Genomic DNA, 210,572 nt, shown 5'->3' with positions numbered 1-210,572 from the left:
CCCGCGACCAGCAGGCCGAGGGCCGCGGCGAGGGTGCCGGGGGCGAGGTCGGATCCGGTGCGGGCGAGCGTCGCGGCGTGCGCGGCGCCGCGGGCGGCGGAGTGGGTGGCAGCGGATCCGCCCCTCGTCGCGCCGGGGTCAGCGGGGGCGGACGAGGCGGCCGGGGCGGGCGACGGATCCACGGTCGCGGCGCCCGCGAGGGAGACCGTGCCGTCGGCCGCGACCGTGATCTTCGCGGTCATCGCGGCCGCGAGGTCGATGCGCTCCCAGCTGCCGGCCGTGCCGAGGTCGAGCGGCTCGCCCGAGTCGATGGCGGTGAGGGCGAGCACCTGGCGGCGCTGCGCGTCGGTGAGGTCGGGGCGGCTCGAGCGGAGGAGCGACTCGGCGCCGTCCGGCACGGTCATCGGCTGGCCGACCTGGCCCACGAGCGGGAAGCCGTACGTCAGCCGCTGGCGGTACACGGCGAGCGCCTGGTCGGTCGGGAGGTACGGGGTGTCGGCGGCGACGCAGACCGCGAGCGTCGCGCCGCATCCGGCCTCGAGCACCTGCCGCAGCTCCGACGCGGCCTGCGCGTAGAGGTCGCGGAACTCGGGGTCGGCCCAGCGGCGCTGGACGATCTTCTGGCCCATCATGTGCCCGGCCATCACGTCGATCGGGTAGTGCGCGCCCATCACGATGCGGTTGTTCCCGGCGTCGGACGCGCGGGCGAGGATCTGCGGGGCGAGCTCCGGCAGCATCGTCGCGAGCGAGACACCCTGCCAGAACGCCTGCGACGTGTGGCCGCTCGGGTAGGAGCCGTCGCGGCCGGCCCACGCGTTGCCGCCGGGCTTGTCGCGGTACTGGAGGCGCTCGGGGAAGGCGACGTAGGGCCGCGGGTTGGCGTAGTGGTTCTTGGCCGGGCCCGTCGACCCGCCGCGTCCGACGAGGCCGTTCTCCTTGTTGAGGAGCGCCGCGGTCTTCGGCAGCTGCCCGGCGTCGCGCGCGGCCTTGTAGATCGCGCCGAGGCGGGCGCCCAGGCCGTCGGACATCGACACGGACATGTCGGCGTACTGGTCGATGATCGCGCGGTCCGACTGCGCCTTCGGAGCGGTCTGGTTGATGCGCACGGTCATGTCGTCGTTGATCTGCATGATGTCCGGCCGGCCGCTCTTCAGCGCGGGGAACGCGTCGAGCATGGGGACGAAGTCGTAGGTCGCGTCGGACGCGTAGACGTGGTCGATCGTGGCCTGGTCGAACGGCGCGGGCGCGGTCGCGGCCTGGGCGGACGACGCTCCGGGACCCGCGAGGACGACCCCGAGGATCGCGGTGGCGGAGAGGAGCGCGGCGACGCGGGCGCGCGGACGGGCGGTCGTGATGGTGGGGATGAGCGTGCCTTCCATGGGTGGTCGGCCGATCGGCCTCCCGCACCGTAAGGAGGGACCGTGGCCGCGCGACCTCCGCCGGGTGAACCGCGCATGGCCGGGCGGCGAGGAGCAGGGATCGTTCCCGTCCCGCCGTCCTGTCGTCCCGCCATCCGGCATCCGCCGTCCGCCGTCCGGCAGCGTCCCGAGGACGGACGCGCCGACGCGTCAGCCGCGCGAGCGCGGGACCCACTCGCGCACGAGCGGCTCCAGCGTCATGCCGCCGCCCCCGCGGATCCGGTCGACGGAGCCGTCGGCAGCCCGCTCGACCGTGATCTCCTCGCCGACGGACCCGAACCCGTCGCCCTCGACGATGCGCGCCGACGAGTCGCCCGTACGCTCCAGCACGTCGACCGACTCGAGCGGGTGCTCCGCGGTCGGGTCGATGCGGAGGAAGCGGTCGCCGACCACCTGGAAGTCCTGCATCCCCCACACGTTGGCGAAGCGGCCGGTGAAGGGCGCATCGACGGCGGCGCGCTCGGCGTCGGTCGCGGCGGAGTCGGCGAGGAGCAGCTCGAGGATGCCCGTGCTGAGCGCGGCAGCGGGGCCGTCGATCGCGTTCGTGAGGACGGTGACCGCCCAGCCGCTCGCGGGATCCACCGCCGTGCGGGTGATGTGGCCCGGGTACCCGCCCGAGTGGCCGATCACGGTGGCCTCGCTGTCGCCGGATCCGACGCGCTCGATGATGAGGCCGTAGCCGTAGCGGCGGGTGCCGGCCGGATCCGCGCTGCTGGCGTACCGCGGCCGCTGCTGCACGCGCTTCGACGCGGCCGTGAGGAGCCGCTCGTCGTCCGACAGCACGAGCGCGGAGAAGAACGACACCAGCTCGGACGCGGTGCTCGTGACGCCCGTGGCGGCGGCCATCGCGCGGGTGTCGACGTGCGGGAGGACGGCGCGCTCGCGGGAGGTGCGGAGCGAGGTGGAGGCGGCCGCGTACTCGTCGGCCCGCGCGGGGTCGTACTCGGCGGTGGTGTCGCGGAGGCCGAGCGGGGCGGCGATGCGCGTGGCCAGGTAGTCCGCGAAGGAGAGGCCGGACGCCGCCTCGACGACGAGGCCGAGCAGGGAGTACCCGATGTTCGAGTAGTTGAACGCGGTGTCGGGCGCGACCTTGGCGACGCCGGGCGTCGTCGCGATGGCGAGGAGGTGCGCGCGGTCGGGGAACGGGGCGGAGTGCTGCCAGTGGTCGCCGTCGAACCCGTCGCGGAGGACGCCCGCGCCGTGCTCGAGGAGGGCGGCGACGGTGACGTCGGCGAGCTCGGAGCCGGCGTCGACGAGCTCGGGCACGTGCTGGCCGAGCCGGTCGTCGAGACGGAGGGCGCCCTGCTCGGCGAGCTGGAGGATCGCGGTCGCGGTGAACGTCTTGGAGTGCGAGGCCACGCGGAACAGGTGCGCGGGGGTGAGCGGCGCGTCGGTCGTGGGATCCGCGACGCCGAACGCCTCGGACAGCACGACCTCGCCGTGCCGGGCGATGGCGACCTGGGCGCCGGGGACGCGGGTCTGCCAGACGCGGTGGTCGAGCCAGGTGCGGACGTACTCGAGGATCTCGGTCATGGGGGTGCTCCGGGGATCGGGGACGGCGGGTGTGCCGGACTCTACGCGAACCCGGCGGAGCGGGACCCGACGTCGCGACAGGTCGGGCGGATGCGCGACGCATCCGCCGAGCGAAGCGCGGGCACCGCGGCCCATCCGGAGAGCGAACGTCTGGCGCTCCCCGCTGGGCGCCGGCTGGGCGCGCGGGATGACGTGCGGGCCCGTCCCGTCTCCTGGGTGACGCACCACCCGACAGGAGCACCGATGATCGACCCGACCCGCGGATCCCGCGCCGCGCAGCCCGCATCCGCGCCCGTCCCCGCCCGCGCCCGCGCCCGCGCGACCGCATCCGCCCGCCCGACCGCATCCGCCCGCTCGGCAGGAGCCGCGGCCGGAGCCGCCCGATGAGCGCCCGCGCCGCCGGCCCCGCCCGCCGTCGCCGCCCGCGGTCCGCGCGCGCGGCCGCCGTCACCGCGCTCGTCGCGGCGATCGTGGTCGTGGCGGTCGTGCTGCTGCCCGTGCTCGGGTTCGTCGGCGCGGCCGACGCGGCGACCGCCGGCCAGCTCGACGTGCCCGTGACCCTCATCGCGCTCGGCGTCGGGGTGTCGCTGGTGGTCGCGCTCGTGATGCTCGGCATCGCCGCCCGCACCCGGGACGGCCGCGTCGCGTGGGTCGCGGCGGTCTCCGCGGTGGTGGCGACGCTCGTCGGATCCGCGTGGCCGCTCGTCGCCACCGTGATCGCGGGCGTCGACCAGGTGCAGGACGCGATCCCGTTCCTCCGCGACCTCGTGGGGCACGTGCTCGGCGGCTGAGTCCGCGGGATCCGCATCGGCCGACGCGCCCGCCCGTCCTCGCCGCCCGCCCTGACTCGTCGCCCGGCCCGACCCGCCGCCCGCGCACGGCAGCGGCCGCCGACCCGGAGGTCGACGGCCGCGTGCGCGCGGGATCCGCTACTCGCGGACGAGCACCAGCTCGGAGAGCGGCAGGCGCGAGCGCGGCGCGGTCTCGCGCTCGGCGAGCGGGCCCTCGAGCGCGTCGGCCGGGGCGACCGTGCCGACGGCCGTGACCGTGAGCGGCTGCAGGTTCTCGGGCAGGTCGAACGCGGCCGACAGCTTGTCGAACTCGACGCCCGCCATCTGGTGCGTGTGGAGGCCCTCGGCCTGCGCCTGCACGGAGAGGTGGGCGACGGCCTGGCCGAGGTCGTACGCGGCGTAGGGGCGCTTCTCGCCCTCGACCGTGGAGGTCTCGGCGATCGCGACGACGAGCGCCGACGCCTTGACGGCCCACGCGGCGTTGAAGCCGACGAGCGCGTCGACGATGGTGTCGAACGCGTGCGTGCCGCGGCGGGCGACGATGAAGCGGCGCGGCTGCTGGTTGCTACCGGACGGCGCCCAGCGCGCGGCCTCGAGGAGGGCGTCGAGCTGCTGGTCGGAGACGGTGGCGTCGCCGTCGAAGGAGCGCGGGCTCCAGCGGGTGTCGAGCTCGCGCACGATCGGCACGGCCGTGTCGGCGGTGCGAGCGGTGGATGCGGGGGTGGTGCTCTCGGTGAGGGTCATGGCCGTCCTTCGGTCGGGGGTCGGGGTCGGCACGCCGTCGGGCCTCGCGGATCACAAGGCGGCGCGGGGCCCGGCTATTCCTGCGTGACGCGGGGACGGCCGGGCCGGCGCGTCAGCCGGCGAGCGGGTCGCGCACGTCCTCCACCTGGCCGGACTCCGCGGATCGGCCCGCGGCCTCCATCAGCGCGAGGCTGCCGAGGTTGTCGCGGCCGCTGGTCTCGGGCGGCGGGCCGCCGAGGATCGAGAGGGCGAAGGCCCGCAGGCCCGCGGCGCGGCCCTTCAGAGGGAGCGTCTCCAGGTCGAGCTCGCGCTCGGCGCCGTCGGCGTCGCGGATCCCGACCCGGTCGGCCGAGACGCCCTCGCCGCGGCTCGTGAAGGTGAGCTCGGCGTCGGCGCCGGAGATGCGCCACTCGCCCGCCCACGGCGTCGCCGGTCCGCGGTGCAGCCAGCTGCCGCGGTAGTCGACGACCAGGCCGCCCTCCAGCTCGATGACCATCGACGCGACCGCCGGGTCGCGGTAGTGGCTGAACGACGGGCGGCTGGTGCGCGCGTACACGCGGACGGCCTCGCGACCCGTGACCATGCGGATCAGGTCGAAGTGGTGGATGGCCATGTCGTTGATGATCGGCTGCGGGAAGCGGTAGTGCGGGTAGTCGTCGGGCTCGTCGTTGTCCCACTGGCGGAAGTCGATCTCGATGGTCGCGACCTCGCCGAGCGCGTCGGCGGCGAGCAGCTCGCGCACGCGGCGGGGCGCCGGGTACCAGCGGTAGTTCTGGCTGACCTGCACGATGAGGCCCAGCTCCTCGCCGCGTCGGACCACGGCGGCGGCCTCCGCGGTGGAGTTCGCGAACGGCTTCTCGACGATGACGTGCTTGCCGGCCTCGAGCGCCTCCAGCGCGAGGGGCGCGTGCGTGACGGCCGGCGCGGTGATGATGACGGCATCCGCCTCCACCGCGGCGAGCGCGTCGGCGAGCGAGGCGAACGCCGCCGACGCCGGGAGCCCGAGCAGCGCGCGGACCTTCTCGCGGGTGGGCTCGCTCGGATCCACGATCGCGGCCACCTCGATCTCGGCGACCCGGGGCACCGCGTTGCGCGCCCAGTCTCCGCCCCAGCCGCCGAGGCCGACGTGGATCACGCGGACGCGGGGGCCGTCGTATGCGGGCGTGGGCGCGACCGGGGCAGCGGCCGGAGTCGCCGGAGCGGCGGGCGTCGCGGGAACGGCGGGCTCCTTCGCGGCGCTCATCGGGCGAGGAACCAGTCGCGCGGGTGCTCGTCGGCCGTGAGGTCGGCGCGGCCGTCGGTCGGCGCGACCCAGCGGGCGGCGTTCGCGAGCACGCGGCGGATGTCGGGGTGGTGGTACACGGGGTACTCCTGGTCACCCGGCGAGAAGTAGAAGACCCGGCCGCGTCCGCGGTGGTACGCGACGCCCGAGCGGAACACCTCGCCGCCCGCGAAGGTGGAGAGGAACACCTCCTCGTCGGGGCGCGGGATGTCGAACTGCTCGCCGTACATCTCCTGCCGGTCGATGACGATCGGGTGCGGGATCCCCTCGGCGATGGGGTGCTGTGGCGCGATGGTCCACACCAGCTCGCGCTCGCCGTCGTTCCGCCACTTGAGGGAGCAGGTCGTGCCCATGAGGCGCGTGAACACCTTCGAGTAGTGGCCGGAGTGCAGCACCACGAGGCCCATGCCTGCGTGCACGTGGCGGATCACGCGCGCGACCACCTCGTCGGAGACGTCGCCGTGCGCGACGTGCCCCCACCAGTAGAGGACGTCGGTGGCGGCGAGGCGCTCCTCGGTGAGGCCGTGCTGATCCTGTTGGAGGGTCGCCGTGCTCACCTGCGCCTCGTCGCCCAGCAGCTCGCGGAGGCCGTCGGCGACGACCGCGTGGATCCCGTCCGGGTAGTGCGACAGGACCGTCGCGTCCCCCCGGCTCTCGTGCACGTTCTCGTTCCAGACGACGATGTCCATGGCGCTCCTCATCGGGCGGTGATCGGGGGAACGGGCGTCGTGCGGCCGGGTCGGCCCGGGATCACCCCGGGCGCCGCGGCGTGCCCGCGCCTACGATCGTACGCATGCCCCGCGCCGATGCGGGCGACCCGGAGGCCGCATGAACGCCATCGCCCACGACCCGACCGGAGCGATCCGATGACGGGCCCGAGCGGGTCCGCCGGCCCGACCGGATCCACGCGTCCCACCGGATCCACCCGCCCCACCGACAAGGCCGTCCACGCCTGGTCGCTCGACGGGACGCTCGGGCATCCGCGCGTCGCCGGCCCGGACGGATCCGGCTCCGTCACCCGCGCCGCCGGGGCGCTCGACCTCCTCGACCTGCCCGCCGAGCTCGCCCGCCGCGGCTACCGGGCGGTGCAGCTCGCCCACTTCCAGCTGCCCACGCGCGACGCCTCCTACCTGGAGGAGCTGCGGTCGTCGCTCGAGTCGTCGGCCATCGTGCTCGACGCGTTCCTCGTCGACGACGGCGACCTCACCCACCCCACCGACGCCGACCTGCACGAGCGGTGGATCTCCGAGCGGCTCGACGACGCCCTCACCCTCGGCGCGCACCACGCCCGCGTCGGCGCCGGCCGCAGCGCGCCCACCCCGGAGCTGCTCGCGTCGAGCGCGCGGCGCATGTCGCGGCTCGCGGACGCGCACCCGGGCATCCAGGTGGTCGTCGAGAACTGGCGCGAGATGATGCCCGACGCCGACGCCGTGCTCGCCCTCTTGGCCGACGCGGGCGACATCCGCCTCCTCATCGACCTCGGCAACTGGACGATGCCCGACAAGCACGAGCAGCTCGCGCGCATCGCCCCGCACGCGGTCACCTGCCATGCCAAGGCGCACCGCCACGACGACGGCCGCCTCGACGAGGCCGACTACGCCCGCTCCCTCCGCGTGCTCCAGGACGCGGGCTTCCAGGGCGCCCTCGCGATGGTGAACGAGTCGAGCCGGCCCGACGGATCCGACGAGTGGGACGGCCTGGAGCAGGAGTTCGAGGTGGTGCGGCGGGTGTTCGGGTGATGCGACCGGCCGGGTCCGCGTGAGGCGCCCGGCTCAGCGCCCGGGCTCGGCCACCGCATCCGCCGCCTCATCCGCCGCGACCGCCTTGCGCACCGCGAACTGCGTCCGGTGCAGCTCCTCGTAGCGGCCGCCCGCGGCGAGCAGCTCGTCGTGCGTGCCGCGCTCGACGATGGCGCCGTCCTCGACCACGAGGATCATGTCGGCGCTGCGGATCGTGGAGAGGCGGTGGGCGATGACGAGGGCCGTCCGCCCCTCGAGCGCCTCGCTGAGCGCGGCCTGCACCGCGGCCTCCGACGTGGAGTCGAGCGCGGCCGTCGCCTCGTCGAGGATGACGACGCGCGGCTGCGCCAGCAGGAGCCGGGCGATGGTCATGCGCTGGCGCTCGCCGCCGGAGAGCCGGTAGCCGCGCTCCCCCACCATGGTGTCGAGCTGGTCCGGCAGCGACCGGACGAGCGGCTCGAGCCGGGCGCGACGCACGGCGTCCCACACCTCGTCGTCGGTCGCCTCGGGCCGCGCCAGCCGCAGGTTGGACAGGATCGTCTCGTGGAAGAGGTGGCCGTCCTGCGTCACCATGCCGAGGGTGTGCCGCATGGAGGCGGAGGTGACGTCGCGCACGTCCGTCCCCGCGAGGCGCACGGCGCCGCTGTCGACGTCGTACAGGCGCGACAGAAGCTGCGCGATCGTGGACTTCCCGGCCCCGGACGTGCCGACGAGCGCGACGGTCTGCCCCGCCTCGATCCGGAACGAGACGCCGTGCAGCACCTCCTCGCCGCCGCGGGTGTCGAGCGTGGCGACCTCCTCGAGGGAGGCCAGCGACACCTTGTCGGCGGACGGGTAGGCGAAGCGCACGTCGTCGAACTCGACGGACACGGGGCCCGCGGGGACGCGTACGGCGTCGGGCTTCTCCTGGATGAGGGGGACGAGATCCAGCACCTCGAAGACGCGCTCGAAGCTGACCACCGCGCTCATGATCTCGACGCGCGCGTTCGCGAGGCTGGTGAGCGGCGCGTACAGGCGCGTCAGGAGGAGCGCGAGCGTGACGACCTCGCCCGTGTCGAGCTGGTCGGACAGCGCGAGGAAGCCGCCGAGCCCGTAGACGAGCGCGAGGGCGAGTGCGGAGACGAGCATCAGCGCGGTGACGAAGACGAACTGCAGCATCGCGGTGCGCACCCCGATGTCGCGGACCCGGGCCGCACGCACGCGGAACTCGGCGGACTCCTCGTCGGGCCGGCCGAACAGCTTCACGAGGGTGGCGCCGGGCGCCGAGAACCGCTCCGTCATCTGCGTGCTCATGGCGGAGTTGTGGTCAGCGGCCTCGCGGCGGAGCGCGGCGAGGCGACCGCCCATGCGGCGCGCGGGGATCAGGAACAGGGGCAGCATGACCACCGCGAGCACGGTCACGAGCCACGACGTGCTGAGCATGACGGCGAGGGTGAGGATCAGCGCCACGAGGTTCGTGACCACGCCGGAGAGGGTGCCGCTGAAGGCCTGCTGCGCGCCGATCACGTCGTTGTTGAGGCGGCTCACGAGCGCGCCGGTGCGCGTGCGGGTGAAGAAGGCGATGGGCATCTTCTGCACGTGGTCGAAGACGGCGGTGCGGAGGTCGAGGATCACGCCCTCTCCGATCCGCGCCGAGAACCAGCGCGTCACGAGCGACACGGCGGCGTCGGCCACGGCCACCAGGGCGATGACGACGGCGAGCCGGATGATGGTGCCCACCTCGCCGCGGGCGACGATGACGTCCACCACCTGGCCGGCGAGCACCGGCGTCGCGACCGCGAGGAACGCGCCCACCACGGACAGCCCGATGAAGACGAGCAGCTTCGCCCGGTACGGCACGGCGAAGGTCATGATCCGCTTCACGGACGCGCGCGAGATGCCGCGCGCGTCGTCGCGGGCGCTGGAGATCTTGTAGAGCGAGCTCCAGGCGACGCCTTCCATGCTCATGGTGGTTCCTCTCGTGGGTGCTGCGCTCCGCTCGGGCGAGCGGCGGTCGGCCCGGGTCGGGATGCCCGGCGGCGGACCGGGTGCCCGCGTCGCCGCTCCGACCGGGCGCCGTCGTCGTGACCGGATCCGCGGACGGGTCGTGGACGGATCGTCCGGCCGGTGGCGCATGCCCATCATGAGCCACGGACGACGGCGATCACGCCCAGCCGGCGAAGCGTCACCGGATGGCCGTCGGGCGGGCGGATCATCTGCGCCGGGGAGCCGTCGGGCGGAGGGCGTAGCCGGGTCCCCCGCGCGGACCACCTGGCCGCCGCAGCATGCGCCGCGGCGACCCCCGGAATCCGCCCTACGCCCGGCGAGGCCGCGGGTCCGCCGTTCCTAGCGTGAGGCCATGACCTCGATCACCCAGACACCGATGCCCGCACCTCCCGCCCCGGCGACCGCCCGCATGGGCACCGCCGCCGACTGGATCGCCCACTTCCACGCCAACGCCGACCGGCACCTCACGCCCGAGGAGCTGATCGCCGACGACGCGCCCTCGACGATGGACGCCCGCACCCGACGCGCGTTCGTCCGCTCGTTCCAGCGGTTCGCGCTCGGCGAGAGCGGCGACGGGATGCACCTCCTGCGGATGGCGACGGCCGCGGGCGACCCCGCCTACACGTACGCGCTCGCGCTCCTCGTGCAGGAGGAGCAGAAGCACGCGGCCCTGTTCCTCCGCGCGCTCGACCACCTCGCCGCGCCCGCGCTCCCCGCCCACTGGACGGACGCGGCGTTCACCCGGCTGCGGCACCTGATCGGGCTGCGGACGGAGATCACCCTGTTCCTCATCGCCGAGACGGTCGCGACGGGCTACTTCCACGCCCTCGCCGACCACGCGCCGGATCCCGCGCTCCGGGCCCTCGGCCGGCGCATCGCGGACGACGAGCGCGACCACGTGCGCTTCCAGATCGACCGCCTCCGCACGGGCTTCCGAGAGACGCCCGCTCCGGTGCGCGCGCTGATCGGCGCCGCGTGGACGGTCGTCGCGGCGGGCGCCGCGACGGTGATCGTGGTCGACCACCGGGCGGCGCTGCGTGCGTGCGGGGTCGCGCCGCGCGCGTACTGGCGGCAGGCGATGCGCAGGTTCGGGGCGGCCGCGCGCTCGGTGCTGGTGGATCCGCGGGCGCCGCTGCTGGGGCCGACGGATGCGGCCGACGCACGGGCCGCATCGCGCTGACCGCCTCCGCCTGCCCCGCGCACGCCGGAGGGGCGGGCCACCTCCTCGGCGACCCGCCCCTCCACTGCTCCCGCTACCGGCGGTCGTCCGGGGCGCGCCAGCGCGTCCAGGGCTCGCCCGGCCGTGTTCAGCGGCGCACGGACTTGCGGCCGCCGACCTTCACGTAGATGAAGAGCACGATGATGGCGCCGATGATCGAGCCGATGATGCCGGCGGGCTGGAAGAAGCCGTCCATGGCGTCGCGCTGGAACAGCAGGAACGCGAGGAATCCGCCGACGAACGAGCCGACGATGCCGAGCACGATGGTCATCAGGATCGACATGCTCTGGCGTCCGGGGACGACCGCGCGGGCGATGAATCCGGCGATGAGGCCGATGACGATGAGGCTGATGATGAGTCCGAGCATGGTGATCTCTCTTCTGTGCGAGCACGTCAGGAAGACGCGCGGTGGTGCCCGTTCGGGGCGATGACTCCAACCAACCACCCTGCGGGGTGTGGCAGCACACCCCTGGGGGTGGGATGGTGGATCCATGCCCGCCACCCGCACCCGCCCCGTCACGATCGCGCTCGTCGACGACTACGACGTGGTGCTGAAGGGCCTCGCCCACATGTTCGACGACTACCGCGACCGCGTTCTCGTCGCCGAGATCGACGCGAACGCGGCCCTCTCCGACGAGATCGACATCGTGCTCTACGACTCGTTCGCGCAACCGGAGTCCGACCACCACGAGATCGCGGAGCTGGTGCGGAACCCGCGGGCCCGCCGCGTGGTCGTCTACACCTGGAACTTCCAGCCCGAGCTGATCGCCGACGCCCGCCGACAGGGCGTGCAGGGCTACCTCTCGAAGGCGCTGCCGGCCCGGGAGCTCGTGGAGGCGCTCGAGCGGATCCACGCGGGCGAGGAGCTCTTCAACGACGCACCGCTGCGGGCCGCGAGCGCGCCGTCGCTCGACTGGCCGGGCAAGCGCGAGGGCATCACGGACCGCGAGTCGGAGATACTCGCGCTCATCACGCAGGGCAAGAGCAACCAGGAGGTCGCGGCGCTCACGTACCTCTCCCCCAACACGGTGAAGAGCTACATCCGCTCGATCTACCGGAAGATCCAGGTGCAGAGCCGCACCCAGGCGGTCATCTGGGGCGTGGGGCACGGGTTCAGCCCGGATCATCACCGGATCGACCATTGGCTGGGTGGGCCGTAGGGGTCTCCTTCAGTCGCACGCGCTGCCGGCGACAGGATCATCACCGCCTTCCGCAGCTCGAAGCAGAGGAGCCCGACCGATGACGAACGAGATGCGCGATGCGCTGTTCGCGCACGTGCGCGAGCGGGAGCCCGCCTTCCGCGATGCCTCGATCGACGGAGACACGTTGACCGCACGGGGAGGGCCGTCGTGCGGAAGACGGATCTCCTTCGTCGCGGCCGACGACGAGGTCCGCGGGGCCGTCACGTCCATGGCTCGCAGCGCGCGAGGGCTGTGGCCGAATGCGGATCCCCAGACGGCGGCCTTCCAGCTGATCGCGGTCCACATGGAGGAGGTGCTCCAGCTCCCCGACGTCATCAGCGGGTACGACGAGGACCGTGAATACGTCCTGGCGAATGGAGCGTGGTGCAGGGCCGCATCCAGCCGGTCGACTGGGCCGTAGGGCACGGGTTCAGCCCGGACCATGCACCCCGGTGAGCAGACCCGCGGCGGATCCCTCACCCTCGTTAGCCTCGCTCCCATGATGAGATTCCTCCTGAAGAAGGCTGCGGAGAAGCGCGTCCAGCGCTTCCTGTCGGACTACGACGCGCAGTGGCAGAAGCGCGCCTCGGGCTTCGAGGCGGAGGTACCGGGGAGCGGGAGCCGTGATGCCTTCGGGACATGGCTCGCCCTCATGGAAGTCGTGCTCGAGGAGCACTTCACGGCCGACACCACCGAGAGCTTCAGCTCGTTCTCTCGGCCGCCGGAGTACGGCGTCGCCGCCGAGCGCATCGTGCGCAGCGAGGTGGTCGGCGAGACGGCCTACGTCCTGACCGAGTGCTTCAAGGCCGGGATCGAGATGTTCCACGAGTTCACGCTGGTCCGCGACGGGGCACGGTGGCGGATCCGGTCGATCGCGCAGCACTTCGGCGACCCGACCCAGCCGTCCGCGTCGCCCGCCGCGGTCGAGGAAGCGCTCGCCCGCACGGCGGCCGATGCTCCGTGGGATCCGATGCCCGCCGATCAGGCCCGGCTCGACGAGAACCGCAACTTCACGGATCGCGAGGTGACGATGCCGGAAGAAGAGGAGACCACCGAGGCGCGGGTGGTCGAGGTCGGCACGCTGGTCACCCGCTCCGGTGCGCTCGCCGTGATCGACTTCGGGTACGACAACGACTGGGCGAAGCCCCTCGCTCGCACCGTGCCGCCGGGCTCCTACCCCGTGGATCGGGTGACCGGGTTCGGACTCAACGCGGCCCTCCGCGTGCGCTTCACCGATCGGGTCCCGGTCACGTGGCACCCGGCGACCCGGCCGGATCAGGGGAACGTGATCGGGGTGGACGCGGGCTGCGTCTGCATCGTCGACTACCCCGCGTACGCGCAGATGACTCCTCGCGCCAAGGCAGCGGTGTTCGACGAGTTCCAGCGCGCGCCGCGTCCCGCCGTCATGGACGTGCCGCTCGGCGCCGACGAGGTCGGCATCGCCGCGGAATCCGGCCACGGGGACGGCAGCTGCCCGGTGCTCTGGGGCGTCGACGCCGACGGTGTCGTCGCCCAGCTCGTCGTCGACTTCCTCGTGCTCGTCACCGAGGATGACGATGAGGAGCTGGTCACCCTCTGACGTTCCCCCGTGAGCAGGTACGGCGTCAGGCGCGCCTGTCCGCGATGAACGCGTCCACGTCGAATGGTGCTGCTTCGCCGCTCGCTTCTCCCTCGATCAGCGCTACGCGCAGCGCCTCGCTCGCGGAACGGTCGCGCCCGCATGCCATCTGACGGGAGGGGGGTCCGGTCGGGCGCGCGTCCCGGCTGATCGACGTGTCCTGTGCCATGGAGCATGGATACCGAGGATCGGCACAGGAGGGAAGGGCGGAGCCGGGCGGAGTCCGCGCGCTCCCGGCTACCTCTGCGAGCATGGCCCGCATGATCCCCTCCACCTCCTCCCGGTTCCGCAAGTCCGTGCCCAAGGCGAAGGCGGGAGACCGGGTGGCGGTGCTGAGCCCCGCGTTCGCGGCGCCGGGGATCGCGCCCGAGGTGCACGAGCAGGCGATGCGGCGGCTGCAGGAGGCGACCGGGCTGATCCCCGTCGAGTACCCGACCACCCGGCGGCTCGGCGCGAGCGCCCGCGACCGCGCCGCCGACATCACGGCCGCGTTCGCCGACGACTCCATCCGCGCCATCGTCTCGACCATCGGCGGGGACGACCAGGTCACCGTGGTGCCGCACGTCGACATCGAGGAGCTCGCCCGGAACCCCAAGCCGTTCCTCGGCTACAGCGACAACACGAACCTGCACAACCTGCTCGCGGGGCTCGGCATCCCGAGCTTCTACGGCGGATCCACCCAGGTGCACCTCGGCGCCGGCCCCGGCATCGACGACGTGCACCTGCGGTCGCTGCGGGCCGCGCTGATCGAGGGCGGCACGCTCGAGATCACCGAGCCCGGGGAGTCGGAGGACTTCGGGGTCGACTGGACGGATCCTCGCGCGCTCACCGAGCACGGCGAGCGCCACGCGACCGAGCCGTGGAAGTGGGCCGGGCCCGCGAAGACCGTGAAGGGGCCGACGTGGGGCGGCTGCCTCGAGGTGATCGACCAGATCGCGATGGCCGGGCGCATGCCGGAGGTCGCGAAGCTCGAGGGCGGGATCCTGCTGCTCGAGACGAGCGAGGAGGTGCCGTCGGCCGACAGCGTGCGCCGGTGGGTGCGCGGGCTCGGCGAGCGGGGGATCCTCGACGTCGTCGCGGGCGTGCTCGTCGCCCGACCCCCGACCATCGTCATGGGCGCGCCCGTCCCGTCGGCCGAGGAGCGCGCGCGGCTGCGCGCCGAGCAGCGCGACACCGTCATCGAGCAGGTCGCCCGCTACAACCCGCGCGCCGTGGTGTGCGTGGGTGTGCCGTTCGGCCACACGCGGCCGCAGTGGATCCTGCCCCACGGCGGCACGGTGCGGCTCGACGGGGCGGCGAAGACGGTGTTCGCGGACTACAGCTGACGTCTCGTCGGCCTCCGCCGGAGTGGCAGTCACGGAAGCCAGCCCAGCCCTCGCGGTCAAGGATGAAAGCGCGGCTCCGTCGTGTACAAGCCATACGTGGCGTCCGTGAGCGTCATGGTCGGGATGATGCAGACATTCGTGATCCCGGCCGAGAACTCCGTGATGAGCGAGTCGGAAGGGAGCCCGGTTCCGCCGTCGATCTTGTTGCGAGCCGACGTGAGGATGTCGGCGGAGGCCGCGAATTTCTGCGGCGTCGTCATCTCCTCATTCCATTCCCGGCACGAGGTCTCGGAGTAGGACGAGGTCCATGTCTGCGTGTACTTGTCATCCCCTGCGCCCTCAGCAGGCGGAGCATCGTCACGGGTGCTCGTCAGGGCTGCGATGGACATGACCGCTATGACGATCACCACGACGCCACCACAACCCAGGGCGGCGACAGCAGCACAGCCCATGGGCTTCTTGCCCTTGGAGGGACCATCGAGACGGGGCGAGGGCGGGAGCTTGTCGGTCACGTTCGGACGCTATTGCTCTGCGCCCGCTGAGGAGACCCCCACTTCGCGCCGGATCAGTCGCGCGGCTCGCCCGTGAGGGGGCGGATCACGCGGTGGCCGTCGAGGGAGCGGGCCGCCTCGAGGACGTGGGCCGGCGTGATCGCGAGGAGCGCCGGATCCGGGATCGCGGAGAACGTGTCGCCGAGGCGCTGCGACGCGTCGGTCAGCACGATGTGCGGGCCGGACGCGGGAGGGCCCCACTCCTCGGGCGGGGCCGGGCCGAAGATCACGACCGAGGGGATGCCGTAGGCGGTCGCGAGGTGGGCGGCGCCGGTGTCGGCGGAGATCACGAGGTCGGCGGCGGCGATGATCCCGGCGAACGCGTCGAGGGCGAGCTCGCCCGCGAGCACGGTCTCCGTGGGCATGCCGGCGAGGGCGGCGACCTCGAGGGCGCGCTCGCGCTCCTTGTCGCTTCCGGTGAAGACGACCCTGCGGCCCTCGTCGGCGAGCGCGCGGGCGACCTCGGCGAAGCGGTCGACGGGCCACTGGCGGGATCCGTAGGCGGCGCCCACATGGATCACCACGGCGTGCTCGGCGACGGGCGGCTCGACGGGGACGAGGATGCCGACGTCGTCCGGATCCGCGGGCATGCCGTGCCAGGAGACGAGCCGGGCCCAGCGGTACCGCTCGAGGACGTGGTCCTCCCAGGCGGGGCCGTCGGCGGCGGGCATGGCGCCCAATTCGGGGGCGGCGTGGCCGAGGGTGCGGTGCGCCCGCAGCTCGTGGAGGAGGGTGCGGCTCTCGATGCCGGCGCCGTGCAGGTTGATCGCGAGGTCGACCGTGCCGGGTTCGCGCGCGATGGGGTGGTCGAAGCCCTGCTGCGGGAGGTGCTCGTCGACCATTCCGAGGAGCTTAACGACGGGCGCGAGCCAGCCCGTGGTCGCGAGCGAGATGCGGGCGTCGGGGTGCGCGCGGCGGATGGCGCGGAGCGCGGGGACGGCCACGAGGATGTCGCCGAGCTTGATGGCGCGGAGGACGAGGATCTCTTCCGGGTGTGGCTCCCCCGTCGCGGCGTCCGCGGATCCGGGGGTGGCGAGGCGGACGTCGTCGGGGAGGGCGGCGGGGTCGCCGGGGGTCTGCATGGGTTCCAGCCTGGCAGAGGGGACCGGCGGTGATCGGTTCGTGCCGCCGTCCGGCCCCGGGCGCGCGTCAGGCATCACACAACGACGATTGCGACGCGGCGCTCGTTGTGACCGGCTAGCTCGTCAACGGCCCCGAGACTCCATAGTCGCAGCCACGGCATCACGCCCTGCCCCGCCCTGTTACCCCCCATTGGTGGACTACTGCCCACTGACCTAGCCGTATATGTTCAAGGCATCTTCGGCGATGTACGCCAGCAGATTACACGGAGTGGATCTATGGTTACATTCGGAAATCAAGCCGATCTTATTGCCCGCCTCCGAGCGGAGATGGAAGCAGAAGCTCCCCGCCCTTTGGCTTTCCTAACCGGCTCAGGGTTAAGTGTGCCGCAAGTGCCGGGTGTGAAAAAGACACTGGAACTGATACGCAACGGCTTTCCTGCGGACGAGCGAGAAGAACTCGATGCACTTCTCGCAGCGCACGACGAACCTGGAGAACAGTATCGACAAGCCTTCACCTTTGCTGGACTCAGAAGACGAGCGGATTTTAGCGAGCGCATACTCAAAGTTGCCACGTTAAGCGCGTTTTCAGAGCGCGACAGTGATATGACAACCATGCTGCGCAAAGCGGACGAGTACGAATCTCGAATTGACAGCTGGACGCTCCCCGCCGGACAGGCGTCCCTTGGTCGCATTCTTGCCGGCTTACCCCGTCGCCTAAGGGGACCCGTACTTACGACAAATTTTGATCCGTTGACGGAGATCGCCGTACGGAAAGCAGGCGGGACTGCAACATCGCATGTCCACACCGACGACAGTGCCTTCGTATCGAATCTGAAAGTTCAAATTGGCACAAACGTCGTTCACTTACACGGATTCTGGCGCGACTCGCAAGTTCTGAACACCTCAGATGAGTTGATGCAAAGTCGACCATCTCTCTCCGCATCTCTTCGACTGATACTGGACAACCACACCCTCGTAGTATTGGGATACGGTGGGTGGGATGATATCGTCACTCAGAGCCTACTAGATGCAATAAGTGAACATAGAACGTCGGAGCTTGACGTCCTCTGGTGCCTTTTCAGGAACGCAGAGGAACTAACTACAAGCCCCGATTTTACCAAGTCGGTGGGTAACTTTAGTGCAGCTCCCACAGCTATACGTTTTTACGCGGGAATCGACGCAAATGAGTTCCTTCCTCAATTAGAGGCGAGAATTGCTCCTCTTTTAGACTACTCCACCGACTCTCGCCCACCGGCCGTGGGGACGAGCCTTATCGGATGGACCACAATCACTGCGGATACGCTGGCAGAAGCGGCTGACAATGCATCATCAGCTTCAGCTCTTACGTTCTATGATGGACGCCTACCCAGTTGGCATGACACCGTAAATCCCCTTATTCCAACTCGACAATTGAGCGAAGACATCAGTAGCAGCATAGTCACCTCGAGCGGAACCCTTGCCTCCTCCTTCACAATAATTACTGGTCCGAGCGGAGAAGGTAAAACTACCGTTGCAATGCAAGTCGCAGCGCGCATAGCCATCTCAGGGAAATCCTCATTTCGCGTTTTCCATCTTCAAAACGATAATTTTGGCTCCGTCGAAGCAGTTTTAGCATTGTCGAAGAAGTCAAACTACCTTCTAGTTATCGACGAAGCGCACAAGCACGTCGTTCAGCTGGAGGACCTAGCACGGCGTGTACACGCAACTGGGTTGCCCGGCCTTCACATTTTAGCCGTGAGTGGCGATATTGAATGGGCTTCCTCAGGAGGGTCGGGCTTCACTTGGAATAAATTTGTTCGCACAGAGTCACACAATTTGCACGGCATCAGCTCGACTGAAGCCGAGGCACTCGTGATTTCTTGGGAAACAATCGGCGCGGACGCCCTCGGTGACCTTGCACGCATCCAAGGCACACATGCTCGCGTTCAGGCCCTTCTCGATTTCTCCCAAGATACTCGAATTAGCGGCCCCGGCACGTTACTGGGCGCCTTGCTCACAACCCGATACGACCGGCGCGGGCTGCGAGATCACGTGAGAAATCTTCTAGAGCGTCTTGAAACAAGAACAATTCCACGAACGCGACCCCACACCCTACTTGACGCGCTTGTCATTATCGCCATCCCGCACGCCTACGGTATATACGCCCTCAATGCGACAGTCCTAGCCGACGCTCTCGACATGAGCTTGGTCGAAGTTGAGGCACATGTCTTAATTCCTTTAGGCGAGGAAGCAGCTATTACTTATGCATCAGATCATGTTGTTATTCGCCATGAGTTGATTGCTGCCGTAATTATTGACCTTGTGCTGGAAATGAGATACGACCTGAGTGCGGCCGTTGCGCGCCTCGTCCGCACAGCGGCTACTCGATTGGCACGGGGAGCATATTCAATTCGGCTTCCGCAGTTAGTTTATATGTCTACGCGCATGCAAGATATCCCTAGGCTTGCGATCGTTGCAGCAGATACAGCCTTAGAGGTCCAACCCGATCGCCTCTCCTACCACACCTCCAAGAGCGCCGTGCTACGCGCCGGCGGAAACGCACCTGCGGCCGCTAAGCTGAATCGCGATGCCCTTCCACTGGCATACAGCACTCTCAATGAAAATCAAGTACGTGGCTATTTCGCTGAGTGGGGAGTGGTTGAAGGGCTATTGGGCAACTTTAAGGCAAATGCCGTGCTGGCCGGCATTTCTTTGCAAGACGGTAGTGCGCTTGGGGCCCTTGACCTCGGTAAGGCAGAAAGGGGTTTGTCTTGCATATTAATTGCACTGCGGCGAGCATCCGAACTTGACCAAGAGACACAACTGATCGACGCTCTTGCCGCGGCGACCGTATTTAGCCGCGAGTTGTCGGTTCAAGGACCTGCATTCAACGCGGCCCTTAGGGCCGCCGAGCGACGAGTTGACCAGCTCGGGCATCAATACCCGCAGCCCTCGGCACCCTCCAAGGTCTCGTCTATTCTGAAGGCTGGGTTGCATTACTGCCAGCACTCCCTCGAGCTACCCTTCCCAAAGGGAATGCCACAAACCGAGTTCAAGTTCGCTCGCTTGGCTCAACTTGCCATGGGTGATCCTTTTTACGAGACTTCTCGATATCCGCGTCGTCGTTAAAGTGTCATTCGCGGGACGAATGCGACACTTGATAAAAGTTGAAGCGCGGAACCTTTGCTGAGCTCGCGCCTCAGGCCGCCCGCACCCGCCGGATCAGCCGCGACACCACGAACCACACGACCAGCAGCGCGATGACGCCGACGGCCGCGTACGAGATCAGGCCGCTCCACTCCTCCAGCACCGGGCGGATCGCCGGGCCGAACGCGAAGCCGAGCCCCACCCAGATGGCGTTCCAGGCGCCGGATCCCGCGACCGTGTAGAGCGAGAAGCGCACGAGCGGCATGCGCTCGATGCCCGCCGGGATGGAGATGAACGAGCGCACGAGCGGCACGCAGCGGCCGAGGAGCACGGCCGTGCCGCCCCAGCGCGCGAAGAAGGCCTCGGCCTTGTCGAAGTCGGCGTGGTCGAGCAGCGGGATCCGGCCGACGAGGCGGCGGGTGCGGTCGCGGCCGAGCGCGGCGCCGATCGCGTACCAGATGAGCGCGCCCACGAGCGCTCCGATGGTGGCGGCGGCCCAGGCGCCCCACGCGCTCATGCGGCCCTCGTAGGCGAGGAAGCCGGCGACGGGGAGGATCGCCTCCGACGGGATCGGCGGCACGAACGTCTCGATGAGCACGGCGAGGCCCACGCCCACCTCCCCGAGCGTCTCGATGAGGGAGAGGACCCAGCCGACGAAGCCGTCGTACCCCTCGCTCGGATGGATCTCGCCGGGGGTCACTGCGGTGATGGCGCTCATGCGGCCTCTCGTTCTGTCGGGGGGTCGGGCGTCGGTGGATCGTCGGGTCGGGCGTCGGGCTCCCGCGTCGGGGACCCCGCGAAGCCTAGGGAACGCATTTCCACATCCGCTGAATCGGGCGGTGTGCCGCGGGTGGTCCGCGCGGGGGACGCGCCTGCACCGGCCGGGGCACGACGCGCGCGTCCCCGCACGAGAGGCTGGAACCGCGGCCCCGCGCCGCACCGCCTCCCGCCCGACGCCTCCCGAGGAGCTCGCCGTGATCCACCCCGCCCGACCTGCCACCCACCTCGCGCTCACCGCGACCGTCACCGCGACGCTCGCCGCCGCCCTCCTCGCCGGATGCGCCGCCACCCCCGCTGAAGCCCCGACCGCGGCCCCGCCCGCGACCACCGCACCCACCGCATCCGCCGCCCCCGCGGTCGACCAGGCCGCCGCCGACGCCGCCTTCACCGCCCTCGAGGAGCGCTTCGGCGCGCGCCTCGGCGTGCACGCGGTCGACACCGGCACGGGCGCCGAGGTCTCCTGGCGCGCGGACGAGCGGTTCGCGTACGCCTCCACCATCAAGGCCCCGCTCGCGGCCGCGCTGCTCGACCGCGTCGGCATCGTCGGCATGGAGCGCGCCGTGCCGATCGAGGCGGCCGACATCCTGTCCTACGCGCCCGTCACCGAGACGCGCGTCGGCGGCACGATGACCCTCCGCGAGCTGGCGGAGGCGGCCATGACGCGCAGCGACAACACGGCCGCGAACCTCCTGCTCGAGGCGCTCGGCGGCCCGGCCGAGCTGGATGCGGCGCTCACGGCCCTCGGCGACGACACCACCGTCGTCTCCCGCACCGAGCCGACGCTCAACGAGGCGATCCCCGGCGACGACCGCGACACGACCACCCCGCGCACGGCCGCCGCGCTGATGCGCGCCTACGCGCTCGGCGGTCCGGGTGCCCTCGCGGATCCGCTCGACGACGACGAGCGCGCCCTCTTCACCGGCTGGCTGACGGCGACGCAGACGGGCGCCACGCTCGTGCGCGCCGAGCTGCCGACGGACTGGACGGTCGGCGACAAGTCGGGCAGCGGCGCCTACGCGAGCCGCGGCGACGTCGCGGTGATCTGGCGGCCGGACGCCGCGCCCATCGTCATCGCGGTGCACTCGTCGAAGCAGCAGCAGGACGCGGTCGCCGACGACGCCCTGATCTCGGGCGCCGCGAAGGCCGCGGCGGAGGCGCTGGGCGCGCTCGGCTGATCCGCCGGATCAGCGCCCGCGGCGGCAACGCCAGCTCCCACGGCTCGCCGGATCAGCGCCCGCCGTCCCCCGCGAGCAGCGCGAGCGCCCGGGCGAGGTCGGCGACGGCGCGCTCGGCCGCCGCATCCGCGCCCGCGTCCCGCGCCGCGAGCCACGCGCCCACGATCCCCGTGACGCCCGCGACCGCCAGGGCGGCGCAGCGCTCCGCCCGGTCGCCGTCGATCCCCACCGCCGCGAACCGCCGCCGAGTCTCCTCGACGTACCGCCCGTGCTCCCAGCGCGGCAGGTCGGCGAGCGCCGGGATGCGCTGCACGGTCGCCGCGAGGTCGACGAGCACGCGCTGCCGGTCGGGCTCCCGCCGCACGCGGTCGAGCTCGGCGCGGAGCACGGCGGCGACGGCGTCCTCGAGCGGCAGGCCGACCGGATCCTCGGCGGACGCCAGCTGCGCCACGACCGCCTCGACCTCCTGCCGCAGCAGCGCGCCGAGCAGCTCCTCCTTCACGCCGAAGCAGTAGTGGAAGGCGCCGTGCGCGAGGCCGGCCTCCGCGGTGATCGCCCGCGTGCTCGCGCCGGCGACCCCGGTCACGGCCATCACGCGCACCGCGGCGTCGAGCAGCTCGGCCCGCCGGGCGTCCCGGGATCCGTACGCGCGGGTGCTCTCGGAGGCGGCCTTCATGGGAGAAAGCTACCAACCGGATTCAATTGGGCCAACTGGCCGAATCCGTCGCCTACCGTCGGAGCATGAGCACCACGGCACCCCGCGACCCCGCGTCCCCCGACATCCGCACCGCCCGCCCCGCCGACCTCGACGACGCCGCGCGCGTGCTCGCCGAGGCGTTCGCCGACGACCCGGTCCTCGCCGGCTTCGTGCCCGCGGGCGCGCGCCGCTCGGAGCGCCGGGCGCTCCTGTTCGCCGCCATGATGCGCAGCGGCCCGCTCGCGGCGGGCACGGTCGACGTGGCGGTCGACGCCCGCGGCCGGATCCTCGGCGCCGCCGTGTGGGAGCGACCCGGCGGCGTGCCGACCGGGCGGCTGCTCGCGCAGGCGCCCGCGTTCCTCCGCGCGCTCGGCGTCCGCGGCGCGCTGCGGGCCGTCGGCCACCTCCGCGCGCTCCGCCGCGCGCGCCCGGGCCTGCCGCACTGGTACCTCGCCGAGGTCGGCGTGGGGGCGGCGGCGCGGGGCCTCGGCGTCGGATCCGCGCTCCTCCGGCACGGCCTCGCCCGCGTGGACGCGGCGGGCGGCGCCGCCTACCTGGAGTCGTCGACCGAGCGGAACCGCGCGCTCTACCGGCGCAGCGCGTTCCTCGAGCTGGGGGCTCTGCCGGCGGTCGCGCACGCACGCCCGGCGGCGATGTGGCGCCCGGCGGGCATGCCGCGGCCGGCGGGCGCCTGAGCGCTCCGCCGGCCGGAGGGACGGATCCCGGAGGATCCGGTGGTGCGGGTGGAGCTAGTCGGCGTCGACCACCACGGCCGTGATGACCGGCTGGCGACGGTGCTGGCGCTGCAGCCAGCGGGACAGGCCCTCGCTCATCGCACGCTCGGCGGCGGGGCCGTCGAGGCGGCGGCGACCGGCGGCCGCCTGGAGGGCCTTGGTGACCGCGGCCTCCGCCTCCTTCTTCCAGCCGTCGTGCGCGACGAAGCCGCGCGTGAGGAACTCGGCCGGGTCGAGGAGCTTCTGGCTCGGCTCGTCGAAGATCCCGAGCACGGTGATGTGCCCCTCCTCGGCGAGCGTGCGGCGGTCCTCGAGGGCCTTCTCCGTGGCGACGCCGATGGTGGCGCCATCGACGAAGACGTAGGGCGCGGGGATCCGGCCGGAGACGGTGGCGCGGCCCTTGACGAGGTCGACGCTCACGCCGTCCTCGATGATGTGGACGTTGCTCTCGGGCACGCCCGTCTTCACCGCGAGCGCGGCGTTGGCGACGAGGTGGCGCCACTCGCCGTGCACGGGCAGGACGCCCTTCGGCTTCACGAGGTTGTAGCAGTAGACGAGCTCGCCGGCGCTGGCGTGGCCGGAGACGTGGACCTTGGCGTTGCCCTTGTGCACGACGTCGGCGCCCCAGCGGATGAGGCCGTTGATCACGCCGTAGATGGCGTTCTCGTTGCCGGGGATGAGCGAGCTGGCCAGGAGGATCGTGTCGCCCTCGCCCACCTCGATGATGTGCTCGCGGCGCGCCATGCGGCTGAGCGCGGCCATCGGCTCGCCCTGCGAGCCGGTGCAGACGAGCACGACCTTCGCGTCGGGCATCTTCTCGAGCTGCTTGAGGTCGACGATGAGCCCCTTCGGCACCTTGAGGTAGCCGAGGTCGGCGGCGATCTTCATGTTGCGCACCATCGAGCGGCCCACGAACGCGACCTTGCGGCCGTGCGTGTCGGCGGCGTCGAGCACCTGCTGGATGCGGTGCACGTGGCTCGCGAAGCTGGAGACGACGATGCGCTTGGGCGCCTTGCGGAACACCTGCTCGATGGCCGGCGCGATGTCCTGCTCGGCGGTCGTGAAGCCGGGGACCTCCGCGTTGGTGGAGTCGGTGAGGAACAGGTCGACGCCCTCCTCGCCGAGGCGCGCGAACGCACCCAGGTCGGTGAGGCGGCGGTCGAGCGGGAACTGGTCCATCTTGAAGTCGCCCGTGTGCAGGATCAGGCCGGCCTGCGTGCGGATCGCGACGGCGAGGCCGTCCGGGATGGAGTGGTTCACGGCGATGAACTCGAGGTTGAAGACGCCGGCGTCGATGCGGTCGCCCTCCTTCACCTCGCGCGTGACGGGCTTGATCTTGTGCTCCTCGAGCTTCGCGGTGATGAACGCGAGCGTGAGGCGGGAGCCGATGATCGGGATGTCCGGGCGCTCCTTGAGGAGGTACGGGACGCCGCCGATGTGGTCCTCGTGGCCGTGCGTGAGGACGATGCCCTTGATCTTGTCGAGACGGCCGCGGAGGGCGCTGAAGTCGGGGAGGATCACGTCGATGCCGGGCTGCGTCTCCTCGGGGAAGAGCACGCCGCAGTCGACGACGAGCAGCTCGCCGTCCTGCTCGAAGATCGTCATGTTGCGGCCGACGTCGCCGAGGCCGCCGAGCGGGGTGATCCGCATGCCGCCGCGGGGCAGGCGCCCGGGCTTGGCGAGGTCGAGGGAGTGCGCGGTGGTGGGAGGCATGGTGCCTTTCTGGTGGTGTCGTGCTGGTGTGTCGTGCAGGTGATGTCAGGGGGCGGACGCGCGATGCGCGCCACGCGGATGATGCTGGACTCAGCGGCGATGCCGGGCGTCCATCTGGTCGTGCGGGGTGGTGCCGCACCGGATCGCGGACGACGAGCGCATGCGCCGCACGCGGACCGGCGGTGGTGCCGGAGCGGGCGCGGTGGGACGGGATCGATCGAGGCCCAGGGCCCGTCTCGCGGTCGTGCGGGTCGGTGCGCGATGCGCCGCGACGAGCGCGTCCCCGGGCCGATCGTGCCGAGCCCGTCGACAGCACTGTACCGCGCCGCCCCGACCGGGTGCCCGTGCGGGGGCGGCGCGGCCGTCGCGTCGAGCCCGGTCCCGATCCGACGTGACACCAACTCTACCCTCACGTTAGGGTAGGGTTCCGGAGCCCCGCTCCGATCCCCTCCGATCCCCTCCGCTCCCGCTGACGCCCCGCGCGGCAGCCGCAGCACCGCGCGACGACGCGCCCCGATCCTCACCAGAGCGGGCGCGACGCCCGCGACAGAACGGAGCACCACCATGCCCACCCGCACCCCGACCCGCACCACCGCACCGGTCCGCCACCGACCGCCGTCCGGCCCGACCGTCCTCCAGGCGCTGAAGGACCCGCGCATGCTCAGCCGCGAGGTGCTCGCGGGCCTCGTCGTCGCGCTCGCGCTCATCCCCGAGGCCATCTCGTTCTCGATCATCGCGGGCGTGGATCCGCGCGTCGGCCTCTTCTCCTCGTTCGTGATGGCCGTCTCCATCGCGTTCCTCGGCGGGCGCCCCGCCATGATCACCGCCGCCACGGGCGCCATCGCGCTCGTCATCGCGCCGGTCGCCCGCGAGCACGGGCTCGACTACCTCATCGCCACCGTCATCCTCGGCGGCGTCTTCCAGGTGCTCTTCGCGGTGATCGGCGTCGCGAGGCTCATGCGCTTCATCCCGCGCTCGGTGATGGTCGGCTTCGTGAACGCGCTCGCCATCCTCATCTTCACGTCGCAGCTGCCGCAGCTCATCGGCGTGCCGTGGGCGGTGTACCCGCTGGTCGCGGTGGGGCTCGCGATCATCGTGTTCCTGCCGCGGCTGACGAAGGCCGTCCCGGCGCCGCTGGTCGCGATCGTGCTGCTGACCGCCGCCGTGGTCGTGATGGGCATCGGCGTGCCGCGCGTCGGCGACGAGGGCGAGCTCCCCCGCAGCCTGCCGTCGCTGTTCCTGCCCGACGTGCCGCTCACGTTCGAGACCCTCCGGATCATCGCGCCGTACGCGGCCGCGATGGCCGTGGTCGGGATCCTCGAATCGCTGATGACCGCGAAGCTCGTCGACGACATCACCGACTCCCCCAGCCACAAGACCCGCGAGGCCTGGGGCCAGGGCGCCGCGAACGTGCTCTCCGGGTTCTTCGGCGGGATGGGCGGCTGCGCGATGATCGGCCAGACCCTCATCAACGTGAAGGCCTCGGGTGCCCGCACCCGCATCTCGACCTTCCTCGCCGGGATCTTCGTGCTCGTGCTCGTGGTCGGGCTCGGCGACGTCGTCGCGATCATCCCGATGGCGGCGCTCGTGGCCGTGATGGTGATCGTGTCCGTCGGCACCTTCGACTGGCACAGCATCCGACCGTCGACGCTGAAGCGCATGCCGCTCGGCGAGACCGCGGTCATGGTGCTCACCGTCGTGATCGTCGTGGCCACCCACAACCTCGCCATCGGCGTGGTCGCGGGCGTGGTCGTCGCGATGATCGTGTTCGCCCGCCGGGTGGCGCACTTCGCCACGGTCGACCGGCGCATCAGCGTCGACTCCACCGGACACGAGACCGTGCACTACGAGGTCGTCGGGGAGCTGTTCTTCGCCTCGAGCAACGACCTCACCACCCAGTTCGACTACGCGGGCGACCCGGAGCGCGTGCTCATCGACATGAGCGGATCCCACGTCTGGGACGCCTCCACCGTCGCGGCGCTCGACGCGATCACCACGAAGTACCACCAGCACGGCAAGGAGGCGGAGATCGTCGGGATGAACGCGGCGTCCACCGCCATGCACGCGCGGCTTGCCGGGAACCTCGGCGCCGGGCACTGACCGGCGCGGACCGGTCGCCGAGCGATCGCGGCCGATCGCGGCGGCGGACCCTACCCTCACGTTACGATAGGGACGCGGCCCGACCGATCGTCGGCACCGCCCCCGCCTGCCGCACCGGGACGCCACCGCGTCCGCCTCCGGGCCGCCGGCGCCCTCCCGCCCCCTGCACCCGCCACCGCCCCGGAGTCGTCATGCCCGCAGCCCCCGCCCCCGCCTTCCGCACGCCCGCGGTGCGCCACGGCAGCCCGACCGTCCTCGAGGCGCTGAGGAACCCGCGCCTCCTCAGCCGCGAGGTGCTCGCCGGCCTCGTCGTCGCGCTCGCGCTCATCCCCGAGGCCATCTCGTTCTCGATCATCGCGGGAGTGGATCCGCGCGTCGGCCTGTTCTCGTCGTTCGTGATGGCCGTCGCCATCGCGTTCCTCGGCGGCCGGCCCGCGATGATCACCGCGGCCACCGGCGCCGTCGCGCTCGTCGTCGCGCCGCTCGTGCGCGACCACGGCCTCGACTACCTCATCGCCACGGTCATCCTCGGCGGCCTGTTCCAGATCGTGCTCGGCCTCCTCGGCGTCGCGAAGCTCATGCGCTTCGTGCCGCGCAGCGTGATGGTCGGGTTCGTCAACGCGCTGGCGATCCTCATCTTCTCCGCGCAGATCCCGAACCTCGTCGGCGTCCCGTGGCTCGTGTACCCGCTGGTCGCGGTGGGCATCGTGATCATGGTCGTGATGCCGCGGTTCACCAAGGCCGTGCCCGCGCCGCTGGTCGCGATAGTGGTGATCACCGTCGCCGTCGTCGCCACCGCGCTGGCCGTCCCGACCGTGGGCGACGAGGGCGCGCTCCCCGACAGCCTGCCGACGCTCTTCATCCCGGACGTGCCGCCGACGATGGAGACGCTGCGGATCATCGCGCCGTACGCGCTGGCCATGGCGCTCGTGGGCATCCTCGAGTCGCTGATGACCGCCAAGCTCGTCGACGACATCACCGACACCCCGTCGCGCAAGACCCGCGAGACGCTCGGCCAGGGCGGCGCGAACATCCTCTCGGGGCTCTTCGGCGGCATGGGCGGCTGCGCGATGATCGGCCAGACGATGATCAACGTGAAGGCGTCCGGCGCCCGCACCCGCATCTCGACGTTCCTCGCGGGCGTGTTCCTGCTGATCCTCGTGGTGGGCCTCGGCGACGTCGTCGCGATCATCCCGATGGCCGCGCTCGTGGCCGTGATGATCATGGTCTCGGTCGGCACGTTCGACTGGCACAGCATCCGCCCGTCGACGCTGCGCCGCATGCCCGTGGGCGAGACGCTCGTGATGGTGCTCACCGTCGTGATCGTCGTGATCACCGACAACCTCGCCATCGGCGTCATCATCGGCGTGATCGCCGCGATGATCGTCTTCGCCCGCCGGGTCGCGCACTTCGCGACCGTGGAGCGCTCGGAGCGCACCGCCGAGGATGGCACGCCCGTCGCGCACTACGCCGTCATCGGCGAGCTGTTCTTCGCCTCCAGCAACGACCTCACGACGCAGTTCGACTACGCCGCCGACCCCGCTCGCGTGGTCATCGACATGTCCGGCTCGCACGTGTGGGACGCCTCCACGGTCGCCGCGCTCGACGCGATCACCACGAAGTACGAGCGCCACGGCAAGCGCGCGGAGATCACCGGCATGAACGACTCCTCCGCCGCGATGCACGGCCGCCTCGCCGGGAACCTCGGCGCCGGGCACTGACGGGCACGCCCCGACGGGTGGTGCCCCATCGACCTGCGACCGCCCTCAGAGGGAGCTCCGCCGCCTGCGACTTCCGCGTGCCGCTTGCCTGTGTATCAGACCGGCGGGAGCACCGCGCTCTGAGTTGGCTTGTCGTCATTCAGCACATAGGGCGGATGCGCCCCGGGCGACGAGCCCTGGTGCGCACTTCCGCATGATCCTCGTGAGGAGCGGGAACATGAAGATGCATCAGAAGATCCTGGCGGCGGCGATGGTCACGGCCGCGATGATCGGCCCTGTGTCCGGGGCCCAGGCAGCGACGCGTGCCAGTACGGGCACGCCGCCAGGCCTCGGAGACGAGAAGCTGAGCGCGACCACCATCGCGCTGTGCAACGCCGGATTCGGTGATGTCAGTGTCCAGTCGTGGGATGTGACGGCAGGGCATCTCGACATGTTCTGTGGGGACAAGGACGATGACGACACGTGGGTGAGCGGCTACAACCACATCCGCGATCGTCACCAAGGGGACTGGCAAGCCATCGTGGACAGCGCCGGAGGAGGCGGGAACTGGGACGATCTCATGATGTTCATGACCGATCAATCCATTCGTGCTGACGATCCGGAACCGGAAGGCGACAGCAAGCTGTGCTACTCGACGTCCATCGAGATCCACGATGAGGATGGTGCGCTTCTGAGCGTCTACAACCCGACGGTCATCGTGTCTGCGAACACTCGGAAGGTCATCACCTCGTATCCGACCATCGTCCCGGATTGCGCAGGCGTCCGTGACTGAGAAGAGCACAGATGCACGTCGACGCCCCCTCCGACTCTCCGTCGACTACGGGCAGAAATGGCCACTGAATGATGGCATCGGCGTCGGGCCGCCTGTGGCGTGGGACGAGGTGGTCACGCCGGAGCTGAAGCAGCGGTTGGTCGACTGGGCGACGTTCTTCCGACAGCATGCCGACGAGGAAACGGGTTTGTTCGGGTCCGAGGAGCGGCGTCGTTGGTTCCAACGCGAGGGTTTCCGCCTCCTGAAGGAGCTGCAGGCGCAGGCCGGAGATCGCTTCGACTTCACCATCGACCTCTGGTTCTGACGCGTGGCGCGCAGGGACGGATGCGGTCCATGCATCGCATCCGTCCCTGCAGGGGACAGGCAGAGCCGCGAGAGCCGCTTGACACCGTGCCGCCACCGATCCCCCACGGGGCAGCCACTCGCCCGCCGGTTACGCTGGATCCGTGCCCCAGCTCCTCGCCCCCGCGACCCGACGCGCCCGCGTCGGCCGCCAGGCGTACCCGAAGCGGCTGCTGCTGACCAAGCGCACCTCGGGCACGAACGGGTGGATGAGCCTCTGGGGCAGCAACGCGCACGGCGAGATCGCCGGCTGCCCGCCGCCAGCCGAGTAGGCCGCTCCCGTCGATCACGGCGCCGGAGCGGAGACGCCCTGCTCGCGCTCGTCGACGGAAGACGCACATGACCTCCTCTGCACCCCTGCCCACCCCTCCGCACGCGCCCGCCGCGCCCGGCCGCGGTGCCCGGCTCGCCCGGTTCCTCAGCCGCGACACGACCGGCGGGATCCTCCTGCTCATCGCGACCGTGCTCGCCCTCGTCGTGGCGAACAGCCCGGCCGCCGACCTCTACGAGCGCGTCCGCGGATTCGAGTTCGGCCCCGAGGCGCTGCACCTCCACCTCAGCGTCGGCACGTGGGCCGCCGACGGGCTGCTCGCGATCTTCTTCTTCGTCGTCGGCCTCGAGCTCAAGCAGGAGTTCGTGGCGGGGTCCTTGCGGGATCCGCGCGTCGCGACCCTGCCGATCGCGGCGGCGGTGGGCGGCGTGATCGTGCCCGCGGCGATCTTCACGCTGATCAACCTCAGCGCCGGATCCGAGGCCCTGCAGGGCTGGGCGATCCCCGCCGCGACCGACATCGCGTTCGCGGTCGCCGTGGTCGCCGTGGTCGGGAAGCGGCTGCCGCCCGCGCTCCGGACGTTCCTGCTCACTCTCGCGGTGGTCGACGACCTGCTGGCGATCACGATCATCGCCGTCTTCTACACGGCGGGCATCGCGTTCGTGCCGCTGCTGCTGGCGCTCGTTCCGCTCGCCGCGTTCGGGATCCTCGTGCGCCGCGGCGTGCGCGCCTGGTACGTGCTCATCCCGCTGGGCGTCGCCGCGTGGGCGCTCGTGCACGCGTCGGGGATCCACGCGACCATCGCCGGCGTCGTCCTCGGGATCCTGGTGCCCGCCGTCGCGACCGCCCGCGCCGGCGTCACGCACCGGGACGCCGACGGGCACGAGGAGCGGCACGCCCTCACGCACCACTTCGCCGAGCGCTGGTCGCCGGTCTCCTCCGGCGTCGCGGTGCCGGTCTTCGCGTTCCTCTCCGCCGGGGTCGCGGTCGGCGGGCTCGACGGGCTGCGGGAGTCGCTGTCCGACAGCGTCGCCATCGGGATCGTCGTGGCGCTCGTCGTGGGCAAGGCCGCGGGGATCACGGGCGCCTCGCTGCTCGTGACGCGGCTGCCCGGGATCCGCCTCGACCCGACGCTCCGCTGGCCGGACGTCGTCGGCCTCTCGTTCGTCGCGGGCATCGGCTTCACGGTCTCGCTCCTCGTGGGCGAGCTCGCCTACGGCACGGGCAGCGCGCAGGACGACGTGGTGAAGGTCGGCGTGCTCGTGGGGTCGCTGATCTCGGCGGTCGTGGGTGGCACGATCCTCAGCGTGCGCGGGCGGCGGCTGCCGGCGGAGGCGCGGGGCGACGGGGCCGGAGCCGCCGAGGCCTGAGGGCGACCGCGCAGCGCTCCTCGGCCGGGCTCAGACGGTGCGGAGCAGCCCGGCGAGCGCGTCGAGCGCGCCCGGCACGAGGCGGTAGTAGGCCCAGCTGCCGCGCTTGTCGCGGCTGAGGATCCCGGCGTCGACGAGCACCTTGAGGTGGTGCGAGACCGTCGACTGCCCGAGGCCGAGCGGCTCGGTGAGGTCGCACACGCAGGCCTCCTGGCCGTCGTGCGCGGCCACCATCGAGATGAGGCGGAGCCGGGCGGGGTCCGCGATCGCGCGCAGCGAGCGGGCGAGCTTGTCCGCACCGTCGGCGCTCATGACCTCCCGCGTGAGCGGCGCGCAGCACGCGGTCACGTCCGTGAGGGGGAGCATGTCGAGGACGGCCATGCGCCCGATCCTCGCACACATTGACAGCTGTCGATGGGCTGCGTCATGCTCAGGTCATCGACGCACGTCGATGACCCGCCGACCGGAAGTCGCGACACCCCTCGATGCCTCCTGCTGCTCCCGCTCCCGTCCGCCTCGGCACCACCGACCGGCTGCTGCCGGTGTGGATCCTCGCCGCGATGGGCGCCGGCCTCCTGCTGGCTGTCTTCGCACCGGTGGTCGGCGAGGCGCTGCACGCGTCCAGCATCGGATCGGTGAGCGTGCCGATCGCGGTCGGGCTGCTGGTGATGATGTACCCGGTGCTCGCGAAGGTCCGCTACTCGGACGCCCGCGCCGTCGCGGGCGACCGGCGCTTGCTGATCTCCTCGCTCGCCATGAACTGGATCGTCGGCCCCGCGCTGATGTTCGCGCTCGCCTGGTTGCTGCTCCCGGACCTGCCCGAATACCGCACCGGGCTCATCATCGTGGGCCTCGCGCGCTGCATCGCGATGGTGCTGATCTGGAACGACCTCGCGTGCGGCGACCGGGAGGCGGCGGCGTTCCTCGTCGCGGTCAACAGCGTCTTCCAGGTGCTCGCATTCGGCGCGCTCGGCTGGTTCTACCTCCAGCTCCTGCCGTCCTGGCTGGGGCTTCCGACCACGAGCGCGGGGTTCTCGTTCTGGGCCATCACCGCATCCGTGCTCGTGTTCCTCGGGATCCCGCTGCTCGCCGGGTACCTGTCCCGCCGCATCGGCGAGAAGGCCCGCGGCCGTGCGTGGTACGAGGACCGGTTCCTGCCGAAGGTCGGGCCGTTCGCGCTCTACGGGCTGCTGTTCACGATCGTGATGCTCTTCGCGCTCCAGGGGCAGCAGGTCATCGACCGTCCGCTCGACGTGGTCCGCATCGCGATCCCGCTGGTCATCTACTTCGCCGTCACGTTCCTCGCCGGGTTCCTGCTCGGGAAGGCCGTGGGGCTCGGCTACGAGCGCACCACCACGCTCGCCTTCACCGCCGCGGGCAACAACTTCGAGCTCGCCATCGCGGTCGCGATCGGCACGTTCGGCGCGACCTCCGGGCAGGCCCTCGCGGGCATCGTCGGCCCGCTGATCGAGGTGCCGGCGCTGCTCGCGCTCGTCTACGCCGCCCTGTGGCTCCGACCCCGGCTGGTCCCCGGCCGCCACGCGGACCCGGCCGCCGCGGCCGATCCCGCCGCCTCTGCGCTCGACCCGGTCGCCGACCGGGCTTGACCCTCACCACGCCTGCCAAGGAGCCCTCAGTGACCGACACCGCCGCCGCCCCCACCGTCCTGTTCGTCTGCATCCACAACGCCGGCCGCTCGCAGATGGCCGCCGGGTACATGCGCGAGCTCTCCGGCGGCGCCGTCCAGGTCCGCTCCGGCGGGTCCGAGCCCGGCGACCAGATCAACCCCGTCGCGATCCAGGCCATGGCTGAGGAGGGCATCGACATCTCCCAGGCCGTGCCCCAGCTCATGACCACCGAGCAGGTGAAGGACTCCGATGTCGTCATCACGATGGGCTGCGGCGACGTGTGCCCGATCTTCCCCGGCAAGCGGTACGAGGACTGGGACCTCACCGACCCCAAGGGGAAGGGGCTCGACGAGGTCCGGCCCATCCGCGACGACATCAAGGGCCGCGTGCAGCAGCTCCTCGCCGAGCTCCTGCCCGCCACCCGCTGATCCACCCACCACCTCCGAGGAGCCCCGCATGTCGATGACGCTGACCGTCCCGCCCCGCACCGACGAGCGGCGCCTCGCCGGCCTGCCCGTCGCGATCATCGGCGCCGGCCCCGTCGGGCTCGCCGCGGCCGCGCAGCTGCTCGAGCGCGGCATCGAGGTGACCGTCTACGAAGCGGGCGACACCGCGGGTGCCGCCGTCCGGCGGTGGGGCCACACGCGCCTGTTCTCCCCGTGGGAGTTCCTCGTCGACGCCGCCGCCGCGCGGCTCCTCGACGCCGCCGGATGGGACGCGCCCGCGGCGAAGCGCCTGCCGACCGGGCACGACCTCGTCGACGCCTACCTCGCCCCGCTGGCCGCGACGCCGGAGCTCGCCCCGCGGATCCGCTACGGCGCGCGGGTGCGGGCGGTGACCCGGCAGGGCATGGACCGCACCCGCTCCGCCCGACGCGCGTCGGTGCCGTTCGTGCTGCGCCTCGACACCGCGGCAGGGGTCGAGGACGTCCTCGCCCGGGCCGTCATCGACACCTCCGGCACCTACGCCTCCCCCAACCCCCTCGCATCCGACGGGCTCGCGCTCGCGGTCCCGGCCGACGTTGCGGAGCGGATCGGCCACGCCCTGCCCGACGTCCGCGGCGCGGACCGGGCCCGGTTCGCGGGACGGCACGTGGTCGTCGTCGGCGCGGGCCACTCGGCCGCCAGCACCCTCGTCGCGCTCGCCGCCCTCGCCCGGGAGGAGCCCGGCACCAGCATCACCTGGGCCATCCGCTCCACGACGCCCGTCCGCGTCTACGGGTCCGCCGGGGACGAGCTGCCCGAGCGCGGTGCCCTCGGCGGCGTGGTGCACGACCTCGTCCGCCAGGGCGCGATCGCCCTCGCCGACCGGTTCGAGATCGACCGGGTGGCGGCCACCGAGGACGGCGGGATCGCGCTCATCGGGCGGCGCCGGGACGAGCTGCACCGGATCGAGGCCGACGTCGTCGTCAACGCCACCGGGTTCCGCCCGGACCTCGACATGCTGCGGGAGATCCGGCTCTCGCTGGACGAGATCGTCGAGGCGCCGCGCCTGCTGGCCCCGCTGATCGACCCGAACCTGCACTCCTGCGGCAGCGTCCCCGCCCACGGTGTCGCGGAGCTCGCGCACCCCGAGCCCGGGTTCTTCATCGCCGGGATGAAGAGCTACGGCCGCGCGCCCACGTTCCTGCTCGCCACCGGCTACGAGCAGGTCCGCTCCATCGCCGACGAGCTCGCCGGCCGCCACGACGCCGCCCGCCGCGTGCAGCTCGCCCTCCCGGCGACCGGGGTGTGCTCGACCGACATCGGCAGCGGATCCGACGGGGGCGGCTGCTGCGCGTGATCCGCAGCCGCGCCCGCCCGGTGACGGTTCCCCGCCAGCCGCGGACGCCGCCGCCGCGCTGGGGGACGATGGATCCATGACCCCGAGCGCCGACGGCACCCTCACGGACGGGCGGGCGCTGATCGGCCCGGTCGAGGCACCCGAGCTGCACGTGATGACGTACAACATCCGCCGTCTGTTCCGCCGCTACCGGCCGGGCAGCCCCGACCGCTGGGCCGACCGCGAGCCGCTCCTCGCCGAGGTCCTCCAGCGGGAGCAGCCCGCGCTCCTCGGCACGCAGGAGGCGATGCCGACGCAGGGTCGGGCGCTGTCGCACGCGCTCGGCCGGCACTACCGGCGGATCGGACACGGCCGCAACGCCGACGGCCACGGCGAGGGCTGCCCCACCTTCTACGACACGCGCCGCCTCGAGCTCACGAGCTGGCGGCAGGTCGCGCTGTCGGACACGCCCGCGGTCGCCGGATCCCGCAGCTGGGGCAACATGGTGCCGCGGATCGCCGTGGTCGCCGACTTCCTCGACCGCGCGACGGGCCTCCCGCTGCGTCACGTGAACACGCACTTCGACCACCTGTCGTGGCGGTCGCGCGAGGAGTCCGCGCGGATGATGCTCGAGATCGTCGCCGAGGTGCAGGTGCCCACGATCGTCTCCGGCGACACCAACGCGGGCATCGACACGGAGCCGCACCGGCTGCTGATCGAGTCGGGCGCGCTGGTGGACGCGTGGGACGGCGCGCTCGAGCGGCTCACGCCCGAGTGGGGCACCTGGTCCAACTACAAGGCGCCGAAGCGCACGACCCGACGGATCGACTGGATGCTCGTGACGCCCGACGTCGAGGTCGCGCGGGTCGGCATCAACACGACGCGCATCGGCGGGCGGGCGCCGAGCGATCACGAGGCGCTGCAGGCGGCGGTGCGGTGCTGACGGACCCCACCTCGCCGACCCCGCCGGGCGCACCGGCCCCGCCCGAGGACGTCGCGGCCTTCGCCGGGCTGGCCGGGCTCACCTTCCTGCAGCCGCCCCGCGGGATCACGGCGGTCCTCGCCGACGCCGTGCGCGTGATCGGGCTGCTCACGTTCCTCTTCTCCGTGTTCGCGTGGACGGGCGTCACCTCCGCGATGTTCGCGCTCGCGCTGCTCGGGCTCGTGGCGCCGCGGGGTCTCGGGGCGCGGCCCGGGCTGGATCTCGCCATCGGGATCACGACGCTCGTCTCCGCCGCGAGCAACCGGCTCGACCTCTACGAGCGGCTGCCGTGGTGGGACATCCCCGCGCACCTCGTCACGACGGCCGCCCTCGCCGCGCTCGTGATCCTGCTCGCCGACCGCGCCGGCGTCGTGGTCGACCGGCGGCCGCTGCCCCTCGGCCTCCTCAGCCTCACCGTGGGCCTCGCGCTCTCGGCGCTGTGGGAGCTCGGCGAGTGGGCAGGGCAGACGTGGCTCGACCCGGAGATCCTCACGGGCTACACGGACACGATCGGCGACATGGCGGTCGGCGGGCTGGGCGCGCTGCTCGTCGCGCCGCTCATGCCGATGCTGCTGGCGCGGTCGCGGTGGATCGCGGGGGCGCCCGCGCGCTGATCCGCGGCGCACGCAGCCGGGCCGTGCCGACGCGCGGCGCCGCGCCCGGCGACCGCGTCCGCTCCGCGCCCCCATCCCCGCGCCCCCGTCCGTGGGCGCTGCTGCTCCTCGCGCGGGGGCGCTGCTCCTCGCCGCGCTGGCGGGTCCTGTCCGTCGGAGGAGAAGTGCTCCGCGGCGGGTTTGGGTCGAGGAGCAGTCGGGTACGGGCCGACCATGCGCTCGCCCGGGAACCACCTCGAGGCCGTCCTGTTCGACCGGGACGGGACCCTCGTCGTCGATGTGCCGTACAACGGGGATCCGGCCCTCGTCACCCTGATGCCCGGCGCCCGCGAGGCGATCGACGCCGTGCGCGCCGCGGGCCTCCGCGTCGGCATGGTGACCAACCAGTCCGGGATCGCGCGGGGCCTCATCACCCGCGCGCAGGCCGACGCCGTGAACGCGCGCGTGCAGGAGCTGCTCGGCGCGTTCGACCTCGTGCTGCTGTGCCCGCACGGATCCGACGACGGCTGCGACTGCCGGAAGCCGCAGCCCGGCATGGTGCTCGAGGCCTGCCGGACGTGGGGCGTGGATCCGTCGACCGTCGCGGTCGTGGGCGACATCGCCGCCGACATGGGCGCCGCCCGGAACGCCGGCGCGCGCGGCGTGCTCGTGCCGACGCCCGTCACGCGCGAGGAGGAGGTGGCCGAGGCGGAGCTCGTGGCGCCGACGATCCTCGACGCGGTGCACCTGCTGATCCACGACCCCGCGCCCCGCCGGGTGCTCGTCGTGCGGCTCGACTCCGTGGGCGACGTGCTGATCTCGGGGCCCGCGGTGCGCGCGGTCGCCGCCGACCCGCGCGTCGAGGTCCACCTGCTCTGCGGTCCGCGCGGCGCGTCCGCCGGCCGGCTGCTGCCCGGCGTGCACGCGGTGCACGTGTGGGACTCCCCGTGGATCTCCTCCCCCGCGCCCGCCGCCGACGCCGCCGCGGTCGACGCGCTGCACGCGATCCTCGCGGAGGTCGACGCGGACGAGGCCGTCATCCTCACGTCCTTCCACCAGTCGCCGCTGCCGCTCGCGCTGCTGCTGCGCCTGGCGGGCGTCGAGCGGATCACGGGCGCGAGCGTCGACTACGCCGGCTCCCTCCTCGACGTGCGCCTGAAGCCCGGCGAGGACCTCGACGAGGACCAGCCCGAGCCCGAGCGCGCCCTCGCGATCGCCGCCGCGGGCGGGCACGCGCTGCCGGCCGACGACGACGGCCGTCTCGCCGTGCTCGACGCCGCGCTGCCGGATGACGTGGCCGCGCTCCTCCCCGCCGGCCCGTTCGCGCTCGTGCACCCGGGCGCCGCGGTCGGCGCGCGCTCGTACCCGGCCGCCCAGCACCGGGATGCGGTCGCGCTCCTCGCCGCGCGCGGGATCCCCGTGGTCGTCACCGGCGGCCCCGATGAGCGGGACCTCACGGCGCACGTCGCCGGATCCGCCGCCCTCGACCTCGGCGGCCGCACGGACCTCGCGGGCCTCGGCGCGCTGATGCGCCGTGCGGCCGTGCTCGTGAGCGGCAACACCGGGCCCGCGCACCTCGCCGCCGCGGTGGGCCTGCCGGTCGTGAGCCTGTTCTCGCCCGTCGTGCCGCCGATCCGCTGGGCGCCGTACCGCGTGCCCGTGATCCTGCTCGGCGACCAGGACGCGCCCTGCAAGCTCAGCCGCGCGCGCGACTGCCCCGTGCCCGGCCATCCGTGCCTCGCCGGCGTCTCGCCCGCGGAGGTCGCCGACGCGGTCGAGCGCCTGCTCGCGACCACCGGGCCCGGATCCGAGCACGCGGCCGACCGCGCTGACTCCCGCGCGGATGATCGCACCGCAGCCGACCGCGACCCCGCGCACGCCGCGGCCCGCGCCGACGCGGAGGTGCCCGCATGAGGATCCTGATGTGGCACGTCCACGGTGGCTGGACCGACTCGTTCGTGCGCGGATCCCACGAGATCCTGTTCCCGACCACGCCCGCGCGCGACGGCTGGGGCCTCGGCCGCGGCGGACGCGACTGGCCCGCGAGCGCGCGCGAGGTGGATCCGTCGTCCCTGCACGAGACGCACGTCGACCTGGTGCTCCTCCAGCGCGTCGCCGAGGTCGAGGAGGCGGAGCGCCTGCTCGGCCGCCGCCTCGGATCCGACGTGCCGGCCGTCTTCCTCGAGCACAACACCCCGCGCGGCGCCCCGACCGAGACCGTGCACGCGCTCGCCGACCGCGACGACATCCCGGTGATCCACGTCACGCGCTTCAACGCGCTCATGTGGGACACCGGATCCGCGCCCACGACCGTCGTCGAGCACGGCGTGCCCGACCCCGGCGCGCTCTACACGGGCGAGGTCGCGTCCTTCGGCGCGGTGATCAACGAGCCCGTGCGCCGCGGACGCATCACCGGCACCGACCTGCTGCCCGCGTTCGCGGCGGTCGCGCCCGTCGAGGTGTTCGGGATGGGCACGGATCTGCTGCCCGGCGCGTTCCCCGACCTCGGCGAGCGCCTCGTCCCCCGCGGCGACCTCCCCACGGCCCGCATGCACCCCGAGCTCGCGCGGCTGCGCGCCTACGTGCACCCGCACCGCTGGACCTCGCTCGGCCTGTCGCTGCTGGAGGCGATGCACTTGGGCGTGCCCGTGCTCGTGCTCGACGCGACCGAGGCGTCGCGCGCGGTGCCGCCCGACGCGGGCGCGATCTCGTCCGACCCGGCCGACCTCGTGCGCGTGGCCCGGCTGCTCGCCGCGGATCCCGACGAGGCCGCCCGCCGCGGCCGCGTCGCCCGCGAGGCCGCGCTCGCCCGCTACTCGCTCGGCCGCTTCCTCCGCGACATGGACGCCGTGCTGCACGACGCGGTGGATGCCGCCGCCGCGCGCCGGTCCCGCCGCGCGCCCGCCGCATCCGGCTCCCCGACTCCCCCGCACCACCCGCACCACCCGCTCGACGAGAGGACGACACGATGAGGATCGCGATGATCTCGGAGCACGCCAGCCCGCTGGCCACCCTCGGCGGGGTCGACGCCGGCGGCCAGAACGTGCACGTCGCGGCGCTGTCCGCGGCGCTCGCGGACGAGGGCCACACCGTCACCGTCTACACGCGCCGTGACGACGAGGCGCTGCCCGCCCGCGTCGCGTTCGCGCCCGGCGTGGAGGTCGTGCACCTCGACGCCGGACCCGCGCGCGCCGTCCCCAAGGACGACCTCCTCCCCCACATGGGCGAGCTCGCCGACGGGCTGCTGGCCGACTGGCGCACCAACCGGCCCGACGTGGTGCACAGCCACTTCTGGATGTCCGGGGTCGCCGCCCTCGACGCGGCCGCGCGCCTCGCGGCCTCCCCGGTGGGCGCCGCCGCGGCCCCGCCCGTGCTGCACACCTTCCACGCGCTCGGATCCGTGAAGCGCCGCCACCTCGGCGCCGACGACACGAGCCCCGCCGAGCGCACGCACCTGGAGCCGGGCGTCGGCCGCCGCGCCGACGCCGTGATCGCGACCTGCTCCGACGAGGCCGCGGAGCTCGTGCGCGCGGGCGTCGACGCGGCCCGCATCACCGTCATCCCGTGCGGCGTCGACATCGGGCACTTCACGCCGCGGTCGTACGCCGCCGCAGCCGCCGACGCCCCGATGCGCGTCATGGTCGTCGGCCGCCTGGTGCCGCGCAAGGGCGTCGACCTCGCGATCACGGCCCTCGGGATCCTCGCCGACCGCGGCCACCGGGACGTCGAGCTCGTGATCGTCGGCGGATCCGGCGACGCCGCGAGCGCCACCGAGGACGCCGAGGCCCGTCGCCTGATGGAAGCCGCCCGCGCCGCCGGGGTCGCCGACCGCGTGCGCCTGCACGGCCGCGTCTCCCAGGCCGACATGCCCGCCGTGATGCGCACCGCCGACGTGGTCGTGTGCGCGCCCTGGTACGAGCCGTTCGGCATCGTGCCGCTCGAGGCGATGGCCTCCGGCGTGCCCGTCGTCGCGTCGTCCGTGGGCGGGCTCACCGACAGCGTCGTGGACGGCGTGACCGGGATCCTCGTGCCGCCGCGCGACCCCGCCGCCATCGCCGACGCGCTCGGGGAGCTGCTCGCCGATCCCGCCCGCCGCCGCGCCCTCGGCCGCGCCGGCCGCGACCGCATGGAGCACGGCTACTCCTGGGCGACGGTCGCCGCACGCACCGCGGACGCGTACCGCGCCGTGATCCAGGACGCCGCCGTCGACGAGCTCCCCGCCGACCCGACCGTGGTCGACGCCCACCTCGACGCGCTCGCCCCGGTGCTCCAGGCGCTCCGCTCCCACGCGCCGCGCCTCACCGCGTGGGGCAGCGAGATGGCCGACCGCCTCAGCCACGGCGCGCGCCTCATCGCGGCCGGCAACGGCGGATCCGCGGCCGAGGCCCAGCACCTCACGAGCGAGCTGGTGGGCCGCTTCGACGGCGACCGCCGCCCGTTCTCCGCGATCGCGCTGCACTCCGAGTCGTCGGCCGTCACCGCGATCGGCAACGACTACGGCTTCGACGAGGTGTTCGCCCGGCAGGTGCACGCGCACGCGAGATCCGGCGACATCGTCGTGCTCCTCTCCACGAGCGGCCGCAGCGTCAACCTGCTGAAGGCGGCGGCCGCCGCGCGCGCCGCCGGCGCCACCACCTGGGCGATGACCGGGCCGGGCCCGAACCCGCTCGTGGAGGCGTGCGACGAGTCCCTCGCGCTCGACGGCCCCTCGGCCAACGTGCAGGAGGCGCAGCTGGTGGCCGTGCACGCGATCTGCCGCGCGTTCGAGAGCCGCCTGCAGGCGAACGACCGGGCGGCCGCGCGCGCGTCGGCGACCGCGGATGCGGCGCCCGCGTCGCCGGGATCCGCCGCGCCCGCGTCCGCCCCCGCCGCCGTCCCCGCCGCCGTCCCCGTGTCGGTCACGCCCGCATCCACCACGGCCGCTCCCGCGGAGGTGCCGGCATGAGGATCGTCGTGGTCGGCGACGTGCTCCTCGACGTCGACATGACCGGCGCGGCGCACCGGCTCAGCCCCGACGCGCCCGTCCCCGTCATCGAGGTCGAGGAGTCGCTGCCGCGTGCCGGCGGCGCGGGCCTCGTCGCCACGATGCTCGCGCGCGACGGCCACGACGTGCGCCTCGTCACCGTGCTCTCCGACGACCACCGCGCGGAGACGCTGCGCGCGTGCCTCGATCGGATCGAGGTGGTCGCCGGCCCGTCGGGCGCGCCCACGCCCGTGAAGACCCGCGTCCGCGCCGACGGCCACGCCATCGCCCGCATCGACGAGGGCTGCGCGCCGCCACCCACGCCGGAGGCGACCGACGAGATGCTCGACGCGATCGCCACGGCCGATGCCATCGTGGTCGCCGACTACGGCCGCGGCGTCACGCGCGACCCGCGCCTCCGCGCCGCCCTCGACGCGCGCGCCGCCGTGGTGCCGCTCGTGTGGGATCCGCACCCCGCGGGCGAGCCGCCCGTCCCGAACACCGCGCTCGCCACCCCGAACCTGGCCGAGGCGCGCGCGTTCTCCGGGCTAGCCGGGCGCGACGTGTCGGCGGCCGCCGACGCCGCCCGGATCCTCCGCGAGATGTGGGGCGTCGGCACGGTCGCCGTCACCATGAGCGAGCGCGGCGCCCTGCTCGTGTCGGCGCCCGCGTCGGGCTCCGCTCCCGCGTCGGGTGCGGCGGGCGCATCCATGCCCGTCGTCGTGCCCGCCCCGCTCGTCGCGACCGGCGACCCGTGCGGCGCCGGGGACCGCCTGGCCGCCACCGCCCTCGCGGCCCTGGCCGCCGGATCCGCGGTGGAGGACGCCGTGCGCGACGCCGTCGCCTCGGCCGCCGAGTACGTCGACGCGGGCGGCGTCGCCACCCTCGTGGGCCCGCCCGCGGCGCGCCCCATCGGCGGCCACGCGGCGAGCGCCCTCCAGGTCGTGCGCGCGACCCGTGCCGTCGGCGGCACCGTCGTCGCGACCGGCGGATGCTTCGACCTCGTGCACGCCGGCCACGCCCGCACCCTCGCCGCGGCCCGCGCGCTCGGCGACTGCCTGGTCGTGCTCCTCAACTCGGACGACTCGGTGCGCCGCCTCAAGGGACCCGAGCGCCCGATCATGACCGAGGAGGACCGCGTGGATCTGCTGATGTCGCTCGGCGTGGTGGATGCGGTCGTGCTCTTCTCCGAGGACACCCCCGAGGAGGCGTTGCGCTCGATCAAACCCGACCTCTGGGTCAAGGGCGGCGACTACCGCGCTGAGGACCTCCCCGAGTCGGCGGTCATCGCCGAGTGGGGCGGCCAGGCCGTGACCGTCCCGTACCACCCCGGCCGCTCCACCACGAAGCTCGCGGGCGCGCTCGCCCGCGTCGGCTGAGCCCTGATGCGCTGAGCCCCTGATCCGCACGACTCCCCCGCACCCCCGCGCCGAACGGGCGCGATCCGCACCACGGAAGGAACACCCATGACCGACTCCCCCCGCCCCAGCACCGGCCGCGTCCTCATCACCGGAGGCGCGTCCGGGCTCGGCGCCGCGGTCGCGCAGGCGGTGCTCGCGGCCGGCGGCGAGCCCATCGTGCTCGACCTCGACACGTCGAGCGTCACCGGCATGGAGGCGCACCGCATCGACGTCTCCGACACCCGCGCCACCGAGGCGCTCGTCACCGAGATCGCCCAGGCGCACGGCGGGCTGGATGCCGTGGTCACCGCCGCGGGCATCGACCGCTGCGGCCGCCTCGTCGATGTCGCCCCCACCGAGTGGGAGAAGGTCATCGGCGTGAACCTCATGGGCACGGTCGCCGTCGTCCGCGCGGCGCTGCCGTTCCTCACCGAGTCGCACGGCCGCGTCGTCACCGTCGCGTCGTCGCTCGCCATCAAGGCCGTCTCGGATGCGACCGCCTACTGCGCCTCCAAGTTCGGCGTGCTCGGCTTCACGCGGGCCCTCGCCGCCGAGACGAAGGGCGAGGTCGGCGTGACCACGCTGATCCCCTCCGGCATGAAGACCCACTTCTTCGACGACCGCGACCCGAAGTACAAGCCCGGCTCCGACGCGAACCTCAACGACCCGGCCGCCGTCGCCGACTCGGTGATGTTCATCCTCGGCCAGCCCCGCGGCTGCGAGATCCGCGAGCTCGTCATCACCCACGAGCTCGAGGACAGCTGGCCGTGAGTCGCGGCTGATCCGCGCACCCGCGCACGGTACGAGGCCGGCTCCGCATCGTGCCGGGCCGGACTCGTCTTTTGCAGACATAGCGCAGAAATGACGCATAGGCGACATGCGAAACACCATGCGATAGGAGAATCATTTGTCCCGCAGCAAGCATGCCGCGACAGTGCCGAAACTTAGGCGCCTTGGCCGATACTTTCGGTTTGTGTTTCCTAAACATCCTGGCATTTACCCCTCGTATGACGCCGTTCTTCAAAATGAGCAACGGCGACAAGGGTTATCTACGTCCTACACCATAGCCCTTACGCTCGCTCCGGCAATTGCGTTCTTACTCTTAGTGATAAATTTATTGGTGCGAGCCCGCGGTAACACCAACTTGGTGCTAGCAATTGCCAGCAACTTACCAATTTCGACCATCGCGGTAATTCTTTTTCTTGGGTTCATAAATTTTATAGTCATTGCCCTAGGTAACGCGAGCGCCACCCTTTATGGATCCCGCCAAAGCTCTCGTCGGGTTCGCAACGGTGCGTGGAACGTTTTGATAATCATGGCGCTGGTGAGCCTCTTTACCCTGCCCTGGCTTATAGCAACAATAGCCCTTGTTTCTTTTTATGCGTATTATCGACTCGAGTCAAGGCGAACGCCGGTGGGACTGCCGACGACAGCCTGGCTTAAAGATGGAGCCGTGCCCGACGATGTTGAGCTTCGCGCCTTGTGGAGCGAAGGACGCTCCGTAATGCGGGAAAACGGTGAGCCCATTGACGCTTCCCTCGCGCCAGTTGCGCGGCCCAAGGCGACTCCCTCGAGGCAACTCAGCGAAATTCACGAAGACATTTCAGAAAGAACCAAGGCAATCGAAGACTCTAGCCCACGCGGAGATTTTCACCGTGTTGCGCAAGTTTTATTTGCAAGCACTGTTATCTACGCAGCTCAGTTATATGCCACCCCGGTGAATTTTGCGCCACTCGAAAGGATCGCATCCTCAACAGTGTCGATTGACGTCGGGTATGTCATCGAGTCGAGCAACTCATATCTAATCGTTGACAGCACGCTCACCCGTGGGGTGCACGTCGGCGTCGACACTAGAATGACTCGCTCGATATGCACCACTAGCCAATTTGGTGAATCCGTTGTTCAACTTCTCGATAGGCGAACGGAAGAGGAGGGCGTTGATTGCCCTCCCCCTGAAGAGAATGCTGACTACCGGCGCGGCTCTCTTCGATAGTCGGAGTCTCAAAAATGGCATGAGCCAAACGAGAAAAAGTATCCACTTTGCCAGCTTCGTCGATTCAGTAAATAGCGCCAGAAAGTCACCTAACGTCCCGCAGGGATGGACTCGTTCACCTCCGCAACGACACGGCCGCCGTCGCTAATATCGCAATGCTTGTCCTTGGCCAGTCTCGCTGTCAGGAAATCTGCGGCTAATCCGCGCCCTGCGCGCATGAGACGAGCCCGGCCCCGCATCGCGCGGGGCCGGGCTCGTCTCGTCCGTCGGGCATCCGTCAGTGCGTCGTCGCGATCCCCGTCATGATCTGCGCCGCCACGTTGATCCCCACGATCAGCGCGATGCCGGTCGCCGGCGCCCACCATGCGTTCACGCGGCGCGTGCGGCAGACGACCGTCGCGACGAGGGAGAGGACGAGGACGCCGATCGTGCCCGCGACCCAGAGCCGCGAGGCCAGCAGGCCGAGGGCGAAGTCGCAGCCGGGTGTGCCGCAGCGGTCCGGCAGCCAGCTCGCGACCACCATCGCGATGAGCCCGACGAACGCGAACACCCCCTCGGTCACGAGCAGGATCATCGCGAGCCGCGCGTCGTACGGCGGCCGGATCGGCTCCGGCCCGGCGAGGCTCGGGCGCTGCGCGGTCTGCTGCTGGCTCATGGTGTCCTCCGTCGGAGTCGGGCCCGCGCATCGGCGGGTGTGCGCGACGGTAGCGGTCCGGCGTCCGCCGCGGAAGGGTCTTGCGGCGCGGGCGATCCGCGAGTCGCGTCCGCTCAGCCCGGCCGCACCAGCGTCACCCCGCGCTCGGCCGAGAACCGCGCGAAGTCCGCCACCCCGAGCCGCGCGTCCGCCGCCGTGGATCCCACGCCCGACGGGTTGTGGAACGTCGCTGTCTCCCCGTCGAACGCGTGCACCAGCACGAGGTGCCCGCCGCGCCGGGTCGCCGGCCGCTCCGGGTACCGGATCTCCGACGACACCGACGCGAGCACCACCCGCCCCTCGCCCACCTCGGCGAGCAGCTCGGGCACGTCGATCCGCGGGTGCACGAGCGCCTCGATCCCGAAGTCGTCGCGCACCCACTCCGCGAACGGCCGGTAGTACAGCCCGCCGACGTCGTCGCCGTCACGCGTGAGGGCGGCGCGGGCGACGGCGCGCGTGATCAGCTCGTGCATGCCGAGCGCGCCGGCCGCGGGGATCCACGCCTTGAGCACCGACCGCAGCCCCGCCAGCCCACACACGTGCCCGGACCAGAAGAGGTACTCGGCCTCCGACGGATAGCCCTCGGTGCGCCAGTCGAAGAACCCGGCCGGGCTCTCGCCGCGCTCGATGAGGGGCGCGTTGCAGGCGAGGTCGCCCCACTGCGACTCGTACGGGTACGTGGTCATGCGGGCTCCTCGGGTCGGATGCGTCCCACGCTCCCACGGCGGCGGGCTCGGCTCACGTCGCCGCGAGATCCATGAGGCCTCCGGTGCCGTACGTCACGGCGACCAGGGCGACGCACCCGGCGAGCGGCACCCACCACGCCGACCGCCGCCGCACGCTCCGGAGGACGACGGCGACCACCGACAGGATCACGACGACAGCCACCGCGGCGCGCGCCACCGTCATCACCACGTCCCCGAGCGCGTAGTCGCAGGTGAGGGACGGGTCCGCGCATCGGTCGAAGAACATGCCGCTGAGGAGGACCTGCAGGTACGCCCCGCACGCGACGATCCCCTCGACGCCCAAGAGGATCACCACCGCGACCCGGTCGCCCCACCCCGGCGCCTTCCGCACGCGCGGCTCCCGCCGTCCGGCCCACGGCACGCGCGACCTGCGGACACCGGCGCGCGGCGCCTCATCGAAGGCGTGCTCGTACTCGTCGTAGCTCATCGCGTCTCCGTCGTCCGGGGGTTTCCGGCACCCTAGCCACGCCGATACGTTCGACGGGTGATCTCCACCCCACGCCGCGGCCCGCGCCCGACCCTCTCCGACGAGGGCCCGCAGCGGCAGCTCACCGACCGCGCGACACCGGAGCTCTGGGGCCGTCTCGTCGCGCGCGCGTTCGCGCTGCCCGGGGTGCGCGAGAGCCACAGCCAGGTGTCCCCCGCCACGTCGCGCGGCCTCTTCCTCGAGGACCTCGCCGAGCCGATCGTCCCCTGGGCGTCGCTCGCGCCGGAGGGCCGCCTCGAGCCCGTGCACCTGCACGGCGTCGACGACACGTCCCTGCACCTCTGCCTCCCGGTCCCCCGCGGCACCGAGCTGACCGCGCTCGGCTGGGCGACGCCGCACCAGTACGAGGACTACGGCACCGAGTTCCTCGTCTACGGCCCGCGCGACGCGGCGGAGGTCGACGTGGTGGTCAGCCTGATCGAGGAGTCCATCGCCTTCGCGCGCGACCCCGGCGACGAGCAGCCGGCGCACCTCCCCGTCGCCGAGGGCTGAGCGCGTCGCCGCTCGGCAGATCACGGGCGCACGGGCGGACGGATGCGCGGACGCGAGCGGACCCGACCATCACCTGACCGTCCGGCCGTGAGCGGACATCGGGCGGTCCAGCCCGAGGAGCGTCGGATAGCTTCCAGGGAGCGGACATCCGCAGAAAATTGGACACAATGCAGCACCACCACCGCCCCATCCGCCTCGCGACCACCCTCCTCCTGGGTGCCGCCCTCACCGCCGGGATCCTCACCGCAGCATCCCCCGCCAACGCCGCCAGCAGCGGCGCCGCGAGCACCGCGCCGACCGCCGTCAGCGCCGCCCCCACCGTCTCCGACGCCCGGCTCCGCTTCGGCGTCGCGACCCCCGGCGGTCCCACCGCCGGCGGCGAGCTCGACCAGGTCGCCGCGCAGGTCGGCGAGGACCCGAGCATCGTGCTCTCCTATGCCGACTTCACGCAGGCGCCGCCCATCGCCGCCCTCGACCAGGTCCGCGCCCGTGGCGCCGAGAGCCTCCTCACGTGGGAGCCGTGGAAGGCCGGAGCGGGCGTAGACCAGCCCGGCTTCTCGAACGCGAGCATCCTCGCGGGCGATCACGACGCCTACCTCCGCGAGTGGGGCACCCAGCTGGCCGCCTGGGGCGGCCCCGTCTCCCTCCGCTACGCGCACGAGATGAACGGCGACTGGTACCCGTGGGCCGAGGGGGTCAACGGCAACGCGCCGGGCTCCTACGCCGCCGCGTGGAAGCACGTGCACGACGTCGTCGTCGCCCAGGGCGCCACCAACGTGCGCTGGGTGTGGACCCCGAACGTGCCGTACACCGGATCCACCCCGCTCGCCGGCCTCTACCCGGGCGCCGCGTACGTCGACGTCGTCGGGCTCGACGGGTACAACTGGGGCACCGGCGTCGCCGGCCGCGCCTGGGTCTCGCCGTCCGACCTCTTCGGCTTCGGCCTCGAGCGGCTGCGCGCCGTCGCGGCGGGCAAGCCCATCATCATCGCCGAGACCGCGTCGTCCGAGGTGGGCGGATCCAAGGCCGCGTGGGACACCGACCTCGTCGCGTTCCTGCAGGCCCAGCCCGACGTGGTCGCCTTCGTCTGGTTCGACATGGACAAGGAGGCGGACTGGCGCATCGGCAGCTCCGCGGCCTCCGCCACGGCCATCCGCGACGCGCTCGCCGCCCGCCGCGTCTGATAGCCGCTCAGCCCCCGCCAGCGGATCCCGTCGCCAGACGGACATCCGCTGGACGGAGGGCGCCGAAGTACATACGATCGCATACATCCATCGGGGGAAGGACCCTATGCCATGCCCACTCGTCGCCGCCTCAAATGCGCTGTCGTCACCGCCGTCGCACCGGCGGTCGTGACGGCGACCGTGCTCGTCGCACCGGCCGTCGCCTCCCGCGCCGCCGCGGCGCAGCCCGTCCCCACGGCCCCCGCCGCGGTCGTCCTCTCCGTCGCCTCCGGCCCCGTCGGCACGGCCGTGACCGTCACGGGCAGGGGCTTCACGGCGAAGAAGGCCGCGGTCGTCGCCGCCGGGTCCGCCGCGAAGAGCATCACGACCACCGCCACGGGCACGTTCACGACCGCGATCTCCATCCCCCGCACCGCGCTCTCGACCATCAAGATCACCGCGACCTCCGGCACGCGCTCCGCCGCGACGACGTTCACGGTGGCCCCGGCGAAGTCGAGCGGATCCGCCCGCCTCGCCACCCCGGCGCCCGCGCCGACGACGACCCCGGCGCCCGCCGCGACGCCGACCGTCCCGGCCGCCGCGACGCCCGCCCCCGCCACCTCGTCGGCCCCCGCCATCAGCTCCGCCCGCCTGCGCCTCGGCCTCTCGACCCCCGGCGGCCCCACCGCGAACGGCGAGCTCGACGCCGCCTCCGTCGAGCTCGGCGAGAGCCCGTCCATCGTGATGAGCCACGTCGACTTCACGCACCCGGCCCCGATCCAGGGCCTCCAGAGCGTCGCCGCGCGCGGCGCCGACAGCCTCCTCACGTGGGAGCCGTGGCAGGGCGGCGCGGGCACCACCCAGTCCGCGTACACGAATGCGCGCATCGTCGCCGGCGACCACGACGCCTACATCCGCTCGTGGGGCGCCGACCTCGCGAAGTACGGCAAGACCGTCTACCTCCGCTACGGCCACGAGATGAACGGCAACTGGTACCCGTGGTCGGACGGCGTCAACGGCAACGCGCCCGGCTCCTACGTCGCGGCGTGGAAGCACGTGCACGACCTCATCGCCGCGCAGGGTGCCACCAACGTGAAGTGGGTGTGGAGCCCGAACGTGCCGTACCCGGGATCCACCGACCTCGCCTCGCTCTACCCCGGCAGCGACCAGGTCGACGTCGTCGCGCTCGACGGCTACAACTGGGGCTCCGCGCCCGGCCAGCGGTGGACGGATCCGGCCACGCTGTTCGGCCCCGGCATCGACCGCCTCCGCGCGGTCGCGCCCGGCAAGCCGCTCGTCATCGGCGAGGTGGCGTCGAGCGAGGTCGGCGGATCCAAGTCCGCCTGGAACCGCGACCTCGTCGCGTACCTGCAGGCACAGCCCGACGTGCTCGGCTTCGTGTGGTTCGACTTCCAGAAGGAGGCGGACTGGCGCATCGACAGCACCGCGGCCTCCGCCACCGCCCTCCGCGACGCGCTCGCGTTGCGGCGCGGCTGACCCGCTGTCCGCCTCCCGTGCACGGCGAGCGCATGCCCGGTGTCCAGCGCGCGTGCAGTCGGTGCACGGCCGGAGCCCGATCCGGACGACCTACCATCTGACGAGCGCACCCTTCCGGCGGAGCGCCCGATGAGGAGGCGCACGTGACCCGGGCGCATCGTCGACGCGAGACTGCGCTCGCCCTCGCCGCCGTGCTCGTCGGGCTCCTCATCCTCCCGGCCCCGCCCGGAGGCGGTGTCGACGCGGGGTTCGCGCAGCTCGACCGGTACGCCGCCCTCTCCGACGCGCAGGCGCAGCGCATGATCGCCGCGCACCCGTCCCTCGAGCTGCAGGTGCGCGACGCCGCTCCCGCACACGTCGTCAGCTGGTGGGCCGCGAAGGACCGGAAGCGCCAGCGCACCCTGATCCGGCACTCGTCCGGTCTCATCGGCAACCTCGACGGCGTGGACTACGCCTCCCGCGACGCCGCCAACCGCCGCCAGCTGGCGGCGCGTCTCGCGACCGAGGAGGCGGCGGTCGCGGCGCACCCCGGCGACGCGGCCGCGCGCGACCGGCTCACCGCCCTCACCGCGATCCACGAGGCGCTCCGGTCGAAGGGCGGGCCGCGGCGCACCCTCGTGTCGTTCACGCACCGGGATCCGCCGCTCGCCGCCATCGCCGTGGGTGATCTCGACACCGCGCGCCAGGTCACCTTCACCGTCCCCGGCATGGGCACCTACACCGACGACATGCAGCTCTGGACCGAGACCGCGCAGAACGTGTACGACGCGCAGGCGGCCGTGGGCGCGCCGGCCGCACACGCCGTGGTCGCGTGGATCGGCTACCGGACGCCGGCCCCCGGCATCGACGCGACGCTCGGCGACAGCGCGGAGCGCGGCGCCCCGCTGCTGGCGAGCGAGATCCAAGGCCTACGGGCGGCGCGCGCGCACGGCGACCTCGCCACCGTGAGCGTCATCGCGCACTCGTACGGTTCCACGATGGCCGCCGACGCGCTCGCCGCCCGCGACCTCGGCGTCTACTCGTTCGTCATGCTCGGCTCGGCCGGCGTCGAGGATGGCATCGCCGGCGTGCGTGACCTGCACGCCCGGCACGTCTACGCGGGCGAGGCGGCCGACGACGCGGAGGCGGTGTGGGGCCGGCTGTCGCGGCAGGATCCGCGTGCGCCCGGCTTCGGCGCCACCGTGATCCAGGTCGACGGCGATCCGTCGCGCGGCCTCCTCCCGGTGACCGGCCACGCCCCGGTGCTGCACTCGCGCTGGAACGACGACCCGCGGTCGGCGGCGTGGACGACCATCCAGGATCCGACCCTGCGCAAGCAGGAGTACGCCGCCCACGAGCGCAGCTTCGGCTACCTCGACGCGGGCACCGAGTCGCTGCGCAACGCGGCGATCGCGACGACGATGCGGCCGACGGAGGCGCTCGCGACCGATCCTCGATGACGGCGAGGTCACCGAAGCAACACTCAACTCCGAGTTGATCGTTCGCCGAGAGGGCGACCGAGATGTTTCGTCTCAGCCGGCGCGGACTGAGACGTCGTCCGCCGCCACGAGCGCGTCGAGCTCCGCCGTGATCCGCGCCCGCAGCGTTGCGTGCGCGTCGCCCAGCGCCGTCGCCGGATCCGCCCACCGCTCCTCCGCGTGCAGCCACACCGGACGCCGCGTGAGCGCCGGCGGCTCCCACGCGTACCGCGGCCAGACGTGGGCGTGCACGAAGGCGTCCGCGTTGCCCAGCACCTCGAGGTTCACGCGACGGAAGGCCGGATCCGCCGCCCGGCACGCGCGCTCGACCGCGGTCGCGAGCAGGTCGGCGTCCGCCAGGAAGCGCACGCGCTCGAGCCGGGGCAGCTCGGCGAGCGCGGTCGCCTGCGCGTCCTTCGCGAGGAGCACGCAGTACCCGGGGAGGAACTGCACGTCGCCGATGACGGCGTACCCCGCTCCCAGCTCGCGCAGCACGGTCGGGTTCTCGCCGCGCACGGCCGAGCCGATGCGGTCCTCTCGCCAGTCCATCCCCCGATGCTCGCCGACCCGGCGGATCCGCGCGCGCCCCGTCACCAGGCGCGGCCGCCGCGGGCCTCAGACCGCGACGCGATCCCCGAGCGACGCCCGCCGCAGCTGCTCCACGTCGGCGTGCACGTCGTCCACCTGCACGTCGACCACGTACGACGGGTCGTGGGCGCAGCGCTCCGCCGTCCAGCCGACCTGCGTGACGTCGACGCCGCAGACGGGGCAGCGCGTGGTCCAGCCCATGTGGATCCGGTGCCGGGTGCGGCCGAACGCCCCCGCGTTGATGACGTTGCCGAACCAGAACACGCCGACCGTGCGCGCGCCCACGGCCTGCGCGAGGTGGCGCGGGCCGCTGTCGTTGCCGAGCACGACGTCGGCGTGGGTGAAGAGGCCGGCCAGCTCGCCCAGCGTGAGCGAGTCGGCGAGCGAGGCGATGCGCGCGGCCTGCTCGGCCGGCAGGCCGTCCCGGCCGAGCGCCACGATGCGGTCGGCGTCGGGCGCATCCGTCGCGTCGCCGACCACGACCACCTGCGCGTCGTCGGCGGCGGCCCGGCGCGCGATCTCCGCGAACCGTTCCACGGGCCAGCGGCGGCGCACGTCCGTGGCGCCCGGGTGGATCACGACGAGCCCGCCGGGCGCGCCCGTCAGGTGCCGCGTGGCGGCGTCGCGCTCGGCATCGGTCACCTCGACGACCGGCTCGAGGTCGGCGATCCGCGCGCCCGCGAGCCCCGCGACCTCGAGCCCGCGCAGCACCTCGTGCTGGTAGTAGACGTACGGGATCACGCGCTCGAGCCGCTCGGCGTCGTCGGTCGCGGTGCCCACGGTGTGCCGCGCGCCGAGCCGCAGCAGGAACGGGTTCGAGTTCCGGCCGCCGCCGTGCACCTGCACGGCGAGGTCGAAGCGGCGCTCGCGCATCCGGCCGGCGAACGCCTCGACCTCCGCGGGGTCCGGATCCGTGCCCGGCACGTCCCGCACCCCGTGCGCCACCGGCAGCACCTCGATCTCCTCGGGCGCGCCCGGCCGGCCCGCCAGCAGCGCGCGGTGCAGCGGCGTGCCGAGCAGCGTGATCCGCGCGCCCGGGTACGCGGCCCGCAGCGCCGCGATGGCCGGCAGCGCGAAGATCAGGTCGCCGAGCCCGCCGCCGCGCAGCACGGCGATGGAGCGGACGCGAGGGAAGGTCTCGTGGAGCGGGGCGACGACGGGCACGGGCGGGCCTCCTGGTCGGGCGGGCGGGTCCCCCTCCCCGTTCCCCGCGGCGGGCCGGTCGAAACGCTGGGGCGGGATGCGCTGTGCGGAGGCCGCCCGACACCGTCGAGCCCGCCGTTACGGTGACGCATCAGACGGCCGTCTGACAGCGTGGCCGCGTCGCCAGACGGGGCGCCGCGCATCCTCCCGCGTCGCGGCCCGCGGGCCACGGCGCCTCTCCGAGAGGCATCCATGCGCATCCGTCCCCTGCCCGCCGCGCTCGCCGGCACGCTCCTCCTCGTCGCCCTCACGGGCACCGGCCCGACCGCTCCGGCGGACGCCGCCGCTCCCGCCGCCGCCGCGACGACCACCAACGCCGCCCTCACCTCGGGCTCGTCCGCGACCGGCGCCGGCGCGACCGCCCGCGTCGCCAGCGTCGATGCGCTGCGCACCGCGATCGCGAAGCACGTGCACCACATCGTCATCACCACGTCGCTCTACGGCGGCCCCTCTCCCGTCTTCGTCGACGTGCTCGACGCGGCATCGAGCGGCACGCTCATCGAGGGCGCCACCCCGACCGTGGAGCTCGTGAACATCCAGCTGCGGATCTACGACCACACCTACGCGGGCGCCCTCCACGACGTGACCGTGCGCGACCTCACCCTGCACGGCCGCCTCTCCGACCTCGTCGCGCTCTCCGGCGCCGCGACGAGGCCGCACGGCGCGGGCGTCAACTACGAGGCCATCAGCGTGCGCGGCGCCGCGCACGTGACCATCGACCGCATCGTCGCGTACGACACCACCGACGACCTCATGTCGGTGACCCGCGGGGCCGACGACGTCACCATCTCGAACAGCACGTTCTCCTACTCGCGCGCGTACGCGGACATCGATCCGAGCATCCGCTGGGACTGGGGCTTCGGCCTCCAGCCGCTCGCCTCCGAGCGCCTCGGGATCCTCGTCGGCGCGAACGCGCAGGACAGCTACGCCACCACCGGGCACCTCCACGTGAACCTGGTGGGCGACCACATCGGACCGCTCATGCGGGGGCGGCCGCTGCTCCGCGGCGACGTCGACGTGAAGGGGGTGGTCTTCGACAACACGCAGGCCGGATCCGGCCAGTACGCCGCCCTCGAGGTCGGCAGCGGCGGCCGCGTCATCGTGGAGGGCTGCCGGTTCGACCACTCGAACAACCCCATCGCGATCCACCTCGACTCACCCGGGGACACCTACGCGCTGTTCGAGGGCGGCAACACCTTCATCCAGACGACGGGCACGGTCGCACCGGGCAAGCCGCTGCCGCCGCGCGCATCCCGCGCGACGTCGGCACGAGGGGTCGTGCGCACCTGACGCGGAGCGCTCAGCCGCGGGTCGCCCGGGAGCCGGCCCGCGGCGCCGCCGCGCTCTCGCGCACCACGAGCCGCGTCGGCACGATGCGGTCGTGCGACGGCGCGCGACCCTCGAGCATCTCCAGCAGCACCTGCATGGAGCGGCGGCCGATCTCGGTGAAGTCCTGGTGCACGGTCGTGAGCGGCGGCCAGAACGAGCTCGACTCCTCCGTGTCGTCGAAGCCGACCACGCTGATGTCCCCCGGCACGTCGCGGCCCAGCTCGTGCAGCGCGTGCAGGATCCCGAGGGCCATCTGGTCGTTCGCGGCCACGATGCCGGTGATGTCGGCGCGCTGCCCGAGCTCCTTCCCGATGCGGTAGCCGGACGCGGTGGTCCAGTCGCCCTGCGCGGGATCCTCCGGGGAGAGCCCGGCGTCGACCATCGTCGCGCGCCACTCCGCCGCGCGCCGGGCCGCGGAGTACGAGGTGGACGGGCCGGCGACGTGCACGATCGCGGTGTGGCCGAGGTCCAGCAGGTGCTGGGTGACGAGCCGCGTGCCCTGCTCCTGGTCGGTGTCGACGACCACGAACGGGTCGCCCGCGTCGGAGTCGATGATCACGACGGGCAGCCCCACGGGGATGATCACGTCGGCGCGGTCGAGCATGTGCGCCTCGATGATGATGACGACCCCGTCGACCGCCTCCTCCTGCAGACGGCTGAACGCGCCGGCCACCTCCCCCTCGGTGGGGTGCGGCACGGGCATCAGCGTGATCGTGTACCCGGCATCGGATGCGGCGGTGACGATCGCGTCGAGCGTGCGCATGTTCCCGAGGGTCGAGAGCGTGAACATGATGATGCCGATGCTGCGGAAGCGGCCGGTCTTCAGCGCCCGGGCCGCGCTGTTCGGCCGGTAGCCGAGCTCCGCCATCGCGTCGACCACGCGCTGGCGGGTCGAGGCCTCCACGTTCTGCGCGCCGTTGGACACGCGGGAGACGGTCTGGGCGGAGACGCCGGCGTGCGCCGCGACGTCCGCCATCGACACGGTGCGGCCGCCGGGCGTGCGCCGGCCGCCCGACTTGACGGCCGACGGTGGAGATGTCATGGTTGCGAGCATCACAGATGTTTGCGCAAACACCCAATCTTCTCGAGGTGGGTGACAGCCCTCCCCCGACGGGCTGATGGCGCCGCGATCCCCCGACGAAGTGGAAGCACATGACGACGATGTCGACCTCGGCCGCCCGGCCGACGGCGCCCGACGCGGCCCGCCCGAGCGGCGCCCCGATGCGACGCGACAAGCGACGCTGGACGGGGCTGTGGTTCGTGGCACCGTTCCTCGTGGTCTTCCTCGTCGTGCTCATCGCGCCCGTCGGCTACTCGATCTACCTCAGCCTGTTCCAGGAGCGGATGATCGGCGGCAACTCGTTCGTCGGCATCGACAACTACACGCGCGCCTTCCGGGACGCGCAGTTCTGGGAGGCGCTCGGCCGCGTCGCGCTGTTCCTCGTGGTGCAGGTGCCGATCATGCTGTTCGTCGCCCTCTTCGCGGCGCTCGCGCTCGACTCGGCCCGCCTCCACCTCACGGCGTTCTTCCGCATCTCGATCTTCCTGCCCTACGCCGTCCCCGCGGTCGTCGCGGCGCTCATGTGGGGCTTCATCTACGGCAACCGCTTCGGCCTCGTCGGCAACCTGGAGCAGGCCACCGGCTGGGACCTCCCCGACCTGCTCTCGCAGAGCTGGATCCTCGCGTCGATCGGCAACATCGTCACGTGGGAGTTCGTCGGCTACAACATGCTGCTGTTCTACGCGGCCCTCCGCGTCATCTCGCCCGACCTCTACGAGGCCGCCGAGCTCGACGGCGCGGGCCCGTTCCGCATCGTCACCGGCATCAAGCTGCCCGCCATCCGCGGTGCGCTGGTCATCGGCGTGATCTTCTCGATCATCGGCAGCTTCCAGCTCTTCAACGAGCCGAACATCCTGCAGACGCTGGCGCCGAACGGCATCAGCTCGTTCTTCACGCCGAACATGTACGCCTACAACCTGTCCTTCGCGGGACAGGAGTTCAACTACTCCGCCGCCATCGCGATCATCATGGGCGTCCTGACGATGGTGGTCGCCTACGTGGTGCAGCTCGTCGGCACCCGGAAGGACAGCTGACCGTGTCGACCCTCACCGGAACCCCCATCGCCGCGCCCGACGCCGGCACGCCCGTCCGCGACGCCCCCGCGGAGCGCTCCCCCAAGCGCCGCAAGAGCGCCGGCGCCCCGCGCGAGCGCCGCAGCATCGTGCTCACCATCGTGATGTCGCTGCTGCTGATCTACTCCGTGCTCCCGCTCTTCTGGCTCCTGGTCAACTCGACCAAGACGCAGGACGCGCTGTTCAGCTCGTTCGGCCTCTGGTTCTCGGGCGACTTCGCGCTGTGGGACAACATCCAGGGCGTGCTCACGTACGGCAACGGCGAGTTCGTCCGCTGGCTCGGCAACACGTTGATCTACGTGGTGGTCGGAGCGGGCGGCGCCACGCTGCTCGCCACCCTCGCGGGCTACGGCCTGGCGAAGTTCGACTTCCCGGGCAAGAAGATCGTGTTCGCGGTGGTGCTCGGCGCCGTCGCGATCCCGGGCACGGCCCTCGCGGTGCCGACCTTCCTGCTCTTCAGCCAGATGGGCCTCACGAACACCCCGTGGGCGATCATCCTGCCGTCGCTCATCAGCCCCTTCGGCCTCTACCTCATCTGGACCTACGCGGTCGACTCGGTGCCCACCGAGATCCTCGAGGCGGCCCGGATGGACGGCTCGAGCGAGCTCCGCACCTTCTTCACGATCAGCCTGCGGCTCCTCAGCCCCGGCCTCATCACGGTGCTGCTGTTCTCGATCGTCGCGACCTGGAACAACTACTTCCTGCCCCTGATCATGCTGAGCGACTCCCGCTGGTACCCCCTCACGGTGGGCCTCAACCAGTGGAACGCGCAGTCCACCACCGTGGGCGGCCAGCCGATCTACAACCTCGTCATCACGGGCTCGTTCCTCGCGATCATCCCCATCGTGATCGCGTTCCTCTTCCTCCAGCGCTACTGGCAGTCCGGCCTCTCGGCCGGCGGCGTCAAGGCGTAGCGCCCTCCGACAGCTCCACCGCACCTCCCCTCACCACCACGAAGAAGTGAAAGGCACCACCATGTCCATCTCGTTCCCCCCCAGGGCGAAGCGCGCCATCGCGCTCGGCCTCGGCATCGTCCTCGCGGGCTCGCTCGCGGCGTGCTCCTCCGGATCCGGCGGCGCCAGCGCCGACTCCGCCTCGGCCGACGACCTCGCCAAGGCCCTCGACACGCAGTCCTCCATCACCGTCTGGGGCTGGGCCCCGGCCATCAAGCCGATCGCCGAGGCGTTCGAGAAGGCGCACCCGAAGGTCACGGTCGACGTGCAGAACGTCGGCACCGGCGCCGACCAGTACACGAAGCTCCAGAACGCCATCAAGGCGGGCAAGGGCGCTCCCGACGTGGCGCAGATCGAGTACTTCGCGATCCCGCAGTTCGCGCTCGGCAAGTCCCTCGCCGACCTCTCGGGCTACGGCTACACGGACTTGAAGGACCAGTTCACGGCGTCCACCTGGAACGCGGTCACCGAGGGCGACGCCCTCTACGCGCTGCCGCAGGACTCGGGCCCGATGGCGATGTTCTACCGCCAGGACGTCTTCGACAAGTACCAGATCGCCGTCCCCACCACGTGGGACGAGTACGTGGCCGCGGCGGAGAAGATGCACGCCGCCGACCCGAACCAGTACATCACCAGCGACTCCGGCGACGCCGGCTTCACCACGAGCATGATCTGGCAGGCCGGCGGCAAGCCCTACAAGGTCGACGGCGACAAGGTCACCATCGACATGCAGGACGCGGGCGCCAAGAAGTACACGGCCATGTGGAACCAGCTCGTCGCCAACGGCTCGCTCGCCCAGACCCCCGGCTGGACCGACGAGTGGTTCCGCGGCCTCGGCGACGGATCCATCGCGACGCTGATCACCGGCGCCTGGATGCCCGGCAACCTCGAGGCGCAGGCCACCGCGGGCTCCGGCCAGTGGCGCGTCGCCCCGATGCCGCAGTACACCGCGGGCGACACCGCGACCGCGGAGAGCGGCGGATCCTCCATCGCCGTCATGCAGCAGTCGGCCAACAAGCTCGTCGCGGCGGAGTTCGCGAAGTTCACCACCGCGAACGAGGAGGGTCGCAAGATCTCCTTCGACGCCGGCGGCTTCCCCTCCACCACGGCGGACCTGAACAGCCCCGAGTTCCTGTCCGAGGCGCCCGAGTACTTCGGCGGCCAGAAGATCAACGAGGTGCTCAGCGCGGCCTCGAAGGAGGTCGTCCCGGACTGGCAGTACCTGCCCTTCCAGGTCTACACGAACAGCATCTTCAGCGACTCGGCCTCGTCGGCGTACTCCGCCGGCACCTCGCTCGACCCCGTCCTCGAGGCGTGGGGCAAGGCGGCTGCCGAGTACGGCCAGCAGCAGGGCTTCTCCGTCGACGTGAAGTAGCAGCACCCGCACGACGAGGGGAGGTGCGACGCGAGTCGCGCCTCCCCTCTCCCCTGCCATCCCGCACCCCTGAGGACACGACCATGCCCGGCCTCCCCGCCACCAGCACCCGCTTCCGCATCGGCGCCGACGACTTCGAGCTCGACGGCCGACCGCACCGCGTCATCGCGGGCGCGCTCCACTACTTCCGCGTGCACCCCGACCAGTGGGCCGACCGGATCCGCAAGGCCCGCCTCATGGGCCTCGACACCATCGAGACGTACGTCGCCTGGAACGCCCACTCCCCCGAGCGCGGCGCGTTCGACACGAGCGACGGCCTCGACCTCGGCCGCTTCCTCGACCTGGTGCACGCGGAGGGCATGCACGCGATCGTGCGCCCCGGCCCCTACATCTGCGCGGAGTGGGACGGCGGCGGGCTCCCCGGCTGGCTGTTCGAGGATCCCGCGGTGGGCGTCCGCCGCAGCGAGCCGCTGTACCTCGCGGCCGTCGACGAGTTCCTCCGCCGCGTGTACGAGATCGTCGCGCCGCGGCAGATCGACATGGGCGGGCCCGTGATCCTCGTGCAGATCGAGAATGAGTACGGCGCGTACGGCGACGACGCCGACTACCTCCGGCACCTCGTCGACCTCACGCGCGAGTCCGGCATCATCGTGCCGCTGACGACCGTCGACCAGCCCACCGACGAGATGCTCTCCCGCGGCAGCCTCGACGAGCTGCACCGCACGGGGTCCTTCGGCTCGCGCGCCACCGAGCGCCTCGCCACCCTGCGCCGCCACCAGCCGACCGGCCCGCTCATGTGCAGCGAGTTCTGGGACGGCTGGTTCGACCACTGGGGCGAGCACCACCACACGACCTCCGCGGCCGACGCCGCCGCCGAGCTCGACGCGCTGCTCGCCGCGGGCGCGTCCGTGAACATCTACATGTTCCACGGCGGCACCAACTTCGGCTTCACGAACGGCGCCAACCACAAGGGCACGTACCAGTCGCACGTCACCTCGTACGACTACGACGCCCCGCTGGACGAGACCGGATCCCCGAGCCCTAAGTTCTTCGCGTTCCGCGACGTGATCGCCCGCTACCGGTCCGTGCCCGACGAGGTGCCCGCGCAGCGCGGCGACGCGCCCGCGTTCCGGACGGCGTTCGACGCGGTCGTGCCGCTCGCGGACCTCGTGGCGGATCCCGCCGCCTGGCGCGCGACGCCCGCCGTGACGTCGATGGACGCGCTCGGCGTGTTCCGCGGGTTCGCGCTGCACCGCGTCGCGCTGCCCGCGTCCGACGATGGGCGCGTGCTGTCGTTCGGCGAGGTGCGCGACCGCGCCGTGGTGTCGGTGGACGGCGTACGCGTCGGCGTGATCCAGCGCGACCAGCACGAGACGGCGATCGCGGTGCCGCCCGGCCGGATGCTCGAGGTGCTCGTGGAGGACCAGGGGCGCGTGAACTACGGCGTGCGCATCGGCGAGGCGAAGGGCCTCATCGGGCCGGCGACGCTCGACGGCGAGGAGCTCACGGGCTGGGAGAGCCTGCCGCTCGACCTCGGCGCGATGGCCGCGGCGGTGGCGTCGGCGGCCGTCATCGCGGACGCGCCGCGCGGGGCCGAGGTGCCGGACGCGGATGCGTCGGCTGAGCCCGATGCGCCCGTCCGCTTCCTCGACGGGCCCGTGCTCGCGCACGCGTCGTTCGAGCTGGAGGCGCCCGCCGACCTCTTCCTCGACACGCGCTCGTGGGGCAAGGGCGTCGCGTTCGTCAACGGCTTCGCGCTCGGCCGCTACTGGACCCGCGGCCCGCAGCACACGCTCTACGTGCCGGGCGCGCAGCTCCGCGCGGGCCGCAACGACCTCGTCGTGTTCGAGACGGGTGCGGCGGCGGATCCGGTCGTGTCGTTCCTGGCGCAGCCGGAGCTGGGGCACCTGGAGCCGTAGCCGCGCGCGGCCGGAGCGCTCAGCTGACGAGCTTCTCGGCGACGAGGAGCTCGTGCACCGCGCGGCGCACGAGCTCCGCCTGCTCCAGCCCGCTGCGCCGCTCCAGCTCGCGGAAGGCCGCGGAGTCGGCGGCGGAGATGACGGCGCGGACGACCGACTCGGAGGCGGGGCTCGGGTCCGGGTCCGCGGTCGCGCGCTTCTCGGCGTCGTACCGCCGGGCATCCTCGATCGCCTTCTCGATGGCCTCCATGGATCCGTACTCGCGGAGCATGAAGGCGCGCCCGTAGGCGGCCGCGGCCTCGCCCGTCAGCGGCGGACCCATGGCCTCGACGGGGCGGTCGGGATCCGTGAGTCGCGTGGCGAGGGCTTCGTGCTCCTCATCCGTCATGTCGGCCATCCGGGTGCTCCTCTCGATAACGGCGGTACTTCGGGCCCAGCGGCATGGCGTGGAAGACGAGTGCCTCCCGCCGCGCTCCGGGGAACGTCCTCACCAGGATCTCCACCTCGCGCTCCGTCTGACCATGGGGGTGGCCGATGTAGAGCGTGATGCGTCCGCCATCAGGTTCCTCGCTGCGCAGGTGCTGGACGTAGTTCGGATGGAGGAGCACGTGGACCTGGTCGTCATGAGGAACGCCGTGCTTCTCGGACGAGGGCGCCCATCGCGGTGTCAGGGGAGCACCATGTCGGCGGGTGCGCGCCCAATGTAGCCGACCAGCGCATCCGGGGACCAGGGGCGGATCCGGACGTCGGGGAGGAGCCGACGCCCCGTGTGAGAGCGCGGGGAAGTGGGTACGGGCCCGGTGGCGCGCGAGCGCCGCCCGCCCGCGCCGCACCGCGCGGGCCGCCGAACCGCACGAGGAGACCTGTGACCACGGACACCGCACTCGCCCTGGATGCCCTGATCGACCCCGAGGAGCCCGAGGCCGGACCCGGGACGCTGCGGATCACGGATCCGCGCGACGGCTCGCCCGTGGGCGACATCGACGCGTCGAGCCCCGAGGAGGTGGACGCCGCGGTGCGCCGCTCGGTCGCCGCATCCGCCGCCTGGGCCGCGATGCCGCCCGCCCAGCGCGGACAGGCCGTGCGCCGTGCCGCCCACGCGCTCGCCGAGCACGCGGAGGAGCTCGCCGAGCTCAACGCGCGCGAGACCGGAAAGCCCATCGGCGACGCGCTCGGCGGCGTCGGCGCGGGCGTCGACACGCTGCTCCAGTACTCCGAGCTCGGGCCCGTGCACCGCGGGAGGTCGCTGCTCGGCACGCTCCCGAACGTCGACTTCTCGGTGCCGCGGCCGCGCGGGGTCACGGTCGCGCTCACGCCGTGGAACGATCCCGTCGCGGTCGCGGCCGGCATCATCGGCGCGGCGCTCGTGATGGGCAACACCGTGGTCCACAAGCCGAGCGAGCGCTGCCCGCACACCGGCGAGCTGCTCGGCCGGGTGCTCGCGGACGCGCTGCCCGAGGGCGTGCTCGTCTCCGTGGTCGGCGGCGGCGACGTGGGCGACCGGCTCGTCGCGCACGAGGACACGCAGGTGGTGGCGCACGTCGGATCCACCGCCGCGGGCGAGGCCATCGCGCGCCGCGCCGCCGGCACCCCCACCCACGTGATCCGCGAGAACGGCGGCAACGACCCGCTCCTCGTCGACGCCGGGGTGGACCCCGCGTGGGCCGCCGCGCAGGCCGCCCTCGGGTCCTTCGCCAACGCCGGCCAGATCTGCACCTCGGTCGAGCGGATCTACGTGCACGCCGCCATCGCCGACCGCTTCACCGCCGCGCTCGTCGCGGAGGCCGAGCGCTGGAACTCCTCCGGCGACCTCGGCCCGCTGGTCGACGAGCGCATGCGCGACGCCGTGCACGAGCAGATCGCGGAGGCGCTCACCGAGGGCGCCCGCGCGCTCGTCGGCGGGCGCGTGCCCGACGGCCCCGGATCCCGCTACCCCGCCACCGTGCTCGTCGACTGCACCGCCGACATGACCGTCATGACGGCCGAGACGTTCGGCCCCGTCGCGGCCGTGCAGGTCGTCGCGGACTTCGACGAGGCGCTCGCCCGCGCATCCGACGACCGGTACGGGCTCGCCGCGAGCGTGCTCACGGGATCGATGGAGCACGCCCAGCGGGCGGCCGCCGAGCTGCCGGTCGGCACGATCAAGGTCAACGGCGTCTTCGGCGGCGCACCCGGCGGCGCCGCGCAGCCCCGCGGGCGTAGCGGATCCGGCTTCGGCTACGGCCCCGAGCTCCTCGACGAGATGAGCACCACGACGGTCGTGCACCTCGGGCTGCCGGTGCTCGACGCGGGCGACGTCACCCCGGCCGAGGCATCCTCCGGCTCGGTCAGCACCGACGCGGGCGACGCGCGATGACCAGCGAGCTGCGCGGCATCATCGGCCTGCTCGCGGAGCGCCGGCCCACCGTCACGGTCATCGGCGACGTGATCCTCGACGAGTGGTGGCGCGGCCACAGCGACCGCATGACCCGCGAGGCGCCGGCACCCGTCGTGGACGTGACCGAGCGGATCCAGTCGCTCGGCGGCGCCGCGAACACCGCGGTGAACCTCGCGAGCCTCGGCGGCACCGTGCGGATGGTCGGCCTCGTCGGCCAGGACGCCGCGGGCGACCGCGTGCGCGACCTGCTGCTGGCGGCGGGCGTCGACGTGTCCGGCCTCGTGCACTCGCCGCGCCTGCGCACCACCACCAAGACGCGCATCGTGGGCGACGACCAGGTGATCGTCCGGGTCGACGACGTGCACCGCGGATCCGTGCACCGCGACGACGCGCGCGCCCTCGCCCGCGCCGCGCTGGAGGCCACCGCCGACGCGGACGCCGAGATCGTCTCCGACTACGGCACCGGCACGCTGCACGGCGTGGTGCTCGAGTCGCTCGCCGCGCGGTCGAGCCGCCCCGGCCTCACCGTGGTCGATGCGCACGATCCCGCCATGTGGGCGCCGCTCCGCCCCGACCTCATCACGCCGAACGCGGGCGAGACCGGCCGCCTGATCGATCGTCCGCTCGCGCGCGACGAGGACCGGGCCGCCGTCATCGCGGGGCTCGCCGACGCCGTGCTGGCCGCATCCGGATCCGCCACCGCCGTCGTCACGCTCGACCGCGACGGCACCGTGGTGCTCGGCGCGGGCGAGCCGTACCGCACGCGCGCGCATCCGGTGCCGGAGAAGCAGGCGTCCGGCGCGGGCGACACGTTCGTCGCCGCCCTCACGCTCGCGCGCGCCGTGGGCCTCCCGCTCCAGGTCAGCGCCGACTTCGCGCAGGCCGCGGCCGACGTCGTCGTGCGCCTCCCCGGCACGTCCGTGTGCTCCGCCGCGACCCTCGCCGACCACCTCGGCGAGACGCGCTCCCGCACCGTGTCGCAGGCGGAGCTCGTCGAGCTCGTGGCCGCCGAGCGCGCCGCGGGCCGCCGCATCGTCTTCACGAACGGCTGCTTCGATGTGCTGCACCGCGGCCACACGACCTACCTCCGGCAGGCCAAGCGGCTCGGCGACGTGCTCGTGGTGGCGCTCAACAGCGACGACTCCGTGCGGCGGCTGAAGGGATCCGACCGACCGGTGAACACCGCAGAGGACCGCGCGGGCGTGCTCGCCGAGCTCTCCTGCGTCGACGTGATCACCGTCTTCGACACCGACACCCCCATCCCGCTGCTCGAGGCGGTGCGGCCCGACGTCTACGCGAAGGGCGGCGACTACACGCCCGAGATGCTCGACGAGACCGCGGTCGTGCGCGGGTACGGCGGCGAGGTGTCGATCCTCGGCTACGTGCCCTCGCAGTCGACGAGCTCGATGGTGGACCGGATCCGCGCCTCCGCTCCCGACCCCGGGTTCACGCGGCGCGCGGGGACGGCGACGTCCGCGTCCGCCGCCCCGCCCGCCGGTCCCGACGCCGGGGCAGCCGCCCCCGAGACGGATCCGGAGCCCGCGCCGGGAGCTCCCCGGTGACCGCCGGCCGCAGCCGCCGCTGGTCGGGCGAGTGGGGCGCCGGCCGCGCGCCCGACGCGCCCGCGATCGACGTGCTCGTGCCCACCGCGGGCCGCACCGCCGAGCTCGCGGTGACGCTCTCGGGCCTCGCCGGGCAGGACGACCCGCCGTTCCGCGTGATCGTGAGCGACCAGTCGGACGGATCCCGCGCATCCGTCGAGCCGAGCGTGCAGGGCATGGTCCGCGTGCTCCGCGCGCAGGGCCGCGAGGTCGAGGTGGTCGCGCACCTGCCGCGTCGCGGGATCGCCGAGCACCGGGCGTCGCTGCTCGCGCGCGCCACGGCCGACGCCGTGCTGTTCCTCGACGACGACGTGTGGCTGGAGCCCGGCATGCTGCGGCGGATGCACGACGCCCTCGAGGCGCTCGACATCGGCTTCGTCGGCGCCGCCGTGCAGGGCCTCAGCTACCTCGACGACCGCCGCGCGCACGAGGCCGCCGCCTTCACCCCGTGGGGCGACGGGGTCGAGCCGGAGCGCATCCGCCGGGGCACCCCGGGCTTCGACCGCTGGCCGCTGCACAACGCCGCGAACCTCGCGCACATCGCCGCCGACCTCGACCTCGAGGTCGACACCTGGCTCGCGTACCGGATCGCGTGGGTCGGCGGCTGCGTGCTCTACCGGCGCCGCGCGCTGGTGGAGACGGGCGGCTTCGACTTCTGGGAGCTGCTGCCCGAGCGGCACTCCGGCGAGGACGTCGCGGCGCAGTGGCGCGTGATGGAGCGCTTCGGCGGCGCGGGCATCGTCCCGAGCGGTGCCGTGCACCTCGAGGCCCCGACCACGCTGCCCGTGCGTGAGGTCGACGCGTTCGACGTGCTGTTCGCGGCGGAGGCGGCGGAGCGGCCGGATGCGGCGGAGCGGCCGGATGCGCCGGATGCGCCGGAGCCGTCGGATCCCCAGGAAGAGCACCTAGGCGACGCGCCGCCGGAGGAGTCGACTCGATCCGTGGGCGGCGTGGACCTCCGCGCCGACCGCTCCTGATCACCGACGAGAGGACACCCCATGGCCATCAATCCCATCGAGCTCCAGAAGCACCTCAGCGGCCTCGACTACCCGGCGTCGAAGGACGCGATCGTGAAGAAGGCGGAGGAGTCGGGCGCCGACTCCGGCACGCTCGACGCGCTCCGGAAGATCGCCGACAAGGAGTACGACGCCCCGACCGCGATCAACCAGGCGGTATCCGACGCGAGCTGATCCGCTCCCGCACGACGCGACGGCCCCCCGTCCTCCTGGTGAGGACGGGGGCCGTCGTGCGTGGTGGGCCGCACTCAGGGTCGGTACTGCTGCGGCTTCTCGAACCCCATCGGGTCGCCGTTCGCCGGGTTCTGGCCGTCACCGGCCATGCGGCCCTTGCCGAGCACGTAGAGGATCCGCGACAGGGCGCGGCCGAGGAGGCGGAGGACGGGCATGTCCCGACCGTATCCGTCCCGCTCGGCGCGCAGGAAGGCGCCGGGCAGGATGGGGGCATGGACCACATCGACCCGCGCCGCATCGCCGCCGTGCTCGCCGACGCGGAGATGCGGGCCGCGTACGCGCGCGTCGTGCTCGGCTCCTCCCTCGGCGACGCCCTCGCGCACCTCTCCCCCGCCCGACGCACGAAGGCCGCACGCGCGCTCACCGGATCGGGGCTGGTGGCGGTCGCGGAGGACGACACCGCGACCGCGCCCGACGCCGTCTTCCGCGCGATCCTCGCCCAGCAGCCCGCGACCCCGCCCGCCCAGGGCGTCGAGCGCTTCCTCCGCGACGGCCGCATCGCGCAGTGGCCGGCCTCCCCGGCCGACCTCGACGCCCTGCTGCGGCACGTCGTCGCCCAGGTGCTGGATCCGGAAGAGGTCCTCGACGAGAAGGCCCTCACCGCGCGCCTGGTCCGCCTCACCGACGACCACGCGCTGCTCCGCCGCCACCTCGTGGACGCGGGCCTCGTGCTGCGGACGCGCTCGGGATCCGAGTACGCGCGGGCCGCGAACTGAGCTCGAAGCCCATCGGGTGCCATTCCGTGCCAGCCCGTCTCCGTCGGAGGCTGCATGTAACGTCCGGGCGGTGGCTCTGCTGGAGACCGACTCCCAGCACGCCGGCCGTCTCGGTCCCGGTGAGCCCTCCGACGAGAGAGTGAGGACGATGATGTCGCCTTCTAGCCGAATGGGCGATGCCCCGCACGTGGAGTTCAGGGGAGAAGCATGACGCCGCCGGTGATCGCGACGCTCCTGGCCGCGCTGACCGCCGCGTTGAGCTTGATCTGGACGGTCATCTACCAACTCCTGATACTCAAGGGCCGACGTCAGCCGGACCGGACCGTGGAGGCCGGTCGCAACCTCGAACTGATGCGCAGCCTCGGCACGGGTGGTATGGACCCCCATCTGGATCAGCGGGAAGCTCAGCGCATACACGAGGCAGAGATCCACAAGCTCGAGCAGACAGTGCGGATCAGCGCCGCGAGGTTCGCGGTCCAGGCGCTCCCCGTGGAGCCAGCCCGCGGACCGTGGCTCCTGATGGGATTCGTGAGTGCGATCCTCTTCGGGACGGGCGTCGCGATCTTGATCACCTCACGCGCGCGACCAGATCCCGCTGATCATCTCTACGACGTGATCTCCGGCCTGATCCTCTACGTCGTCGGGATCACGGGTTGTCTGCTCGTCTTCACCCGGTTGTCGACTCGTCACCTGGACCGGATGGTGTTGGATCAGGCCGGGATCGAAGCACGGAGGCGCCAGGTCTCGGTCCGGGACTCGCTCACGTCCTGGAGGACGCACCGTGCTGCCCGTCGCCTACGTCTAGCGCGAATGGCGACGCGCAAGACCAGTCCCGAGGCGAAACAGCGCATCGGGACCTTCCACAGAGACGAAGACGCCTGATCCTCCGCGGAGCGACCGCTCGGGCAGGATCCAGCTCACCTCAGGCCCCGCCCGCGTACCGCACGCACACCGCCGTCACGTCGTCGCCGACGCGCACGCCGGCCACCGCGTCGTGGATGCGCTGCACCGTCTCCGCGGCGTCGGCCGCGTCCCGCACGAGCTCCACGAGCGGCACGACCGAGTCGAGCGAGCCGTCGAAGAGGTCGAGGGCGCCGTCGGTGAAGGCGAGGAGGCGGTCGCCCGGGCGGAGCTCGCCCGCGGCCGTCGTCCAGGTGGCGTCCGGCACGACGCCGAGCGGCAGCCCGAGGGCCGGCAGCGTCTCGTGCGACCCGTCCGCGCGGAGCACCAGGGTGAGGCCGTGGCCGCCGTCGGCGTAGGCGAAGGCGCCGGTGGATCCATCGACCCGGCAGTGCAGGAAGGTCGCGAACGTCTCGGTCGCGTCGAGGTCGGTCTGGAGCTGCGCCTGCACGGCGCTCACGGTGCGCTGGACGTCGGCTCCCCGGTGCGCCTGGAAGCCGGAGCGGACGGCCGAGGCGAGGATCGCCGCGCCCGCGCCCTTGCCCATCACGTCGGCGAGGGTCACGTGGAGGCCGTCGGCGTCCTCGCCCCAGGAGTAGAAGTCGCCGCCGACGCCGCGCGACGGGATGCTGATCCCGGCCAGCTCGAAGTCGGGCCAGAGCGGCCGGTCGACGGGCAGGAGCCGCCGCTGGATCTCCCCGGCCGCCTCCTCGTCCGCGCTGTCGCGGAGCTCGCGCTCCACCCACGCGCCCATCTCGTCGAGCAGCTTCTCCTGCGCGGGGTCGAGGTCGCGCGGCTCGGTGTCGACGAGGCACAGCGTGCCGACGGTCTGGCCGCCCGCGCGGAGCGGCCGCCCGGCGTAGAAGCGGATGTGCCGCGGCCCGGTGACCGTGGTGCGCTCGGCGAAGCGCGCGTCCCGGGTGGCGTCCGGCACGACGAGGAGGTCGGGCGAGCGGATGGTCACGTCGCAGAACGACTGCGTGCGGTCGGAGAGCAGCGAGACCCCGTGCGGCTGCGGCGACTTCGTGAACTGGTCGGTGTCGGCCACCAGGTTGATCTCGGCCACGGGCACGTCGAACATCTCGCGCGCGATGCGGGTGACGCGGTCGAAGCGCTCCTCGGCCGCGGATCCGACGAGCCGCAGGTCGTGCACGGCCCGCAGGCGCACCAGCTCGTCCTCGGCTCCGAGCGCCGCGGGCATCTCGGTGGACCGGCCGGACGGAGGCGAGCCGACCGAGCGCGCGACGGGTTGCTGCATGGTCATGTCGTCGTCCCCCTGCGTGTCCCGGCGCCGGCCGCACCGGACGGGAGACCCGACCGGCGCACGATCCCCCCGGATCCGGGCGCCTGGGCCGAGTGTACGTGCGCGTCCTGGGCGTGGACCGAGCCCGGACGACCCGTCTCCGGGGGCCTCACGCCTCCCGGCGGAGGACCAGCACGGTCACGTCGTCCGGGTTCTCCTGGCCGGCGGCGAGCGCCGTGATCCGCTCCACGAGCTCCTCCGCGGACGCCGACTCGCGCGCCAGCTCGGCCACCCGGTCGACCGCGCCGAGGGTGCCGTCGTAGAGGTCGAGCACGCCGTCGCTGAAGGTCACGATGAGGTCGCCGGGGTCGAGTCGCAGCGCGTGCGACCTCCAGCCCGAGGCGCCGGGCACGCCCACCGGCAGGTCGGCCGACTCGAGGCGCTCGTGCGACCCGTCCGCGCGGACCAGCGCGGTGAGCCCGTGGCCCGCATCCGCGTAGAGCACGGTGTGGTCCTCGGCGCGCACGCGGGCGTGGAAGACCGTGGCGAACGTCGAGGTCTCGCCGAGCTCCGCGGTGAAGCAGTCGGCGGTGCGCTCGATGGCGACGACCGGATCCGGCACGTTCTTCGCGCTGCGCACGACCGCGCGCGCGGTGGCCGCGATGATCCCGGCGCCCATGCCCTTGCCCATGACGTCGCCGAGCGTGAACGCCAGGCCCTCCTTCACGGGGTACCAGTCGAAGAAGTCCCCGCCCACGGCCTTCGACGGCAGGCACGCGCCGGCGACCTGGTAGCCGGGCAGCGGCACGAGCGCCTTGGGCAGGAGGGCCTGCTGCACGACGGAGGCGCGCCGCATCTCCTCCTGGCTCGCGCGCTCGCGGGCGCGCGACGCCTCGAGGCTCAGCCGCGTGAGCCGCGACAGCTCGTTGACGACGAAGGCGGCGAGCGCGAAGGCCACGGCGCTGTAGAAGCCGCGCCACAGCTCGTTCGCGTTCTGCTCGCCGAGCTCGAGGAGGAGCGGGAGGCCGAAGGTCACGTAGACGCCGACGAACGCGACGAGCACGTTCCACCGGCCGGGGTTCAGGCCGAACCAGACCACGGGGAGGATCACGAGGGTCCCGTAGATGGAGGCGTTCTCGCCCGTCGCGATCCGCAGCACGCCGATGGCGACCATGTCGAGCGCGGGCACGAGGTTCGTGAGGCGGGCGCGTTCCCGGCGCAGCGCGACGGCGGCGGCCAGCAGGGTCGCGAGCGCGACCAGCGCGATGGAGATCAGGAGGGCGCGCGGCGAGGTGACGGTGAGGGTCGGCACGGCGAGGGTCATCACCACGGCGAGCCCGAACATCGCGACCATCGGCAGCTGCTTGACGAGCGCGGTCGGGCCCGCCGGACCGATCGCCCGCGGACCCGTCTGCGGCACCCATGCCATGCGCTCGACCCAGGCGGGCGCCGGACGCGAGGAGAAGACGCGCGGCAGCTTGAACGGCGTGCTCACGCCGGCGACCCGGCGGCGCCGTCGACCTCCGGCTCGGCGCGCGTGCGCCGGACGCTCCAGACGTTCTCGGCGCCGACGCGCTCGTAGGAGAGGTCGTCGCAGAGCAGCTGGACCATCGCGAGGCCGCGGCCGGACTCGGCGTCCTCGCCGGGCATCTCGCGCGGGGTGAGGCGGAAGTCGCCGGGCTCGGATCCGTCGCGCAGCCGCGCGCTCATCGTGCCGGCGTCGACGGTGACGCTCACCTCGCACGTGACGCCCTGGCCGTGGTCGGCGTGCTCGATGACGTTGGAGGCCAGCTCGATGAGGGCCGTCTCGAACGCCATGCGGTCGAGGGCGCCGATGTCGGGACGCTCGTCCCAGAGGCGGGCGATGAAGCCGTGCACGGCGTCGACGTCCTGGCCGGGCGAGCGGAGGGTCAGCGACCGCGTGGTCTCAGTCACGGTACGCGGCTTCGGACGTGGGCGACGCGATCAGCACGCGGTCGAGGTTCGACAGCTGCAGCACCATCGCGACCTGGGGTCCCGGGGCCGACAGCCGCAGGTCGCCGCCGGCGTCGCGGGCCGACTTGAGGCCGGCGATGAGCGCCCCCAGCCCGGACGAGTCGATGAAGTCGACCTCGGCGAGGTCCACCACGATCCGGGACGCCCCGCCGGCGAGCGCGTCGTGGACGGCCTCCCGGAGCTCCGGGGCCGAGGCCATGTTGAGCATGCCCGTCACGGCGACGACGGTGACGTCGTCCTCCCGGCGTGCGGTGGCGGTCGTGAACGCCATGGATCCCCCTCGCTTCGGACGCTGCGCCGGCGTCGGCATCCCCCCGGACGCGACGACGGTCCGTGCCCGGTCCGCGCAGTGCCCTGCGCTGATCCCCGGCATCCGTCCGGGCACATCCTCCCACAATCGAGGAAATACGATGAGGGGACGAAGGGTTCCGGATGGTGTCCGTGGAGCGCATCCGGCTGGCGACGGCCGGGCGCACGCGGCAGTGTCGCTCCGGGATCCCCCACCCGCCGAGCACGGCCCCCGGCCGCACGAGGAGACGACCGTGTCGACCGCACCCGAGCACGTCCCGACCGAGCGCCGCATCACGCGGCAGGCCATCGAGACCTCCATCGCGATGGCGTGGAACGCCGAGGGCGAGGTGCGCGGCCTGCCGCCGCTCGCCTGGCAGCTCGGCGGCCTGTGGGAGGGCATCCACTTCGCGGGCGACGCCGACGCGTACGCCCCCGAGCTGCGGCGCGAGATCGTCGAGTCGTGGATCGCGGGCCTCGGCCTCGCGGACGCCATCGACCTCACCGACGGCCCGCTCGCCCGCTCCGGCGACGACATGGTGTGGACGGGCGCGCTCGACGACGTGGTGTTCCAGCTGCGCTATCCGGCGACGGACGCGGATCCGGCCTGCTGAGCGGCGCGTGCGGAGCCGCGCTCGCGCCACCCGGATCCGTCGCGCTCCAGCTCGATGAGCTGCCCGTTGGCCCACACCAGCGAGCGCGTGAGCGCCGGCGAGCGCCCGAGCGCCGAGAGGTAGAGCACGCGCAGCAGGTAGCCGTGCGCGACCACGAGCGTGGTGCGCGGATCCGCCGCGACGTCGTCGAGGACCGCCCGCGCCCGGATCGCGGCCGCCGCCCACGTCTCGCCGCCGCCGGGCGCCGCGGGCTCGCCGTCCTCGCCCGTGAGCCAGGCCGCGAACGCCGCCCCGTGCACGGGGCCGCGCAGCTCGTCGCGCGTGATCCCCTCGAAGCCGCCGAAGTCGAGCTCCACCAGCTCGGCCCGCGGCTCGGGCACCACGCCCGGCGCGACGCCCTGCTCCTGCAGGATCCGCGCGGTGCTGCGGGCGCGCGACAGCGTGCTCACGAGGATCCGCTCCACGCCCTCCCCGCGCAGCCGCGCCGCGAGGGGCGCGAGCTGCTCCGCCGCGTCGTCGTCGACGTCGATGTCGGTGCGCGAGTCGTACCGGTACTCGCGGTTCCAGGGCGTCGGCGCGTGCCGGGTGAGGAGCAGGCGCGCGGGGGCGGCCGGGGAGGTCTGCATGGGTCCATCCAACCGGGATCTCACCCGCGGCTGTGCGCCGCCGCCCGGGCCCGGTCGTCGTGCCGGGCCCGGACTAGCGTCGCAGGGGATGACCAGGAGCCGCACCCGCGCCGCGTCGCCCGGCGTGCGCATCGCCTTCGCCGCCGCGAGCGCCGCGTACCTCGCGAACTGCGCCATCGGGATCGCCGCGGCCACCCGGATCCTGCCGCCGCGCCCCGAGCTCCGCCTCCACCACCGCGCGTACCTGCTCACGAGCACCCTCACCGCGGTCGCGCTGGCCGTCGCGCTCCGGGCAGCCGCCCCCGGCCGCGCCACCGGCCGTCGCGCCGCGCTCCGGCTCGCCCCCGCCCTGATCCCGCTCGCCGCGCTCCCCGCCGCCGGCACGCGCACCCGCCGGCACCCCGCCGTCGCCCTGACCGCCGCGCCCTGGTACGCCTGGGGCACCCTCACCGCCTGGAGATGAACGTGGAGTTCCTCGACGTCCTGCGCGCCCGGAAGACCACCAACGGCGCCTTCCTGCCCGATCCCGTGAGCGAGGAGCACCAGCGGCTCCTGATGGAGGTCGCGGGCCGCGCGCCGTCGCAGCTCAACAGCCAGCCGTGGCGCTTCGTGCTGATCGAGGAGCGCGACACCATCGAGCGCATCGCGGACATCAGCGGCGAGAGCATGACCGAGACGATGTCGAACGGCACGTTCTTCGAGCGCTACAAGCACCACTTCCGCTTCTCGCAGGAGGAGATGGACCGGCGCCGCGACGGCATGCTCTTCGACAGGCTGCCCGCGCCGCTGCGCCCCTTCACGAAGCAGGCCTTCACGCCGCGCGGCCAGGGGCTCATGAACGCGCTCCGGGTGCCGCAGACGCTCGGCCGCGAGAACCGGCGGCTCGTCGCGGGCAGCCCGCTGCTCATCGGCGTGATGCTCGACCGCGCCGAGGACCGCCCCGAGTCCCTCGCATCCTTCTACTCGACGTTCTCGCTGGGCGCGGCGATGGAGAACGTGTGGCTGACGACCGTGGAGCTCGGCATGGGGATCCAGTTCATCTCGTTCCCGATGGAGATCCGCGCGCAGTGGACCCGCGTCGAGGAGCTGCTCCGCGTGCCGCCGGAGCTCCAGCTCATGGCCGTCTACCGGCTCGGCTATCTGCCGCCGGAGGCCCGCCGCCCCGCGATCGACTGGTCGAGCCGCGAGCGCAAGCGCCCCTCGCAGTACGTGTTCCGCGGCACGTGCGACACCCCGCAGGAGGGGTGGGACGAGCCCGCCGAGCCCGGCCGCCCCGTCGACCGGAGCTGACGCGTGGCCGACGACGGCTGGGTGCGCGGATCGGGGATCCAGACGCCCGCCGCGTCCTACGACCCCGACGGCCGCTTCACCCACCTGAACTTCCCCGGCAGCCTCGACCACGCCCCGCGCCTGGTCGAGGACCCGCAGAGCGCCCGCACGCTCCCCGGCTGACGCGCGCCCGCGGGCTGCCCTTGCCCCGCCGCCGCCCGACCGCCTAGGTTGCCAGGCGTACCCCGTCGCGACCCGACGCCTCCGGTGCGGCCGACACACCGGCCGGTCGGTCCGGCCGCGGACACGGGGGCTCCCCGCCTGGAAGTCGGACCGATGCGCCTCACCCCCGGTACTGCGCCCCTCGCGCAGCAGCTGATCACGCACTGACGACCCCCGCGCGCGCCCGCATCCCCGGGCCGCGCCCTCCGCCTCGGCGGACCGGTGGTCGTCGTGCACCCGCATCGACCCACCGGGACGGCCCATGCCCTTCGCACCCTCCATCACGCTCGACCGCTGCACCTTCGCCTGGCCGGACGGCGCGCTCGTCCTCGACTCCGCCAGCGCGCGGTTCGGCCGCGGCACGACCGGCCTCGTCGGCCGCAACGGCGCCGGCAAGTCCACGCTCGTCCGGCTCGTCGTCGGCGACCTCGCGCCCGCATCCGGATCCATCGCCACCAGCGGACCGGTCGACCACCTTCCGCAGCGGCTCCGCACCGGCCCCGACGACACGGTCGCCGACCTCCTCGGGGTGCGCGCCCGGCTCCGGGCCCTGCGCGCGATCCTCGACGGGGATCCCGACCCGGCGCACTTCGACGCGCTCGGCGACGAGTGGGAAGTGGAGTCCCGCGCGGCCGCGGCGCTCCGCGACGTCGGTCTCGCCGAGGACGACCTCGACCGCCCCGTCGCGACCCTCTCCGGCGGGCAGGCCGTGCTCGTCGCGATCAGCGGGGTGCGCCTCCGCGGCCGGCCCGTCGCGATCCTCGACGAGCCGACCAACAGCCTCGACGGCCGGGCGCGCGGGATCCTCCTCGACCTCGTCGACGGCTGGCGCGGCGCACTGGTCGTCGTCAGCCACGACCGCGAGCTGCTCGAGCACGTGGACGAGGTGGCCGAGCTCCGGGACGGCCGGATCACCGTGACCGGCGGCGCGTTCCCGGAGCACGAGGAGCGCGTGGCCGGTGAGCAGGCGGCGGCCGAGCGGCGGATCCGCGCGGCCGAGCACGCGCACCGCGCCGAGCGCCGTCAGCGCATCGAGGCCGAGACGACGATCGCCCGCCGCGCGAAGGCCGGGGCGCGGGCGAGCGGGTCGATGCCGCGGATGGCCGCGAACGAGCGCCGGAAGCACGCGGAGGCGACGGCGGGGCGCCTCCACCGGGCCCACGCGGACGCCGAGCGGCAGGCGGCGGACGCGGTCGCCGAGGCCGAGTCGCACCTCCGGGAGGATGCGCCCCTGCGGCTCGACCTGCCGGATCCCGGGCTCCCCGCCTCCCGACGCGTCGCCGAGATCACGGTCCGAGGCAGCGCACGCGTGCTGCGGGGGCCGGAGCGCATCGCGATCACGGGCGCGAACGGGGTGGGCAAGTCCACGCTGCTCGCGCAGCTCGTCGGGGCACCCGACGCACGTGAGCACCCGCTGCCCGACACCCGCGCCGTCGCCCTGACGGATCGGATCGCGTACCTCCCGCAGGGACGCGACGGGCTCGACGACGACCGCACCGTGCTGGAGAACGTGCGCCGGGCCGCGCCCGACGTGCCGCCCCGTGACCTGAGGAACCGGCTCGCGCGATTCCTCATCCGCGGCGACGCCGTCGACCGCCCGGCCGCGTCGCTCTCCGGCGGGGAGCGCTTCCGGGTGGCGCTCGCGGGGCTGCTGCTGGCGGATCCGCCGCCGCAGCTCCTCGTGCTCGACGAGCCGACGAACGACCTCGACATGGCGGGCATCGACCGCCTCGTCGAGGCGCTCCGTGCCCACCGTGGCGCGCTCGTCATCGTCAGCCACGACCGGACGGTGCTCGACCGCCTCGACCTCGACGAGAGGATCGAGCTCGAGTGAGCCCCGTCAGGGCCGCCGCGCGAACGCCGCCAGCCCCTGCTCCCCGTGCGGCACGAAGCCGAGCGAGCGGTAGAACGGGTGCGAGCGCTCGGCGTCGTCGGTGCCGCCCGCGTCGGTGGTGAGCACGATGAACGCGCAGTCCCGGTACCGGTCGCGCACGTGCTCGAGGAGCGCGCGGCCGACGCCGCCGCGCTGGCGGTCGGGGCGCACGAGGAGGTCCTGCACGTAGCAGATCGACACCCCGTCGCTCACGGTGCGCACGAGGCCGACGAGCGTGCCGGCGTCGTCGCGCGCGGTCGCGACGAGGTCGGATCCGGCGAGCGCCCGCTCGAGCCGCTCCGGGTCGCGCGTGTAGACGGTCCAGCCGACGGATCCGTAGAGCTCGAGCAGCTCGTCGCGGGTCGGGATCTCGTCCACGGGAAGGGTCACCCCCACACCGTAACCGCCTGTGGACGGAGCGCCCGCAGCCCGCTGCTCCCTCGATACTGTCGCGGTTCCGCCCGCCATACCTCGGACGGCCCCAACTCGGACGAGAGAGCCCCATGCCCCAGTCGCGCCATGCCCGCACGCCCTCGTCCACGACCCGGAGGCGCTGCGGATCCGTCGCGCTGACCGCGGCCGTCGTCGCCGCCACCGCCGCCGGCGGTCTCGGAGCCGCGCTCCTCGCTCCCGCGAGCGCGTTCGCCGCCACCGCCACGGTCGGACTCGGCACCGCCGCCTCCTACTCGGTGCTCGCCGGCCAGGGCGTCACGAACACCGGCCTCACCACGCTCACGGCCGACCTCGGCACCAGCCCGTCCGCGTCGGTCACGGGCTTCCCGCCCGGCATCGTCGGCGGCGCCACGCACGCGGCCGACGCCGCGGCCGGCCAGGCCCAGTCCGACCTCACCACCGCCTACGTCGACGCGGCCGGGCGCCCCACCACCGCCGCCATCCCCGCCGACCTCGTCGGCGCCACGCTCACGCCCGGCGTCTACACCGCGGGCGGCCCGCTCGGCCTCACGGGCACGGTCACGCTCGACGCGCAGGGCGACCCGTCCGCGGTCTTCGTCATCCAGGCCCCCTCCACGCTCACCACCGGTTCGAGCAGCCGGGTCTCGCTCGTCAACGGCGCCCAGGCCTGCAACGTGTTCTGGCAGGTCTCGAGCTCGGCCAGCCTCGGCACGAACTCGGGCTTCGCCGGGTCGATCCTCGCGCTCACCTCCATCTCCGTCGGAACCGGCGCCACCGTCGACGGCCGCGCGCTCGCTCGCAACGGAGCCGTCACCCTCGACGACGACGCGTTCGTCGCCTCCACCTGCGGCAGCACCACCTCGCCCATCGGCTCGGGCTCCACGCCCGTCGTCACGCCCACCCCGGCGCCCTCGGCCTCGCCCGCCCCGACGCCCACGCCCGGCGGCGGCACGGGCGGCGGCACCGGCGGCGGAGGGGGCGGCGGCACCGGCGGCACGACCGGCGGATCCACGCCCACCCCGTCGCCCACGCCCACCTCCGGCGTCCCGTCGTCCACCCCTCCCGGCGACGTGCCGCCCACGAGCGGCCACCTCCCCCGCACGGGCGGCGACGGCGCGCGCCTCATCCTCGAGCTGGGGCTCGGCGCCGCGGCGCTCGTGGCCGGCATCGTCGCGGTCATCGCGGTCCGCGCCCGCCGCCGCCGCGGCTAGCCGCACGGCGGCCGCACCACCGCATCACCCGACGCCCGTCCCCGCCTCGCGCGGGGGCGGGCGTCCGTCATGCGCACGACCCGGACGCCGAGGAGGAGCCGGTCTAGGGTCGGCAGGAGGAGCGACGACGCCCCGATCCACCAGTCGACGAGGACCACCATGACGACGACGAGCCGCCCGCCGCGCAGCGCCCGCGCCTCCGCCGACCGGGCGCCCCGTCCCCGCCGCTCCCGCATGGCCCGCCGCGAGGCCGTGGCCGGCTACCTCTTCATCAGCCCGTGGATCGTCGGGTTCCTCGTCTTCACGCTCGGCGCGATGGTCTACAGCCTCGTGGTCTCGTTCAGCGACTACAACCTCGCCACCGACGTGGCCACCCCGGTCGGCACGCAGAACTACGAGCGGCTGTTCTCGGATCCGCGCGTGGCCCTCTCGCTCGGCAACACGCTCTTCTACGCCATCCTCGCGGTGCCGTTCGAGGTCTGCCTCGCGCTCCTGCTCGCGATCCTCCTGGCCCGCCTCGGCCGCGGTGCCGGCCTCTTCCGCACCCTCTACTACCTGCCGAAGATGACCCCGACGGTCGCCACCGCGAGCGTCTTCCTGCTGCTCCTGAACGGCAACACGGGCGCGGTGAACCAGGGGCTCGAGGCGATCGGCATCGACGGCCCGCAGTGGCTCATCGACCCCGACTGGGTGAAGCCGTCCATCGTCCTCATGACGCTGTGGGGCGTGAGCGGCACCATGGTGATCTTCCTGGCCGCCCTCAAGGACGTGCCGCGCGAGCTCTACGAGGTCTCGTCGCTCGACGGCGCCGGCCCCGTGCGGCAGTTCTTCGCGATCACCGTGCCGATGATCTCCGGCGCGATCTTCTTCAACGTCGTCGTGCTCACCATCGCCGCGCTGCAGGTCTTCGACCAGGCTTACCTGCTCTTCTGGCGCGACCAGACGAACGCCTCCCCGGACTCGTCGCTGTTCTACGGCGTGTACCTGTTCCAGCAGGCGTTCCGCTCGTTCGACTTCGGGTTCGCGGCGGCGATGGCGTGGCTGCTGTTCGTGATCGTGCTGCTGATCACTCTCGTGCAGGTGAAGCTGAGCCGCCGGTTCGTCTACTACGAGGGGGACCGCTGATGGCCGTCACCGACCGCACGCCGGACGCCGCCGCGACCACGACGCCCGCCGCCGCGACCGGCGACCCTCGCCTCGCGGCCGCCCTCACGCCGCGGCCGTCGCGGGATCCGTCGCCCCGGGGCGCCGACCCCGACCGCGGCCGCCGCGTGCGCTCCCGCATCGGCCGCGGCCTCATCGCCGCGGTGCTCGTGGGCTTCGCGCTCCTCTTCCTCTACCCGTTCGCGTGGCTGCTGGCCGCGAGCCTCAAGCCGCGCGGCGAGGTCTTCGACAACGCGCTGTGGCCGCGCACCTTCACGCCGCAGAACTACGTGGAGGTGTGGGAGCAGCTCCCGCTCCTCGGCTGGATGGGCAACAGCCTCGCGATCGCGCTGCTCTCGGCGGCGCTCGTGTCGATCTCGAGCGCGCTCGTGGCGTTCGGCTTCGCGTACTTCCGGTTCCCGGGCCGCAGGATCCTGTTCGGCCTCGTGCTCGCGACCATGATGCTGCCGGGTGCCGTCACGATGGTGCCGCAGTTCCTCATCTGGAAGAACCTCGGGCTCATCGGCACGTGGATCCCGCTGTTCGGCATGAACCTGTTCGGCTCGGCCTTCTACATCTTCCTGCAGCGCCAGTTCTTCCTCGGCCTGCCGCGGGAGCTGTTCGAGGCCGCGCGGCTCGACGGCGCCAGCTACTTCGGGATGTTCCGACGGATCGCGCTGCCGCTGTCGATCCCGTCGTTCGTCATCATCTTCATCTTCGAGTTCCAGGCCAGCTGGAACAACCTGCAGGCGTCGCTCATCTACCTCAACGCCGGCAGCGTCGAGGGCTTCACGGTGCCGCTTGGCCTCTCCTACGCGATGACCGCCTTCAGCCCGACGAACGGCGGCCAGGGCGACTACCAGCTCGTGATGGTCGCGGCGCTCCTCGTGACCCTGCCGATGCTCGTGCTCTTCGCGTTCGGCCAGCGCTACTTCGTGGAGGGCATCGCGACGCAGGGGCGGAAGGGCTGATCCGTCCGGCCCGCGCCGCGCGGGTCAGTGCCCGGTGTCGACCAGCTTGAGCCCGACCACGCAGCCGACGAGACCGAGCAGCAGCAGCACCTTCACGACGCTCGCGGGCTCCTCGCCCGTGATGATCGCGTAGGTCACGGTGAGCGCCGCGCCGATGCCGACCCACACGGCGTACGCGGTGCCCGTGCTGATCTCGCGCATCGCGAACGCGAGCCCGGCCATGCTCGCGACGACGGTCACGGCGAAGACGACGGTCGGCACGAGCTTCGTGAACCCGGCGGACCTCCCGAGGGCGGTGGCCCACACGGCCTCGAGCACCCCGGACACGATGAGGACGATCCACGACATGACTTCTCCTTGCGGCCAGTCTTGTCGCGTTCCGGGTACTGATCCCTCGTCCGGGAGCGCGGGTGGGCGCCCGCCTCCGACGCTACCCGGGCGCCCTGGTCACGGCGTGTGCAGATCGGCGGATCAGCGCGCCGCCTGCTCGTAGGCCCGCATCGCCGCGGTCTGCGCGTCGCCGAGCGCCTGCTCGGGCGTCTTGTCGCCGAGGAGCGTCGAGGCGACCGCGTTCTGGAGCTCGCTCTGGATCTGCTGCCCGGCGGGCGACCCGCCGATCGAGCGTCCTTCCGCCACCACGTCGTAGAACGTCGCGATGGCCTGGTCGATCCCGTCGTCGCCGCTCGGCACGACGTGGGCGTCGCGGACCGCCTGGTCCGCGGCCGGGGATCCCGTGAACAGGCCCGTGTAGATGCCGCCGTTCTCGGCGACCGTGGCGGCACGGACGTCGCCCGCGGCCTCCCACGCCTCCTGGCTCGTGAGGTCGAGCATCCACGCGCACGCGGCGTCCTTGTTCGCGGCGCCCGCGGGGATCACGAACGCGGATCCGCCGGCCACCGCGAAGGGCTCGCCGTCGCGGTCGCGGAACGGCACGGCCGAGATGTCGATGTCGTCGCGGTACGGCGCCACCACGTTGAGGTACCACTGGGCGTCGACCTGCGCGCCCACCTGGTCCTTCACGAACTGGTTGCCGTCGCCGAAGGTGTCGAACGCGTCCGTGAAGCTCTTCGCCTTCGCGTAGCCGCCCTGCGCGTCGGACAGCCGCTGGAGGAACTCGAGGCCCGGGAGGTTGGCGGCGTCGTCGAGGGTGGGCTTCCCCTCGTCGTCGACGAGCTGCCCGCCGAAGCCGAGCATCCAGAGGGCGGCCTGGCTGGTGGGCACGGCGTCGAGGCCGAGCACCGCGGGGTCGCCGCCGGACTCCCGGTAGACCTTCCCGACGGCCTCGAGGAGCTGGTCGGGCTTCGAGGTGTCGAACTGGTCGGCCGTAACGCCGGCCGCCGCGAGCACGCGCTCGTTCAGGAGGATCGCCGGCGGCTGGAAGAACTGCGGCACGGCCCAGATCGCGTCGTCGTAGCGGATGTCGTTCGTGACGGACTCGTAGAAGCGCTCCTCCGGGTCGACGCCGTTCACGGAGTAGCACTCGTCGAGCGGGAGGATCAGGTCCTGGGCCGCGTAGGTCGCCACGAACTGGCGGTCCATCTGCACGACGTCGGGCGTCTGGCCGCTCGCGACGCGGGTCGTGAACTTCTGCGCGTCGAACGCGGTGGAGTCGAGGTCGATCGTGACGCCGGAGAGCGCGTCGGCCGCGTGCTGCATGCGGGCCTTCCCCACGTCGTCCGCGCCGTCGAAGGCCCACGCCTTCAGGGTGCCCGTGGCCTCCTCCGTGAAGGAGGCGTCGGCCGAGCCCGTGCCGCCGGATCCGCATCCCGCGAGCAGCGTGGCCGTGGCGGCCGCCGCGATCACCGCGAGCGTCCTCTGTGTCCTGGTCATGGGGATCCCTCCGCGAGCACCGGGCCTCGTCGCCCGCTCCTCGAACGTACGCCGCTTCTCCTCCCGCGATCCGGGCGGCCGCCGGCGGGACGGCGCGAGCGCGGGCCGAGCCAGGGCGCGCGCTCGCGTCAGGCGCGGAGCAGCTCCACCATCGCGTCACGCGCGCGGGCGCCCTCGGGGATCGGCATGAGCGCGTACACGTGCAGCAGGTTCGGCTCCACGTGGATCCGCACCGGGTGCCCGGCGGCGGCCGCCTTCCGCTCGAGGGCGCGCGCGTCGGCGAAGAGGATGTCGTGCGTGCCCGTGAACACCGTGATGCGGCCGACGCCGGCGAGCGATCCGAGCAGCGGGCTGACCCGCGGATCCTCCACCGGCAGGTCCCGCGCCACGACTCGACGGCGGCGCGCAGCCCGTCGACCGCGAGCCACGGGTCGGTGGGCTGGATGCGCGCGATGAGCGGATCCGCGAAGGAGAGGTCGAGCGCGGGCGAGAGCAGCACGACGTCGCGCGGCGCGGGCACGCCCCGGTCGCGCAGCGCCAGGGCGGCCGACAGCGCGATCTGGCCGCCCGCCGAGTCGCCCATGAGCGCGACGCGGTCGGCGCCGACCTCCGCGACGAGCGCCGCCGCGAGATCGGCCGTGCGCTCGACGACCTCCGCGGCCGTGCCCGAGGGGACGAGCGGGTAGATCGGCACGGTGAAGGTCGTGCCGGTGCGGCGCGCGATGCCCGCGACCAGCCACCAGTGGAACGGCGAGATCTCGTGGGTCCAGCCGCCGCCGTGCGCGTAGAGGGCCCGGCGGCCATCGCCACCCGCGGCCCGCGCCGGCGCCACCTCGTAGACGTGCCAGCCGCGCTCCACCCGCGCGGTGACGCGCACCCCGCGCAGGAGCGGCGGCGGGGCGAACCCGCCCGGCCGCAGCACGCGGCGGCCGGCCCGGCGCATCGTGCGGTCGGGCGACGCGAACTCGCCCTGCCCGCCGACCACCGCGATGACCGGCGGCACGAGACGCGACAGCAGGCTGCGGGGCGTGCGCGTCACGGCCGGGGCCGGGGCCGGGGCGTCGGGGTGGTCATCGTCGGGCTCGCGTGCCGTCGGGTCAGGCCGCGGGGCTGTACCACTTGGAGACGAGGTGGTCGGCCTCGACGCGGCGGATGGTGCCGGAGTGGGAGCGGAGCACGATGCTCGAGGTGCGGATCATTCCGCGGTGGCGGGTGACGCCCGCGACGAGCGCGCCGTCGGTGACGCCGGTGGCGACGAAGTACGCGTTGTCGCCCGTGACGAGGTCGTCCTGGTCGAGGATGCGGTCGAGGTCGTGGCCCGCGTCGACGGCCCGCTGCCTCTCGGCGTCGTCCTTGGGCGCGAGACGCGAGAGGAGCACGCCGCCGAGCGCCTTGATGGCGCACGCCGTGATGATGCCCTCGGGCGTGCCGCCGATGCCGACGCACATGTCGATGCGCGAGTCGGGGCGGGCCGCGTTGATGCCGCCCGCGACGTCGCCGTCGAGCAGCAGGCGGGTGGAGGCGCCGGCCGCGCGGATCTGCGCGATGAGGTCGGCGTGACGCGGCCGGTCGAGCACGGCGACCTGCATGTCCTCGACCGCGAGGCCCTTGGCCTCGGCGAGCGCGCGGATGTTGTCGCCGATGGGGCGGTCGAGGTCGACGACGCCGCGGCCCTCGGGGCCGGTGACGAGCTTGTCCATGTAGAAGACCGCGGACGGGTCGAACATGCTGCCGCGGTCGCTCACCGCGATGACGGAGAGGGCGTTCATGCGGCCGGCGGCGGTCAGGCTCGTGCCGTCGATGGGATCCACCGCGATGTCGCACGCGGGGCCGAAGCCGTTGCCGACGTGCTCGCCGTTGAAGAGCATCGGCGCCTCGTCCTTCTCGCCCTCGCCGATGACGACGAGGCCGTCGAACGCGACGGTGCCGAGGAACTTGCGCATCGCGTCGACCGCGGCGCCGTCGGCGGCGTTCTTGTCGCCCTTGCCGATGAAGGGGGCGGAGCGGATGGCCGCGGCCTCGGTGGCTCGCACGAGCTCCATCCCGAGGTTGCGATCCGGATTCGAGTAGTTCTCCTCGGTCATGGTGGGGTCCTCCCGGTAGAGACGTTGGCGGTCGGCTCCGTCGACTCCGCAGGTGCGTCAGTCCGATCCTACGGCGGGGGCGCCGGCCTTCCAGCTACCTCCGGCGATGTGCCGGACCATCACGTTGAGGGTCGCCACGAGGGGCACCGCGAACAGGGCGCCCGCGACGCCGCCGACGTAGGAGCCGGCCGCGACGGCGAGCACCACGGCGAGCGGGTGCACGTGCACGGCGCCGCCCATCACGAGCGGCTGCAGCACGTGCGACTCGAGCAGGTGCACGCCGATGACGGCCGCCAGCATGATGACCGCCTGCAGCGGCCCCACGAACACGAGCGCGATGACGACCGCGAAGGCGCCCGAGACGATGGCCCCCACGACCGGGATGAAGGAGGCGAGGAACACGACGACCGCGATGGGGATGGCGAGCGGGAGCCCGAGGAGCCACGCGGCGATGCCGATGCCGACCGCGTTGCCCGCGGCCACGAAGATCTGCACGCGCGTGAACGCCGAGAGCGTGCCCCAGCCGGCGCGGCCGGCGCCGTCGATGGCGGGCCGCGCGCGCCGCGGGAACACCCGGACGACGAAGCCCCAGATGCCGCGGCCGTCGATGAGCACGATGACGATGGTGAAGAAGGCGAGCAGCGCGCCCGTGACCAGGTGGCCGACGCCGAGACCCGCGTCGAGCGCGCCGGTGAGCAGCGCCTCGCGGCTGTTCTCGAGGGCCTTGCCCGCGGAGGCGAGCAGCGCGTCGTAGTCGGCCGGCACCACGTTGAAGGGCGGCTGCGCGAGGAGGTCGCGCACGTCCTCGAAGCGCGCCATGGCCTGGCGCTGCAGGGTGGGGATGCCCGTGTTGATCTGCGTGACGAGCAGCAGCACGAGCCCCGCGATGACGACGGCCGTGGCGAGCAGCGTGGACGTGATGGCGACCCACGCCGGCCAGCCGCGCTTCCGCAGCGACGCGACGAGCGGCTGCAGCAGCGCGCAGACGAGCAGGCCGATGAGGAACGGGATGACCACCTCCTTGAGCGAGACGAGGATCCACACGGCCCCGGCCACGGCGATGCCGATGACGATGAGGCGCCACGACCAGTCGGCGGCGAGCAGGACGCCCGGGGTGACGCCGCGCTCGGCGGCGCGGCGGGCGTGCGGGGTCGTGACGACGGGCGGCGCGGACGCGCCCGGCGAGGGCTCGACGTCGTGGGACATGGCGGTGCTCCGATCTGGATGCGCGAGGAGGACCGTCCCTCGATTCGAGGTGAGGCCGGCGCCCATCATGGCGGGGCCCGACGGGAACGCGGGCGACGGCGCCCGATGCGTGTGCATGAGGATCCTCCGCGTCGCTGTGCGGGATCCGTGCGGCGCCGCCCCCAGGGGTCGGGCGTCGCCCATCGGACATGTGAGAATGCTTCTCGACAACAGGAGGACGCCCGATGGATCCGCTCGTCGAGCATCCCGATGCCCCCGCGCCCGCTGCCGGGCGGGCACCCGTCGCGGCCCCGGCTGCCTCCGCCCCCTCCGTCGCCGCCGTCCTCCGCCGGGCCCGCCGCCGGGGCCGCACGACGCTCGGCGTGCTCGCCCTGCTCCTCGCCGCGGTCGTGCTCGCGGCGCTCGCGATCGGGCCCGTGCCGCTGCCGCCGACCACGGTCGCCGGGATCCTGGGCGAGCGCCTGCTCGGCCTCCCCCGGGGCGACTGGTCGGACTCGGCCGCGCAGATCGTGATCGGCACGCGGGCGCCGCGCGTCGCGATGGCCGTCGTCGCCGGCGCCGTGCTCGCGGCCGCGGGAGCGCTCCTCCAGGCGCTGGTGCGGAACGCCCTCGCGGATCCGTACCTCCTCGGCCTCAACTCGGGCGCGTCCACGGGCGTCGCGTTCGTCGTGCTCGTCGCGGGCGGCGGCAGCGCGCTCCTCTTCTCCGGCGCCGCGCTCGCGGGCGCGATCGGCGCCGTGCTCCTCGTGACCCTGCTCGCGGGCGCCGCCGACCGCCGCGGTCCGCTGCGGCTGGTGCTCGCCGGGCTCGCCGTCGGGTACGCGCTCAACGCCGCGACGAGCTTCCTCGTGTTCTCGAGCGACTCCCCCGAGGCCGCGCGATCCGTGCTGTTCTGGCTGCTCGGATCCCTGGCCAGCGTGCAGCCGCTCGCCCTCGCGGGAGCGGCCGTGGCCGCCGCGGTCGGCCTCACCGCGCTCGTCGTGGTCGCGCCGCTCGTGGACGCGCTCGCGTCCGGCGACGACTCCGCGCGCTCCGCGGGCCTCGACCCGGAGCGCGCGCGCATCGGCCTGATGGTGGGCGTCTCGGCGATGGTCGGCGTGATCGTCGCGGGCGTGGGCGGCGTGGGCTTCGTCGGCCTCGTGGTGCCGCACCTCGCCCGGCGGCTCGTCGGCGGGCGGCACCGCCTGGTGATCCCTGCGGCCGCGCTGCTCGGCGCGATGCTGCTCGTCGGCGCCGACACGGTCGCGCGCACGGCCCTCGCGCCGCAGGAGATACCGGTCGGCGTGGTCACCGGGATCCTCGGCGCGCCCTTCCTCCTCGTCCTCCTCCGCCGCGGAGGGATCCGCGCGGCCTGAGCCGCCGACCCGCCGACGACCCGCCGCCACCTCGTCCCCGCACTCCCTCCCCGCACATCGACCGACCGACCCAGGAAGCCCCATGACCCGATCCCCCGCGCCCCGCCGCCCGCTCACGCCCCGGCGCCCGCTCGCCGTCCGCCGCCCGCTCGCCCTCGTCGCCGCCGCGACCCTCCTCGCCGGGCTCGCCGGCTGCGCGCCCGCGCCCACCAGCGCGCCGGGCGCCCAGGATCCGACGGCCGGCACGTCCTTCCCCCTCACCATCACGAACTGCGGTTCGCCCGTGACCCTCGCGGCACCGCCCCAGCGCATCGTGCTCGTGAACGCCGACGAGATCCCGAACCTCGAGGCGCTCGGCGCCGTGGACCGCGTGGTCGCGATGACCGGCTCCCTGCAGCACGACCTCTACGCCCCCGCCACGTACGACACGCTCGCGAAGGCCGACGTCCTGTCGACCGAGACCAACGCGACCGGCGGATCCGTGGTGTCCCAGGAGAGCGTCATCGGCATGCGGCCCGACCTCGTCATCGCGCCCGAGAAGGCCGTCGACCGCGCGGCCCTCGCGGCCAGCGGCATCCCGCTCTACACGCCGAGCGCGTACTGCGCGGATCCGGCGCCCGAGCTCCGCACGACCGCCACCTTCGACCGCGTGTGGGACGAGCTGCGCTCGCTCGGCGCGGTGCTCGGCGCGGGCGACCGCGCGGAGCAGGCGATCACCACGGCCCAGGCCGGCCTCGCGGATCCCGCGCCCGACGCCGGCACGGCCGCCGCGCTCTACGTCTCCTCCGGCGGCAGCGTGCTCTCCCCCTACGGCGGCCCGAGCATGGTGACGCCGGTCTTCCAGGCGGCCGGCCTCCGGAACGTCTACGCGGACTCCGACCAGCGCGTGTTCGACGCGAACGTGGAGGACATCGTGGCCCGGGATCCGCGCACCGTCGTGCTCCTCTACTCCAGCGGCTCGCCCGACGACGCGATCGCGGCGTTCCGCGGGGCGCCCGGCGTCTCCGGGCTCTCGGCCGTGCGGGACGGGCGCGTGGTGGCGCTGCGGTTCCCGTTCACGGATCCGCCGAGCATGCTCTCCGCGAAGGGCCCGGCCGAGCTCGCGGGGCTCCTGGCCGCCCTGCCGTGATCCGCGCCGAGGGCGTGCGCGTGGTCGCGGGCGGGCGCGTCCTGCTCGACGACGTCTCGTTCGAGGCGCCGACCGGATCCGTCACCGGCGTCGTCGGCCCCAACGGCGGCGGCAAGACCACGCTGCTGCGCGCGCTCGTGCGCGCCGTGCCGCTCGCGGGCGGTCGCGTCACGATCGACGGCGAGGACGTGCGCTCGCGCTCGCGCCGCTGGATCGCCCGCCGGATCGCGGAGGTCGGCCAGCGCCAGGAGCCCGACGAGTCGCTCACCGTGGCCGACGAGGTCGCGCTCGGCGGCCTCGCGGAGCACGGCGTGCTGCGGTCGGGCGGATCCTCGCGCGACGCCCGGATCGCCGCCGCCCTCGACGCCGTCGGCCTCGCGCACCTGGCCGCCGACCGGCTCGCGACCCTCTCGGGCGGCGAGCTCCAGCGGGTCGCCCTCGCCCGCGCGCTCGCCCAGGGCGCCGGCCACGTGCTGCTCGACGAGCCCACCAACCACCTCGACATCCGGCACCGGCTCGAGGTCGTGGGGCTGATGCGGCGCATCGCCCCGACCGTGGTCGTCGTGCTGCACGACCTCGAGGCGGCCGCCGCGGCCTGCGACCACGTGGTCGTGCTCGACCGCGGGCGCGTGGCCGGCGCCGGATCCCCGCGCGACGTGCTCCGGCCCGACCTGCTCGACGCGGTCTACGGCGTGCGCACCACCGTGATCCCCGACGCCGACGGGCACCCCCACCTCCGCTTCACCCTCCCCGCGCCGGGCGACCCGCTCGGCGCATCCACCCCCCTCGAGAGGACCCGACCATGACCGACACCACCACCGCACCCGCCCCGAGCGAGGCCGACGCCGCCGTGATCGCGGACGCCCGCTCCCTCGCCGCCCGCTGGGACGCGCAGCAGACCGGCTACATCCGCCACCGGGCCGAGCGCTTCGCGACCATCGCGCGGGTGGTGCGGCATGTGGCCGCGGGCGTCGACGCACCGCGGATCCTCGACCTGGCCGGCGGCACCGGCTCGCTCGCGCTGGAGATCCTGGCCGCGATCCCGGGCGCCACCGCCGTCGTCGCCGACAAGGACCCGGCGCTGCTCGCCATCGCCGCCGACCTCGCGCTCGGCGAACCGCGCCTGGAGATCGCCGAGGTGGATCTCGCGCACGCCGGCTGGGCGGACCACCCGCTCATCGCCCGAGGCGGCTTCGACGCCGTCGTCTCCTCCACCGCCCTGCACTGGCTGCAGCCGGCCGCGCTCGTCGACGTGTACCGCGCGCTGCCCGCGCTCGTCCGCCCGGGCGGCATCGTGCTGAACGGCGACCACCTCTCCTACGACGCGCACCAGGAGGGCACGCTCCGGCGCATCTCCCTCGCGGACGACCAGGAGGTGCAGGACGCGGCGTTCGCATCCGGCGACGTCGACACCTGGGACGCGTGGTGGCAGGCCGTCGCCGACACCCCGCGCTACGCCGCCGCCCTCGCCCGCCGCGACGAGGTCTGGGGCGAGGAGCTCCACGTCGCGCCCCCGAAGGTCACGCTCGGCTTCCACCTGGAGGCGCTCCGCAGCGCGGGCTTCCCGGAGACGGGCACGCTGTGGCGCTACCTGGACGACGTGGTGCTGTACGCGGTGCGCGGGACGGACTGAGCGCGATCGCTCGCATCGTCCGCCACGATCCGCCCGTCCACCACCGTGACGAGCCGGTCGAGCGCGGCGCGGTGCACGAGGTCGTGGGTCACGAGCAGGGTCGCCGTGCCCTGCTCGTGGCTGAGCTGGGCGATGAGCTCCATGATCTCGGCGCCGCGCTCCTGGTCGAGCGCGCTCGTGGGCTCGTCGACGAGGAGCACGGACGGGCCGTGCACGAGGGCGCGGGCGATGGCGACGCGCTGGCGCTGCCCGCCGGACAGCTGCGCGGGCCGCTTGCCCGCGTGGGCGGCGAGGCCCACCGCGTCGAGGAGCTCGTCGGCGCGGACGCGGACGGCGCGACGCCGCGCGGATCCGCCGCCGCCGAGCTCCGCCATCACGAGGAGCTGCTCGCGCGCGGTGAGCGACGGGATCAGGTTCGACTGCTGGAACACGATCCCGATGCCGTCCCGGCGGAGCGCGGTCGCCTCCGTCCGGCTGAGGGTCGCGGCGTCGACGTCGCCGATGACCACGCGGCCGGAGTCGGGGCGGATCAGCGTCGCCGCGACCGCGAGGATCGAGGACTTGCCGGAGCCGGACGGCCCGGTGATGCCGGTGACGACCCCCGCGGGCGCCGTGAGCGAGACGTGGTCGACCGCGGTGAGGCGGGAGTCCCCGTCGGGGAAGGTGAGGGTGACGTCGTCGAGGAAGATCATCGGTTGCTCCCGAGTGCGGTGAGGGGGTCGGCGTGGGTGACGGTGCGGAGCGCGACGGCGGCGCCGGCGAGCCCCAGGACGGCCATGACGGCCGCCGGGAGGACGGTGGTGAGCGGGCTCAGCAGGAACGGGATGGTGCCGCTCGCGAGGTATCCGAGGCCGGCGACCACGGCGATGCCGACGCCGATCCCGAGCACCAGCACCACGAGCGCCTGCCCGAGCGCGTCCCGGATGAGCGACGCGTCGGATGCGCCGAGCGCCTTGAGCACGGCGATGTCGCCGGCGCGCTGCATGGTCCAGACGGTGAAGAAGGCGCCGACGACGAGCGCGGAGACGCCGAACAGCATCGCGATCATCAGGCCGAGCGAGCCGACCTCCGACTTGAAGGTCTCGAGCGCGCCGAGGCTGGTGAGCGCCGGGGAGGCCGTCGTGTGCGTGGCGGCCTGGGCGACGTCCCAGTCGGGGGATCCGGAGACGGCGAGCACGGTCGCGTCGCCGTCGCCGCCGAGCCGCTGGTCGGCCGCGGCCCACGCGGCGGGGGTCAGCGCGACGACGGGCGTGTGGCTGTAGGAGGCGTCGCCGCCGATCGAGGCGACGCGGTAGTCGGTGCCGGCCACGGTGATCCGGTCGCCGACGGCCGCGTGCAGCGAGCGCGCGGCGGCCGAGGAGAGGCCGACCGCGTCATCGGCGGTGGGCGCGAGGTCGGTGACCGTCGACGCCGGGGCGCCGTGCGGCACCCCGAACAGCGCGACCGCGACGGCGGATGCGGCGTCGCCCGTCGGGGTGGCCCGGCCCTGGACGATGCCGACGGGCGTGACCGCCGTGACGCCCGCGGTGCCCCGCCAGGCGGCGACCGTGGCGTCGTCGAGCGACGACTGCGCGAACGACGGCTGGCCGGCGTCCGGCTGCGCGAGCACGAGCCGGTCGCCGGGGAGGCCGAGCACGGCGGAGACGTCCTGCTCCGCGAGGCCGCCGGTGAGCCCGGCGAGGAACCCCACGAGCAGGGTGATGAGCGCGACGACCGCGCCGATGAGCGCGAACCGGCCCATGGCGAATCGGAGGTCTCGACGGGCGACGAACACGGTGGATCCTTCCGGCGCCGGGACCCTCCCTGCCGCCGAGACGAGCCTCGCCGCCCGGCCCCGCGCATCCATCGGGGAGGAGTTCGGTCCTCCGATCGAACTTCCGATTGATCCGCTCCCCGCCTCCCGCCCGTAGCCTTCAGGGAAATGGCCGCCCACAGCACCCTCACCCCCGTCTTCGTCGGACTTCGCACGGGGTTGCACGTGCTCTCCGCGGCGCTGCTCACCCTCGTGGTGGTGCGCGTGCTCGTCGTCGAGGGTCCGCGCACGCCGGCCGCGCTCGCGCTCTCCGCCGCCTTCGCCGTGCTCTACCTGCTCGGCGCGCGTGTGCAGGCCGCGCGCCCGTCGCGCCGGGTCGCCGCGGGGGCCGTGTGGATCACCGCGCTCACCGCCGCCTGGATCGCGCTCCTCGTGCTGGAGCCGGATGCGGCCTACCTCGTCTTCCCCCTCTTCTTCCTCTACCTGCACGTGCTGCCGCGCGTGGTCGGGCCGGTGGCCGTCGTCGTCGCGACGCTCGTCGCGGTGGTGGCGCTGGGGCTGCACGGCGGCTTCACGGTCGGCGGGGTGATCGGTCCGCTCGTCGGCGCGGGCGTCGCGCTCCTCATCGGCCTCGGCTACCGGGCGCTCGCGCGGGAGTCCGCCGAGCGGGAGGAGCTCGTCGCCGAGCTGATCGCGACGCGCGGCCTCCTCGCCGCCACGGAGCGGGAGCAGGGCGTGCTGACGGAGCGCGCGCGGCTCGCCCGGGAGATCCACGACACGGTCGCGCAGGGGCTCACGAGCATCCAGATGCTGCTGCACGCGGCGGAGGCGGCGGACGGCGACCGGCCGGGCCTCGAGCACATCCGCCTCGCGCGCGCGACCGCGGCCGACGGCCTCGCCGACACGCGCCGCTTCATCCGGGAGCTGGCTCCGCCGTCGCTCGACGCCGGGCTCGGCGCGGCGCTCGGCCGGCTCGGCGCGCAGTGGCGCCGGGAGGGGCTGCGGATCGACGTGGCGGTGCCGCCGTCCGACCCGCCGCTCCCCATGGCCGTGCAGACCGCCCTGCTGCGGATCGCGCAGGGCGCCGTCGCGAACGTCGCCCAGCACGCCGACGCGCGGTCCGTCGAGATCGGCGTCGCCGTCACGGACGCGCACGCCACGCTCATCGTGCGCGACGACGGCGCGGGCTTCGACCCGGCGCGCGTCGGCGACGGCACCGGCACGACCGACTCGTTCGGCCTGCGGGCCATGGCGCAGCGGGTGGAGCAGCTCGGCGGGACCCTCGACGTCGACAGCGCGCCCGGCCGGGGCACCACCATCACCGCGATCCTGGAGGTCGAGCCGTCGTGATCCGCATCGTCATCGCCGACGACCACCCCGTCGTCCGCGCCGGCCTCCACGCCGTGCTCGACGTCGTCGACGACATCGACGTGGTCGGCGAGGCGGCCACGCCCGACGAGGCCGTGGAGCTCGCCGCGTCGCTCGTGCCCGACCTCGTGCTGATGGACCTCCGCTTCGGCCAGGAGCGCACGGGCGCCGACGCGACCCGGCAGATCCGCGCGGTCGAGGCGGCCCCCTACGTGCTCGTGCTCACCAACTACGACAGCGACGGCGACATCCTCGGCGCCGTCGAGGCGGGCGCCAGCGGCTACCTCCTCAAGGACGCGCCGCCGGCCGAGCTGCTCGCCGCGGTGCGCGCGGCCGCGGCCGGCGAGAGCGCGCTGGCGCCCGCGGTCGCGAGCCGGCTCCTCGCCCGGATGCGCGCCCCGCGCGTGAGCCTGTCGTCGCGCGAGATCGAGGTGCTCCGGCTCGTCGCCGACGGTGCCTCCAACACCGAGGTGGGCGCGCGCCTGCACATCACCGACGCCACCGTGAAGTCGCACCTCGTGCACGTGTTCTCGAAGCTCGGCGTGAGCTCGCGGACGGCGGCGGTCGCGGCGGCGCGGGAGATCGGGATCCTGCGCTGACGGGGGCCGGATCCGCGCGGTGTCGGGTCATGCTGCCGTTGGCGGTGGTACGCATACGTCTTGTAACACCCGACCAATGTCGGCGGCTCGTGTTTCTATCCATAGGACCACCTGGAAGGGGCACCAACCCAATGGCTTTTCTGCGAGTACGTCATCCGAGCGCCCCCACTCCTGACGGATGCCGTTGGTGTGGTGATGCTCGCTCCTCTCACGGCCATACCTACTCCCGCGCGATCGGAGGCCACTTCTGGGAGCAGCCGACACCACCTCAGCGCTTGGCACGAATGCGCGCTCGGCGCTCTAAAGCGCTCGCGCGACCATAGCCTCGAACTCAGCAACAAGGGCCGCCGGGACCTCACGTGGCTCTCGGAGAGTAAGCGCTAACGCGAGTAACGCATCGGGCTTGCCACGAGGCGCCAGTGAAGATCCTCTCTGTAGCATGTCCAATACCTGCGAACTGAACTTGCCGTCCCGATGTGCATCGAAATCCTCCTTAAACCAAACGGGGCCAGGCTCGTCATCACCGTCCCTTGGCCATAGAGCATTTGCTGCCGCCGCCCATTGGTCACCAGAGAACACATCTTCTATCTCGTTACTATCACCAATATACAGGCAATGCACACTTGGCTCCAGCCCAGCCGCCCGAAGCTTTTCGTCGTTAAAGATATGTTTGGCATTAGTTCTTGAGTCTTTATCTACGAAGAAAGCGACATTGCGGCCGTGTCGCGCTAGAAAAGTAGCGAATCGAACGGCACCCTCGTTGTTATTGCATGGCCAGATCGCTATTCCACAAGACTCAAGATGCCGCCCCATCGCTAAGCGAAAGAGCACGGGAAGCGCACGGGCTTCTGATTCGCCCTCTACGCCAACGAAAAGACGCTCATGCAGCAGGACGGTATTGCGAAGTCCGACACTGGCGGCAATGGCGCCGAGGTGCTCTCCAACGCTCGAATCATCCGCCAAACGCTCTACAACCGTGCGGTGGTCGACATGCTTAATGTGGGCTACATCCGCTATGTCCGTTCCGTCAATCAAGTTCATAGAATGAGACGCGAGTACGACGGTCACTTTCGAGTTCTGCGTTTGTTCGTGAATGAGCCTCATTAGCTCGCGTTGATGCCCATAATCGAGGTGGGTATCAGGCTCATCATACAAAAGGACTATGTCTTCGGTAGATTCAGCAAGGAGCATAGCGTTGTATTCCCATACGGCCAACGCGATGCGGCGCGCCCTCCCAGCTCCGGACAAATGAAGATCAATTTTTTCGCCTCTAGAGTTTTTTAGAGTGACTTTTGCGGATTTTAGACCTCCAGAACCACTAAGATTTACGACAGGCTCAATGCTGACTTCGCCTACGTCAGAAACCTTCGTGGCGATATGCTCTCGTATTGCATCCGCATCTATAACTAGCTTGGCCTCGATGCCCTCTTCAATGCTTCGGATGCTTCCTTGATACTCGTCGGAACTTAAATGTCCCTTAAACGCCGTCTGCAGGGTAGATTGAATCGCCGCGTCGGCATCAACGGCACTTGTAGCGTCGAATCGCTTGACATTGGGCAATGCCTTTTCAAGCGCTGCCGGTGCGGCCACCCATTGTTCTTCACTCTGCGCCCCGGCCGCAGCTTCCTGTAAACGCTGCAGCAGGTCGCCTTTATTACCATCAGCAGAAAGGCCGAGCGCGGTCAGTCGCTCTTTCAGGGGCGCAACGTTCAAGGAGCCATAGTCCCGAAGACGCTCGTCCAATGGAACAGCGGTGAGGACTTCGAGAATCGGAGCTTCACCTTGAGTCCATTTGCGTCGTACATTGATTCGCGGCCGCCCCCATGTGGCTTGCTCCATCTCGCCGAGAGCAAAGACCCCTTCGACCGCAGTCACATCAACTCGGTCCACACCAGCGACCTCGGTCTCGTCACCTTCGGCCGAAGTCGCTAGATATGTCCGATCGAAATCTGTAGCTCGATACCCGCCTAGTAAGAAAAGTATGGCGTCGATAATTGCTGATTTACCAGCATCATTATGGCCAGCAAGCACAAGAGGAGAGCTGACTCTCAAATCCAGCAACTGCTCTATCGATCGAAAGCCGGACACGGACATGTTGACAAGTTTCAAGTGGCCCTCCAGGCAGGCATTATTCGTTTTACAATATAACGCTCCTTTGCTGAACGCCATTCCCAGTTCAGGGGTCAACAATCTACTGTCGATCGTGACTGAGGGACAATAGACTCAGTGCTCCTGCGGTAACCCGGTTCCATGAGTACCTGAGATCCCTCGACACCGAACTAACGACGTGTATTAGAGCCCGCCGACCGACCTGTTAGGCAAGGAGACACCCATGGACTTCGCGTCCGCCATCGAGTCACGATCAGAGATTTCGTTCGTATATGACGGCCTGGCTAGGGTGGTTCAGCCAGCTACATTGGGCATAACAACCACCGGCAAAACCGCCCTAAGGGGCTGCTTGATAGGTGGCAGCAGCAAGCGAAACAACATTCCGTGTTGGGAGCTGTACTCGATAAGCAAGATCATGAGCGCGACCGAAACGGGAGGGCAGTTTTCTGGATTCGCGGTACCGGGTTATACGCGGGGAGACTCTGGCTTTGTTCAGATCAGTGCAGAGCACTAGCCCCAGACCCGTGGGCGCCTGATATGCATGCGCTCAGGGACGGCGATCCCGCTCGCCGTGATCCGACGTTCTTCCGCGCACGACGAAGGGCCCCGGTCTCCCGGGGCCCTTCGCGCGGATCGGGCTGCGCGCGAGGCGCGGTGCCGGATCCATCTGGCGGTGGCGGTGGGATTTGAACCCACGGTGGAGTCTCCCCCACACACGCTTTCGAGGCGTGCTCCTTAGGCCGCTCGGACACGCCACCGGGATCGAGTGTAGTACAGGGCCGGGCGGGAGCCGCACGGGCGGCGGGCGGCGCAGCGGCGGCGGCCGACGAGCGGCGAGCGGCGAGGCGGACCGCCGGCCGCGGCCCGACCCGGATCAGCGCGCAGCCGACAGCGCCCGCACCACCACCGGCACCTCGACGCGCACCGGAGCCGCCGCGAGCCGGCCCGCCGCACGCGGCACGACCACGGGCGCAGACGCGTCGACCACGCGGATCCCGCGCACCTCGACCGCGCCGGGCACGGGGACGACGACCAGGTCGCCCGCGACCACGTCGGCGGGCAGGCGCACGGCCGCGCCGCCGATCTCCGCGGGGCGGGCCGCGGCGGTCGACGCCCGGCCGATCAGCCGCGCCTCCTCCCACGTGCAGGCGAGGCCGGCGATGTCCGCGTCGACGAGCATCGCGCGCGGGGCGTCGGCGGTGGCGGGCGCGACCGCGAGGATCCGCAGCACGACCGCCGAGGTGCGTGCCGTCGCGGAGGCGCGCCCGCTGCTGCCCGGCTCGACCGCGGCGGCGGTCACGGTGCAGGCGGTCCCCCGCTCCGCGGCGAGCGCGACGAGGGACACGTCGCCGACCCGCAGGTCGGTGGTGGTGGCGGTGGTGCCGACGGGCCAGCGCGTGGCGGCGAGCGGATCCGGGATGCTGCGGCGGAGCGACGGGAGGATCGCGGTGAGGGTCATGGCCTCCGGTCTACCCCCGCGCCGCACGGCCGTCGCCCGCCCTCACGGAAGCCGTGCGCGCCGGGCCGCGACCCTCACGGGATCCGCACGGCGGCCGGGACGACGCGCGCGCCGCGCCGCCCGACCGGGCATGCTCGAAGGACCCGCCCGCCCCGATCCGCACCTGGAGCCCCATGCCCGAGAACCGCGACCCCGCCATCCCCTGGCTGCTCTTCGACATCGGCGGCGTGCTCATCACGCGGCCCGACGACATCGGCGCGCTGACCCGGGCGCTGGATCCCGCCGGCGTCGCGGGCGAGGACGCCGAGGCCCGCGTGCGTGACGCCTTCGACGCGCATCGCCAGGAGTACGACCGGGGCGGGAGCGCCCGGGCCTTCTGGGAGGCGGTGGCCCGGGACGTCGGCGCCGACGTCCCCACGGACGACGGCCTCGCGGAGCTGATCGCCATCGAGCAGCGCCGCTGGGGATCGCCCGACGCGGAGACGACCGCCGCGCTCGACCGCGCCCTCGCCGCCGGCTACCGGCTCGCCGTGCTCTCGAACGCCCCGCACGAGCTGGCCGACGTGCTCGAGGCCCGCGACGGCTGGGGATCGCGCTTCGAGCACGTGCTCACGAGCGCGCGGATCGGCATGGCGAAGCCCGACGCGGACGTGTGGCCGCTCGCGTGCGCGCGCCTCGACGCCCCGGCCGAGCGGATCGTCTTCGTCGACGACAAGCCCGAGAACGTGGAGGCCGCCCGCCGCGCCGGGATCCACGCGCACGTGTGGGAGGGGCTGGGCACCCTCGACCGGATCCTCGACGGCACGCTCGCCTGAGACCTGCCCCGCGCCCCCGCGCCCCCGCGCACGCTAGCCCCGCGCCCGCTCCAGCGTGATCCGCCCGGCCACGATCCCCTCGGCGACCTGGGGCATCGCCTGGCTCGTGCTGCGGGCCTGCCGGCGGATCATGCGGAACGCCTCGTCCATGTCGACCCCGTGCGTGTGCGCGATGACGCCCTTGGCCTGCTCGATGAGCACGCGGCTGTCGAGCGCGTGCCGCAGCTGGTCGCGCACGACGGTGCTGTCGCGGATGGTGCGCTCCTGCAGCACGCTGATCGTCGCGACGTCGGCGAGCGCCTGCGCGGCGACCGCGTCGGCGTCGTTCAGCACGCCCTCGTGATCGCGGAAGAGGTTGAGGGATCCGATGATGTCGCCGCGCAGCCGCAGCGGGATCGCGTGCACCGACACGTACCCGGCGCCCGACGCCTGCGCCGCGAAGGCCGGCCAGCGGTCGGCGATCGCGCGCACGTCCGCGACGGACACGACCCGTCCGGTGGTCACGGCCTCGACGCACGGGCCCTCGCCGACCTCGACCTGCATCAGCCCGACGAGCCGGCTCCTCTCGCTCGTGGACGCGACGACCTCGAGGTGCGCGGCGTCCGGCCCGATGATGATGCCCGCCGCGCTCGCGTCGAACAGCAGCGTGGCCTGATCGACGAGGGTCTGCAGCAGCTCCAGCACGTCGAAGTCGCTCACGAGCGAGTCGGCGAGGCTGACGAAGGTGCGGACGAGCAGTCCTTCGCGGGTGTCCGGCATCGGCGTCGTTCCTCTGGGTCGTTCGGGCGGTAGGTGGTCCGTGGTGCGCATCAGCGGTCCGGGGTGAAGTCGAGGACCCGTCCCACCACGTCCTCGGCGACGTCGCGCACGCTGCGCCCCGTCGCGAAGGCGTGGCCCCGGAGGACGAGGAGCGCGTCGGCCGGCGGGATGCCCATCTGCGCGACGACCATCCCGGTGGCCTGGTGGACCTCGCGGCGCGAGAACCGGCCCTCCCACGATCCAGTGTCCTCCTGCGGGGCGTCGGCGGCGAGGAGCGCGCGGCGGAGGACCTGGCGCGCGACGATGCGCGTGAGGCCGGTCGCGTCGGTCACCTGCTGGTCGGAGATGTCGCGGGCGGTGCGGGAGTAGAGGTCGACCGCGCCGAGGCTGAGGCCCGCGACCACGAGCGGGAACGCGAACACCGCGCCGAGCCCGCTCTCGTGCATGGCCTGGCGGGCGAGGGGCCAGGTGGGGTCGTCGGATCCGCGGACGTCGGGCTCGAGCACCGGCCGGCGGGTGGCGAAGGCCACCCAGCACGGGCCCTCGCCGAGGTCGAGCTGGATCTCGTCGAGCCGCGCGGCGTGGTCGTCGGACGCGCAGAGGGTCTCGTTGCCGAGCGGATCCCCGAGGGTGGAGACCGCGGCGCCGTTCATCCCGATGGCCGCGACGAGCGGCCCGCAGAGGTCGTCGCCGGACGCGGTGGCCCGCTCGAGCGCGGAGGCCGCGTCGGCGTAGAGCGCACGGTCAGCCATGCGGATCCTCGCGATGGGGGATCGTGCGCATGTCGCCTCCTCGGCCCGTCGGATGCGCGGGCGGGACGACGGGACCCGACCGCCTCGCCACCCTACCTTCGGGACGGCCCGCGGCCCATGGCCCGGTGCCGCGCGGGCCATGATGCCGCCCGCGCCCGTCGCCGGAGGGGAGGATGGGGGCATGACGCAGCACGCCGACGCCCCCGCCCGCCGCGACGACGCCGAGGGAGCGGCGCCCCGGGCGACCGTCGGGATCCTCGGCGCCGGCAAGGTCGGCACGGTGCTCGCCCGCCGCGCCGTCGCCGCGGGGCACCCCGTCCTCATCTCCGGATCCGGCGACCCGTCGCGCATCGCCCTCATCGTCGAGGTGCTCGCGCCCGGCGCCGTCGCCACCACCTCGGCGGACGCGGCCGCGCGCGCCGACGTCGTGATCCTCGCCCTCCCCCTCGGCAAGCTGCCCTCCGTGCCCGCCGCCGAGCTCCGCGGGAAGCTCGTGGTCGACGCCATGAACTACTGGTGGGAGGTGGACGGGCACCGCGACGACCTGGCGCACCCCGCCTCCTCCACGAGCGAGCTGGTGCAGGCGTTCCTCCCCGACTCCACGATCGTCAAGGCCTTCAACCACATGGGGTACCACGACCTCGACGAGGGGCCGCGGCCGTCCGGCGAGCCCGGCCGCAAGGGCATCGCGGTCGCGGGCGACGACGACGCGGCGCGCGCGACGGTCGCGGCCCTCGTGGACGCGTTCGGCTTCGACCCCGTGGACATCGGTCCGCTCGCGGCCGGCCGCGTGCTCGAGCCCGGCCGCTCCCTCTTCGGCGTGAACGTGGACGCGGACGAGATCCGCCGCCTGGTCGCGCTGGAGTCGGCGGACGCCTCACGCGCCGGGTCCGCCGCCGGCTCCGCCGAGTAGCCGGCGCCCGGTGGACATCGGCGGATCCCTCGGCGAGATCACCCTCACCGTCGCGCTGCTCATGCTGCTCGCGGCGCTCGCGGCCGGCTGGATCGACGCGGTCGTGGGCGGCGGCGGCCTGCTGCAGCTGCCGGCCCTGCTGCTCGTGCCGGGGATCACACCGGTGGAGGCGCTCGCGACCAACAAGCTCGCGTCGCTGTTCGGTACGTCGACGAGCGCGGTCACCTGGTACCGGCGCACGCATCCGGACCTCCGCACCGCCCTGCCGATGGCGGCCGTCGCGCTGGCCGGCTCCTACGGGGGCGCGAGCCTCGCCTCGCTACTGCCCGCCTCGGTGTTCAAGCCGCTCGTGGTGGTGGCGCTGATCATCGTCGCCGTCGTCACGATCGCCCGCCCGCGGCTCGGCGACGTGGCCGCCCTCCGGCACACGGGACGCAAGCACCACGGGATCGCGGCGCTGCTCGGCGTGGTCATCGGCTTCTACGACGGCCTCATCGGACCCGGCACGGGCACGTTCCTGATCATCGCGCTCATCACCGCGCTCGGCTACGACTTCGTGCTCGCGAGCGCCCAGGCGAAGATCGTGAACGTCGCGACGAACCTCGGCGCCCTCGCCTTCTTCATCCCGCAGGGCCACGTGCTCTGGGCGCTCGCGCTCGGCATGGGCGTGGCCAACATGCTCGGCGGCTACGCGGGATCCCGGATGGCCGTCGCGCGCGGCAGCCGCTTCATCCGCATCGCGTTCATCGTGGTGGTCGCGATGCTGATCGTGAAGGTGGGGTCGGACGTGGTGGCGGGGTGGGCGGCGTGAGTAGCCGGGCGCGTCCCCGCACGGGGCGCTTCCGAACCGGCCACGCGCCGCAGCCGCGGACTACTTGCGGCGTTCCTCGGAGCGCCCGCGGGCTTCTTCACCGCTCGAGCGCTCGACGCGTGTCTCGTGGCCCTTGACGACGTACCGCCCGGTGACCGCGCTCCGACGCACAGCACCAACCCTGTAGACGCCGTTGCCCAAGCTCTGGTAACCCGCCGCGCTGTGCTTCTCGGCCATCACGCCTCCCGCTTCGTGTACGCGATCGTACTCGCTCATCGTGGGAACACAGCGTCGCTGATCCTCGATGTCCATGCATCTCCGATCTTGGAGACCGCGTCTGCCCAGAGGAAGCGCGACCCCGCGTAAGTCTCCGCTCGATCCGGGAGCCCGATGGTCACCACGGCCGACGTCACCGTGGGGAATTCGGGATGAGTCACGGGAATCGGGACCGCCAGCACAGAGCTCCAGCGCCGTATGTCACCTTCCGGGAGATCCTTGTGCAACAAGGTGTCGGATCCGAGGGATTGACCCGCGATCCACGGGCTGTCGAAACCCGTCTCGACCATACGGAGTCCATTCGGGTCGAGGTACCTGCGGTCTTGAGCCGCCCATCGCGCGAGCTTCCCTTCCGAGTTCGCCAGCCACAGAGTCAGATTCATGCTGTCGACGGAGAACGCGTCGGACAGGGTCTGCGCGTTCTGCGCCAGTTCTGCGACGTACTCTTCCTGAAGGCGAGCGAAATTCAGGGCGTGGTATGTCCAGACAGCTTCTGCTCGCTCTTGGGGAGCGCGATAGTGGGGCGCATCGATGAACCGGAGCTCCCGAATGACCTGCGCCGCATCGGAGAAGTCGTTCACCAGGACCGGCCGCATCCCTATCGCCGACCACTGCTCGGTGAGGGCAGACCGCAAGTCCTCGAACTCCTGCTTCGTGACCGCAAGACCCTGCCGAGCCAGCAGGATGAGGGTCGCGTGACTGTCCGGGGCGCCCCTCATGGCGTCATGCATCCATTGCCGCACGTCTGGATCCCGGTATGAGGTTCCCGCGATCACCACGGCGCCTCGCCCCACAGCTGCTCGCAGATTCCGCAACTGCCATGAGTCGGGATCGCTCATGAGATCGAGGAACTCCGTCAGCGTGAGCACAGCCTCCGTCGTCGCGGAAGTACTCACGACTCCGTGGAGATGATGGACCGCCATGTCAGTCACATCGCGCCCATCAGCGACGGACTCGACGGGAGCCCCGGTCTCCTCCTGGAGAGCATCCTCCAGCAGGGTGTCGAAGTTCAGCGTGACCAGCGTGGTGTCACCGGGCGAACCACCGAGTGCATGTGCGACGGCCGCAAGATGGAGTGGAGACGATTCCGGCGACAGCACTCCCTCGTATAGAGCTGCGCGGAGCTTCTTGTTCCACGACGGACCGTGGAGCGCCCGCGCTGATTCCACGACCATCATGGGATCTTGGCGTGACACCAGGGTTCGGGCGCTCTCTTCGTTCGACACGGCCCCGCTACTCACCAGCAAGCGGGTCGCGAGCTCGTCCCAATCCGGCAGACCGGATGTCGTCGAGGCTCCGGCGCCGAGCAGGAGCGTCGTGTGCGCATCCACTCCGGCATTGCGGAACTGCGCCATGACATCGGCCGTGAGGTCTGAAGCGCTCATTCGGAGACACGCCCGGAGCTCATCCCGACGGCTGTGATGCCGTGCTGTTCAACGAGCAAGACACTCACTTCGGGCTGCTTCCCTCGGGCGGACGGATGAAAGCGCGTGGCCTCAAATGGGAACCGACGGCGCCTTTCGTCGATGAAAGCAACATACAGGCGGCTGCTCCGATGTGAGCGCTGCGCGCAGATCACGAGACCCCATCGACGGCGTTCAGGCTGTGGAGGAGGAGCGTGAAGGGGTGATGCGCCGCCCCGCCGACCCCCGCGTAGGAGTGTCGTGAGGTTCCCCGCCGCCCCGTGAGGGAACCGTATGGATGCGTGAGGACGCCCGATCGCGAGGTGTCTAGTGGTCCTCCGTGCCCCCGACGGGCACCCGCGTCCGACCGGCCGCGGCATCCCTCAACGGAGGATCCCCCAGTGCTCGACCTCGTGTACATCGCAGGCGCCATCGTCCTGTTCGCCCTCGTCGCCCTCGTCGGCCGAGGAGTGGAGAAGCTGTGATCACCTCGTTCGCCGACGCCGCCGGCCTCGCCGCCGCCGTGCTCGGCATCGCCTCCGTCGTGTACCTCGTGTACGCCCTCGTCCGGCCCGAGAGGTTCTGATGGACACGCTCGCCGGGATCCTCCAGGTCGCGTCCGTCGTCCTGGTCCTCGTCCTCATCCACCGCCCGCTGGGCGACCTCATGGCGCGCATGTACGAGTCGCGCCACGACACCCGCGTGGAGCGCGGCATCTACCGCCTCATCGGCGTGGACCCCCGCTCCGAGCAGACCTGGCCCGCCTACCTCCGCGCGGTGCTCGCGTTCTCGCTCGTCGGCGTCCTCGTCGTCTACGGGCTGCAGCGCCTCCAGGCGTTCCTCCCCTACTCGCTCGGCCTCCCCGCCGTGCCCGAGGGCCTCTCCTTGAACACCGCGGTCTCGTTCGTCACCAACACGAACTGGCAGTCGTACTCGCCCGAGGCGGTGATGGGCTACACGGTCCAGCTCGCCGGGCTCGCCGTGCAGAACTTCGTCTCGGCGGCGGTCGGCATCGCGGTGGCGATCGCGCTCGTCCGCGGCTTCGCCCGCACGCGCAGCGGCACGATCGGCAACCTCTGGGTCGACCTGATCCGCGGATCCCTCCGCCTGCTGCTCCCCCTCTCGCTCGTCACGGCCGTGGTCCTCATCGCCGGCGGCGTGATCCAGAACTTCGCGGGCTTCCAGGACGTGGCGACCATCACGGGCGGCACGCAGACGATCCCGGGCGGGCCGGTGGCCTCGCAGGAGGCGATCAAGATGCTCGGCACGAACGGCGGCGGGTTCTTCAACGCGAACTCCGCCCACCCGTTCGAGAACCCGACGGCCTGGACGAGCGCGTTCCAGGTGATCCTGATGCTCGCCATCCCGTTCTCCCTCCCCCGCACCTTCGGCAAGATGGTCGGCGACACCCGCCAGGGCACCGCGATCGTGGCCGTCATGGCGACGATCTTCGTGGCCTCCCTCACGGCCCTCACGATCTTCGAGCTGAACGGCGCGGGCACGGCCCCGATGGCCGCCGGCGGCGCGATGGAAGGCAAGGAGCAGCGCTTCGGCATCATCGGATCGACGCTGTACGGCACCGCGTCCACGCTCACCTCCACCGGCGCGGTCAACTCGATGCACGACTCGTACACGGCGCTCGGCGGCATGATGCCGATGCTCAACATGATGCTCGGCGAGGTCGCCCCCGGCGGCACCGGCTCGGGCCTCTACGGCATGCTCATCCTCGCCGTCATCTCCGTGTTCGTCGCGGGCCTGCTCGTCGGCCGCACGCCCGAGTACCTCGGCAAGAAGATCGGGCCGCGCGAGATCAAGCTCGCGAGCCTCTACATCCTCATCACGCCGACGCTCGTGCTCCTCGGCACCGCGCTGAGCTTCGCGATCCCGGCCGTCCGCGAGGACGTCGAGGGCACCTCGATCCTCAACAGCGGCCTGCACGGCCTCTCCGAGGTCGTGTACGCGTTCACCTCGGCGTCGAACAACAACGGATCCGCGTTCGCCGGCCTCACCGCGAACACCCCGTGGTTCAACACGGCGCTCGGCGTCGCGATGCTGCTCGGGCGGTTCCTCCCGATCGTGTTCGTGCTGGCGCTCGCCGGATCCCTCGCGGCGCAGGACCGCATCCCCACCACCTCGGGGACCCTGCCCACCCACCGGCCGCAGTTCGTCGGCCTCCTCATCGGGGTGACGGTCATCGTGACCGCTCTCACCTACTTCCCCGTTCTCGCGCTGGGTCCCCTGGCGGAAGGGCTCGCATCATGACCACCATCACCCCCGAGACCGGCACCGCACCCGCGGCCGGCTCCGAGCAGCGGGCGTCGCGCGCCCGGGCCATCGACGCCCGGCAGCTCGCCGAGGCGCTCCCCGGCGCGTTCCGGAAGCTCGACCCGCGCTTGATGTGGAAGAACCCGGTGATGCTGATCGTCGAGGTCGGCGCCGCGTTCACCACGATCCTCGCGATCGCCGAGCCGTTCACGGGCGGCGCCGGATCCTCCGGCGGCAGCTCCGTGCCGACCACGTTCACCGCGGGGATCGCCCTGTGGCTCTGGCTCACCGTCGTCTTCGCGAACCTCGCGGAGTCGGTGGCCGAGGGCCGCGGCAAGGCGCAGGCCGACAGCCTGCGGAAGACCCGCACCAGCACGATGGCGCGCGTCGTCGCGTCCTACGACGCCTCCGGGGATCCCGGCGCCGAGCGCGCCGAACTCCGCGAGGTCTCGAGCGCCGACCTCACGCTCGGAGACATGGTCGTCGTGGTCGCCGGGGAGTCGATCCCGGGCGACGGCGACGTCGTGTGGGGCATCGCCTCCATCGACGAGTCGGCCATCACGGGCGAGTCCGCCCCCGTCGTCCGCGAGTCGGGCGGCGACCGCAGCGCCGTCACGGGCGGCACGCGGGTGCTGAGCGACCGGATCGTGGTGCGCATCACCTCGAAGCCCGGCGAGACCTTCGTCGACCGCATGATCGGCCTCGTCGAGGGCGCGTCGCGCCAGCGCACGCCGAACGAGATCGCGCTCAACATCCTGCTCGCGAGCCTCACCATCGTGTTCGTGATCGTGGCGCTCACGCTCAACCCGATCGCCTCGTACGCCGCGGCGACCGTGAGCGTGCCCGTGCTGATCGCGCTGCTCGTCTGCCTCATCCCGACCACCATCGGCGCGCTGCTGTCCGCCATCGGCATCGCCGGCATGGACCGCCTCGTGCAGCGCAACGTGCTCGCCATGTCGGGCCGCGCGGTCGAGGCCGCCGGCGACGTCACCACGCTGCTGCTCGACAAGACCGGCACCATCACCTACGGCAACCGCCGCGCCAGCGAGCTGATCCCGGTGGGCGGCGTGACGGGCGAGGAGCTCGCCCGCGCCGCGGCCATGTCGTCGCTCGCGGACCCGACGCCGGAGGGATCCAGCGTCGTCGACCTCGCGGTCGCCCAGGGCGTGGACACCGCGACGCTGCCCCGCGGCGTCGACGTGCCCTTCACCGCCCAGACCCGCATGTCGGGCGTCGACCTGCCCGACGGCCGCATCGTCCGCAAGGGCGCCTCGTCGGCCGTGTTCGCCTGGATCGAGGAGGGCGGCCGCGCGCTGCCGAAGCTCGTCCGCGACGAGCTCACGGCGACCGTCGAGGCCGTCTCGAACGGCGGCGGCACCCCGCTCGTCGTCGCGACCAAGGACGCCGACGGATCCGGCCGCGTGCTCGGCGTCGTGCACCTCAAGGACGTCGTGAAGGACGGCCTCAAGGAGCGCTTCGCGGAGCTGCGCGCCATGGGCATCCGCACGGTGATGATCACGGGAGACAACCCGCTCACCGCCCGCGCCATCGCCGCCGAGGCCGGGGTGGACGACCACCTCGCCGAGGCGACGCCCGAGGACAAGCTCGCGCTCATCCGCAAGGAGCAGGAGGGCGGCCGCCTGGTCGCCATGACCGGCGACGGCACCAACGACGCGCCCGCGCTCGCGCAGGCCGACGTCGGAGTGGCGATGAACACGGGCACGTCGGCCGCGAAGGAGGCCGGCAACATGGTCGACCTCGACTCGGACCCGACGAAGCTCATCGACATCGTGCGGATCGGCAAGCAGCTGCTCATCACCCGCGGCGCCCTCACCACGTTCTCCATCGCGAACGACGTGGCGAAGTACTTCGCGATCATCCCCGCGATGTTCACGGGCGTCTTCCCGCAGCTCGCGGTGCTCAACGTGATGCAGCTGCACTCGCCGGCATCCGCGATCCTCTCGGCGATCGTCTTCAACGCGCTGATCATCGTGGCGCTCATCCCGCTGGCCCTGAAGGGTGTGGCCTACCGGCCGCTCAGCGCCTCCAAGGTGCTCAGCCGGAACCTGCTCGTCTACGGGGTCGGCGGCGTGATCGCGCCGTTCATCGGCATCAAGCTCGTCGACCTCGTCGTCAGCCTGATCCCCGGCTTCTGATCCCCTCCCCGATCACCTCACGTCACCGATAGAAGGAAGCGCATGTCCTCCCCCCGCCAGTCCCTCCGCACCGCCGGCGTCGCCGTCCGCGCGATGGCCGTCCTCACCGTCGTCCTCGGCGTCGGCTACACGGCCGTCGTCACGGGCATCGGCCAGCTCGCGCTCCCCGCGCAGGCGGACGGCTCGCTCGTCTCCGCCGACGGCCAGGTCGTCGGATCGTCGCTGATCGGCCAGTCCTTCCAGGACTCCGACGGCGCCGCCCTCCCGGAGTGGTTCCAGTCCCGGCCCTCGGCCGCGGGCGACGGCTACGACGGGACCGCCTCCAGCGGCAGCAACCTCGGCCCGGAGAACGACACACTCGTCTCCTCCATCGCGGACCGGAAGGCCGCCATCGCCGCATCCGACGGCGTGGATCCGGCCTCGATCCCGGCCGACGCGCTCACCGCATCGGCCTCCGGGCTCGATCCTCACATCAGCCCGGAATACGCTCGGGAGCAGGTGGCCCGCGTGGCCGAGGCGAGGGGCATCCCCGAGCAGGAGGTCGCGCGCCTCGTCGACCAGCACGTGCAGGGACGCGACCTCGGCTACCTCGGGGAGCCGACCGTGAACGTGCTCGAGCTGAACATCGCGCTCGCCGGCCTCGGCGGCTGACGCCCGCACCCCACGGGCAAGAGAGAGAAGACATGAAGCGCGGTCGACTGCGGGTGCTGCTGGGAGCTGCGCCCGGCGTGGGCAAGACCTACGCGATGCTCGAGGAGGGCAAGCGACTGCGCGACGAGGGCGCCGACGTGGTGGTCGCGGTCGTGGAGACCCACGGCCGCGCCGCCACGGCGGCGATGCTCGAGGGGCTGGAGATCCTGCCCCGGCGCGAGGTGTCGCACCGCGGGGTGGAGATCACGGATCTCGACGTGGACGCGGTCATCGCCCGGCGGCCCACCATCGCGCTGGTCGACGAGCTCGCCCACACGAACGCCCCGGGCGGCCGGAGCGAGAAGCGCTGGCAGGACGTCGACCTCATCCGCGACGCCGGCATCGACGTGATCTCCACCGTCAACATCCAGCACATCGCCTCCCTCAACGACGTGGTCGAGAAGATCACCGGGGTGCCGCAGCGCGAGACGATCCCCGACCGCGTGCTCCGCGAGGCGCACCAGATCGAGGTCATCGACCTGGCGCCCGAGGCCCTGCGCGACCGGCTCGCCGGCGGGCGCGTCTACCCGGCCGAGCGGATCGACGCGGCCCTCTCCCACTACTTCCGGCTCGGCAACCTCACCGCCCTCCGCGAGCTCGCGCTCCTCTGGCTCGCCGACGAGGTCGACACCGCGCTCGCCGCGTACCGCGACGAGAAGGGGATCGACGCCCGCTGGGAGGCCCGCGAGCGCGTGGTCGTGGCGCTCACCGGCGGCGTCGAGGGCGAGACCCTCCTCCGCCGCGGCGCCCGCATCGCCGCCCGGTCGGCCGGCGGCGAGCTGATGGCCGTCCACGTCTCCAGCCAGGACGGCCTCCGCTCCGGCAGCCCGGAGGCGCTCGCCAGCCAGCGCGCGCTCGTCGACTCGCTCGGCGGCAGCTACCACCAGGTCGTCGGCGACGACATCCCGCGCGCGCTCGTGGAGTTCGCCCGGGCCTCCAACGCCACGCAGCTCGTGCTCGGCGTGAGCCGCCGCAGCCGCCTCGCCGCGGCGACCACGGGGCCCGGCATCGGCGCCACCGTGATCCGCGAGTCGGGCGACATCGACGTGCACATCGTCACGCACGCGGCGGCCGGCGGGCGCTTCCGCCTCCCGCGGATCCGCGGCGGCGCGCTCAGCATGCGGCGCCGGATCATGGGCGCGCTGCTCGCCCTCGTCGGCGGGCCGCTCCTCACCTGGTTCCTCTCGGCCACGCGCTCGGACGACTCCATCACGAGCGACGTGCTCTCGTACCAGCTGCTCGTGGTGCTCGTGGCGCTCGTCGGCGGGATCTGGCCGGCGCTGTTCGCGGCCGTGCTCTCGGGCATCACGCTCGACTACTTCTTCATCGACCCGCTCTACACGATCACGGTCGACGAGCCGATGCACATGCTCGCGCTCGTGCTCTACGTGGTGATCGCGCTGCTCGTGAGCTGGATCGTCGACCAGGCCGCCCGCCGCGCCCGCGTCGCCCGCCGCGCGGCCGCCGAGGCCGAGCTGCTGGCGACCGTGTCGGGATCCGTGCTCCGCGGCGAGGGCGCCGTGCACGCGCTCGTCAGCCGCACCCGCGAGGCGTTCGGCCTGCAGGGCGTGAAGCTCGTCGACCGCGACGAGACCATCGCGTGGGACGGCGTCGTCACGGGCGCCGCCGCGACCGACGTGGCCGTGGGATCCCGCGGCGTGCTCACCCTCTACGGCGACGATCTCGAGGCGTCCGGCCGCCGCCTCCTGCGGGTCATCGCGGCGCAGCTCGACGCCGCGCTCGAGCACCGCGACCTCTCCGACACCGCCCGCGAGGTCGGCCCGCTCGCCCAGACGGACCGGGTGCGCACGGCGCTCCTCTCCGCGGTCAGCCACGACCTGCGCCGCCCGCTCAGCGCCGCGACCGCCGCCGTCTCCGCGCTCCGCTCCCCCGGCATGACCTGGGCCGACGGCGACCGCGAGGAGCTCCTCGCCACCGCGGAGGAGAGCCTCGGCACGCTCGCCGACCTCGTCACCGACCTGCTCGACGTCAGCCGCGTGCAGGCCGGCGTGCTCGGCGTGCGGCTCATGGACGTCGACCTCGACGACGTCGTGCTCGCCGCCCTCGACGAGCTCGACCTCGGCCCCGCCGATGCCGTGCTCGACCTCGCGCCCGACCTGCCCGGCGCGGTCGCGGATCCGGGCCTCCTCCAGCGCGTGGTGGTCAACCTGCTGAGCAACGCCGTCCGCCACGCGCCCGAGGGCGTGCCCGTGCGGCTCAGCACGAGCGCGTTCGCGGACTCGGTCGAGATCCGCGTCGTGGACCACGGCCCCGGTGTCGCCCCGGAGCGCCGCGACGACATGTTCGTGCCGTTCCAACGCCTCGGCGACACCGACAACGCGTCCGGCCTCGGCCTCGGCCTCGCCCTCTCGAAGGGATTCACCGAGGGGATGGGCGGCACGCTCACCGCCGAGGACACCCCCGGCGGCGGGCTCACGATGGTGGTGGCGCTGCCGGCGTGCCGCGAGAGCGCGGAGCCGGATGCGGATGCGGTCGCTCCGGCCGCGTCCTCGGCCGCCGCTCCCGCCGCCACGTCCTCGGAGGTGACCGCGTGAAGATCCTCATCGCCGACGACGACCAGCAGATCCTCCGGGCCCTGCGGATCACCCTCACGAGCCTCGGCTACGACATCGTCACCGCCGACGACGGCGCCGCCGCCATCCGCGCGGCCGTCGCCGAGAAGCCCGACCTCTACATGATCGACCTCGGCATGCCGCGGCTCGACGGCGTCGAGGTGATCCAGGCCCTCCGCCTCTGGTCGACCGCGCCGATCCTCGTGGTCTCCGGCCGCTCGGGCGCCGCCGACAAGGTCGAGGCGCTCGACGCGGGCGCCGACGACTACGTCACGAAGCCGTTCTCCATCGACGAGCTGCTCGCCCGGATCCGCGCCCTCGGCCGTCGCGCCGCCGCTGACGAGGACCGCTCGGCCGCCGTGTCGTTCGCCGACGTGACGGTGGACCTCGCCGCCCGCGTCGTCACCCGCGCCGACGCGCGCGTGCGCCTCACCCCCACGGAGTGGCAGGTGCTCGAGCTGCTCGTGCGGAACCCCGACCGGCTCGTCTCCCGCCAGACCCTCCTCACCGAGATCTGGGGCCCGACCCACGTGAACGACAGCGGCTACCTCCGCCTCTACGTGGCCCAGCTCCGCAAGAAGCTCGAGCCGGATCCCTCGCACCCACGGCACCTGCTCACGGATCCTGGGATGGGGTACCGGTTCGTCCCGGCGGGGGCGGGGCGGGCGCCGGAATGATGCGGGCGGTGAGGGGTAGCGAGTCCCCCGCGCGCCCCGCGGCGGCGGCGGCGGATGCTCGCGACCGAGCGCGATGTGTGATCATGTCGGCGTGCTGGTCCCCTCGATGATCCCGTCCCTCTCCGCTGCCGTCGTGCGTGCATCCGCGAGCTATATCGAGACAGAGGGCATCAACGTGGAGGGGCTCCTACGGTATTTCGGCGTCCTGCTGATCATCATGAGCATCTCCGCCCTCGCCTACACCGGTCTATGGAGATGGTGGTCGAAGATGCCGTTCATGATCCCGCTGGGCGTCGGGTGGCTCGCAGCGGGACAGATCATCTCCAACATCGGACTGTTCTTCGGACCGCCGCTCGGTTACGCCTTCCTCATCCCGGGTGCCATTGTGAGCCTTTTCGGCATCTACGGGATGGGGTTCATGCCCCGCCCGTTCCTCCCTCGCTGGTACCGACTCGACTGGGGGATCGATCCCTCGCGTGTCGTCCACTCCGCTGGTCGACGACTCCTGCTCGTCCCCCGGGGGTCACACGAAGTCGATCTCGCCGAGCGCGGCCGATCGATCTCGTCGCCCGCCGTTGGCGGAGCGGGGTCGCCACTCGGCAGCGCACCGATTGAGACCTGTGATGCGGCCGGCGGCGGGACCTTCCTCGGCGCCTTCATCGGCGGAGCAGTCACCGCGAGGGAAGCGGCGGCGCGAGGGTCCGTGACGAGGGCGGAAGCCACAGCTGCGCGCATCCGAGCATTCGCACCCTGAGACCATCACTTTCGTGTCCAGGTGGCCCTGCTCCGCTGGGACGTCTCGCACCCGCGACACTTGCCCACGGATGTCCCGGTTCGGGATATCGGTTCCTACCAGCCGGTGCGGGCGTTCGTGCGCGCGCCGAAGTGAGGCAAGCGTCGCTCTCGACGCGCGGAAAATGCTCGGCGATCAAGAGGAGGGCCAAGGCCCCGCGTGTTGTGCGATCCTGTGCACGTGCCGGTCCACGCGATGATCCCTTTTCCCTCCGTTGCCGTCGTGTATGCCTCCGCGAGCTACCTGGAGACGGAGGGCATCCGCCTGTCCGGGGTCCTGTGGTACTACGGCGTCTGCCTGATCATCATGAGCATCTCCGCCCTCGCCTACACCGGGCTATGGCGATGGTGGTCGAAGATCCCGTTCATGGTCCCCCTGGGCGTCGGATGGCTCGCAGCCGGACAGATCATCGCGAACACCGCTCTCCTCGTGGACGGTCCCCTCGGCTACGCATTCCTCATTGGAGGGATCATCGTGAGCTTCTTCGGCATCTACGGCATGGCATTCATGCCCCGCCCCCTTCTCACGCAGTGGTATCGGCTCGACTTGGGGATCGATCCTGCCCGGGTAGTCCCCTCCGCGGGTCGCCGGCTCATGCTCGTCCCTCGGAGGTCCCAGAAGGTCGATCTCGCCGAGCGCGGCCGATCGATCGCGTCGCTCACCGCCGCCGCCGCGAAAGCGGGGTCCCCCCGAGGCGGCGCAACGAAGGAGACCTGCGATGCGCCCGGCGGCGGGACCTTCCTCGGCGCCTTCATCGGCGGAGCCATCACCGCTGCGGAAGCGGCGTCGCAAGGGTCGCTGACGGGGGCGGAATCCGCTCCTACGTGCACCCGTGCATTCGCCCCCTGAGACCACGACCTCGTAGGAACCGGCCATGCACCACCGTCCAAACGCCGGACACCCGCGGCGGCGCGGCGGCGCGGCGGCGCGAGGACAGCACGTCCCAGCCGTCGGGCCGTGCCCTCGGAGAGATCGCCTGGCCAGAGGCGCCGCCCCTGTAACGTGCCCTCGTCATAGGTCCGGTTAGTGGATGGAGAGCACCATGGCAGACACGTCCGGTTGGCGGATCGACCCGGCCGCGGTGCAGGTCGTGCTCACGAACGTGAAGCGCGGGCTCTCGGGTCTGGAGAGCGCCGAGAAGACCGCCCAGTCAGCCGTGGAGGCCGCTTCCGCGGCAACCGGACCTCAGACGGCCGCAGCGCCGGCGGTGCTGCTCCAGAATCCCCTCCTCACGCAGATTGACGTCGTGAAGACCAAGGTCGAGACGGTCGTCGACCAGACGAACACCGCCCTCTCGGCCTATGTCAACGGTGACGAGGAGATGGCCAAGGCATACCAGGGCGGGGCAGAGCGATGACCACGGACCCCACCCTCCCCGACCTGACCAGCGTGCCGAACTCCCACGCGCTCGAGGAGGCCGCGCGAGCGTTCGACAGCATCGGGCCAGCTGTCGACGACGCCATGCACACCGTCACCTCCTCCTGGGCGGGTTTGTCCTCCCCGGGGGTATTCGAGACGCCCGACTCCGGACGGCTCGCCGATTCGCTCGTAGGGGCAACGGCAGTGGCCCGGACGGTCGGAGAGGACTCCTCCGCCGCGAAGGCCGCGCTGATGGCATACGCGCGAGAAGTGCAGGATCTTAGCGGGCGCCATGCCGTCATCTCCGCGGACGTAGCCGCGCAGTTCCTCACCGTAAGCGATCCCGTGCAGTTCGACCGACAGCCTCCGAACACCTCCGCCGCGGATCCGCACAAGCAGCTGGAAACCCTCATCACCCAGTTCAACTCAGATCTCGAGGACGCGGATGCGAGATGCGCAAAAGCCCTGCAGCATCTGCTCCGGTATCCGGGAGATGTCGCGGTTCACGCAGCGCAAGTTGCTGGTGAGGCAGCATCCCTGCCAGGAGTCGGATTGCTCCTCGACACCACAGCGGAAGCACTGAAGGACCCGGCGGGCCCAAGAGATGCCTTTCTGGGCCTTACGGACATGCTCGGCATGACCACCCCCCGAGGAGCACACGCGGGCACGGAGATAGGCAGCGCTGAATCTACTGCCAGCGCCCCCGTCACCCAGGCCGCCGCTTCTGCGATCGCCGCGGACGACGCAGTGAAAGGCGCCGGCGCCGGTGCGCATCTCGCAGAGCGTTCTCGTTTCTCGATACTCGGAGCCAAAGCAGCTGGTTCTGTGCTCTCGGTCGCCGCCTCTACCATCGACGGCGCAGCGTCGGCCGCCAACACCTACGAGAAAGATGAGGCCGCACACCCTGATTGGGACGATATGCGTCGACAAGCGCATGCTGCCCGCTCAGGCGAGGTTACGGCTGCGTTCGATTTCGCCGCAGGCGCCGGAGAAACGGCAATAGGTGCGGGCATCGGCACTCTGATCTGCCCTGGTATCGGGACGGTTATAGGCGGCATCATCGGCGGCGTGGGCGGCGGATTGCTGTTCTCGGACGCAGTAGATCACGCGTCTGATACCGCAAACTCGTTCATCGACGCCAACACGGGCGAGTGAATGTTCCACCGTACATGGCCGAGAGGAAACAATGACTGAAGGCTGGCTCCCAGTGGAGACTCAGTTCTTGAAGATGGAGATACCTGAGACATGGGAGCGATTACCTTCTGATGACGAACGAGTGGTCGCAATCGCGAAGCCCATCAAGAGGTGGACGCGGTTCCGTGCCAACGTCGTGATCGTCGTGTTGGAATCCACAGAGACCATCGAGCAGATGGGCGCGCGGAGCATCGCTGAGGCTCTCGCCCATCCGGGCTGGTCACACGTGTGTTCAGACTTGGAGTGGAGGCGGCCCGATATCACCGGACGTGTTGTCCACTTCCTCTATGAGGCTGGTGGCACTTGTGTATCAGTCGCGCGTTCCGGCATCGTGACCGGAACTCACGTGGTCGAGATCACAGCGAGCTGCGACGTTGTCGACCTACTGCAGTACGAGGAGCTCTTCACCATGATCGCGAGCGAAATCCGATTCAAGGAGACAACATGAGCGACATCGCCCTGGACACGGAGGCGACCGCACGAAGTAAGACTCGAGCTCCGCTCGAGCTACTGACTCGCATCCCGACCATGCAACCGTTCCCCGCCAACGACATCCGCTTGAGCCCGGAAGCGTGGGAATTGCTTTTTGTCCGGCGGCGGCGTGGCGCCTTCGTCCAGAGAGGCAAGCACACCGCAGCAGCCCAAGAGCTGCAAGCGCTCGGTCTCTTGACCCTGATCGGCAGCGCGTCACCCACGGGAATAGCCTTGACGCGTGTGCGGTACGGTTCGCGGCTCTCCTTCGGTGCGCTCATCGAATCCGGGGGCCGCCGCGTGACATTCAGCAGCTGGTATTCGGGGTTCGATGCGCTCGTCGCGGCAGAGATCGTCAACGACGACGGGTCGACGTCGCTCTCCATCCACGACACCTCCATGTCAGACGCTCTGGGGCTGCTGCTCTCCTGGTTGAGGATCGCACCCGCGTGGACGTACACCCACGATGTCGGCGACGGCGAGTATGACGCGGAACTCATCGAGAAGCGCATCGACGCCATTCCCGGGAGTGAGCCCCCCGTGCCAGAGGACGCCAGTTGGGTCACACGCCGAGCATGGGCAGCGGGCGGGTGGGCGCGCTGCGAGATCATCTCCCCATCGGCCAGGCTGGGGCTCTCGAGGATCCGCACGGGCGATGTGGGCTGGTTCACGCCCGAGGAGCTGCCCGGCGCGCGTATTCGCCTGAAGCCGACGGCGAGCCTGGATGTCATGCGCGACGTCATCGCCACCTTCCACGAGGCGTGCACGATGTCCGCTGACAGATACGCGCGTAGTCAGCCCCGGGGGCTATTCGGCTCCCTGGCCAGGCTCCGCGAGGCCTCCGCGCCAGATGACGCGTGAATGCCGAGCGCATTGAAACGCATCTCCGCCGTGCTGTGAAGAACGCATGCGTACCTTCGCGGGAGATCGCCGACAGATATGCCGTAGCCGCCCGTGCCCGACGATGCGAGCTGGATGACCCGCCGCGCCTGGGCCTCAGGAGAATGGGCGCGCTGCGAGATCATCTCCCCGTCGGCCAAGCTCGTGACGCCGAGGATCCGGACGGGCGACGTGGGCTGGTTCGACGTCGAGGAGCTCCCGGGCGGGCGCGTGCGCCTGATACCCGCGTTGAGCTACGACGTGATGTGCGACGTCATCGGCTTGTTCCACGAGTCTCAGGCCGGGCCGCGCCACTTAGCCCAACGCTGAAGAGCGGGGCTCGGGCGCCGCGACTCGGCGACCAGCGGAACCCGACCGGCTCGTCTCTCTGGTGTGGCGGGGCGGGCGCCGGAGTGAGCCGGGCCCGAGGAATGGAGGGAGATGACGCGCGCGCTGCTGCTGCGTGCGATGTGCGATCCTCTCGGCGTGCAGGCCCCCGCGATGATCCCGTCCCTCTCCGCCGCCGCCGTGCATGCATCCGCGATTCCCTGGGGGACCGCGGGCGTGCGCATGGACGGCGTCCTCTGGACCTACGGTGGCTGCCTGATCGTCATGGCCATCTCCGCCCTCGCCTACACCGGGCTGTGGCGATGGTGGTCGGAGATGCCGTTCATGGTCCCCCTCGGCGTCGGGTGGCTCGCAGCGGGACAGCTCATCGTGAACACCGCCCTCCTCGTCGACCATTCCATCGCCATCGCCTTCGTCATCACGGGGAGCATCGTGAGCGTCTTCGGCATCTACGGGATGGGGTTCATGCCCCGCCCGTTCCTCCCCGTCTGGTACCGACTCGACTGGGGGATCGATCCCTCGCGTGTCGTCCACTCCTCCGGTCGCCGGCTCATGCTCGTCCCCCGCGGGTCGCAGGACGTCGACCTCGTCGAGCGCGGCCGATCCCTCAGCTCGCCCGTCGTCGTCGAAGCGGGATCCTCACGAGCCGGCGCGCCGATGGACGCCTGCGGTATGCCGGGCGGCGGGACCTTCCTCGGCGCCTTCATCGGCGGGGCCGTCACGGGCGCACGGGCGCTGGCGCTCGGGTCCGCCGCGGCCCGGGAATCCACAGCCGTACGCGTCGCGGCCTTCGCCCCCTGACGGCCGCGGAGGATCCGGACGGGTCACGTGCACCGGTTCGAGCTGCCCGCGGTCGCATCGCATGCGCGTGACGATGTCCGCCCTCCGCGACATGCGGGCGGCGGACACCGACTCAGCGCCGGACGTCCGCGCTGCCCCGCCCTGGGTGGCAACCGTGCCCTCCGCGGCCAGCCGGCACCCGGATCCACGCGCGTAGGCTCCCGTGGTGCCCATGCGATCCGCCCGCAAGTCCCTCGCCTGTCCCGCCGCCGTCGCGTCCGCTGCCGCCGCCGCGCTCGGCGGCCTCACCGCCGCCGCCCTCGTCGTCCCGCGACGCTTCGAGGCCCGACGCCGCCGCCGCGCCGTGAGCGTGAACGAGACGCTGCCCGTGAACTCGGCCTGGTGGCGCGAGCACGCGCAGCTCGAGGGCGACCTCCTCTATGTCGCGCTCGGCGACTCGACCGCGCAGGGCATCGGGGCGAGCCGACCGATCAACGGGTACGTCGGGATCCTCGCCGACCGGATCCGCGCCCTCAGCGGCCGCACGGTCCGCACCCTGAACCTCAGCGTCTCGGGCGCCCGCGTCTCCGACCTCGTCGAGTACCAGCTCCCCCGCCTCGCGAAGCTGCGGCCCGACGTGGTGACGCTCGCGATCGGCGCCAACGACATCGCCGACTTCGAGCCGGTCGCGTTCGAGCGCGGCCTCGGCCGGATCCTCGACGCCGTCCCGCCCACCACCGTCGTCGCCGACCTGCCGTGCTTCCACTTCCCCACGAGCGAGCGGAAGGTGCGGGTCGCGAACGAGATCGTGCGCCGCCTCGCCACCGACCGCGGCCTGCGGATCGCGCCCCTGCACCGCATCACCCGCCGCCAGACCCCGCTGCTCGCCATCACGCAAGCCGCGGCCGACCTCTTCCACCCGAACGACCGCGGCTACCGCGTCTGGGCGAGCGCCTTCCTGCCGTTCCTTCCGGCGACGGTGCGGGCACTGGAGGTGGCGGGGCGCTGACGCGCTCGTCTCCGGGAGGGCTTCGCGGGCGGGGTCCGCGCGATCCATAGGATCGCGACCATGACCCGTCACCCCGGCGACCGCCTCCTCGCCGTCCTCATCGACTGGCTCTTCATGTGCGCGTGGATCGGGCTGGTCGGGGCCGCGGCCGTGCCGCTGCTCGTCGTCGGCGCCACGTCGTCGCTCCCGCCCCTCGTGGGCAACGCGGTGTCGACGCTGGTGCTGGTGGCCCCGATCACGATCACGCTGGCCGTGCTGGAGTCCGGCCCGCGCCAGGCGACGCCCGGCAAGCGCGCGCGGCGGCTGGTCGTTCAGGACGCCCGCACCGGCGACGCGATCCCCTTCCGCCGCGCGCTCCTCCGCAACGCCCTGAAGGTGGCGCTGCCCTGGATCATCGGGCACGCGGCCGTGTACACGCTCGTCCGCGCCAGCGACGGCACGACAGGAACCGTCCCGTCGAGCGCGCAAGCTCCCCTGGTCATCGCCTACCTGCTCCCGACCGTGTGGCTCGTGACGCTCCTGCTCGGCTCGGGCCGCACACCGTATGACAGGGTCTCGAGGACGGTCGTCGCACGATCGGCCCCTCGCGCCTGACGGATCCGCGTCCGTAGGGTGGATGCATGGCCGACGACACCCCCGACGCCCGCTCCGCCGGCACGCTCTGGATGGTGATCGGGCTCGTCTCGGGGGCCCTGCTCGTCACCGGCGCGGGCGTCTCACCGTGGATCTCCGCGGCCGCTTTCGCGCTCTCCGTCTTCATGTACGTGCGCGTCCGCGGCCGCGACCGGGCCCTCGCGCCGCCGCCGACCGGGACCCTGTGGTTCGTGGTCACGCTGATCGTCGGCGCCCTGCTCATCACGGGCACGTTCGATCCGCCGTGGATCGGCGCGGCCGCCCTCGCCGCGTCGGTGCTCCTCTACATCCGGGCGCTGGTCCGGCTGACGGCGCGGCCCGCCTCGGACCAGACAGCCGACGACTGACCCGACGGAGCCGCGCCCGCGGTGCCCGACCCCGCTGGATCCGCGCACCGGCCCGCGCGTGGTCCCGCGGTATCCCTCACGTGCGGGGAACACGACCGCGTCGCGGCACCCGCGGCCCACGCACCAGGCACCGCCGCCCGACTCGGCTCCGGGCGGGCCCTCCGTAGCGTCGGCTCCATGACGCCGACCACACGATCCGCTCGCCGCCCTCGCGCCGCCCGGCCGACGCGGGTCACCTTCCGGCGCGCGACCCACGCGGAGCTCCTGAAGCTCGCGACGCTGCGCTCCACTCGCTGGGCCGTCGCGCTGGTCGCCCTCGCCGGGGTGGGCATCAGCGCGCTGGTGCCCCTCGTGGCCACCCCGTTGCCCGCGGACGCGTCGCCGTCGATGGCGGACGCGGGCACGGGCGCCGTCCTGACGATGCCCCTCCTGGTCACCCAGATCGCGGTCGGCGTCCTCGGCGTCCTCGCGATGGGTTCCGAGCACTCGAGCGGCACGATCGCCTCGACCCTCGCCGCGGTCCCGAACCGCCTGGAGGCGCTCGCCGCGAAGGCGCTCGCGGTCGCCCTCATCGCGTTCGGCCTCGGCGTGATCCCCGGCCTCGCCGCCTACGTGCTCACGACCGGCACCCGCGCCGACATCGGCTACGACGGCAGCCTCGCGTCGTGGGGCGTGCTCGGGCCGCTGCTCGGATCCGGCGCGTACCTCGCCCTGGTCGCCCTCCTCGGCCTGGCGCTCGCGACCCTCATGCGCAGCAGCGTCGCCGCCATCACCGCCTTCATCGCGATCCAGCTCGTGCTGCCCCAGGTCGTCGGCCTGATCCCCGACCTCGGGGACGTGCCCGTGTACGACCTGCTGCTCACGACCGCCGGCCGGATCCTCACGGGCACGACCGGCAGCATCACCCCGCCCCCGACCACGCTCCTCGAGGTCGCGGCCGTCGCGGTCTGGGTCGTGCTCCCGTGCGCCGCGGCGGCCCTCCTCTTCCGCCGCCGAGACGCGTGACACGAAGCCGTCGGACCATGTCGGCGGCCGCCGGTAGAGTCCCCCGCATGGCCCGCATCCACTCCACGTACCGCTGCTCGGAGTGCGGGTGGACCACACCGAAGTGGGTCGGTCGGTGCGCCGAGTGCCAGAGCTGGAACACCGTCGCGGAGGTGTCGCAGACGCCCGCCGCGGCCGGCCGGGTCACCACCCTCACGCCCGCCGGATCGAGCCAGGCGCGGTCCATCATGCACGTCGGCACCGCGTCCGCCAGCCACATGCCGAGCGGCGTCGGCGAGCTCGACCGGGTGCTCGGCGGCGGCATCGTGCCCGGCGCGGCCATCCTCATGAGCGGCGAGCCCGGCGTCGGCAAATCCACGCTGCTGCTCGAGGTCGCGGCACGCGCGGCCGCGAAGGGCGCGAAGGTCCTCTACGTCACGGCCGAGGAGTCGGTCGCGCAGGTGCGCATGCGCGCCGAGCGCACGGGCGGGCTGCAGGAGTCCCTCATGATCGCGGCGGAGACCGACCTCGGCACCATCCTCGGCCACATCGAGCAGGTGTCGCCGGATCTCCTCATCGTCGACTCCGTGCAGACCGTCTCCAGCAGCACGTCCGACGGGCTCCCCGGGCACCCGGGCCAGGTGCGCGAGGTCGCCGTCACGCTCATCCGCGTCTGCAAGGAGCGCGACCTGCCGCTCCTGCTCGTCGGCCACGTCACGAAGGACGGCTCCATCGCCGGCCCGCGGCTCCTCGAGCACCTGGTCGACGTGGTCTGCCAGTTCGAGGGCGACCGGCAGACGTCGCTCCGCTTCATCCGCGCGCTCAAGAACCGGTTCGGCCCCACCGACGAGGTCGGCTGCTTCGAGATGGCGGGCGACGGCATCGTCGAGGTGCCGGATCCGAGCGGCATGTTCCTCTCGCGCGGCGTCCACTCGGTCTCCGGCACGTGCGTCACCGTCGCGATGGAAGGCCGCCGCGCGCTGCCCGTGGAGGTGCAGGCGCTCGTCGTCGACACGAAGGCGCCGCAGCCGCGCCGGGTCGTCAACGGGGTCGATGCGTCGCGCGTCGCCATGCTGCTCGCCGTGCTCGAGAAGCGCGCCAACGTGCGGCTGTCCGATCGCGATGTCTACGTGTCCACGGTCGGCGGCGTGCGGCTCACCGAGCCCGCGGCGGATCTCGCCATCGCCGTAGCGCTCGTCTCCGCCGTCAACGGCAAGGCCATGCCGCACGACCTCGCCGCGTTCGGCGAGATCAGCCTCGCGGGCGAGATCCGCGGCGTCACCTCAGCTCCGCAGCGCGCGGCGGAGGCCCGGCGGCTCGGGTTCACGCAGATCGTCGACGCCGAGTGGGGGCCGCTGTTCTCCGCGCTCGGCCGCGCGTTCTCCCTCGCGAAGAGCGAGCGGGAGAAGGAGCTCGACGACGCGTTCTGATCCGCGGTCGGGCGCAGACGAGGCAGCCGCCGGGCATGCGGCCCGCGGCGCGCGCGTCAGCCGGCGTCGACGTGCCCGACGGCGTGCTCCCGCACGTGCGCCACGGCGTCGTCCACCACGTGCGTCACATGCGTGTCGGCCACCTCGTAGCGGGCGATGCGGCCCTCGCGCTCCACGGTGACGAGCCCCGACGCCCGCAGCACGCGCAGGTGCTGGGAGACGAGCGGCTGCGACATCCCGGACTCCTCGACGAGCTCGGACACGGTCATCCGCCGCGACGCCAGCAACCCGATGAGCCCCAGGCGCGACGACGACGACAGCACCTTGAAGAGCTCGGCGGCCTGCTCGAAGCCGGTGGGTGGGTAGGTCACCTGGACGATCCTACGGCGAGGGGTGGCCGGAGACGACGACGGGGACCGGGCCTGATGGCCTGGTCCCCGTCTCGATCCTGGCGCGTCGCCGCGCTCGGGATCAGTGCTCGTCGTAGTGGTCGCCGTGCTCGGCGTGCTTGTGGCCGTCGTGGACGAAGTCCACGTGGTCGTCGTGCGTGACCGTCTCGTGACCGCAGTCGGTGCCGTGCTGGTGCTCGGCGACGGTGTGCTCGGCGTGGGTCTCGGTGGTGTCGGTCATGATGCGTCCTTACGTCGGTGGAGCACCAGGATGACAGACGCATGCATGGATTGCAATGGATGCATCCAATCGAGAACCGTGCTCAGATGCGCACGCTCACGAGGCCGCTCAGTAGAGCAGGAAGGACTTCGACTGCGCGCTCTTCACGCCCGCCACCTCGACCGACAGCGTGTACGTCGCGCCGCCCGCGGGCACGGCCGGGCGCTGCTTCTCCTGGCACGTCGTGGTGGACGAGCGCTGGCGCGACCACTCGAACGGCGACGACGTCTGCGGGGTGCGGGCCGCGAGCTCGACCTGCGCATCCTCGGCGCCCGTCTGGCAGTCGGTCGACTTCCAGTACACGTCGGATCCGCTCGAGATGGTGAACACCTGCGTGGTGGTGCCGAGGTTCGCGGTGCAGGGCTCCATGCCCGTGTTCGTCACGGTGAAGGAGAGCTTCGGGAGCACGCCCGACTTGTAGGAGGCGGCATCGGTGACCGGCGTCACCGCCAGCTGGCCGACGGCGCACGACCCGTCGGCGTTCGTCTCCGTGCCGGCGCTCGCGCTCGGCGTGGGCTCCGGGGCGGCCTCGGCCGCGGGGTCGGCCGCATCGCCGGCGGGCGCCGCGTCCGACGTCGGGGTCGCGTCGGGCGCCGCGACATCGGCGGTGCCGCGGCCGATGTTCGCGACGATGATCACGACGACCGCGATCACCGCCACCACCACGAGGAGCGCGAGCAGACGGCGGCGGCGGTACACGGCCGCGGACGGGCGGCCTCCGGGCGAGGTCGAGGACATGACGCCAGGGTACGGTCGGGCGGCCGAAGGGCCGGATCGACGCGCCCGGCGGTCACGGGCCGGGGCTGCGGGGCCGGATCGAGCGGAGACGCGAGCGCCCCGACGGGTGCCGGTCAGAGCGCCTTGAGCATGCGCGTGTTGCCGAGCGTGTTCGGCTTCACGCGCGAGAGGTCGAGGAACTCGGCGATGCCCTCGTCGTGCGAGCGGAGCATCTCGTAGTAGATCTCCTGCGCGATGATCGACTCCGCCACCTCGTGGTACCCGTGGCGCGAGAAGAAGCCGACCTCGAAGGTCAGGCAGAACAGGCGGCTGAGGCCGAGCTCGCGCGCATCGTCCTCGAGGCGCTCGAGGAGCGCGTGGCCGACGCCGGTGCCGCGCGTGTGCGGCGCGGCGGCGAGCGTGCGGATCTCGCCGAGGTCCTCCCACATCACGTGCAGCGCGCCGCAGCCGACGACCTCGCCGGACGCGTCGACCGCGACCCGGAACTCCTGCACGTTCTCGTAGAGCACCACGAGGTCCTTGCCGAGGAGGATGCCCTCCATCACGAGCGGCTCGACGAGCTGCTGGATCCGCGGCACGTCGCCGGTGCGCGCGCGTCGCACGCGGATGCCGCCTGCGGGCTCCGCTGGCTCGACGACGACTGGCTCTGCGCTCACGATGACGACCCTCTCGATCCGCGGCTCGGGCGCCCGGATCAGTTGTCCAGCCTAGCGACGGGCGGTTCCCGCGTCCGGGGCGGGCGGTGCGTCGTCGGTGCCCGGGGCGGGCGTCGCGAGCCGCGCGATCATCCGCGGCGCGATCCACACGATCGCGACCACGCCGACCACCGCGCGCAGCCCCGCGAACACGAGCACCCACCAGCCGACCCCGTCGCCGCCGACGAGCAGCGCGATCCCGATGACGACGAGCGCGGCATCCGCGACGAACGGCACGCGCAGCCAGAACATGAGGCGGCGGACGGGATCCACGTCAGCCCTGGTCGCCAGGACCGGGGCGGTCCGCGACGGGGGCGCCGGACGGGGGCGGCCACGCGGCGCCGTCGCCGTCGGCGCGCGCAGCCGGAGTCGCGGCGGCACGCGCCTCCGCCGCCCGCCGCTCCAGCGGCAGCCGCACCCCGAAGACCGTGCGGCCCGGCTCCGACTCCACCCACACCGCGCCGTGGTGCGCCGACACGATGGCCTGCGCGATCGCGAGGCCGAGGCCGGTGCCGCCGGTGGAGCGGGCGCGGGATCCGTCGCCGCGCACGAACCTCTCGAACAGCGAGGCCTGCAGCTCGGGCGGGATGCCGGGGCCGTCGTCGGTGACGCGGATGACCGCGTGCCCGTCGGATCCGGCGGCCTCCACCGCGAGCGACGCGACGACGCGCGTGCCCGCGGGCGTGTGCGTGCGGGCGTTGGCGAGCAGGTTGACGACCACCTGGCGGAGCCGGGCGTCGTCGCCGGGCACGGTCACGGAGTCGTCCGGCAGATCGAGGTCCCAGTCGTGGTCCGGGCCCGCCGCGCTCGCGTCGCCGACCGTGTCGAGGAGGATGCGCGTGAGGTCGACGGGATCCGACTCCAGCTCGCGCCCCTCGTCGAGGCGCGCGAGAAGGAGCAGGTCCTCGACGATCGTGGTCATCCGCACCGACTCCGACTCGATGCGCGACAGCGAGTGCGTCACGTCCTCCGGCAGAGCGTGGGGCCCACGCCGGGTGAGCTCGGCGTAGCCGCGGATGGAGGCGAGCGGCGTGCGCAGCTCGTGGCTCGCATCCGACACGAACCGCCGCACCTTGGCCTCGCTCGCCTGCCGCGACGTGAGCGCGTCCGCCACGTGGCCGAGCAGGCCGTTGAGCGCGGCGCCGACGCGGCCCACCTCGGTGCGCTCGTCGGTGTCGGATGCGGGCACGCGCGCCTCGAGCGCGACGTCGCCGCGGTCGAGCTCCAGCGCCGCCACGTGGGTCGCCGTGTCCGCGACCCGGTCGAGCGGGCGCAGGGCGCGGCGGACGATGACGGTGCCGAGGAGCGCGGCGAGCGCGAGCGTGAGGGCGGCGACCACCGTGATCACGAGCACGAGCTGCTCGACCACGTCGTCGGCCGGCTTCGTCGGCAGGCCCGTGACGATGGTCGCGCCCGAGGACGACGTGCCGCCCACGAGCCGGTAGCTGCCGAGCGCACCGCCGAGTTCGACCGTGCGCGGGACGCCGTCGGTCGGCACGCTCTGCAGCTGCTGGCTCTGGCGTCGGGTGAGCTCGACGGCGCCGGCGCCCCCGGGCTCGCCGGCGGCCGCGGTCCGGTCGGCGATGTAGCCGCCGGAGACGACGCCGTCGATGATGGTCGCGCTGATGGTGCCGACCTGCTGCCCGAACGCGCCGAGCCCGCCGGGTGGCGCTCCGGGGAAGCTGCCGTATCCGCCCGGATCCCGGTCGACGTAGCTCTCCGACCGCGCCGCCGTGGCCTGCAGCTGCTGGTCGACCTGCTGCAGGAGCGACGCCCGGAGCGCGAGGATGCTGACCGCCCCGATCAGGAGGCTCGCGAGCGCCAGGAGGCCCACGACGCTGAGGACGAGACGGCGGCGGAGGGTCATCCCGCGGGCGGCGGCGGCCAGGCGGGACCGCAGCGGGGTGGATCCCGCGGAGTCGGCGGGGCCGCCCGAGGGCTCAGGGGCCGTCGTCACTCCGCGGCCTTGAGCATGTACCCGCTGCCGCGCACCGTGTGGATCATCGGGGTCCGCCCGGCGTCGATCTTGCGGCGCAGGTAGGAGATGTAGATCTCGACGACGCTCGACTTGCCGCCGAAGTCGTAGCTCCAGACCCGGTCGAGGATCTGCAGCTTGCTCAGCACACGACGCGGGTTCCGCATCAGGTAGCGCAGCAGCTCGAACTCGGTCGCGGTGAGCTCGATCGGGACGCCGGCGCGGGAGACCTCGTGGCTGTCCTCGTCGAGCGAGAGGTCGCCCACGCGGATGACGGGGTCGACGGTGTCGCTGACCACGAGCGTCGAGCGGCGGATGAGGCCACGCAGCCGGGCCACGACCTCCTCCAGGCTGAAGGGCTTGGTGACGTAGTCGTCGCCGCCCGCGGTGAGGCCCGCGAGCCGGTCGTCGAGCGAGTCCTTCGCCGTGAGGAAGAGCACGGGGATGTCCTCGGCGTCGGCCCGCAGGCGCGACAGCACCTGGAGGCCGTCGAGGTCGGGGAGCATGATGTCGAGCACCACGGCGTCGGGCTTGAACTCGCGCGCGGCGGCGAGCGCCTGGTGCCCGCTCTCGGCCGTGCGGATCTGCCAGCCCTCGTAGCGGAGCGCCATCTGGAGCAGGTCGGTGAGGGACGCTTCGTCGTCGACCACGAGCACCCGGATGGGCGACCCGTCGGCGCGGGTGAGGCGGGGCTGCGGAGCGGCGGCGGGCTGGAAGCCGGAGGGCGGGGTGGTGGTCACGGGGTCCATCATCCGCATCTTCCTATGAAGCGGCCATGAGCCCGCCATGGGGCCGCCTCGGCGGGATGGTCAGAACGGGAGCGGGCCGCCGGTCCGGAGATTCGCGGAGACCAGACCGTAGACGATGAGCCCGAGCATGATGGCCCCGATGATCCACCGGCTCACGTCGACGTCGACAGGATCGCTGTCGGGCTCGCGGCGGCGCCGGAACCGCTCGTCGGCTCGCATCACGAAGGCGCGCGCGGCGCATGCGGCCGCCATCGTGCCGAGCGTGGCGGTGCCCGTCCAGCGAGCGAGCGCGGTCACCGGCTGATCGAACAGCGCGGCCAGCCAGACGAGCCCCGCTCCCAGAGCGAAGACGGCACCGACCATCCACCACGAGAAGTCCGTCGCCATGCCCACGACCTCCATGGCGCCGGAGGGCCACATCGCCGCACGCTCTGCCTGCTCCGCCGCCTGTCGCGCCGCCTTCCGCTCCCATCGCGTCATGCGCGCCGGGTCGGCGAAGTGCGCCCGGTAGCGCTCGATCTCGGGCAGCAGCGCGGCGGCCTCGTCCGGCAGCTCGGGTTCGGACGGGTCCGCGGGAGGGAGCGCCAGGAACGCCGGGATCTCGTCGTCCGCGATCCCGGAGTGCGCGATCATTCGCGCGAGCCGATCGCGCTCGACGTCCGTCGTCCAGGCGGGGAATGCGATGCCCCAGCGACCCGCCTGATCCGGTGCGATGAGCTCGCGGTACAGCTCGGCGAGCACGAGCCGGCACGCCCGGTCCGTGGGATCCTCGCGCACGCGCTGCTTGAGGAGGGTCAGGATCTCCGATCGCAGCCCCTCCTCCCAGAGGTGGCGGGCGCGGGTCGCGGCATCGGCGTCGTCGGGCACCCGGTGATGCTGCCAGGTCGGCGCGCCCCACGAGCGGCCAGCGCACGGATGCGCCGGGCCGCACGACGACGGGCCCGGCGCGTGGTGCGCCGGGCCCGGATCGTGCGGAGGTGCGAGGAGCTAGCGCCCCTCGTCCGTCGCGCGCGTCACGGGCTCGCCGTCCACGCTCGCGCGGTCCTGCTTCTGCTTGTCGCCGCGGGTCTTCGCGAGGCTCGCGACGGTGGCGACCGTGATGGTCGCGCCGATGAAGAGGAGCGAGAACCAGATGGGGATCTCGGGCGCCCACTCGATGTGCTGGCCGCCGTTGATGAAGGGCAGCTCGTTGACGTGCATCGCGTGCAGCACGAGCTTGAGGCCGATGAACGCGAGGATGACCGCGAGGCCCTGCGACAGGTACACGAGGCGCTCGAGCAGGCCGCCGATGAGGAAGTAGAGCTGGCGGAGGCCCATCAGCGCGAAGGCGTTCGCGGTGAACACGATGTACGCCTCGTTCGTGAGGCCGTAGATGGCGGGGATCGAGTCGAGCGCGAACACCAGGTCGACGAAGCCGATCGCGATGACGCAGAGCAGCAGCGGCGTGACGAAGCGCTTGCCGTCGATCTTGGTGGTGAAGCGGTCGCCGACGAAGTCATCGTGGACGGGCAGGATCCGGCGGGCGATGCGCACGAACATGTTGTCCGCCGCGTTGCCGCCGTGGTCGCCCTTGAGCTGCTGGTACGCGAGCACGAACAGCAGCGCGCCGAAGATGTAGAAGACCCAGGAGAAGTTCTCGATGAGAGCCGCGCCGAGGGCGATGAAGCCGGCCCGCATGATCAGCGCGATGACGATGCCGATCATCAGCACCTTCTGCTGGTACTTCCGGGGCACCGCGAACCCGGTCATGATCAGCAGGAACACGAACAGGTTGTCGATCGAGAGGGCCTTCTCGGTGAGGTAGCCGGCGAAGTACTGACCGCCGAAGTCCCAGCCGCTGGTGAGGCCGATGCCGGCGCCGAACGCCAGCGCGAGGCCGATGTAGAACGCCGACCAGCGGGCGGACTCGCCGATGGTGGGCTCGTGGGGCTTCCGCACGTGGGTGAAGAACTCGTAGACGAAGAACGCGATGGTGACCGCGATCGTGATGAGCCAGGTGGTCGTGGTGATGTTCACGGGGGTCTCCGGAAGTGAGGCCGACGGGATATCGGGACGGCGGGTGGCGCGGATCCCCATGATCCCATGGGGATTCGCCTCGCGCCGGGGAGATGCCTGGCACGACGCTCCGTGGATGGTCCGCGACCGCTGGCTCCCGTCCGGGCCTCGGCCGCCCGGCCGCCCGGATCAGCTGAGGCTGGGCGCCTGGAACGGGTACGCGACGTACGCGAAGCGGCGGGAGTCCGGCGCCCAGCTCGTGACGTTGATGGTGCCCTGGCCGCCGGGGAAGGACGCGAGGTCGCGCGTGCGGTGGCTCTGCCGGTCGATGACGCGGAGGATCACGTCGCGGTCGGCGGGGTGGCCGAGCGTGCCGGGCGGGAAGCTGAGGTAGACGATGTGCTCGCCGTCGGGCGACGGGTGCGGGAACCAGTTGACGCGCGCGTCGGAGGTGAACTGGTGCACGTCGGTGCCGTCCGTGCGCATCGTGAAGAGCTGCGCGTGGCCCGGGAGATCCGAGCCGCGCTCCGAGTTGTAGTACAGCCAGCCGCCGTCGGGCGAGAACTCGGCGCCGTCGTCGGGGAAGCCGTCGTCCGTCAGCTGCGTGGTGGGGCCGCCGTCGACGGGCACGAGGTGGATGTTCGTGGTCCACTCGCCGCGCGCGTCGACCTGGCCGCCGATGACGCTGAGCGTCGTGCCATCGGGCGAGACGCCGTGCAGGTAGTTCTTGAAGCGGAGCGCCGGATCCCGGTCGGCCGTGATGCGCCGACCCGGCCCGCCCGCTCCCCCGTTCCAGGGCACGTCGTAGAGGTGGCCGTCGCGCGCGGAGACGTACACGTGCTCGCCGTCGGGCGAGATGACGTGGTCGTTGTTGATGGGCGGGACGCCGCCGAGGTCGACGGCCTGGAAGTCGACCGCGGGCTCCGGCAGGTCCGGATCCGGCTCCCCGGCGTCCGGCGCGGGCAGACGCCACAGGCCGCCCTCCGCGTTCACGACGAGCCAGCGACCGTCGGGCGTCCAGTTCGGCGCTTCGATGTGCAGCACGGCCGACTCGGCGACCATGCGCTCGGCGCCCGCCTCCACGTCGACGACGAGGAGGCGGGCGAGCTGGCCGTCGCGCAGGGTCACGCGGTGGATCCGGCGGGCGCGTCGTCCCGGTTGTTCGCGAACGCCGAGTCGAACAGGCTGTCCGGCGTCGGCCAGAGGAGGGCGCGCACCCGCGCGAGGGCGTCGGGGGCTCCGTGCAGGCGGTCCATCCCCGCATCCTCCCACTCGACGGAGACGGGGCCGTCGTAGCCGATGCTGCGGAGCGCCCGGAACGCGCGCTCGAACGGGACGTCGCCGTGGCCGACCGAGACGAAGTCCCAGCCGCGGCGCGGGTTGCCCCACGGGAGGTGCGAGCCGAGGCGGCCGCCGCGGCCGTCGGAGGTGACCCGGGTGTCCTTGGCGTGCACGTGGTGGATCCGGTCGGCGAAGTCGAGGAGGAAGCCGACGGGGTCGATGCCCTGCCACATCATGTGGCTCGGGTCCCAGTTGAGGCCGAAGCCGGGGCGGTGGCCGATCGCCTCGAGGGTGCGGCGGGTGGTCCAGTAGTCGTAGGCGATCTCGCTCGGGTGCACCTCGAGCGCGTACCGCACGCCCTCGTCGTCGAACACGTCGATGATCGGGTTCCAGCGGTCGGCGAAGTCCTGGTAGCCGGCGTCGATGACCGACTCGGGCACGGGCGGGAACATCGCGACGTACGGCCAGATGCGGGATCCGGTGAAGCCCGTGACGCGCGTGACGCCGAGGCCGGCGGCCGCCTTCGCCGTGAGCTTCAGCTCCTCGGCGGCGCGCTGGCGGACGCCCTCCGCCTGGCCGTCGCCCCACACCTTGGAGCGGAGGATCGCCTGGTGCCGGAAGTCGATGGGGTCGTCGCACACGGCCTGGCCGGTGAGGTGCTGCGAGAGCGCGTGCACCTCGAGGCCGTGGCGCTCCAGGATCTCGAGCCGCCCGCGGAGGTACGCCGGGTCGTCGGCCGCGCGCCACACGTCGAGGTGCTCGGCGGAGCAGGCGATCTCGAGGGCGTCGAACCCCCACCCGCTCGCGAGGCGGGCCACCTCCTCGAGCGGCAGGTCGGCCCACTGGCCGGTGAACAGGGCTACGGGGGTGGTGCTCGCGGACATGCTTCCCTCTCGTCGACGGTGACGGATGACGTGCGGTGCGGCCCGGTGACGGCGCGCGGGATCCACGCTACACACCGGGCCGCGCCCGCTCGCGGGCCGGCGTCAGCGAAAGTTCGCCGACTGGGTGCGCTGGTAGCCGGCGAGCGTGACGCCGCCGAGCAGCACGGCCCAGGCCGCGAGGATCACCAGGGGCAGGCCGATGACGGTGGTGTCCTGCCGGGCGACCGCGCTCGTGAGCGTGCTCCACGCGCCGGTGGGCAGCAGCACCGTGAGCGATTCCCAGGGCGTGCCGCTCGTGTCGCCGCCCGTGAACAGGCCCCCCGCGAACGACAGCGGCAGGTACACGAGGTTCGCGAGGCCGAGCGCTCCGCGGGCGGGGAACCAGTAGCCCATCGCGAGCCCGAGCAGCGCCATCGGGATGGCGCCGGCCAGCACGGCGAGCCCGACGGCGGCGAGCGTGGCCGGATCGCCGCGCACGCCGCCGGCGAGGACGCCGACCGCGACCACCGGGATCACGAAGACGACGCCGAACACGCACGCGACCGTGAGCTTGGCGGCCAGGCGGATCCACGCCGGCACGGGCGCCGTGAACAGCCACCGCTCCCACGGCGACTCGCGGGCCGACGCGACGCCGACGCCGAACTGGAACGTGACCGTGCCGAGCACGGAGAACAGGACGTAGCCGAGGAGCACGCTGAGCCGCGCGCCCGGAGGACCGCCCTGCGGGAGGCCCACCACCACGTAGATGAGGACCGGGTACGCGAGGAGCGGGAGGACGAAGGCGGGCATCCGCGCGTTCTGCGCGAGCTCGCTGACGACGTGGGCGCGGTAGATCGCGGCCCGGCGTCGGGCCGTGGGGCGGGGCGGGAGCGGGGCGGGGGTCGGCGCGGGGCCCTGCCGGGATGGTCCGGATGCGACGGACGCGCCTGGCGCGCCGATCGTCGGGGCGGCGTGCGGATCGGTGCCGGTCATGCGCGGGGCTCCTCGTGTTCGGTGCGGCGGGCGGGGTCGGCGCTGGGCGCAGGCGGGGCGGCAGATCCGTGATCCGGGGTGCTGCCACCCGGCGCGGCGCCGCCCGGCCCTCCGCCCTCGAGCACGCGCGCGAAGATCTCGCCGAGGCCCGGCTCCGTCACGGTGAGCTCCGGCTCCGCTATGGCGGCGAGGACGAGGCCCGCGACCACGTCGGAGCGGTCGGTGTCGATGATCCAGCGCACCCGCTCGCCCGGGAGCGGCTCGGCGACCTGCTCGGGCCGGGCGCCGCAGGGCAGGAACGCGCGCGCCTCGTGCGGCGTCGCCCGGAAGCCGACGCGGCGCACCCCCGCGAGCCCGCGGAAGTCGGACGCCGTCCAGTGGCCGAGGACGCGTCCGTGGTCGAGGCACACGACGGTGTCGGCGAGCGCGGCGACCTCCTCCATGTCGTGCGAGGCGAGGAGCACGGTGCGGCCGGAGTCGCGCACCGCCGTGATGGCGTCGCGCACGGCCGCCCGCCCCGGGATGTCGAGCGCGGCGGAGGGCTCGTCGAGCACCACGACGGGCGTGCCCGCGCCCACCACGCAGGCGAGCGCGACCCGCCGCCGCTCGCCGCCGCTCAGGCCGCCGGTCTGGCGCGCGGCGAGCCGGTCGAGGTCGAAGCGGTCGATCGCCGCGGCCGGCGTCAGCGCGCCCGCGTGCGGCACGAGCGCGAGGGCCAGGACCTCGCGCACCGTGAGGTACTCCGGGAACGCGAGCGCCTGCGGCATCACCGCGACGAGCGAGGCCGTCGGGCCGCCCCGACGCACGTCGTGGCCGAGCACGCGGGCCCGGCCCGCATCCGGCCGGCGCGTCGCCGTGAGCACGTCGATGGCCGTGGTCTTGCCGGATCCGTTCGGCCCGAGCAGCGCGTGCACGAGCCCCGGCGCGAGCGCGAAGGACGCCGCGTCGAGGGCGCGCGTGCGGCCGAAGGCGCGGGTGATCCCGTCGAGCTCCACCGCGTCAGTCATGGGATGCCTCCTCCTCGGCGAAGTGCCGCGCGCCGGCGGCCGCCGCGTGCGGGTCGGGGGGACGCCGCGCGGCGGGTGCGGGTGCGGGCGCGGCTGCGGCTGCGGGCACGGATCCGGTGCCACCCCGCTCCGGACGCCCGCCCAGCGATACCGCGTAGAGCGACGACTGCGTCACCCCGTCGAGCCCGAGCACGGCGTCGAGCTCGTGGTCGACGAAGCCGACCCAGCCGATCGACGGCAGCCCGAGCGCCGTCGCCACCAGCAGCGCGTTCTGCGCCACGTGCCCCGCCTCGAGCAGCGTGAGCCGGTACCCGCGCAGCCCGTACTTCGTGCGGGAGCGCTCGAAGCTGCCGGTGATCACGATCGTCACGGCCGCCTGCTCCGCGAGGGGCGCCATGGCCGTCGGCGCCGCACGTCGGAAGCGGGCGAGCCGGCCGACGCGGTCGAGGCCGGACACGTCGACGAGCGCCTCGTCGAGCGGGTCGAGCTGGTGGATCCCCGCCGCGACGCCCTCCGCCGCCCGCACCACGACGTGCAGGTCGAGCGGGTAGAGCCCGCCGGCCGAGGGCACGAAGCGGCCCGTGCCGCCGTCGCCGCGCGGCCCGTAGGCGAGCCGGAGCACGGTCGCGAGCTCCGGGAGCGCGAGGGGCGCCGCGAGCTCGTCCGGATCCGCCGACCGCCGGGCCGCCATCGTCGCCCCGAGCCCGTGCGGGAGCGGCAGCGCCGGCGGCAGCGCGAGCGCCGGGAGCAGGCGCGGGGCGCTCGTGGCGCCGCCCGGTCCCGCGTCCGCGACGCCCTGCGCCTCCTGCGCCAGCTGCTGCGCGTACCGCACGTCGGTCCAGCCCGGGTGGGTGATGCGGGTGATCTTCGACGCCTCGTGGAAGTCCTCGGCGAGGTCGCCCGCCGCCCGCTCGACCGCGCCGCCGACGCTGAAGATCGGGCCGACGCTGCCGGCGGGCGCCGCGGCGGGACGGGACTCCGTGCCCGTCCCGCCGGGGCCGTCCTCCGCCGTGCGCGCGGGCGCCGTGCCGATGTCGGTGATGCTCATGGGGTCCTCCTGGTGGTGCGGGCGCGGTGGGCGGTGCGGGTGCGGTGGGTGGTGCGGGCGACGGGCGGTGCGGGCGCGCCGGGTCGGGCCGGCTCGCGATGACGGGGACGCGGGGCGGCGGGCCGCCCTCACGGGAACGGGTGCGGGATGCCGACGAGGTCGGCTGGCCCGTGGATCGCCGGCCCGTCCCGCCACCGTCGGTACAGCCGCGGATGCCCGAGGAACCGGGCGTCGTGCCGCACGTCGAGCGCGACGAGGTCAGGGCTCAGCGCGCGCACCACGTGGAAGCCCGCGGCGCGCACCTCCGGCGAGGTGATCCCGGCCAGCAGTACCTCGATCCCCTCCCGGTGCAGCCCCTCCACGACCTCTCCCCAGCTCGACGGCCCGCCCACGGACGCCACGCGCTCGTCCGACGCGTCGAGGGCGGCCGACAGCGGGCGGGCGGACGGCGGGCAGTGCAGCCGCACGTGGTCCTCGAACTCGACCACGGCGGACGGCTCGACGGGCGGCCGGGGCAGCAGCCGCAGGCACCAGTTGTGGGTGTGCACCGCCTCGCGCACGGCGTTGAGCACGGCGTTGAGCACGGCCCGGTCCAGGCGGAAGTCGGCCGCGCAGCCCACCGCGACGCCGATCCGGTCGCTCCGCATGACGGCGAGGAGCACGGGCACGTCCGCCGCGGCGTCGAGCACGCGCAGCGAGAAGGCGGCGCCGAACCGCCCGCAGAGCTCCTCCAGCCGCGCGAGCTCCCTCCGGGTGGCCTCGGCGAGCCGCGGGCTGGCACGCCAGTCGAAGACCGGCGGCGTGGATCCGCGCAACCACGCCCGCTGGAACGCGTCGCGCTCGATGAGCTCGAGGATCGCCCGCCCCGCGGCGAAGCCGAACGTGGGGCCGGCCGCGACGCCGGACGAGGTGGCCGGCTCCAGGTGCCGCTCGCGGTGCCCGTCGGACGCGTGCGGGTCGTCGAAGACCACCATCTGCGCCGGGACGTGCACCGGCCTCCCGCCGTGCAGCGAGCGCGCGGCGAGCCAGGTGAGGAGGTCGCCGCGCTCGGCGCGCTCGAACGGGAACGCCGGATCCTCGCGCTGCGCAGGATGGAAGCGCCGGAACGCGTCCGGTTCGACCTGGCGGGCGTCGGAGCCCAGCGGCGTGCGGAACGACCCGCGGGCGCCGGCCAGGGAGAGGCGCTCCACCGCCTCGCCCACGCACGACCTGCGGGCCGCGGCGCCGTCGCCGCCCGGCCCCATGCTGAACCCCTCGGTGGGGATGCCCGCGAGGAAGCCCGTGTCGGCCGTGCGGGCGGAGTGCAGGGCGTCGGGGATGGCGTCCGGCGTGAACGCCATGGGGTGCGAGTACGCGACGAGCCCGGTGTACGGGCTCACCACGTCGGTGCCCGCCGTCCTCAGGCGCGCCACGGCGACACCACCCCCGCGTAGGGACGCGGCCCGCACGTGCCGCAGCGCGCGACGCGGAAGACCGGATGCGCCTCCGCCGACAGCACCTTCGGCTCGACCACGAGGACGGTGCTCGCGACCAGCCAGTCGCGCGCGAAGACCCAGCGGGCGGCGTAGCGCGCGGCGAAGCCCGCCGCGATGGCGTCGAGCCCGGGATCCCGGGCGATGGGCGCGACCGCGTCGGCCGCGGCCGCGTGGTCCGCGGCGAACGGCGTGGTCGAGGCCCAGCGCAGGGCGACGCACTCGAGGCACGGCCCCTCGGCCGGCACGACCACCGGGCCGACGAGCTGGAAGCGGCCGTCGAACGGGTGGATGGGGAGCCAGTCGCGACCGGCCGCGTGCATCCGGGCGCCCACCTCCCGGAGGACCCGCCGGCCGCCGGCCGCGATGACCAGGTCGGCGTCGGCCTCGTCCGTGAGCTCCGCCGAGGGCAGCGCCTCGGCCAGGGAGGCGAGCAGGGTCGGGATGGCGTCGCCGACCAGGGCGACCCGCGCGGGGGTGCGCGGATCCCGGGGGCGGCCGAGGCCCGTGCGGTCGCCGCCGTTGCGCCGCGCCTCGTCGAGCACGTGCGCGAGCTCGGCCTGGTGGGGGTCGTCGAGGCGGCCCACGGGATCGGGCGCGGCATCCGCGGCGGGCCGCGTGGGCGCGCCCACGACGACGTCGCGCACGACGAGCTCGTCGACGAGGTCGGCCACGACCGGGGCGTGCACGCCGAACGCCTCGTCGACGTCCGCGCGCGTGAAGGGTCGGGAGAGGAGCCGCGACACCGCGGAGACGGCGTCGCCGGAGGGCAGCTGCAGGGAGACCAGCTCGCGGCCGCCGAGGAGGTGGAGGGTGTCCTCCACCTCCCCGACGGCGTAGCGGGGACTCACCGAGTAGGTCGTCGACGGGTCCATGGCGGATGCGTCAGCGAGGCTGCTGCTTGCTGCTGCACGAGCAGCACGTGCTGCAGCAGAGGGTGACGTCGGCCATCACGACCTCCGCCTCCCGCCCGCGGTGCGTGATGGTGAAGCCGAACGCCTCCGCGAGCAGCGCGTCGGCGCGCGCCGCGTCGACCTCCTCGACGCGCGTGGGCGCCTCCGCGAGCGCCGATGCTCCCGTGCGGGCCGGTCCTTCCATGAGCAGGGTCATGCCGTTTCCTCTCTCCGTGCTGGTGTGGGTGGGTGGGACGACGCCTTTCTAGCACGATCCTCCGTGCCCTGGTCGGAAACGCATTGCCTGTTGACAAGCCCGTGGTCGGGCAGCATGATCCGCCCGCGCGAGGTCCCCGGGGCACCGGATCCGCGGCGTACCCTGGAGCCCGTGACGGACGAGATGCTGGCCTTCCCGTGGGAGGACGACCTGGCACCCGCCGCACCCGCGCCGCCGCCTCCCCCGCCGCACCTCACGCGCATCGTCGCCCACTCGTCCGACCGGGTCGCGTGGCTCCGCGCGCGCAGCTTCGGCATCACGGCGACCGACGTGGCCCGCCTCGCGACCGACGCCTCCCTCCAGGCCGTCGCGCTCGAGAAGCTCTACGGATCCGGTTTCGGCGGCAACCGCTACACGGACCACGGGCGCGAGCGCGAGCCCGAGATCGCCCGCTGGGTCGAGGCGGAGCACGGCATCGTCCCGAGCGCGCACCTGTTCCACGCCGAGGGGCAGCGCCGGCACCTGGCGACCCCCGACGGCGTGGGCCTCCGCGCCGACGGCCGGCTCGAGCTCGCCGAGATCAAGACCACCGCGAAGCCGTGGCGGAGCATCCCGCGCAACTACCTGCGGCAGATCTGGTGGCAGCAGTACGTGCTCGGCGCCGAGCGCTCGCTCATCGTCTGGGAGCAGCACGTGGACTTCGTACCCGTGCACGACATCCCGAAGTGGAAGTGGATCGACCGGGACGAGGCCGAGATCGCGGCGCTCGTGGCGCGCGCGAACGACCTCATCGCCCTCATCGTGCGCATGGCGAACGCGCCCGCGGGAGCCCGCGGGCTGGCCTGACCCGCCCCGGCACGACGCCGACCGGTCCCGCCCGCGCATTCTTCTCGCCCGGGGAACACCGCGGAAACACGCCTGACTCATCCGCCGACTTCACTGGTGGTGCGGGGGCGCGGTGGGATCCACCGCACCGTCACGTCCGAGGGAGGGTCGCACCATGAGCCAGGTCGTCCAGTCGAGAGCCGGCGTCGCCGCCCAGGCCCAGCGGGATCGCGCGGCCGCGTCCCTCGCCCTCGCCCCGCTCGGCGCCACCATGCGCGCCGCCGTCGTCACGGAGACGGGCGGGCCCGAGGTGCTGCGGATGGCCGACGTGCCCGTGCCGCGCCGCCTCGACTCCGAGGTGCTCGTGAAGGTCGTCGCCGCGGGCGTGAACCCGGTCGACCTGCGGCTGCGCGCCGGCGGGCCCGGCGGCCCGGCGCTCGGCGCCCTGCCTGCGGTGCTCGGGCGCGACTTCAGCGGCGTCGTCGTCGAGTCGCCCTACGAGGACCACGCGCTGCACCCGGGCGACGAGGTCTTCGGCCTGGCCATGGCGCCGCGGATGCCCGGCAGCTACGCCCCCTACGTCGCCGTCCCCAGCGTCAGCCTCGCCCGGAAGCCCGCGCGCCTGTCGCACGTGGAGGCCGCGGCGACGCCCGTCAGCGCGCTCACCGCGTGGGGCATGGTCGTCGACATCGGCAAGGCGCACGAGGGCCAGGTCGTGCTGGTGCACGCGGGGGCCGGCGGGGTCGGCCACTTCGCGGTGCAGTTCGCGCGGCACTTCGGCGCCCGCGTGATCGCGACCGGCTCGCCCCGCAACGTCGACTGGCTGGCGGAGCTCGGCGCCGACGAGGTCATCGACCGCACGCAGGTGCGCTTCGAGGACGTGCTCGCCGACGTCGACGTGGTGATCGACCTGGTCGGCAACTGCACGGACGACACCGGCACCCGCTCGCTCCCGGTGCTGCGCCGCGGCGGCCTGATCGTCAGCGCGCCGATGCAGGGCTGGCCGACGCTCGTGCAGGACGCCGCCGCCGCGGGCGTGCGCGCCACCCACTACGAGGTCGCGCCCGACGGGCAGACGCTGGCGGTCATCGCCCGGCTGCTCGAGTCGGGCGACATCCGGGTCTACGTCGACGAGGTCTTCGATCTGCAGGACGCCGCCGAGGCGCACCGCCACATGGAGAGCGGGCGGGCGCGCGGCAAGGTCGTGCTGAACGTGTCGCGCGGCTGATCCGGGGACCTCGTCACGGGGTGGGATCCGCCAGCGGCCGCTCCATGACGCGGTCGGTCTCCACGGAGTCCGCGAGGCGGAACGACCGCGTGCCGACGATGCGGAACCCCTGGCTCGCGTAGAACCGGATCGCGCGCGCGTTGTGCTCGTTGACCCCGAGCCAGATGCCCGCCAGGGAGTCGGCACCGCGCTCCCCCGCCAGCCCGCGCGCCGCACGCAGCGTCTCCGCCATCAGCGGGCGTGCGACGCCGGCCCCGTGGGATCCGCGCTCGACGTAGACCTTGCTCAGCTCGATGTCGGGCCGCAGCCGCAGCGCGCCCGCGACGTCGGGATCCGCGGGCGGAGTCGCCACGATCATCGTGTAGCCGACCGCGCGGCCGTCGACCTCCGCGAGCAGCACGCGATGCGCCGGGCTCGCCAGGTGCGCGGCGAAGCGCGCGGGCGAGAGGACCGTCCGGACGTGCTCGGCGATCGCCTCCGCCGTCGTGCGCGGCGGGCAGGCGAGGGCGAAGGTGCGGGCAGCGAGGGCCGCCACCGCGTCGGCGTCCGCGGGCGTCGCGACGCGGAGGGAGGGGACGGCGGGATCCGGGATGCTCACCCCTCGAGCCTAGGCAGCGCCGGACCCCGGGAACGACGGAAGGGCCCGCCGAAGCGGGCCCTTCCTGTGCTGCTGGTCGTGCGTGCGCTCGTCGCGCGGTGGGGCTAGATGGAGTTGACGTCCACCGGGATGCCGGGGCCGAAGGTCGTGGAGACCGTGGCCTTCTGCACGTAGCGGCCCTTGGAGGAGGACGGCTTGAGGCGGACGATCTCCTCGAGCGCGGCGCCGACGTTCTCGGAGAGCTGCTCGGGCGAGAAGCTCGCCTTGCCGACCACGAAGTGGACGTTCGCGTGCTTGTCGACGCGGAACTCGATCTTGCCGCCCTTGATGTCGGACACCGCGCGCGCGACGTCCGGGGTGACCGTTCCGGTCTTGGGGTTGGGCATGAGGCCACGCGGTCCGAGGACCTTTCCGAGGCGTCCCACCTTGCCCATGAGCTCGGGCGTCGAGACGGCGGAGTCGAACGACGTGTAGCCGCCCGCCACCTTCTCGATGAGCTCGTCGCCGCCGACCTCGTCGGCTCCGGCGGCGATGGCCGCCTCGGCTGCGGGGCCCGTCGCGAAGACGATGACGCGGGCGGTCTTGCCGGTACCGTGGGGAAGGATGACGGTGCCGCGGACCATCTGGTCTGCCTTGCGCGGGTCGACGCCGAGCTTGAGCGCGACCTCGACGGTGCTGTCGAACTTGCTGGATCCGGTCTCGCGCGCGAGCTCGACGGCCTCGGAGGCGGTGTACGCCTTCGTCGGGTCGATCTTCTCGGCTGCGGCCCGGTAGGCCTTTGACTTCGCCATTCGTGTCTCCTGTTTCGAGAGTGCGGTGGATGTGAGCCTGGCTGGCTCTCCCGCGTGATGCTGGAGCGGATCCCGGACGGGATCCGCGGGTGGTGGAGGCTAGGCCTCGACCGTGATGCCCATGGAGCGGGCGGTGCCGGCGATGATCTTCGCCGCGGCGTCGATGTCGTTGGCGTTGAGGTCGGCCTGCTTCTGCTCGGCGATCTCGCGGACCTGGTCCATCGTGAGCTTCGCGACCTTGACCGTGTGCGGCGTGCCCGAGCCCTTGGCGACTCCGGCGGCCTTCTTGATGAGCTCCGCGGCCGGGGGCGTCTTCAGGATGAACGTGAACGTCCGGTCCTCGTAGACGGTGATCTCGACGGGGATGACGTTGCCGCGCTGCGACTCGGTCTGGGCGTTGTACGCCTTGCAGAACTCCATGATGTTGACGCCGTGCTGTCCCAGCGCCGGCCCGATGGGCGGTGCGGGGTTGGCGGCGCCGGCCTTGATCTGCAGCTTGATCAGACCCGTGACCTTCTTCTTCGGTGCCATTTCTCTTCCTTCTCCTTGATTGCTAGATCGAGCGGGCCGCGCGGCCCGACCGCCTAGAGCTTGGTGACCTGGTCGAAGCTGAGCTCGACCGGGGTCTCGCGCTCGAACAGGGAGACGAGGACCGTGAGCTTGCCGCTCTCGGGCTTGATCTCGCTGATGGAGCCGGGGAGGCCCGCGAACGAGCCCTCCTTGATCGTGATGGTCTCGCCGATCTCGAAGTCGACCTCGGCCGCGACGACGCGCTGGGCCTGGCCGCCCTTGGTGGGCTGGCCCTTGACCTGCGCCACCTCCTTGATCTCGACGAGGCTCTTCAGCATGGAGAAGGCCTCCTCGAAGCGCAGCGGCGTGGGGTTGTGGGCGTTGCCCACGAAGCCCGTGACGCCGGGGGTGTGGCGGACGACCGACCAGCTGTCCTCGTTGAGGCTCATGCGCACGAGCACGTAGCCCGGGATGCGCACGCGGTTGACCATCTTGCGCTGGCCGTTCTTGATCTCGACGACGTCCTCCATCGGGACCTCGATCTGGTAGATGTCGTCCTCCATGTTGAGCGACACCATGCGGTTCTCGATGTTGCTCTTCACGCGGCGCTCGAAGCCCGCGTAGGAGTGGATGACGTACCACTTGCCCGGCTTGGAGCGGAGCTCCTTGCGGAAGTCCTCGTACGGGTCGACATCGGAGTCGTCCTCGACGGCGTCGTCGGCGGGCACCAGGTCGGCCTCGGCCTGGGCGACGTCCTCGGCGGTGGCGGGCGGGACGTCGGCGGGCTCGAGCGCCTCCTCGGCCGCCTCCTCCTCGGCCTCGTCGTCGGTCGCCTCGACGGCGGCCTCGGCCTCGTCGGGCGAGTCGATGTCGAGGGCGTCCTCGACGATGGCGTCGGCCTCGGGGTCCTCGACGGACTCCATCGCGTCGAGCGCCGCCGTCAGGTCGGTCTCGACCGAGTCGGACTCGACGTGCAGGGCGGTGTGCTCCGCCGCGTCCGAGCTCTCCTCGGAGGACTCGATGGCGTGGCCCTCCTGGACCTCGTCCACCTCGGAGGACTGCTCCGCCGCGGGGGCGAGGTCGACGTCGTCGCGCTTGCTCTCAGCCAATGGATCTACTTCCCTCGTTCTTCGTCGTGCGTTGCCGTTCCGTGCCGTGCTGATCCCGCGCCGGGCCGCGCGGATGCGGGATCCGTGGGGATCCCGGCCGCCGTCGTGCCCGCGCGATGCCGGGCCGGTGTCCCGCCCGCTGTCCGCGTCCGTCCCGTCCCGCCCTCGCGGGCGGGCCTGGTGCTAGGCGCCGTTGCCGAACACCACGATGGAGAGGTACCCGAACAGCTGGTCGAGGAGGGAGACGATCACCATCATCACGATGACGAAGGCCAGCACCACTCCCGTGAACGTGAGCAGCTCCTTGCGGGTGGGGGTGACCACCTTCTTGAGCTCCTGCACGACCTGCTTGATGAAGAGCACCAGCCGGGCGAAGGGGTTGCGTCGTGCATCCCGCTGCTCGCGAGCCTGCGCGACGATCTCCTCGCTGGGCTCGTCGACGATCTTCCGCGCCACGCGTGGGTCCCTTCCTGCATTGCTCGGCTCCGCCCGGAGTTCGGGCGAGCCGCGATGTCACGTGCCCGGGGACCCGTTCCATCTAGCAGGGCGGACAGGACTCGAACCTGCAACCTGCGGTTTTGGAGACCGCTGCTCTACCAATTGAGCCACCACCCTCTGCGTCGACATCCGCCCCGCGCCCTTCGCGACCCTCCCTCTCGGACCGTGCGAGCACAGACGGAAGAGGGCGCGGAAGAGCATGGCGGAGATACCGACCCGGACGAGTGTACCAGCATCCGCGCCCACCCGGTCCGAGCGTCCGTCCGGGGACCGCGGACCCCGCGTGGCGCACGGGCCGGATCCCTATGCTCATGGGCATGGCCGAACCGCAGAGCACCGTCCCCCTCAGCCGCGTCTCCACCCGCATCGGATCCATCGCCGAGTCCGCGACCCTCAAGGTCGACGGCAAGGCCAAGGCCCTGCAGGCCGCCGGACGCCCCGTCATCAGCTTCGCCGCGGGCGAGCCCGACTTCCCGACGCCCGACTACGTGGTCGAGGCCGCGGTCGAGGCGGCGCGCGATCCCCGCAACCACCGCTACACCGCCGCCGCCGGCCTGCCCGACCTGCGTGAGGCGATCGCCGAGAAGACGCGCACGTCGTCGGGCCTCGACGTCGGGATCGACCGGATCATCGTCACCAACGGCGGCAAGCAGGCCGTCTACCAGGCCTTCCAGACGCTGCTCGACCAGGGCGACGAGGTCCTGGTGCCCACGCCGTACTGGACCACGTACCCCGAGGCCATCCGGCTCGCGGGCGGCGTGCCCGTCGACGTCTTCGCGGGCGCCGACCAGGGCTACCTCGTCACCGTCGAGCAGCTCGAGGCGGCGTGGACCCCGCGCACCAAGGTGCTGCTGTTCGTCTCGCCCTCGAACCCCACGGGCGCCGTCTACTCGCGGGAGCAGACCCGCGAGATCGGCGAGTGGGCGGACTCGAAGGGCCTCTGGGTCATCAGCGACGAGATCTACCAGGACCTCGTCTACGACGGGGCCGAGGCCGCGAGCATCGTCGACGTGGTGCCGGCGCTGGCCGACCGCACGATCCTCGTCAACGGCGTCGCCAAGACGTACGCGATGACCGGGTGGCGCGTCGGGTGGATGGTCGGCCCGGCCGACGCCATCAAGGCCGCCGGCAACCTGCAGTCGCACCTCTCCTCCAACGTGTCCAACGTCTCGCAGCGCGCGGCCATCGCGGCGCTCCGGGGCCCGCGCGACACCGTCGACCGGATGCGCGAGGCCTTCGACCGCCGCCGCCGCACGATCGTCGCCGAGCTCGACGCCATCCCCGGCTTCGTCACCCCCACGCCGCAGGGCGCGTTCTACGTCTACCCCGACGTGACGGGGCTCTTCGGCCGCGACATCGACGGCGTCACGCCGACCACCTCGCTCGAGGTCGCCGACGTGCTGCTCGAGAAGGCCGAGGTCGCGGCGGTCCCCGGCGAGGCCTTCGGCCCGAGCGGCTTCCTGCGCTTCAGCTACGCGCTCGGCGACGAGGCGCTGCTCGAGGGCGTGCGCCGGATCCGCGACCTGCTGGCCTGATCCGCGATCCGGCCCGTGCGGGTCGGCCCGGCCCTAGAGGGAGAGGCCGACCAGCACGGGCTCGGGCTGCAGGATCACGCCGTGCTCGCTCATCACGCGGCCCTGCACGTAGCGCGCGAGGGCGGCGACGTCCTCGGCGGTCGCGGTGCCGCGGTTGGTGAGCGCGAGCGTGTGCTTGGAGGAGACGGCCGCGCCGGACCCCGGCAGCCGGAATCCGCGGTGCACGCCCGCGTGCTCGATGAGCCACGCGGCGCTGAGCTTCACGCCCGCGGGCGCACGGCGGCGGCGCTCGACGGCCTGGCGCTCGATGGCCTCGGCCACCTCCCACTCGTCGCCGAGCGGCACGACGAGGTCCTCGGGCGGCGCCTCCTGCGGCCAGCGCGGGGCGTCGGCCGGGAGCGTGCGCGCGAAGGCCGCGCTGACGATCGGGTTGGTGAAGAACGAGCCGGCGCTCCAGGTGTCGTGGTCGGCGTCGTCGAGCACCATCCCCTTGGACCCGCGGAGTGCCAGCACGGTCTCGCGCACGCGGGCGACCGGGACGCGATCCCCGAGCTCCACGCCGAGCGCGCCCGCGAGCTGCGGGTACGCGATGGGCAGGCCGAGCGCGTCGGGGCCCTCCCCGCGGGTGAGCGCGAAGTCGACGGAGAGCACGACGCCCACCCGGCCGCGCTTGAGCGACGACGTGCGGTAGCCGAGCCCGAGGTCCGCGGCGGTCAGCCGCTCGACCGCGCCCGTCTCGTAGTCGAGGAGGTCGACGCCCTCGAGGACATCGGCGACCTCCTGCCCGTACGCGCCGATGTTCTGCACGGGCGCGGCCCCGGTGGACCCGGGGATGCCCGAGAGCGCCTCGAGCCCGGCCAGCCCGTCGGCCACGGTGCGCGCGACGAGCGCGTCCCACGGCTCGCCCGCCTGCACGCGCACGAGGACGGTCCCGTCGGCCCGCTCCGCGCCGACCTCGACGCCGCGCGTGGCGATGCGGATGACGCTGCCGGCCACGCCCTCGTCCGAGATGAGGGAGTTGGACCCGCCGCCGATGACGTGCCAGTCCTCGCCCACGGCCCACAGGCCGGTGAGGATCTCGACGAGCTCGTCGCGCTCGCTCACGGTGACGAGCTCCTCGGCCGGGCCGCCGACGCGCAGCGTGGTGAGGTCGGCGAGCGGGGCGTCGCGATGGGTCTGGATCGTCATGGGGCCCTACGCCAGCCGGACCTGCGCCTGCGCGCGGCCGAGGACGGTCTTGCCGTCGACGGACACGGCCACGTCGATGCGCACGGTGCCCGCCTCCACGTCGATGGCGCCGACCTTGGCGACGATGGTCAGGTCCTGCCCGTCGGCGGGATCCACGACCACGGGCCGCGTGAACCGCACGCCGTAGGAGATGATGCGCGACGGGTCGCCCGCCCAGTCGGCCACCGGCTGCACGGCCTGGCCCATGGTGAGCATGCCGTGGGCGAGCACGCCCGGCAGGCCGACCGACGCGGCGACGTCGTCGCGGTAGTGGATGGGGTTGAAGTCGCCCGAGGCGCCGGCGTAGCGGACGAGGGAGTCGCGCGTGAGGTGGATCGCGCGCTCGGCGACGACGTCGCCCACGGAGAGGTCGGCGAGCACGGGCACGGCGGATGCGGCGCTCACGCGTCGTCCCCGCGGACCACGAGGGTGGAGACGGCCGTGACGACGTGGGCGCCCGTGGCATCCGTCATCGCGGACTCCGCGGTCACCATCGCGTTCCCGCCGAGGGTGGCGACCTTGGTCACGGTGAGCGTGGCGGTGAGCTCGTCGCCCGCGACCACCGGCCGGGAGTACGTGAAGGCCTGCTCGCCGTGGACCACGCGGCTGAAGTCGATGCCGGCGTCGGGCTCCGCGAGCAGCTGCGCGAGCGTCGCCTCCTGCACGACGACCGGGAACGTGCTCGGGGCGACCACGTCGGCGTGGCCCGCGGCGCGCGCGGCGCGGGGATCGAGGTGGACGGGGTGAGTGGCGCCGACGGCGCGGGCGAACTCGCGCACCTTCTCGCGTCCCACCAGGTACGGGGCGGCGGCGGGGAGCACGCGGCCCTGGAGCTCTGGATTCACTGGCACCGGACGATCCTACGCGGCGGCCGCGCGAGCGCCCCGGGCGGGCCGCTCCCCCGGATGCGCTCGGACACGCGAGAGCCCCGGCCCCCACTTCTCGTGGGGACCGGGGCCCGAGGTCGCGATGCTGCCGCTGCGGCGTCAGCTGCCTACTGGCAGGAGTCGCACTGCAGGAGCTCCATGGGGTCGACGGGGATCGCGTAGCCGCCGACGGTGTCGTTGTTGTCGTAGTCCATGGGTGCCTCCCGTTGTGTCTGGATCGGGAGCCGCCGGTGCGGCTCCTCAGGTCTCGTGGCTCTCGCCCCGATGGCCTCCGGACCCGCGTCTTCGCGAGGATCCGGTGTGCTCGGCCACCCGGTGGGGCGGTGAGGTTCTCCACTATATAACCCGAACTACAGACCTGTCATTCCACTACATCTAGTGTTTCGGCGTGTCGCGGCCGCTCCCGCGCCATCATGCGGATCCGGGCCGGGCGTCCGATCCGCGACCCCGTGCGAGCCCGGCGTGTCGACCGGCCGGGACCCCGTCCGCCGCACCCCGGGCATGCGCGAGGGCCGCCGCGAACGCGTCGCGGCGGCCCTCGTGCGCGTGGTGCGCGGGGTGCGGATCAGGCGCCGCCCTCGCGCGCCTCCTTCTCCGCCTCGGACTCGCTGGCGGTGTAGTCGCCGCCAGCGGGCGCCTCGCGGCGCTCCTCGTCGTGGGCGTCGGGGACGGGGTTGCCCTGGGTCTTGTAGAGCACGTCGTCGTGCTCGGCGCTCGAGGCGTGGTCGGGGTGGTCGGGGGATTCGTGGTGGGTCATGCCCGGAGGCTACGCCGCGGGGGCGGGCGCCGGAAGGGCGACGGGCGCGGCCGGACACGGGCGCGGAGGCGGCTACGGGCGCGGCTGCGGCTGCGCGCACGGCGGTGCGGATCCCGAGGGCGGCATCTCGCAGCACCGGCGAGCGGGCAGAGGAAAGGCCCCGGAACCTGGCGAGAGGTGTCCGGGGCCTATCGAGGAGGGCGGACCCCGAGGGATCCGCGCTTCCGTAGCGGGAGCGGGACTTGAACCCGCGACACCACGATTATGAGCCGTGTGCTCTAACCACCTGAGCTACCCCGCCACGATCCCTGCGGCCGACCGCAGCCGGACCGGTGAGGATCGAGCCCCCAGTGAGGATTGAACTCACTACCTCTTCCTTACCAAGGAAGTGCTCTACCAATGAGCTATGGGGGCGTGCCCGGGCGCGTCGGAGACGCGCTGGAACCCTACGACGATAGCAGGTCCCGGGCCGCCCCCGGGACGCGGGGCGGCCCGGGGGCGGGGGCCATCGGGCGATCGCGGGATCAGACCGCGGAGAGCTCGGCGACCTCGTCGGCCGTCAGCTCGAGGTCCACCGACGCGAGCAGGTCGGGCAGCTGCGTGAGGTCGCGGGCGCTCGCGATGGGCGCGGTGACCGACGGCTGGGCCCGGAGCCAGGCGAGCGAGACCGTGGTGACGGAGACGCCGTGCGCCTCGGCGACCCGGTCGAGGACCTCGAGCAGGGCGCGGCCGTGGTCGTCGTGGTACTTCGACGCGGTGCCGGCGCGGGGGCTGTCGACCTCGCCGCCGCGGTACTTGCCCGTGAGGAAGCCGCTGGCGAGGCTCGAGTACGGGGCGGAGGCGATGCCCTCGCGGATCAGCAGGTCGGCGAGCTCGCCCTCGTAGGCGTCGCGCTCGACGAGGTTGTAGCGGTTCTGCAGCACCTCGAAGCGGGCGACGCCCTCCCGGGCCGAGACGTCGAGCGCGGCCTGCAGGCGCTCCGCGGTGAAGTTGGAGGCGCCGATCGCGCGGACCTTGCCCTCGGCGACGAGCTCGGCGAGCGCCGTGACGGTCTCCTCGATCGGGGTCTCCTGGTCGTCGACGTGCGCGTAGTAGAGGTCGATCGCGTCGACGCCGAGCCGACGGAGGCTGGCCTCGACGCCGCGGCGGACGCTGTCGCGCGAGGTGCCCTTCGCGGCCTCGTGGGCGCCGACCTTCGTGGCGATGATCAGGCCGTCGGGGCGACCGCGGTCCGCGAGCCAGCGGCCGATGATCTCCTCGGACTCGCCGCCGGAGTTGCCGGGCTTCCACGCGGAGTAGACGTCGGCGGTGTCGACGAAGTTCCCGCCGGCCGCGACGTAGGCGTCGAGGAGCTGGAAGGAGGTCGCCTCGTCGGCTGTCCAGCCGAAGACGTTGCCGCCGAAGGACAGGGGGCTCACCTCCAGGCCGCTGGATCCGAGGGGCACGCGTGCGGGGTTCGTCATGGCTGATCTCCTTCGTCCGGTGATGGCGGCGGGCCGCCGCCTCCAGGGTCAAGCCGCGGCGCGCGCCCGGCTATTCCGCTGTTCCCCGGCCCGCGGTCGTCGGCGGGGTCGGCCAGGGGGCGTCACCTAGGCTCGATCCCATGACTCCGCCCTCCCCCACAGCGCCCGCCCCGGCTGCCCGGGACGCCCTCCTGACCCGTCCCGACGGCGACGACGCGCCCGGCACCGGATCCGAGTGGTGGCGCACCGCCGTCATCTACCAGGTCTACCCCCGCTCGTTCGCCGACTCGGACGGCGACGGCATCGGCGACCTCCCCGGCATCACCGAGCGGCTGCCCGCGCTCCGCGAGCTCGGCGTCGACGCGATCTGGCTCTCCCCCTTTTTCCTCTCCCCGCAGAACGACGCCGGCTACGACGTGGCCGACTACTGCGCGGTGGACCCGCTGTTCGGCACCCTCGACGACTTCGACCGGATGCAGCGCCGCGCGCACGAGCTCGGCCTCCGCGTGATCATCGACATCGTCCCGAACCACACCTCCTCCGAGCACCGCTGGTTCCAGGAGGCGATCGCGACCCCCGCCGGGAGCGAGGAGCGCGCGCGCTACATGCTCCGCGACGGGAAGGGCGCCGACGGCGAGCTGCCGCCGAACAACTGGGAGTCGATCTTCGGCGGCCCGGCCTGGTCCCGCCTCACGGAGCCCGACGGCACGCCCGGCCAGTGGTACCTGCACCTGTTCGACTCCTCGCAGCCCGACCTCGACTGGACGAACCCGTGGGTGCGCGAGCGCTTCCGCGAGATCCTCCGCTTCTGGCTCGACCGCGGCGTGGACGGCTTCCGCGTGGACGTGGCGCACGGCATGGTCAAGGCGCCCGGCCTCCCCGACTACACGCCGCCCGAGGGCCAGGGCAGCATGGGCGGCGCCGGCGGCGCCGACGACCAGCCCGCTCCCCCGCCGCCGTACTTCGCGCAGGAAGGCGTGCACGAGATCTACCGCGAGTGGCGCGAGATCTTCGACTCGTACGAGGGCGACCGCGCCATGGTCGCCGAGGCGTGGGTCGAGCCGCTCGCGAAGCTCGCCGACTGGGTCCGCCCCGACGAGATGCACCAGGCCTTCAACTTCAGCTACCTCGAGACGCCGTGGGACGCGCAGGCGCTCCGCCGCACGATCGACGCGTCGCTCGCGACCTTCGGGTCGGTGGGCGCCCCCAGCACGTGGGTGCTGTCGAACCACGACGTGGTGCGGCACGCGAGCCGCCTCGCGCTCTCGGGTGAGAACCCGCAGGGCGTGGGCATCGGGCCGGAGTCGACCGTGACGGTCGACGAGGAGCTCGGCCTCCGTCGCGCCCGCGCCGCGAGCGCGCTCATGCTGGCGCTCCCCGGCAGCGCGTACGTCTACCAGGGCGAGGAGCTCGGCCTGCCCGAGGACACGCGCCTGCCGGACGAGGCGCGCCAGGATCCGACGTTCCACCGCACCGCGGGCGAGCGCTACGGGCGGGACGGCTGCCGCGTGCCGATCCCGTGGGAGGCCGGGAAGCCGTCGTACGGGTTCAGCGACGGCGACGCGAGCTGGCTGCCCCAGCCCGACGACTGGGACCGGTTCGCGCGCGACACCGAGCAGGCGGACCCCGCGTCCACGCTGTCGCTCTACACGGAGGCGCTGCTGCTGCGCCGCGAGCACGGCCTCGCGCTGGGCGCGATCGAGTGGATCACCGCCGAGGACGACGACGTCATCGCGTTCCGGAGCGCGGGCGTCACCGTGATCGCCAACCTCGGATCCGCGTCGGTGTCGCTGCCCGAGGGCCGCGTGCTCCTCGCCAGCCAGCCGCTGGACGGCGACGCGGTGCCGTCGGACACGACCGTGTGGATGATCGCCGGCTGACCCCTCCCCATCACGACGACGCCCCCTCGCGCCTGCAGGCGGAGGGGGCGTCATCGTGCGACGGACGCGGCGGTCGGCCGCGCGGGATGCGCTAGTTCGCGTGCTCCTTGAGCCAGGCGAAGGGATCCACCGCGGTGCCGTCCGCCATGCGGACCTCGAGGTGGAGGTGCGGGCCGGTGGACGCGCCCGTGTTGCCGACCTGGCCGATCTGCTGGCCGACCTTCACGGGATCGCCCGCCTGCACGCGCATGGAGCCCGGCAGCATGTGGCCGTAGACGCTCGTGACGAGCTGACCCTCGATGACGTGGTCGATGACGAGGTGCACGCCGAGGCCCGTGTCGCTGTTGACGGACTCGCGCACGACGCCGTCGGCGATCGCCTGGATGGGCGCGCCCATGCCGGGGGCGAAGTCGACGCCCTGGTGGTTGCTCGAGCAGCCGTTGGAGCAGGGCGCGATGCGCTTGCCGAAGACTCCGCTGATGGGCACGCCGGCCGCGAAGGGCCATTGGATCGTGCCGTTGATGTCGTTCGTGAAGGCGCCGGCGCCCGTGGACGTCTGCGCCAGCATGATCTGCTGCGGCGTCGTGGCCGTGAACGCGTCGTCGGTGCCGCCGACGACGACGGCCTCGGGGGCGGAGGAGAGCGCGATGCTCTGGCTGGGGACCGCGGTGCCCGGCGCATCCGTGACCACGTTCGCCTGCGCCATGTCCTGGCCGGTGAGGAACGCGGACGACGGCAGCGACGTGGCGATGGTGACCGTGGCGACGAACGCCATGGTCAGGAGCGTGAGGCCGCGCGAGGCGTTCGAGCGGCGGCGGCCGGCGGTGGACTCGGGCGACGGCGCCGCGAGGGCGGGACGCGAGGAGGCGGGGACGCGGCGGCCTCGGACCCGGACGTGCGGCGCGGCGGAGGGGACGCTCGCGCGCTTCGCGTGCACGAAGGAGGAGCGGCGCGCGTCTGACGCGGCGGACGCGGCGCTGCGGATCCGACGGGCGCGGGTCGCGAGCGGCACGTCGTCGGCGGAGGCGGCGACAGCGGCGGGCTCGGCGTCCGCGGGGAGGTGCGTGGTCGGCGCGGCGGGGGCCTCGACGGCGACGGGGGCGATGCGGGGAGCGGCGGGGGCCTCGGTGGCGGCGGGCGTCGGCTCGGGCTGGGGTGCGTCCTGCGCATCCGCCCGAGGGGCGAGCGCCGCCTCCGCCGCTCGGCGCTCGGCCTCGCGTCGCTCGCGTCGCGTCGGGTAGACGACCCCTGCGGTCTCGTCAGGGGTCAGCACGAGAGCCGCCGGACGGAGGACTGGGGGGCACGCGAGGCGCGGAGGACGGACAGGATCGTGGAGCTCCTAGTGCGAGGGACAGTGTGCTGCGCGGGCCGGTCGACGGGGGTCGGGGCGTGCGCGTGCGACCGGATCGAACCCGGTCGCGATGTAACGGATCGGTAAAGGCTAACCGCTGGGAGGGATTCACGCCACCCGGGGGATGCGCGCGCGGGCCTCGGGGGGCTAGGCGTCCGGCCCATCCAGCCGCTCCTCGAGGGCGCGCGCGAGGTCCGGATCCGCCGCGATCAGCAGCTCGGCGGAGGCGGGACCGCCGCCGATCCCGGTCACCCGCGCACCCGCCTCCGCGGCGATGAGCGCGCCCGCAGCGTGGTCCCACGGCTTGAGGCCGCGCTCGAAGTAGGCGTCGGTGCGGCCCGCGGCCACGTTGCAGAGGTCGAGCGACGCGGCGCCGATGCGGCGGATGTCACGCACCTCGCCGAGGAGGTCGGTGATCACGCGGCCCTGCCGGATCCGCGTCGAGGCGCCGTAGGAGAAGCCGGTGCCGACGAGCGCCAGCGACAGGGGGACGCCCGCGTTGACCGCGATGGCGCGCCCGTCGAGCTCGGCGCCGCCGCCGGCGGTCGCCGTGTAGACCTCGCCGAGGGTGGGGTTCACGACGCAGCCGGCGCGCGCGGTCCAGGTGAGCGGATCCGCCTCGCCCTCGACCACGGCGACGCTCACGGCCCACGCGGGGATGCCGTAGAGGAAGTTGACGGTGCCGTCGATCGGGTCGACGACCCAGGTGAGGCCCGACGTGCCGGAGGTGCCCTCGGACTCCTCGCCGAGGAAGCCGTCGTCGGGGCGCACGTCCCGGAGCGCCTGCCGGATGAGGTCCTCGGTCTCGCGGTCGGTGTGCGTGACGATGTCCTCGGGGCTCGACTTCGACTCGGCCACCTCGACGCCCTCGCGGCGGCGGCGGAGCGCGAGCTCCCCGGCGCGGGTCGCGATGTCGCGGGCGATGGTCAGGAGCGCGGCGTCGCCGGGGGAGGTCATGGATCCACCCTGCCAGAGGGGCGCGGGTCACCGCGCCGAGCGCTCAGGGGCGGGACCGCGGGACGGACGGCGGACCCCGGGGAGCTGATCAGGCGGGGGCGACGCCCGTGCGCTCGTCGACCGCCGGGGTCGCCGTCCCGCCCTCGTCGAGCCGCTTCCGCTCCACGCGCCGCGCGTTCCACAGCAGGGCGACGCCCAGCACCATCAGGCCGCCCGCCGCCAGCAGCGCCCACGCGCCGCCGACGTGCGTGGTGATGAGCGCGGCCACGAGCGCGCCGAGCCCCATGCAGACGATCGCGCCGATGCGGCGGGCCCACGCGGCGCCCGTTCCGCCGGCCACGCGGCTGTCGGAGGAGAGGTTCACCATCGTCATGGTCACGACGACGGTGGAGAGGTCGCGGAGGCCGATGCTCTTCACGGCCGCCGCCTGCGCGCCGAGGAGCAGCGCGAGGAAGCCCGTGATCGCGATCATCACGCCCGTGTCGAGCGCGCCGACCACGAGCCAGACCACGGCGAGCGCGAGGGTGAGCAGGGTGCCGGTGACGAGGATCCCGACGGACGAGCGCGGCAGGTGCACGTCGGTCGGCGCGCGCCGCGTGATGCGGGACGCGATCACCGCCCCGAGCATGAAGGCCACGAGCGCGACGAGGTTGTTGAGGACGGGGATGCCGGCGACGCCCACCAGGCCGAACCCGATGAAGAGGACGTTGCCGGTCATGTTGCCGGTGAAGACGCGGTCGAGCGCGAGGTAGCTCACGCCGTCGATGGCGCCGGTCGCGGTGGTCATCACGAGCAGCGCGGCGATGTAGGAGCCCTCGGGCCAGGGACGGGACACGGGCGGATCTCCTCGGCGTTCGGGCGGCGGATCCCCTCACCCTATGCGGGCCGTGTCGGGCGTCACGCGCCTGCGGCGCCCTCCCGCACGTGCTTCCGGTCGAGTCGGCGCGCGTTCACCAGCATCCCGACCCCCGTGGCCATGAGCGCGCCCGCCACGAGCAGCGCCCACGGGGCGCCGATGCGCGTGGTGATGAGCGCGGAGACCAACGCGCCGATGGCCATGCTCGCGATCGCGCCGAAGCGGCGGGCCCACGCAGCGCCCGAGCCGCCGGCGATGCGGCTGTCCGCCGACAGGCTCACGGCGGTCATCGTCACGACCACGGTGGAGAGGTCGGGCAAGCCGATTCTCTTCACGGCGGCCGCCTGCGCGCCGAGCAGCAGCGAGAACAGCCCGGTGATGACGATCATCACGCCCTTGTCGAGCGTGCCGACCGCGAACCACACCCCCGCGAGCGCGAAGGTGAGCGCGGTGCCCGTGACGAGGATCCAGACGGCGGACCTCGGCAGGCGCAGGTCCGCGGGCGCGCGGCAGGTGATGCGAGCCGCGAGCACCGCGCCGGCCATGAAGGCGAGCAGCGCGACCAGGTTGTTGAGCACGGGGACGCCGGCGACGCCCACCAGGCCGAAGCCGATGAAGATGACGTTGCCCGTCATGTTGCCGGTGAACACGCGGTCGAGGGCGAGGTAGCTGACGCCGTCGATGGCTCCGGTGGCGGCGGTCAGGACGAGCAGGGCGGCGACGTACGCGCCGTGGGGCCGGTCTCGGGGCATGACAGATCTCCTCGATGTCGGGACGGTGGGCGCCCCAAAATAGGGGGCGCCCCTCCGTGGCCCCTGGGATCAGGCGATGTCGTCCCGCGCCGCGCGCGCGGCCGCCGACGCGAGGCGCGACACCTCCTCGTCGTCGAGCACGAGCTGCCCGGCGGGCATCAGCTGCCGGATCTGCCGCGCCGTCCGCGCGCCCACGAGCGCGCTCGCCACCCCGCGCCGCCCGAGCACCCACGCGATGGCGACCTGGGCGACGGTGACGCCGCGGAGCCGGGCGACCTCCTCGGCGGCCCGCACCGTGGCGTGCCCGCCCGGCGTCATGTACTGCTCGGCGTCGAGCGCGCGGGCGGACGGCACCGCGGGCGCGCCCGGCAGGTACTTGCCCGTGAGGAAGCCCTTCGCGAGCACGCTGTGCGCGACGAGGCCGACGCCCTCCTGGCGGACGACGGCCTGCATCCGGCCCTCCGCGCGGTCGCGGGCGAGCAGGCTGTACTCCTCCTGCACCACGCCGACGGGCACGGCGCCGGATGCGTGCGCCAGCGCGAGGGCCTGCTCCAGTCGCTCGGGGGTGAAGCCCGAGACGCCGACGAGCCGCGCCTTGCCGTCCTTCACGAGGTCGGACAGCGCGGCGACGGTCTCCTCGAGCGGGGTGCGGGTGTCGTCGAGGTGCGCGTGCACGACGTCGACGTGGTCCGTCCGGAGGCGTCGCAGCGACGCGTCGACCCCGCGACGCACGGACGCGGCGGACGTGCCCGGCGCGTCCCGGCTCTTGCCGACCTTGGTGCCGACGACGACCTCGTCGCGGCAGCCGCGCGCGGCCAGCCAGCCGCCGATGATCGCCTCCGACTCACCGCCCGCGTGCCCGGGCACCCACTGCGAGTAGGACGAGGCGGTGTCGACGAACGTGCCGCCCTCCTCGCGGTAGGCGTCGAGGATCGCCCACGCCTCGTCGCGGTCGGCGGTCCAGCCGAAGCCGCTCGTGCCGAGGCCGAGGGTGGAGACGACGACTCCGGAGGTGCCGAGGGCACGCGTCGAGGGGCCGGGGGCGGCGGGGAACATCGGTGGTGGATCCAGGTCGTCGGGCGCGCGGGCGACGCTGCCCGCGCGGGCGGGCCCCGACGGATGCGGCGGGGCAGACGAACGGCCCCGCGCGAGCGGGGCCGTTCCGTGCGGTGGCGAGTGAGGGATTCGAACCCCCGAAGGCTGAGCCGTCTGATTTACAGTCAGATCCCTTTGGCCGCTAGGGTAACTCGCCATGCGCACCCGACCTGTGTGATCACGGACCGGAGACGCTCGTCGATGATAGCGGGCGTCGGCCCGGGAACCGAAATCCCGGCCCGGGCCGCCGCCGCATCGCCGAGACACGCGCACGGCGGACGACGGCGGTGCGGTGGATCCGGCCTCGACGGGCGCGACCGGGGCTGACGACGGGCGCCTAGCTGTTCCCCGGCGTCACCGGCGTCGCCGAGCGGCGATCCGCACCGTCGCCGACCGTCACGACGAAGGGGCCAATGCGTACGTGTACTGCATCTCCGAGATGAATCCCGTCAGAGGCACGTAGTACATGACCCTCGAGTCGTAATGGGGCTGGGATTCCTGCATCCCGCCGTGGAGGATCCCGTAGACCGTGACGCCTGCGGTGTCCGCGCCGTCGGCGTTCGGGTCGCTGAAGATGGGAGCGCCGGAGTCGCCGGGGGCGGCTCCGCTGAGGGAGTTCCGCAGCGTCCTCAAGTACGCCCCGGGATTCCCGTACTTCGACCAGAGACAGCTGTAGTCCGTGGTCGCCCCGCTGTGACAGGCCCAGTTCACGTTCGCGGGCATCTCCTCCGCCAGTTGCAGGACGGGGACGGCGCCGACGGCGCGGAGGCGCTGCGAATAGGTGAGCACGGCACTGAAGGCACGCGGCTCGTAGTGGTAGTTGATGTAGTACACGGTGTGGGAACCCGACCCGGTGTGATGCCGCATGGGCACGGCCTTGGGGGGCACGGTGACGATCATCATGTCGTAGGCGTTCGACACCCACGAGACCTCCCCGACCATGTGGCCGTTGACGTCGACCCGGTCATAGCGATCGCCGCAGTGCGCGGTGGTGGTGACATACCGCGTGGCCCGTTCGTAGGGGGTGGCGTTCGCCCGGAGCCCCCGCTTCGTCAGGACGAACCCCGCCGTGCAGCTCTTCGTCTGTCGAGAGCTCGCGTTGAGGACCTGCAGCTGCGTGCCGCCGACGATGCGGTCGCCGTTCAGACGCTCCGGCTCGGTCGCCGAGGCTCGATCCGCGCCCACCATGCCGAGCCCCGAGACCAGCGCCAGGATGACCAGGGCGGAGGACAACCGGCCCCAGAGGCCGAGGCGTCTCATAGGTCGGCTCCCGTGATGAGGGCGCCAGCGGCACCTGCGCTGGTCGTCGTCGCGATCGATGGTCGTGGCATGTGGGACTCCTGTCTGGGCGTGGTCGTGCGATGGATGTGCGTGTCGTGTGGCAGGGAGGTCGCGGAGGGACCGCGGGTGTGCCGGATGGGCACCCGCTCCGTCGGGCTGGCATGCGCCCGGAGACCCCTCTCGGCCATCACGAACCCCGCCGTGCAGAGCCCGGCTTCGTGGTGGTCCGTCCGGCGGAAGAGCGACTGGGTGCCCCCGAACACGCGATCGCTGTCCAGCCGCTCTATTCGGCATCGCCGTCCATCGACTGCTCAAGGCTGGAGACCACGGGGAACGCGGCATCCGGCGCCGGAGCCACGGACTCGATGATGTCCGAACCGTCCACGCGGAGGACCGCGTCGACCGCCGCACCGTTCGCATCCACGGCCTCCGGAACGAGGAACCGCGTCCCCACCTGGTCGTCCGCGTCCTCCACCGCGACGGAGCCGTCGTCGCGGACGACCGCATGGAAGCCGTCCGGGATGTTGACGGAGAAGCGGTACTCCCTCGCCGAATCCGCCGACGGCACACGCGTCAGCACCTGCATGCCGGTGTCCTCGCTGAAGCCGGAGAGCACGGTGTCGTCGACACGGGTGGAGACCACCGCAGCCCCTGAGCCGTGGAAGATGCCCCCGGGGACCGTGGCCGGATCGACGACGTCGTCCGTTCCGTCTCCGGGCAGCGAGAGGGCGAACGCGTCGGGCGACGACGTCCCGTCGTCCGAGGGCGTGTCCGACGACGACGGATCCGGCTGCTCCACCACGAGCTCCGCGGACCGATCACCGGCGGGCGTCGACCCCGCCCCCTCATCGCCGGTCGACGGCCCCTTCTCCTCACCGGCATGCGCCACCCCCACCGAGAGGGCGCTCACGATGATGACGCCCGCGGCGCCGGCGAGGGTCCACTTCCCGACTGTTCGACTTCTCATGTGAAACTCCTTGTTCCTGTGCGTGATCGCGCGTGATGCGCAGGTTCTCTTCGAGGTGGGACGCATCGGTGCGGCATGACCGTGCCGTGCCGCACACGCCACGGACGCGGCTCTGCCGGCGCCGGACATGGGCGGATCCGCGACATATCGACGTGATGGAGCTCGTGGACGTCGTCCATGTCTCGGGCCGAGATGATTCCGTACGCAGTGACTCCGTTCGGATTCGCACCGTCAGCGTCCGGGTCGCTGAACACCGACCCACCGGAATCGCCTGACATCGAGCCGCTGGCGCTGCTCTGGGCGGCCAGGAGCCACCGACTCGGATCGGCGTCTTCGGTGTCGGCATTCCTTGGGCAGCTGACTCCCGAGACGGTGCCACTCGCACATGGATGTCGGGCGCCGGCTGGGGCTGCGTCCGAGTGGTTCGACACGGGAACGGTCCCATATCCACGGAGCCGAGGCGGGAACGTGAGGACCCTGCCGGAAGCCCGGGGGGCCGGGCCCCGACGATGCTCGTCGGCACCGCGCCGGACTCCCCGGCGGCGGACTCCCCCATATCCGAAAGCTCCACTTCGGGCGGTGGACGCGATGGCCTCTATGTCCATCACCCCGCAGCTCCCCCGAAACCCGGACCCCTGATCGCAATCCTCAATGTGAACCCCTCCTGATGCGTCCTGTGTGCACGGTAAAGGCGGTGGCGGGGCGTGGGGGCGAGATATCCACACACGGCGTGGATGTCCGGATGCACGCACCTGAATACCTCGCCCCCCTCTTTTTCCTTGGGGCCCGGAATTCCCGGATGGGACAGCTTCCCGAGGCGCAGGAATAGCCGTTCCCGCACCGACATCACGCAGTCGGTCCGAATCCGATGCCTCCGCCCGGCCGGGTATCCACGTTCCGCGAGCGCGGCGATTCACCTCGCAGAGCCGCTCGACGCTCCGCGTCGCGACTCCGGCCTCCTGCCGTTACCCTCGACACAGCCAACGGAAGGAGTCCATCGTGGACAGCTCGTTCGACGTCGTCAGCAAGGTCGACCGCATGGAGGCGGACAACGCCGTCCACCAGACCCAGAAGGAGGTGGAGCAGCGCTACGACTTCAAGAACGTGGGCGCCTCCATCGAGTGGAGCGGCGACACCATCCTCATGAAGGCCTCCAGCGAGGAGCGCGTGAAGGCGATCCTCGACGTGCTGCAGTCGAAGATGATCAAGCGCGGCATCGGCCTCAAGAGCCTGGAGGAGGGCGAGCCCTTCGCCTCCGGCAAGGAGTACCGGATCGAGGTCACCCTCAAGCAGGGCATCGACCAGGCGAACGCGAAGAAGCTCGGCAAGATCATCCGCGACGAGGGCCCCAAGGGCATCAAGAGCCGCGTCGAGGGCGACGAGCTCCGCGTCTCGAGCAAGAGCCGCGACGAGCTGCAGCAGACCATCGCGCTGCTGAAGGGCGCCGACGTGGATCTCGACCTGCAGTTCGTCAACTTCCGCTGATCCGCGTGCCCGCGGGCGGCCGCCGGTCGCCCGAGCCGGCCGCGTCCGCCGCGCGCCGGGCCCGTCGGCGGAGCGCTCCCGCCGGTTAGACTCCGCCTGATGGATCCCTCGATGACCACCCTCGTCCTCGCGGGGCTCGCGGTCGTCGTCGACTTCATCGTGCGCGTGGTGGCGCTGCTCGTCATCCCCCGCAACCGCCGGCCGTCCACCGCGATGGCGTGGCTGATGGCCATCTTCTTCCTGCCGTACCTCGGCATCTTCCTGTTCCTGCTCATCGGATCCACGCGGCTGCCCAAGCGGCGGCGCGAGAAGCAGCAGGAGATCAACCGGTTCATCGTCGAGTCGACCGAGGGCATCGAGCGGGTCACCCGCGAGCACTCCTGGCCGTCGTGGCTCGACTCCGTCGTGGAGCTCAACCTCACCCTGGGGTCGATGCCGCTCGTCGGCGGCAACCGGGCGAAGCTCTACAGCCACTACGACGAGTCCATCCAGGCCATGACCGACGAGGTCGAGAAGGCCACGCGGTACGTGCACGTCGAGTTCTACATCCTCGCCTGGGACGTGACCAGCGCCCCGTTCTTCGACGCGCTCGAGCGCGCGGTGCAGCGCGGCGTGACCGTGCGCGTGCTGCTCGACCACATCGCGTCGCTGCGCTCGCCCGGCTACCGGCGCACCACCCGCAAGCTCACCGAGATCGGCGCGCTCTGGCACCTGATGCTCCCCGTGCAGCCGCTGCGCGGGCGGTACCAGCGGCCCGACCTCCGCAACCACCGCAAGGTGCTCGTCGTCGACGGCCGCGTGGGCTTCATGGGCTCGCAGAACATGGTGCACCGCAGCTACAACAAGGTCGTCAACCGCAAGCGCGGCCTCAAGTGGCAGGACCTCATGACCCGGCTCGAGGGCCCGATCGTCAGCGGCCTCAACGCGATCTTCATCACCGACTGGTACGCGGAGACCGACCAGCTGCTGGTGCGCGAGACCGAGCCGATCGAGATCGCCGCGACGGGCGACGACGAGGCGCTCGACTGCCAGGTCGTCCCGTCCGGCCCCGGGTTCCCCGGCGAGAACAACCTGCGCCTGTTCAACGCGCTGCTCTACTACGCGCAGGAGCGCATCGTCATCACGTCGCCGTACTTCGTGCCCGACGACTCGATGCGGTACGCCATCACGACCGCCGTGCAGCGCGGGCTCTCGGTGGAGCTGTTCGTGAGCGAGATCGGCGACCAGCCCGTCGTCTACCACGCGCAGCGCTCCTACTACGAGGAGCTGCTCAACGCGGGCGTGCGCATCTGGATGTACCGGGCGCCCTACATCCTGCACAGCAAGCACTTCACGATCGACGACGACGTGGCCGTCATCGGCTCCAGCAACATGGACATGCGGTCGTTCAGCCTCAACATGGAGGTGTCGCTGATGGTGCGCGGCCCCGGTTTCGTGCGCGAGATGCGCCGCGTCGAGGACGGCTACCGGGCACGCAGCCGCGAGCTGACCCTCGACGAGTGGAGCCGCCGCACGCGCTTCAGCACCGTGCTCGACAATCTCGCGCGGCTGACCTCGGGCGTGCAGTAGCCGCCGAGGGCGCCGCACCCGCGAGGGCCGGTCGCGCCGGGGTCAGTCGTCCGCGGTCGCGGTGCTGTCGGCCCGCGGATCCGCCTGCTCGTGAGCGATGGCACGTTCGAGCACGGCCTGCAGGAGCGCGTGCAGCTGCGAGTCACCCGACGCGCCGTCGGCGTCGTCACCCGCGATGTCGCGGCGGACCTGGTCGCCGACCCGCCAGATGACGGGGAGCATGTCGCGCCCGGCGTCGGTGAGGCCGACCGAGAGGCGGCGCTCGTCGGTCGTGTCGCGGAAGCGGGTGACGTAGCCGAAGACCTCGAGGCGCTTCAGCAGCGGCGAGAGCGTGCCGGGCGTGAGGTGCAGCTTCTCCGCGAGGTCGACGACGGCCTGCGGCTCCTCCATGTCGAGCGCCAGGAGCACCAGGTACTGGGGATGCGTGAGGTTGAGCGGCTGCAGGAGCGGCCGGTAGAGCGAGACCACCGCGCGCGAGGCGGCCGCCAGGAGGACTCCCGTCTCGTCTTCCAGGAGTGCGAGCGATCTCTGTGCCATGTCATTTCCTCTGGATCGTCAGTACGTCGATGCCGGGGTCTTGGACACTTCCTCCACCGTACGCCTCTCGTAGCGCGAGGGGACCCACGCACAGACGATCATCGGCCGGGGTCGTCGCACGCTCACGCGAGCGTAGTGGGAGCGCCGGCCACCAGGAGCGCGCCGAGCACGAGCCACGGGCCGAACGGGACGGCCGTCGACGCCCGCGCGCGGCCCCCGACCAGGAGGGCGAGCGCGGCGACGCCGCCGAGGAGCGTGCCCACCGCGAGGCCCAGGGCGACGTGCGCGAGCCCCAGCTGCCCGAGCGCAAGACCCAGGACGCCCGCGAGCTTCACGTCGCCCGAGCCGAGGCCGCCGGCGGTCGCGGCCTGCAGGAGCGCGAGCACGACGACGGCGGCGGCTCCGCATCCGACCGCCTGCAGCAGGAGCCCGGATCCGCCCGTGACGAGCGCCAGGGCCGACGCCGCCACCGCCGCGGGAGCCGTGGCCCGGTCCGGCAGACGGTGGGCGGCGAGGTCGGCGAGCACGAGCACGGGGCCGACGGCCACGAGCAGCAGCGCGGGCGGGAGGCGCGCGGGCGGGGTCTCCGCGAGCACGAGGGCCGCGAGGATCCCCGTGACGACCGCCGCCACGACCGCGGCGGTGCGTCCGAGGCCGGGGAGCGGATGGAGCGGGCGGGCCTCGAGGCCGTCCGCGCGGCGCCCGCCGGCGAGGGCGACGCGGGCGAGGCGCGGGGACACGGCGCCCACGACAGCGCCCGCGCTGCCGGCCGCGACGAGGAACGCGGGGGCGGGGATCACGCGGCGACCCTAGGGGCTCCCCCGCGCAGCCCGGGCTCGCGGCCCGCGACCTGGGGACGGACGACGGACGGGCGCCCGCGGGAGGACCGCGGGCGCCCGTCGGCGTCGATCAGGGGAGGCGGATCAGGCGGACCGCTGCGACCGGGACGCCTCCAGCATCTCCGCGCGCTCGACCACCTTGATGCGCGCGCGCCCGTGCGGGGCGCCGAGGGCGATCTCGTGCTCGTCGAGCGCGTGCCAGCCGGAGAGGTCGGTGTAGTCGATGCCGCGCTCCGCGAGGAGGTCGACGATCGCCTGCTCCTCGGGCGCCTCGGGGGTCCACCAGTCGCCCTGGTCGTTGAGCACGTGCGAGACGGTCTCCATGGCATCGGACTTGGTGTGCCCGATGAGGCCGATGGGGCCGCGCTTGATCCAGCCCGTGGCGTAGACGCCCGGGATGCGCGCGTTGTCCAGGTCGAGCACCTGGCCCTCGTGGTTCGGGATGACGCCGCGGCGCTCGTCGAACGGGATCCCGTCGACGGGCGAGCCGAAGTAGCCGACCGCGCGGTAGACCGCCTGCACGGGCACGTCGCGGAACTCGCCCGTGCCCTCCACGCCGCCCGTGCCGTCGGGCCGGGTGCGCTCGATGCGCAGGGCCGCGACGCGGGGCTCGGCGTCGTCGGACGCGAGCACCTCCGCGGGGCGCGAGTAGAAGTGCAGGTGCAGGCGGCGGGACGCGGATCCGGTCTCGCGCGTGCGCCACTTCTCCAGCACGCGGCTGATGACCATGACCTGCTTGTTGGTCTTCGCGGCCTCCTCGGCGGCGGGATCCACGCCGAAGTCCTCGTCGTAGACGATCACGTCGACGTCGGGCACCTCGCCGAGCTCGCGGAGCTCGAGCGGCGTGAACTTGACCTGCGCCGGTCCGCGGCGGCCGAAGACGTGCACGTCGGTGACGGGCGAGCGCTTGAGGCCGGCGTAGACGTTGTCGGGGATCTCGGTGGGCAGCAGGTCGTCCGCGTGCTTCGACAGCATCCGCGCCACGTCGAGCGCCACGTTGCCGTTGCCTATGACGGCGACCTCCCGGGCCTCGAGCGGCCAGTCGCGCGGGAAGTCCGGGTGGCCGTCGAACCAGTTCACGAAGTCGGCCGCGCCGTACGAGCCCGGCAGGTCGATGCCGGGGATGTCGAGCTCGGCGTCGCGGATCGCGCCCGTGGAGAAGATGACCGCGTTGTAGTGCTTCTGCAGGTCCTCCAGCGTGATGTCGCGGCCGTAGTCGACGTTGCCGAAGATGCGGATGTCGCCGCGGTCGAGCACGTCGCGCAGCGCGCCGATGATGCCCTTGATGCGCGGGTGGTCGGGCGCGACGCCGTAGCGGACCAGGCCGTAGGGCGCGGGGAGCCGCTCGAAGAGGTCGATGGAGACGTCGAACTGCTTCTCGGCCTTCAGGATGATGTCGGCCGCGTAGATGCCCGCGGGCCCTGCGCCCACGATGGCCAGCCTCAGCTTGGTCACTGGTGTCCTCTTCGTTCGTCGTCGTCGTCCCGTGCCGGCCGTCGGGGCGTGGTGATGCGGATCCCCGCGAGAGCCGGCGGGGACGAGCGGCAGCTAGCGCGTGCGCTCGACGATGGTGTCGGCGAAGCGCGTGAGCGCCTTCTTCACCGGGCCCTCCGGGAGGGGCGCGAGCGCGTCGACCGCCTCGGCGGCCCAGCGGTGGGCCTCCGCGATGGTGCGCGCCGTGACCTCGTGGTCGCGGAGCTCCGCGATGGCGGCGGTGAGGTCGGCCTCGGTCTCGGGCGTCTCCTCGTGCTCCACGTCGCGCTGGATGCGGGCGAGCAGCGCCGCCGCGTCCGGGTCGGTGGCCGCGAGGCGGGTCAGGTAGAGCAGCGGCAGCGTGGCGACGCCCGCGCGCAGGTCGGTGCCGGCGAGCTTGCCGGTCTCCTCGGGCTGGTCGGCGAGGTCGAGCACGTCGTCGACGAGCTGGAAGGCCACGCCCGTGCGCTCGCCGAACGCGACGACGGCCGACTCGAGCTCGGGATCCGCGCCCGAGTAGATGACGCCCATCTGCGCGGCGCACGCGATGAGGGAGCCGGTCTTGTCGGCCAGGACGTCGAGGTAGTGCTCGATGGGGTCCTGGCCCTCGCGCGGGCCGATGGTCTCGTGCAGCTGGCCGAGCACGAGCCGCTCGAAGGTGGCCGCCTGGAGGCGGATGGCGCGCGGCCCCAGGTCGGCGACGATCTTGCTGGCGCGCGCGAAGAGCAGGTCGCCCGCGAGGATGGCGATGGAGTTGCCCCACACGGCCTGCGCGCTCGGGACGCCGCGGCGCATGTCCGCCTCGTCCATGACGTCGTCGTGGTACAGCGACGCGAGGTGGGTGATCTCGATGGCGACCGCCGCGTCCACCACCTGCTGCGTGTTGCCCTCGCCGAGCTGGGCGATGAGGAGGGCGAGCATCGGGCGCACGCGCTTGCCGCCCGCGTCGAGCAGGTAGCGCGTGGTGACGTCGGCCACGTCGTCGGCGAAGCGGACCTCGCGGAGGAGCTGCTCCTCGACGAGGGCGAGGCCGTCGTCGATGCTGCGGGCCATGCGGCGGTCGCCCGACGACGCGAAGAGGCGCTCGGTGAGGCTGGCATGGGAGGCGACGGAGGTGCCGCGGCGGGCGAGCGGGATGCTCGGACTCATGATGGGCGACCTTGTCTGTGGTGGGTCACGCGCCGGTCAGGACGCGGCGGGCCGGGGAGCCGCGGCGTGGCGGCCGACGGGCTTGACGCCGCGGTGCAGCGCGACGATCCCCGCTGTGAGGTTACGGTGCTCGACCGACGAGAATCCAGCCGAGCGCAGCCACGAGCTCAGCGTCTCCTGGTCGGGCCAGGCCTGGATCGACTCGTTGAGGTACTCGTACGCGCTGGCGTTGGAGCTCACGAGCTTCACGAGCGAGGGCGCGACGGCCTTCATGTAGAGGTCGTAGCCGCGGCGGACGAGCGGCACGGGCGGGGTGCTGAACTCGCAGATGACGATGCGGCCGCCGGGCTTGAGCACGCGGAACAGCTCGTCGAGGCCCTTCTTCGGCTCGACGACGTTGCGGAGGCCGAAGGAGATGGTGACGGCATCGAAGGAGTCGTCGTCAAAGGGGAGGCCGGTGGCGTCCGCGTGGACGAACTCGATGCGCGGGTTCCCCGCGTGGCGGCGGCGACCGACCTCGAGCATGCCCTCGGAGAAGTCGGCGGCGACGACGTGGGCGCCGGACGCGGCGAGCGCGGCGCTCGAGGTGCCGGTGCCCGCGGCGAGGTCGAGGATCCGCTCGCCCGCGACGGGCGCGACGGCCCGCGTGGTGGCGACCCGCCAGAGCTGGTCGTTGCCGACCGAGAGGAGGGTGTTCGTGCGGTCGTACGCGCTCGACACCTCGTCGAACATCGCCGACACCTGGCCGGGCTTCTTGCTGAGGTCTGCGCGCATCACCCGTTCAGTCTATTCGGGCGCGCTGGGCACGCGGTGGGCGGCGGCCGGATGCCCAGGGGCCGAACAGGGGTCGGGGGCGGCGGGGGTCGCGAGGGGTCGCCGACGGGGGCGCCGGCTCCCCGGGGAGGCCCGGATCCCCGGCGGTAGGCTGGCATCCGTGACCGCCACCCGCGTCCGAGCGCTCCTCGTCGACACCACCCCCGTCGACTCCATCGCCCGGCTCGTCCCCCTCCTCGACGCCCGGCACCCGCTCCTGTGGCTGCGGCACGGATCCGGGATGGGCGGCATCGGCGAGGCGCTCCGGCTCGAGTTCACCGGGCCCCACCGCGTGCGCGACGCCGCCGCCGCATGGCGCGAGGTGGCCGCCGCCGCGACCGTGACGGATCCACTCGGGATCCCCGGCACGGGCCTCATCGCGTTCGGCGCCTTCGCGTTCGCGGACGACTCCGCGGCGGCCAGCGTGCTCGTGGTGCCGCGCGTGGTCGTCGGCCGGCGCGACGGGGTGTCGTGGGTCACGCGGATCCGGCTGGCCGAGCAGGAGGACGGCGACGTCGCCTCCCCGCTCGACGGCCTCGCCGCGGGTTCCGTCCCCGTGCCCGAGCGCTCCGGCGCCGAGTACCGCCTGCACCTGCGGCCCGGATCCATGGGTCCCGACGACTACGAGCGAGCCGTCGCGAGCGCCGTCGCCACCATCGGGACGGGCGAGGTGCAGAAGGTCGTGCTCGCGCGCGACCTCGTGGGCCGCCTCCCCCTCGGCGGCGACCTCCGCCTCGCGCTCAGCCGCTTCGCGCTCGGCTACCCCGACTGCTGGACCTACGCGGTCGACGGCCTCATCGGCGCGAGCCCCGAGACGCTCGTGCGCGTGGGCCGCGGCACGGTCGGGGCGCGCGTCCTCGCCGGCACGGTGTCGCGCGGCGCGGACGCCCGGGCCGACGCCGCCGCGGCGGCGGGCCTCGCCGCCTCCCCCAAGGACAACGAGGAGCACGCGTTCGCGCGCGACAGCGTCCTCGACGCGCTCCGCCCGCACAGCCGCGACCTCTCCACCACCGACGCGCCCTTCACGCTCAAGCTGCCGAACCTGTGGCATCTGGCGAGCGACGTCACGGGCACGCTGGGCGACGGATCCTCGTCGCTCGACCTCGTCGGCGCCCTGCACCCGACCGCCGCGGTCGCCGGGCACCCCACGGCCGCCTCGCTGGAGCTGATCGCCGAGCTCGAGCCCTTCGACCGCGGGCGCTACGCCGGGCCGGTCGGCTGGGTCGCGGCGGACGGCGACGGCGAGTGGGCCATCGCGCTGCGGGGCGCGCAGGTGGATCCGTCAGGCGGCATCGTCGCGCACGCGGGCGCGGGCATCGTCGCGGGATCCGACCCCGAGCGCGAGCGCGCCGAGACGGCGATGAAGTTCCGGCCGGTCGTGGAGGCGCTGGGCTAGGAGGGGTCCGCCGCCGGATCGACGAGGATCACTCGCTCGTCAGACGCGACGCGGCCGGTCCCCGTGGTCGACTCGGCCGATGACCGCATCCGACCGCACCCTCCCGATCGACGGCCTCGTGAACGCCCGCGACCTCGGCGGCATCCGCCTCCGCTCCGGCGGCACGACCCCCACGGGCGTCCTCGCCCGCTGCGAGGACGCCGACCTCATCACCGACGCCGGTTGGGAGCGCCTGCGCGAGCTCGGCTTCCGCACGGTGCTCGACCTCCGCCAGCCGCTCGAGCGCGCCCGCGACTCGCGTCCACGGCCCGAGTGGATCCAGGTGGTGCACGTCGACCTCGACGGCCTCGACGACCACCCGGACTTCTGGGTGCCCTACTGGGACACCGGCCTCGTCGGCACGCCGCTCTACTACCTGCCGCACCTCGCCGCGCTGCCGGAGCGCGCCGGATCCGCGCTGCGGGCCATCGCGCACGCCCCCGCCGGCGGCGTCCTCTTCCACTGCGGCGCCGGCCGGGACCGCACGGGCCTCATCGCGCTGCTGCTGCTCCTCGCCGTGGGTGCCGAGCCGGACGACATCGTCGACGACTACCTGGCCACGATCCGCCTGGGCCCGGAGCGGTCGGCGAACTCCGGCGAGCAGGACCTGGAGCCCGCGATCGCGGACTTCCTCGCCGAGCGCGGCACCACGAGCGAGGGGGCGTTCCGCGAGGCGATGGCGGGGATCGACCTCGACGCGCTCTTCGCCGCGGCCGGGCTCACGGACCCGGAGCGCGAGGCGCTGCGGACGTGGCGGGGCTCGCTCCCGGCCTGACGTCCGACGGCGCGACGCGGACTCCGCCCAGCCGGCCGCCTCAGGTCGCCGACACCGCGATCAGCAGGACCGCACCGGTCGCGAGCGCGGTCGACGCGAGCCGGCGGACACTCACCCGCTCACCCATCGCGATCCACGCGACGACCCCCGACAGGACGATGCTCGTGCTCCGCAGCGCCGCGACCTCGCCGACGGGCGCGTGCTCCAGCGCGAGGAGGCTGAGCACGTAGGAGAGCGGCATCAGCACGCCGACGGCCGCGGCCAGCCCGAGGCGGCGCCGGTCGCGGAGCGCCGCACGACCGAGGTGCCGCCGGGCGGCGACGGTGATCATGCCCAGCTGCAGCACCGCGACCACCGCGTAGTACGGCACGGGCGGGATGCCCCAGCTGACGACCACGGCCGCGTCCCACAGCGTGTACCCGGCGATGACGACGCCGGTGAGCGCGCCCCAGCCGACGCCTCCCCCGGGGCCCCGGCCGGGTCCGTCGCCGAGGAGCAGCAGCACCGAGACGGCGATGAGGAGCACCCCGAGGCCCGAGGCGAGGCCGAGGCGCTGGCCGAACAGGATCACGCCGAGCACCGCGACCAGCACGGGCGCGAGGCCGCGCGACACCGGGTACACGACGCTCACCTCCGCGCGCCGGTAGCCGGCCTGGAGCACCAGGCTGTAGCCGCCGTGCAGGACGGCGCCCACCGCGCCGGCGCCGAGCCACGACCACGCGGGGACGAGCCCCTGCGCGAGCACGATCACGACCGCGACGGGGATCGCGACCAGCGCGCCGATCACGGTGCACAGCCACACGAACGCCGTGCCGCCGGCCGCGCCCGTCTTGCTGAGCGCGTTCCAGCCGGTGTGCGCGACGGCGGATCCGAGCGCGAGCGCGATGCCCAGCATGCGTCCCCCGATCGCGCGGGTCGGCGCCCGCCCTCCGACGGTACCGGCGAGGCGTCGCGGACCCTGGCCGACCCGCTACCGGACCAGCGGCACCTCGATGAGCAGCGGCGCATCCGACGCGGTCGTGAGCGCCGCCTCGAGCTCCCCGTGTGTGGCGGCACGCAGGTGCGTCCACTCGTAGGCGCGGGCGAGGGCCGCGAGGTCCACGCGCTGCGGCGTGAACATGACGCGATCGATGGCGTCGGGAGCGGCCGTGCGGGACACCTCGAGGCCGTCGAAGATGGTGCCGCCGCCGTCGTTGCCGACGATGACCTGAATGCGCGGCACCCGCTCGCCCGTGCCGAGGAGCAGCGAGCCGACGTCGTGCAGGAGCGTGAGGTCGCCGACGAGCACGCGCGTGACGCCCGCGGCGGCCGTGCCGGATCCGGCCTGCGAGGCGAGCGCGATGCCGAGGCCCGTGGAGATGGTTCCGTCGATGCCCGCGAGCCCGCGGTTGGCGTGCACGCGCACGCGCTTGCCGGGGAGCGCGCGGTCGGCCTCGCGGATGAGGCGCGACGCCCCGAGCACGAGCCGGTCGTGCGGCCAGGTGGCCTGCCAGACGGCGCGCACCAGGCTGCGGCGCGTGACGTCGGCGCGCACGGCGGCGAGCTCGGCCTTCGCGAAGTCGCGACGCTCGGCGGGCGTGGTGCCGGAGGGGACGCGCGGCGTGGACTCCGCGGCGGTGGCCGCGTCGAGGATCGCCCGGCTCTCCTGCACCCAGGTGCCGAGCCAGCGCCGGGCGTCGGCCGGATCCGCGGGCTCGCCGACCACGCGCACGGCGGCGGGGTGAGCGGTGACGCGGTGGCGCGGGTCGTAGTCCTCGCCGCCGGTGGATCCGACGACGATCGCCTCGACGCCCTCCCGCCCGACGAGCAGCGGGACCTCGCGCGTGAGCGTGGGGTGGCCGAACACGATCACGCGTTCGACGCGGTCGCCGAAGCCGGGGCGGGCGAGCAGCTCGCGGAAGGAGACGACGAGGTTCGGGCCGAAGTGGGATCCGCTGGATATCTCCGCGGCGAGCGGCCATCCCCCGGCGCGCGCCAGCTCCTCGGCGGCCTCGCCCGCGGCGTGACCGGCGACGACGAGCGTGCGTGGGCCGTGCGGGAGGTCGAGGACGTCGGCGGCAGGCGGGGTCGCGGGTGCGTCAGCGGAGGCGGCAACGGCGGTTACGTCAGCGGCGGCGGCAGCGGCGCGCGCCTCCGCGGTGGCCTCGGCGAGGTCGGGCACCGCGACCGAGAGCGGATCCCGGAACGCCGCGTTCACGTGCACGGGCGTGCGCTCGTCGCGCGCCCGGCGGTAGGCGTCGCGGGCGATGCGCGCGTCCTGCGCGAGGTCGTCGTCGGTGCCCTCGGGCGCCGGCACGTCGACGCACGCGACGCGCTCGCCGAACATGCCCGGCTGCCGCGTGGTCTGGTTGCTGGCGATGCCGCGGAGCTCGGCGGGCCGGTCGGCCGTGAGCAGGAGCATCGGGACGCCCGAGTGCCATCCCTCGAGGACGGCCGGGTGCAGGTTCGCGACGGCGGTGCCGGAGGTGGTGATGACGGGCGCGGGCCGGCCGGACTCGACGCCGAGGCCGAGCGCGAGGAACGCGGCCGCGCGCTCGTCGATGCGCACGTGCAGGCGGACGCCGTGGACGCGCTCCAGCTCGGCGGCGACGAGCGCGAGGGCCTGGGAGCGGGATCCGGGGCAGAGCACCACGTCGGTGACGCCCTCGCGCACGAGCGCCAGCAGCATCGCGAGCGCGCGGTCGGTGGAGGGGTTGCCGGTGCGGGGCGGGGCGACGGCGGACGGGACGGGGAGGGAGTCGGCGGCGGTCACCGGGTCAGGAGTCCCGGCGACCGGGGGCGCCGCGGTCCTCGTCGCCATCGGGGCTCGGGCGCGGGGCCGTGCCCGTGCCGCCCGAGGACGCGGGGCCGTCGGCGTCGGGACCGGCGCCGTCGCTGTCGAGGTCAGCGAGCTCCTGCTCGAGGCGGCGGATGCGCTCCTGCTCCGAGCGGGCGCGGCCGAGGTTCGAGAGGAAGTCGGGGTCGTCGTCCGGGCCGAGGCGACGGCCGGAGGAGCGGGCGAGGTCGGTTCGGTCCTTGCCGACGGTGAGCCAGAGGATGCCGCCGATGACAGGCACGAGGACGACCACGGCGATCCACGCCGGCTTGGGGAGGCCGCGCATGCGGGTCCGCGGCGTCATCGCGGTGTCCACGATGACGAAGACCGTGAAGAACACGATCACGACGGCGAGACCGATCAGCAGGCGGGGCATCTGTCGATGGTAGCTCCGCAACCGGGGAGGATGCCGGGCGTCCAGCGGGCGGGAAGGGCATGCGAGCTGTGCGCCTGGCCGGGGTCCCGCCCAGGCGCCCGACCTATGCTGGCCCGGTGAGTTCCCGTCGCTACTGGCTCGTCTACACCGTCCTCCGCGTGCTCATGTTCGCGATCCCGTTCGGCCTCGTGGTCGCGGTGAACGCCGACCTGTGGCCGCTGGCCGCGGTCATCGGCGCGGTGGTGTCGTTCTGCGGGTCCTACATCTTCCTGCGCACGCAGCGCGAGGCCATGGCGGCGGATCTCGCGGCCGTCGCCGCCGGACGCCGCCGTCCCGTCGAGGACGACGACAGCGAAGACGCCGCCATCGACGCGGCCGAGCGCCGGGCCGGCGGGCCCGCATCCGCCGGCACCGCATCCCCCGCCGAGGCCGTGGACGCGGCGAAGCCCCGCGCCGACGGCGAGGCCGCCGCGAAGCCGCGCGCCGACGGCGAGGCCGAGCGCAGCTGACGCCGGTCCGCCGCGCAGAGTCGTCACCCGCCTCCGGGGCGCACCGGGATGATCACCCCGGCCGCGCGGCCCTCGCCTCCGCCTCCGCCCTGGTGCCGTAGAACCGGCTGATGAGCAGCGGGCCGCCGATGCCGTGGAGCAGCAGGCTCCCCACGATGATGAAGCTGGTCGCCGCGAGCACGTCGTAGCCGTCGGACCCGCCGAGGGCGTTGAACGCGATGAGCCCGAAGACGATGGACGCGGCGCCGCGGGGGCCGAGCAGGGCCATGAAGATCCGGTCGCGTCGGGTGGAGCGCGTGCCGATGAGCGCGACCATCACCGGGACGAAGCGTCCGACGGTGAGGGCGAACAGCGCGAGGAGCAGGGCGGGCCACCAGTCGACGGCGCCGCTGGACAGCACCAGGGCGGCGATCCCGAACGCGAACCACAGCAGGAGCGTGAGGAACGACGTGACGTCCTCCACGAGCGGCTTCTCGCTGTGCTCGTCCCACTCCCGACCCCGCGCCAGGCGGAAGGCCACGCCGCAGACGAAGGCGGCCACGAAGCCGTTCCCGTGCACCTCGTGCGCGAACGCGAAGGTCAGGATGGGGAGGGCGAGCAACCCGATGCGGATGCTCTGCGAGTCCGCCCAGCCCCTCGCGCGGGCGACGCGGAACAGCCGGCCGCCTCCCACCCCCACCAGCCCGCCGACGAGGATCGCGATGAGACCCGCGGGTGCGGCGGCGAGGAACGCGGCCACGGCATCCCTCTCGGGACGCGCGGACGTCTGGCTCACGAGCGCGAGCGCGGCGAGCAGCACGGGCGTCACGAGTCCGTCGTTGTATCCGCTCTCGATGTTCAGCCACCGCCGAACCCGGGCGGGGATGCGCGCGTCCCGGACGATGGAGGTCTCGGGCGCGAAGTCGACGGGCGTGGCGATGCAGGCGATGGCCAGGATGACGGGGAGCGACAGGCCGAGCGGGAGCGCGATGCCGACCGCGAGGATGCAGGCCAACGACAGCGGGAGGGCGATGAAGAGCAGGCGCACGGGGATCGCGCTGAGGACGGCGTGCGGCGGGCCCTTCACGTCGATGGCGTCCACGAACAGGAGGAGGGCGAGGACCACCTCCGCGACGACGAGCGCCGCGTCGGAGTCGAAGAACAGGGCGCTCTCCCCGACGACGAACCAGCCGGCGACGGCGCCGAGGATGACCATCAGCAGCGGACCGCTGACGGCGATGCGGCGCAGGCGACGGTGCGTGACGGCCCAGATGAGCAGGGCGCCGGTCACGAGGAGGAGAGCGATCACCCCTGACAGTAGCGGCCGACGCGCGCCGCGCGGCCGACGTCAGAACGCGAACGCCGCCCCGAGCCCGAGGCCGAACGTGAGGGCGGCCATGCTCGTGAGCTGCAGCGAGAGGATCAGCTCCTTCGGGGTGCGGCCGGTGCACGCGATGATCGCGGCCGGCAGCGCCAGCACGAGCGTGAACAGCACCAGCAGCGCCTTCGGGTAGAAGAGGAAGAAGAAGGCCACGACCGCGTAGGCGATCGCGATCTCGATGCAGTAGACGATCCGCGAGCCGCGCGGGCCGAGCCGCACCGCGAGGGTGCGCTTGCCCACCTTCCCGTCCTGCTCGATGTCGCGGATGTTGTTGACCATGAGCACGGCCGCCGCGAACCCGCCGGCCGCGACGCCGCCCAGCCAGCCCTCGCCCGTGATCATGCCGATGAGGATGAACTGCGTGCCCGCCGTGGCGACGAGGCCGAAGAACACGAAGACCACCACGTCGCCGAGGCCCGCGTAGCCGTAGGGGCGCTTGCCGCCCGTGTAGAAGTAGGCCGCGACGATGGCGACCGCACCGACCGCGAGCAGCCACCAATGGCCGGTGATGAGCACGATCGCGAGGCCCGCGACCGCGGCGAGACCGAAGAACGCGAGCGCCACGGTGAGCACGGTGCGGGGCTTCGCGGCGCCGGATCCGGTGAGGCGGGCGGGGCCGACGCGCACGTCGTCGGTGCCGCGGACGCCGTCGGAGTAGTCGTTGGCGTAGTTGACGCCGATCTGCAGCAGCACCGCGACGGCGAGGCAGAGGAGCACCAGGCCGAGGGAGACGCCCTCGTCCGGGCCGAGCGCGCGGGCGGCCCCGGCGCCGATCGCGACGGGGGCGACGGCGAGCGGGAGGGTGCGGATGCGGGCGCCGGAGATCCAGTCGCGCGCGGTGGCCTTCGGGGCCTTCGCCGGGTTCCCCGAGTGCGCCGCCGCGGGCGATCCCGGACGGGTTCGGGCGGAGTTCGAGGGGGCCTGCCGGGTGCGCTTCTTCTTCTGTGCCACGAGGGGCGATCCTACGCGGCGGGGTGCTCCGCGACCGCGACCCGCGATCCCGGGCCACGGTCGGCTGCGATGCTGGCCTAGCGGCTGCCGCCCACGGGCGACGGCGCCCAACCGTCGGCCGGGCAGTTCCAGCGCATGATCGCGTGGCGGCCGTGCTCGAAGCCGAGCTCGCTGAGCGTGGAGGTGGAGAGGGTGAGGATCCCGCCGGCCTCCGCGGGCAGGCCGACCCACGCGACGGCGAGCGCGCGGATCACGTGCGCGTGGGCGACGAGCAGCACGTCCTGGCCGGACTCGAGCACGGGCAGCACGCGCTCGAGCACCTGGAGGACGCGGTCGCGGACCTGCTGCGACGTCTCGCCGGGGGTGTCGCCCGCGGGGACGCCGTCGGTCCAGAGATCCCAGTGGCCGCGCTCGGACTGGATGTCGGCGGTGGTGCGGCCCTCGTACGCGCCGTAGTCGAACTCGACGAGCCGGTCGTCGACCTCGGCCTGGTCGCCGTAGCCGATGAGCTCGGCCGTGCGCTGCGCACGGGAGCGGGGGCTCGCGAGCACGAGCCCGAAGTCGGTGCCGGCCAGCACGCCGCCGACCGCGCGCGCCTGCTCCTCGCCCGTCTCCGTGAGGGGGATGTCGGTCGTGCCGGTGTGGCGCCCGTTGACGCTCCACTCGGTCTGCCCGTGGCGCACCATGACGATGCGGCCGCGGACCTTCTCCTGCCACTCCGGGGTGCCGGGGATCTCGGCGCGCGCGATGGCCGCATCCACCTCCGCGTACACGGGCGCGACGTCGTCGCGGGCGAGGCGCTTGGCGGTGGCGGGGTTCATGCCGGTCATGCGGGGGTCTCCTCCGTCGTCCGGGCGGGTGGCGGGCGACATCCGACTCTACGCCCGGGCGGATCCGCGGCCGGTGGGCGCCGGGTCCGTCGGCCGCGGGGAGCCGGGCTCAGTGCACGTGCTCCAGGAGGTCGAGCCCGACGATCCCGAGGGCGTCGCGCACCGCGAGCCGGGCCGGGAGGTCGGCGTCGTCGAAGTGCACCATGACGGCGTACGCGACCGCGCCGCGCGGCCCGCGGAGCACGCCCGCCTCGGCGCGCACGCCCGCGTCCACCCCGGTGCAGTCGACCACCACGACCCCGTGCTCGCCGCCGCGCTCGACCAGCGGGTCGAGCCCGAAGGACGCCGCGACGAGCGACCGGTCGGTGTTGAGCGCGAGCCAGCCCACCACGCGCGTGCTCGTCTCCTCGTCCACGACCTCGCCGTGCACGAGCGAGGAGAAGAGCGAGGCGAGCTCGCGGGCGGATCCGACGGAGAGCTGCGGCGCGTCGTCCGGCCCCCGGGATCCGCGCGCCAAGTCGAGCAGGGCCGTGCGCCGGAGGCCGAGCGACTCCGCGCGGGCGCGCACGGCGCCGAGGCCCACGAGCCGGAGGAGCGCGTTGGTGGCCGCGGCATCGCCGGTCGCGCCGACGAGGGACCCGAGGTCGGTCGCGGGCAGCGACGGCACCACGAGGTGCCGCCAGAGGCCCGCGCTGCCGCCCTCGTCCTCCGGCAGGCGGTCCACCAGGTGCAGCGGCGAGAGGTCGCCCGCGGTCATGCGCGCCGACAGCTCGATGAGCAGGAGCACGCGCCCGAGGCCCGCGGCGGGCAGCGCGACGTGGTCGTCGACCGCGAGCACGACCTCCCCGGTGTCGAGGTCGGTCGCGCGGGCGGCGACGCGCATGCCGTCGAGGGCCAGCCCGCCGAGCGCGCGGAAGGCGCTGCGGAACGCGGCCGCCGTCTCGCCGCCGCGGTGCCGCGCCGGGCCCCCGCCGGCGTGGCGGGCGCCCGGGGCGTCGCCGCCCGGCCCGTGCGTCGGATCCGTCATCGCCGGACGCGCGTCACCAGATGGTGACGCGGGCGTCCTCGTCGAGCCACAGGCCGTCGCCCGGCTGCACGTCGAACGTCGCGTAGAACGCGTCGATGTTGCGGACGATCTGGTTGCAGCGGAACTCGTTCGGCGCGTGCGGGTCGATGGCCAGCAGGCGCATCACCTCGGCGTCGCGGCCCTTCTGCTGCCAGGCCTGCGCCCAGGAGAGGAAGAAGCGCGCAGCTCCCGTGAGGCCGTCGATGACCGGCGGCTCGGCGCCCTCGAGCGAGATCAGGTACGCCTTCCACGCGATGGAGAGGCCGCCGAGGTCGCCGATGTTCTCGCCGATGGTGAGGGCGCCGTTCACGTGCGGCGCGTCGTCGCCCGTGAGCTGCGCCGGCACGAGCGCGTCGTACTGCTGGATGAGCGACGCCGTGCGCTCCTCGAACGCCGCGCGGTCGGCCGGGGTCCACCAGTCGGTGAGGCGGCCGTCGCCGTCGTAGCGCGAGCCCTGGTCGTCGAAGCCGTGGCCGATCTCGTGGCCGATGACCGCGCCGATCGCGCCGTAGTTCGCGGCCGGGTCGCGTTCCTCGTCGAAGAACGGGAACTGGAGGATCGCGGCCGGGAACACGATCTCGTTGAAGCCCGGGTTGTAGTACGCGTTGATGGTCTGCGGCGTCATGAACCACTCGTCGCGGTCGAGCGGGGCGCCGATCTTCGCGAGCTCGCGGCGCGTCTCGAAGCGGGCGGTCGCGCGCACGTTGCCCACGAGGTCGGTCGGGTCGATCTCGAGCGAGGAGTAGTCGCGCCAGCGGTCGGGGAAGCCGATCTTCGGGGTGAACTTCTCGAGCTTCTCGAGCGCCCGGCCGCGGGTCTCCGCGGTCATCCACTCGAGGCCGGAGATGGAGTCGCGGTACGCCTCCACGAGGTGGCCGACGAGCACGTCCATCTCGGCCTTGGCGGTGCGGGAGAAGTGGCGGTCGACGTAGATGCGGCCGATGGCCTCCCCCATCGCGCCCTCGACGAGCGAGACGCCGCGCTTCCAGCGCACGCGCTGCTCGGGCGCGCCCGTGAGCGTGCGGCCGTAGAAGTCGAAGGACGCCTCGGAGAACGCCTTCGGGAGCAGCGCCGCGTTCGAGCGGATGACCTGCCAGGCGAGCCAGTCGCGGAGCGCGGGAACCTCGGCATCGGTCAGCAGCGCGCCGAGGCCCTCGGCGAACGACGGCTCGCGGAGCACGAGCTCGTCGAGCGCGGCGGCGGGCGCCTCGAAGGCGTCGCGCCAGACGTCGAGGTCGGCGCCGGCGGCCTTCGCGACGAGGTCGCGGAGCTCGGCCCAGGTGACGAGGTTGTAGGTGGCCTGGCTGTCGCGGGTGCGCACGTTGTCCCAGTGGGCGGCGGCGATGCGGGTCTCGAGGTCGAGGATCCGGTCGGCGCGGCCCGCGGGGTCGTCGAGCTGCGCGAGGCCGAGCATCCGCTCGACGAAGGCGCGGTACGCGTCGCGGACGGCCGCGTGACCCTCCTCGCGGTAGTAGCTCTCGTCGGGGAGGCCGATGCCGCCCTGCTCGACCTGCACGACGTAGCGCTCGGGATCGCCCGGGTCGTTGTCGACGAAGAGGCCGAGGAGGCCGCTCACGTTGGTCTGCTCGAGGCGGCCGAGGGTCGCGAGGAAGGACGGGACGTCGGTGACGGCGGCGGCCTGATCGAGCTGGTCGCGGATCGGCTCGACGCCGAGCGCCTCGACCCGCTCCTCGTCCATGAAGCTCGTGAAGAGGTCGCCGAACCGGCGCTCCTCGGTGCCGGGCTCGGCGTCGACGGCCTCCTCGATGATCACGCGCACGGCCTCCTCGGCCGCCTCGGCGAGCTGGTGGAAGGAGCCCCAGCGGGCCTTGTCGTCGGGGATCTCGGTGCGCTCGAGCCAGCGCCCGTTCACGTGGAGGTAGAGGTCGTCCTGCGGCCGGACCCCCGCGTCCAGCTCGTCGGTGCGGATCCCGGTCGGAGGTGTCTCGGCGCTCATGGGCACGAGCCTAGGGGCGTCTCCCGCGCGCGTCCCGGGAGCGGTGGAGCGGGACCGGCGGTCGAGCCGGTCCGCCGGAGCCCGGGCCGGAGCCGCCCCGCGAAACGCCGCCGCAACACGGCGTCGGTACGCTCGCCGATCGGGGCGTCTCCCCACACACCCGCGCGAGAGCAGGCGAGCATGGCCCGACAGATCTGGACCCTCCACGGCGACGGCAAGGCGGTCGACGCGTCCGCGGTCGTCGGCCCCGGCGAGCGCCTCACCTGGCCCCGCACGATCGGGCTCGGGATGCAGCACGTCGTCGCGATGTTCGGCGCGACCTTCCTCGTGCCCGCGCTCACGGGCTTCCCGCCCACGACGACGCTGTTCTTCTCCGGGCTCGGCACGATCCTCTTCTTGGTTCTCACGAAGAACCGGCTGCCCAGCTACCTCGGCTCGTCGTTCGCGTTCATCGCGCCGATCGGCGCGGCCAACGCGGCGACGGCGGCGGGCGGCGGCGGGATCGGGGCGGCGCTCGCGGGCATCGTCGCGGTCGGCGTGATGCTCGCGGTCATCGGCGGCATCGTGCAGCTCACCGGCACCGGCTGGATCGACGCGCTGCTGCCGCCCGTCGTCGCCGGCGCGATCGTCGCGCTCATCGGCTTCAACCTCGCCTCGGCCGCGCGCGACAACTTCGTCAAGGCACCCGTGACGGCGACCATCACGCTCGCCGTCGTGATCCTCTCCACCGTGCTGTTCCGCGGGATCCTCGGCCGGCTCTCCATCGTGCTCGGCGTGGTCGTCGGCTACGCCGTGGCGGCGATCCGCCAGGAGATCGACTATTCGAAGCTCGAGGCGGCGGCGTGGATCGGGCTGCCCGAGTTCCACGCGCCCCAGTTCACGCCCCAGTTCTGGGCGCTGCTGCCCGCGTTCCTGCCCGTGGTGCTCGTGCTCGTGGCGGAGAACGTGGGCCACATCCGCGGCGTCGCGCAGATGACCGACGGATCGGTCAACAGGCTCACCGGTCGCGCGCTGCTCGCCGACGGCCTGGCGACCGTGCTCGCGGGCCTCGGCGGCGGATCCGGCACCACGACCTACGGCGAGAACATCGGCGTGATGGCCGCCACGCGCGTCTACTCGACCGCCGCGTACTGGGTGGCCGGCACGTTCGCCGTGCTGCTCGGCCTGTCGCCCAAGGTCGGCGCGGTGATCGACACGATCCCGGCGGGCGTGCTCGGCGGCGTGACGACCGCGCTGTACGGCCTCATCGGGATCATCGGCGTGAAGATCTGGATGGACAACAGGGTGGACTTCTCGAAGCCCGTCAACCAGCTCACGGCGGCGACCGCGCTCATCGTCGCGATCGCGCCCTTCACCTTCACGCTCGGCGACGTCTCCTTCAACGGCATCGCGCTCGGGACGGTCGCGGCGATCGTGATCTACCACGTGATGAGCACCGTCGCGCGGCTGCGCGGCACCGCCTGACCGCGCGGGCGACTCGTCCGCTCACGGCAGGGCGACGACCGCGTGGCCTACCATCGCGAGAGCGCCGCCCGCACCACGGGCGTCCGCGAGCCGGGCTCCGGCCCCCGCGGGCCGCGTCCCCGTCCGTCCCGACCGCAGGAGAACCACCCGACATGCACCCGCCTGCGCGCCGAGAGGGCGCCGCCCGGTGACCGCGGACGAGTCGCTCGCGTCGCATGCCGTCCGGCCGCCGGCCGCCGGCATCATGGCACGCCCGTGGCTGGCCTTCGCGCTCTGCCACCTCTGGCTCATCACGCTCAACCTCATCGGCCCCACCTCCGCGCTCGGCGACGTGACGGGCATCTACCGCATCTGGATGCAGGAGGGGATGGCCGGTGGCGGCCGGGTGGGCCTCGACCTGCCGTGGGTGTACCCGATCCTCGCGGCGGCGCCCATGCTCGTCTCGCTCCTCGGCGGCACCGCGTTCTTCGGCACGGTGTGGCTCGCGCTGATCACCCTGCTCGACGCCGCCGCCTTCGCGCTGCTCCTCCGCATCCGCCGCGGCCGCGGCCTCGCCCCCGCCGCGTGGTGGCTCGGCTTCCTCGTGGCGCTCGGGCCGATCTCGCTCGGCCGGATCGACGCGGTCACCGTGCCCCTCGCCCTCGCCGGCCTGCTCGTGCTCGCGACCCGGCCCGCCCTCGCCTCCGCGCTCCTCACCATCGGCGCCTGGGTGAAGGTGTGGCCGGCGGCGCTGCTGCTCACCGCCGTGATCGCCCGCCGCGGACTGGCGCGGGGCACGGTCGTCGCGGTCTCGCTCGGCACGACGGCCGTGGTCGTCGCCGGATCCCTCGCCCTCGGCAGCGGCGCGAACGTGCTGGGCTTCGTGGGCCAGCAGACCGGGCGCGGGCTGCAGGTCGAGTCGACCGCGGCGCTGTACCACCTGTGGCGCATCGTCGCGGGCGACGACCGGTACCGCGTGTACGACGACCTGGGCATCATCACGTTCCAGGTCGCGGGGCCCGGGGTGGACGCCGTCGCGGCCGCGCTCACGCCGATCATGCTCGGCGTCGTACTCGTCGTGACGCTGCTCGGGATCCGCGCGCACCACCGCGGCGCCTCCCCCGCCGCGCTCATCGGGCCGCTGTCGCTCGCGCTCGTCGCCGTCCTCATCGTGACGAACAAGGTCGGCTCGCCGCAGTACGTCTCGTGGTTCGCCGTGCCGATCATCGTGATGCTCGTGCACGACCGCCACGCCCCCGGCACGGCCCTCGCGGCGCGCCTCGGGCTCGTCGTGGCCGCGCTCACGCAGCTGGTCTACCCCTACGCGTACGTGCTGCTGCTCGAGGCGGTCCCGGTGATGGTGGGGGTGATCACGCTCCGCGACCTCGGCGAGATCGTGCTCCTCGGCGTCGCCGTGGTGCAGCTCGTGCGGCTGCGCGGCACGGCGACGGACGGGCCGGCGCGGGTGCGCGCGGGACGGGCGGCACGCGGACACGGATCCCACGGGGCGAGCGCGGGCGTGTCGCGGGCGCCGGGCGTGCCGCCCGTCCCCGGGGTCCCGGGGGTCCCGGGGGCGACGCCGACCGCGTCCCCCGCGGCCGCCACCGCGCACGAGCTCAGCCCGTGGCGGACGGCCCCCGCGGATCAGGAGCCCGGGACCGCCTGACCGCGGGACGCCAGGTACCGCAGCCACCCGCCGTGCGCGCTGATGTCCGGCGCGCCCGCGGTGTCGGTGCAGAGGAACCCGATCGCCTGCGTGCCGTCGTCGAGCTCCACCGGGCCGAGGGCCATGGGGCGGACCATGCCGGAGAGGAACGCGGCGAGGCCGGCGCGCGTGAGGGTCCACGCCTCGCCCGCGAGCGGCGTGCCGTCGCCGTCGGGCGCCGGGGTCACGCCGGGGCGCGCGGGCTCACCCGGGAGGTGGGCCATGCGGTACGCCGCGCTCGTGCGCACGTCGCGGGAGAAGCGCGCGCCGAGCTCGCTGAGCTGGCGGTGCAGCGGCTGGCCGCCGAGGTGCGCGCCGAACACGACCACGTCGACCGCGTCGGTCGGCAGGAGCGCGGGCCGAGCGGGATCGCCCGTGATCCGGCCGGCGAGATCCAGCACGACCTGGTCGGCGAAGGCGGGCGCGACGAGGCTCACGCCGAACGGGGATCCGTCCGCCTCGCCCGCGGGCACGGCGACCGCGCACAGGTCGAAGAGGTTCACGAAGTTCGTGTACGTGCCGAGGCGCGCGTTGACGGCGACCGGCTCGGCGGCGACCTCGGCGAGCGTGGGGTGCTCGGTGGTGGTCGGCAGGAGCAGCGCGTCGATCCCGCGGCGCGCGTCGCCGGGGGCGTCGAACACCGTGCACGCGGCGACGCGCAGGCGCTCGAGGAGCGCGCGGTCCTCCACGAGCCGGTGCGCGGGGATCCCGAGCGCGCCGCGCACGATGCCGGCGACGGTCGGATCCAGGTCCGGCGCGTCCGCGAGCACCGACGGCCCCGCCGCCTCGCAGCGCTCGGCCACGAGCGCGCCCTCGTAGAGGAGGAGCGCGGCGCGGAGGAAGGGCCCCAGCTCGACCGTCTCGACGACGGCGCCGGAGTCGCGCATCCGCGCGACCGCCTGCTGGAACGCCGCGCGGGCGCCGGGCGAGAGCGGCGCGAGGTCGTGCTCCGCGGGCACGCCCACGACGGGGACGCCGCGCGGCGCGAGCCGGGTGGTGGACGGCCAGTCGCGGCTCGCGGGATCCGCGGCGTCGGGCCCGACCATCTCGGCGAGCGCGCGCTGCGCGGTGGCGAGGTCGGCCGCGAGCACGCTCACGGTGTCGTAGGAGCGGCAGGCGGGGACGACGCCCGTGGTGGGCACCAGGCCGAGCGTCGGCTTGATCCCGACCAGGCCGTGCAGGGCCGCGGGCACGCGTCCGGATCCGGCCGTGTCGGTGCCGAGCGCCACGTCGACGAGGCCCAGCGCGACGGCGACCGCGGAGCCCGAGCTGGATCCGCCCGAGATGCGGTCGGGACGCGTCGCGTGCCGCACGGCGCCGTAGGGGCTGCGCGTGCCGACGAGGCCGGTGGCGAACTGGTCGAGGTTGGTCTTGCCGATCACGAGGGCGCCGGCCTCCCGGAGCCGGGCGACGGCGGGCGCGTCGACCTCGGGCGCGGCGGCGGCGGACGGGCACGCGGCGGTCGTCGGCAGGCCGGCCACGTCGATGTTGTCCTTGACGGCGACGAGCCAGCCCGCGAGCGGCAGCGATCCCGCCGGGGCCCGGGCGATGCGATCGTCGAGGTCGGCGGCGCGGGCGAGGGCGTCCGCGCGGTCGAGCAGCGTGATCCACACCTCGGGCCGGTCGACCTCGGCGATGCGCGCGTAGGCGGCGCGCACGCGGTCGACGACGGAGGCGGATCCGACGAGCGGCAGCGCGGGGACGCCGGGGACGCCGGGGACGCCGATGCCCCCGCTCACTCGCGGGCCTCCGATCCGACGCGGCCCGCCCCGGCGAGCGCCGCCAGCACGTCGTCGGACGACGCGACGGCACCGAACACGCCGCCCTGCATCGTGACCATCCGCAGCGCCGCGTCGTGGTTCGCCGGGTCCGTGGCCCCCGTGCAGTCGGAGAGCACCAGGCACTCGTAGCCGCGGTCGTTGGCTTCGCGCATCGTGGTCGAGACGCACACGTCGGTGGTGATGCCCGTGAGGATCAGCCGGTCGATGCCGCGCGCCCGCAGCACCAGGTCGAGGTCGGTGGCGTAGAACGCGCCCTTGCCGGGCTTGTCGATCACGGGCTCGCCGGGGAGCGGGGCCACCTCGGGGACGATCTCCCAGCCGGGTTCGCCGCGCACGAGGATCCGCCCGCACGGGCCGACGCTGCCGATCTCGGCGCCGGCGCGCTCCGAGCGCCAGCGCTTGTTCGCCGGGAGGTCGGAGAGGTCGGGCCGGTGGCCCTCGCGGGTGTGGATCACGGTCATGCCGAGCGCCCGCACCCGCTCCAGCAGCCGGGCGGTGGGCGCGAGGCCGGCGCGGGTGAGCGCGAGGTCGTAGCCCATGCGGTCGACGTAGCCGCCGACGCCGCAGAAGTCGACCTGCCAGTCGATGCAGACCACGGCGGTGCGCGCCACGTCGACGGCGCCGTCGTAGGGCCAGGCGTACGGGTCCGCGGCGACGGACGTGGTGCCGGCGACGGGTGCGACGGCGGTGGTGGCGGCGATGCTCACGAGCGCACCTCCCCCGCCTCGACGGCCGCGCCGAGCGGGGCGCGCACGCGTCCCAGCGCGTCGGCGGCGACGAGCGCGATCGCGGCGACGACCAGGCCCACGACCGCCGTGGAGAGGAAGTCGGCGTAGGCGTGGGCCGCGAGCGCGGCACCGGCCCCCACGATCCAGGCGACGAACGCGGGCGCGCGCCACGGGCCGCGAACGGAGGCGGACGCGGTGCCGGCAGCGGAGGCCGCCGCCCGACGCGGTGCGAGCAGCAGCTGGTCGACGATGAGCACCGCTCCGATGGGCGGCACGATCACCCCGAGCAGGTTCAGCCACACCTCGAAGTAGGTCCAGATGCCCGCGACCGCGAGCACCACGCCGACCGCGCCGAGCACGAGGGTCGTGCGGCGCATCCTCATGCCCGTGAGCTGGCTCCAGCCGACCGCGCCGTTGTAGAGGCAGTGGGCGCAGACGGATCCGAGGTTCACGACCACGAACAGCACGGCGAGCGGCACGAGCGCGCCGCCCTGCGCCACGAGGATCCCGAGGAAGTCGCCGCCCGCGGTGCCCGGATCGGTCGCGCCGCCGAGGGCGACGATGAGGCCGCCGACCACGAGCGCGATCGCGTTGCCGAACGGGAACGCCGCGAGCGACGCGAGCACGGCCTGCCGGCCCGAGCGCGCCCAGCGCGTGAAGTCGGCGGTCATGGTGCCCGAGTCGGCGAACAGCGCGACGACGAGGGTGACGGCGGCGCCGAAGCTCAGCGCGCCCGCCCCGCCGGCCGGCGCCGACTGCAGCTCCGCGCCCGGCCGGGTCGCGACGATCGCGATGGCGACCGCCCCGAGCACGAGGTAGAGGGGAGCGGCGATGACGCCGATCCAGGAGAGCGCGCGGATGCCGAGCAGCGTCACCGCGACGAACAGGATGCCGGCGACGAGCGTCGTCGTCGTCTGGTCCCAGCCGAGGGAGCCGTGCAGCGTGGATCCGGTGAGCCCCGTCTGGAACGCGAACCAGCCGATGACCACCGTGGCGAGGAACGCCGCCGGGACGACGTAGCCCTTGGCGCCGAACGTGCGCATCGCCATGAGCGCGAAGCTCTCGCCGCTGCGGCCGGCGAGGTAGCTCAGCGCGCCGACGTAGACCATGAGCACGAGCGTGCCGACCGCGATGGCGCCCATGCCCGTCCAGAACCCGAGCGAGTGCACGACGAGGCCGCCGAACACCGCGCAGGTGAGGATCATCGGGAAGCCCAGCCACACGGCCGCGACCGATGCGGTGCGGCGGCGCGCGTGCGGGGGCACGGGCTCCGACTCGTACTCCGAGAAGACGGGGCGGTCGGCGGGATCCGGGACGGCGCCGTCGGCGTGGCGCGCGACCGGCGGGGCGGCGGGGAGCGACATGGGTTCTCCTGGGATCGGGTGGCGCCGGCGGGGGATCCGGCTGCGTCCTATAGGAACAGCCCGGCCGCACACGCGCGTTTCGCCTGTGTTTCCGGGATGTGAAACACGTCTGGGTGGTGCCGTGGCGGCGGATCCTATAATCGAGCGCATGCCCGCTCCCGCCCCGGTCCCCTCCCGCGTCGGCGCCGCGGAGCGCGTGCGGGTGCTGCTCGAGGAGGAGATCCTCGGTGGTGCGCTCGCCCCCGGCTCCCGCGTCAAGGCCGACGACATCGCCCGCCGCACGGGCACGAGCCACATCCCGGTGCGCGAGGCGCTGCGCGCGCTCGAGGCCGACGGGTGGGTCGTGCACCGGCCGCATGAGGGCGTGTCGGTGCGGCCTCGCGTGCTGTCGGAGCTGGTGGACCTGTTCGAGGCGCGGGCGCTCGTGGAGCCGCAGGCCGTGGAGCTCGCCGCCCAGCGCCGCACGGCCGACGACCTCGGCGAGCTCGCGCGCGTCCTCCGCCTGCAGGAGCAGACCTCGGATCCGGCCGATCTCGCCCGCCTCAACCACGACTTCCACGTGGCCGTCGCGCGCGCCTCGCAGAACAGCACGCTCGCCGCCGTCGTGGAGTCGATGTCGAAGCGCGTGCGCTTCCACTACCTGCCCACGGCCGCCGCCCGCCGGCCCGACTCGCTCGCCGACCACCGCGAGCTCGTCGCCCTCCTCGAGCGGCGCGAGGGCGCCCGGGCGGCGGATCTCGCGCGTCGCCACATCGACGCCACGCGCGTCGACGCGTGCGCGGCGCTCGAGGCGCTCGTGCGCGCGGAGGCGTACGCCGCCGACGACCGGGCGGCCGGCTAGCTAGCTAGCAGCGCCGTCCACGGATCCGTCGGACCCGAGCCCGAGCAGCCGCTCCAGCGCCGGGTCCTCGAGGGAGTCGAGCACGAGATCCGCGCCCGCGTCGCGCAGCTCCTCGGCCGAGTAGTGCCCGCTCGCCACGCCCACCGCGGTCGCGGTCGCGTCGTGCGCGGAGGTGATGTCGTTCGGGGTGTCGCCCACGACGAGCACCTCGTCGCGCGCGGGCTCGTCGCCGCGGAGCGTGCCGGCGGTCGCGATCGCGCGGCGCACGACGTCGACGCGGTCGGGCGAGTCGGATCCGTACGCGCCGAACACGAAGAACCGGCCGAGCCGGGCGGGCTCCATCTTCGTGCGGGCCGCGCCCTCCATCGCGCCCGAGACGACGCCGAGCACGACGCCCGCGTCGGCGAGCCGGTCGAGCAGCGCCTCCGCGCCGTCGAGCACGCGGTAGCCCTCGGACACGCGGATGTCGTCGGCGAGGTGCCGCAGGTAGGAGGCGTAGAGGCGCGCGAGCTCGGCGGACTCCGGATCCCGGCCCATCACTCCGCGGAACGTCGCGGCGCCGACCTGCGGATCCGTCTCCCCCGCCGACGAGTGCTCGCCGATGTCGGCCTCCACGTCGTGCAGGTCACGGAACGCCATCGCCCAGCTGCGGGCGCCGGAGCCGCCCGTGTGGATGAGGGTCTCGTCGATGTCGAAGAGCACGGCGGGCGGGATGGAGGAGGTGTCGGCCATGGATCCATCGTGCTCCGGCCGGCGCGACGCGCCCAAGGTCGGGACCGGGGCCGCGGCGGGACCGGGGCCGCGCCGGGGATCAGGACGACCGGCGCGTGCGCACCCGCTCGGTCGTGCGCGCGATCACCCGGAGGCTGTCGATGAGGGTCGCGATCTGGGCCCGGCTGAGGTCGGCGAGCACCTCGTCCTCGTCGGCGACGAGCCGGCGCATCGCCCGGTCGACGCGCTCGATGCCGAACGGCGTGAGCACGACGAGCCGGCTGCGGCCGCCCGACGGATCCTCCTCGCGCGTGATGAAGGAGCGCGCGGTCAGCCGGTTCACCCGGTGCACGAGGCTGCCCGTGTCGGTGCCGAGCCGCTCGGCGAGCGCGGCGCGCGTGAGGCCCGCGTCGCCCTGCTGGCGGAGGATGGAGAGGAACTCGAACTCGCTCGTCGTGAGGCCCTCGGCGGCGAACGCGCCCTCGCGGATCCGCTGCATCTGCGGCAGCAGCCGCCGGAGCCGCGACACCACGTCGAGCGGCGCGAAGTCGACGTCGGGCAGGGCGGCACCCCACGCGTCGATCACCAGGTCGACGTCGTCGTCATCCTTCATCGGGACTCCCACCGTCGCGTCCACGGTACCCGGCGGCGGCGTGTGCGACGGCGCATGACCCCCGGCTCGGATCCGGCCGGCCGCTCCGGCAGGATGTGCGCATGCAGCTCCCCCACCGCCCGCTCCTCCTCGACGGCGGCCTCGGCACGCTGCTGGAGGCGCGCGGCCACGACCTGTCGGATCCGCTCTGGAGCGCGCGCGTGCTCGCCGACGAGCCGGACGCGGTCCGCGCGGCGCACGCCGAGTACTTCCGCGCGGGCGCCGACGTCGCGATCACGGCGTCGTACCAGGTGGGGTTCGCCGTGTTCGCGGCGCGCGGGTTGACGCACGCCGACACCGAGGAGCTGCTGCGCGCGAGCGTGCGGCTCGCGGCGGAGGCGCGCGATGAGGTGGCGCGGGAGGATCCGCCCGGCGCTGCCCGCGCGCGCTGGGTCGCCGCATCCATCGGCCCGCTCGGCGCGACGCTCGGCGACGGCTCGGAGTACCGCGGATCCACCGGCCTCGACCGCGCGGGGCTCCGCCGCTGGCACGCGCCGCGGTTCGCCGTGCTCGCCGACGCCGGCGCCGACCTCCTCGCCTGCGAGACCATCCCGAGCCTCGACGAGGGCCGCGCCCTGGTGGACCTCGCGCGCGGCTCGGGCGCGTCCGCGTGGCTCGCGTTCACGGTCGAGGGCGGGCGGCTGCGGTCGGGCGAGCCGATGGCCGAGGGGTTCCGGCTGGCGGAGGAGGCGGACGAGGTCGTGGCCGTGGGGATCAACTGCGCGCACCCGGAGGAGGTGCCCGCCGCGATCGCCGCCGCGCGCAGCGTGACCGACCGGCCCGTGGTCGTCTACCCGAACTCCGGCGAGCGCTGGGACGCGGTCGCGCGCGGCTGGGGCGGCGACCCGGGCGTGCCCGACGCGCGCGCCTGGATCGACGCCGGCGCGACCCTCGTGGGCGGCTGCTGCCGGGTGGGGCCCGACGCGATCCGCTCGATGCGGGACGCGCTCGGCTGAGCGCCCCGCGCCCGCGCGCGACGACGGCCCGCCCCCGTGAGGGGACGGGCCGTCGTCGCGTGCGGAGCCGTGCGGATCCGCCTCGGGCGCGGATCCGGGCGGGTCAGGCGCCCGCGACCGCCTGGCGGAGGCCGTCGGCGAGCGAGGTGGTGGGGCGGCCGAGGAGGCGCGCCAGGTCGCCCGTCTCGTCATCGAGCTGGCCGGCGGCCGTGGCGGCGTCGAGGCCCACGAGGAAGCCGATCGTGCCCTCGTCGAGGCCGGCCTCGCCGAGGATCCGCGCGTGCTCCTCGGAGGAGACGCGGGAGACGGGGACGGGCTGGCCCGTGATGCCGGAGATCGCCTGGGCGAGGTCGTCCTGCGTCCAGCGCTCGTCGCCCGCGAGCTCGAGGGTCTGCCCGGCGAGCGAGTCGTCGAGGGCCGCGACCGCGGTGGCCTCGGCGAAGTCGGCGATGGTGGCGCTCGCGACGCGGCCGTCGCCCGCGCTCGTGAGGAGGCCGCCCGACTGCCGCACGGAGTCGACCGTGCCCGTGTAGTTCTCGGTGTACCAGCCGTTGCGGAGGAGCGTGACGGGCACGCCCGAGGCGGCGAGCACCTCCTCGGTGGCCTTGTGCTCGCCCGCGATGAAGAGCTCGGTGGTGCTCGCGCGGAGGACGCTCGTGTAGAGGATCCGGCCGACGCCCGCCTCCTTCGCGGCCTCGATGACGGTGGTGTGCTGCGGCACGCGCTGGCCGACCTCGCTGCCGGAGACGAGCACGAGGGTGTCGCCGGGTCGGATGGCGGCGGCGACGCTGTCGGCGTCGGAGTAATCGAGGCGCGCGGTGCGGACGCCCTGGGCGGCGAGGTCGGCGAGGGCCTCGGGGCGGCGCGCGGTGGCGAGGATGTCGGAGGCGGCGTAGCCGCGGGCGAGCAGGGACGCGACGATGCGCGATCCGAGGCGGCCGGTGGCGGCGGTGACGACGATGGTCATGGGGTGCCTTTCGAGTCAGGGGACGAGCGGTACGCCGGGGTCAACGACTCCGTCGCCGAGTACCTTCCCACAGGGAGGTACCCACCTTCTGGTAAGTTGTGCGATGTGACGCAGATGAGCTTCCGGGTGAGCCGCGACCGACCCGGCGTGACCGAGGGCCGCTATCCCGCGAACTGCCCGTCGCGCACCCTGCTCGACCACATCACGAGCAAGTGGGGCGTGCTCGTCCTCCTCGCGCTCGGGGAGCGGTCGCGCCGCTGGGGCGAGCTGCGCCGCGAGATCGAGGGCATCAGCGAGAAGATGCTGGCCTCCACGCTGCGCACGCTCGCCGACGACGGCCTCGTGCTCCGCGAGGCGCAGCCCACCATCCCGCCGCGGGTCGACTACCGGCTCACCGAGCTCGGGCACGAGGTGAGCGCCCGGCTGGTGCCGCTCATGGACCTGGTCATGGACGTCACCGAGGACACGTCGCCGCTGGCGTCCCGCCGACCCTAGGCTGGATCCGGCAGCCCGCGAACCGGTGCCGACCCGCCCGCGCGCGCCACGGCGCCACCCGGCCAGGAAGAGACCGACGATGCCCTCCCCGTCCGCGCCGACGCTGTCGCGCACGCCCGCCCCGACCCGCGACGTCCGCCGCGCGCGCGTCGCGGTCGCCGTGCTCTTCTTCACCAACGGCGCGATCTTCGCGAACCTGCTGCCGCGCTACCCGTCGATCAAGGCGGAGCTCGGGCTGACGAACGTCGAGTTCGGCGCCGCGGTCGCCGCGTCGCCGCTCGGCGCGCTCATCGCCGGCCTCGCCGCGGGCGTGCTCATCCGCCGGTACCGGTCGGCGCGCGTGGCGGTCGCGGCGACCGTGGTGGCCTCGGTCGGGATCCTGCTGGCCGGCCTCGCGCCCGGCTGGCTCGTGCTCGCGATGGCGCTGTTCCTCGCGGGCGCCATGGACGCGATCACCGACGTCGCGCAGAACTCGCACGCGCTGCGGGTGCAGCGGCTCTACGGCCGGTCGATCAACAACTCCTTCCACGCCGTCTGGTCCGTCGGGGCGGTGGCGGGCGGGATCATGGGCGCCGCGGCCGCGCAGATCGGGCTGCCGCTGATCGTGCACCTCTCGATCTCCGCGGTCGTCTTCAGCGCGCTGGCCGTGCTCGCGCTCGCGTGGCTGCTGAAGGGACCGGAGCCGGAGCCCGGCGAGGGCGGCGCCGCGCATGCGCACGCCCCCGATCCCGAGGGCGACGTCGCGCGCGCCGCCTCCCCGCGCGCGCTCGGCCTCGTCGCGAAGTACGGCGTGCTGCTCGCGCTCGTGGTCATCGCGTCCGGCGGCGCCATCGTCGAGGACTCCGGCAGCACCTGGTCGGCCATCTACCTCTCCCGCGACCTCGGCGCCAGCGCGTTCGTCGCGGGCCTCGGCTTCATCTCGCTCCAGGGCATGCAGTTCGTGGGCCGGATGCTCGGCGACCGCATGGTCGACCGCTTCGGGCAGCGCGCCGTCGCCCGCCTCGGCGGCGTGCTCGTGCTCGCGGGCATGGGCGGCGCGCTCGCGTTCCCGGGCATCGTCGGCACGATCATCGGGTTCGGCGTGGCCGGCTTCGGCGTCGCGACCCTGATCCCCGCGGCCATGCAGGCCGCCGACGAGCTGCCCGGCTTCCGGCCGGGCACGGGCCTCACGATCGTCGGCTGGCTGCTGCGGCTCGGCTTCCTCATCTCGCCGCCCGTCGTCGGCGCCATCGCGGACGCGTCGTCGCTGCGCTTCGGGCTCCTCTTCGTGCCGGCGTCCGGGCTCCTCGTGCTCGTCTTCTCCCGCGTGCTCGCGACGCGTCGCGCGCACCCGCCGGCGCAGGCGGCGCCGGGGGCGTCGGTTCCCTCCTCCTAGGGGCGGCGCGGGCGGATCCGCTCACGGGCTCCTGCGAGTGCGGTCGCGCCGCGCGCCGGCCGCGGGAGAGTGGGCGCACGCCGCCCGCCGCGCCACCCGAGAGGATCGCCATGTCCACCGACCTGCCCGGAGGGCTCTTCCCGCTCGCCCACGACCTCACCGTCACGCGCTTCGGCTACGGCGTCATGCAGCTCGCGGGGCCGCGCGTGTTCGGCCCGCCCGCGGATCCCGACGCCGCCCGGGCCGTGCTGCGCGAGGCCGTCGCGCTCGGGATCACGCACATCGACACGGCCGACTTCTACGGGCCCGGCCACACGAACGCCCTCATCGAGGAGGCGCTCTTCCCGTACCCGGAGCGCCTCCACATCGTGACCAAGGTCGGATCCCTGCGCGACGCGAAGGGCCGCTGGCCGCAGGCGCTCTCCGCGGCCGAGCTCCGCCAGGCCGTCTACGACAACCTCACGCACCTGACGCTCGACGTGCTCGACGTCGTGAACCTCCGCGTCGGCGCCTTCGACAGCCCGACCGACGGGTCCATCGAGGAGCCGTTCACCGCCCTGGCCGAGCTGCAGCGGGAGGGGCTGATCCGGCACCTCGGCGTGAGCAACGTGACGGCCGCGCAGGTGGCCGAGGCCCGCGGGATCGCGCCGATCGTGAGCGTGCAGAACCACTACAACCTCGCGCGCCGCGACGACGACGCGCTCATCGACGAGCTGGCCGCCGACGGCATCGCGTACGTGCCGTACTTCCCGCTCGGCGGGTTCTCGCCGCTGCAGTCGGAGGTGCTGGCGCGCGTCGCCGCCTCGCTCGACTCGGCGCCACTGCCGGTCGCGCTCGCCTGGCTCCTGCAGCGGTCGCCGAACGTGCTCGTCATCGCGGGCACGTCGTCGGTGGAGCACCTGCGGGAGAACGTGGCGGGAGCGCGGATCCGACTGCCCGAGGACGCGCTCGCGGAGCTGGAGGGGATCGGCGGCTGACGGCCGGCGGTGGTCGGCGCCCGCGCCACGCGGGCGGCTGACGGCCGGACGCGGCCCTCGACACGCCCCGAGTCAGCTCGCGGCGGCCCGCTCGGCGGCCTCCGCCGCCGCATCCGCCACCCGCCGCAGCGCCCCCAGCACCACGCGGACCGGCGCCTGCGCGAGCGCGTCCGGCCGGGCGAGCACATCGACGTGCCGCACGAGCCGCGCGCCGACGACCGGCCGCAGCACCATCCCGTCGACCGCGAGCGGCGCGCCGGTCGTCCGCGGCATCACGGCGATGGCGTCGCCGGCCCGCACGATCTGCGCCGCCACCGAGAACTCGTTGACGCGGTGCACGATGCGCGGCGCCTGCCCGATGAGCGCGCCGAGGTGGTCGAGCACGCCCGCGAGCGGGAAGCCCGCGTGCGTGGAGATCCACCGTTCGTCGCGCAGCATCTCCGGCGTGATCGCCGCCGACGACGCGAGCGCGTGCCCGGCGTGGAGCGCGATGTCGAGCGGCTCCACCAGCAGGGGAACCACCACGAGCCGGGCGGTCGGCCACGGCGGATCGTGCGGGAGGCGATGCGCGACGACGAGGTCGTGATCCGCGGTGAGGCCCGCGAAGTCGCCCTGCGCCACGTCGGCGTCCGCGAGCGAGACCCGGATGCCCGCCCCGGATCCGCCCGCCCCGGATGCCTCCGCGCCCGCCAGCTCCGCGAGCAGCGGCCCGAAGAGCGCGAGCCCGGCGCTGTGGAAGGCGGACACGCGCACGGCCCGGTCGTCGTGCGCGAGGAACGACCCGACGGCATCGCGGGCGGCGGCGAGCGCCTCGTCCACGCGCGTCGACGCCGCGGCGAGCGCCTCGCCGGCCTCCGTGAGCGCCAGGCGCCGCCCACGCTTGACGGTCAGCGGCACGGGCACGCCGGCCTGGAGCGCGGCGAGCTGCTGCGATACGGCCGACGCGCTCACGTGCATCGCGACCGCGACGGCCGCGACGCTCCCGCGATCGCCGAGCTCGCGGAGGAGGCGGAGGCGGGCGGGATCCATGAGCCCTGTCTAACGCATCGATGAAGACGATGCCCGTCGATCTTCCGGGTCTGCTGCCGGACAGTGGGGGCATGGCCTCCCCCACCCGTCCCGGACCCGTCGTCGACCTGCTGCTCCTGGCGGTCGCGGCCGTGTGGGGCGCGAGCTTCCTCGCGGCCAAGGACCTCGCGGCGGAGACGGGCGTGCCCGCGGCCGTCGCGCTGCGCTTCCTCGTCGCCGCGGTCGCGACCGGGATCGTCTGCCTGGCCCGGCGCGAGCGGCTGCCCCGCGGGCGCGGCCTCCTGATCGCGGCAGCGCTCGGCTGCTCGCAGGCCGCCGTCATCGGGCTGGAGACGTGGGGCGTGCACCTGACGAGCGCGACCAACGCGGGCCTCCTCATCAGCCTGGCGCTCGTGATGACGCCCGTCCTCGAGGGCGCCGCGTCGCGCTCGTGGCTGCCGCGGTCGTACTTCGTCGCCGCGGTCGCGGCCGTGGTCGGCGTCGCGCTGCTGGTCTCCGAGGGCGGGCTGCGCGCGCCCACGCCGGGCGACGGGCTGGTGATCGCCGCGGCCGTCGTGCGGGCCGTGCACGTCACCGCGAGCGGGCACCTCACGCGCGGGCGGAGCGAGGGGTCCCTCGGCGTGGTCCTCGTGCAGATGGGCGTCTGCGCGGCCCTCTTCTCCGCGCTGGCGGGGCCCGACCTGCCGGCGGCGGCCGCCTCGCTCGATGCCCGGGGCTGGGCCGGCGTGCTCTTCCTCGGGGTGCTGTGCTCGCTGTTCGCGTTCGCGGTGCAGCTCTGGGCGGTGCGGCGCACGTCGGCGTCGCGCGCGAGCATCCTCATGGGGACCGAGCCGGTGTGGGCGCTGCTGGTGGGCGTGGTGGTGGCGGGCGAGGCGATCGGGCCGGTCGGCGCGGGCGGCGCGGCGCTCATCGTCGCGGCGTCGTACGCGGGCCAGGCGATCGAGCGGCGGCACCGTGCATCCGTCGACGCCGCCCGCGCCGGAACCCGCGAGGATGGGCGCATGCCCCAGCCCGACGCGGCGCCGCGCCTGCCCCATCCCGCCGCATGACCGCGCCCGACCGCCGCTTCCCCCGTCGCGTCTACCGCGAGGGCGCCGAGCCCGACGTGCGCTTCAGCCTCGCCAACGAGCGCACGTTCCTCGCCTGGATCCGCACCTCGCTCGCGCTCCTGGCCGGCGGCGTCGCGCTCGAGGCGCTCGCGCTCGGGCTGCAGCCCGGGTTCCGGCTGGCCGCGTCGCTCGTGCTGATCGTCGCCGGGATCGCCGCGCCCGCCCAGGCGTGGATCGGCTGGATGCGCACCGAGCGCGCCCTCCGCCGGGACCGCCCGCTGCCGTCGGCCGCGCTGTCGCTGCCCCTCGGGATCGCGGTCGTCGGCGCGGGCGTGCTCGTGCTGCTGGGCGTGCTGACCGCGTGAGCGCGCCGGACCCGGCCGGGCGCCCCTTCGACCCTGGCCTCCAGCCCGAGCGCACCGCCCTCGCCTGGCGCCGCACGGCCCTCGCGCTCGTCGTCGGATCCCTGTTCGGGCTCCGCGCGCTCCCGGCGCTCCTCGGGCCGGCCGGGCTGGTCGTCGCCGCGGCGGGCGTGATCGCCGCCCTGGCCGTGCTCGCGACCGCGCACCTCCGCTACCGGCGGGTGCACCGGATCCTCACCGCGGGACCCGCCGGCCCCGGCACCACCGCGCTCCCCGGCGGCGCGCTGCCCGCCCTCGTCGCCGCGCTCACCGCGTGCGCCGGGCTCGCCGCGCTGGCCCTCGCGCTCGCCCGCTGAGCCGACGGCGGATCCGGACAGGCACCGCGCCGTACTTATGAATGCCGCCCGCACCCCCACGATCGAGGACGTGACAGTCGCGGCGCCTGGACGCCGGCCCCACGGGGAGGCCACGCCGCCAGTGACATCGACCCGCAGGACGCACAGCTCCCCGTCCGGCGTGTCTCGCTAGTGCATCCCCGAAGGTTCGGGAGCCGTAGTCATCAACATTCAATCGCAGAGTGCCGCTGGAATCGGCAACCGGTTGGCGAGAGGCCGGGATGCCCCGCGCGGCAACCCGGTCTCTCCAGTGCGACCCTCCCCGCAAGTCGCTATGGTCATCGCATTCGGCCTCACAGTGACCTCCAATCGACATCACATGGACTCGCATAGGGGTGTCTGTGGCGGCAACTGCTACTGATGGGCGGCGTATAGCCGACAGTCGATCTACGGTTACTGTTGGACCATGCCCTCAACGACCCGCCCGACCTTCGGAGCGACGCCCGCTCCGTCCGAGCGGCCGCCACGAGAAGCGCTCCTCGAACAGATGCTCACCGGCACCAAGCGAGGCTTCGTGCCGATCCGCCGTACGTTCCTGCAGAAGCCACGCGGCGCCGAGGGCAGCCGCGGTGCCCAGCTCGCGAAGCTGGCGGCGAACCCGTCGGCGTTGAATGCGTACCTGCTGCTGCACGCGCTGGCGTCCAGCAGCGAGCCATACCAGGCGGACTACCCCGTAGCCACCTGGGTAGACCTTCTCTGCCTGGAAGACGGTGCAACGGAGGCTACGGCGAAGTCACGGTGGTCCAAGGTCATCACGAAGCTCAACTCGCTCGACTTGATCGAACGGCGACGCGTCGGCAACAGCATGCAGTACCTGCTCCTCGATGAGTCCGGCAACAAAACCGCGTACACGCGGCCGCAGAAAGCGGCGGACGGGAACTACTTCAAGCTGCCTTACTCGTACTGGGCCAACGGGTATGACGTGTCCTTGGACCAGTCGGAGAGGCTCATGCTGCTCATCGGATTGGATCAGCAAGACGGGTTCGTGCTGCCGTTCAACCAGGCGCGGCAGTGGTACGGGGTTTCGGAGAGCACTGCCCGTCGCGGCCTGCGCGGGCTTGAGGCACGGGACCTGCTTGTCTCGACGTCGAAGCACGTGCCGTCAGCGAAGTCGCCAACCGGGTGGGCCGAGAGCATCAAATACACCATGACGGAGCCGTTCTCCCGGAAGGCGATCGCAAAGCTCGTTAAGGATCGAGGAAAGACTCTCTTCGCCGCCTCGCCGGAGCCGAGGCCGTGAGCGCGCTGTTCGTCGACGAGTCCAAGAGCAAGGGCTACACGATGGTCGCCGTCGTCGTCGCGGATGATCAGGCAACGCTGCGGCAGCAGATGCGTGCGTTGGTGCTGCCAGGCCAGCGCCGGTTGCACTTCACCAACGAGAGCGACTCACGGCGCCGACACATCCTGTCGACGCTGGAAAGTCTCGGTGTCCGTGCCCACGTCGTGCACTCCGACCTCAAGCACGAGGCCAGCGGCCGAGAGGCATGCCTTCAAGGCCTCGTCGCTCTCGCCGCACGGGACGGACACGAGCGGATCATCCTCGAGCGGGACGTCTCCATCGAGCGCGCCGACAAGAAGGTCCTCTACGCCGCCGCCCACGAACACGGCCTCCGCGACACCATGACCTACGCCCACGAGACCGCACATCAAGAGCCGTTGCTGTGGATCGCGGACGCGATCGCGTGGAGCTACACGAAGGGTGGCGACTGGCGACGTCGGATATAGCCGATGATCCTGCCGCACAACCGGGCCTAAAAAACGCGAAGCTCGGCTCACCGACCGTCCGGAAGGCTGCCGAGCTCACTTCACGCCGCTACTGCAACGTGCACCGCCGAGTATAAGCCGATCGGCCGCCTTGACGCGATCAGCGCGTCAGACGCGGCAGCACGACGGCACGCCCCGCCCTACAGGGCAGGCACCAGCACCTCGCGCACGAAGTCCTCGTAGGAGCGGGGCGGATGTCCGAGGACGGCGGTGAGACGGGCGAGGGCCTCGGGGGTCCCGATGAGCCCGTCCCGCTGGAACCCCGAGTACATGCGCTCGTAGTCGTACACGAGCCACGACGGCATGGAGGCCAGGGACAACTCCCGCCACGCCACGAGGTCGTCTCCCGCGTACGTCACCGTCGTCCCGAGGGCCTCGGACAGGGCCGCGGCCGTCGTGTCGCCCGTCCACGCGGTCGGGCCGAACACGTCGATCGGACCCTCGAGCTCCGTCCCCGGGGTCAGAGCGCTCACGGCGACCTCCGCGATGTCGCGCACGTCGACCCGGGAGACGCCCGTCCCGCCGAGGGGCTGCGGGTACAGGCCGTCGCGGATCGCCTCGAGGTACCAGACGTCGTTCTGGAAGAAGTTGTTGACCCGGAGGAAGCAGGCCTCGACGTCGCTGTGCTCGAGGAGGGCCTCCACCGCGAGCTTCGCGGAGTTGTGGGGCACCTGCGGCGCCCGGTCGAGGTCCTGGACGGACAGGTAGACGATCCGGCGGACGCCCGCCGCCACGGCGTGGTCCACCGCGACGGTCGTCTCGTACAGCTCGGTGGGCGTCCCCGTCAGGGCCAGGAAGACCTGCTCGACGCCCTCGAACGCCGACGTCGCCTCGTAGGGGTCGCCCAGATCGCCCACCACGCCCTCGACGCCGTCGGGGAGGTCGGCGAGCCGCCGCGCGTCGCGGCTCAGGACCCTCAGTCCGGTCATGCCCCGGCGCAGGGCCTCGGCGATGACGGCCGAGCCGACCGTCCCGGTCCCGCCGATGATCAGGGTTCGTGCGTCGCCCATGGTGATCCTCCTGTCTCGTCAATGCGTGCGTGCGTGCGGCACGGTCGTCGGCCGTCCGCTCGGGAGCTCGTCGCCGCCGGACGCGTCACGGACGACGGCGAGGAGCTGCGCGAGCGGAGCCGCCGAGGGGGAGACCGCTCGGCGGCTCGATCGACTCGTGCGTCGAGAGGCTACGCCGGACGAGGGCCGGCGATCCCATCGCCCCGCGCGTCTCGACAGCGGCCGGATGCCCGGTTACCATCCGGCGTCCGCAGCGACACGAGGGCGGCCCGACACCCGCCTCCGCGCACGCGCTCCCCTTGCCGATCCCGCGAGCCGGCGCCCGCCTCAGGCCGTCGGCATCCGCAGCAGCGCGCCCGGCTGCCGGCAGGTGGCGGCAGCGATGGCCATGCACGTGCGGAGCATCGCCTCGCCCTCCGCCGCCGTGCGCGGAGCACCCCGGCGGGCGATCGCGTCGGCCGCCGCAGCGAGGCACGCGTCCCCGGCGCCCATCGTGTCGACGATGGGACGCGGATCCGCCGCGATGCCCGTCGCCACCACCTCGCCGTCCTCGAGCTGCACGGACGCGCCGCGCGGGCCGTCGGTGGCGAGCACGAGGCGGCTGCCGGTCGCGTGCAGCCCGGCGCGCGCGTCCGCGAGCGCGCCCAGCTCGAGGAGGGCCGTGTCGTCGTCGCCGACCTTCACGAGCAGCGCCTCGGCCGCCGCGCGCGCGAAGCCGACGCGGAACCGCTCGGCGTCGTGCAGCATGCCGGCGCGCGGGTTCGGGTCGACGAGCAGGCGCTCGCGCGGATCCCGCACGGCCGCCAGGAGCTCGTCGGCCTGCGCGTGGTCGTCGTACGGGAAGCAGCTGACGACCACGAGCGACGCCGCGTCGAGCGCCGCCCGCTCCGCCGCGCCGATGCGCACGCGGCGGTTCCACGCGGCCTCGTTGAACGAGTAGCGCGGCTCGCCGTCCTCGCGCTCGCTCACGGCGACGGAGGTGCCCGAGGGGCCGATGGTGGCGATGAGCTCGACCCCGTGCGCGTCGAGCTCCGCGCGGATGCGACGGCCGTGCTCGTCGTCGCCGACCATCGCGATGAGCTGCACGCGGTGCCCGAGGATCGCGAGCCCGACCGCGACGTTGAGGGCCGCTCCCCCGACGAAGGCGGTCTCCTCCCCGTCCTCGCGGAGCAGGTCGATCAGGGCGTCGCCGACGACGACGATGGGCTGGTCATGCATTTCGGGGGACCTCTCCGGAGCCTCGGACGATGAGCGTGGTGGGGACGACGACGGTCTGCGCGGGTCCCGCGTCACCGTCGAGCCGGGCGAAGACGCGCTCGGCGGCGGCGTGGCCGATGCGCGACGGATCCTGCGCGACGACGGTGACGGCGGGCTCCAGGAGCGCGGCCATCGGCAGGTCGTCGAAGCCGACGAGCGCGATGCGGCGCTGGGCGCGGTGCCGCCGGAGCGCCGCGATGACGCCGATGGTGATGAGGTTCTGCCCGCTCACGATCGCGGTCGGCGGCTCCGCCAGCGCGAGCAGGCGCTCGGCGAGCGCATCCGCCACGACCTCGTCGGTCGCGCCCTCGAGCACGAGCTCGGGCGCCACGGAGAGCCCGCGCCGCCGCATCTCGTCGGCGAAGCCGCGCTCGCGCTCCCGGGCCGTGAAGATCTCGGGCCGGTCGCCGAGGAACGCGATGCGGCGGTGCCCCTGGTCGGCCAGGTGCGCCACGGCACGGGAGACGCCGGCCGCGTTGTCGACGATGACCGCGTCGGCCTCCAGCCCCGTCGGCACGCGGTCGACGAACACGAGCGGGGTGCCGCGCGACGCCGCGACGCCGAGGTACGCCTGGCTCGGGGCGATGGTGGTGAGGATCAGCCCGTCGACCCGGCGGGCGAGGAACGCGTCGACGGCGGAGCGCTCCCGGTCGGCGTCGTCGTCGAGGCTCGAGGCGAACACGGCGACGTGACGGTCGCTGGCCGCCTCCTCCACGGCGCGGTGCAGCGCGCCCGAGAACGGGTTCGCGACGCTGCCGACGAGGAGGCCCAGCGTGTTCGTGCGGCGGTCGGTGCGGCGCAGGTTGCCGGCGTGCAGATCCGGCTGGTACTGGAGCTGCTCCACCGCCGCGCGGACCCGGTCGGTGAGCTCCGCGGAGACGTTCGGCTCGCCGTTGACGACGCGCGACACCGTCTTGATGCCCACGCCCGCGAGCCGCGCGACGTGCTTCATCGTGGGTCGGCGCGCGCCGGACGGGGCTCCGCTCGGGGATGACAACGGTGTCACGGATGGGTCTCGCTCTCTGCGCTATGGGTTGACCATACCGGCTCCGACCCGCTAGACCTTCCCATGACAACGTTGTCGGGAGCGCGCTCCCACCCGAAGGACAGGATCCATCAATGACGAACCGATCCCCGCGCCTCGTGCGCACCATCGCCCTCGGCTCCGCGGCCCTCGTCGCCGCGGTCGGGCTCACCGGCTGCTCCAGCTCGGGCTCCGGCTCGGGCGGCGGATCCGGCTCGGGCGACGTCGGCGTCTCGCTCATCGTGAAGACGACCACCAACCCCTTCTTCGTCGCCATGCAGGACGGCGCGAAGGACGCCGCCGCATCCTCCGGCATCAGCCTGACGCTGGCGGCCGGCAAGGAGGACGGCGACGAGGACACCCAGATCCAGGCCATCGAGAACGCCATCTCGAAGGGCGACAAGGGCATCCTCATCACCCCGAACGGCCCCTCGGTGGTCGACGCCATCCAGAAGGCGCGCGACGCCGGCCTCTACGTGATCGCGCTCGACACGGCGCCCGACCCGGCCGACTCCGTCGACATCACGTTCGCCACCGACAACTTCGCCGCGGGCGAGTCCATCGGGAAGTGGGCCGCGTCGCAGCTCGGCGGGAAGAAGGCGACCATCGCCCTCCTCGACCTGTACGACGACAAGGCCGTGTCGGTCGACTACGACCGGGACCAGGGCTTCCTCACCGGCATGGGCATCGACGTCGGCGACAAGGCCAAGAACGGCGACGAGGCCAAGACCGGCGACTACAGCGGCGGCGACTACGAGATCGTCGGCAACGAGGCCACGCAGGGCGCCGAGGACGGCGGCCGCACGGCCATGGAGACGCTGCTGTCGAAGGACCCGGACATCAACGTCGTCTACACGATCAACGAGCCGGCCGCGTTCGGCGCGTACCAGGCGCTCCAGGCCGCCGGCAAGGAGAAGGACGTCGTCCTCGTCTCGGTCGACGGCGGCTGCGCGGGCGTGAAGAACGTGAAGGAGGGCGTCATCGGCGCCACCGCCCAGCAGTACCCGGTGAAGATGGCGCAGCTCGGCGTCGAGGCCATCGCGCAGCTCGCGAAGGACGGCACCAAGCCCGCCACGAGCGCCGGCCTCGACTTCTTCGACACCGGATCCGCGCTCGTCACCGACACCCCCGTGGACGGCCTCGAGAGCATCACGGCCGACGACGCCGCGACGAAGTGCTGGGGCGAGTGACCGTGAGCCAGAAGACCACGGATCCGAACCCGCCCACCTCGGCGCTCGACCTCGCCAACGAGTTCCTCGACCGCCGCACGCCCGTCGACCGGATCCGCGGCGTGCTGCACCGCTACCCCGCCGTCAGCCCGGCCGTCGTGCTCGTCCTCGCGGTCATCGTGTTCGGCCTGCTCAACGACCGCTTCCTCGATCCGGCGAACCTGTCGCTCGTCACCCAGCAGGTCGCCGTGGTGGGCACGCTCGCGGTGGCGCAGACGCTCATCATCCTGACCGCGGGCATCGACCTCTCCGTCGGCGCGGTCATGGTGCTCACCTCCATGGTGATCGCGCAGACCGCCAGCCAGAACGGCCTGCCGGCACCCGCCGCGCTGGCGGCCGGGCTCCTCGTGGGTCTCGCGGCCGGCGCGTTCAACGGCCTGCTCGTCACGCGGCTGCGGCTGCCCCCGTTCATCGTGACCCTCGGGACGCTCAACATCTTCGTGGCGCTCACGCTCCTCTACTCCAACGGCGCGACCGTCCGCGGCGTGGACATGCCGAAGGCGCTCTCCTGGACGGGGCGCACGTTCGACCTCGCGGGCGTGAAGATCAGCTTCGGCGTGGTGCTGATGCTCGTGCTGTACATCGTCGTGGCCTTCATCCTCGGCAAGACCGCCTGGGGCCGGCACGTGTACGCGGTCGGCGACGACAAGGAGGCCGCGCGCCTCGCCGGCATCAGCGTCAACCGGGTGCTCATGAGCGTGTACCTCGCGGCGGGGGCCATCCTCGCGGTCGGCGCGTGGATCCAGATCGGCCGCAGCAACGCGGCCAGCCCCAACGCGGGCGCCGACCTCAACCTCGACTCCATCACCGCGGTGGTGATCGGCGGCACGAGCCTCTTCGGCGGCCGCGGCACGGTCTGGGGCACGCTCCTCGGCGCGCTCATCGTGGGCGTGTTCCGCAACGGCCTCTCGCTCGCCGGGCTGGACGTGCTCTACCAGACGCTCGCGGTGGGCGTCCTCATCATCGTCGCGGTCTCCGTCGACCAGTGGATCCGAAAGGTGCGCAAGTGACCCTCATCGACCCCGCGGGGAGCGCCCCCGCGCCGACCCGCACGCCCGTCCTCGAGGCGAAGCGGCTCGTGAAGACCTTCGGCCGGGTCGTCGGCCTCGACGGGGTCAGCCTCGAGCTCTTCCCCGGCGAGGTGCTCGCGATCATCGGCGACAACGGCGCCGGCAAGTCGACGCTCATCAAGTGCCTCACCGGGGCCGAGACGCCCGACGAGGGCGAGCTGTTCCTCGACGGGAAGCCGGTGTCGTTCAAGCGGCCGCAGGACGCGCGCGCGGCCGGGATCGAGACGGTGTACCAGAACCTCGCCGTCTCGCCCGCGCTCGACGTGGCGTCGAACCTCTACCTCGGGCGGGAGAAGCGGAAGAAGGGGATCCTCGGATCCGTGTTCCGCATGCTCGACACGGCCGGCATGCGCCGCGAGGCGAAGGCGGAGCTGACCGAGCTCGGCATCTCGACCCTGCAGGACGTGACCGTGCCGGTCGAGAACCTGTCCGGCGGGCAGCGGCAGGCGGTCGCCGTGGCGCGCGCCGCGGCGTTCGGGTCGAAGGTCGTGGTGCTCGACGAGCCCACCGCGGCGCTCGGCGTGCGCGAGTCGAACCAGGTGCTGGAGCTCGTGCGGAACCTGCGCGACCGCGGGATCCCGGTGATCCTCATCAGCCACAACATGCCGCAGGTGTTCGAGGTCGCCGACCGGATCCACATCCAGCGCCTCGGCAAGAAGGCCGCGACCATCACGCCGCAGTCGCACTCGATGACCGACGCGGTCGCGATCATGACGGGCGCGGCCACGGCATGACGGCCACGGTCCTGTACGCGGAGTTCACGGCGCTGCCTGGCCAGGAGGAGCAGGTCGCGCGGATGATCGCGGACCTCGCCGAGCTGGTGCGGGCCGAGCCCGGCAACGTGGTGTTCGAGCCGTACCGGCGGGTGGAGGATCCGGCGCGCTTCGTCGTGCACGAGGTCTACCGCGACGAGGCCGCGTTCCAGGCGCACATCGGGGCCGAATACGGGGCCGAATTCAATGCGCGGCTCGCACCGCTCATCGTGGAGGAAGGATCGCAGTTGACATTCCTCGCGCCCGTGTGAGATGCGCGGCGGATATCCGAGCGAGATCATTCCCGCCGCGCGCGACCGCGCATGTGCGCAGCCTGTGAATGCATCCTCGAATCCCGGAGCGTGCGTATCGTCGATGGTGTCCGGAACGACTGCTATTCGATGCCCGCAATGTCGCGGGCAAGGGGGATATCCATGTCCAGCAAGATCCGACGAACAGATCGAACGACCACGGGGACGCGTTCTCGCACGGGATGGCGCGGCGCGGCCGCGGCGCTGGGGGCTCTCGCCCTCGTCGTCGGGCCCGCCGCCGCCGCCCATGCGGATCCTCCGTCCGCCATCCCGGCGGCCGCCACGGAGGACGACGCGAGGTGGCAGCCGGCCACCGACTACGACGGGGAGGGCTGCTACCCCACCCCCGCCATGGATGCCGCGGGGACTCCCGCCGAGGGGCTGAGCCTGGGCGGAGCCAACAACGGCAATTGCCGTGACCAGTCCGACCTCGACAACGTGAACAGCTACGCGCGCACCACGTGCGTCGCGGACGGCTGGTGCGCCCACGCGTACGCGTATTACTTCGAGAAGGACCAGCGCGCGGAGGGCGTCGCCGGCGATGGGAACGGGCACCGCCACGACCTCGAGCACGTCATCGTGTGGGTCAAGGACGGCGAGGCGCGCTACGTGTCGGCCTCCGCCCATGGCGGATACGACACGAGGGCCGCGGCGGACGTGCTGTGGGAGGACACGCACCCCAAGATCGTCTACCACAAGGACGGTCCGCACACGCACGCCATGCGCTTCGCCAGCGGGGACGACGAGCCCGCCGAGAACCACTACGGCACCTGGCAGCGTCCGGCGCTGCTCAGCTGGGATCTCATGAGCGACGCTGTGCGCGGCACGATCAACACCCACAGCTACGGATCGGCCACGTTCGACATCAAGGACGACCGCATCTCCAGCGTGCTCTCGGAGCGCAAGCCGGAATCGTCGCTCGCATTCTGAGCAGCTGATCCCGAGAAAGGGGCTGTCGATATCCGACAGACCGGTGGGACCCCGCCTCGGCGGGGTCCCACGCGTGTTCCCGGCCGCGGCTCAGCGCGCCGAGTACCCGCCGTCCACCAGGTGGTAGCTGCCGGAGATGAAGGACGCGTCGTCGCTCAGGAGGAACAGCACGAGCGCCGCGACCTCCTGGTCGGTGCCGAGGCGCCCGGTCGCGTGCTGGCTCTCGAGGTGGGCGAGCGCCTCGGGCGAGAGGGAGGAGCGCACGAGCGGGGTGTCGATGAAGCCGGGGCCGACCGCGTTCGTGCGCACGCCGCGGGCCGTGTACTCGAGCGCCGCGACCTTGGTGAGGCCGACGAGGGCGTGCTTGCTCGCGACGTAGGCCGCGTTCTGGGCGAACCCGACGGATCCGAGCACCGAGCTCATGTTGACGACCGCGCCGCCGCCCGCCTCCACCATCGCGGGGAGCTGGTAGCGGAGGCCGTAGAAGACGCCGTCGAGGTCGACCGCGCGGGTGCGGTCCCACGCGGCGATGTCGTACTCGCCGATGTCGGCGGCGGGGGCGCTGATGCCGGCGTTGTTCACGGCGAGGTGCAGCGCGCCGTAGGCGTCGACCGCGTGCGCGACGGCGGCCTCCGAGTCCTCCGCCTTCGACGTGTCCTGGCGGAACGCGGTGGCCGTGCCGCCCGCCGCCTCGATCTCGGCGACGACGCGCTCGGCCGCCTCCAGCTGGATGTCGGTGACGACGACCGACGCGCCCTCCGCGGCGAGCGCGCGGGAGATCGCGGCGCCGATGCCGCTGCCTCCGCCTGTCACGAGCGCGGTCTTCGTGTCGAACCTGGCCATGGGGATCCTCCTCGTCTGGGGCGACGCGGGCCGCGTCGCCCCTCGACGGTACGCCCGCAGGATCCGGTCACCCGGGGTTCACCCGCCGTCCACCGGCCGGTCGGGGGCGCGCTCGGGGGCGTCAATACCTTTCAGATGTGATGCGTCCGCCGGTGCCCGGAGCAGACGCCCGAGATCGATGGAGACCCCACATGACCCTCACCCGTGAGTCCCACCACCGGCTGCTGCCGGTCCTGTCGCGCGATCCCCACGCCCGCGGCAAGCGCAGCACCGTCACCTGCCACCTCAAGTGCGACGACGCGTGCACCAAGCCCGTCCCCAACGTCACCGACAACTCCTACTTCCGCGACATCGCGGGCCGCGCCCTCTCGCGCCGCACGCTGCTCGGCGGCGCGGGCGCCGGTGCCCTCGCGATCCTCGTGGCGCAGAACGCCGCCGCTCCCGGCGCGGAGGCCGCCGCCGCGCAGGCCGCGTCGAAGCTGCCCTTCACCGCGATCACGCCCGTCGACGCTGCCGTCGACCAGTTCACCGTGCCGACCGGATACCGCTGGCAGCCGATCATCCGCTGGGGCGACCCGCTCTTCAGCTACGCCGACGACTTCGACGCCGACAACCAGACCGCCCGCCTCGCGTCGCGCCAGTTCGGCTACAACAACGACTACCTCGACATCATCCCCGTCAACTCGCGGAACAAGGAGGCGCTCCTCGTCGCCAACCACGAGTACACGAACGAGAACATCATGTTCCCGCCGGCCGCGGACGCCGCCGAGCTCGACGAGCAGCGCCGCATCGGGAAGGCCTCGCACGGCATGTCCGTCGTCGCGCTGCGCCGCAAGACCGTCGGCCAGCCGTGGACGTACACGATCGGCCACCACCGCAACCGCCGCATCACCGCGGACACCCCGTTCAGCGTGAGCGGCCCCGCCGCCGGATCCGCGTCGCTGCGCACCAAGGACGACCCGAAGGGCACGCGCATCCTCGGCACCCTCGGCAACTGCGCCGGCGGCACCACCCCGTGGGGCACCGTGCTCTCCGGCGAGGAGAACTTCAACGGCTACTTCCGCACCGCGGGCACCTCCGCCGCCGACAAGCGCTACGGACTCGCCGACAAGGCGACGACCCGCGGCTGGGAGGCCATCGACCCCCGCTTCGACGCCCGCACGGCCGGCTACGAGAACGAGCCGAACCGCTTCGGCTGGATCGTCGAGGTCGACCCGTTCGAGCCCGGCGAGGCTCCCGTGAAGCACACCGCGCTCGGCCGCTTCAAGCACGAGGGCGCCAACGTCATCCTCGGGAAGAGCGGCCACGTCGCCGCGTACATGGGCGACGACGAGCGCTTCGACTACCTCTACAAGTTCGTGTCGCACGACACGATGGTCGTGGGCACGTCGCGCCAGGACCGCCGCAAGAACAAGCAGCTCCTCACCCGCGGCGCGCTCTACGTGGCGCGCTTCACGGGCGACTCGCCCGTCGCGGAGATCACCGGCACCGGCCGGCTCCCGTCCGACGGCTCGTTCGACGGCATCGGCCAGTGGATCCCGCTCGTCATCGACGGCGTCTGCCAGGTGCCCGGCTTCACCACCGAGGAGGCGCTCGTGCACACGCGCCTCGTCGCCGACGCCGCCGGCGCCACGAAGATGGACCGCTGCGAGGACGTCCAGCCGAGCCCCGTCACGGGCAAGATCTACGTCGCCTGCACCAACAACACCGACCGAGGCAAGGCCGGCAAGGAGGGCGCCACGGAGATGAACCCGCGGACGACCAACCGCGACGGCCACATCGTGGAGATCACCGAGGACGGCGGCGACGCCCGCTCCACCACCTTCACCTGGAACCTGCTGCTCGTGGCGGGCGACCCGGCGAAGAACGAGTCCACCTACTTCGCGGGCTTCCCGAAGGACAAGGTCTCGCCCATCAGCTGCCCGGACAACGTCGCGTTCGACTCCGAGGGCAACCTCTGGATCTCCACCGACGGCGCCCCGAGCACCATCGGCCTCAACGACGGCCTGTTCAAGGTCCCGGTCGAGGGCGCCGAGCGCGGCCACGTGCAGCAGTTCCTCTCCGTGCCCACCGAGGCGGAGACCTGCGGCCCGGTCGTGCACGACACCGAGGGCATGGTGTTCGTCGCGGTGCAGCACCCGGGCGAGGACGGCTCGTTCGCCGAGCAGCACTCGTTCTTCCCCGACTACGTGCCCGCCGGCGTCACCCCGCCGAAGGGCGCCTGGCGCGGACCGCGCCCGTCGGTGATCCAGGTGTTCCGGGGCTGATCCGGGGAGAAGCCGCTCGCGGAGTGACCCGCTGAGCTGATCGGGGGGCCGATCGGAGGGCCGGGGCGTGCGTGCGCCCCGGCCCTCGTGCGTGCGGGGGCGGTCGTCGGGATCCGTCGGGGCTAGCGTCGGGGGATGAGCGAGCGCGCGGATCCCGACGGCGCGGCACGCGGATCCGGCGACGGCTCGACGGACGAGGAACGCTGGCTGGTCGTGGGCGGGCGGCGGTGGCCGCGCACGGATCCGTCGCTGCCGGCCGACGTCGTGGAGGCGCTGAAGTCGCACCTCGGGCGCGGCCGGTCGGGCGTGCGCACCGCGAAGCACGCCGGCGACGACGACGCGGTCGCCGCCGCACGCGAGCGGGTCGGCCTCGCGAAGCACGGCCTCGGCGAGCGCGGCCCGCGCTGGTGGGACGAGCCCGAGGACGCGCGCCTCGAGCGGGCGCGCGAGGCGCTGCGGGAGCTGGACGCGCTCGACGACGCCTCGGCCTGAGTCGCGCGGCCGGCGCATCCCGGACCGCCCGCGGGCCAGGCTGGACGCATGCAGCTCTACTCCGCGCTCCCCCTCGTCCGCGCCCGGCAGATCGCGGCCGACACCGCGGCGCTCGCGGGCATCGTCGTGTCGGTGCTGGTGGGGATCGCGGTGGCCGCGCTCATCCGCCCGCTCGGCGACCTCGGCCGCAGCATGGAGGAGTCGGGCACGCGGCTCAGCGGATCCATGACCGACGCCGCCGCCGCGCTCGGCCGCATCCCGCTCGTGGGCGACGCCGCGCGCGGGCCGTTCGAGGACGCGAGCGGCATCGGATCCGGTCTCGTGCAGGCCGGGCGCGACCAGCAGTCGCTCGTCGGCACCGTCGCGCTCGTGCTCGGGCTGCTGGTGGCGCTCGTGCCGATCGCGTTCATCGTGCGGCACTGGCTGCTGCGCCGGATCTCGTTCGTGCGGCGCGCGGCCGCCGCCCGCTCGCTCGCCGCGACGCCCGGCGGCACCGAGCTGCTCGCGCTGCGGGCGCTCTCGTCGCGGAAGCCCGCGTCGCTGCTGAAGGCCCACCCGGATCCGGTCGCTGCCTGGCGCGCGGGCGACCCGCGCGTGGTGCGCCAGCTCGCCGACCTGGCGCTGCGGGACGCGGGGGTGTCGGCGGGGCGGTGATCGAACCGCCGCCGGAGCGCTAGGCCGGCACCGCCACGATGCGGAACGGGATGCCCTCCGCGATCTCCACCGTGACCGTCAGCGGCGCGTCGCGCTGCGGGATGGGGATCGATGCGGTGTTGGCCCCGGTCGGCGAGCAGCCCGAGCCGTAGAAGCTGCCCGAGCCGGGGGCACCGATGCGGACCCGGTACTCGCCGCTCGTGCAGGTGATGGCGAAGCGCAGGGCTCCGACCGAGGCGTCCGGCTGCGGCACCTCGAACGTCGTCGGGCCCGTGCCGCTCTCCTGCAGGGCGGCCTGCAGGTCGTCCGTGGGAGGCTCGCCCGAGCCGGGGATCGTCAGCGCCGCCCGGGGGTCGGCGAGCCCGGCCGCGTCGTCCGGCGCGGAGGACGGGGCCGCCGGCGCCGGTGTCGTGGCGGCGTCGGGCTCGGGTGATCCCCCGGTGCAGCCCGCGAGCAGCAGCGTCGCGAGCCCCGCGGCGACGAGCGCCCCATGCCGATGGATGTCCGCGGTCCCCCGTGTGATGCGCATCCGCCCCATCAGATCGGCTCCGGCCCCGCGCCGCAACCCGCTCGACATGACGGCGACCCCGTGCGAGGAGCATCCTCGGAGGCATGTCGCCTCTCCTCCTGGCCGGGCTCGCCGGTCTGCTCTCCGGGCTGTCGCTCGTCGTCGGATCCCTCGTCGCCTGGTTCGTGAAGGTGCCGCGCGAGGTCGTCGCGCTGGTGATGGCGTTCGGCGCGGGCGTGCTCATCTCGGCGCTGTCGTTCGACCTGGTCGACGAGGCGGCGGCGAGCGGCGGCGTGATCCCCACGCTCGGCGGCTTCGTCGCGGGCGCGGTCGTGTACGTGGTGCTCGACCAGATCCTCGAGCACGGCGGGTTCCGGCGGAAGCACCACGGGAAGTCCGGCGGCGGAGGCGGCACGGGAGTGGGGATCGCGCTCGGCGCCCTGCTCGACGGCGTGCCCGAGACGGCCGTGCAGGGCCTCAGCCTCACGGGCGGCGGGGCGCTGAGCATCGGCGTGCTGGTCGCCGTGGTGATCTCGAACTTCCCCGAGGGGATGTCCAGCACGGCCGACCTCAAGCAGAGCGGCCGGAGCGCGCGCTACGTCTTCGGGCTCTGGAGCGGGATCGCCCTCGTCTGCGCACTCTCCGCGCTCGGCGGCTACGCGCTGCTCGGCGGTCTGCCGGAGAGCGGGCAGTCGGTGGTGATGGCGTTCGCGGCCGGTGCGATCCTCGCCATGATCTGCGACACGATGATCCCCGAGGCGTTCCGCAAGGCGCAGGCGCTCACCGGTCTCGTGACCGTGCTCGGCTTCGTGGCGAGCTACGCGGTGCACCAGGCGGGGTGATGCGGGCGCGGCAGCGGAGGGCGGATCCGTCGCGCGGGCCGTTCCCGCTCAGGCGTCCGCGGGCCGGTCGCGCGGCGACTGGTTGAAGCGGTGCAGGGCCTCGGCGAGGCGCTCGACGTCGTCCGTGTCCCACGCGTGCAGCCGGTTCTGCAGCCGGCCGCGGGTGCTGGCGCGCACCTGCTCGAGGCGGTCCTCGGCGCGCGGCGTGAGGCTGAGGATGGTGGAGCGGCGATCCTCGGGATCCGGCTCGTCCTGCACGTAGCCCTCCTCGCGCAGCACCCGGAGGTGCCGGCTGACGGAGCTCTTGTCCATGAGGAGGCCGGCCGCGACGGCGCCCGCGGATGCCGGTCCGTCCGTGCGCAGCCACCTCGCGACCGCGAAGGCGCCGGGCTGGAGGCCGGGGTGGAACAGGGCCGCCTCCTCCATGCGGAGGGAGCGGATGGACATGAGGAGGCCGGCGAGCTCGGCGGCGACGGCGGACACGGCGGCCTCGCGCTCGTCCGCGGCGGGAGCTCGGTCTGCACCGGCGGACGGGGGATTCACGAAGGGAACCCTAACCGACGCGGATCAGGGGGTCCGGTACGCATTGCGTCCTGCCGTGGAGGTGGCGAGCTCGGTGACCGAGAACGGCGTCCCCGTGACCGCGTCGGCCACCCGGAGGCCGAGCCGCAGCGCCGTGACGGTGTACTCCGCGCTCGTGCTCCGGCCGACGGCCGGGAGGTACGTGGATCCGGCGGGCGCACCCGGCTGATCCGGCCGCACGTTGACCTGCAGCGAGAGGACGCGGGGCAGGGCGTTGACGACGGATCCGACGCCCGTGACGGCGCCGGCGGAGACGGCGGCGAGGTTCGTGCCGAGGGTCGTGACCGGCGCCGCGAGGCCCGTGGTGACCGCGTTCCGCACGGGGGCGACGAGGCCCGTGGCGAGGGAAGCCACCAGGCGATCGCCGAGCGCGGTGACGGAGCCCAGGCCGAGCGCCGAGAGCAGCCCGGCCACGACCGAGCCCAGGGTCCCGAGGTTGAGGGCGGTCGCCGTGATCGTGAACTGCTTGCCCGCGACGAGGTCCGCGAGGGTGCCCGAGAACTGCGACCGGAGCGCGAGGACCGGGATCGGGCTGCCGAGGAGCGGCTGCAGGGTCACGTTCGCGGTCACGTCGACGGTGACCGTGACCTTCTGGAGCGCCGTCGTCATGGCGGCCCGGATGTCGGCGCTGCGCTGGTCGATCAGCGCGCCGACGCTCGCGGCCACCGTGTTCAGGGTCTGCGCGTCGACGAGGATCTCGGTGTTCGGCGTCTTCCCGTTGAGGCCGCCCGCGCCGCGACCGAGCAGGTAGGCGAGGTCGACGGTCACGACGCCGGTCGCGAGGTCCACCGCCACGCTGCCGTCGGCGCTCCGCAACGGGGCCGTCAGCAGGGGCGCGACCGCGGTGGCCGCCGCGTCGACGCCCGTGACGCTGATCGTGCCCGTCAGCGCAGTGAGGCCGAGGGTGCTGCCGATGCTGCCCAGCGTGGAGAGGATCGCGCTGCGGATGGCGTCCGCGACGGGGCCCGTGGGCGTCGTCGTGGAGGAGCCGCTGGTGAGCAGCGCGGCCGCGGCCGTGACGCCGGTGGTCGCGGCGGTGGTCGTCGTGCCGGTGATGCCGCGGACGGCCGGGCTCACGGCGGTGAGCTCGAGACCCGCGATGCCGTACTGCCGGGTCGAGCCGGGCAGGGATCCGTTCCCCCACACCGCGTTCCGGCGCCCGCTGCACCAGTCGAGGACCGAGCTGGAGGCGACGGCGCCGAGCGCGAGCCGGGTGGTGGTGAGGGCCGAGGTGCCGGTGGTCGCGTTGACGCTCGCGAGCACCCGGTCGAGGTCGATGGTCGCGCGGCCGGGCAGGGCGGGGGACGTGGGGGTCCCGGTGACGCCGACGGCGCCCGAGTTCGAGACGAGGCCGCTCGCGGCGGCGGACGTGCCGGTCTCGGTGACCCGCACGTACTGGTTGAGCGCACCCGCGGATCCGGCGGGGAGGCCCGCGTTCAGACCCGTGAGGTCGAGCGTCGCGGTGGTGCCGAGGGCCTGCGCGACGAGCGGGTTGACGTACACGCCGGTGGCCGGGCTCGGCGCGCTCGCGGGCGTGGGCTGCGATCCCGGGCGCGCGTCGTCGACGGCGGAGAGGCCGGCGAGGCTCCCGGCCGCGTCGAGGTTCGTGCCGATCAGGCTGCCGCGGAGGAAGCGCGCGGACGCGGTGGTCGTGAAGCCGGTGCTGGTGCCGCAGGTGAGGTTCTCCGTCGCGACGCGCGACTTCATCCACTCGGCGTCGCGCCAGGCGGCCTCCGACGGGACGACCGGGGGCGTGACGGCACCGGCGACGAGCGCGACGGCGACCCCCGCGGCGACGAGGGCGGGGCGGCGGAGGCCGGTCGGGCCGGAGAGGCGGCGGAGGGCGGGGAGGGCGCGGAGGCCGCCCGCGAGGAGGCGGCGGAGGATCGGCGTGCGCGGCGCGCGGCGACGGGCGTCGCGGCGACGGGGGGCGGCGGTCACGCGGCCACCTCACCGGGAGCGGCGTCCACGCGGCGGGCGCGGTTCGCGCGGCGGGCGCGGTTCGCGCGCCGGGCGGGGGCGCGACGGCGTCCCGCGCCGCCGCGCGCGAGCAGGCCGAGGCCGAGCGCGCCGACCGCCACGAGCGCGAGCGATAGCACGTCGAGCGCGTTGCCGGTGCGCGGCAGGATCCCCGCGAACCCCGTGGTCCCTCCCACGGGCGGAGCCGCCGCGTCCACGGGCACGGGCACCGCGGCGGGATCGGCGCTCTGGGCGTGCAGGCCGACCGCGACGGTGCCGGAGCGGCCCATGATCCGCTCGTCGCCGCTGTCGGCGGGATCGACCGAGGCCGTGAGCATCAGGTGCTCGCCCGCGGCGGCGGTGATGTCCGGCAGGTCCATGCGGTCGGTCGACCCGCGGAACTCGCGGAGCGGGGTGGGCGCGAGGACGGAGGCGGTGCCGCTGGCGCAGGTGGGCGCGGTGCGCGGCGCAGCGGTGGCGGGGGGCACCCACTCGTCGTCGCAGCGGTCCACCTGGAGGAGCACGCCGCGGTCGAGGTCGGCGAGCTCCCCGCCGGAGCGGATCTCCACGGCGAGCGTCGCCGACTCGGCGTCCGCGATGCCGGCGTCGATGATCCAGTGGCCGTGCTCGCCGGGTGCCACGTCGAGGAAGGCGGCGGTCCACTCGGAGGAGACCGAGAGCCGGCCGGGCATGCCGGTATCGGGCGTGTCGAGGATGGCGGCGGTGGCGCGGGCGCCGATCAGCGACAGCCCGCCGACGAGGGCGAGCACAGCGGCGGCGGCGAGCATCCCGCGGAGGGGTGCCCGGGCCGCGTCAGCGCGCACGGCGACCGGATGCGCGACGGGCGCGGTCGCGCGGACGCAGGGCGTCGGCGGCTAGGGGCGGGGTGGCGGGTGCGGCTGCGGGCGCGGCAGCGGCGGGCGCGGGCGGAGCAGCAGCGGGGGCGGGCGATGCGGGAGATGGCGG

The 210,572-nt window shown here is 73.0% G+C and carries 212 protein-coding genes, 5 tRNA genes, 1 pseudogene and 1 riboswitch; of the genes and pseudogenes, 109 read left to right on the top strand and 109 right to left on the bottom strand.

The annotated features are described in order from the left end of the window. Positions 1 to 1,379 (bottom strand): acid phosphatase (locus PED38_RS11660; RefSeq protein WP_270981394.1); only part of this gene is annotated, 1,379 nt, incomplete at its 3' end. Positions 1,380 to 1,568: 189 nt separating this feature from the next. Next, positions 1,569 to 2,951, bottom strand: coding sequence for a serine hydrolase domain-containing protein (locus tag PED38_RS11655; RefSeq protein WP_270981393.1), 1,383 nt, complete (start codon positions 2,949 to 2,951; stop codon positions 1,569 to 1,571). 243 nt (positions 2,952 to 3,194) lie between these two features. On the opposite strand from PED38_RS11655, the gene PED38_RS11650 reads away from it, so the two are divergent. Then, a complete protein-coding gene (locus tag PED38_RS11650; protein ID WP_175345459.1) occupies positions 3,195 to 3,338 on the top strand; it encodes a hypothetical protein in 144 nt (47 codons plus the stop codon). Further along, entirely contained in the window at positions 3,335 to 3,742 is a 408-nt protein-coding gene (locus PED38_RS11645) for a hypothetical protein (RefSeq protein WP_270981391.1), read from the top strand. Before PED38_RS11650 ends, PED38_RS11645 begins: the two co-directional genes overlap by 4 nt. 138 nt (positions 3,743 to 3,880) lie before the next feature. Here PED38_RS11645 and PED38_RS11640 read toward each other — a convergent pair whose 3' ends face one another. From PED38_RS11640 to PED38_RS11630, 3 genes are all read right to left on the bottom strand, one after another. Beyond that, positions 3,881 to 4,486 (bottom strand): nitroreductase family protein, encoded by a 606-nt coding sequence (locus PED38_RS11640; protein ID WP_270981390.1) that lies wholly within the window; start codon positions 4,484 to 4,486, stop codon positions 3,881 to 3,883. Between the two features lie 112 nt (positions 4,487 to 4,598). After that, positions 4,599 to 5,729, bottom strand: coding sequence for a Gfo/Idh/MocA family protein (locus PED38_RS11635; RefSeq protein WP_270981389.1), 1,131 nt, complete (start codon positions 5,727 to 5,729; stop codon positions 4,599 to 4,601). Continuing rightward, positions 5,726 to 6,457, bottom strand: a complete 732-nt coding sequence (locus tag PED38_RS11630) for a ThuA domain-containing protein (RefSeq protein ID WP_270981388.1) — start codon at positions 6,455 to 6,457, stop codon at positions 5,726 to 5,728. Before PED38_RS11630 ends, PED38_RS11635 begins: the two co-directional genes overlap by 4 nt. A gap of 177 nt (positions 6,458 to 6,634) precedes the next feature. On the opposite strand from PED38_RS11630, the gene PED38_RS11625 reads away from it, so the two are divergent. After that, entirely contained in the window at positions 6,635 to 7,507 is an 873-nt protein-coding gene (locus PED38_RS11625; RefSeq protein WP_270981387.1) for a sugar phosphate isomerase/epimerase family protein, read from the top strand. 33 nt (positions 7,508 to 7,540) lie between these two features. Here PED38_RS11625 and PED38_RS11620 read toward each other — a convergent pair whose 3' ends face one another. Continuing rightward, positions 7,541 to 9,454, bottom strand: a complete 1,914-nt coding sequence (locus PED38_RS11620) for an ABC transporter ATP-binding protein (RefSeq protein ID WP_270981386.1) — start codon at positions 9,452 to 9,454, stop codon at positions 7,541 to 7,543. A 391-nt stretch (positions 9,455 to 9,845) separates the two neighbouring features. Here PED38_RS11620 and PED38_RS11615 point away from each other — a divergent pair, with 391 nt between their 5' ends. Further along, positions 9,846 to 10,673 carry a ferritin-like domain-containing protein gene (locus tag PED38_RS11615; protein WP_270981385.1) on the top strand — a complete coding sequence of 276 codons (828 nt, stop codon included), beginning with the start codon at positions 9,846 to 9,848 and terminating at the stop codon, positions 10,671 to 10,673. A gap of 127 nt (positions 10,674 to 10,800) precedes the next feature. On the opposite strand, the gene PED38_RS11610 is transcribed toward PED38_RS11615, so the two are convergent. Next, positions 10,801 to 11,079 (bottom strand): GlsB/YeaQ/YmgE family stress response membrane protein, encoded by a 279-nt coding sequence (locus PED38_RS11610; protein ID WP_094113937.1) that lies wholly within the window; start codon positions 11,077 to 11,079, stop codon positions 10,801 to 10,803. A 124-nt stretch (positions 11,080 to 11,203) separates the two neighbouring features. Between PED38_RS11610 and PED38_RS11605 the strand changes: the two genes are divergently transcribed. The 3 genes from PED38_RS11605 to PED38_RS11595 all read left to right on the top strand — a co-directional run bounded on the left by PED38_RS11605 (position 11,204) and on the right by PED38_RS11595 (position 13,472). Beyond that, the gene (locus PED38_RS11605) at positions 11,204 to 11,872 is read left to right on the top strand and encodes a response regulator transcription factor (protein WP_270981384.1); all 669 of its coding nucleotides are present in this window, start codon (positions 11,204 to 11,206) and stop codon (positions 11,870 to 11,872) included. A gap of 79 nt (positions 11,873 to 11,951) precedes the next feature. Continuing rightward, a complete protein-coding gene (locus PED38_RS11600; RefSeq protein ID WP_270981383.1) occupies positions 11,952 to 12,314 on the top strand; it encodes a hypothetical protein in 363 nt (120 codons plus the stop codon). Between the two features lie 78 nt (positions 12,315 to 12,392). Then, a complete protein-coding gene (locus PED38_RS11595) occupies positions 12,393 to 13,472 on the top strand; it encodes a DUF4241 domain-containing protein (protein ID WP_270981382.1) in 1,080 nt (359 codons plus the stop codon). A 25-nt stretch (positions 13,473 to 13,497) separates the two neighbouring features. Here PED38_RS11595 and PED38_RS11590 read toward each other — a convergent pair whose 3' ends face one another. Then, entirely contained in the window at positions 13,498 to 13,680 is a 183-nt protein-coding gene (locus tag PED38_RS11590; protein ID WP_270981381.1) for a type II toxin-antitoxin system ParD family antitoxin, read from the bottom strand. Positions 13,681 to 13,771: 91 nt separating this feature from the next. Between PED38_RS11590 and PED38_RS11585 the strand changes: the two genes are divergently transcribed. Beyond that, complete coding sequence (locus PED38_RS11585) at positions 13,772 to 14,836, top strand: S66 family peptidase (RefSeq protein ID WP_270981380.1); 1,065 nt, start codon at positions 13,772 to 13,774, stop codon at positions 14,834 to 14,836. 56 nt (positions 14,837 to 14,892) lie between these two features. Here PED38_RS11585 and PED38_RS11580 read toward each other — a convergent pair whose 3' ends face one another. Both PED38_RS11580 and PED38_RS11575 read right to left on the bottom strand, forming a co-directional pair. Beyond that, positions 14,893 to 15,348, bottom strand: coding sequence for a hypothetical protein (locus PED38_RS11580; RefSeq protein ID WP_270981379.1), 456 nt, complete (start codon positions 15,346 to 15,348; stop codon positions 14,893 to 14,895). Positions 15,349 to 15,401: 53 nt separating this feature from the next. Then, entirely contained in the window at positions 15,402 to 16,469 is a 1,068-nt protein-coding gene (locus PED38_RS11575; RefSeq protein WP_270981378.1) for a glycosyltransferase family 9 protein, read from the bottom strand. A 276-nt stretch (positions 16,470 to 16,745) separates the two neighbouring features. On the opposite strand from PED38_RS11575, the gene PED38_RS11570 reads away from it, so the two are divergent. Next, on the top strand, positions 16,746 to 19,577 hold the full coding sequence (locus PED38_RS11570; RefSeq protein ID WP_270981377.1) for a P-loop NTPase: 2,832 nt from the start codon (positions 16,746 to 16,748) through the stop codon (positions 19,575 to 19,577). 70 nt (positions 19,578 to 19,647) lie between these two features. Here PED38_RS11570 and PED38_RS11565 read toward each other — a convergent pair whose 3' ends face one another. Further along, a complete protein-coding gene (locus PED38_RS11565) occupies positions 19,648 to 20,313 on the bottom strand; it encodes a DedA family protein (protein ID WP_270981375.1) in 666 nt (221 codons plus the stop codon). 256 nt (positions 20,314 to 20,569) lie between these two features. Here PED38_RS11565 and bla point away from each other — a divergent pair, with 256 nt between their 5' ends. Then, on the top strand, positions 20,570 to 21,550 hold the full coding sequence (gene bla, locus PED38_RS11560; protein WP_270981373.1) for a class A beta-lactamase: 981 nt from the start codon (positions 20,570 to 20,572) through the stop codon (positions 21,548 to 21,550). A gap of 52 nt (positions 21,551 to 21,602) precedes the next feature. Here bla and PED38_RS11555 read toward each other — a convergent pair whose 3' ends face one another. After that, a complete protein-coding gene (locus PED38_RS11555) occupies positions 21,603 to 22,226 on the bottom strand; it encodes a TetR/AcrR family transcriptional regulator (RefSeq protein WP_270981371.1) in 624 nt (207 codons plus the stop codon). A 65-nt stretch (positions 22,227 to 22,291) separates the two neighbouring features. On the opposite strand from PED38_RS11555, the gene PED38_RS11550 reads away from it, so the two are divergent. Further along, positions 22,292 to 22,942: a GNAT family N-acetyltransferase gene (locus PED38_RS11550; RefSeq protein ID WP_270981369.1), complete on the top strand. Its 651-nt coding sequence runs from the start codon at positions 22,292 to 22,294 to the stop codon at positions 22,940 to 22,942. 54 nt (positions 22,943 to 22,996) lie between these two features. Here PED38_RS11550 and PED38_RS11545 read toward each other — a convergent pair whose 3' ends face one another. Further along, complete coding sequence (locus tag PED38_RS11545) at positions 22,997 to 24,694, bottom strand: ribonuclease J (RefSeq protein WP_270981368.1); 1,698 nt, start codon at positions 24,692 to 24,694, stop codon at positions 22,997 to 22,999. Between the two features lie 564 nt (positions 24,695 to 25,258). On the opposite strand from PED38_RS11545, the gene PED38_RS11540 reads away from it, so the two are divergent. The 6 genes from PED38_RS11540 (at position 25,259) to nhaA (ending at position 31,270) form a co-directional block, all read left to right on the top strand. Further along, positions 25,259 to 26,794: a SulP family inorganic anion transporter gene (locus tag PED38_RS11540; RefSeq protein WP_270981366.1), complete on the top strand. Its 1,536-nt coding sequence runs from the start codon at positions 25,259 to 25,261 to the stop codon at positions 26,792 to 26,794. Positions 26,795 to 26,985: 191 nt separating this feature from the next. Then, positions 26,986 to 28,515, top strand: coding sequence for a SulP family inorganic anion transporter (locus tag PED38_RS11535; protein ID WP_270981364.1), 1,530 nt, complete (start codon positions 26,986 to 26,988; stop codon positions 28,513 to 28,515). A gap of 217 nt (positions 28,516 to 28,732) precedes the next feature. Beyond that, positions 28,733 to 29,287 (top strand): hypothetical protein, encoded by a 555-nt coding sequence (locus PED38_RS11530; protein ID WP_131798121.1) that lies wholly within the window; start codon positions 28,733 to 28,735, stop codon positions 29,285 to 29,287. Beyond that, positions 29,280 to 29,591 (top strand): hypothetical protein, encoded by a 312-nt coding sequence (locus tag PED38_RS11525; RefSeq protein ID WP_131798120.1) that lies wholly within the window; start codon positions 29,280 to 29,282, stop codon positions 29,589 to 29,591. Before PED38_RS11530 ends, PED38_RS11525 begins: the two co-directional genes overlap by 8 nt. Positions 29,592 to 29,733: 142 nt before the next feature. Further along, a complete protein-coding gene (locus tag PED38_RS11520) occupies positions 29,734 to 29,901 on the top strand; it encodes a hypothetical protein (RefSeq protein WP_270981363.1) in 168 nt (55 codons plus the stop codon). A gap of 67 nt (positions 29,902 to 29,968) precedes the next feature. Further along, on the top strand, positions 29,969 to 31,270 hold the full coding sequence (nhaA, locus tag PED38_RS11515; RefSeq protein WP_270981362.1) for a Na+/H+ antiporter NhaA: 1,302 nt from the start codon (positions 29,969 to 29,971) through the stop codon (positions 31,268 to 31,270). 30 nt (positions 31,271 to 31,300) lie between these two features. Here nhaA and PED38_RS11510 read toward each other — a convergent pair whose 3' ends face one another. After that, entirely contained in the window at positions 31,301 to 31,651 is a 351-nt protein-coding gene (locus PED38_RS11510) for an ArsR/SmtB family transcription factor (RefSeq protein ID WP_063071612.1), read from the bottom strand. Between the two features lie 104 nt (positions 31,652 to 31,755). Here PED38_RS11510 and arsB point away from each other — a divergent pair, with 104 nt between their 5' ends. From arsB to PED38_RS11450, 11 genes are all read left to right on the top strand, one after another. Further along, the gene (gene arsB, locus PED38_RS11505; RefSeq protein WP_270981361.1) at positions 31,756 to 32,877 is read left to right on the top strand and encodes an ACR3 family arsenite efflux transporter; all 1,122 of its coding nucleotides are present in this window, start codon (positions 31,756 to 31,758) and stop codon (positions 32,875 to 32,877) included. Between the two features lie 29 nt (positions 32,878 to 32,906). Next, a complete protein-coding gene (locus PED38_RS11500) occupies positions 32,907 to 33,326 on the top strand; it encodes an arsenate reductase ArsC (RefSeq protein WP_270981359.1) in 420 nt (139 codons plus the stop codon). A 28-nt stretch (positions 33,327 to 33,354) separates the two neighbouring features. Continuing rightward, positions 33,355 to 34,680 carry an FAD-dependent oxidoreductase gene (locus tag PED38_RS11495; RefSeq protein ID WP_270981357.1) on the top strand — a complete coding sequence of 442 codons (1,326 nt, stop codon included), beginning with the start codon at positions 33,355 to 33,357 and terminating at the stop codon, positions 34,678 to 34,680. 76 nt (positions 34,681 to 34,756) lie between these two features. Further along, the gene (locus tag PED38_RS11490) at positions 34,757 to 35,602 is read left to right on the top strand and encodes an endonuclease/exonuclease/phosphatase family protein (RefSeq protein ID WP_270981355.1); all 846 of its coding nucleotides are present in this window, start codon (positions 34,757 to 34,759) and stop codon (positions 35,600 to 35,602) included. Continuing rightward, the gene (locus tag PED38_RS11485) at positions 35,596 to 36,255 is read left to right on the top strand and encodes a hypothetical protein (protein ID WP_270981354.1); all 660 of its coding nucleotides are present in this window, start codon (positions 35,596 to 35,598) and stop codon (positions 36,253 to 36,255) included. Before PED38_RS11490 ends, PED38_RS11485 begins: the two co-directional genes overlap by 7 nt. A gap of 213 nt (positions 36,256 to 36,468) precedes the next feature. Then, a complete protein-coding gene (locus tag PED38_RS11480; RefSeq protein ID WP_270981352.1) occupies positions 36,469 to 38,148 on the top strand; it encodes an HAD-IIIA family hydrolase in 1,680 nt (559 codons plus the stop codon). Then, the gene (locus PED38_RS11475; protein ID WP_270981351.1) at positions 38,145 to 39,206 is read left to right on the top strand and encodes a glycosyltransferase; all 1,062 of its coding nucleotides are present in this window, start codon (positions 38,145 to 38,147) and stop codon (positions 39,204 to 39,206) included. Before PED38_RS11480 ends, PED38_RS11475 begins: the two co-directional genes overlap by 4 nt. Continuing rightward, positions 39,203 to 41,179 carry a glycosyltransferase gene (locus PED38_RS15885; protein WP_333720445.1) on the top strand — a complete coding sequence of 659 codons (1,977 nt, stop codon included), beginning with the start codon at positions 39,203 to 39,205 and terminating at the stop codon, positions 41,177 to 41,179. The genes PED38_RS11475 and PED38_RS15885 overlap by 4 nt, the downstream gene beginning before the upstream one ends. Next, on the top strand, positions 41,176 to 42,576 hold the full coding sequence (locus tag PED38_RS11460; RefSeq protein ID WP_270981350.1) for a PfkB family carbohydrate kinase: 1,401 nt from the start codon (positions 41,176 to 41,178) through the stop codon (positions 42,574 to 42,576). Before PED38_RS15885 ends, PED38_RS11460 begins: the two co-directional genes overlap by 4 nt. An 87-nt stretch (positions 42,577 to 42,663) precedes the next feature. Next, on the top strand, positions 42,664 to 43,368 hold the full coding sequence (locus tag PED38_RS11455) for an SDR family oxidoreductase (protein WP_043584090.1): 705 nt from the start codon (positions 42,664 to 42,666) through the stop codon (positions 43,366 to 43,368). Positions 43,369 to 43,912: 544 nt separating this feature from the next. Next, complete coding sequence (locus PED38_RS11450) at positions 43,913 to 44,590, top strand: hypothetical protein (RefSeq protein ID WP_270981349.1); 678 nt, start codon at positions 43,913 to 43,915, stop codon at positions 44,588 to 44,590. A gap of 277 nt (positions 44,591 to 44,867) precedes the next feature. Here the strand turns inward: PED38_RS11450 and PED38_RS11445 are convergent, their stop codons facing one another. The 3 genes from PED38_RS11445 to PED38_RS11435 all read right to left on the bottom strand — a co-directional run bounded on the left by PED38_RS11445 (position 44,868) and on the right by PED38_RS11435 (position 46,457). Then, on the bottom strand, positions 44,868 to 45,245 hold the full coding sequence (locus PED38_RS11445; protein ID WP_270981347.1) for a hypothetical protein: 378 nt from the start codon (positions 45,243 to 45,245) through the stop codon (positions 44,868 to 44,870). A 113-nt stretch (positions 45,246 to 45,358) separates the two neighbouring features. Further along, positions 45,359 to 45,970 carry a hypothetical protein gene (locus PED38_RS11440; protein ID WP_270981345.1) on the bottom strand — a complete coding sequence of 204 codons (612 nt, stop codon included), beginning with the start codon at positions 45,968 to 45,970 and terminating at the stop codon, positions 45,359 to 45,361. 52 nt (positions 45,971 to 46,022) lie between these two features. Continuing rightward, on the bottom strand, positions 46,023 to 46,457 hold the full coding sequence (locus PED38_RS11435; RefSeq protein ID WP_270981344.1) for a DUF6264 family protein: 435 nt from the start codon (positions 46,455 to 46,457) through the stop codon (positions 46,023 to 46,025). Between the two features lie 57 nt (positions 46,458 to 46,514). On the opposite strand from PED38_RS11435, the gene PED38_RS11430 reads away from it, so the two are divergent. The 4 genes from PED38_RS11430 to PED38_RS11415 all read left to right on the top strand — a co-directional run bounded on the left by PED38_RS11430 (position 46,515) and on the right by PED38_RS11415 (position 51,108). After that, a complete protein-coding gene (locus PED38_RS11430; protein ID WP_270981342.1) occupies positions 46,515 to 47,009 on the top strand; it encodes a luciferase domain-containing protein in 495 nt (164 codons plus the stop codon). Between the two features lie 167 nt (positions 47,010 to 47,176). Then, positions 47,177 to 48,193, top strand: a complete 1,017-nt coding sequence (locus PED38_RS11425; RefSeq protein ID WP_270981341.1) for a glycoside hydrolase family 26 protein — start codon at positions 47,177 to 47,179, stop codon at positions 48,191 to 48,193. 111 nt (positions 48,194 to 48,304) lie between these two features. Further along, positions 48,305 to 49,669, top strand: a complete 1,365-nt coding sequence (locus PED38_RS11420; RefSeq protein ID WP_270981340.1) for a glycoside hydrolase family 26 protein — start codon at positions 48,305 to 48,307, stop codon at positions 49,667 to 49,669. 143 nt (positions 49,670 to 49,812) lie between these two features. After that, positions 49,813 to 51,108: an alpha/beta hydrolase gene (locus PED38_RS11415; RefSeq protein ID WP_270981338.1), complete on the top strand. Its 1,296-nt coding sequence runs from the start codon at positions 49,813 to 49,815 to the stop codon at positions 51,106 to 51,108. Between the two features lie 72 nt (positions 51,109 to 51,180). Here PED38_RS11415 and PED38_RS11410 read toward each other — a convergent pair whose 3' ends face one another. Further along, on the bottom strand, positions 51,181 to 51,675 hold the full coding sequence (locus PED38_RS11410) for an HIT family protein (protein ID WP_063071597.1): 495 nt from the start codon (positions 51,673 to 51,675) through the stop codon (positions 51,181 to 51,183). Between the two features lie 66 nt (positions 51,676 to 51,741). Further along, positions 51,742 to 52,878, bottom strand: coding sequence for a glycosyltransferase family 9 protein (locus tag PED38_RS11405; RefSeq protein ID WP_270981337.1), 1,137 nt, complete (start codon positions 52,876 to 52,878; stop codon positions 51,742 to 51,744). A gap of 231 nt (positions 52,879 to 53,109) precedes the next feature. Between PED38_RS11405 and PED38_RS11400 the strand changes: the two genes are divergently transcribed. Continuing rightward, a complete protein-coding gene (locus tag PED38_RS11400; RefSeq protein ID WP_270981336.1) occupies positions 53,110 to 54,207 on the top strand; it encodes a hypothetical protein in 1,098 nt (365 codons plus the stop codon). Between the two features lie 10 nt (positions 54,208 to 54,217). Here PED38_RS11400 and PED38_RS11395 read toward each other — a convergent pair whose 3' ends face one another. After that, the gene (locus tag PED38_RS11395) at positions 54,218 to 55,288 is read right to left on the bottom strand and encodes a LacI family DNA-binding transcriptional regulator (RefSeq protein WP_270981335.1); all 1,071 of its coding nucleotides are present in this window, start codon (positions 55,286 to 55,288) and stop codon (positions 54,218 to 54,220) included. 110 nt (positions 55,289 to 55,398) lie between these two features. Here PED38_RS11395 and PED38_RS11390 point away from each other — a divergent pair, with 110 nt between their 5' ends. The 4 genes from PED38_RS11390 (at position 55,399) to PED38_RS11375 (ending at position 60,626) form a co-directional block, all read left to right on the top strand. Continuing rightward, positions 55,399 to 56,340 (top strand): carbohydrate ABC transporter permease, encoded by a 942-nt coding sequence (locus PED38_RS11390; protein ID WP_063071593.1) that lies wholly within the window; start codon positions 55,399 to 55,401, stop codon positions 56,338 to 56,340. 2 nt (positions 56,341 to 56,342) lie between these two features. Then, positions 56,343 to 57,293 carry a carbohydrate ABC transporter permease gene (locus tag PED38_RS11385; protein ID WP_270981334.1) on the top strand — a complete coding sequence of 317 codons (951 nt, stop codon included), beginning with the start codon at positions 56,343 to 56,345 and terminating at the stop codon, positions 57,291 to 57,293. A 61-nt stretch (positions 57,294 to 57,354) separates the two neighbouring features. Then, positions 57,355 to 58,707, top strand: a complete 1,353-nt coding sequence (locus PED38_RS11380; protein WP_270981333.1) for an ABC transporter substrate-binding protein — start codon at positions 57,355 to 57,357, stop codon at positions 58,705 to 58,707. Positions 58,708 to 58,790: 83 nt separating this feature from the next. Continuing rightward, complete coding sequence (locus PED38_RS11375; RefSeq protein ID WP_270981332.1) at positions 58,791 to 60,626, top strand: glycoside hydrolase family 35 protein; 1,836 nt, start codon at positions 58,791 to 58,793, stop codon at positions 60,624 to 60,626. 19 nt (positions 60,627 to 60,645) lie between these two features. Here the strand turns inward: PED38_RS11375 and PED38_RS11370 are convergent, their stop codons facing one another. Further along, positions 60,646 to 61,023: a hypothetical protein gene (locus PED38_RS11370; RefSeq protein ID WP_270981329.1), complete on the bottom strand. Its 378-nt coding sequence runs from the start codon at positions 61,021 to 61,023 to the stop codon at positions 60,646 to 60,648. After that, positions 61,004 to 61,234: a hypothetical protein gene (locus tag PED38_RS11365; protein ID WP_063071588.1), complete on the bottom strand. Its 231-nt coding sequence runs from the start codon at positions 61,232 to 61,234 to the stop codon at positions 61,004 to 61,006. The genes PED38_RS11370 and PED38_RS11365 overlap by 20 nt, the downstream gene beginning before the upstream one ends. A 257-nt stretch (positions 61,235 to 61,491) precedes the next feature. Between PED38_RS11365 and PED38_RS11360 the strand changes: the two genes are divergently transcribed. Genes PED38_RS11360 through PED38_RS11345 form a run of 4 tightly spaced genes read left to right on the top strand, consistent with a single transcriptional unit; the run spans position 61,492 to position 65,794 of the window. Then, positions 61,492 to 62,982: an aldehyde dehydrogenase family protein gene (locus tag PED38_RS11360; protein WP_270981325.1), complete on the top strand. Its 1,491-nt coding sequence runs from the start codon at positions 61,492 to 61,494 to the stop codon at positions 62,980 to 62,982. Further along, positions 62,979 to 64,565, top strand: a complete 1,587-nt coding sequence (rfaE2, locus tag PED38_RS11355) for a D-glycero-beta-D-manno-heptose 1-phosphate adenylyltransferase (protein WP_270981324.1) — start codon at positions 62,979 to 62,981, stop codon at positions 64,563 to 64,565. Before PED38_RS11360 ends, rfaE2 begins: the two co-directional genes overlap by 4 nt. Then, entirely contained in the window at positions 64,562 to 65,581 is a 1,020-nt protein-coding gene (locus PED38_RS11350) for a glycosyltransferase family 2 protein (RefSeq protein ID WP_270981321.1), read from the top strand. The genes rfaE2 and PED38_RS11350 overlap by 4 nt, the downstream gene beginning before the upstream one ends. A 21-nt stretch (positions 65,582 to 65,602) precedes the next feature. Further along, positions 65,603 to 65,794, top strand: a complete 192-nt coding sequence (locus tag PED38_RS11345; RefSeq protein ID WP_063071585.1) for a DUF2795 domain-containing protein — start codon at positions 65,603 to 65,605, stop codon at positions 65,792 to 65,794. Between the two features lie 74 nt (positions 65,795 to 65,868). On the opposite strand, the gene PED38_RS11340 is transcribed toward PED38_RS11345, so the two are convergent. Continuing rightward, on the bottom strand, positions 65,869 to 66,009 hold the full coding sequence (locus PED38_RS11340) for a hypothetical protein (protein WP_175345489.1): 141 nt from the start codon (positions 66,007 to 66,009) through the stop codon (positions 65,869 to 65,871). A 57-nt stretch (positions 66,010 to 66,066) separates the two neighbouring features. On the opposite strand from PED38_RS11340, the gene PED38_RS11335 reads away from it, so the two are divergent. Both PED38_RS11335 and PED38_RS11330 read left to right on the top strand, forming a co-directional pair. Beyond that, positions 66,067 to 66,570, top strand: coding sequence for a DUF2087 domain-containing protein (locus PED38_RS11335; RefSeq protein WP_270981318.1), 504 nt, complete (start codon positions 66,067 to 66,069; stop codon positions 66,568 to 66,570). A 207-nt stretch (positions 66,571 to 66,777) separates the two neighbouring features. After that, positions 66,778 to 67,452, top strand: coding sequence for a hypothetical protein (locus PED38_RS11330; RefSeq protein WP_270981317.1), 675 nt, complete (start codon positions 66,778 to 66,780; stop codon positions 67,450 to 67,452). Positions 67,453 to 67,492: 40 nt separating this feature from the next. Here the strand turns inward: PED38_RS11330 and PED38_RS11325 are convergent, their stop codons facing one another. The 4 genes from PED38_RS11325 to PED38_RS11310 form a co-directional block, all read right to left on the bottom strand. Continuing rightward, entirely contained in the window at positions 67,493 to 68,728 is a 1,236-nt protein-coding gene (locus PED38_RS11325; RefSeq protein ID WP_270981316.1) for a PP2C family protein-serine/threonine phosphatase, read from the bottom strand. 154 nt (positions 68,729 to 68,882) lie between these two features. After that, a complete protein-coding gene (locus PED38_RS11320; RefSeq protein WP_063071582.1) occupies positions 68,883 to 70,208 on the bottom strand; it encodes a PP2C family protein-serine/threonine phosphatase in 1,326 nt (441 codons plus the stop codon). Further along, positions 70,205 to 70,648: an ATP-binding protein gene (locus tag PED38_RS11315; RefSeq protein ID WP_063071581.1), complete on the bottom strand. Its 444-nt coding sequence runs from the start codon at positions 70,646 to 70,648 to the stop codon at positions 70,205 to 70,207. The genes PED38_RS11320 and PED38_RS11315 overlap by 4 nt, the downstream gene beginning before the upstream one ends. Further along, positions 70,641 to 70,979 carry an STAS domain-containing protein gene (locus PED38_RS11310; RefSeq protein ID WP_063071580.1) on the bottom strand — a complete coding sequence of 113 codons (339 nt, stop codon included), beginning with the start codon at positions 70,977 to 70,979 and terminating at the stop codon, positions 70,641 to 70,643. Before PED38_RS11310 ends, PED38_RS11315 begins: the two co-directional genes overlap by 8 nt. Positions 70,980 to 71,250: 271 nt before the next feature. Here PED38_RS11310 and PED38_RS11305 point away from each other — a divergent pair, with 271 nt between their 5' ends. Then, a complete protein-coding gene (locus tag PED38_RS11305) occupies positions 71,251 to 71,610 on the top strand; it encodes a hypothetical protein (RefSeq protein WP_063071579.1) in 360 nt (119 codons plus the stop codon). On the opposite strand, the gene PED38_RS11300 is transcribed toward PED38_RS11305, so the two are convergent. After that, positions 71,577 to 72,236 carry a histidine phosphatase family protein gene (locus PED38_RS11300; RefSeq protein ID WP_270981315.1) on the bottom strand — a complete coding sequence of 220 codons (660 nt, stop codon included), beginning with the start codon at positions 72,234 to 72,236 and terminating at the stop codon, positions 71,577 to 71,579. The two genes, PED38_RS11305 and PED38_RS11300, sit on opposite strands and share 34 nt — an antisense overlap. Positions 72,237 to 72,324: 88 nt before the next feature. Here PED38_RS11300 and PED38_RS11295 point away from each other — a divergent pair, with 88 nt between their 5' ends. The 4 genes from PED38_RS11295 to PED38_RS11280 all read left to right on the top strand — a co-directional run bounded on the left by PED38_RS11295 (position 72,325) and on the right by PED38_RS11280 (position 75,561). Continuing rightward, positions 72,325 to 72,699 carry a hypothetical protein gene (locus tag PED38_RS11295; protein WP_270981314.1) on the top strand — a complete coding sequence of 125 codons (375 nt, stop codon included), beginning with the start codon at positions 72,325 to 72,327 and terminating at the stop codon, positions 72,697 to 72,699. 2 nt (positions 72,700 to 72,701) lie between these two features. After that, positions 72,702 to 73,526 carry a nitroreductase family protein gene (locus tag PED38_RS11290; protein WP_063071576.1) on the top strand — a complete coding sequence of 275 codons (825 nt, stop codon included), beginning with the start codon at positions 72,702 to 72,704 and terminating at the stop codon, positions 73,524 to 73,526. Between the two features lie 3 nt (positions 73,527 to 73,529). After that, positions 73,530 to 73,688 carry a hypothetical protein gene (locus PED38_RS11285; protein ID WP_270981313.1) on the top strand — a complete coding sequence of 53 codons (159 nt, stop codon included), beginning with the start codon at positions 73,530 to 73,532 and terminating at the stop codon, positions 73,686 to 73,688. Positions 73,689 to 73,989: 301 nt separating this feature from the next. Continuing rightward, entirely contained in the window at positions 73,990 to 75,561 is a 1,572-nt protein-coding gene (locus PED38_RS11280) for an ABC-F family ATP-binding cassette domain-containing protein (RefSeq protein ID WP_270981311.1), read from the top strand. Positions 75,562 to 75,567: 6 nt separating this feature from the next. Here the strand turns inward: PED38_RS11280 and PED38_RS11275 are convergent, their stop codons facing one another. Continuing rightward, complete coding sequence (locus PED38_RS11275; RefSeq protein WP_270981309.1) at positions 75,568 to 75,990, bottom strand: GNAT family N-acetyltransferase; 423 nt, start codon at positions 75,988 to 75,990, stop codon at positions 75,568 to 75,570. Positions 75,991 to 76,103: 113 nt separating this feature from the next. Here PED38_RS11275 and PED38_RS11270 point away from each other — a divergent pair, with 113 nt between their 5' ends. From PED38_RS11270 to PED38_RS11260, 3 genes are all read left to right on the top strand, one after another. Then, positions 76,104 to 77,225: an ice-binding family protein gene (locus PED38_RS11270; protein WP_270981308.1), complete on the top strand. Its 1,122-nt coding sequence runs from the start codon at positions 76,104 to 76,106 to the stop codon at positions 77,223 to 77,225. A 159-nt stretch (positions 77,226 to 77,384) separates the two neighbouring features. Continuing rightward, positions 77,385 to 78,350 (top strand): carbohydrate ABC transporter permease, encoded by a 966-nt coding sequence (locus PED38_RS11265; RefSeq protein ID WP_270981306.1) that lies wholly within the window; start codon positions 77,385 to 77,387, stop codon positions 78,348 to 78,350. Continuing rightward, entirely contained in the window at positions 78,350 to 79,339 is a 990-nt protein-coding gene (locus tag PED38_RS11260) for a carbohydrate ABC transporter permease (RefSeq protein WP_063071570.1), read from the top strand. The genes PED38_RS11265 and PED38_RS11260 overlap by 1 nt, the downstream gene beginning before the upstream one ends. Before the next feature lie 24 nt (positions 79,340 to 79,363). Here the strand turns inward: PED38_RS11260 and PED38_RS11255 are convergent, their stop codons facing one another. From PED38_RS11255 to PED38_RS11230, 5 genes and pseudogenes are all read right to left on the bottom strand, one after another. Beyond that, positions 79,364 to 79,687 (bottom strand): DMT family transporter, encoded by a 324-nt coding sequence (locus tag PED38_RS11255; RefSeq protein ID WP_270981304.1) that lies wholly within the window; start codon positions 79,685 to 79,687, stop codon positions 79,364 to 79,366. Between the two features lie 10 nt (positions 79,688 to 79,697). Continuing rightward, positions 79,698 to 79,762: riboswitch (guanidine-III (ykkC-III) riboswitch) on the bottom strand. A 48-nt stretch (positions 79,763 to 79,810) separates the two neighbouring features. Next, a complete protein-coding gene (locus PED38_RS11250; RefSeq protein ID WP_270981302.1) occupies positions 79,811 to 81,169 on the bottom strand; it encodes an ABC transporter substrate-binding protein in 1,359 nt (452 codons plus the stop codon). Between the two features lie 128 nt (positions 81,170 to 81,297). Beyond that, a pseudogene (locus tag PED38_RS15880) lies at positions 81,298 to 82,112 on the bottom strand (alpha/beta hydrolase). A 154-nt stretch (positions 82,113 to 82,266) separates the two neighbouring features. Then, the gene (gene glpX / locus PED38_RS11235; protein WP_270981298.1) at positions 82,267 to 83,253 is read right to left on the bottom strand and encodes a class II fructose-bisphosphatase; all 987 of its coding nucleotides are present in this window, start codon (positions 83,251 to 83,253) and stop codon (positions 82,267 to 82,269) included. Between the two features lie 57 nt (positions 83,254 to 83,310). Then, the gene (locus PED38_RS11230; RefSeq protein ID WP_254654515.1) at positions 83,311 to 84,576 is read right to left on the bottom strand and encodes an AI-2E family transporter; all 1,266 of its coding nucleotides are present in this window, start codon (positions 84,574 to 84,576) and stop codon (positions 83,311 to 83,313) included. A gap of 107 nt (positions 84,577 to 84,683) precedes the next feature. Here PED38_RS11230 and PED38_RS11225 point away from each other — a divergent pair, with 107 nt between their 5' ends. The 4 genes from PED38_RS11225 to PED38_RS11210 all read left to right on the top strand — a co-directional run bounded on the left by PED38_RS11225 (position 84,684) and on the right by PED38_RS11210 (position 88,576). Further along, the gene (locus tag PED38_RS11225) at positions 84,684 to 85,814 is read left to right on the top strand and encodes a FecCD family ABC transporter permease (RefSeq protein WP_270981295.1); all 1,131 of its coding nucleotides are present in this window, start codon (positions 84,684 to 84,686) and stop codon (positions 85,812 to 85,814) included. 82 nt (positions 85,815 to 85,896) lie between these two features. Continuing rightward, entirely contained in the window at positions 85,897 to 86,943 is a 1,047-nt protein-coding gene (locus PED38_RS11220) for an ABC transporter substrate-binding protein (RefSeq protein WP_270981294.1), read from the top strand. Then, entirely contained in the window at positions 86,940 to 87,749 is an 810-nt protein-coding gene (locus PED38_RS11215) for an ABC transporter ATP-binding protein (protein WP_270981293.1), read from the top strand. The genes PED38_RS11220 and PED38_RS11215 overlap by 4 nt, the downstream gene beginning before the upstream one ends. Further along, the gene (locus tag PED38_RS11210; RefSeq protein ID WP_270981291.1) at positions 87,746 to 88,576 is read left to right on the top strand and encodes a class I SAM-dependent methyltransferase; all 831 of its coding nucleotides are present in this window, start codon (positions 87,746 to 87,748) and stop codon (positions 88,574 to 88,576) included. Before PED38_RS11215 ends, PED38_RS11210 begins: the two co-directional genes overlap by 4 nt. On the opposite strand, the gene PED38_RS11205 is transcribed toward PED38_RS11210, so the two are convergent. Both PED38_RS11205 and PED38_RS11200 read right to left on the bottom strand, forming a co-directional pair. Continuing rightward, positions 88,531 to 89,268, bottom strand: coding sequence for an ABC transporter ATP-binding protein (locus PED38_RS11205; RefSeq protein ID WP_063071564.1), 738 nt, complete (start codon positions 89,266 to 89,268; stop codon positions 88,531 to 88,533). The genes PED38_RS11210 and PED38_RS11205 overlap by 46 nt on opposite strands. After that, positions 89,265 to 90,350 carry an ABC transporter permease gene (locus tag PED38_RS11200; protein ID WP_063071563.1) on the bottom strand — a complete coding sequence of 362 codons (1,086 nt, stop codon included), beginning with the start codon at positions 90,348 to 90,350 and terminating at the stop codon, positions 89,265 to 89,267. Before PED38_RS11200 ends, PED38_RS11205 begins: the two co-directional genes overlap by 4 nt. Before the next feature lie 147 nt (positions 90,351 to 90,497). Between PED38_RS11200 and PED38_RS11195 the strand changes: the two genes are divergently transcribed. Together PED38_RS11195 and PED38_RS11190 are read left to right on the top strand one after the other, a co-directional pair. After that, positions 90,498 to 91,679: a sensor histidine kinase gene (locus tag PED38_RS11195; RefSeq protein WP_270981289.1), complete on the top strand. Its 1,182-nt coding sequence runs from the start codon at positions 90,498 to 90,500 to the stop codon at positions 91,677 to 91,679. Continuing rightward, positions 91,676 to 92,296 (top strand): response regulator, encoded by a 621-nt coding sequence (locus PED38_RS11190; RefSeq protein ID WP_094127450.1) that lies wholly within the window; start codon positions 91,676 to 91,678, stop codon positions 92,294 to 92,296. The genes PED38_RS11195 and PED38_RS11190 overlap by 4 nt, the downstream gene beginning before the upstream one ends. Positions 92,297 to 92,596: 300 nt before the next feature. Here PED38_RS11190 and PED38_RS11185 read toward each other — a convergent pair whose 3' ends face one another. From PED38_RS11185 to PED38_RS11175, 3 genes are all read right to left on the bottom strand, one after another. Further along, positions 92,597 to 94,483, bottom strand: coding sequence for an AAA family ATPase (locus PED38_RS11185; protein ID WP_270981286.1), 1,887 nt, complete (start codon positions 94,481 to 94,483; stop codon positions 92,597 to 92,599). 590 nt (positions 94,484 to 95,073) lie between these two features. Then, a tRNA-Ser gene (locus PED38_RS11180) sits at positions 95,074 to 95,163 on the bottom strand. 116 nt (positions 95,164 to 95,279) lie between these two features. Then, positions 95,280 to 95,864, bottom strand: coding sequence for a hypothetical protein (locus PED38_RS11175; RefSeq protein WP_270981285.1), 585 nt, complete (start codon positions 95,862 to 95,864; stop codon positions 95,280 to 95,282). A gap of 173 nt (positions 95,865 to 96,037) precedes the next feature. Between PED38_RS11175 and PED38_RS11170 the strand changes: the two genes are divergently transcribed. Next, positions 96,038 to 96,679: an HAD family hydrolase gene (locus tag PED38_RS11170; protein WP_270981282.1), complete on the top strand. Its 642-nt coding sequence runs from the start codon at positions 96,038 to 96,040 to the stop codon at positions 96,677 to 96,679. 33 nt (positions 96,680 to 96,712) lie between these two features. Here PED38_RS11170 and PED38_RS11165 read toward each other — a convergent pair whose 3' ends face one another. Both PED38_RS11165 and PED38_RS11160 read right to left on the bottom strand, forming a co-directional pair. Continuing rightward, positions 96,713 to 97,438 carry a GAF and ANTAR domain-containing protein gene (locus PED38_RS11165; RefSeq protein WP_063071558.1) on the bottom strand — a complete coding sequence of 242 codons (726 nt, stop codon included), beginning with the start codon at positions 97,436 to 97,438 and terminating at the stop codon, positions 96,713 to 96,715. Positions 97,439 to 97,488: 50 nt separating this feature from the next. After that, entirely contained in the window at positions 97,489 to 98,190 is a 702-nt protein-coding gene (locus PED38_RS11160; RefSeq protein ID WP_270981280.1) for a GAF and ANTAR domain-containing protein, read from the bottom strand. 181 nt (positions 98,191 to 98,371) lie between these two features. On the opposite strand from PED38_RS11160, the gene PED38_RS11155 reads away from it, so the two are divergent. Both PED38_RS11155 and PED38_RS11150 read left to right on the top strand, forming a co-directional pair. Further along, a complete protein-coding gene (locus PED38_RS11155) occupies positions 98,372 to 99,103 on the top strand; it encodes an NADPH-dependent F420 reductase (RefSeq protein WP_270981278.1) in 732 nt (243 codons plus the stop codon). Positions 99,104 to 99,113: 10 nt separating this feature from the next. Beyond that, the gene (locus PED38_RS11150) at positions 99,114 to 99,914 is read left to right on the top strand and encodes a sulfite exporter TauE/SafE family protein (RefSeq protein ID WP_270981277.1); all 801 of its coding nucleotides are present in this window, start codon (positions 99,114 to 99,116) and stop codon (positions 99,912 to 99,914) included. A 60-nt stretch (positions 99,915 to 99,974) separates the two neighbouring features. On the opposite strand, the gene PED38_RS11145 is transcribed toward PED38_RS11150, so the two are convergent. Together PED38_RS11145 and PED38_RS11140 are read right to left on the bottom strand one after the other, a co-directional pair. Beyond that, a complete protein-coding gene (locus tag PED38_RS11145; protein ID WP_063071554.1) occupies positions 99,975 to 100,190 on the bottom strand; it encodes a hypothetical protein in 216 nt (71 codons plus the stop codon). Further along, a complete protein-coding gene (locus PED38_RS11140; protein WP_254654514.1) occupies positions 100,187 to 101,575 on the bottom strand; it encodes an SIR2 family protein in 1,389 nt (462 codons plus the stop codon). The genes PED38_RS11145 and PED38_RS11140 overlap by 4 nt, the downstream gene beginning before the upstream one ends. Before the next feature lie 499 nt (positions 101,576 to 102,074). Between PED38_RS11140 and kdpF the strand changes: the two genes are divergently transcribed. The 19 genes from kdpF (at position 102,075) to radA (ending at position 120,181) form a co-directional block, all read left to right on the top strand. Beyond that, a complete protein-coding gene (gene kdpF / locus PED38_RS11135) occupies positions 102,075 to 102,179 on the top strand; it encodes a K(+)-transporting ATPase subunit F (RefSeq protein ID WP_063071552.1) in 105 nt (34 codons plus the stop codon). Continuing rightward, positions 102,179 to 103,855, top strand: a complete 1,677-nt coding sequence (kdpA, locus tag PED38_RS11130; RefSeq protein WP_270981273.1) for a potassium-transporting ATPase subunit KdpA — start codon at positions 102,179 to 102,181, stop codon at positions 103,853 to 103,855. Before kdpF ends, kdpA begins: the two co-directional genes overlap by 1 nt. Further along, positions 103,852 to 106,014 carry a potassium-transporting ATPase subunit KdpB gene (kdpB, locus tag PED38_RS11125; protein ID WP_270981271.1) on the top strand — a complete coding sequence of 721 codons (2,163 nt, stop codon included), beginning with the start codon at positions 103,852 to 103,854 and terminating at the stop codon, positions 106,012 to 106,014. The genes kdpA and kdpB overlap by 4 nt, the downstream gene beginning before the upstream one ends. Positions 106,015 to 106,056: 42 nt before the next feature. Continuing rightward, positions 106,057 to 106,665 (top strand): potassium-transporting ATPase subunit KdpC, encoded by a 609-nt coding sequence (gene kdpC, locus PED38_RS11120; RefSeq protein ID WP_063071549.1) that lies wholly within the window; start codon positions 106,057 to 106,059, stop codon positions 106,663 to 106,665. A 32-nt stretch (positions 106,666 to 106,697) separates the two neighbouring features. Continuing rightward, the gene (locus PED38_RS11115) at positions 106,698 to 109,259 is read left to right on the top strand and encodes a DUF4118 domain-containing protein (protein ID WP_270981268.1); all 2,562 of its coding nucleotides are present in this window, start codon (positions 106,698 to 106,700) and stop codon (positions 109,257 to 109,259) included. Beyond that, complete coding sequence (locus PED38_RS11110) at positions 109,256 to 109,954, top strand: response regulator (protein ID WP_270981267.1); 699 nt, start codon at positions 109,256 to 109,258, stop codon at positions 109,952 to 109,954. The genes PED38_RS11115 and PED38_RS11110 overlap by 4 nt, the downstream gene beginning before the upstream one ends. A gap of 91 nt (positions 109,955 to 110,045) precedes the next feature. Continuing rightward, a complete protein-coding gene (locus PED38_RS11105) occupies positions 110,046 to 110,708 on the top strand; it encodes a hypothetical protein (RefSeq protein ID WP_270981266.1) in 663 nt (220 codons plus the stop codon). Positions 110,709 to 110,927: 219 nt separating this feature from the next. Further along, a complete protein-coding gene (locus tag PED38_RS11100; protein WP_270981264.1) occupies positions 110,928 to 111,596 on the top strand; it encodes a hypothetical protein in 669 nt (222 codons plus the stop codon). Positions 111,597 to 111,789: 193 nt separating this feature from the next. Next, on the top strand, positions 111,790 to 112,104 hold the full coding sequence (locus tag PED38_RS11095; RefSeq protein WP_270981263.1) for a DUF6507 family protein: 315 nt from the start codon (positions 111,790 to 111,792) through the stop codon (positions 112,102 to 112,104). Then, positions 112,101 to 113,261, top strand: a complete 1,161-nt coding sequence (locus PED38_RS11090) for a hypothetical protein (protein WP_270981260.1) — start codon at positions 112,101 to 112,103, stop codon at positions 113,259 to 113,261. Before PED38_RS11095 ends, PED38_RS11090 begins: the two co-directional genes overlap by 4 nt. Before the next feature lie 31 nt (positions 113,262 to 113,292). Then, positions 113,293 to 113,748: a hypothetical protein gene (locus tag PED38_RS11085; RefSeq protein WP_270981258.1), complete on the top strand. Its 456-nt coding sequence runs from the start codon at positions 113,293 to 113,295 to the stop codon at positions 113,746 to 113,748. Further along, positions 113,745 to 114,632, top strand: a complete 888-nt coding sequence (locus PED38_RS11080) for a hypothetical protein (protein ID WP_270981256.1) — start codon at positions 113,745 to 113,747, stop codon at positions 114,630 to 114,632. The genes PED38_RS11085 and PED38_RS11080 overlap by 4 nt, the downstream gene beginning before the upstream one ends. Positions 114,633 to 114,746: 114 nt before the next feature. Further along, positions 114,747 to 114,980, top strand: a complete 234-nt coding sequence (locus PED38_RS11075; protein ID WP_270981254.1) for a hypothetical protein — start codon at positions 114,747 to 114,749, stop codon at positions 114,978 to 114,980. A gap of 111 nt (positions 114,981 to 115,091) precedes the next feature. Continuing rightward, entirely contained in the window at positions 115,092 to 115,799 is a 708-nt protein-coding gene (locus tag PED38_RS11070; protein WP_270981252.1) for a hypothetical protein, read from the top strand. 211 nt (positions 115,800 to 116,010) lie between these two features. Beyond that, positions 116,011 to 116,787, top strand: a complete 777-nt coding sequence (locus PED38_RS11065; RefSeq protein ID WP_270981400.1) for an SGNH/GDSL hydrolase family protein — start codon at positions 116,011 to 116,013, stop codon at positions 116,785 to 116,787. A gap of 60 nt (positions 116,788 to 116,847) precedes the next feature. After that, positions 116,848 to 117,381 (top strand): RDD family protein, encoded by a 534-nt coding sequence (locus tag PED38_RS11060; RefSeq protein ID WP_270981250.1) that lies wholly within the window; start codon positions 116,848 to 116,850, stop codon positions 117,379 to 117,381. Between the two features lie 26 nt (positions 117,382 to 117,407). Beyond that, complete coding sequence (locus PED38_RS11055) at positions 117,408 to 117,767, top strand: hypothetical protein (RefSeq protein ID WP_270981247.1); 360 nt, start codon at positions 117,408 to 117,410, stop codon at positions 117,765 to 117,767. A 177-nt stretch (positions 117,768 to 117,944) separates the two neighbouring features. After that, on the top strand, positions 117,945 to 118,772 hold the full coding sequence (locus PED38_RS11050; RefSeq protein ID WP_270981246.1) for an ABC transporter permease subunit: 828 nt from the start codon (positions 117,945 to 117,947) through the stop codon (positions 118,770 to 118,772). A 47-nt stretch (positions 118,773 to 118,819) separates the two neighbouring features. Beyond that, positions 118,820 to 120,181 carry a DNA repair protein RadA gene (gene radA, locus PED38_RS11045; RefSeq protein ID WP_063071542.1) on the top strand — a complete coding sequence of 454 codons (1,362 nt, stop codon included), beginning with the start codon at positions 118,820 to 118,822 and terminating at the stop codon, positions 120,179 to 120,181. Positions 120,182 to 120,237: 56 nt separating this feature from the next. Here radA and PED38_RS11040 read toward each other — a convergent pair whose 3' ends face one another. The 17 genes from PED38_RS11040 to PED38_RS10960 all read right to left on the bottom strand — a co-directional run bounded on the left by PED38_RS11040 (position 120,238) and on the right by PED38_RS10960 (position 134,776). Continuing rightward, on the bottom strand, positions 120,238 to 120,552 hold the full coding sequence (locus tag PED38_RS11040) for an ArsR/SmtB family transcription factor (RefSeq protein ID WP_063071541.1): 315 nt from the start codon (positions 120,550 to 120,552) through the stop codon (positions 120,238 to 120,240). Positions 120,553 to 120,652: 100 nt separating this feature from the next. After that, positions 120,653 to 120,811 carry a zinc transporter permease gene (locus PED38_RS11035; RefSeq protein ID WP_094127412.1) on the bottom strand — a complete coding sequence of 53 codons (159 nt, stop codon included), beginning with the start codon at positions 120,809 to 120,811 and terminating at the stop codon, positions 120,653 to 120,655. A 108-nt stretch (positions 120,812 to 120,919) separates the two neighbouring features. Further along, the gene (locus tag PED38_RS11030; protein WP_063071539.1) at positions 120,920 to 121,588 is read right to left on the bottom strand and encodes a lipase chaperone; all 669 of its coding nucleotides are present in this window, start codon (positions 121,586 to 121,588) and stop codon (positions 120,920 to 120,922) included. A 113-nt stretch (positions 121,589 to 121,701) separates the two neighbouring features. Further along, complete coding sequence (locus PED38_RS11025) at positions 121,702 to 122,244, bottom strand: amino-acid N-acetyltransferase (protein WP_063071538.1); 543 nt, start codon at positions 122,242 to 122,244, stop codon at positions 121,702 to 121,704. Between the two features lie 51 nt (positions 122,245 to 122,295). Beyond that, entirely contained in the window at positions 122,296 to 122,556 is a 261-nt protein-coding gene (locus PED38_RS11020; protein ID WP_063071537.1) for a hypothetical protein, read from the bottom strand. Between the two features lies 1 nt (position 122,557). Next, positions 122,558 to 124,150, bottom strand: a complete 1,593-nt coding sequence (locus PED38_RS11015; RefSeq protein WP_442870658.1) for a sensor histidine kinase — start codon at positions 124,148 to 124,150, stop codon at positions 122,558 to 122,560. A gap of 86 nt (positions 124,151 to 124,236) precedes the next feature. Then, the gene (locus PED38_RS11010) at positions 124,237 to 125,010 is read right to left on the bottom strand and encodes a response regulator transcription factor (protein WP_063071536.1); all 774 of its coding nucleotides are present in this window, start codon (positions 125,008 to 125,010) and stop codon (positions 124,237 to 124,239) included. Between the two features lie 57 nt (positions 125,011 to 125,067). Beyond that, positions 125,068 to 125,874 (bottom strand): hypothetical protein, encoded by an 807-nt coding sequence (locus PED38_RS11005; protein WP_063071535.1) that lies wholly within the window; start codon positions 125,872 to 125,874, stop codon positions 125,068 to 125,070. 120 nt (positions 125,875 to 125,994) lie between these two features. Beyond that, positions 125,995 to 127,023: a TerC family protein gene (locus PED38_RS11000; RefSeq protein WP_270981241.1), complete on the bottom strand. Its 1,029-nt coding sequence runs from the start codon at positions 127,021 to 127,023 to the stop codon at positions 125,995 to 125,997. 168 nt (positions 127,024 to 127,191) lie between these two features. Further along, entirely contained in the window at positions 127,192 to 128,130 is a 939-nt protein-coding gene (locus PED38_RS10995) for a TolB family protein (protein WP_270981240.1), read from the bottom strand. Next, complete coding sequence (locus PED38_RS10990) at positions 128,127 to 129,167, bottom strand: sugar phosphate isomerase/epimerase family protein (RefSeq protein ID WP_270981237.1); 1,041 nt, start codon at positions 129,165 to 129,167, stop codon at positions 128,127 to 128,129. Before PED38_RS10990 ends, PED38_RS10995 begins: the two co-directional genes overlap by 4 nt. A 102-nt stretch (positions 129,168 to 129,269) precedes the next feature. Beyond that, positions 129,270 to 130,139 carry an ABC transporter permease gene (locus PED38_RS10985; protein ID WP_254654511.1) on the bottom strand — a complete coding sequence of 290 codons (870 nt, stop codon included), beginning with the start codon at positions 130,137 to 130,139 and terminating at the stop codon, positions 129,270 to 129,272. Then, positions 130,136 to 131,146, bottom strand: a complete 1,011-nt coding sequence (locus tag PED38_RS10980) for an ABC transporter ATP-binding protein (RefSeq protein ID WP_270981235.1) — start codon at positions 131,144 to 131,146, stop codon at positions 130,136 to 130,138. The genes PED38_RS10985 and PED38_RS10980 overlap by 4 nt, the downstream gene beginning before the upstream one ends. Next, a complete protein-coding gene (locus PED38_RS10975; RefSeq protein WP_081234972.1) occupies positions 131,139 to 132,194 on the bottom strand; it encodes a SagB/ThcOx family dehydrogenase in 1,056 nt (351 codons plus the stop codon). Before PED38_RS10975 ends, PED38_RS10980 begins: the two co-directional genes overlap by 8 nt. A gap of 128 nt (positions 132,195 to 132,322) precedes the next feature. Further along, positions 132,323 to 133,606, bottom strand: coding sequence for a YcaO-like family protein (locus PED38_RS10970; protein WP_270981233.1), 1,284 nt, complete (start codon positions 133,604 to 133,606; stop codon positions 132,323 to 132,325). Then, on the bottom strand, positions 133,594 to 134,541 hold the full coding sequence (locus tag PED38_RS10965) for a TOMM precursor leader peptide-binding protein (protein WP_063071531.1): 948 nt from the start codon (positions 134,539 to 134,541) through the stop codon (positions 133,594 to 133,596). The genes PED38_RS10970 and PED38_RS10965 overlap by 13 nt, the downstream gene beginning before the upstream one ends. Before the next feature lie 10 nt (positions 134,542 to 134,551). Continuing rightward, a complete protein-coding gene (locus tag PED38_RS10960; protein ID WP_063071530.1) occupies positions 134,552 to 134,776 on the bottom strand; it encodes a hypothetical protein in 225 nt (74 codons plus the stop codon). A 183-nt stretch (positions 134,777 to 134,959) separates the two neighbouring features. Between PED38_RS10960 and PED38_RS10955 the strand changes: the two genes are divergently transcribed. Together PED38_RS10955 and PED38_RS10950 are read left to right on the top strand one after the other, a co-directional pair. Further along, positions 134,960 to 135,622, top strand: coding sequence for a YqaJ viral recombinase family protein (locus PED38_RS10955; RefSeq protein WP_012039466.1), 663 nt, complete (start codon positions 134,960 to 134,962; stop codon positions 135,620 to 135,622). Positions 135,623 to 135,776: 154 nt separating this feature from the next. Beyond that, complete coding sequence (locus PED38_RS10950) at positions 135,777 to 136,829, top strand: NADP-dependent oxidoreductase (RefSeq protein WP_414763919.1); 1,053 nt, start codon at positions 135,777 to 135,779, stop codon at positions 136,827 to 136,829. Positions 136,830 to 136,842: 13 nt separating this feature from the next. On the opposite strand, the gene PED38_RS10945 is transcribed toward PED38_RS10950, so the two are convergent. The 6 genes from PED38_RS10945 to PED38_RS10920 form a co-directional block, all read right to left on the bottom strand. After that, on the bottom strand, positions 136,843 to 137,427 hold the full coding sequence (locus PED38_RS10945; RefSeq protein ID WP_270981230.1) for a GNAT family N-acetyltransferase: 585 nt from the start codon (positions 137,425 to 137,427) through the stop codon (positions 136,843 to 136,845). Positions 137,428 to 137,531: 104 nt separating this feature from the next. After that, positions 137,532 to 138,218: a 50S ribosomal protein L1 gene (gene rplA / locus PED38_RS10940; RefSeq protein ID WP_063071529.1), complete on the bottom strand. Its 687-nt coding sequence runs from the start codon at positions 138,216 to 138,218 to the stop codon at positions 137,532 to 137,534. A gap of 99 nt (positions 138,219 to 138,317) precedes the next feature. Next, complete coding sequence (gene rplK, locus PED38_RS10935; protein ID WP_012299878.1) at positions 138,318 to 138,749, bottom strand: 50S ribosomal protein L11; 432 nt, start codon at positions 138,747 to 138,749, stop codon at positions 138,318 to 138,320. A 53-nt stretch (positions 138,750 to 138,802) separates the two neighbouring features. Continuing rightward, on the bottom strand, positions 138,803 to 139,837 hold the full coding sequence (gene nusG, locus PED38_RS10930; RefSeq protein ID WP_063071528.1) for a transcription termination/antitermination protein NusG: 1,035 nt from the start codon (positions 139,835 to 139,837) through the stop codon (positions 138,803 to 138,805). 183 nt (positions 139,838 to 140,020) lie between these two features. After that, on the bottom strand, positions 140,021 to 140,293 hold the full coding sequence (secE, locus tag PED38_RS10925; protein WP_063071527.1) for a preprotein translocase subunit SecE: 273 nt from the start codon (positions 140,291 to 140,293) through the stop codon (positions 140,021 to 140,023). Between the two features lie 86 nt (positions 140,294 to 140,379). Continuing rightward, positions 140,380 to 140,452 (bottom strand) — tRNA-Trp (locus tag PED38_RS10920). A gap of 188 nt (positions 140,453 to 140,640) precedes the next feature. Here PED38_RS10920 and PED38_RS10915 point away from each other — a divergent pair. After that, positions 140,641 to 141,870, top strand: a complete 1,230-nt coding sequence (locus tag PED38_RS10915; RefSeq protein ID WP_063071526.1) for a pyridoxal phosphate-dependent aminotransferase — start codon at positions 140,641 to 140,643, stop codon at positions 141,868 to 141,870. Positions 141,871 to 141,903: 33 nt separating this feature from the next. On the opposite strand, the gene PED38_RS10910 is transcribed toward PED38_RS10915, so the two are convergent. The 7 genes from PED38_RS10910 to PED38_RS10880 all read right to left on the bottom strand — a co-directional run bounded on the left by PED38_RS10910 (position 141,904) and on the right by PED38_RS10880 (position 146,204). Beyond that, entirely contained in the window at positions 141,904 to 143,058 is a 1,155-nt protein-coding gene (locus PED38_RS10910) for a UDP-N-acetylmuramate dehydrogenase (RefSeq protein WP_063071525.1), read from the bottom strand. 6 nt (positions 143,059 to 143,064) lie between these two features. Then, positions 143,065 to 143,502 (bottom strand): MaoC/PaaZ C-terminal domain-containing protein, encoded by a 438-nt coding sequence (locus tag PED38_RS10905; RefSeq protein ID WP_270981227.1) that lies wholly within the window; start codon positions 143,500 to 143,502, stop codon positions 143,065 to 143,067. Continuing rightward, positions 143,499 to 143,948, bottom strand: a complete 450-nt coding sequence (locus PED38_RS10900) for an FAS1-like dehydratase domain-containing protein (protein ID WP_086517109.1) — start codon at positions 143,946 to 143,948, stop codon at positions 143,499 to 143,501. The genes PED38_RS10905 and PED38_RS10900 overlap by 4 nt, the downstream gene beginning before the upstream one ends. Before the next feature lie 601 nt (positions 143,949 to 144,549). Then, complete coding sequence (locus PED38_RS10895; RefSeq protein ID WP_063071522.1) at positions 144,550 to 144,741, bottom strand: hypothetical protein; 192 nt, start codon at positions 144,739 to 144,741, stop codon at positions 144,550 to 144,552. Positions 144,742 to 144,968: 227 nt separating this feature from the next. Then, positions 144,969 to 145,042: transfer RNA gene (locus PED38_RS10890), tRNA-Met, on the bottom strand. 41 nt (positions 145,043 to 145,083) lie between these two features. Further along, positions 145,084 to 145,155 (bottom strand) — tRNA-Thr (locus PED38_RS10885). Positions 145,156 to 145,265: 110 nt separating this feature from the next. Further along, the gene (locus tag PED38_RS10880) at positions 145,266 to 146,204 is read right to left on the bottom strand and encodes an aldo/keto reductase (protein WP_063071521.1); all 939 of its coding nucleotides are present in this window, start codon (positions 146,202 to 146,204) and stop codon (positions 145,266 to 145,268) included. Between the two features lie 140 nt (positions 146,205 to 146,344). Here PED38_RS10880 and PED38_RS10875 point away from each other — a divergent pair, with 140 nt between their 5' ends. After that, complete coding sequence (locus PED38_RS10875) at positions 146,345 to 148,084, top strand: glycoside hydrolase family 13 protein (protein WP_270981226.1); 1,740 nt, start codon at positions 146,345 to 146,347, stop codon at positions 148,082 to 148,084. A gap of 91 nt (positions 148,085 to 148,175) precedes the next feature. On the opposite strand, the gene PED38_RS10870 is transcribed toward PED38_RS10875, so the two are convergent. The 8 genes from PED38_RS10870 to PED38_RS10835 all read right to left on the bottom strand — a co-directional run bounded on the left by PED38_RS10870 (position 148,176) and on the right by PED38_RS10835 (position 155,472). Continuing rightward, positions 148,176 to 149,357: a M23 family metallopeptidase gene (locus PED38_RS10870; protein ID WP_063071520.1), complete on the bottom strand. Its 1,182-nt coding sequence runs from the start codon at positions 149,355 to 149,357 to the stop codon at positions 148,176 to 148,178. 225 nt (positions 149,358 to 149,582) lie between these two features. Then, positions 149,583 to 150,392, bottom strand: a complete 810-nt coding sequence (locus PED38_RS10865; RefSeq protein WP_063071519.1) for an inositol monophosphatase family protein — start codon at positions 150,390 to 150,392, stop codon at positions 149,583 to 149,585. Between the two features lie 88 nt (positions 150,393 to 150,480). Next, the gene (locus PED38_RS10860) at positions 150,481 to 151,227 is read right to left on the bottom strand and encodes a YoaK family protein (protein ID WP_063071518.1); all 747 of its coding nucleotides are present in this window, start codon (positions 151,225 to 151,227) and stop codon (positions 150,481 to 150,483) included. A 62-nt stretch (positions 151,228 to 151,289) separates the two neighbouring features. After that, positions 151,290 to 152,000 (bottom strand): YoaK family protein, encoded by a 711-nt coding sequence (locus tag PED38_RS10855; RefSeq protein ID WP_063071517.1) that lies wholly within the window; start codon positions 151,998 to 152,000, stop codon positions 151,290 to 151,292. A gap of 69 nt (positions 152,001 to 152,069) precedes the next feature. Further along, a complete protein-coding gene (locus tag PED38_RS10850; RefSeq protein WP_270981225.1) occupies positions 152,070 to 153,056 on the bottom strand; it encodes an aldo/keto reductase in 987 nt (328 codons plus the stop codon). A gap of 114 nt (positions 153,057 to 153,170) precedes the next feature. Next, positions 153,171 to 153,252, bottom strand: a tRNA-Tyr gene (locus tag PED38_RS10845). 239 nt (positions 153,253 to 153,491) lie between these two features. Continuing rightward, a complete protein-coding gene (locus PED38_RS10840; protein WP_270981224.1) occupies positions 153,492 to 154,355 on the bottom strand; it encodes a hypothetical protein in 864 nt (287 codons plus the stop codon). Positions 154,356 to 154,659: 304 nt separating this feature from the next. Next, on the bottom strand, positions 154,660 to 155,472 hold the full coding sequence (locus PED38_RS10835; RefSeq protein ID WP_270981222.1) for a hypothetical protein: 813 nt from the start codon (positions 155,470 to 155,472) through the stop codon (positions 154,660 to 154,662). A gap of 867 nt (positions 155,473 to 156,339) precedes the next feature. Between PED38_RS10835 and PED38_RS10830 the strand changes: the two genes are divergently transcribed. Both PED38_RS10830 and cls read left to right on the top strand, forming a co-directional pair. Beyond that, positions 156,340 to 156,828 (top strand): YajQ family cyclic di-GMP-binding protein, encoded by a 489-nt coding sequence (locus PED38_RS10830; RefSeq protein ID WP_063071513.1) that lies wholly within the window; start codon positions 156,340 to 156,342, stop codon positions 156,826 to 156,828. Between the two features lie 99 nt (positions 156,829 to 156,927). Further along, positions 156,928 to 158,397, top strand: a complete 1,470-nt coding sequence (gene cls, locus PED38_RS10825; RefSeq protein WP_270981221.1) for a cardiolipin synthase — start codon at positions 156,928 to 156,930, stop codon at positions 158,395 to 158,397. Between the two features lie 42 nt (positions 158,398 to 158,439). On the opposite strand, the gene PED38_RS10820 is transcribed toward cls, so the two are convergent. The 5 genes from PED38_RS10820 to ubiE form a co-directional block, all read right to left on the bottom strand. Beyond that, entirely contained in the window at positions 158,440 to 158,934 is a 495-nt protein-coding gene (locus PED38_RS10820) for a MarR family winged helix-turn-helix transcriptional regulator (RefSeq protein ID WP_063071511.1), read from the bottom strand. A 122-nt stretch (positions 158,935 to 159,056) separates the two neighbouring features. Next, positions 159,057 to 159,734, bottom strand: coding sequence for a prepilin peptidase (locus PED38_RS10815; protein ID WP_270981218.1), 678 nt, complete (start codon positions 159,732 to 159,734; stop codon positions 159,057 to 159,059). Positions 159,735 to 159,857: 123 nt separating this feature from the next. Further along, the gene (locus PED38_RS10810; protein ID WP_063071509.1) at positions 159,858 to 161,228 is read right to left on the bottom strand and encodes an FAD-dependent oxidoreductase; all 1,371 of its coding nucleotides are present in this window, start codon (positions 161,226 to 161,228) and stop codon (positions 159,858 to 159,860) included. Between the two features lie 93 nt (positions 161,229 to 161,321). Beyond that, positions 161,322 to 162,395, bottom strand: coding sequence for a polyprenyl synthetase family protein (locus PED38_RS10805; RefSeq protein ID WP_270981217.1), 1,074 nt, complete (start codon positions 162,393 to 162,395; stop codon positions 161,322 to 161,324). Between the two features lie 36 nt (positions 162,396 to 162,431). Then, positions 162,432 to 163,169 (bottom strand): bifunctional demethylmenaquinone methyltransferase/2-methoxy-6-polyprenyl-1,4-benzoquinol methylase UbiE, encoded by a 738-nt coding sequence (gene ubiE, locus PED38_RS10800; protein ID WP_270981396.1) that lies wholly within the window; start codon positions 163,167 to 163,169, stop codon positions 162,432 to 162,434. Positions 163,170 to 163,329: 160 nt separating this feature from the next. Between ubiE and PED38_RS10795 the strand changes: the two genes are divergently transcribed. Together PED38_RS10795 and PED38_RS10790 are read left to right on the top strand one after the other, a co-directional pair. Then, positions 163,330 to 164,604, top strand: a complete 1,275-nt coding sequence (locus tag PED38_RS10795) for an isochorismate synthase (RefSeq protein ID WP_270981216.1) — start codon at positions 163,330 to 163,332, stop codon at positions 164,602 to 164,604. A 79-nt stretch (positions 164,605 to 164,683) separates the two neighbouring features. Next, on the top strand, positions 164,684 to 165,418 hold the full coding sequence (locus tag PED38_RS10790; protein WP_270981215.1) for a tyrosine-protein phosphatase: 735 nt from the start codon (positions 164,684 to 164,686) through the stop codon (positions 165,416 to 165,418). A gap of 40 nt (positions 165,419 to 165,458) precedes the next feature. Here PED38_RS10790 and PED38_RS10785 read toward each other — a convergent pair whose 3' ends face one another. From PED38_RS10785 to PED38_RS10775, 3 genes are all read right to left on the bottom strand, one after another. Then, on the bottom strand, positions 165,459 to 166,313 hold the full coding sequence (locus tag PED38_RS10785) for a DMT family transporter (protein ID WP_270981214.1): 855 nt from the start codon (positions 166,311 to 166,313) through the stop codon (positions 165,459 to 165,461). Between the two features lie 75 nt (positions 166,314 to 166,388). Then, positions 166,389 to 168,170 (bottom strand): 2-succinyl-5-enolpyruvyl-6-hydroxy-3-cyclohexene-1-carboxylic-acid synthase, encoded by a 1,782-nt coding sequence (menD, locus tag PED38_RS10780; protein ID WP_270981212.1) that lies wholly within the window; start codon positions 168,168 to 168,170, stop codon positions 166,389 to 166,391. Between the two features lie 4 nt (positions 168,171 to 168,174). Then, a complete protein-coding gene (locus tag PED38_RS10775) occupies positions 168,175 to 168,609 on the bottom strand; it encodes a PLD nuclease N-terminal domain-containing protein (RefSeq protein ID WP_063071502.1) in 435 nt (144 codons plus the stop codon). Positions 168,610 to 168,725: 116 nt separating this feature from the next. On the opposite strand from PED38_RS10775, the gene PED38_RS10770 reads away from it, so the two are divergent. Continuing rightward, positions 168,726 to 169,118: a DUF4229 domain-containing protein gene (locus tag PED38_RS10770; RefSeq protein ID WP_270981210.1), complete on the top strand. Its 393-nt coding sequence runs from the start codon at positions 168,726 to 168,728 to the stop codon at positions 169,116 to 169,118. Positions 169,119 to 169,170: 52 nt separating this feature from the next. Here PED38_RS10770 and PED38_RS10765 read toward each other — a convergent pair whose 3' ends face one another. The 5 genes from PED38_RS10765 to PED38_RS10745 form a co-directional block, all read right to left on the bottom strand. Further along, positions 169,171 to 170,406: a cation:proton antiporter domain-containing protein gene (locus PED38_RS10765; protein WP_063071500.1), complete on the bottom strand. Its 1,236-nt coding sequence runs from the start codon at positions 170,404 to 170,406 to the stop codon at positions 169,171 to 169,173. A gap of 39 nt (positions 170,407 to 170,445) precedes the next feature. Then, positions 170,446 to 171,429 (bottom strand): 1,4-dihydroxy-2-naphthoate polyprenyltransferase, encoded by a 984-nt coding sequence (locus PED38_RS10760; RefSeq protein ID WP_270981207.1) that lies wholly within the window; start codon positions 171,427 to 171,429, stop codon positions 170,446 to 170,448. A gap of 77 nt (positions 171,430 to 171,506) precedes the next feature. Beyond that, positions 171,507 to 172,259, bottom strand: coding sequence for a histidine phosphatase family protein (locus PED38_RS10755; protein WP_063071498.1), 753 nt, complete (start codon positions 172,257 to 172,259; stop codon positions 171,507 to 171,509). A 109-nt stretch (positions 172,260 to 172,368) separates the two neighbouring features. Next, complete coding sequence (locus PED38_RS10750) at positions 172,369 to 173,286, bottom strand: serine hydrolase (protein ID WP_270981205.1); 918 nt, start codon at positions 173,284 to 173,286, stop codon at positions 172,369 to 172,371. A gap of 13 nt (positions 173,287 to 173,299) precedes the next feature. Continuing rightward, the gene (locus tag PED38_RS10745; protein WP_270981203.1) at positions 173,300 to 175,282 is read right to left on the bottom strand and encodes a M13 family metallopeptidase; all 1,983 of its coding nucleotides are present in this window, start codon (positions 175,280 to 175,282) and stop codon (positions 173,300 to 173,302) included. Between the two features lie 180 nt (positions 175,283 to 175,462). Here PED38_RS10745 and PED38_RS10740 point away from each other — a divergent pair, with 180 nt between their 5' ends. Both PED38_RS10740 and PED38_RS10735 read left to right on the top strand, forming a co-directional pair. Next, complete coding sequence (locus PED38_RS10740) at positions 175,463 to 176,746, top strand: uracil-xanthine permease family protein (protein ID WP_270981202.1); 1,284 nt, start codon at positions 175,463 to 175,465, stop codon at positions 176,744 to 176,746. A 187-nt stretch (positions 176,747 to 176,933) separates the two neighbouring features. Then, complete coding sequence (locus PED38_RS10735; protein WP_270981200.1) at positions 176,934 to 178,391, top strand: glycosyltransferase 87 family protein; 1,458 nt, start codon at positions 176,934 to 176,936, stop codon at positions 178,389 to 178,391. Here the strand turns inward: PED38_RS10735 and atzF are convergent. Genes atzF through PED38_RS10720 form a run of 3 tightly spaced genes read right to left on the bottom strand, consistent with a single transcriptional unit; the run spans position 178,370 to position 182,303 of the window. Beyond that, complete coding sequence (gene atzF, locus PED38_RS10730; protein ID WP_270981198.1) at positions 178,370 to 180,169, bottom strand: allophanate hydrolase; 1,800 nt, start codon at positions 180,167 to 180,169, stop codon at positions 178,370 to 178,372. The two genes, PED38_RS10735 and atzF, sit on opposite strands and share 22 nt — an antisense overlap. Beyond that, a complete protein-coding gene (gene biuH, locus PED38_RS10725) occupies positions 180,166 to 180,918 on the bottom strand; it encodes a biuret amidohydrolase (RefSeq protein WP_270981197.1) in 753 nt (250 codons plus the stop codon). The genes atzF and biuH overlap by 4 nt, the downstream gene beginning before the upstream one ends. Next, a complete protein-coding gene (locus PED38_RS10720; RefSeq protein WP_270981196.1) occupies positions 180,915 to 182,303 on the bottom strand; it encodes a purine-cytosine permease family protein in 1,389 nt (462 codons plus the stop codon). The genes biuH and PED38_RS10720 overlap by 4 nt, the downstream gene beginning before the upstream one ends. 148 nt (positions 182,304 to 182,451) lie before the next feature. Between PED38_RS10720 and PED38_RS10715 the strand changes: the two genes are divergently transcribed. Next, positions 182,452 to 183,144: a GntR family transcriptional regulator gene (locus PED38_RS10715; protein ID WP_270981195.1), complete on the top strand. Its 693-nt coding sequence runs from the start codon at positions 182,452 to 182,454 to the stop codon at positions 183,142 to 183,144. Here PED38_RS10715 and PED38_RS10710 read toward each other — a convergent pair whose 3' ends face one another. Both PED38_RS10710 and PED38_RS10705 read right to left on the bottom strand, forming a co-directional pair. Further along, a complete protein-coding gene (locus PED38_RS10710; RefSeq protein WP_270981194.1) occupies positions 183,145 to 183,876 on the bottom strand; it encodes an HAD family hydrolase in 732 nt (243 codons plus the stop codon). Between the two features lie 79 nt (positions 183,877 to 183,955). Then, positions 183,956 to 184,468 (bottom strand): MarR family winged helix-turn-helix transcriptional regulator, encoded by a 513-nt coding sequence (locus PED38_RS10705; RefSeq protein ID WP_270981193.1) that lies wholly within the window; start codon positions 184,466 to 184,468, stop codon positions 183,956 to 183,958. Between the two features lie 101 nt (positions 184,469 to 184,569). Here PED38_RS10705 and mmuM point away from each other — a divergent pair, with 101 nt between their 5' ends. Further along, positions 184,570 to 185,463, top strand: a complete 894-nt coding sequence (gene mmuM, locus PED38_RS10700) for a homocysteine S-methyltransferase (RefSeq protein WP_270981192.1) — start codon at positions 184,570 to 184,572, stop codon at positions 185,461 to 185,463. Positions 185,464 to 185,566: 103 nt separating this feature from the next. Here the strand turns inward: mmuM and PED38_RS10695 are convergent, their stop codons facing one another. Continuing rightward, a complete protein-coding gene (locus PED38_RS10695; RefSeq protein WP_270981190.1) occupies positions 185,567 to 186,430 on the bottom strand; it encodes an SDR family oxidoreductase in 864 nt (287 codons plus the stop codon). Positions 186,431 to 186,544: 114 nt separating this feature from the next. On the opposite strand from PED38_RS10695, the gene PED38_RS10690 reads away from it, so the two are divergent. The 3 genes from PED38_RS10690 (at position 186,545) to PED38_RS10680 (ending at position 189,277) form a co-directional block, all read left to right on the top strand. Further along, positions 186,545 to 186,925 (top strand): winged helix-turn-helix transcriptional regulator, encoded by a 381-nt coding sequence (locus tag PED38_RS10690; protein WP_063072802.1) that lies wholly within the window; start codon positions 186,545 to 186,547, stop codon positions 186,923 to 186,925. 79 nt (positions 186,926 to 187,004) lie between these two features. After that, on the top strand, positions 187,005 to 188,300 hold the full coding sequence (locus PED38_RS10685; RefSeq protein ID WP_270981189.1) for an MFS transporter: 1,296 nt from the start codon (positions 187,005 to 187,007) through the stop codon (positions 188,298 to 188,300). Positions 188,301 to 188,410: 110 nt separating this feature from the next. Further along, complete coding sequence (locus PED38_RS10680) at positions 188,411 to 189,277, top strand: aldo/keto reductase family oxidoreductase (RefSeq protein ID WP_270981188.1); 867 nt, start codon at positions 188,411 to 188,413, stop codon at positions 189,275 to 189,277. A 72-nt stretch (positions 189,278 to 189,349) separates the two neighbouring features. Here PED38_RS10680 and PED38_RS10675 read toward each other — a convergent pair whose 3' ends face one another. Continuing rightward, entirely contained in the window at positions 189,350 to 190,306 is a 957-nt protein-coding gene (locus tag PED38_RS10675) for a LysR family transcriptional regulator (protein WP_270981187.1), read from the bottom strand. Between the two features lie 71 nt (positions 190,307 to 190,377). On the opposite strand from PED38_RS10675, the gene PED38_RS10670 reads away from it, so the two are divergent. The 5 genes from PED38_RS10670 (at position 190,378) to PED38_RS10650 (ending at position 193,837) form a co-directional block, all read left to right on the top strand. Continuing rightward, entirely contained in the window at positions 190,378 to 191,355 is a 978-nt protein-coding gene (locus tag PED38_RS10670) for a DMT family transporter (RefSeq protein ID WP_063070511.1), read from the top strand. Next, complete coding sequence (locus tag PED38_RS10665) at positions 191,352 to 191,720, top strand: YidH family protein (protein WP_063070510.1); 369 nt, start codon at positions 191,352 to 191,354, stop codon at positions 191,718 to 191,720. Before PED38_RS10670 ends, PED38_RS10665 begins: the two co-directional genes overlap by 4 nt. After that, complete coding sequence (locus PED38_RS10660; RefSeq protein WP_270981186.1) at positions 191,717 to 192,073, top strand: DUF202 domain-containing protein; 357 nt, start codon at positions 191,717 to 191,719, stop codon at positions 192,071 to 192,073. The genes PED38_RS10665 and PED38_RS10660 overlap by 4 nt, the downstream gene beginning before the upstream one ends. A gap of 445 nt (positions 192,074 to 192,518) precedes the next feature. Next, positions 192,519 to 193,352 (top strand): hypothetical protein, encoded by an 834-nt coding sequence (locus tag PED38_RS10655; protein WP_131798094.1) that lies wholly within the window; start codon positions 192,519 to 192,521, stop codon positions 193,350 to 193,352. Then, positions 193,349 to 193,837: a hypothetical protein gene (locus PED38_RS10650; RefSeq protein ID WP_270981184.1), complete on the top strand. Its 489-nt coding sequence runs from the start codon at positions 193,349 to 193,351 to the stop codon at positions 193,835 to 193,837. The genes PED38_RS10655 and PED38_RS10650 overlap by 4 nt, the downstream gene beginning before the upstream one ends. A 179-nt stretch (positions 193,838 to 194,016) precedes the next feature. On the opposite strand, the gene PED38_RS10645 is transcribed toward PED38_RS10650, so the two are convergent. The 3 genes from PED38_RS10645 to PED38_RS10635 all read right to left on the bottom strand — a co-directional run bounded on the left by PED38_RS10645 (position 194,017) and on the right by PED38_RS10635 (position 197,095). Next, the gene (locus PED38_RS10645) at positions 194,017 to 194,886 is read right to left on the bottom strand and encodes an NAD(P)H-binding protein (protein WP_270981182.1); all 870 of its coding nucleotides are present in this window, start codon (positions 194,884 to 194,886) and stop codon (positions 194,017 to 194,019) included. Between the two features lie 327 nt (positions 194,887 to 195,213). Beyond that, positions 195,214 to 196,104 (bottom strand): PfkB family carbohydrate kinase, encoded by an 891-nt coding sequence (locus tag PED38_RS10640; RefSeq protein WP_063070504.1) that lies wholly within the window; start codon positions 196,102 to 196,104, stop codon positions 195,214 to 195,216. Next, positions 196,097 to 197,095: a LacI family DNA-binding transcriptional regulator gene (locus tag PED38_RS10635; RefSeq protein WP_270981180.1), complete on the bottom strand. Its 999-nt coding sequence runs from the start codon at positions 197,093 to 197,095 to the stop codon at positions 196,097 to 196,099. The genes PED38_RS10640 and PED38_RS10635 overlap by 8 nt, the downstream gene beginning before the upstream one ends. Positions 197,096 to 197,262: 167 nt before the next feature. Between PED38_RS10635 and PED38_RS10630 the strand changes: the two genes are divergently transcribed. The 5 genes from PED38_RS10630 (at position 197,263) to PED38_RS10610 (ending at position 201,459) form a co-directional block, all read left to right on the top strand. Continuing rightward, the gene (locus PED38_RS10630) at positions 197,263 to 198,357 is read left to right on the top strand and encodes a substrate-binding domain-containing protein (protein WP_270981179.1); all 1,095 of its coding nucleotides are present in this window, start codon (positions 197,263 to 197,265) and stop codon (positions 198,355 to 198,357) included. 2 nt (positions 198,358 to 198,359) lie between these two features. Beyond that, the gene (locus tag PED38_RS10625; protein WP_270981178.1) at positions 198,360 to 199,406 is read left to right on the top strand and encodes an ABC transporter permease; all 1,047 of its coding nucleotides are present in this window, start codon (positions 198,360 to 198,362) and stop codon (positions 199,404 to 199,406) included. Then, positions 199,403 to 200,200, top strand: a complete 798-nt coding sequence (locus tag PED38_RS10620) for an ATP-binding cassette domain-containing protein (RefSeq protein WP_270981176.1) — start codon at positions 199,403 to 199,405, stop codon at positions 200,198 to 200,200. Before PED38_RS10625 ends, PED38_RS10620 begins: the two co-directional genes overlap by 4 nt. Next, the gene (locus PED38_RS10615) at positions 200,197 to 200,490 is read left to right on the top strand and encodes a putative quinol monooxygenase (protein WP_270981174.1); all 294 of its coding nucleotides are present in this window, start codon (positions 200,197 to 200,199) and stop codon (positions 200,488 to 200,490) included. Before PED38_RS10620 ends, PED38_RS10615 begins: the two co-directional genes overlap by 4 nt. Before the next feature lie 162 nt (positions 200,491 to 200,652). After that, the gene (locus PED38_RS10610) at positions 200,653 to 201,459 is read left to right on the top strand and encodes an NPP1 family protein (protein ID WP_081234797.1); all 807 of its coding nucleotides are present in this window, start codon (positions 200,653 to 200,655) and stop codon (positions 201,457 to 201,459) included. 90 nt (positions 201,460 to 201,549) lie between these two features. On the opposite strand, the gene PED38_RS10605 is transcribed toward PED38_RS10610, so the two are convergent. Continuing rightward, positions 201,550 to 202,302, bottom strand: coding sequence for an SDR family NAD(P)-dependent oxidoreductase (locus PED38_RS10605; RefSeq protein WP_063070500.1), 753 nt, complete (start codon positions 202,300 to 202,302; stop codon positions 201,550 to 201,552). Positions 202,303 to 202,493: 191 nt separating this feature from the next. On the opposite strand from PED38_RS10605, the gene PED38_RS10600 reads away from it, so the two are divergent. The 3 genes from PED38_RS10600 to PED38_RS10590 all read left to right on the top strand — a co-directional run bounded on the left by PED38_RS10600 (position 202,494) and on the right by PED38_RS10590 (position 205,715). Continuing rightward, the gene (locus PED38_RS10600) at positions 202,494 to 204,569 is read left to right on the top strand and encodes a PhoX family protein (protein ID WP_270981172.1); all 2,076 of its coding nucleotides are present in this window, start codon (positions 202,494 to 202,496) and stop codon (positions 204,567 to 204,569) included. Between the two features lie 135 nt (positions 204,570 to 204,704). After that, positions 204,705 to 205,061: a biopolymer transporter Tol gene (locus tag PED38_RS10595; RefSeq protein ID WP_270981170.1), complete on the top strand. Its 357-nt coding sequence runs from the start codon at positions 204,705 to 204,707 to the stop codon at positions 205,059 to 205,061. A 48-nt stretch (positions 205,062 to 205,109) separates the two neighbouring features. Continuing rightward, entirely contained in the window at positions 205,110 to 205,715 is a 606-nt protein-coding gene (locus tag PED38_RS10590) for a hypothetical protein (protein ID WP_270981169.1), read from the top strand. A 19-nt stretch (positions 205,716 to 205,734) separates the two neighbouring features. On the opposite strand, the gene PED38_RS10585 is transcribed toward PED38_RS10590, so the two are convergent. Continuing rightward, positions 205,735 to 206,244, bottom strand: coding sequence for a hypothetical protein (locus PED38_RS10585; RefSeq protein ID WP_270981168.1), 510 nt, complete (start codon positions 206,242 to 206,244; stop codon positions 205,735 to 205,737). 83 nt (positions 206,245 to 206,327) lie between these two features. Between PED38_RS10585 and PED38_RS10580 the strand changes: the two genes are divergently transcribed. After that, a complete protein-coding gene (locus PED38_RS10580; RefSeq protein ID WP_270981166.1) occupies positions 206,328 to 207,065 on the top strand; it encodes a ZIP family metal transporter in 738 nt (245 codons plus the stop codon). Positions 207,066 to 207,113: 48 nt separating this feature from the next. On the opposite strand, the gene PED38_RS10575 is transcribed toward PED38_RS10580, so the two are convergent. The 3 genes from PED38_RS10575 to PED38_RS10565 are packed head-to-tail and all read right to left on the bottom strand — an operon-like array spanning position 207,114 to position 210,430. Next, positions 207,114 to 207,608 (bottom strand): MarR family winged helix-turn-helix transcriptional regulator, encoded by a 495-nt coding sequence (locus PED38_RS10575; protein WP_270981165.1) that lies wholly within the window; start codon positions 207,606 to 207,608, stop codon positions 207,114 to 207,116. Between the two features lie 24 nt (positions 207,609 to 207,632). Beyond that, positions 207,633 to 209,588: a choice-of-anchor G family protein gene (locus tag PED38_RS10570; RefSeq protein WP_270981164.1), complete on the bottom strand. Its 1,956-nt coding sequence runs from the start codon at positions 209,586 to 209,588 to the stop codon at positions 207,633 to 207,635. Then, on the bottom strand, positions 209,585 to 210,430 hold the full coding sequence (locus tag PED38_RS10565) for a hypothetical protein (protein ID WP_270981163.1): 846 nt from the start codon (positions 210,428 to 210,430) through the stop codon (positions 209,585 to 209,587). The genes PED38_RS10570 and PED38_RS10565 overlap by 4 nt, the downstream gene beginning before the upstream one ends. Positions 210,431 to 210,572 lie beyond the last annotated feature (142 nt).

This window comes from Clavibacter sp. CT19 (assembly GCF_027858075.1).
Lineage (GTDB): Bacteria > Actinomycetota > Actinomycetes > Actinomycetales > Microbacteriaceae > Clavibacter > Clavibacter tessellarius_A.
The sequence above is the reverse complement of the archived record's forward strand: the minus strand, read 5'-3'. Positions and strand labels throughout refer to the sequence as shown.

What these genes read in the sequence shown, in the direction of transcription:
- PED38_RS11375 (WP_270981332.1), top strand. Translation starts at nt 58,791, where the DNA reads ATGCCCGGCCTCCCCGCCACCAGCACCCGCTTCCGCATCGGCGCCGAC.
- PED38_RS11065 (WP_270981400.1), top strand. Translation starts at nt 116,011, where the DNA reads ATGCGATCCGCCCGCAAGTCCCTCGCCTGTCCCGCCGCCGTCGCGTCC.
- PED38_RS11325 (WP_270981316.1), bottom strand. Translation starts at nt 68,728, where the DNA reads ATGCAGCAACCCGTCGCGCGCTCGGTCGGCTCGCCTCCGTCCGGCCGG.
- PED38_RS10855 (WP_063071517.1), bottom strand. Translation starts at nt 152,000, where the DNA reads ATGCCCCGAGACCGGCCCCACGGCGCGTACGTCGCCGCCCTGCTCGTC.
- PED38_RS11490 (WP_270981355.1), top strand. Translation starts at nt 34,757, where the DNA reads ATGACCCCGAGCGCCGACGGCACCCTCACGGACGGGCGGGCGCTGATC.
- PED38_RS11030 (WP_063071539.1), bottom strand. Translation starts at nt 121,588, where the DNA reads ATGTCCTCGACCTCGCCCGGAGGCCGCCCGTCCGCGGCCGTGTACCGC.
- PED38_RS10880 (WP_063071521.1), bottom strand. Translation starts at nt 146,204, where the DNA reads ATGACGAACCCCGCACGCGTGCCCCTCGGATCCAGCGGCCTGGAGGTG.
- mmuM (WP_270981192.1), top strand. Translation starts at nt 184,570, where the DNA reads ATGCAGCTCCCCCACCGCCCGCTCCTCCTCGACGGCGGCCTCGGCACG.
- PED38_RS11575 (WP_270981378.1), bottom strand. Translation starts at nt 16,469, where the DNA reads ATGCAGACCCCCGGCGACCCCGCCGCCCTCCCCGACGACGTCCGCCTC.
- PED38_RS11460 (WP_270981350.1), top strand. Translation starts at nt 41,176, where the DNA reads ATGAGGATCGTCGTGGTCGGCGACGTGCTCCTCGACGTCGACATGACC.
- PED38_RS10755 (WP_063071498.1), bottom strand. Translation starts at nt 172,259, where the DNA reads ATGACCGGCATGAACCCCGCCACCGCCAAGCGCCTCGCCCGCGACGAC.
- PED38_RS10865 (WP_063071519.1), bottom strand. Translation starts at nt 150,392, where the DNA reads ATGACCTCCCCCGGCGACGCCGCGCTCCTGACCATCGCCCGCGACATC.
- PED38_RS10785 (WP_270981214.1), bottom strand. Translation starts at nt 166,313, where the DNA reads ATGCTGGGCATCGCGCTCGCGCTCGGATCCGCCGTCGCGCACACCGGC.
- PED38_RS11280 (WP_270981311.1), top strand. Translation starts at nt 73,990, where the DNA reads ATGCCCTTCGCACCCTCCATCACGCTCGACCGCTGCACCTTCGCCTGG.
- PED38_RS10600 (WP_270981172.1), top strand. Translation starts at nt 202,494, where the DNA reads ATGACCCTCACCCGTGAGTCCCACCACCGGCTGCTGCCGGTCCTGTCG.
- PED38_RS11630 (WP_270981388.1), bottom strand. Translation starts at nt 6,457, where the DNA reads ATGGACATCGTCGTCTGGAACGAGAACGTGCACGAGAGCCGGGGGGAC.
- PED38_RS10695 (WP_270981190.1), bottom strand. Translation starts at nt 186,430, where the DNA reads ATGACCATCGTCGTCACCGCCGCCACCGGCCGCCTCGGATCGCGCATC.
- PED38_RS10675 (WP_270981187.1), bottom strand. Translation starts at nt 190,306, where the DNA reads ATGGATCCCGCCCGCCTCCGCCTCCTCCGCGAGCTCGGCGATCGCGGG.
- PED38_RS11420 (WP_270981340.1), top strand. Translation starts at nt 48,305, where the DNA reads ATGCCCACTCGTCGCCGCCTCAAATGCGCTGTCGTCACCGCCGTCGCA.
- PED38_RS11395 (WP_270981335.1), bottom strand. Translation starts at nt 55,288, where the DNA reads ATGACATCTCCACCGTCGGCCGTCAAGTCGGGCGGCCGGCGCACGCCC.
- PED38_RS11340 (WP_175345489.1), bottom strand. Translation starts at nt 66,009, where the DNA reads ATGCCCGTCCTCCGCCTCCTCGGCCGCGCCCTGTCGCGGATCCTCTAC.
- PED38_RS10590 (WP_270981169.1), top strand. Translation starts at nt 205,110, where the DNA reads ATGCAGCTCTACTCCGCGCTCCCCCTCGTCCGCGCCCGGCAGATCGCG.
- PED38_RS11435 (WP_270981344.1), bottom strand. Translation starts at nt 46,457, where the DNA reads ATGAGCTACGACGAGTACGAGCACGCCTTCGATGAGGCGCCGCGCGCC.
- PED38_RS11310 (WP_063071580.1), bottom strand. Translation starts at nt 70,979, where the DNA reads ATGGCGTTCACGACCGCCACCGCACGCCGGGAGGACGACGTCACCGTC.
- kdpA (WP_270981273.1), top strand. Translation starts at nt 102,179, where the DNA reads ATGGACACGCTCGCCGGGATCCTCCAGGTCGCGTCCGTCGTCCTGGTC.
- PED38_RS11595 (WP_270981382.1), top strand. Translation starts at nt 12,393, where the DNA reads ATGATGAGATTCCTCCTGAAGAAGGCTGCGGAGAAGCGCGTCCAGCGC.
- PED38_RS11445 (WP_270981347.1), bottom strand. Translation starts at nt 45,245, where the DNA reads ATGAGCCAGCAGCAGACCGCGCAGCGCCCGAGCCTCGCCGGGCCGGAG.
- PED38_RS10585 (WP_270981168.1), bottom strand. Translation starts at nt 206,244, where the DNA reads ATGCGCATCACACGGGGGACCGCGGACATCCATCGGCATGGGGCGCTC.
- PED38_RS11070 (WP_270981252.1), top strand. Translation starts at nt 115,092, where the DNA reads ATGACGCGCGCGCTGCTGCTGCGTGCGATGTGCGATCCTCTCGGCGTG.
- PED38_RS10820 (WP_063071511.1), bottom strand. Translation starts at nt 158,934, where the DNA reads ATGGCACAGAGATCGCTCGCACTCCTGGAAGACGAGACGGGAGTCCTC.
- PED38_RS10595 (WP_270981170.1), top strand. Translation starts at nt 204,705, where the DNA reads ATGAGCGAGCGCGCGGATCCCGACGGCGCGGCACGCGGATCCGGCGAC.
- PED38_RS11140 (WP_254654514.1), bottom strand. Translation starts at nt 101,575, where the DNA reads ATGAGCGCTTCAGACCTCACGGCCGATGTCATGGCGCAGTTCCGCAAT.
- PED38_RS10635 (WP_270981180.1), bottom strand. Translation starts at nt 197,095, where the DNA reads ATGAAGCACGTCGCGCGGCTCGCGGGCGTGGGCATCAAGACGGTGTCG.
- PED38_RS11055 (WP_270981247.1), top strand. Translation starts at nt 117,408, where the DNA reads ATGGCCGACGACACCCCCGACGCCCGCTCCGCCGGCACGCTCTGGATG.
- PED38_RS11250 (WP_270981302.1), bottom strand. Translation starts at nt 81,169, where the DNA reads ATGACCAGGACACAGAGGACGCTCGCGGTGATCGCGGCGGCCGCCACG.
- PED38_RS11545 (WP_270981368.1), bottom strand. Translation starts at nt 24,694, where the DNA reads ATGCCTCCCACCACCGCGCACTCCCTCGACCTCGCCAAGCCCGGGCGC.
- PED38_RS10740 (WP_270981202.1), top strand. Translation starts at nt 175,463, where the DNA reads ATGGCCCGACAGATCTGGACCCTCCACGGCGACGGCAAGGCGGTCGAC.
- PED38_RS11610 (WP_094113937.1), bottom strand. Translation starts at nt 11,079, where the DNA reads ATGCTCGGACTCATCATCAGCCTCATCGTCATCGGCCTCATCGCCGGA.
- PED38_RS11370 (WP_270981329.1), bottom strand. Translation starts at nt 61,023, where the DNA reads ATGGCCGACATGACGGATGAGGAGCACGAAGCCCTCGCCACGCGACTC.
- PED38_RS10670 (WP_063070511.1), top strand. Translation starts at nt 190,378, where the DNA reads ATGGCCTCCCCCACCCGTCCCGGACCCGTCGTCGACCTGCTGCTCCTG.
- PED38_RS11080 (WP_270981256.1), top strand. Translation starts at nt 113,745, where the DNA reads ATGAGCGACATCGCCCTGGACACGGAGGCGACCGCACGAAGTAAGACT.
- PED38_RS10955 (WP_012039466.1), top strand. Translation starts at nt 134,960, where the DNA reads ATGCTGGCCTTCCCGTGGGAGGACGACCTGGCACCCGCCGCACCCGCG.
- PED38_RS11205 (WP_063071564.1), bottom strand. Translation starts at nt 89,268, where the DNA reads ATGATCTTCCTCGACGACGTCACCCTCACCTTCCCCGACGGGGACTCC.
- nhaA (WP_270981362.1), top strand. Translation starts at nt 29,969, where the DNA reads ATGACCTCCTCTGCACCCCTGCCCACCCCTCCGCACGCGCCCGCCGCG.
- PED38_RS10640 (WP_063070504.1), bottom strand. Translation starts at nt 196,104, where the DNA reads ATGCATGACCAGCCCATCGTCGTCGTCGGCGACGCCCTGATCGACCTG.
- PED38_RS11410 (WP_063071597.1), bottom strand. Translation starts at nt 51,675, where the DNA reads ATGGACTGGCGAGAGGACCGCATCGGCTCGGCCGTGCGCGGCGAGAAC.
- PED38_RS10980 (WP_270981235.1), bottom strand. Translation starts at nt 131,146, where the DNA reads ATGACTGACGCGGTGGAGCTCGACGGGATCACCCGCGCCTTCGGCCGC.
- PED38_RS11480 (WP_270981352.1), top strand. Translation starts at nt 36,469, where the DNA reads ATGCGCTCGCCCGGGAACCACCTCGAGGCCGTCCTGTTCGACCGGGAC.
- PED38_RS10705 (WP_270981193.1), bottom strand. Translation starts at nt 184,468, where the DNA reads ATGAAGGATGACGACGACGTCGACCTGGTGATCGACGCGTGGGGTGCC.
- PED38_RS11095 (WP_270981263.1), top strand. Translation starts at nt 111,790, where the DNA reads ATGGCAGACACGTCCGGTTGGCGGATCGACCCGGCCGCGGTGCAGGTC.
- radA (WP_063071542.1), top strand. Translation starts at nt 118,820, where the DNA reads ATGGCCCGCATCCACTCCACGTACCGCTGCTCGGAGTGCGGGTGGACC.
- PED38_RS11195 (WP_270981289.1), top strand. Translation starts at nt 90,498, where the DNA reads ATGGCCGCCCACAGCACCCTCACCCCCGTCTTCGTCGGACTTCGCACG.
- PED38_RS11565 (WP_270981375.1), bottom strand. Translation starts at nt 20,313, where the DNA reads ATGAGCGCCATCACCGCAGTGACCCCCGGCGAGATCCATCCGAGCGAG.
- PED38_RS11535 (WP_270981364.1), top strand. Translation starts at nt 26,986, where the DNA reads ATGCCCGCAGCCCCCGCCCCCGCCTTCCGCACGCCCGCGGTGCGCCAC.
- PED38_RS11635 (WP_270981389.1), bottom strand. Translation starts at nt 5,729, where the DNA reads ATGAGCGCCGCGAAGGAGCCCGCCGTTCCCGCGACGCCCGCCGCTCCG.
- PED38_RS10790 (WP_270981215.1), top strand. Translation starts at nt 164,684, where the DNA reads ATGACCGCATCCGACCGCACCCTCCCGATCGACGGCCTCGTGAACGCC.
- PED38_RS10720 (WP_270981196.1), bottom strand. Translation starts at nt 182,303, where the DNA reads ATGTCGCTCCCCGCCGCCCCGCCGGTCGCGCGCCACGCCGACGGCGCC.
- PED38_RS11555 (WP_270981371.1), bottom strand. Translation starts at nt 22,226, where the DNA reads ATGAAGGCCGCCTCCGAGAGCACCCGCGCGTACGGATCCCGGGACGCC.
- PED38_RS11590 (WP_270981381.1), bottom strand. Translation starts at nt 13,680, where the DNA reads ATGGCACAGGACACGTCGATCAGCCGGGACGCGCGCCCGACCGGACCC.
- PED38_RS11075 (WP_270981254.1), top strand. Translation starts at nt 114,747, where the DNA reads ATGACCCGCCGCGCCTGGGCCTCAGGAGAATGGGCGCGCTGCGAGATC.
- PED38_RS10895 (WP_063071522.1), bottom strand. Translation starts at nt 144,741, where the DNA reads ATGACCCACCACGAATCCCCCGACCACCCCGACCACGCCTCGAGCGCC.
- PED38_RS11085 (WP_270981258.1), top strand. Translation starts at nt 113,293, where the DNA reads ATGACTGAAGGCTGGCTCCCAGTGGAGACTCAGTTCTTGAAGATGGAG.
- PED38_RS10690 (WP_063072802.1), top strand. Translation starts at nt 186,545, where the DNA reads ATGAGCTTCCGGGTGAGCCGCGACCGACCCGGCGTGACCGAGGGCCGC.
- PED38_RS11570 (WP_270981377.1), top strand. Translation starts at nt 16,746, where the DNA reads ATGGTTACATTCGGAAATCAAGCCGATCTTATTGCCCGCCTCCGAGCG.
- glpX (WP_270981298.1), bottom strand. Translation starts at nt 83,253, where the DNA reads ATGACCGAGGAGAACTACTCGAATCCGGATCGCAACCTCGGGATGGAG.
- PED38_RS11270 (WP_270981308.1), top strand. Translation starts at nt 76,104, where the DNA reads ATGCCCCAGTCGCGCCATGCCCGCACGCCCTCGTCCACGACCCGGAGG.
- PED38_RS11160 (WP_270981280.1), bottom strand. Translation starts at nt 98,190, where the DNA reads ATGGCTGACCGTGCGCTCTACGCCGACGCGGCCTCCGCGCTCGAGCGG.
- PED38_RS10950 (WP_414763919.1), top strand. Translation starts at nt 135,777, where the DNA reads ATGAGCCAGGTCGTCCAGTCGAGAGCCGGCGTCGCCGCCCAGGCCCAG.
- PED38_RS11170 (WP_270981282.1), top strand. Translation starts at nt 96,038, where the DNA reads ATGCCCGAGAACCGCGACCCCGCCATCCCCTGGCTGCTCTTCGACATC.
- PED38_RS11335 (WP_270981318.1), top strand. Translation starts at nt 66,067, where the DNA reads ATGGACCACATCGACCCGCGCCGCATCGCCGCCGTGCTCGCCGACGCG.
- PED38_RS11655 (WP_270981393.1), bottom strand. Translation starts at nt 2,951, where the DNA reads ATGACCGAGATCCTCGAGTACGTCCGCACCTGGCTCGACCACCGCGTC.
- PED38_RS10840 (WP_270981224.1), bottom strand. Translation starts at nt 154,355, where the DNA reads ATGAGACGCCTCGGCCTCTGGGGCCGGTTGTCCTCCGCCCTGGTCATC.
- PED38_RS11255 (WP_270981304.1), bottom strand. Translation starts at nt 79,687, where the DNA reads ATGTCGTGGATCGTCCTCATCGTGTCCGGGGTGCTCGAGGCCGTGTGG.
- PED38_RS11400 (WP_270981336.1), top strand. Translation starts at nt 53,110, where the DNA reads ATGCGCATCCGTCCCCTGCCCGCCGCGCTCGCCGGCACGCTCCTCCTC.
- PED38_RS11425 (WP_270981341.1), top strand. Translation starts at nt 47,177, where the DNA reads ATGCAGCACCACCACCGCCCCATCCGCCTCGCGACCACCCTCCTCCTG.
- PED38_RS11645 (WP_270981391.1), top strand. Translation starts at nt 3,335, where the DNA reads ATGAGCGCCCGCGCCGCCGGCCCCGCCCGCCGTCGCCGCCCGCGGTCC.
- PED38_RS11220 (WP_270981294.1), top strand. Translation starts at nt 85,897, where the DNA reads ATGACCCGATCCCCCGCGCCCCGCCGCCCGCTCACGCCCCGGCGCCCG.
- PED38_RS11010 (WP_063071536.1), bottom strand. Translation starts at nt 125,010, where the DNA reads ATGATGGACCCCGTGACCACCACCCCGCCCTCCGGCTTCCAGCCCGCC.
- PED38_RS11640 (WP_270981390.1), bottom strand. Translation starts at nt 4,486, where the DNA reads ATGACCCTCACCGAGAGCACCACCCCCGCATCCACCGCTCGCACCGCC.
- PED38_RS10985 (WP_254654511.1), bottom strand. Translation starts at nt 130,139, where the DNA reads ATGACCGGCACCGATCCGCACGCCGCCCCGACGATCGGCGCGCCAGGC.
- PED38_RS11495 (WP_270981357.1), top strand. Translation starts at nt 33,355, where the DNA reads ATGTCGATGACGCTGACCGTCCCGCCCCGCACCGACGAGCGGCGCCTC.
- PED38_RS10775 (WP_063071502.1), bottom strand. Translation starts at nt 168,609, where the DNA reads ATGCCCCGCCTGCTGATCGGTCTCGCCGTCGTGATCGTGTTCTTCACG.
- PED38_RS11650 (WP_175345459.1), top strand. Translation starts at nt 3,195, where the DNA reads ATGATCGACCCGACCCGCGGATCCCGCGCCGCGCAGCCCGCATCCGCG.
- PED38_RS10715 (WP_270981195.1), top strand. Translation starts at nt 182,452, where the DNA reads ATGCCCGCTCCCGCCCCGGTCCCCTCCCGCGTCGGCGCCGCGGAGCGC.
- PED38_RS11475 (WP_270981351.1), top strand. Translation starts at nt 38,145, where the DNA reads ATGAGGATCCTGATGTGGCACGTCCACGGTGGCTGGACCGACTCGTTC.
- PED38_RS10805 (WP_270981217.1), bottom strand. Translation starts at nt 162,395, where the DNA reads ATGAGTCCGAGCATCCCGCTCGCCCGCCGCGGCACCTCCGTCGCCTCC.
- PED38_RS11155 (WP_270981278.1), top strand. Translation starts at nt 98,372, where the DNA reads ATGACGCAGCACGCCGACGCCCCCGCCCGCCGCGACGACGCCGAGGGA.
- PED38_RS10710 (WP_270981194.1), bottom strand. Translation starts at nt 183,876, where the DNA reads ATGGCCGACACCTCCTCCATCCCGCCCGCCGTGCTCTTCGACATCGAC.
- PED38_RS11620 (WP_270981386.1), bottom strand. Translation starts at nt 9,454, where the DNA reads ATGAGCATGGAAGGCGTCGCCTGGAGCTCGCTCTACAAGATCTCCAGC.
- PED38_RS10745 (WP_270981203.1), bottom strand. Translation starts at nt 175,282, where the DNA reads ATGAGCGCCGAGACACCTCCGACCGGGATCCGCACCGACGAGCTGGAC.
- PED38_RS10685 (WP_270981189.1), top strand. Translation starts at nt 187,005, where the DNA reads ATGCCCTCCCCGTCCGCGCCGACGCTGTCGCGCACGCCCGCCCCGACC.
- PED38_RS11550 (WP_270981369.1), top strand. Translation starts at nt 22,292, where the DNA reads ATGAGCACCACGGCACCCCGCGACCCCGCGTCCCCCGACATCCGCACC.
- rplA (WP_063071529.1), bottom strand. Translation starts at nt 138,218, where the DNA reads ATGGCGAAGTCAAAGGCCTACCGGGCCGCAGCCGAGAAGATCGACCCG.
- PED38_RS11210 (WP_270981291.1), top strand. Translation starts at nt 87,746, where the DNA reads ATGACCGACACCACCACCGCACCCGCCCCGAGCGAGGCCGACGCCGCC.
- PED38_RS11295 (WP_270981314.1), top strand. Translation starts at nt 72,325, where the DNA reads ATGACCAGGAGCCGCACCCGCGCCGCGTCGCCCGGCGTGCGCATCGCC.
- PED38_RS11260 (WP_063071570.1), top strand. Translation starts at nt 78,350, where the DNA reads ATGGCCGTCACCGACCGCACGCCGGACGCCGCCGCGACCACGACGCCC.
- PED38_RS10750 (WP_270981205.1), bottom strand. Translation starts at nt 173,286, where the DNA reads ATGACGGATCCGACGCACGGGCCGGGCGGCGACGCCCCGGGCGCCCGC.
- PED38_RS10990 (WP_270981237.1), bottom strand. Translation starts at nt 129,167, where the DNA reads ATGTCCGCGAGCACCACCCCCGTAGCCCTGTTCACCGGCCAGTGGGCC.
- PED38_RS10645 (WP_270981182.1), bottom strand. Translation starts at nt 194,886, where the DNA reads ATGGGCGACGCACGAACCCTGATCATCGGCGGGACCGGGACGGTCGGC.
- kdpC (WP_063071549.1), top strand. Translation starts at nt 106,057, where the DNA reads ATGTCCTCCCCCCGCCAGTCCCTCCGCACCGCCGGCGTCGCCGTCCGC.
- PED38_RS11380 (WP_270981333.1), top strand. Translation starts at nt 57,355, where the DNA reads ATGTCCATCTCGTTCCCCCCCAGGGCGAAGCGCGCCATCGCGCTCGGC.
- PED38_RS11625 (WP_270981387.1), top strand. Translation starts at nt 6,635, where the DNA reads ATGACGGGCCCGAGCGGGTCCGCCGGCCCGACCGGATCCACGCGTCCC.
- PED38_RS11165 (WP_063071558.1), bottom strand. Translation starts at nt 97,438, where the DNA reads ATGCCGGACACCCGCGAAGGACTGCTCGTCCGCACCTTCGTCAGCCTC.
- PED38_RS11585 (WP_270981380.1), top strand. Translation starts at nt 13,772, where the DNA reads ATGATCCCCTCCACCTCCTCCCGGTTCCGCAAGTCCGTGCCCAAGGCG.
- cls (WP_270981221.1), top strand. Translation starts at nt 156,928, where the DNA reads ATGGATCCCTCGATGACCACCCTCGTCCTCGCGGGGCTCGCGGTCGTC.
- PED38_RS10680 (WP_270981188.1), top strand. Translation starts at nt 188,411, where the DNA reads ATGTCCACCGACCTGCCCGGAGGGCTCTTCCCGCTCGCCCACGACCTC.
- PED38_RS11145 (WP_063071554.1), bottom strand. Translation starts at nt 100,190, where the DNA reads ATGAGCGAGTACGATCGCGTACACGAAGCGGGAGGCGTGATGGCCGAG.
- PED38_RS11090 (WP_270981260.1), top strand. Translation starts at nt 112,101, where the DNA reads ATGACCACGGACCCCACCCTCCCCGACCTGACCAGCGTGCCGAACTCC.
- PED38_RS11330 (WP_270981317.1), top strand. Translation starts at nt 66,778, where the DNA reads ATGACGCCGCCGGTGATCGCGACGCTCCTGGCCGCGCTGACCGCCGCG.
- PED38_RS11615 (WP_270981385.1), top strand. Translation starts at nt 9,846, where the DNA reads ATGACCTCGATCACCCAGACACCGATGCCCGCACCTCCCGCCCCGGCG.
- PED38_RS10915 (WP_063071526.1), top strand. Translation starts at nt 140,641, where the DNA reads ATGCTCATGGGCATGGCCGAACCGCAGAGCACCGTCCCCCTCAGCCGC.
- PED38_RS10655 (WP_131798094.1), top strand. Translation starts at nt 192,519, where the DNA reads ATGCCCTCAACGACCCGCCCGACCTTCGGAGCGACGCCCGCTCCGTCC.
- PED38_RS11050 (WP_270981246.1), top strand. Translation starts at nt 117,945, where the DNA reads ATGACGCCGACCACACGATCCGCTCGCCGCCCTCGCGCCGCCCGGCCG.
- arsB (WP_270981361.1), top strand. Translation starts at nt 31,756, where the DNA reads ATGCCTCCTGCTGCTCCCGCTCCCGTCCGCCTCGGCACCACCGACCGG.
- ubiE (WP_270981396.1), bottom strand. Translation starts at nt 163,169, where the DNA reads ATGCGCGCAGACCTCAGCAAGAAGCCCGGCCAGGTGTCGGCGATGTTC.
- PED38_RS15885 (WP_333720445.1), top strand. Translation starts at nt 39,203, where the DNA reads ATGAGGATCGCGATGATCTCGGAGCACGCCAGCCCGCTGGCCACCCTC.
- PED38_RS11540 (WP_270981366.1), top strand. Translation starts at nt 25,259, where the DNA reads ATGCCCACCCGCACCCCGACCCGCACCACCGCACCGGTCCGCCACCGA.
- PED38_RS10835 (WP_270981222.1), bottom strand. Translation starts at nt 155,472, where the DNA reads ATGTCCGGCGCCGGCAGAGCCGCGTCCGTGGCGTGTGCGGCACGGCAC.
- PED38_RS11530 (WP_131798121.1), top strand. Translation starts at nt 28,733, where the DNA reads ATGAAGATGCATCAGAAGATCCTGGCGGCGGCGATGGTCACGGCCGCG.
- PED38_RS11225 (WP_270981295.1), top strand. Translation starts at nt 84,684, where the DNA reads ATGGATCCGCTCGTCGAGCATCCCGATGCCCCCGCGCCCGCTGCCGGG.
- PED38_RS10665 (WP_063070510.1), top strand. Translation starts at nt 191,352, where the DNA reads ATGACCGCGCCCGACCGCCGCTTCCCCCGTCGCGTCTACCGCGAGGGC.
- PED38_RS10975 (WP_081234972.1), bottom strand. Translation starts at nt 132,194, where the DNA reads ATGAGCATCACCGACATCGGCACGGCGCCCGCGCGCACGGCGGAGGAC.
- PED38_RS10605 (WP_063070500.1), bottom strand. Translation starts at nt 202,302, where the DNA reads ATGGCCAGGTTCGACACGAAGACCGCGCTCGTGACAGGCGGAGGCAGC.
- PED38_RS11450 (WP_270981349.1), top strand. Translation starts at nt 43,913, where the DNA reads ATGGCGCTGGTGAGCCTCTTTACCCTGCCCTGGCTTATAGCAACAATA.
- PED38_RS11060 (WP_270981250.1), top strand. Translation starts at nt 116,848, where the DNA reads ATGACCCGTCACCCCGGCGACCGCCTCCTCGCCGTCCTCATCGACTGG.
- rplK (WP_012299878.1), bottom strand. Translation starts at nt 138,749, where the DNA reads ATGGCACCGAAGAAGAAGGTCACGGGTCTGATCAAGCTGCAGATCAAG.
- kdpB (WP_270981271.1), top strand. Translation starts at nt 103,852, where the DNA reads ATGACCACCATCACCCCCGAGACCGGCACCGCACCCGCGGCCGGCTCC.
- PED38_RS11600 (WP_270981383.1), top strand. Translation starts at nt 11,952, where the DNA reads ATGACGAACGAGATGCGCGATGCGCTGTTCGCGCACGTGCGCGAGCGG.
- PED38_RS11115 (WP_270981268.1), top strand. Translation starts at nt 106,698, where the DNA reads ATGAAGCGCGGTCGACTGCGGGTGCTGCTGGGAGCTGCGCCCGGCGTG.
- PED38_RS11300 (WP_270981315.1), bottom strand. Translation starts at nt 72,236, where the DNA reads ATGCAGACCTCCCCGGCCGCCCCCGCGCGCCTGCTCCTCACCCGGCAC.
- PED38_RS11035 (WP_094127412.1), bottom strand. Translation starts at nt 120,811, where the DNA reads ATGACCGACACCACCGAGACCCACGCCGAGCACACCGTCGCCGAGCAC.
- PED38_RS11175 (WP_270981285.1), bottom strand. Translation starts at nt 95,864, where the DNA reads ATGACCCTCACCGCGATCCTCCCGTCGCTCCGCCGCAGCATCCCGGAT.
- PED38_RS10875 (WP_270981226.1), top strand. Translation starts at nt 146,345, where the DNA reads ATGACTCCGCCCTCCCCCACAGCGCCCGCCCCGGCTGCCCGGGACGCC.
- PED38_RS11390 (WP_063071593.1), top strand. Translation starts at nt 55,399, where the DNA reads ATGACGACGATGTCGACCTCGGCCGCCCGGCCGACGGCGCCCGACGCG.
- PED38_RS10960 (WP_063071530.1), bottom strand. Translation starts at nt 134,776, where the DNA reads ATGACCCTGCTCATGGAAGGACCGGCCCGCACGGGAGCATCGGCGCTC.
- PED38_RS11440 (WP_270981345.1), bottom strand. Translation starts at nt 45,970, where the DNA reads ATGACCACGTACCCGTACGAGTCGCAGTGGGGCGACCTCGCCTGCAAC.
- PED38_RS10630 (WP_270981179.1), top strand. Translation starts at nt 197,263, where the DNA reads ATGACGAACCGATCCCCGCGCCTCGTGCGCACCATCGCCCTCGGCTCC.
- PED38_RS11265 (WP_270981306.1), top strand. Translation starts at nt 77,385, where the DNA reads ATGACGACGACGAGCCGCCCGCCGCGCAGCGCCCGCGCCTCCGCCGAC.
- PED38_RS11015 (WP_442870658.1), bottom strand. Translation starts at nt 124,150, where the DNA reads ATGACCCTCCGCCGCCGTCTCGTCCTCAGCGTCGTGGGCCTCCTGGCG.
- PED38_RS10615 (WP_270981174.1), top strand. Translation starts at nt 200,197, where the DNA reads ATGACGGCCACGGTCCTGTACGCGGAGTTCACGGCGCTGCCTGGCCAG.
- PED38_RS11605 (WP_270981384.1), top strand. Translation starts at nt 11,204, where the DNA reads ATGCCCGCCACCCGCACCCGCCCCGTCACGATCGCGCTCGTCGACGAC.
- PED38_RS11345 (WP_063071585.1), top strand. Translation starts at nt 65,603, where the DNA reads ATGGCCATCAATCCCATCGAGCTCCAGAAGCACCTCAGCGGCCTCGAC.
- PED38_RS11230 (WP_254654515.1), bottom strand. Translation starts at nt 84,576, where the DNA reads ATGCACACGCATCGGGCGCCGTCGCCCGCGTTCCCGTCGGGCCCCGCC.
- rfaE2 (WP_270981324.1), top strand. Translation starts at nt 62,979, where the DNA reads ATGACCAGCGAGCTGCGCGGCATCATCGGCCTGCTCGCGGAGCGCCGG.
- PED38_RS10850 (WP_270981225.1), bottom strand. Translation starts at nt 153,056, where the DNA reads ATGTTCCCCGCCGCCCCCGGCCCCTCGACGCGTGCCCTCGGCACCTCC.
- PED38_RS10580 (WP_270981166.1), top strand. Translation starts at nt 206,328, where the DNA reads ATGTCGCCTCTCCTCCTGGCCGGGCTCGCCGGTCTGCTCTCCGGGCTG.
- PED38_RS11510 (WP_063071612.1), bottom strand. Translation starts at nt 31,651, where the DNA reads ATGGCCGTCCTCGACATGCTCCCCCTCACGGACGTGACCGCGTGCTGC.
- PED38_RS10965 (WP_063071531.1), bottom strand. Translation starts at nt 134,541, where the DNA reads ATGGACCCGTCGACGACCTACTCGGTGAGTCCCCGCTACGCCGTCGGG.
- PED38_RS10910 (WP_063071525.1), bottom strand. Translation starts at nt 143,058, where the DNA reads ATGACGATCCAGACCCATCGCGACGCCCCGCTCGCCGACCTCACCACG.
- PED38_RS11455 (WP_043584090.1), top strand. Translation starts at nt 42,664, where the DNA reads ATGACCGACTCCCCCCGCCCCAGCACCGGCCGCGTCCTCATCACCGGA.
- PED38_RS10610 (WP_081234797.1), top strand. Translation starts at nt 200,653, where the DNA reads ATGTCCAGCAAGATCCGACGAACAGATCGAACGACCACGGGGACGCGT.